At 64.8% G+C, this 230,686-nt stretch carries 176 protein-coding genes, 2 tRNA genes and 3 pseudogenes (1 of these 181 cut by a window edge); 75 read left to right on the forward strand and 106 right to left on the reverse strand.

Annotated elements, in window-relative coordinates; all coding sequences use genetic code 11:
• Positions 1-32 precede the first annotated feature (32 nt).
• Positions 33-1,178 carry a response regulator gene (locus L2I41_RS05870; RefSeq protein ID WP_237152593.1) on the reverse strand — a complete coding sequence of 382 codons (1,146 nt, stop codon included), beginning with the start codon at positions 1,176-1,178 and terminating at the stop codon, positions 33-35.
• Between the two features lie 681 nt (positions 1,179-1,859).
• On the opposite strand from L2I41_RS05870, the gene galE reads away from it, so the two are divergent.
• Positions 1,860-2,852: a UDP-glucose 4-epimerase GalE gene (galE, locus tag L2I41_RS05875; RefSeq protein WP_237152594.1), complete on the forward strand. Its 993-nt coding sequence runs from the start codon at positions 1,860-1,862 to the stop codon at positions 2,850-2,852.
• 139 nt (positions 2,853-2,991) lie between these two features.
• Entirely contained in the window at positions 2,992-3,849 is an 858-nt protein-coding gene (gene kdsA / locus L2I41_RS05880; RefSeq protein ID WP_237152595.1) for a 3-deoxy-8-phosphooctulonate synthase, read from the forward strand.
• Between the two features lie 16 nt (positions 3,850-3,865).
• On the opposite strand, the gene L2I41_RS05885 is transcribed toward kdsA, so the two are convergent.
• From L2I41_RS05885 to L2I41_RS05895, 3 genes are read right to left on the reverse strand one after another with little or no spacing between them, the layout of a single operon-like run.
• The gene (locus L2I41_RS05885) at positions 3,866-6,421 is read right to left on the reverse strand and encodes a hybrid sensor histidine kinase/response regulator (RefSeq protein ID WP_237152596.1); all 2,556 of its coding nucleotides are present in this window, start codon (positions 6,419-6,421) and stop codon (positions 3,866-3,868) included.
• A complete protein-coding gene (locus L2I41_RS05890) occupies positions 6,418-6,915 on the reverse strand; it encodes a putative pterin-binding protein (RefSeq protein ID WP_237152597.1) in 498 nt (165 codons plus the stop codon). Before L2I41_RS05890 ends, L2I41_RS05885 begins: the two co-directional genes overlap by 4 nt.
• A 40-nt stretch (positions 6,916-6,955) precedes the next feature.
• Complete coding sequence (locus L2I41_RS05895) at positions 6,956-8,005, reverse strand: HD domain-containing phosphohydrolase (protein ID WP_237152598.1); 1,050 nt, start codon at positions 8,003-8,005, stop codon at positions 6,956-6,958.
• A gap of 952 nt (positions 8,006-8,957) precedes the next feature.
• Here L2I41_RS05895 and L2I41_RS05900 point away from each other — a divergent pair.
• Positions 8,958-11,246, forward strand: coding sequence for an EAL domain-containing protein (locus tag L2I41_RS05900; protein ID WP_237152599.1), 2,289 nt, complete (start codon positions 8,958-8,960; stop codon positions 11,244-11,246).
• A gap of 58 nt (positions 11,247-11,304) precedes the next feature.
• On the opposite strand, the gene rbsK is transcribed toward L2I41_RS05900, so the two are convergent.
• The 5 genes from rbsK to L2I41_RS05925 all read right to left on the reverse strand — a co-directional run bounded on the left by rbsK (position 11,305) and on the right by L2I41_RS05925 (position 17,124).
• On the reverse strand, positions 11,305-12,231 hold the full coding sequence (gene rbsK, locus L2I41_RS05905; RefSeq protein WP_237152600.1) for a ribokinase: 927 nt from the start codon (positions 12,229-12,231) through the stop codon (positions 11,305-11,307).
• A gap of 74 nt (positions 12,232-12,305) precedes the next feature.
• Positions 12,306-12,758, reverse strand: coding sequence for an RbsD/FucU family protein (locus L2I41_RS05910; RefSeq protein WP_237152601.1), 453 nt, complete (start codon positions 12,756-12,758; stop codon positions 12,306-12,308).
• A gap of 29 nt (positions 12,759-12,787) precedes the next feature.
• A complete protein-coding gene (locus L2I41_RS05915; RefSeq protein ID WP_237152602.1) occupies positions 12,788-15,178 on the reverse strand; it encodes an aldehyde dehydrogenase family protein in 2,391 nt (796 codons plus the stop codon).
• Between the two features lie 52 nt (positions 15,179-15,230).
• Positions 15,231-16,238, reverse strand: coding sequence for a deoxyribose-phosphate aldolase (deoC, locus tag L2I41_RS05920; protein WP_237152603.1), 1,008 nt, complete (start codon positions 16,236-16,238; stop codon positions 15,231-15,233).
• Between the two features lie 130 nt (positions 16,239-16,368).
• Positions 16,369-17,124 carry a DeoR/GlpR family DNA-binding transcription regulator gene (locus tag L2I41_RS05925; protein WP_237152604.1) on the reverse strand — a complete coding sequence of 252 codons (756 nt, stop codon included), beginning with the start codon at positions 17,122-17,124 and terminating at the stop codon, positions 16,369-16,371.
• 500 nt (positions 17,125-17,624) lie between these two features.
• On the opposite strand from L2I41_RS05925, the gene L2I41_RS05930 reads away from it, so the two are divergent.
• The 10 genes from L2I41_RS05930 (at position 17,625) to nagA (ending at position 28,794) form a co-directional block, all read left to right on the forward strand.
• Entirely contained in the window at positions 17,625-19,205 is a 1,581-nt protein-coding gene (locus tag L2I41_RS05930; protein WP_237152605.1) for a hypothetical protein, read from the forward strand.
• Positions 19,206-19,305: 100 nt separating this feature from the next.
• A complete protein-coding gene (locus L2I41_RS05935; RefSeq protein ID WP_237152606.1) occupies positions 19,306-20,067 on the forward strand; it encodes an RluA family pseudouridine synthase in 762 nt (253 codons plus the stop codon).
• Positions 20,064-20,957 (forward strand): LysR substrate-binding domain-containing protein, encoded by an 894-nt coding sequence (locus tag L2I41_RS05940; protein ID WP_237152607.1) that lies wholly within the window; start codon positions 20,064-20,066, stop codon positions 20,955-20,957. The genes L2I41_RS05935 and L2I41_RS05940 overlap by 4 nt, the downstream gene beginning before the upstream one ends.
• Before the next feature lie 84 nt (positions 20,958-21,041).
• On the forward strand, positions 21,042-22,328 hold the full coding sequence (gene gabT, locus L2I41_RS05945; RefSeq protein WP_237152608.1) for a 4-aminobutyrate--2-oxoglutarate transaminase: 1,287 nt from the start codon (positions 21,042-21,044) through the stop codon (positions 22,326-22,328).
• Positions 22,329-22,433: 105 nt separating this feature from the next.
• A complete protein-coding gene (locus tag L2I41_RS05950) occupies positions 22,434-23,888 on the forward strand; it encodes an NAD-dependent succinate-semialdehyde dehydrogenase (protein WP_237152609.1) in 1,455 nt (484 codons plus the stop codon).
• Between the two features lie 258 nt (positions 23,889-24,146).
• Entirely contained in the window at positions 24,147-24,683 is a 537-nt protein-coding gene (locus L2I41_RS05955; protein WP_237152610.1) for a GNAT family N-acetyltransferase, read from the forward strand.
• Between the two features lie 263 nt (positions 24,684-24,946).
• Positions 24,947-25,828, forward strand: a complete 882-nt coding sequence (locus L2I41_RS05960) for a glucosamine kinase nucleotide-binding domain-containing protein (RefSeq protein ID WP_237152611.1) — start codon at positions 24,947-24,949, stop codon at positions 25,826-25,828.
• 5 nt (positions 25,829-25,833) lie between these two features.
• Complete coding sequence (locus L2I41_RS05965; protein WP_237152612.1) at positions 25,834-26,598, forward strand: GntR family transcriptional regulator; 765 nt, start codon at positions 25,834-25,836, stop codon at positions 26,596-26,598.
• Between the two features lie 8 nt (positions 26,599-26,606).
• Positions 26,607-27,629, forward strand: coding sequence for an SIS domain-containing protein (locus tag L2I41_RS05970; protein WP_390633923.1), 1,023 nt, complete (start codon positions 26,607-26,609; stop codon positions 27,627-27,629).
• A gap of 1 nt (position 27,630) precedes the next feature.
• Entirely contained in the window at positions 27,631-28,794 is a 1,164-nt protein-coding gene (nagA, locus tag L2I41_RS05975) for an N-acetylglucosamine-6-phosphate deacetylase (protein WP_237152614.1), read from the forward strand.
• On the opposite strand, the gene irrA is transcribed toward nagA, so the two are convergent.
• Positions 28,795-29,301 (reverse strand): iron response transcriptional regulator IrrA, encoded by a 507-nt coding sequence (gene irrA / locus L2I41_RS05980; protein WP_390633880.1) that lies wholly within the window; start codon positions 29,299-29,301, stop codon positions 28,795-28,797.
• A 437-nt stretch (positions 29,302-29,738) separates the two neighbouring features.
• On the opposite strand from irrA, the gene fabA reads away from it, so the two are divergent.
• The 3 genes from fabA to fabI all read left to right on the forward strand — a co-directional run bounded on the left by fabA (position 29,739) and on the right by fabI (position 32,504).
• The gene (fabA, locus tag L2I41_RS05985) at positions 29,739-30,245 is read left to right on the forward strand and encodes a 3-hydroxyacyl-[acyl-carrier-protein] dehydratase FabA (protein ID WP_237152615.1); all 507 of its coding nucleotides are present in this window, start codon (positions 29,739-29,741) and stop codon (positions 30,243-30,245) included.
• A 125-nt stretch (positions 30,246-30,370) separates the two neighbouring features.
• On the forward strand, positions 30,371-31,594 hold the full coding sequence (gene fabB / locus L2I41_RS05990) for a beta-ketoacyl-ACP synthase I (RefSeq protein ID WP_237152616.1): 1,224 nt from the start codon (positions 30,371-30,373) through the stop codon (positions 31,592-31,594).
• 76 nt (positions 31,595-31,670) lie between these two features.
• Positions 31,671-32,504: an enoyl-ACP reductase FabI gene (gene fabI, locus L2I41_RS05995; protein WP_237152617.1), complete on the forward strand. Its 834-nt coding sequence runs from the start codon at positions 31,671-31,673 to the stop codon at positions 32,502-32,504.
• A gap of 64 nt (positions 32,505-32,568) precedes the next feature.
• On the opposite strand, the gene L2I41_RS06000 is transcribed toward fabI, so the two are convergent.
• The gene (locus L2I41_RS06000) at positions 32,569-33,570 is read right to left on the reverse strand and encodes an acetyltransferase domain-containing protein (protein WP_237152618.1); all 1,002 of its coding nucleotides are present in this window, start codon (positions 33,568-33,570) and stop codon (positions 32,569-32,571) included.
• Positions 33,571-33,644: 74 nt separating this feature from the next.
• Between L2I41_RS06000 and L2I41_RS06005 the strand changes: the two genes are divergently transcribed.
• Positions 33,645-34,694, forward strand: coding sequence for a hypothetical protein (locus tag L2I41_RS06005; protein WP_237152619.1), 1,050 nt, complete (start codon positions 33,645-33,647; stop codon positions 34,692-34,694).
• Here the strand turns inward: L2I41_RS06005 and L2I41_RS06010 are convergent.
• Positions 34,688-34,960, reverse strand: coding sequence for a BQ00720 family protein (locus L2I41_RS06010; protein ID WP_390633883.1), 273 nt, complete (start codon positions 34,958-34,960; stop codon positions 34,688-34,690). The genes L2I41_RS06005 and L2I41_RS06010 overlap by 7 nt on opposite strands.
• 140 nt (positions 34,961-35,100) lie before the next feature.
• Positions 35,101-35,529, reverse strand: coding sequence for an Hsp20 family protein (locus L2I41_RS06015; protein ID WP_237152620.1), 429 nt, complete (start codon positions 35,527-35,529; stop codon positions 35,101-35,103).
• A gap of 454 nt (positions 35,530-35,983) precedes the next feature.
• On the opposite strand from L2I41_RS06015, the gene sdhC reads away from it, so the two are divergent.
• The 8 genes from sdhC to bglX (L2I41_RS06055) all read left to right on the forward strand — a co-directional run bounded on the left by sdhC (position 35,984) and on the right by bglX (L2I41_RS06055) (position 44,736).
• Positions 35,984-36,382, forward strand: coding sequence for a succinate dehydrogenase, cytochrome b556 subunit (gene sdhC, locus L2I41_RS06020; RefSeq protein WP_237152621.1), 399 nt, complete (start codon positions 35,984-35,986; stop codon positions 36,380-36,382).
• Positions 36,383-36,399: 17 nt separating this feature from the next.
• Positions 36,400-36,792, forward strand: coding sequence for a succinate dehydrogenase, hydrophobic membrane anchor protein (gene sdhD, locus L2I41_RS06025; RefSeq protein WP_237152622.1), 393 nt, complete (start codon positions 36,400-36,402; stop codon positions 36,790-36,792).
• A gap of 3 nt (positions 36,793-36,795) precedes the next feature.
• Complete coding sequence (gene sdhA, locus L2I41_RS06030; RefSeq protein WP_237152623.1) at positions 36,796-38,619, forward strand: succinate dehydrogenase flavoprotein subunit; 1,824 nt, start codon at positions 36,796-36,798, stop codon at positions 38,617-38,619.
• Between the two features lie 850 nt (positions 38,620-39,469).
• On the forward strand, positions 39,470-40,249 hold the full coding sequence (locus L2I41_RS06035; RefSeq protein ID WP_237152624.1) for a succinate dehydrogenase iron-sulfur subunit: 780 nt from the start codon (positions 39,470-39,472) through the stop codon (positions 40,247-40,249).
• A gap of 66 nt (positions 40,250-40,315) precedes the next feature.
• Positions 40,316-41,170, forward strand: coding sequence for a nucleotidyltransferase domain-containing protein (locus tag L2I41_RS06040; protein ID WP_237152625.1), 855 nt, complete (start codon positions 40,316-40,318; stop codon positions 41,168-41,170).
• 317 nt (positions 41,171-41,487) lie between these two features.
• Entirely contained in the window at positions 41,488-42,045 is a 558-nt protein-coding gene (locus L2I41_RS06045; protein WP_237152626.1) for an arsenate reductase/protein-tyrosine-phosphatase family protein, read from the forward strand.
• Positions 42,046-42,189: 144 nt separating this feature from the next.
• Positions 42,190-42,279: transfer RNA gene (locus tag L2I41_RS06050), tRNA-Ser, on the forward strand.
• A gap of 243 nt (positions 42,280-42,522) precedes the next feature.
• Positions 42,523-44,736, forward strand: a complete 2,214-nt coding sequence (bglX, locus tag L2I41_RS06055) for a beta-glucosidase BglX (RefSeq protein WP_237152627.1) — start codon at positions 42,523-42,525, stop codon at positions 44,734-44,736.
• 53 nt (positions 44,737-44,789) lie between these two features.
• Here bglX (L2I41_RS06055) and scpC read toward each other — a convergent pair whose 3' ends face one another.
• Positions 44,790-46,310 (reverse strand): succinyl-CoA:acetate CoA-transferase ScpC, encoded by a 1,521-nt coding sequence (scpC, locus tag L2I41_RS06060; RefSeq protein ID WP_237152628.1) that lies wholly within the window; start codon positions 46,308-46,310, stop codon positions 44,790-44,792.
• 608 nt (positions 46,311-46,918) lie between these two features.
• Between scpC and L2I41_RS06065 the strand changes: the two genes are divergently transcribed.
• The 3 genes from L2I41_RS06065 (at position 46,919) to L2I41_RS06075 (ending at position 51,655) form a co-directional block, all read left to right on the forward strand.
• Positions 46,919-47,620, forward strand: a complete 702-nt coding sequence (locus L2I41_RS06065; RefSeq protein ID WP_237152629.1) for a GntR family transcriptional regulator — start codon at positions 46,919-46,921, stop codon at positions 47,618-47,620.
• A 110-nt stretch (positions 47,621-47,730) separates the two neighbouring features.
• Positions 47,731-49,161 (forward strand): glutamine synthetase family protein, encoded by a 1,431-nt coding sequence (locus tag L2I41_RS06070; protein ID WP_237152630.1) that lies wholly within the window; start codon positions 47,731-47,733, stop codon positions 49,159-49,161.
• A 91-nt stretch (positions 49,162-49,252) separates the two neighbouring features.
• The gene (locus L2I41_RS06075) at positions 49,253-51,655 is read left to right on the forward strand and encodes an MGH1-like glycoside hydrolase domain-containing protein (protein WP_237152631.1); all 2,403 of its coding nucleotides are present in this window, start codon (positions 49,253-49,255) and stop codon (positions 51,653-51,655) included.
• Between the two features lie 19 nt (positions 51,656-51,674).
• On the opposite strand, the gene L2I41_RS06080 is transcribed toward L2I41_RS06075, so the two are convergent.
• From L2I41_RS06080 to L2I41_RS06095, 4 genes are all read right to left on the reverse strand, one after another.
• On the reverse strand, positions 51,675-52,451 hold the full coding sequence (locus tag L2I41_RS06080) for an alpha/beta fold hydrolase (protein ID WP_237152632.1): 777 nt from the start codon (positions 52,449-52,451) through the stop codon (positions 51,675-51,677).
• On the reverse strand, positions 52,448-53,713 hold the full coding sequence (locus L2I41_RS06085; protein ID WP_237152633.1) for a glucoamylase family protein: 1,266 nt from the start codon (positions 53,711-53,713) through the stop codon (positions 52,448-52,450). The genes L2I41_RS06080 and L2I41_RS06085 overlap by 4 nt, the downstream gene beginning before the upstream one ends.
• 11 nt (positions 53,714-53,724) lie before the next feature.
• A complete protein-coding gene (bglX, locus tag L2I41_RS06090; protein WP_255720122.1) occupies positions 53,725-56,010 on the reverse strand; it encodes a beta-glucosidase BglX in 2,286 nt (761 codons plus the stop codon).
• Positions 56,011-56,074: 64 nt separating this feature from the next.
• On the reverse strand, positions 56,075-57,958 hold the full coding sequence (locus L2I41_RS06095) for an ABC transporter ATP-binding protein/permease (protein ID WP_237152635.1): 1,884 nt from the start codon (positions 57,956-57,958) through the stop codon (positions 56,075-56,077).
• Between the two features lie 366 nt (positions 57,959-58,324).
• Here L2I41_RS06095 and L2I41_RS06100 point away from each other — a divergent pair, with 366 nt between their 5' ends.
• Positions 58,325-58,669 (forward strand): hypothetical protein, encoded by a 345-nt coding sequence (locus L2I41_RS06100; RefSeq protein ID WP_237152636.1) that lies wholly within the window; start codon positions 58,325-58,327, stop codon positions 58,667-58,669.
• On the opposite strand, the gene L2I41_RS06105 is transcribed toward L2I41_RS06100, so the two are convergent.
• Positions 58,659-59,885, reverse strand: coding sequence for a glycosyltransferase family 87 protein (locus L2I41_RS06105; protein WP_237152637.1), 1,227 nt, complete (start codon positions 59,883-59,885; stop codon positions 58,659-58,661). The two genes, L2I41_RS06100 and L2I41_RS06105, sit on opposite strands and share 11 nt — an antisense overlap.
• Before the next feature lie 168 nt (positions 59,886-60,053).
• Between L2I41_RS06105 and L2I41_RS06110 the strand changes: the two genes are divergently transcribed.
• Positions 60,054-60,962 carry an HpcH/HpaI aldolase/citrate lyase family protein gene (locus L2I41_RS06110; RefSeq protein WP_255720123.1) on the forward strand — a complete coding sequence of 303 codons (909 nt, stop codon included), beginning with the start codon at positions 60,054-60,056 and terminating at the stop codon, positions 60,960-60,962.
• Positions 60,963-61,018: 56 nt separating this feature from the next.
• Complete coding sequence (locus L2I41_RS06115; protein ID WP_237152638.1) at positions 61,019-61,225, forward strand: DUF1737 domain-containing protein; 207 nt, start codon at positions 61,019-61,021, stop codon at positions 61,223-61,225.
• A gap of 18 nt (positions 61,226-61,243) precedes the next feature.
• Here the strand turns inward: L2I41_RS06115 and L2I41_RS06120 are convergent, their stop codons facing one another.
• Positions 61,244-62,011: an SDR family NAD(P)-dependent oxidoreductase gene (locus tag L2I41_RS06120; RefSeq protein WP_237152639.1), complete on the reverse strand. Its 768-nt coding sequence runs from the start codon at positions 62,009-62,011 to the stop codon at positions 61,244-61,246.
• A 196-nt stretch (positions 62,012-62,207) separates the two neighbouring features.
• Between L2I41_RS06120 and truB the strand changes: the two genes are divergently transcribed.
• From truB to L2I41_RS06140, 4 genes are all read left to right on the forward strand, one after another.
• Positions 62,208-63,125, forward strand: a complete 918-nt coding sequence (truB, locus tag L2I41_RS06125; protein ID WP_237152640.1) for a tRNA pseudouridine(55) synthase TruB — start codon at positions 62,208-62,210, stop codon at positions 63,123-63,125.
• A 136-nt stretch (positions 63,126-63,261) separates the two neighbouring features.
• Positions 63,262-63,531, forward strand: coding sequence for a 30S ribosomal protein S15 (rpsO, locus tag L2I41_RS06130; protein ID WP_237152641.1), 270 nt, complete (start codon positions 63,262-63,264; stop codon positions 63,529-63,531).
• A gap of 226 nt (positions 63,532-63,757) precedes the next feature.
• Positions 63,758-65,887: a polyribonucleotide nucleotidyltransferase gene (gene pnp, locus L2I41_RS06135; protein ID WP_237152642.1), complete on the forward strand. Its 2,130-nt coding sequence runs from the start codon at positions 63,758-63,760 to the stop codon at positions 65,885-65,887.
• 177 nt (positions 65,888-66,064) lie between these two features.
• Positions 66,065-66,334, forward strand: coding sequence for a hypothetical protein (locus L2I41_RS06140; RefSeq protein ID WP_237152643.1), 270 nt, complete (start codon positions 66,065-66,067; stop codon positions 66,332-66,334).
• 92 nt (positions 66,335-66,426) lie between these two features.
• Here L2I41_RS06140 and L2I41_RS06145 read toward each other — a convergent pair whose 3' ends face one another.
• The 3 genes from L2I41_RS06145 to L2I41_RS06155 are packed head-to-tail and all read right to left on the reverse strand — an operon-like array spanning position 66,427 to position 69,282.
• Positions 66,427-66,663, reverse strand: a complete 237-nt coding sequence (locus L2I41_RS06145; protein WP_237152644.1) for a FeoC-like transcriptional regulator — start codon at positions 66,661-66,663, stop codon at positions 66,427-66,429.
• Positions 66,664-66,673: 10 nt separating this feature from the next.
• A complete protein-coding gene (feoB, locus tag L2I41_RS06150; RefSeq protein WP_237152645.1) occupies positions 66,674-69,049 on the reverse strand; it encodes a Fe(2+) transporter permease subunit FeoB in 2,376 nt (791 codons plus the stop codon).
• Positions 69,049-69,282, reverse strand: coding sequence for a FeoA family protein (locus L2I41_RS06155; protein WP_237152646.1), 234 nt, complete (start codon positions 69,280-69,282; stop codon positions 69,049-69,051). The genes feoB and L2I41_RS06155 overlap by 1 nt, the downstream gene beginning before the upstream one ends.
• 884 nt (positions 69,283-70,166) lie before the next feature.
• Here L2I41_RS06155 and L2I41_RS06160 point away from each other — a divergent pair.
• Positions 70,167-74,840, forward strand: a complete 4,674-nt coding sequence (locus L2I41_RS06160; protein ID WP_237152647.1) for a 2-oxoacid:acceptor oxidoreductase family protein — start codon at positions 70,167-70,169, stop codon at positions 74,838-74,840.
• Positions 74,841-75,381: 541 nt separating this feature from the next.
• A complete protein-coding gene (locus tag L2I41_RS06165; protein WP_237152648.1) occupies positions 75,382-77,076 on the forward strand; it encodes a methyl-accepting chemotaxis protein in 1,695 nt (564 codons plus the stop codon).
• Between the two features lie 129 nt (positions 77,077-77,205).
• Here L2I41_RS06165 and L2I41_RS06170 read toward each other — a convergent pair whose 3' ends face one another.
• The 10 genes from L2I41_RS06170 to L2I41_RS06215 all read right to left on the reverse strand — a co-directional run bounded on the left by L2I41_RS06170 (position 77,206) and on the right by L2I41_RS06215 (position 85,202).
• On the reverse strand, positions 77,206-77,505 hold the full coding sequence (locus L2I41_RS06170; RefSeq protein WP_237152649.1) for a hypothetical protein: 300 nt from the start codon (positions 77,503-77,505) through the stop codon (positions 77,206-77,208).
• Between the two features lie 275 nt (positions 77,506-77,780).
• Positions 77,781-79,100, reverse strand: coding sequence for a KpsE/RkpR family capsule polysaccharide export protein (locus tag L2I41_RS06175; protein ID WP_237152650.1), 1,320 nt, complete (start codon positions 79,098-79,100; stop codon positions 77,781-77,783).
• 91 nt (positions 79,101-79,191) lie between these two features.
• On the reverse strand, positions 79,192-79,845 hold the full coding sequence (locus tag L2I41_RS06180; protein WP_237152651.1) for an ABC transporter ATP-binding protein: 654 nt from the start codon (positions 79,843-79,845) through the stop codon (positions 79,192-79,194).
• Positions 79,842-80,636 (reverse strand): ABC transporter permease, encoded by a 795-nt coding sequence (locus L2I41_RS06185; RefSeq protein ID WP_237152652.1) that lies wholly within the window; start codon positions 80,634-80,636, stop codon positions 79,842-79,844. Before L2I41_RS06185 ends, L2I41_RS06180 begins: the two co-directional genes overlap by 4 nt.
• Before the next feature lie 152 nt (positions 80,637-80,788).
• Positions 80,789-81,526 (reverse strand): 1-(5-phosphoribosyl)-5-[(5-phosphoribosylamino)methylideneamino]imidazole-4-carboxamide isomerase, encoded by a 738-nt coding sequence (hisA, locus tag L2I41_RS06190; RefSeq protein WP_237152653.1) that lies wholly within the window; start codon positions 81,524-81,526, stop codon positions 80,789-80,791.
• The gene (hisH, locus tag L2I41_RS06195) at positions 81,523-82,173 is read right to left on the reverse strand and encodes an imidazole glycerol phosphate synthase subunit HisH (RefSeq protein WP_237152654.1); all 651 of its coding nucleotides are present in this window, start codon (positions 82,171-82,173) and stop codon (positions 81,523-81,525) included. Before hisH ends, hisA begins: the two co-directional genes overlap by 4 nt.
• On the reverse strand, positions 82,170-82,658 hold the full coding sequence (locus L2I41_RS06200) for a DUF2628 domain-containing protein (RefSeq protein ID WP_237152655.1): 489 nt from the start codon (positions 82,656-82,658) through the stop codon (positions 82,170-82,172). Before L2I41_RS06200 ends, hisH begins: the two co-directional genes overlap by 4 nt.
• Before the next feature lie 111 nt (positions 82,659-82,769).
• Positions 82,770-83,363: an imidazoleglycerol-phosphate dehydratase HisB gene (gene hisB / locus L2I41_RS06205; protein ID WP_237152656.1), complete on the reverse strand. Its 594-nt coding sequence runs from the start codon at positions 83,361-83,363 to the stop codon at positions 82,770-82,772.
• An 80-nt stretch (positions 83,364-83,443) separates the two neighbouring features.
• Complete coding sequence (queG, locus tag L2I41_RS06210) at positions 83,444-84,499, reverse strand: tRNA epoxyqueuosine(34) reductase QueG (RefSeq protein ID WP_237152657.1); 1,056 nt, start codon at positions 84,497-84,499, stop codon at positions 83,444-83,446.
• A gap of 10 nt (positions 84,500-84,509) precedes the next feature.
• Positions 84,510-85,202 carry a glutathione S-transferase family protein gene (locus tag L2I41_RS06215; RefSeq protein WP_237152658.1) on the reverse strand — a complete coding sequence of 231 codons (693 nt, stop codon included), beginning with the start codon at positions 85,200-85,202 and terminating at the stop codon, positions 84,510-84,512.
• Between the two features lie 303 nt (positions 85,203-85,505).
• Here L2I41_RS06215 and L2I41_RS06220 point away from each other — a divergent pair, with 303 nt between their 5' ends.
• Entirely contained in the window at positions 85,506-86,303 is a 798-nt protein-coding gene (locus L2I41_RS06220; protein WP_237152796.1) for an undecaprenyl-diphosphate phosphatase, read from the forward strand.
• Positions 86,304-86,391: 88 nt separating this feature from the next.
• On the opposite strand, the gene L2I41_RS06225 is transcribed toward L2I41_RS06220, so the two are convergent.
• Complete coding sequence (locus L2I41_RS06225) at positions 86,392-87,372, reverse strand: complex I NDUFA9 subunit family protein (protein WP_237152659.1); 981 nt, start codon at positions 87,370-87,372, stop codon at positions 86,392-86,394.
• A 217-nt stretch (positions 87,373-87,589) separates the two neighbouring features.
• On the opposite strand from L2I41_RS06225, the gene L2I41_RS06230 reads away from it, so the two are divergent.
• The 9 genes from L2I41_RS06230 to L2I41_RS06270 all read left to right on the forward strand — a co-directional run bounded on the left by L2I41_RS06230 (position 87,590) and on the right by L2I41_RS06270 (position 95,038).
• Positions 87,590-87,674 (forward strand) — tRNA-Leu (locus tag L2I41_RS06230).
• Positions 87,675-87,967: 293 nt separating this feature from the next.
• Positions 87,968-88,582: a ribonuclease D gene (locus L2I41_RS06235; protein ID WP_237152660.1), complete on the forward strand. Its 615-nt coding sequence runs from the start codon at positions 87,968-87,970 to the stop codon at positions 88,580-88,582.
• A gap of 127 nt (positions 88,583-88,709) precedes the next feature.
• A complete protein-coding gene (gene lptC / locus L2I41_RS06240; RefSeq protein WP_237152661.1) occupies positions 88,710-89,426 on the forward strand; it encodes an LPS export ABC transporter periplasmic protein LptC in 717 nt (238 codons plus the stop codon).
• Positions 89,423-90,031 carry an LptA/OstA family protein gene (locus L2I41_RS06245; protein ID WP_237152662.1) on the forward strand — a complete coding sequence of 203 codons (609 nt, stop codon included), beginning with the start codon at positions 89,423-89,425 and terminating at the stop codon, positions 90,029-90,031. Before lptC ends, L2I41_RS06245 begins: the two co-directional genes overlap by 4 nt.
• A 115-nt stretch (positions 90,032-90,146) precedes the next feature.
• The gene (gene lptB, locus L2I41_RS06250) at positions 90,147-90,923 is read left to right on the forward strand and encodes an LPS export ABC transporter ATP-binding protein (protein ID WP_390633894.1); all 777 of its coding nucleotides are present in this window, start codon (positions 90,147-90,149) and stop codon (positions 90,921-90,923) included.
• Positions 90,924-91,066: 143 nt separating this feature from the next.
• The gene (gene rpoN / locus L2I41_RS06255; RefSeq protein WP_237152664.1) at positions 91,067-92,593 is read left to right on the forward strand and encodes an RNA polymerase factor sigma-54; all 1,527 of its coding nucleotides are present in this window, start codon (positions 91,067-91,069) and stop codon (positions 92,591-92,593) included.
• 537 nt (positions 92,594-93,130) lie between these two features.
• The gene (gene hpf, locus L2I41_RS06260) at positions 93,131-93,712 is read left to right on the forward strand and encodes a ribosome hibernation-promoting factor, HPF/YfiA family (protein ID WP_237152665.1); all 582 of its coding nucleotides are present in this window, start codon (positions 93,131-93,133) and stop codon (positions 93,710-93,712) included.
• A gap of 233 nt (positions 93,713-93,945) precedes the next feature.
• Positions 93,946-94,410, forward strand: a complete 465-nt coding sequence (gene ptsN, locus L2I41_RS06265; protein WP_237152666.1) for a PTS IIA-like nitrogen regulatory protein PtsN — start codon at positions 93,946-93,948, stop codon at positions 94,408-94,410.
• A 127-nt stretch (positions 94,411-94,537) separates the two neighbouring features.
• Entirely contained in the window at positions 94,538-95,038 is a 501-nt protein-coding gene (locus tag L2I41_RS06270) for an MmcB family DNA repair protein (protein WP_255720124.1), read from the forward strand.
• Positions 95,039-95,179: 141 nt separating this feature from the next.
• Here the strand turns inward: L2I41_RS06270 and L2I41_RS06275 are convergent, their stop codons facing one another.
• Together L2I41_RS06275 and L2I41_RS06280 are read right to left on the reverse strand one after the other, a co-directional pair.
• Positions 95,180-95,731, reverse strand: coding sequence for an ActR/PrrA/RegA family redox response regulator transcription factor (locus L2I41_RS06275; protein ID WP_237152667.1), 552 nt, complete (start codon positions 95,729-95,731; stop codon positions 95,180-95,182).
• Between the two features lie 359 nt (positions 95,732-96,090).
• Positions 96,091-97,407, reverse strand: coding sequence for an ActS/PrrB/RegB family redox-sensitive histidine kinase (locus L2I41_RS06280; protein WP_237152668.1), 1,317 nt, complete (start codon positions 97,405-97,407; stop codon positions 96,091-96,093).
• Positions 97,408-97,834: 427 nt separating this feature from the next.
• Between L2I41_RS06280 and L2I41_RS06285 the strand changes: the two are divergent.
• Positions 97,835-99,097, forward strand: a pseudogene (locus tag L2I41_RS06285) (polyhydroxyalkanoate depolymerase); the annotation flags it as partial.
• A 39-nt stretch (positions 99,098-99,136) separates the two neighbouring features.
• Positions 99,137-99,343: a helix-hairpin-helix domain-containing protein gene (locus L2I41_RS21695; protein WP_507161413.1), complete on the forward strand. Its 207-nt coding sequence runs from the start codon at positions 99,137-99,139 to the stop codon at positions 99,341-99,343.
• 101 nt (positions 99,344-99,444) lie between these two features.
• On the opposite strand, the gene trxA is transcribed toward L2I41_RS21695, so the two are convergent.
• The 22 genes from trxA to miaB form a co-directional block, all read right to left on the reverse strand.
• Complete coding sequence (gene trxA / locus L2I41_RS06290) at positions 99,445-99,765, reverse strand: thioredoxin (protein ID WP_237152669.1); 321 nt, start codon at positions 99,763-99,765, stop codon at positions 99,445-99,447.
• Positions 99,766-99,967: 202 nt separating this feature from the next.
• Positions 99,968-103,417, reverse strand: coding sequence for a double-strand break repair helicase AddA (gene addA, locus L2I41_RS06295; protein ID WP_237152670.1), 3,450 nt, complete (start codon positions 103,415-103,417; stop codon positions 99,968-99,970).
• On the reverse strand, positions 103,414-106,479 hold the full coding sequence (addB, locus tag L2I41_RS06300) for a double-strand break repair protein AddB (RefSeq protein ID WP_237152671.1): 3,066 nt from the start codon (positions 106,477-106,479) through the stop codon (positions 103,414-103,416). The genes addA and addB overlap by 4 nt, the downstream gene beginning before the upstream one ends.
• 4 nt (positions 106,480-106,483) lie before the next feature.
• On the reverse strand, positions 106,484-107,224 hold the full coding sequence (locus tag L2I41_RS06305) for a nucleotidyltransferase family protein (protein ID WP_237152672.1): 741 nt from the start codon (positions 107,222-107,224) through the stop codon (positions 106,484-106,486).
• Between the two features lie 19 nt (positions 107,225-107,243).
• On the reverse strand, positions 107,244-108,752 hold the full coding sequence (gene tsaE / locus L2I41_RS06310) for a tRNA (adenosine(37)-N6)-threonylcarbamoyltransferase complex ATPase subunit type 1 TsaE (RefSeq protein ID WP_237152673.1): 1,509 nt from the start codon (positions 108,750-108,752) through the stop codon (positions 107,244-107,246).
• 7 nt (positions 108,753-108,759) lie between these two features.
• On the reverse strand, positions 108,760-111,204 hold the full coding sequence (locus L2I41_RS06315; protein WP_237152674.1) for a sensor histidine kinase: 2,445 nt from the start codon (positions 111,202-111,204) through the stop codon (positions 108,760-108,762).
• Positions 111,205-111,581: 377 nt separating this feature from the next.
• Positions 111,582-112,979 carry an adenosylhomocysteinase gene (gene ahcY, locus L2I41_RS06320; RefSeq protein ID WP_390633896.1) on the reverse strand — a complete coding sequence of 466 codons (1,398 nt, stop codon included), beginning with the start codon at positions 112,977-112,979 and terminating at the stop codon, positions 111,582-111,584.
• A gap of 139 nt (positions 112,980-113,118) precedes the next feature.
• Positions 113,119-113,550, reverse strand: a complete 432-nt coding sequence (gene rbfA / locus L2I41_RS06325; RefSeq protein ID WP_237152676.1) for a 30S ribosome-binding factor RbfA — start codon at positions 113,548-113,550, stop codon at positions 113,119-113,121.
• A 12-nt stretch (positions 113,551-113,562) separates the two neighbouring features.
• On the reverse strand, positions 113,563-114,663 hold the full coding sequence (locus L2I41_RS06330) for a YcxB family protein (RefSeq protein ID WP_237152677.1): 1,101 nt from the start codon (positions 114,661-114,663) through the stop codon (positions 113,563-113,565).
• Complete coding sequence (locus L2I41_RS06335) at positions 114,653-115,219, reverse strand: YcxB family protein (protein WP_237152678.1); 567 nt, start codon at positions 115,217-115,219, stop codon at positions 114,653-114,655. The genes L2I41_RS06330 and L2I41_RS06335 overlap by 11 nt, the downstream gene beginning before the upstream one ends.
• 161 nt (positions 115,220-115,380) lie before the next feature.
• The gene (infB, locus tag L2I41_RS06340; protein ID WP_237152679.1) at positions 115,381-118,068 is read right to left on the reverse strand and encodes a translation initiation factor IF-2; all 2,688 of its coding nucleotides are present in this window, start codon (positions 118,066-118,068) and stop codon (positions 115,381-115,383) included.
• Positions 118,069-118,148: 80 nt separating this feature from the next.
• Positions 118,149-118,871, reverse strand: a complete 723-nt coding sequence (locus tag L2I41_RS06345) for an RNA-binding protein (RefSeq protein WP_237152680.1) — start codon at positions 118,869-118,871, stop codon at positions 118,149-118,151.
• 47 nt (positions 118,872-118,918) lie between these two features.
• Entirely contained in the window at positions 118,919-120,517 is a 1,599-nt protein-coding gene (gene nusA / locus L2I41_RS06350; protein ID WP_237152681.1) for a transcription termination factor NusA, read from the reverse strand.
• A 55-nt stretch (positions 120,518-120,572) separates the two neighbouring features.
• Complete coding sequence (rimP, locus tag L2I41_RS06355) at positions 120,573-121,130, reverse strand: ribosome maturation factor RimP (RefSeq protein ID WP_390633925.1); 558 nt, start codon at positions 121,128-121,130, stop codon at positions 120,573-120,575.
• A gap of 186 nt (positions 121,131-121,316) precedes the next feature.
• Positions 121,317-122,024, reverse strand: coding sequence for a tRNA (guanosine(46)-N7)-methyltransferase TrmB (trmB, locus tag L2I41_RS06360; protein ID WP_237152683.1), 708 nt, complete (start codon positions 122,022-122,024; stop codon positions 121,317-121,319).
• A gap of 155 nt (positions 122,025-122,179) precedes the next feature.
• Entirely contained in the window at positions 122,180-123,358 is a 1,179-nt protein-coding gene (gene metK, locus L2I41_RS06365; protein WP_237152684.1) for a methionine adenosyltransferase, read from the reverse strand.
• A 256-nt stretch (positions 123,359-123,614) separates the two neighbouring features.
• The gene (locus L2I41_RS06370; protein WP_237152799.1) at positions 123,615-124,031 is read right to left on the reverse strand and encodes a helix-turn-helix domain-containing protein; all 417 of its coding nucleotides are present in this window, start codon (positions 124,029-124,031) and stop codon (positions 123,615-123,617) included.
• A 134-nt stretch (positions 124,032-124,165) separates the two neighbouring features.
• Positions 124,166-125,788, reverse strand: a complete 1,623-nt coding sequence (gene lnt / locus L2I41_RS06375; RefSeq protein WP_237152685.1) for an apolipoprotein N-acyltransferase — start codon at positions 125,786-125,788, stop codon at positions 124,166-124,168.
• Between the two features lie 70 nt (positions 125,789-125,858).
• The gene (locus tag L2I41_RS06380; RefSeq protein WP_237152686.1) at positions 125,859-126,887 is read right to left on the reverse strand and encodes a hemolysin family protein; all 1,029 of its coding nucleotides are present in this window, start codon (positions 126,885-126,887) and stop codon (positions 125,859-125,861) included.
• Positions 126,888-126,984: 97 nt separating this feature from the next.
• The gene (gene ybeY, locus L2I41_RS06385) at positions 126,985-127,467 is read right to left on the reverse strand and encodes an rRNA maturation RNase YbeY (RefSeq protein WP_237152687.1); all 483 of its coding nucleotides are present in this window, start codon (positions 127,465-127,467) and stop codon (positions 126,985-126,987) included.
• Positions 127,464-128,486: a PhoH family protein gene (locus tag L2I41_RS06390; protein ID WP_237152688.1), complete on the reverse strand. Its 1,023-nt coding sequence runs from the start codon at positions 128,484-128,486 to the stop codon at positions 127,464-127,466. The genes ybeY and L2I41_RS06390 overlap by 4 nt, the downstream gene beginning before the upstream one ends.
• A gap of 43 nt (positions 128,487-128,529) precedes the next feature.
• A complete protein-coding gene (gene miaB / locus L2I41_RS06395) occupies positions 128,530-129,960 on the reverse strand; it encodes a tRNA (N6-isopentenyl adenosine(37)-C2)-methylthiotransferase MiaB (RefSeq protein WP_255720127.1) in 1,431 nt (476 codons plus the stop codon).
• A 196-nt stretch (positions 129,961-130,156) separates the two neighbouring features.
• On the opposite strand from miaB, the gene L2I41_RS06400 reads away from it, so the two are divergent.
• Positions 130,157-130,687, forward strand: coding sequence for a gamma carbonic anhydrase family protein (locus tag L2I41_RS06400; protein ID WP_237152689.1), 531 nt, complete (start codon positions 130,157-130,159; stop codon positions 130,685-130,687).
• A 471-nt stretch (positions 130,688-131,158) separates the two neighbouring features.
• On the opposite strand, the gene L2I41_RS06405 is transcribed toward L2I41_RS06400, so the two are convergent.
• The 14 genes and pseudogenes from L2I41_RS06405 to cobD form a co-directional block, all read right to left on the reverse strand.
• On the reverse strand, positions 131,159-131,716 hold the full coding sequence (locus L2I41_RS06405) for an ATP-binding protein (RefSeq protein ID WP_237152690.1): 558 nt from the start codon (positions 131,714-131,716) through the stop codon (positions 131,159-131,161).
• Positions 131,713-132,954, reverse strand: coding sequence for a PP2C family protein-serine/threonine phosphatase (locus L2I41_RS06410; RefSeq protein WP_237152691.1), 1,242 nt, complete (start codon positions 132,952-132,954; stop codon positions 131,713-131,715). Before L2I41_RS06410 ends, L2I41_RS06405 begins: the two co-directional genes overlap by 4 nt.
• Positions 132,955-132,966: 12 nt before the next feature.
• The gene (locus L2I41_RS06415; protein WP_237152692.1) at positions 132,967-133,269 is read right to left on the reverse strand and encodes an STAS domain-containing protein; all 303 of its coding nucleotides are present in this window, start codon (positions 133,267-133,269) and stop codon (positions 132,967-132,969) included.
• 51 nt (positions 133,270-133,320) lie between these two features.
• Positions 133,321-134,391: a methyl-accepting chemotaxis protein gene (locus L2I41_RS06420; protein WP_237152693.1), complete on the reverse strand. Its 1,071-nt coding sequence runs from the start codon at positions 134,389-134,391 to the stop codon at positions 133,321-133,323.
• Between the two features lie 61 nt (positions 134,392-134,452).
• Entirely contained in the window at positions 134,453-135,562 is a 1,110-nt protein-coding gene (locus L2I41_RS06425; RefSeq protein ID WP_237152694.1) for a protein-glutamate methylesterase/protein-glutamine glutaminase, read from the reverse strand.
• Positions 135,563-135,573: 11 nt separating this feature from the next.
• Complete coding sequence (locus tag L2I41_RS06430) at positions 135,574-136,218, reverse strand: chemoreceptor glutamine deamidase CheD (protein WP_237152695.1); 645 nt, start codon at positions 136,216-136,218, stop codon at positions 135,574-135,576.
• A 1-nt stretch (position 136,219) separates the two neighbouring features.
• Positions 136,220-137,062 (reverse strand): annotated as a pseudogene (locus L2I41_RS06435) (CheR family methyltransferase).
• Positions 137,063-137,146: 84 nt separating this feature from the next.
• Positions 137,147-139,330 carry a methyl-accepting chemotaxis protein gene (locus L2I41_RS21585; protein WP_444875205.1) on the reverse strand — a complete coding sequence of 728 codons (2,184 nt, stop codon included), beginning with the start codon at positions 139,328-139,330 and terminating at the stop codon, positions 137,147-137,149.
• Between the two features lie 54 nt (positions 139,331-139,384).
• Positions 139,385-140,488: pseudogene (locus L2I41_RS21670) on the reverse strand (HAMP domain-containing protein); the annotation flags it as partial.
• 21 nt (positions 140,489-140,509) lie between these two features.
• On the reverse strand, positions 140,510-141,019 hold the full coding sequence (locus L2I41_RS06450) for a chemotaxis protein CheW (protein ID WP_237152696.1): 510 nt from the start codon (positions 141,017-141,019) through the stop codon (positions 140,510-140,512).
• 18 nt (positions 141,020-141,037) lie between these two features.
• The gene (locus L2I41_RS06455; RefSeq protein WP_237152697.1) at positions 141,038-143,149 is read right to left on the reverse strand and encodes a chemotaxis protein CheA; all 2,112 of its coding nucleotides are present in this window, start codon (positions 143,147-143,149) and stop codon (positions 141,038-141,040) included.
• 13 nt (positions 143,150-143,162) lie between these two features.
• Positions 143,163-143,531 carry a response regulator gene (locus tag L2I41_RS06460; RefSeq protein ID WP_237152698.1) on the reverse strand — a complete coding sequence of 123 codons (369 nt, stop codon included), beginning with the start codon at positions 143,529-143,531 and terminating at the stop codon, positions 143,163-143,165.
• A complete protein-coding gene (locus tag L2I41_RS06465; protein ID WP_237152699.1) occupies positions 143,531-143,836 on the reverse strand; it encodes an STAS domain-containing protein in 306 nt (101 codons plus the stop codon). Before L2I41_RS06465 ends, L2I41_RS06460 begins: the two co-directional genes overlap by 1 nt.
• Positions 143,837-144,221: 385 nt before the next feature.
• A complete protein-coding gene (gene cobD, locus L2I41_RS06470; RefSeq protein ID WP_237152700.1) occupies positions 144,222-145,262 on the reverse strand; it encodes a threonine-phosphate decarboxylase CobD in 1,041 nt (346 codons plus the stop codon).
• On the opposite strand from cobD, the gene cbiB reads away from it, so the two are divergent.
• A complete protein-coding gene (cbiB, locus tag L2I41_RS06475; RefSeq protein WP_237152701.1) occupies positions 145,256-146,251 on the forward strand; it encodes an adenosylcobinamide-phosphate synthase CbiB in 996 nt (331 codons plus the stop codon). The genes cobD and cbiB overlap by 7 nt on opposite strands.
• Here cbiB and L2I41_RS06480 read toward each other — a convergent pair.
• The 3 genes from L2I41_RS06480 to polA all read right to left on the reverse strand — a co-directional run bounded on the left by L2I41_RS06480 (position 146,235) and on the right by polA (position 151,508).
• On the reverse strand, positions 146,235-147,692 hold the full coding sequence (locus L2I41_RS06480) for a cobyric acid synthase (protein WP_237152702.1): 1,458 nt from the start codon (positions 147,690-147,692) through the stop codon (positions 146,235-146,237). The genes cbiB and L2I41_RS06480 overlap by 17 nt on opposite strands.
• Positions 147,692-148,297 (reverse strand): cob(I)yrinic acid a,c-diamide adenosyltransferase, encoded by a 606-nt coding sequence (gene cobO / locus L2I41_RS06485; protein ID WP_255720129.1) that lies wholly within the window; start codon positions 148,295-148,297, stop codon positions 147,692-147,694. Before cobO ends, L2I41_RS06480 begins: the two co-directional genes overlap by 1 nt.
• A gap of 205 nt (positions 148,298-148,502) precedes the next feature.
• Positions 148,503-151,508, reverse strand: coding sequence for a DNA polymerase I (gene polA / locus L2I41_RS06490; protein WP_237152703.1), 3,006 nt, complete (start codon positions 151,506-151,508; stop codon positions 148,503-148,505).
• Positions 151,509-151,673: 165 nt separating this feature from the next.
• Between polA and L2I41_RS06495 the strand changes: the two genes are divergently transcribed.
• Positions 151,674-152,723 carry a MaoC family dehydratase gene (locus tag L2I41_RS06495; protein WP_237152704.1) on the forward strand — a complete coding sequence of 350 codons (1,050 nt, stop codon included), beginning with the start codon at positions 151,674-151,676 and terminating at the stop codon, positions 152,721-152,723.
• A gap of 58 nt (positions 152,724-152,781) precedes the next feature.
• Here L2I41_RS06495 and L2I41_RS06500 read toward each other — a convergent pair whose 3' ends face one another.
• The 5 genes from L2I41_RS06500 to tsaB all read right to left on the reverse strand — a co-directional run bounded on the left by L2I41_RS06500 (position 152,782) and on the right by tsaB (position 157,538).
• Positions 152,782-154,767, reverse strand: coding sequence for a methyl-accepting chemotaxis protein (locus L2I41_RS06500; RefSeq protein ID WP_237152705.1), 1,986 nt, complete (start codon positions 154,765-154,767; stop codon positions 152,782-152,784).
• A 250-nt stretch (positions 154,768-155,017) separates the two neighbouring features.
• Positions 155,018-155,809 (reverse strand): lyso-ornithine lipid O-acyltransferase, encoded by a 792-nt coding sequence (olsA, locus tag L2I41_RS06505; protein ID WP_237152706.1) that lies wholly within the window; start codon positions 155,807-155,809, stop codon positions 155,018-155,020.
• Complete coding sequence (locus tag L2I41_RS06510) at positions 155,806-156,255, reverse strand: Fur family transcriptional regulator (protein ID WP_237152707.1); 450 nt, start codon at positions 156,253-156,255, stop codon at positions 155,806-155,808. Before L2I41_RS06510 ends, olsA begins: the two co-directional genes overlap by 4 nt.
• Positions 156,256-156,384: 129 nt before the next feature.
• Positions 156,385-156,870: a ribosomal protein S18-alanine N-acetyltransferase gene (rimI, locus tag L2I41_RS06515; RefSeq protein ID WP_237152708.1), complete on the reverse strand. Its 486-nt coding sequence runs from the start codon at positions 156,868-156,870 to the stop codon at positions 156,385-156,387.
• Positions 156,867-157,538, reverse strand: a complete 672-nt coding sequence (tsaB, locus tag L2I41_RS06520) for a tRNA (adenosine(37)-N6)-threonylcarbamoyltransferase complex dimerization subunit type 1 TsaB (RefSeq protein WP_237152709.1) — start codon at positions 157,536-157,538, stop codon at positions 156,867-156,869. The genes rimI and tsaB overlap by 4 nt, the downstream gene beginning before the upstream one ends.
• Before the next feature lie 220 nt (positions 157,539-157,758).
• Between tsaB and hrcA the strand changes: the two genes are divergently transcribed.
• From hrcA to L2I41_RS06535, 3 genes are all read left to right on the forward strand, one after another.
• Positions 157,759-158,829 carry a heat-inducible transcriptional repressor HrcA gene (hrcA, locus tag L2I41_RS06525; protein WP_237152710.1) on the forward strand — a complete coding sequence of 357 codons (1,071 nt, stop codon included), beginning with the start codon at positions 157,759-157,761 and terminating at the stop codon, positions 158,827-158,829.
• A gap of 109 nt (positions 158,830-158,938) precedes the next feature.
• A complete protein-coding gene (gene grpE / locus L2I41_RS06530; RefSeq protein ID WP_237152711.1) occupies positions 158,939-159,544 on the forward strand; it encodes a nucleotide exchange factor GrpE in 606 nt (201 codons plus the stop codon).
• 592 nt (positions 159,545-160,136) lie between these two features.
• Positions 160,137-161,792, forward strand: a complete 1,656-nt coding sequence (locus L2I41_RS06535; protein ID WP_237152712.1) for a methyl-accepting chemotaxis protein — start codon at positions 160,137-160,139, stop codon at positions 161,790-161,792.
• 85 nt (positions 161,793-161,877) lie between these two features.
• Here L2I41_RS06535 and lepA read toward each other — a convergent pair whose 3' ends face one another.
• Complete coding sequence (gene lepA, locus L2I41_RS06540; protein ID WP_237152713.1) at positions 161,878-163,683, reverse strand: translation elongation factor 4; 1,806 nt, start codon at positions 163,681-163,683, stop codon at positions 161,878-161,880.
• Positions 163,684-164,352: 669 nt separating this feature from the next.
• On the opposite strand from lepA, the gene L2I41_RS06545 reads away from it, so the two are divergent.
• The gene (locus L2I41_RS06545) at positions 164,353-164,847 is read left to right on the forward strand and encodes a MarR family winged helix-turn-helix transcriptional regulator (RefSeq protein WP_237152714.1); all 495 of its coding nucleotides are present in this window, start codon (positions 164,353-164,355) and stop codon (positions 164,845-164,847) included.
• A gap of 34 nt (positions 164,848-164,881) precedes the next feature.
• On the opposite strand, the gene L2I41_RS06550 is transcribed toward L2I41_RS06545, so the two are convergent.
• Positions 164,882-165,499 carry a class I SAM-dependent methyltransferase gene (locus tag L2I41_RS06550; RefSeq protein WP_237152715.1) on the reverse strand — a complete coding sequence of 206 codons (618 nt, stop codon included), beginning with the start codon at positions 165,497-165,499 and terminating at the stop codon, positions 164,882-164,884.
• Positions 165,500-165,597: 98 nt separating this feature from the next.
• Here L2I41_RS06550 and L2I41_RS06555 point away from each other — a divergent pair, with 98 nt between their 5' ends.
• Both L2I41_RS06555 and L2I41_RS06560 read left to right on the forward strand, forming a co-directional pair.
• The gene (locus L2I41_RS06555; RefSeq protein ID WP_237152716.1) at positions 165,598-166,512 is read left to right on the forward strand and encodes a helix-turn-helix transcriptional regulator; all 915 of its coding nucleotides are present in this window, start codon (positions 165,598-165,600) and stop codon (positions 166,510-166,512) included.
• 55 nt (positions 166,513-166,567) lie between these two features.
• Positions 166,568-167,116, forward strand: coding sequence for a YbhB/YbcL family Raf kinase inhibitor-like protein (locus L2I41_RS06560; protein WP_237152717.1), 549 nt, complete (start codon positions 166,568-166,570; stop codon positions 167,114-167,116).
• Between the two features lie 79 nt (positions 167,117-167,195).
• Here L2I41_RS06560 and dnaJ read toward each other — a convergent pair whose 3' ends face one another.
• A complete protein-coding gene (gene dnaJ / locus L2I41_RS06565) occupies positions 167,196-168,347 on the reverse strand; it encodes a molecular chaperone DnaJ (protein ID WP_237152718.1) in 1,152 nt (383 codons plus the stop codon).
• 114 nt (positions 168,348-168,461) lie between these two features.
• Positions 168,462-170,357 (reverse strand): molecular chaperone DnaK, encoded by a 1,896-nt coding sequence (gene dnaK, locus L2I41_RS06570; protein WP_237152719.1) that lies wholly within the window; start codon positions 170,355-170,357, stop codon positions 168,462-168,464.
• 424 nt (positions 170,358-170,781) lie between these two features.
• Between dnaK and L2I41_RS06575 the strand changes: the two genes are divergently transcribed.
• The 3 genes from L2I41_RS06575 to olsB all read left to right on the forward strand — a co-directional run bounded on the left by L2I41_RS06575 (position 170,782) and on the right by olsB (position 174,561).
• Positions 170,782-171,960, forward strand: coding sequence for a glycosyltransferase (locus L2I41_RS06575; protein WP_237152720.1), 1,179 nt, complete (start codon positions 170,782-170,784; stop codon positions 171,958-171,960).
• 31 nt (positions 171,961-171,991) lie between these two features.
• Positions 171,992-173,524: a hypothetical protein gene (locus L2I41_RS06580; protein WP_237152721.1), complete on the forward strand. Its 1,533-nt coding sequence runs from the start codon at positions 171,992-171,994 to the stop codon at positions 173,522-173,524.
• 203 nt (positions 173,525-173,727) lie between these two features.
• Positions 173,728-174,561, forward strand: a complete 834-nt coding sequence (gene olsB, locus L2I41_RS06585) for a l-ornithine N(alpha)-acyltransferase (protein ID WP_237152803.1) — start codon at positions 173,728-173,730, stop codon at positions 174,559-174,561.
• Here the strand turns inward: olsB and L2I41_RS06590 are convergent.
• Entirely contained in the window at positions 174,549-174,953 is a 405-nt protein-coding gene (locus L2I41_RS06590) for a GtrA family protein (protein WP_237152722.1), read from the reverse strand. The two genes, olsB and L2I41_RS06590, sit on opposite strands and share 13 nt — an antisense overlap.
• On the reverse strand, positions 174,953-176,023 hold the full coding sequence (locus L2I41_RS06595; protein ID WP_237152723.1) for a glycosyltransferase: 1,071 nt from the start codon (positions 176,021-176,023) through the stop codon (positions 174,953-174,955). Before L2I41_RS06595 ends, L2I41_RS06590 begins: the two co-directional genes overlap by 1 nt.
• A gap of 147 nt (positions 176,024-176,170) precedes the next feature.
• Between L2I41_RS06595 and L2I41_RS06600 the strand changes: the two genes are divergently transcribed.
• Positions 176,171-178,051 (forward strand): hypothetical protein, encoded by a 1,881-nt coding sequence (locus L2I41_RS06600; protein WP_237152724.1) that lies wholly within the window; start codon positions 176,171-176,173, stop codon positions 178,049-178,051.
• A gap of 125 nt (positions 178,052-178,176) precedes the next feature.
• Positions 178,177-179,043 carry a penicillin-insensitive murein endopeptidase gene (mepA, locus tag L2I41_RS06605; protein ID WP_237152725.1) on the forward strand — a complete coding sequence of 289 codons (867 nt, stop codon included), beginning with the start codon at positions 178,177-178,179 and terminating at the stop codon, positions 179,041-179,043.
• 73 nt (positions 179,044-179,116) lie between these two features.
• Here mepA and pheT read toward each other — a convergent pair whose 3' ends face one another.
• The 3 genes from pheT to pheS all read right to left on the reverse strand — a co-directional run bounded on the left by pheT (position 179,117) and on the right by pheS (position 183,324).
• Positions 179,117-181,534, reverse strand: a complete 2,418-nt coding sequence (pheT, locus tag L2I41_RS06610; protein ID WP_237152726.1) for a phenylalanine--tRNA ligase subunit beta — start codon at positions 181,532-181,534, stop codon at positions 179,117-179,119.
• A gap of 158 nt (positions 181,535-181,692) precedes the next feature.
• Positions 181,693-182,124 (reverse strand): endonuclease domain-containing protein, encoded by a 432-nt coding sequence (locus tag L2I41_RS06615; protein ID WP_237152727.1) that lies wholly within the window; start codon positions 182,122-182,124, stop codon positions 181,693-181,695.
• Positions 182,125-182,241: 117 nt separating this feature from the next.
• On the reverse strand, positions 182,242-183,324 hold the full coding sequence (gene pheS, locus L2I41_RS06620; RefSeq protein WP_237152728.1) for a phenylalanine--tRNA ligase subunit alpha: 1,083 nt from the start codon (positions 183,322-183,324) through the stop codon (positions 182,242-182,244).
• Between pheS and L2I41_RS06625 the strand changes: the two genes are divergently transcribed.
• Entirely contained in the window at positions 183,314-183,463 is a 150-nt protein-coding gene (locus L2I41_RS06625; RefSeq protein ID WP_237152729.1) for a hypothetical protein, read from the forward strand. The two genes, pheS and L2I41_RS06625, sit on opposite strands and share 11 nt — an antisense overlap.
• A gap of 18 nt (positions 183,464-183,481) precedes the next feature.
• Here L2I41_RS06625 and rplT read toward each other — a convergent pair whose 3' ends face one another.
• Both rplT and rpmI read right to left on the reverse strand, forming a co-directional pair.
• A complete protein-coding gene (gene rplT, locus L2I41_RS06630) occupies positions 183,482-183,844 on the reverse strand; it encodes a 50S ribosomal protein L20 (RefSeq protein WP_237152730.1) in 363 nt (120 codons plus the stop codon).
• 42 nt (positions 183,845-183,886) lie between these two features.
• Positions 183,887-184,087 (reverse strand): 50S ribosomal protein L35, encoded by a 201-nt coding sequence (gene rpmI / locus L2I41_RS06635; protein WP_237152731.1) that lies wholly within the window; start codon positions 184,085-184,087, stop codon positions 183,887-183,889.
• 367 nt (positions 184,088-184,454) lie between these two features.
• On the opposite strand from rpmI, the gene L2I41_RS06640 reads away from it, so the two are divergent.
• Positions 184,455-185,750: a reprolysin-like metallopeptidase gene (locus L2I41_RS06640; protein WP_237152733.1), complete on the forward strand. Its 1,296-nt coding sequence runs from the start codon at positions 184,455-184,457 to the stop codon at positions 185,748-185,750.
• A gap of 132 nt (positions 185,751-185,882) precedes the next feature.
• Here L2I41_RS06640 and infC read toward each other — a convergent pair whose 3' ends face one another.
• Positions 185,883-186,419: a translation initiation factor IF-3 gene (infC, locus tag L2I41_RS06645; protein ID WP_237152804.1), complete on the reverse strand. Its 537-nt coding sequence runs from the start codon at positions 186,417-186,419 to the stop codon at positions 185,883-185,885.
• 316 nt (positions 186,420-186,735) lie between these two features.
• On the opposite strand from infC, the gene L2I41_RS06650 reads away from it, so the two are divergent.
• The 3 genes from L2I41_RS06650 (at position 186,736) to L2I41_RS06660 (ending at position 189,227) form a co-directional block, all read left to right on the forward strand.
• Positions 186,736-187,500, forward strand: a complete 765-nt coding sequence (locus L2I41_RS06650; RefSeq protein WP_237152734.1) for an alpha/beta hydrolase — start codon at positions 186,736-186,738, stop codon at positions 187,498-187,500.
• A gap of 246 nt (positions 187,501-187,746) precedes the next feature.
• The gene (dapB, locus tag L2I41_RS06655; RefSeq protein ID WP_237152735.1) at positions 187,747-188,559 is read left to right on the forward strand and encodes a 4-hydroxy-tetrahydrodipicolinate reductase; all 813 of its coding nucleotides are present in this window, start codon (positions 187,747-187,749) and stop codon (positions 188,557-188,559) included.
• A gap of 47 nt (positions 188,560-188,606) precedes the next feature.
• The gene (locus L2I41_RS06660; RefSeq protein ID WP_237152736.1) at positions 188,607-189,227 is read left to right on the forward strand and encodes a 2,3-bisphosphoglycerate-dependent phosphoglycerate mutase; all 621 of its coding nucleotides are present in this window, start codon (positions 188,607-188,609) and stop codon (positions 189,225-189,227) included.
• Between the two features lie 325 nt (positions 189,228-189,552).
• On the opposite strand, the gene L2I41_RS06665 is transcribed toward L2I41_RS06660, so the two are convergent.
• The 5 genes from L2I41_RS06665 to L2I41_RS06685 form a co-directional block, all read right to left on the reverse strand.
• Positions 189,553-190,875 (reverse strand): AbiJ-related protein, encoded by a 1,323-nt coding sequence (locus L2I41_RS06665; protein WP_237152737.1) that lies wholly within the window; start codon positions 190,873-190,875, stop codon positions 189,553-189,555.
• Positions 190,865-191,746 carry a hypothetical protein gene (locus L2I41_RS06670; protein ID WP_237152738.1) on the reverse strand — a complete coding sequence of 294 codons (882 nt, stop codon included), beginning with the start codon at positions 191,744-191,746 and terminating at the stop codon, positions 190,865-190,867. Before L2I41_RS06670 ends, L2I41_RS06665 begins: the two co-directional genes overlap by 11 nt.
• Before the next feature lie 1,095 nt (positions 191,747-192,841).
• Positions 192,842-193,450 carry a LysE family translocator gene (locus L2I41_RS06675; RefSeq protein ID WP_237152805.1) on the reverse strand — a complete coding sequence of 203 codons (609 nt, stop codon included), beginning with the start codon at positions 193,448-193,450 and terminating at the stop codon, positions 192,842-192,844.
• Between the two features lie 5 nt (positions 193,451-193,455).
• Complete coding sequence (locus tag L2I41_RS06680) at positions 193,456-194,334, reverse strand: methylated-DNA--[protein]-cysteine S-methyltransferase (RefSeq protein WP_237152806.1); 879 nt, start codon at positions 194,332-194,334, stop codon at positions 193,456-193,458.
• A gap of 151 nt (positions 194,335-194,485) precedes the next feature.
• Positions 194,486-194,998, reverse strand: a complete 513-nt coding sequence (locus tag L2I41_RS06685; RefSeq protein WP_237152739.1) for a DUF2244 domain-containing protein — start codon at positions 194,996-194,998, stop codon at positions 194,486-194,488.
• Between the two features lie 20 nt (positions 194,999-195,018).
• On the opposite strand from L2I41_RS06685, the gene nth reads away from it, so the two are divergent.
• Positions 195,019-195,741 carry an endonuclease III gene (gene nth / locus L2I41_RS06690; protein ID WP_237152740.1) on the forward strand — a complete coding sequence of 241 codons (723 nt, stop codon included), beginning with the start codon at positions 195,019-195,021 and terminating at the stop codon, positions 195,739-195,741.
• A gap of 135 nt (positions 195,742-195,876) precedes the next feature.
• Here nth and L2I41_RS06695 read toward each other — a convergent pair whose 3' ends face one another.
• The 7 genes from L2I41_RS06695 to L2I41_RS06725 form a co-directional block, all read right to left on the reverse strand.
• Positions 195,877-196,431, reverse strand: a complete 555-nt coding sequence (locus L2I41_RS06695; protein ID WP_237152741.1) for a NifU family protein — start codon at positions 196,429-196,431, stop codon at positions 195,877-195,879.
• Between the two features lie 250 nt (positions 196,432-196,681).
• Positions 196,682-197,176, reverse strand: a complete 495-nt coding sequence (locus L2I41_RS06700; protein ID WP_237152742.1) for a universal stress protein — start codon at positions 197,174-197,176, stop codon at positions 196,682-196,684.
• A 72-nt stretch (positions 197,177-197,248) separates the two neighbouring features.
• Positions 197,249-198,298 (reverse strand): tryptophan--tRNA ligase, encoded by a 1,050-nt coding sequence (gene trpS / locus L2I41_RS06705; protein ID WP_237152743.1) that lies wholly within the window; start codon positions 198,296-198,298, stop codon positions 197,249-197,251.
• A gap of 149 nt (positions 198,299-198,447) precedes the next feature.
• A complete protein-coding gene (gene murJ / locus L2I41_RS06710) occupies positions 198,448-200,004 on the reverse strand; it encodes a murein biosynthesis integral membrane protein MurJ (protein ID WP_237152744.1) in 1,557 nt (518 codons plus the stop codon).
• Between the two features lie 4 nt (positions 200,005-200,008).
• Positions 200,009-202,786 carry a [protein-PII] uridylyltransferase gene (locus tag L2I41_RS06715; RefSeq protein ID WP_237152745.1) on the reverse strand — a complete coding sequence of 926 codons (2,778 nt, stop codon included), beginning with the start codon at positions 202,784-202,786 and terminating at the stop codon, positions 200,009-200,011.
• Positions 202,787-202,881: 95 nt separating this feature from the next.
• Positions 202,882-205,605, reverse strand: coding sequence for a DNA mismatch repair protein MutS (mutS, locus tag L2I41_RS06720; RefSeq protein ID WP_237152746.1), 2,724 nt, complete (start codon positions 205,603-205,605; stop codon positions 202,882-202,884).
• A 252-nt stretch (positions 205,606-205,857) separates the two neighbouring features.
• On the reverse strand, positions 205,858-206,643 hold the full coding sequence (locus L2I41_RS06725; RefSeq protein WP_237152747.1) for an LOG family protein: 786 nt from the start codon (positions 206,641-206,643) through the stop codon (positions 205,858-205,860).
• 775 nt (positions 206,644-207,418) lie between these two features.
• On the opposite strand from L2I41_RS06725, the gene L2I41_RS06730 reads away from it, so the two are divergent.
• From L2I41_RS06730 to L2I41_RS06745, 4 genes are all read left to right on the forward strand, one after another.
• Positions 207,419-218,806 (forward strand): calcium-binding protein, encoded by an 11,388-nt coding sequence (locus L2I41_RS06730; protein WP_237152748.1) that lies wholly within the window; start codon positions 207,419-207,421, stop codon positions 218,804-218,806.
• Between the two features lie 154 nt (positions 218,807-218,960).
• On the forward strand, positions 218,961-219,350 hold the full coding sequence (locus tag L2I41_RS06735; protein WP_255720132.1) for a DUF6165 family protein: 390 nt from the start codon (positions 218,961-218,963) through the stop codon (positions 219,348-219,350).
• A gap of 61 nt (positions 219,351-219,411) precedes the next feature.
• Positions 219,412-224,460, forward strand: coding sequence for a tetratricopeptide repeat protein (locus tag L2I41_RS06740; protein WP_237152750.1), 5,049 nt, complete (start codon positions 219,412-219,414; stop codon positions 224,458-224,460).
• Positions 224,457-225,980, forward strand: a complete 1,524-nt coding sequence (locus L2I41_RS06745) for a tetratricopeptide repeat-containing glycosyltransferase family protein (RefSeq protein WP_237152751.1) — start codon at positions 224,457-224,459, stop codon at positions 225,978-225,980. Before L2I41_RS06740 ends, L2I41_RS06745 begins: the two co-directional genes overlap by 4 nt.
• A 108-nt stretch (positions 225,981-226,088) precedes the next feature.
• Here the strand turns inward: L2I41_RS06745 and L2I41_RS06750 are convergent, their stop codons facing one another.
• Together L2I41_RS06750 and L2I41_RS06755 are read right to left on the reverse strand one after the other, a co-directional pair.
• Positions 226,089-226,760: a class I SAM-dependent methyltransferase gene (locus L2I41_RS06750; RefSeq protein WP_237152752.1), complete on the reverse strand. Its 672-nt coding sequence runs from the start codon at positions 226,758-226,760 to the stop codon at positions 226,089-226,091.
• A 105-nt stretch (positions 226,761-226,865) separates the two neighbouring features.
• A complete protein-coding gene (locus L2I41_RS06755; protein ID WP_237152753.1) occupies positions 226,866-228,053 on the reverse strand; it encodes a glycosyltransferase family 4 protein in 1,188 nt (395 codons plus the stop codon).
• Between the two features lie 178 nt (positions 228,054-228,231).
• On the opposite strand from L2I41_RS06755, the gene L2I41_RS06760 reads away from it, so the two are divergent.
• Positions 228,232-230,454, forward strand: coding sequence for a peptidase domain-containing ABC transporter (locus tag L2I41_RS06760; protein WP_237152754.1), 2,223 nt, complete (start codon positions 228,232-228,234; stop codon positions 230,452-230,454).
• Positions 230,417-230,686 carry the 5' portion of an HlyD family type I secretion periplasmic adaptor subunit gene (locus L2I41_RS06765; RefSeq protein WP_237152755.1) on the forward strand. 1,089 nt of this gene lie beyond the right edge of the window, so the window shows 270 of its 1,359 coding nt (coding positions 1-270); the start codon lies at positions 230,417-230,419; the stop codon falls past the right edge of the window. The genes L2I41_RS06760 and L2I41_RS06765 overlap by 38 nt, the downstream gene beginning before the upstream one ends.

The raw sequence follows: 230,686 nt of genomic DNA on the forward strand, positions 1-230,686 counted from the left end.
ACAGTCTCCTTCATGCCTGCAACAGTCGCTGGTCAGTTGCTCTGGGCCGCATCGAGGCGCAGGGGGATTTCGAGACGCGCCACTTCGCCCTCATCGGTCGCCAGCGCGTCCTCGCCGAAAGCCACCGTGCCGCCACAGGCGCGAGCGAGCGTCTCGATCAGGAAGCGGCGCTCGATGGCGGCCGCCTCGACGATGGAGAGATCCCCGCGGATCTCCGGCGCTTCCCAAACGCCGGCCGACAATGAAACCAGCAAATGCCCAGCCTCGATCCGCAGGCCGGCCGAAACCGATATGCCGTCTTCGAGAAGATCGCCGGCCTCGGCAAAGAAGCCGTCGATGGTATCGCCGAACAGCGTCGGACTGGCTTCCAGCATGATCGGGATCAGCGGGGCGCGGAACTGGAACGTGGCTCCGCCGCGCGCACGCAGGCTCTGCTTGCGAACCGCGTCGGTCACATAGGCGGCCGCATCGATGCGCGTAACGCCGGCCCCATCTCGTGTGGCGCGTTCGAGACCGGCCAGTTTCTCCATGACGTCCTGACGCGTCGCATCGGACCGGCCGAGGATTTCGTCCATGAACTCGCGCAGGCGCAGGCTGTCATCGTCGTCGCCGTTGGGCGGCGGCAGCAAGGCACGCGCCCTGTCAAGGCTTTCCATGAGGCCGCGCAGCCAGGCGGCAGCGCCCTCCGGACGAGACACGGGGGCCGGACTGACCGGCAACAGCGTGTTGAAGACGCGGTCGAGCGAGGCAGACGTCAGATCGCCCTTCGCAACGAAGCCATCGGCACCGGCCCGGCGCCCGATGAGCTCGATATCGTCATTTTCCAGCGAGGAGACGAGCACGATCGGTGTCTGGGCACAGTTGCTCTTCAGCTCGTCGATCAGCGGGATCGTCGTTTCCGAGCCGAGCCAGAAATCGCACAGCACCACGTCATAGCTGCGTTGAGTGACCTCGAAGCGCGCATCCGCCGGGGTTGAGGCATGCACGAAGTCGACGTCAAAGGATGGCATCATGCGCAGTTGATGGCCCAGAAGATAGATGTCGTCGGTATCGTCCTCGACGTAGAGCACGGCAATCTTCCGCCGTTCCGGTGGCGGAAAATCGGCATCGACCAGACGCAGGCGGCGCGACAGCGTGCCTGAAGTCGACTGGTAGCGGTGCTCAGTCCCACGGGACATACGCCCTCCTCACCCATCCTGATTGGCAGGCCGAACGGAATGATCAGCCTTTCCGCATCCCAACTTGCGATCTAGGTAAATTCCCGGAATCGGAGATTACCAACCCAATTCCCGAAAACGTACGCAACCGAAGTTTATTCCGATAGGTTTAATAAAAATAGTTAACAGGAAGTTAATTTTGCAAGGCACCTGCAATATGCACACAAAATTTATGTGGAAAAACAATTAAGTAATACTACTTAAAGAAATCGGAAAAGCGGTGGAAATCGCCGAAAATAGGATTGCGGGCCGAGCCGATCGAGGCGAACGGCGCAGCGCGCCTGGATTCGCCCGATTTAGTAAGTACCTGTGATGACGAAGATTTTACCAGATGTGTTTCGTCTTGAAAATGCCGTCGCTTCCGTGTCCTTTCACGGGATGAACGCTGCGCCCTTCAATACTCGCCTGAAAGGGCAAAACCCTTGGTGAATACTACCAAGTCTTGGCTGTAGTTCTCGTTGTTTTTACCAACGGTGAATTGCGGTTCGAAAGTGACGGTTGATCTGCTAGTAAGGGGCGATGGTCCGGTCGTGCTTGGGCAGGGTCAGTTGGCATTTGCATCTGTACGAACCGTGGTGGTCGCACGGATGAGGGTAGTTTTGGCAATTTGTGGCCGGTACCCCGACGCATGTGGAGTTTTCGATGGCAATTCTGGTGACCGGCGGTGCCGGCTATATTGGCAGTCACATGGTCCACGCCCTCGTCGATCGCGGCGAACGGGTCGTGGTTATCGACAATCTGTCCACCGGTTTCGAAGCGGTGCTGCCGGCTGCCGCGCGTCTTGTCGTGGGCGACATCGGCGACAGCACCCTGGTCGATCAGGTTCTGAAGGAAGAAGGGGTAACCGGCATTGCGCATTTCGCCGGTTCGATCGTCGTCCCTGATTCGGTCACCGATCCGCTCAGCTATTATGAAAACAACACGGTGAAGTCGCGGGCGCTGATCGCAGCTGCCGTGCGCGCCGGGGTCAAGGCCTTCCTCTTCTCGTCGACCGCCGCCGTCTACGGCGAGCCGGGCGTGTCGCTGATCGACGAGACCCTGTCGCCGTCTCCGGTGTCGCCCTACGGCTGGTCCAAGCTGATGACCGAGATCATGCTGCGCGACACCTCGCGCGCCCATGGTCTCAAATATGCGGTCCTGCGCTATTTCAACGTCGCTGGCGCTGATCCCAAGGGGCGCACCGGCCAGTCGTCGAAGCGCGCCACTCACCTGATCAAGATCGCCTCGCAGACCGCCCTCGGCCAGCGCGCCAGCATGGACGTCTACGGCACGGACTATCCGACGCCCGACGGCACCTGCCTGCGTGACTATATCCATGTCACCGACCTCATCGACGCCCATGTGCTGGCGCTGATGCATCTGCTCGGCGGCGGTGACAACCTCACGGCCAACTGCGGCTACGGCAAGGGCTTCTCGGTGCTGGAAGTGATCGACGCGGTCAAGCGCGTGTCCGGCGTCGACTTTGCGGTGAACCTGGCCGAACGCCGCGCCGGGGATCCGCCGGCACTGGTGGCGGATTCGCAGTTCATCCGCAACAAGCTTGGCTGGGCACCCAAGCTTGAGGATCTCGATACGATCGTTTCGCATGCTCTGGCGTGGGAAAAGTCGCTGTCGCTGCGCAACTCCAAGCCCTGAGCCGTCCCCGATCTGCAACAGGCGCGTCACAGGCTTTGGCCGTGTGGCGCGCCTTGTATTTTTTCTTGCATTACCCGCCGAAAGACGGTTTCTCAGGGCGCACGTACTCGTCGCTTTCTTGCTTGAGGGATTTGAAAACATGGCCGTCGCTACGCCGCAGAAGTCCGTCCGGACCGGCAACGTCACCTTTGACAACACGCTTCCCTTCGTTCTGATCTCCGGCCCCTGCCAGATCGAAAGCCGCGAGCACGCGCTGAAGATTGCCGACTTCCTCGCCAAGGAAACCGGAAAGGCCGGTGTGCCCTTCGTCTTCAAGGCGTCCTATGACAAGGCCAATCGCACCTCGCTCAAGGGCCAGCGCGGCGTCGGCATCGAGACCGGCCTTGCCATCCTCGCCGAGATCCGCGACACCTTCGGCTGCCCGGTTCTGACCGACATTCACGACATCGAGCAGGCCCGCCGCGCGGCCGAAGTTGTCGACATCATCCAGATTCCGGCCTTCCTCTGCCGCCAGACCGATCTCCTGATCGCCGCCGGCGAGACCGGCAAGACCGTCAATGTCAAGAAGGGCCAGTTCCTCGCCCCCTGGGACATGCAGAACGTTGCCGACAAGATCGCCTCGACCGGCAACGAGAAGATCCTGCTCTGCGATCGCGGCACGTCTTTCGGCTATTCGACGCTGGTCACCGACTTCCGCGGCCTGCCCACCATGGCCGAAACCGGCTATCCCGTGGTCTTCGACGCCACCCATTCGGTGCAGGAGCCGGGCGGGCGTGGCACGTCGTCCGGCGGCAAGCGGGCCTTCGCCCCGGCGCTTGCGCGCGCGGCAATCGCCGTCGGCTGTGCCGCCGTCTTTGCCGAAGCGCATGACAATCCCGACGTGGCCCCGTCGGACGGCCCCAACATGCTGCCGCTGGAATGGGTTGCCGGCTTCCTCGCCGATCTCAAGGCGATCGACGGCATCTCCAAGTCGCGGGCACTGACTGCCGGCTATTGATGAGAACCGAGCCGTCTCAGGCGCTCAAGGCCTGAGACGGGTCCTTGGCCAGCACGGTCCGCCGCAGCTCGGCAACCGTGCCGTCGATCGCGGTGATCGCCAGCATCAATTGGCCGAGCGCGCCGATATCCGGATCGGGAAGCTGCTGCATCAAGGCAAAGGCTTGGGCTGACAGTCCGTCGAAGCCCACATTGGCGGCCGCCCCCTTCAGCGTGTGCAGCGCCCGCTTGGCTGTCGCCTGATCGTCGTCGCCGAGGGCCTGCGACAGTTCGCTGAGCATGCTGGAGGCTTCTTCGACGAAGGAGGTCAGCAGAAAGTCCGCGTCCTCCACCCCGAGTTCCGTCACCAGTGCCCGAATGCGCTTGACGTTCACGCCCGCGCTGGCAGCCGGCTCTTCCGTCGCCTGCCTGGCTTCGGCCGGGTGCATCTGCCGGGGAGCGATCCGCCCCGAGAGGACGCGGTTGAGCGTGGCGAGCACGGCATCGCGTTCGATCGGCTTGGTCAGGAACTCGTTCATGCCCGCGGCGAGGCAGGCCTCGCGGTCGGTGGCGAAGGCATTGGCCGTCATTGCCACGATCGGTACCACCCGGCCGTGGGCGTGTGACTTGCGAATGGCGCGCGTCGCCTCGAGCCCGTCCATGATGGGCATCTGCATGTCCATGAAGATGATGTCATATTCGCGCGCATTGGCCATGGCGAGGCCTTCTGCGCCATTCTCGGCCACCGTCACTTCGCAGCCGAGGCGGCGCAGCATGCGCACGGCCACTTCCTGATTGACCCTGTTGTCTTCCACTACGAGGACGCGCAGATCGGCCGTGACGCCCGGCTGCGCCGCGCGCTGCAGCTCGTCATCCGGCGCGGGAGCGGTGAGCGCTGCCAGAAGATGGCTTCCGATCAAGGCGTTGAGGGGGCGCCAGGACGAACTTTCTTCCTTGCCGGCGATGCTGAGCTGCAGGTGAGCCAGGGCATGTTCGGGCGGCAGAGTCTCAACGGCAACCCGGATGTCGTCGGCACAAGCGTCGACTGTTGCACCCAGATGGGTGAATGCGGCACTGATCGCGGCGACTTCCTGCGCATTGCGGCCTTCAACGGAGAGCTTGCGGCCTTGAAGCGGCGGCACCGCGCCAACCGGGGCGTCGCAGGCTTCGAGCGGCAGTTCGAAATGAAACGTGCTGCCGGTGCCCTCCGAACTGGTGACGCCAATGCGCCCGGACAGCCCCTGCACGATGCGCCGGCAGATCGCGAGCCCAAGGCCCGTACCGCCGAACCGACGTGTAATCGACGCGTCCACCTGCGAGAACTCGCGGAACAGACGGTGCTGGCCCTCTTCGGAAATGCCGATCCCCGTGTCGCTGACTTCGACCCGCAGCGTCGGCGCCTGCGGTGAGCCGACATTCCTGAGGCGAACGATCACATTGCCGATCTCGGTAAACTTCACCGCATTGGCAACGAGATTGAGGATGATCTGGCGAATGCGGCCGGGGTCGCCGAGATACTGCGTGCCGAACGGCAGTTCCGGTGCCAGGATCACCACCAGGCCCTTTTCGCGCGCCCGGTTCTCCACCACGGTAATTGCCCCTTCGGCGACCGTGACCGGGTCGAAGGCAATGTGGTCGATGTCGAAGCTGCCGGCTTCGAGTTTCGAGAAGTCGAGGATGTCGTTGATCAGGTCGATCAGGCTGCGCCCGCAGGTCTGGATGCTGGACGCCAGGTTGCGCTGGTCGGCATCGAGATGGGTGTCGAGCAGCAGATCCGCCATGCCGAGCACGCCATTGATCGGCGTGCGGATCTCGTGGCTCATGGTGGCGAGGAAGGTGGACTTGGCCCGGTTGCCCGCCTCGGCGGCGCTTGCGGCAGCGCGCAGTTCGTCGGCCATGGACAGCAGGCGGGCACGACCGCGGCTGATCTCCTTGATCTGCCGGATCAGGTTGACGATGAAGATGCCCATGGTCAGCGTCAACGCGCCCACCAGGATGGCGAACACCCGGTAGAGGCTTTCCAGGTAGACCCGCGTCTCCGTCCGCTGCGCCGCTTGCTTGCGGTTGGCTGTGGTGACCAGCGTTTCAGTCGTCGACTGCATGGCCGCGAAATGGGCTTCGATGTCGTCCAGCAGTGCGGGGCTGACTTGGCCGGTGTGCACGATCTGGTCGAAGTCCGACGCCACGTGCCGGATGCTGCGCACCACGTCGGCGGTCGCCTTGACGAACTTGGGGTCGGAGCTGAACTCTTCGGGAAAGTCGCCGCGCTCCAGGACGTCCATGCGGCTGTAGAGGATGTCGAAGCGCTGCGTCAGGTTGGATAGGGACGCGGTATCCTGATGGTGGCGCACCTCGTCAACCGCCCGCAGAAGCTTGCCGGTCTCGCGGTCGAGCTGATAGGTGGCCCAGAGCGCGTCTTCCTGGACGGAGGATTGAATGTCCTGCTGCTGGCGCACCAGCAGAACGAAGACTGCAATGGCGGCCACCAGGAACATCAGGCCGGCGGCGATGAAGAAGAACAGCCCCGGCAGGCGCAGACCGAAGCGTTCGGTCTGCTTCATTTCGAGCGTGCCAGGGTCAGCGTGTGGGGTCAATCATGGACCTCGATCGTTGCGACCTGCCAGGCCGAACGGTTGAAATACTGTTCGTTGTAGATGTCGGGATATTCGGAGAAGGGATAGATCACGAACAGCGGTCCCTTGTCGCGCACGGACATCGGCATTCCGTTCATGGTCGAGGCGAGGATGACCGGATAGCTGGTAAAGTCCGAGGTCGGAATTTCCGTGGCAAAGTCGTTGAGGGCCGTGACCGTCAAGGCTGATCCCTTGGCACCCACCTTGTCGAGCAGCGCCTTCAGCACCGGGCCGGAGAACTCCGTTTCGCCTTCGGTCCACGGTGTCTTGGTGTGGGTGGTCCGCTGCTCGATCTCGTTGAGCATGGCCAGATCGAACTCTGCCTTGTCCCCATTGTTGGTTTCGGTGATCGACCCGGAAATGGTCAGGATCACCGGCCCTTTCGGCGGATCGAGCGCGAGCGCCGGGCTGGCCAGCGCAACGGCCATCATCGTCAAGGCAAGACGAGCGAGCATGAAGCAACTCCGAGCGGTTGAGAAAGGTCTATCCTGCGTCTCAGGCAGCGTTGATCACGGGATCGGGAACGGACTCGACGATCTTGATGATGCGGAAATAGCGCAGCGCAAAGGCCTGGGCCACGTCCGGATCGAACAGCGTGCCACTGTTGTCGGCGATATACTGGGCCGCCTTCTCGAACGGCCAGGCGTTCTTGTAAGGACGCGGCGAGACCAGGGCATCGAACACGTCAGCCACGGCGACGATACGGCCGGACAGCGGAATCTGCGTTTCCTTGAGGCCGCGCGGATAGCCGCCGCCGTTCCAGCGCTCGTGATGGGTTTCGGCCACTTCCGCCGCTAGGCGGATCAGGCGCGATTCCGACCCTGCGAGGATGGCCCCGCCCACTTGCGTGTGGGTTTCCATCAGCTTGCGCTCTTCGGCCGTATAGGGGCCGGGCTTGCGCAGGATCTCGTCGGGCACGCCGATCTTGCCGACATCGTGCATCGGGGTCGCCAGATAGATGTCATGGCAGAACTGCGAGGTCTGGCCGAGCTCCTCCGCCAGTTCGCGACTGATGCGGGCAACGCGCAGGATGTGGGCACCGGTGTCGCTGTCCCGGTATTCCGAAGCCCGCGACAGGCGCATGATGATCTCTTCTTCCATCACCGCCATTTCTTGCGTCGCCTTGCGCACTTCCGACTGCAGCCAGTCCGCGCGGTCGCGCAGCTTGTTGTGCATGTCCCTGAGCGAAGCGAGGTTGCGCAGCCGGGCCTTGGCCTCGGCCATGTCGACGGGCTTGGTCAGGAAATCCGTGGCGCCGGCTTCCAGCGCGGCATAGCAGATCTCTCGCTGGTCGACGGTGGTGACCATGACGATGGGAACATCGGCATAGTTGGGCAGGGCCCGCACTTCCTTGATCAACGACAGGCCATCCATGCCCGGCATCATGTAGTCGACCACAATCATGTCGAACTGGGCGCGTCTTGCCTCTTCCAGCGCCTGCAGCGGGTCGCGGAACGACGCCACGTCGCTCAGTCCCGAGTTCTGGGCCAGTTTCCCCAGCATGAACAGGTTGCTGGGATTGTCATCGATCAGGAGGAGTTTCATCAGCAGATCCAATCCGCGTTTCAATCCGTCAAGGATCTAGCATGCGAACTATGAAAACTTGGAAAAAAAGAATGCCAAATTGCATATTTATATTTGAGCAGTGTATCTTACGGAAAGTACTAACATGCTATTAACCATCGTGGAGCCATGCACTCGATATTGAAGTAAATACGAAACTGTCAAAATTATCGTTAACAAAGTTTGTACAAGGCCAGGAATTATTACAATTGGCTAAAGTTCTGCTAGGGGATGCAGAGGGATTGCCTGAAACGGTTTGATTTTGGTCTGGAAGCAGTGCCGCACGACGGGCAAGGTAGGGGTGACATCGGATCCCAGCGCCATTCTGCTCCCGCTCCGGTGACAGCACATCTCTCCAGGGCCGCACGCGTGGCTTTCTGAACCCGGCCGAAGAACTTGGGGCTTCGGCCGGGCTTTTTGCTTTCGCGTCGTGAGGCTCCCCGCCGCCTCTCACACACGTGACCTGGTTGCCGAAACCTTGCCGGCCGCGAAGGCTTGAGGCGAGCGGACCGGCATGGGGCCCGAGGCGGTCGTCCTGTCACGGTCGGCTGATGCAACCTGTCGCCGTCGATCGAATCAGGGTGATGTTTTACGTATGCAGAGTATGTGATTTGTCTTGAACCGATACAGCAGGCTATTCAGCTTGCCAAAGATTCGGAATCCACTCTGGAATAACTCCAGGTAAGGCGCAAAGAGCAGGATCGGCAATGCGCAGGGTTCAATTTATGGTTAGAAACTGCGGATACCGTTTTATCTTTCGTCATCATCTTGCTATCGTATTGTTCCGCCGGACTGGAAACAAATTGCCATGTCGGTGAGAATAGAAGCGAAGTAGCGTCACGTGCCATGTCGCGATGATGGCGAAGAATGTGCCGCCGCCTGCGGGCAACCGCGCGGCCCGTTTTGCCTGAAAGCGCCTGGGAGGCTTGGGCCGATGCACAATCCGTTCGCGGAAACGAAGGAAACCGAGACGATCCCGTCGCAAGCGGCCTTCGATCCCGCGCATCTGTCGCAGCCGGTCAGCCTCGACGACATCAAGGGTCTAGCCTCTGTCCTCTGGCAGCAGACCGACGGTCATCGCGTCTTCCGGGCGTTGATCGACCAGGTCCCGGACATGCTCTATGTGAAGGATCGCAGCAGCCGTTTCCTCCTGTGCAATCGCGCGGCTGCGCTCCGGCACGGATATACCTGTCCGGAGGCGATGATCGGCCTCAGCGATTTCGATATTCATCCGCCGGAAATGGCGCGCGAGTTTTTCGCGCGCGAGCAGGAGCTGATGGCGCTCGGCACCAGCCTGATCGAGCTGGAGGAAAGCATCGTCGACGGGGCGGGCAACGTCCTGTGGATGTCGACGAATAAGGTCCCCTTCGTCACCGCCGACGGCACCGTGGTCGGTCTGGTGGGCATGGGGCGCGACATTACCGAGCGCCGCAAGGCCGAGCAGTTGCGCCTGCACAACACGCGCGCACTGGAGCTGATCGCCGGCAACGCCCCGCTCAGCCACGTTTTGACCGAACTGGTTCTGCTGCTGGAGGCCCAGTGGCCAGGTCGGAATGCGTCCATCAATCTGCTTGACGCCCAGGGACTTCGCCTCAAGCGCGGTGCGGCCCCCAACCTGCCCGAAGCGATGACGCTGGCGGCCGACGGGCTGCTGATCGGCCCAAACGCGGGGGCCTGCGGCACCGCCGCCTATCGGCGCCAGCCGGTCATCGTCTCCGATATCGCAGAGGATCCGCTGTGGCGCGACTTCCGGGCGGTTGCCTTGCCGCTCGGATACTGCAGCTGCTGGTCGGTGCCGGTGATCTCCAGCGACGGACGGGTGATCGGCACCTTTGCCGTTTACGGTCGCTCGACCGGGACACCGAACACGGAAGAGCTCGACTTGCTGCAGGGCGCCGCCCGCATCGCCAGCATCGCCATCGAGCGCAAGGCGGTTCAGGACGAGTTGCGCTTTCTCGCCAGCCATGACGCACTGACAGGCCTGCCCAATCGCTCGCAGCTGGCGCGGTTGTTTGCCGTGACGGAGCGCGCCTCCGGTTTGCACGGTGGTCGCTTCTGCGTCTCCTTTGTCAACATCGACAATCTCGGCCTCATCAACGAGAGCCTCGGCCGCGATGCGGGCGATCAGGCGGTGCGCGAAGTGGCGCACATCCTGAAAGCGCGTGCAGGCTCGCGCAGCTCCGTCATACGCCTGGTCAGCGACGAATTTGCCGTGTTGATGACGCCCTTTGACCCGGCGGCCGTCGAGCGGCTGAACCTGGATCTGTTGCTACCGCTTGAAGGGCCCGTCGGCACGGTCAACGCCACGATCAGCGTCGGCTACGCTGTCTACCCCGATGACGGGATCAGCCTCGAGACCTTGCTGGTCAAGGCCGAGACGGCGCTGGTTCACGCCAAGCAGCGCGGCAAGAACAGCGTACTCCGCTTCCAGGCCGCCATGGGCAGCGGCATTCAGGATCGCCTGCAGCTGCTGCAGGACATGCGGCAAGCCCTCAACGAGGACCAGTTCGTCCTGTTCTACCAGCCGCAGGTCGACGCCCCGAGCGGCAGGATTTTCGGCGTCGAGGCTCTGGTGCGCTGGCGCCACCCGAAACATGGATTGCTGTCTCCCGACAAGTTCATTCCCCTTGCCGAGGAGAGCGGCCTGATCGTCGAGCTTGGCGACTGGGTGCTGCGCGAAGCCTGTCGCCAGGCCAAGGCCTGGCAACGGGACGGGCTGCCGCCCCTAAGCATCTCGGTCAACGTGTCGGCCCGGCAGTTCCAGGAAGGCGACATCTGCCAGGCGGTCGGTGACGCGCTGCGCGATAGCGGCCTGGACGCCGGCTGGCTCGAGCTCGAGCTGACCGAGAGCATGCTGATGCGCGACGAGGAAATGACCGTGAAGACGCTCGGCGTGCTGCGCGGCTTTGGTATCAGCCTCGCCATCGACGACTTCGGCACCGGCTATTCCAGCCTCAGCGTGTTGAAGCGCTTCCCCGTGCAGCGGCTCAAGATCGACAAGAGCTTCATCCGCAATCTGTCGGAAGATGACGCCGATCAGGCCATCGCGGCGGTGGTCATCGCCATCGGTCACAAGTTGCACATGCAGGTTCTGGCCGAGGGGGTCGAGACCGACAAGCAGCTGTCCGTGCTGCGCGAGATGGGCTGCGACGCCTATCAGGGCTATCTGTTCAGCCGGCCGTTGCCGGCCGAGAACATCGAGCCTCTCTTGAACCGGGCCTGAGCTGCCACCCCGGAGACGCCCGCGGCGGGAGCCTCCTGGGTGGCAGGATTGTCTCTCTTCAGCGGGCGAGCAGCGCCTCGATTTCGTCCCGCGACGGCATGGCCGGTGCGGTGCCGAACCGTGTCACCGCGATGCCGGCGGTGGCGCAGCCGAAACGGGCGGCGTCCACAGGGTCCATGCCGCGCGACAGCGCCGCCGCAAAACCGCCGAGGAAGGCATCGCCCGCACCGGTGGTATCGACCACCTTGCCGGCGGAGACCACGGGGATATGCACCGAGCGGTCGGCGTTGTGCAGCAGCGCGCCGTTCGAGCCGAGCGTGATCAGCGCATTGCGGGCGCCGCGCTTGAGCAGGATGTCGCCGGCCTTGCGGGCATCGTCGATCGAACCGGGCTCGATGCCGGTCAGCATGGCCGCTTCCGTCTCATTGGGGGCGATATAGTCCGAAAGCGCGTAGAGCTCATCCGGGAAAGCCACGGCGGGTGCCGGGTTGAAGATGGTGGTGACGCCGGCGGCGTGCGCGATCTCCAGCGCCCTGGCGGCGGCCGGCACAGGTTGTTCGAGCTGGGTGACGAACACCTTCGAGCCGGTGATGGCGTCGGCTTCGGCGTCGATGTCGGCGGGCGTCAGGGTCGACGGTGCGCCCGGGGCGATGATGATGGCATTGTCGCCCGTCTCGTCGTTGACGAAGATGAAGGCCGTTCCCGTCGGCTTTTCGGCAATCCGCTGAACGCGCGGCGTGACGCCGGCTCGGGTCCAGATGTCCACGGCGAGATCACCGAAATTGTCCTGCCCGAGCTTGGAGATGAACTTCACCGCTGCGCCCGCCTTGGCGGCGGCCACGGCCTGGTTGGAGCCCTTTCCGCCCGGTCCTATGGCAAAGCCGGTGCCGGTGAGGGTCTCGCCGATGCGCGGCAGGCGCGGACCGCGGAAGATGAGGTCGGCGTTGAAGATGCCGAGAATGGAAACGCCTGTTGTGTCAGCCATGGCAAAAGGGTCCGGAAAAGCGGGAATGGCGAAAGCAGAGGGGCGCCCGCCGGGGCACCCCATCTGCGCAGGGATCAACCTTCAGGCGGGATGACGCCCTTGGTCAGAAGGAAGCAGCCGTAGAAGCGGCGTTCGCCGGTCTGTACCACGGCATAGGCGCGCTTGGCTTCCTCATAGAAGGCATAGCGCTCCACATTGCCGAGCTTGAACTGCGGCCCTTCCCACTTGTCGATGGCCGCCTGGAACTCCTGCTGCACCGCCGGACGCTCGTCAGGGCTGCCCACCACTTCCATGCGGCGCGCCGGTTCGGGAATGAAGGTGTCCAGCGGAAACACCGACAGGATTGCCTCGGCAGCCCGCGCGGCCGTCGGTGCGGCAATGGTCAGCGCCTGCCCGACGACGGTCTCCCGCCCGACCGAATCGGAGGGGAAGTTGGTGTCCACGATGGCGAGCACGTCGCCGTGCCCCATGGATTGCAGCGCGTGCAGAAGATCCGCGTTCAGCAGCGGATCGATGTTCTTGAGCATCTTTGTCCTCCCGGGGGAACCCCGGAGGCTCATTCGCCATAGGGGATCCAGATATTCTTCACATTCACCGCATGGCGCAGAAGGATCGGTCCCTCCGCTTCCGCCGGATTGAACCAGTCGGTTGCAAGCCCGTTGTCGGTGAGCGTGCGCTTGAGGTTAGCGACCGAGAGCCGTTCTGCCAAGGCGGACAATTCCTTGGGTCCGAAAACCCAGAGGGAATCGAGGTCGTTGTGCTCGGCAAGCGTCTTGGTCAGCTCGGCTGGCGAACCCGTCACGATGTTGACGACACCGGCCGGCACGTCCGACGTCTCGAGCACCGAGTAGAAATCGGTGGCGGCCAGCGGGTGACGCTCGCTGGGGACGACCACAACGCGGTTGCCAAGCGCGATCGCCGGCGCCACCAGGCTGATGAAGGCCAGTAGCGGCGCCTCGTCGGGGCAGACGATGCCGACAGTGCCGACCGGTTCGTGCATGGCGAGCGCCACGCCGCGCAAGGGCGGGGTATGGACGACACCCTCATACTTGTCGGCCCAGGCGCCATAGGTGAACAGGCGCGCGATCGACGCATCCACCTCGGCCGTCGCCTTGGCCGCCGTCGTGCCGGTCATGGCGGCGATGCGAGCGGCAAACTCGGCAGTCCGGGCGGAGAGATTCTCGGCGATGTAATAGAGCACCTGCGCGCGGTTGTGAGCCGTGGCGCGGCTCCAGCCTTCGGCGCCTCGCGCTGCGGCAACTGCGTTGCGGATATCCTTGCGGCTGCCGACGCCCACTTCACCCAGCACCTGGCCCTTGGGGCCAAGCACGGTCTGCGAATAGTTGCCGTCGGGACGGGCCTGCTTGCCACCGATGAACAGCTTGGCCGTGCGGTCGATGCCGGGCAGATCGAAGCCGCCTGAGGCAACGCGGGCCTCGGGCAGGGCGGGGCGAGCCCCGCGCGGCTTGCGTGCCGCCCAGGCCTTGGGCTTCAGATATTCATAAGCGCCTTCCTTGCCGCCCTCGCGGCCATAGCCCGATTCGCGATAGCCACCGAAACCGACGGCCGCGTCGAACAGGTTGGTGGCGTTGACCCAGACGACACCCGCCTGCACCTTGGCGGCCACTTCAAGGGCAAGGCCGATGGTCTCGCTCCAGATGGACGCGGCGAGGCCATAGCGGGTGTTGTTGGCAAGCTGAATGGCCTCGTCGGGAGTGCGGAAGGTCATGGACACCGCAACCGGGCCGAAGATTTCCTCCTGCGCCACGGTGGAGGCCGGATGGACGCCGGAAATCAGCGTCGGCTTGTAGAAGCAGCCGCCCGTGGGCAGTGCAATGTCGGCCTGGTAGAGTTCGCCACCCTCCGCCACGCCCTTCTGCACCAGCGCGTCGATGCGCCGCCGCTGGCTCTCGTCAACGATGGCGCCGAGGTCGATGCACTTGTCGAGCGGATGGCCGGTGACCAGCGTGCCCATGCGGCGCTTGAGCTTGGCGAGGAACCTTGGCGCCACGCCTTCCTGGATCAGGAGGCGCGAGCCGGCGCAGCACACCTGGCCCTGGTTGAACCAGATGGCGTCGACCACGCCTTCCACGGCGCCGTCAAGATCGGCGTCGTCGAAGACGATGAAGGGCGACTTGCCGCCAAGCTCCAGCGTCAGCGACTTGCCCGAACCGGCGGTACGCTCGCGGATCAGCCGACCCACTTCCGTCGAGCCGGTGAAGGCGATCTTGTCGATCCCCTCATGCTCGACGATGGCCGTGCCGGCCACCGAACCCGAGCCGGTCACCACATTGAGGACACCCGCGGGCAGTCCAGCCTCGGCGGCAAGTTCGGCAAACAGCAGGGCGGTCAGCGAGGTGAACTCGGCCGGCTTCAGCACCACGGTGTTGCCGAGCGCCAGCGCCGGCGCCACCTTCCAGGCCAGCATCAGGAAGGGGAAGTTCCACGGGATGATCTGGCCGACCACGCCGACCGGCTGGTGATCGGGAAACTCCCGTTCCTGCAGCTGCGCCCAGCCGGCATGATGGTAGAAATGGCGGGCCGCCAGCGGCACGTCGATGTCGCGCGTCTCGCGGATCGGCTTGCCGTTGTCGAGCGATTCGAGCACGGCGAATAGGCGGGCATGCCGCTGGATCATGCGGGCCAGCGCATAGAGATGGCGGGCGCGGGCGTGGCCCGAAAGGCGCGACCACGGGCCCTGAGCCTTGCGTGCGGCGGCAACGGCAGCGTCCACGTCGACCTTGGTCGCCATGGCGATGCGGGCGAGATCCTTGCCGGTCGCAGGTTCATGGGCGGTGTGAAACTCACCCGACGACGGGGCCACGAACTTGCCGCCGATGAACAGGCCAAAGCCGGGCTCATGGCGCTTCAGCCAGGCACGCACGTCGCCATCGGCTTCGGGGGCGGGGCCGTAGGACAGGTCGTCGAAATAGCTGGCAACGGACATCTGTTGGTTCCTTCGAACTCGGGAGGAAAGGCGATCGACGCGAAAGTGCGGATCAGCCGAGGGGATGGCGGTTGAAGGCGGAATAGGCGCCGGTGACATGATGCTCGAGCTGCCGCTCGATATCGGCGAGCAGGCTCGAAGCGCCGACGCGGAAGAGGTCGGGCTCCAGCCAGCGGCGGCCCAGCTCTTCCTTCATCAGGATCTGATAGTTGAGCACATCCTTTGCCAGCGAGATGCCGCCGGCCGGCTTGTAGCCGACCTTGATGCCGGTCATCTCCTGATAGTCGCGGATCATGCGCACCATCACCAGCGTCACCGGCAGCGTGGCGTTGACGCCTTCCTTGCCGGTGGAAGTCTTGATGAAGTCGGCACCGGCCATCATGCAAACCATGGATGCACGGGCGACATTGCGCAGCGTCTTGAGATCGCCCGTCGCCAGAATGGCCTTCACATGGGCCTCGCCGCAGGCTTGGCGATAGTCGCGCATCTCGTTGTAAAGCGCCTGCCAGTTGCCGGTCAGCACATGCTCGCGGGTGATGACGATGTCGATCTCCGACGCGCCCTCGGCAATCGACCGCTCGATCTCCTTGAGCTTGAGGTCATGCGGCACCAGACCGGCGGGAAAGCCGGTGGAGACGGCGGCCACGGGAATGCCCGATCCTTCGAGGGCTGCCACGGCATGCGGCACCATGGTTCCGTAGACGCAGACCGCACCGGTGGTGATGCGCCGATCCCCCATGCCGAGCGCGTCGAGGATATCCTGCCGCACCGGCTGGCGTGCCTTGGCGCAGATGCGCTTCACGCGCTCCGGCGTATCGTCGCCCGAGAGCGTGGTGAGGTCGATCTCGGTCACGGCCTTGAGCAGCCAGGCAGCCTGCGCATCCTTCTTGACGGTGCGCCGGCCCGGCAAGGACGCCGCGCGCCGCTCGACCGCGGAGAGGTTGACGCGCAAGCCTTCGATCACCTCAAGCTCCAGCGGCCCCGGCACATTGCGCCTTTCGTGGTTGCTGCTGGTCTCAGAGGTCGGACCGGACGTCGGAACTGAACTGTCGGCGGGCATGGGAAAGGATCCTCCGCTGCGTGACGAGGCAGCTGTCAACAGAAACAATCGATGATTGCGGACGCGCAGGGTCCGCAAATGTGACTATGATGACATATTGTTATAATCTTGACATTCGCAAGGGCGACTGTCAAGTCGCGCCGCCTGCTGGCGCGGCGCTGCGCCCCGGGAACCGCTGAAGCCCGTCTTCCGTGACGAGACCGGCGAAGTCGTCCAGCCCGGCAAACAGCGCAGGACGAACGCGCCCCTTCTTGCTGCCGTCGATCACCAGATAGGAGGCCTGCGCACAGGCCATCGCCTGCTGCTTGATCGGCACTTCATGCAGATGCGAGCAGCTGACCCCACGGGCCGGGTCAACCCCGCCGGCGGAGATGAAAGCCGTGTTGATGCCGAACCAGCTGAGGGAGGCTCCGGCGTCTCCGGCAAAGGAGGCTGATTCGGGGTGGTAGAGCCCGCCAAGCAGGATCAGCCTGATGTCGCTGCGATGGGCGACCCGCTCGGCGACATTGAGCGAATAGCACAGTACCGTCAGCGCAAATCCGGTCGGCAACTGCTCGGCGAGATGGGCGAGCGTGGTGCCGCAATCGATGAAGATGGTGCTGTCGGGCGCAATCAGCGGCACGGCGTGGGCACAGGCGGCCCGCTTGCTGGCAGCCCGACTGTCGGCCTCCCGCTCGAACTGATAGGGCACCTGCGGTCCGCCATCGCCCTGCGCCACGATATGACCGCCGAGATAGGTGAGACGATCGCGGGCGCCGGCCAGGTCGCGCCGCACGGTCATCTCCGAAACGCCGAGCAGGGCGGCCGCATCCTTGAGCCGCAAGACGCCGCGCGCGGCCACCTCGCGCCCCAGGCGCTCCATTCGTTCGTCGCTATTGCCGGCCATGCTCATCTCGCCTGTTTCACATGATGTTGTGATTATCACATTTTTCACATGGCTTCAAACAGGCTGCGCGCCAAACTGCGGGGGTGTCGACTTTCGACGGCCCTGGTGCCAAAAAACTCCGCGACGTTCGCTGCGGGGCGTTAAGCAGTACCCCATAGGCAATTTCTGCAATTTTCATAGCAACTTGCCGGTTCTGCGAGGTGTATGGCCCGATGGGTGTGGCATCGCGAGGAAATCGCGCCTGCGAAGCCCGCCCGACATGTCCAAATGCGGCAATGGTCACATTTTATTAACATTCGTCGCCGCTAGATTTGAGGGCGGGCGCAAAGAAAAATGCTCCGTATGGTTGTGCATACCGCGTGCCGGGCTGGAAAGTGCCCGGTTTCGGCGGGATGGGCAAACTTGGCCCAGGGAAGAATCAGGCTCGGTCGACGTTGCTTCAATATTGGAACACACTTCACGAACGTCATCCGGGACTGGCCTGGCCACTTGTCGCGGCGATGAGCGCTGCCTTGCTCCTGCTGCTGGTCGGCATGGCCGCCTGGTCGGACATGCGCACCGTCGCAACTGCAAGGCGGCTCGTGTCCGAAACCGCTGACGAGGCCGCCCTTGCTGCCGCCCGCAATGCCGATGGCATTCGCACCACGGTCCGGCATGTGATCGAAAGCCGGGCGGAAAGCCGCCTGCAGGCCGACGTCAAGTCCGGGATCTTGCGGGGCGACACCTTTGTCGAGCAGTCGCAGGGCGGCAACATCGTTCGTGTGACCGTGTCGGGGCAGGCTGTCCTGCCCTTCGGCGCCTTCGTCGGATACAAATATTGGCCGGTCGCCGCGACCGCCATGGCGCGCCGCACCGGCGTCGTGGGCCTCGCCATCAAGGGCATGGCTGCCCCGGGCAATGACGCCATCGCCGGCGCCATCGAACAGGCCCTGTTCGGCAACGGTGTACATCTGGATATCGACGATCGACGGGTGCTGTCGCAGGTCTCCATTGCCTTGCCGGATCTGGTCTCCCGTCTCGAGGCGGCTGAGACGGCGGATGCCCCCCCGGATCTCGACCAGATACTGCGGACGCGCTTCGGCCCGGGCAAGGTGTTGACCGCCGCCGCCGATCAACTGGCTGCACAGGCCAACCTCTCCGCCTTCGACGCCGCCGCCGTCGCCGCCTTGCGGCGGTTGGCCGAGCATGGCGCCCAGCCGGGCACGGAAGTCGAACTCGGCTCGATCTTCGGCTTTGCCTCAGGCCTCAAGGCCTCCGAAGTCGGCTTCCCGCAAGAACTCCTGTCGATCCGCGCCATCGATCTTGTGGGCGGCCTCCTGCGCGCCATCCTGGCCGAGGCACCGGTCAGCGTCACGGTCGTCAATCCCCTCGACGGCATCGATCTCGTTGACCTCGACCTGTCGACGGCCAAATCCGCCGAAGGGACCGTCGCCGCGCTCGTCGCCAGCGAGGGCAGCACGATTGCCACGGCGCCCATGCGCATCGCCGCCCGCGTCAAGGTGCGCGGCATCGCCATCGCTGACGCTGTCGAATTTACCCTGCCCGTGGAAGTGCGCCTGTCCGCCGGCGACGCCGTGGTGCGAACCATCCAGTGCGACGGCAAGGGGTCCGACATCACCGTGGACGGCAGGCCGGTGCGGGCCAGCCTAGCCATCTTCAAGCCCGCGGACAGTGAGGCCGACGGCGCCGCCGACAGCAAATATGTTCCGCTGATCGCCACCGACACGGTCATCGCCTGGGGGCAGGGCAGCGAGAGCTTTGCCGACGACCCGCCGATCACCATCGTCTTCCCGACGGCGGCCAGCGGCCCGACCATGCGCAGCCTGCGCGCCCCCATCGACCTGCGCAATCGCCTCGGCAAGCTGGCCGGTGACGCCGACATCGTCGTCACCTTCAAGCGGCCACAGCCCGACATGACCGAAAGCGGTGTCCGCGCCGATCTCGCCCAGGCCATCAACGACAAGGCCGACGGCCTCAACGAGATTTTCTCCAGCGCCTTTGCCACCTTCGGCGTCAAGCCGGGTCAGATGGATCTGTCCGTCTCCGGCGTGTCCTGCGCCACCTCGCAACTGGTTGACTGAGCGAGCGGCCGTCTGATTGTGGCAATCGCGGGAAGGCGCTATAGCTGCGCCGAACGGAGCGAGCGTCGCTCCCCCCGATGCCGCAGGCCAGCAACAACTCATGACTGACGACGAACTCATCGCCCGCATTCTCTACCGTGACGGCCAGATGCTGATCGTCGACAAGCCCGCAGGCATCCCGGTGCACGGCGGCTTTGGCGGTGGCGAGACGCTGGACCAGCATTTCCCGGCACTGCAATTCGGCCTGCCCAACCCACCGCAGCTGGCGCACCGGCTCGACAAGGACACCTCCGGCTGCCTGGTTCTCGGTCGCCATCGTCGCTCGATCCGGGAGCTCGGCGAGATGTTCGCCTCCCAGAAGATCGCCAAGACCTATCTGGCCGTTGTCGTCGGTCAGATGCCCGAGGACGAAGGGGTGATCGACGCGCCGCTCGCCAAGCAGGTGCACGACAAGCGCTCCTGGTGGATGAAGGTCGATCCGTCCGGTCAGCCCTCGGTGACCGAGTATCGCGTCGTGGCGCGCGGCGACAAGCTCTCGGTCGTCGACCTCTTCCCACGCACGGGCCGGACGCATCAGCTGCGGGTGCACACCGCGTTTCTGGGCTGCCCCATCGTCGGCGACGGCGTCTACGGCGGTGACCTCGCCCGAGGCGTCGACAAGCGCCTGCACCTGCATGCCCGCCACATTTCCGTGCCCCTTTACAAGAAGAAGCCGGTCATCGAGGCCGAAGCGCCGGTGCCCGAACACATGACGCGGCTGCTTGGCCGTCTGGGCGTCATGGACGAGACCGGCTGGCTGCGCCATGTGCCGCGGCCTGCTGCAGTCGAACCGGTTGAGGTCCCGGAGACGGTTCAGCCATGACCCGCCGGCTGCCGCCGCTCGTGGCCCTGCGCGCCTTCGAGGCGGTGGCGCGCCTGGGCTCGGTGCGCAAGGCGGCCCATGAACTCGGCGTGGATCATTCGGCGGTCAGCCGGCACGTGCACAATCTCGAAGCCTTTCTCGGTGTCCGGCTGATCGACAACAGCCCGCGCGGCAGCGAACCGACGCCCGAGGGGCGGCGCTATTTCGAGCAGGCCGCGCTCGCCTTCGAGGTGATCGCGCAGGCGACCGAGGCGCTGAAGCCGGCAGGAACGCGGGGCGAACTCAATTTCTGGTGCGTGCCCGGCCTGGCCGTGCGCTGGCTGATGCCGCGCCTCAACGAACTGGAAGCGCTGCTGCCGGGCCTCGACATCGTCCTGCGCCCGACCGACCAGCCTCCGGAGCTCACGCGTGGCGAGGCCGATGTGGAACTGCGCTTCAACCCGCGCCCCGTCACCGGCGTGCGCTATGAGGAACTGCTGTCGCCACGCTTCTTCCCGGTGGCAAGTCCCGCCTTTCTGGCGACCCACGGCGCGGTCACCTCGGTCGAAGACCTCGCCCAGCGCCCGCTGATCCACGAGGAAAGCCGCGAGCAGTGGCGCCGCTGGCTGGCCATGGCAGGGCTCGACCCCGTGCCGCCGCTCGCCGGGCCGCGTCTGTGGTATGCCAATGTCGCCATCGAGGCGGCGCTGATGGGGCAGGGCGTCACGCTGGTCAACCGGCTGCAGGTGGCTGACGAGCTCGCTTCCGGGCGGCTGGTCGAGCTCATGGCCACCGACATCCACCTCGGCGCCTATGTGGTGCAGACCAGCGCCGAGCGCTGGGGCGAGGCCGCCTTCGTCAAGCTGCGCCGCTGGCTCGCCGAGGAGATGCGGCGATGTGGTGATAATTAGTCACCGCTCGGGTGTGGATTTTGCGGCTCCACCTGTGGGCTGTTTCCCGGTTTGATGCCGCAACCCAAACCGGAGGCCTTGCCCATGTCCACCAATGCCGAACTCGTTGCCCGTCGCCAGATCGCCATTCCGCGCGGTGTCGGCAACGCCTATCCCGTCTACACCGCCCGCGCCGAGAATGCCGAGCTGTGGGACGTGGAAGGCAAGCGCTACGTGGATTTTGCCGGCGGCATCGCCGTGCTCAACACCGGTCATCGCCATCCCAAGGTGATCGCCGCCGTCAAGGCCCAGCTTGACGCCTACACCCACACCTGCTTCCAGGTCACCCAGTACGAGCCCTATGTGGCGCTGGCCGAGAAGATCAATGCGCTTGCTCCCTTCAAGGGCCCGGCCAAGACCATCTTCTTCTCCACCGGTGCCGAAGCCGTCGAGAATGCCGTCAAGATCGCCCGCGCCGCCACCGGCCGCTCGGCGGTGATCGCCTTTGCCGGCGGCTTCCACGGCCGCACCATGATGACCATGGGCCTCACCGGCAAGGTGCTGCCCTACAAGAAGAAGTTCGGCCCGATGCCGAACGAGATCTATCACCTGCCCTTCCCGATCGCCGACCATGGCACCACCACGGCCGACACGCTGAAGGCGCTGGACTTCCTGTTCCGCGCCGACGTCGAGCCCTCGCGCGTTGCCGCCATCATCGTCGAGCCCGTGCAGGGCGAGGGCGGCTTCTATGAGGCGCCCAAGGATCTGCTGGTGGCGCTGCGCACCATCTGCGACGAACACGGCATCGTGCTGATCGCCGACGAAGTGCAGACCGGCTTCGGCCGCACCGGCAAGATCTTCGCCATGGAAAATTCCGGCGTCGAACCCGACCTGGTCACCATGGCCAAGTCGCTGGCCGGCGGCTTCCCGCTGTCGGGCGTGCTCGGCAAGGCCGCCATCATGGACGGCGCCGAAGCCGGCGGTCTCGGCGGCACCTATGCCGGCTCGCCGCTGGCGCTTGCCGCCGCTCTGGCCGTGCTCGAGGTGATCGAGGAAGAGAAGCTCTGCGAGCGCGCCAACACCATGGGCGCCACCATCAAGGCCCGCCTTGCCAAGATCGCCCAGCGCAACGACGTGGTGCCGATCAGCGGCATCCGCGGCCCCGGCGCCATGATCGGCTTCGACGTCGTCAAGTCGCACGGTGCCTATGAGCCGGACGCCGACGCCACCAAGCGCATCACGGCCGCCGCCATCGAGAGCGGGTTGATCCTTCTGTCCTGCGGCGTCAACTTCAACGTCATCCGCATCCTGGTGCCGCTGACCGCTTCGGACGAGATCCTGAACGAGGGTCTCGACAAGCTCGAGGCGGCCCTGATCAAAGCCAAGGGCTGATCTGCCGGACCGGGGCCTCGGCCCCGGTCTTTCCCTTGCAATTCTCGCATCTTCTTCGGCGGTGCCGCGTCCTTGCGGGCCGCCCTTCCTTTCGGAGGCCGTGCCATGACCCTCGCTCTCAAGGACCCGACGCTTCTCATCCCCCGCTGCTATGTGAACGGCGCCTGGGTGGGCGAAGGCACCGTCGACGTCACCAACCCGGCCACCGGTGCCGTCATCGCCAAGGTGCCGAACTTCGGTGCCGCCGAGACGTCCGCCGCCATCGATCATGCCGCCGCCGCCATGGAGGCCTGGGCTGCCAAGGTGGCCAAGGAGCGTTCCAACATCCTGCGCCGCTGGTTCGATCTGATCATCGCCAACCGGGATGATCTCGCGCTGATCCTCACTTCCGAGCAGGGCAAGCCGCTGGCCGAGGCCCGTGGCGAGATCGACTATGCCGCCGCCTATATCGAGTTCTACGCCGAAGAGGCCAAGCGCGTTTACGGCGAGACGCTGCCCTCGCACCGCGCTGACGCCCGCATCCTGGTGATCCGCCAGCCGGTCGGCGTCGTCGCCGCCATCACGCCGTGGAACTTCCCGGCTGCGATGATCACCCGCAAGGTGGCGCCGGCGCTCGCCGTCGGCTGCACCGCCATCATCAAGCCGGCCATGGAAACCCCGCTCACCGCGCTTGCCCTGGTGGCGCTCGCCGAACGCGCCGGCATTCCCGCCGGCGTTCTCTCCGTGGTGACCGGCCGCGCCGCGCCGATCGGCGAGGTGATGACCTCGCACCCGGCCGTGCGCGTCGTTTCCTTCACCGGCTCGACGGAAATCGGCAAGCTGCTCGCCCGCCAGTCGGTCGGCACGCTCAAGAAGATGGCGCTGGAACTCGGCGGCAACGCCCCCTTCATCGTCTTCAACGATGCCGATCTCGACGTTGCCGTCGAAGGCGCCATGGTGTCGAAGTTCCGCAACATGGGCCAGACCTGCGTCTGCGCCAACCGCGTCTACGCCCAGCGCGGCATCTATGACGCCTTCGTCGAGAAGCTGACGGCGGCAGTGGCCAAGCTCAACGTCGGCTCGGGCACCGAGGCTGGTGTCACCCAGGGTCCGCTGATCAACGAAAAGGCCGTCGACAAGGTGGAAGAGCACCTCGCCGACGCGCTCGCCAAGGGCGCCAAGGTGGTGCTCGGCGGCAAGCGCCATGCGCTCGGCGGCACCTTCTTCGAGCCGACCGTCATCTCCGGCGTCACGCAGGACATGAAGGTGGCGCGTGAGGAGACCTTCGGTCCGGTCGCCCCGGTCTTCCCCTTCGACACCGAAGAGGAAGTGGTCCGCTATGCCAACGACACCGAGTTCGGCCTCGCCTCCTACTTCTTCTCGCGCGATGTCGGCCGTATCTTCCGCGTGGCCGAGAAGCTGCAGTATGGCATGGTCGGCATCAACTCGGGCCTGATCTCCACCGAGCTCGCCCCCTTCGGCGGGATCAAGGAGAGCGGCTTCGGGCGCGAAGGTTCGCACCACGGCCTCGATGAATTCGTCGAGAAGAAATACATGCTGGTGGCCGGCCTCGACAAGTAAGGCCGGTTGCCACGGTCGGCCCGCCATGAGCGCTTTCCGACCTGACGGAATCGTCAGGTCGACAAGAAATCGCTCCGGATTCAAGAGTTTGAGCAGCAGGTCCCGATCGTCTGCTGCAAGGCCGAAACGGGGGGCTGACATTCAGCCAGATATTGACTGGAGCGGTGACGTGCGGACTGGCACGCCACCGCTTTTTGTCTTTGACTCACCGCATCCACGGTGGTTCGCTGCCCGCGCCATCCTCCAAGGGAGCGTTCGATGCCGCAAGAGACCCCCATCCTTCGTCCCTACAGGGAAGAAGACTTCGAAAGCCTGCGCCAGGCGGTCGGGGTTGTCTCGCGCGAGCGCAAATACCTGTCCTTTCTCGATACGCCACCGCTTGAGGCGGCGCGCGCCTATGTGCAGGAATGCACCGAGCGCGGGGATCCGCGCTATGTCCTCGCCCATGCCGGTGCCGTGGTCGGCTGGTGCGACCTCACGCGATTCTCCGACCGTGAAGTTTTCCGCCACCGGGCCGTTCTCGGCATGGGGCTGCTGCCCGGCTGGAGAGACAAGGGACATGGCCTTCCCCTGATCGAGGCCACCATTGCCGCAGGCTGGCAGGTGGGCTACCGCCGGATCGAGCTGATCGTCCGGGCCGACAACCTTCGCGCCATCGCCCTCTACCGCAAGGTCGGCTTTCAGGAGGAGGGCGTCTCGCGGGGCGCCTTCCTCGTGGACGGCGTCGCCCATGACGATGTCCGCATGGCGCTGCTCGCGCCGATTCAGTTGGGTGACCTGACGCAACCCCGATGAATCCATTCGCATTGGTATTAAATCCATAAGGCCAATTGCGCAGGCGGACTCTTGTCACGCCCCTGACATGATTTTCATTGAATCTCGCGCTCATCTTAAGTGACTGCGAGACAATCACATTTTCCGGCAGTCTCGATCGCGGGCGATAATGCCAATCGAATTGGTATTGAAACCAATCCGCACGCGGTGCTAAGGGAGCGGGCAGCGCCATCAGGCGTGGTGCGCGCCATTGGTATTATCCAGGACTCGCGAAGGACTCGAAGTTGCCTGCACAGGATTCCCCCCTCTTCCTCGGCATCGACGGTGGTGGCACCAACTGCCGCGCACGTATCAGCGATGCGGATGGGATCACGCTCGGCAGCGGTACCGGCGGTCCCTCGAACATCACCACCGATCTTGACCGTGCCGCCCAGTCGATCCTCACGGCCACCCGCGCGGCGCTTGCCGAGGCGGGCCTGACGGACGCCGCCTTCGGACGTGTGCACGCCGTCCTCGGCATGGCCGGCGGCAACTCCCCGCGCGAAGCGGCGGCGCTGACGGCCTGGCCCTTCGGCTTTGCGGCGCAGATGGTCACCTCCGACGCCGAGACCGCCTGCGTCGGCGCCCATGACGGACAGGACGGCGCCATCCTGATCCTCGGCACCGGCAGCCAGGGCTATGGTCGCCTCGACGGCGAGAGTTACCGGGTTGGCGGCTGGGGCTTTGCCCTGTCCGATGGTGCCTCGGGTGCCGTCGTCGGCCATCGGGCGGCGCGGCGTGCGTTGCTCGGCTTTGAAGGCATCAAGTCCGCCTCGCCCTTCACCGACGCCATCATGGCGCGCTTTGATGACAGCGAGACCACCATGCTCGCCTGGGCGCTCAAGGCCATCCCGCGGGATTGGGCCGAGTTCGCCCCCATGGTCTTCACCTACGCCGAAGCCGGCGACCCCGTCGCCATCGAGCTTCGCACCGAGGCCGTGTCCGAGGTCGAGGGACTGGTGTCCCGGCTCGTCAGCAAGGGTGCGGCCCGTATCGCCCTGGTCGGCGGTCTTGCCGCCGTCTATCGCCCCCATCTGGCCGCCAACCTCTCCTCCGTCCTCACCGAGCCCCTGGGCAACGCGCTCGACGGCGCCCTGCGCATGGCGCGCGGTCTCAAGCGGGAGTAGGCGCCATGGCATCGCTCGCAGACGTGATCGGTACGTCCTGGCGCGATGCTCCCGGGGCGGCGCCCATCTACATGCGCCTGCAGGCGGCCCTGCGCGACGCCGTTGCGGCGGGTGGGCTGCAAGCCGGCGATGCCTTGCCGGCCGAACGCGACCTTGCCACCCTCTTCGGCATCTCCCGCGTCACCGTCCGCAAGGCGTTGAGCGGGCTTGCCGCCGAAGGCCTCCTGGTGCCCCGCCGAGGCGCCGGCACCTTCATCGGCAGCAAGCCGCGCCAGGTGGAACAGCCGCTGTCGCGTCTCACCTCCTTCTCCGAGGAGATGCGGGCTCGCGGCATGCGTCCGGCCACGCGGGTGCTCGACAGCACCATCTCGCTTCCGTCCTCGTCGGAGGCCATGACGCTCGGCATCACGCTCGGCGAGAAGGTCTGCCGGATCTATCGCCTGCGCTTTGCCGACGACGTGCCCATGGCGCTCGAAATGTCCAGCCTGCCGCAAGCGCTCCTGGCTGATCCGTCGGAGGTCAACGAGTCCCTCTATGCCGTGTTGCGGGCCCGCGGCATCCGCCCGGCCCGCGCCATGCAACGCATTCGCGCCGTCAGCCTCGGCGCCGTCGAGGCCGAGCATCTGGGCATCGCCGCCGGTGCGCCGGCGCTCAAGATCGAACGCATTTCCTATCTCGCCGACGGCCGCGTCGTCGAGTTCACCCGCTCCTTCTATCGCGGCGACGCCTATGACTTCGTCGCCGAACTCAATCCGGGGAAAGATCCATGACCACGACAATGACCGCCATGCTGCGCGAGACGACCGAAGCGCCGGATGTGGTCGCGCGCCTCTTCGCCGAGGAAGCGGCCAACTTCCGCGACCTCGGTCGCCACCTGCGCCAGCTGTCCCCCTCACCGCTCGCAACGTGCGCCCGCGGTTCGTCCGATCACGCCGCCGCCTTCTTCAAATATGCGACGGAGATCCTGATCGGTACGCCGGTCGCCTCCATCGGCCCCTCCATCGCCTCCATCTATGACGCGCCTCTCAAGATGCAGGGCGGCGCGGTGCTGTCGGTGTCCCAGTCGGGCAAGAGCCCCGATCTCGTGGCCCTGCAGGCCAAGGCGCGCGCTGGCGGCGCCTTCGCCATCGCGCTCGTCAACGTCGAGGACAGCCCGCTTGCCCGTGAGGCCGATGCGCTGATCCCGCTGCACGCCGGTCCGGAAACCTCGGTCGCCGCCACCAAGAGCTTCATCGCCTCGGTTGCCGCTGCCGCTCGCATCGTCGCCGAATGGGCCGCCGACAACGACCTGCTGCGCGCCCTCGAAGCGCTGCCCGACCACCTGGCCATGGCCTTGCGCATGGATTGGTCGCCGGCCGCCCGCGTCTTCACCCACGCAGACTCCATGTTCGTCGTCGGCCGTGGCACCGGCTTTCCGGTTGCCCAGGAAATCGCGCTGAAGTGCAAGGAAACCTGCGCGCTGCACGCGGAAGCCTTCTCGGCCGCCGAAGTGATGCACGGGCCGCTGCGCCTGGTGCAGGACCAGTTCCCCGTGCTGGCGCTGGTGCCCGAGGACGCGGCCGCCTCCGCCAATATCGCCGGCATCGAGAAGCTGAAGGGCGCCGGCGGCAACATCTTCACGGCAACGGCCCGCAACGGCCTGCCGGGCACCCACCTGCCGACCGTCTCCACCGGTCACGGCATCACTGATGCCATCGCCATGGCGCTGTCCTTCTATCGCTTCATCGAGGGCATTTCGCTGGCGCGCGGCTTCGATCCGGATCGTCCGGTCAATCTCGCCAAGGTGACGGAGACCCGCTGACATGACCCTGACCGCTTTCACCGGCGCCGACCTGTTCGACGGCGACAGGATTGTCTCCGGCAGGACCTTGCTGGTGGAAGCCGGCCGGGTTGTCGGTCAGTGCGCGCCGTCGGAGATCCCGAGCGCCGCGCAGCGGGTCGACCTTGAGGGCGGCCTCCTCACCGCCGGCTTCATCGACGCGCAGGTCAACGGCGGTGGCGGCGTTCTCCTCAATGACGACCGCACGCCCGGCGCCATGGGCCGCATTGCCGCCGCGCACCGCCGCTACGGCACCACCGGTCTGCTGCCGACGCTGGTGACCGACACCCAGGCGGTCACCGAGCAAGCGCTCGACGCCGCGGTGGCGGCGGCCGGGGTTCAAGCCGGCGTGCTCGGCGTCCACCTCGAGGGGCCGCATCTGGCTCCGGCGCGCAAGGGCGCTCATCCTGCCCATCTGATGCGTCCGCTCGACGACACCGATGTGGACAGGCTGATCGCGGCGCGTCCGGCCATCGGCGTCCTGATGGTCACCCTGGCCGTCGAGCAGGCGCCGCCGCGCCTCATCCGCCGGCTGGCGGACGCCGGCGTCATCGTCTCGCTCGGTCACACGGACGCGGCCTATGACGCGGCCATGGCTGCCATCGATGCCGGCGCGCGTGGCATCACCCATCTCTTCAACGCCATGAGCCCGCTCGGCCATCGCGCGCCGGGCATGGTCGGCGCTGCCCTCAACAGCGGGTCGGTCTGGTGTGGCATGATCACCGACGGCCATCACGTGCATCCCGCCTGTCTCGATCTCGCCTTGCGCGCCAAGCAGGGGCCGGGCAAGTGCTTCATCGTCACCGACGCCATGCCGACCGTTGGCGTTGACGCCACGAGCTTCTCGCTGGGGGGGCGGCTCGCGACGCGCGCCGACGGGCGACTGACCTTTGACGACGGCACCTTGGCCGGCGCCGACATCGACATGGCCGCAAGCCTGCGCTTTGCCGTCGAGCATCTGCAGTTGAGCCGCGAAGAAGCCCTGCGCATGACCACGCTCTATCCGGCCCGGTTCCTGCGGATCGACGCGACGCGCGGCAGCCTGCAGCCCGGGCGCATTGCCGACATGCTGCTGCTCGACGACGGCCTCAGGCCGCGCCGTGTCTGGCTGGACGGTGTCGAATGCTCTGACGCGCCGATCGGCTGATCAGTTGCGCCCCGCCTTGGGGCGCAGCCGGACCACCACGTCGACGCGGACGATCTCCATGCCCTCGGGGGCTTCCGGCAGCATGCCCACATCCAGGCCCTTGCCGGGAATGTCGAAGATGCGGCTCTCGCCTTCCACATAGAAATGGTGGTGGTCGTCCACATTGGTGTCGAAATAGGTGCGTGTGCCCTCGACCGCCACTTCCCTGAGCAGACCGGCCTCGGTGAATTGGTGCAGCGTGTTGTAGACGGTGGCAAGCGACACCGGCACGCGGGCAATCACCGCCTCGGCGTGCAGTTCTTCCGCGCTCACATGCCGGTGGCCACGGGAATAGAGAATGTCGGCAAGGGCGACGCGCTGGCGGGTCGGCCTCAGGCCGGCGTCGCGCAGGCGCGATCGCGGGCTGATCTGAAAGGCGGCAGACACGCGCCGATCCTGCGCGTTCACTTCGGTCTCGGGATCGTCGAGGCTGCGGGTCTGTCGTTCAGTCGGCAAAATACGTTCCATTTCTCTGATCCGGTCTGCCGGCCCAATTGTCCGCGACAGGACAAGCAATCCGGATTTCCAATCTCAAATAATATGCAATTCGAAGGCCAAGCGCAAGACAACGAAAAAAGGCCGGTGATGCGCACTTGGCGAGGCTTTCGATGGGCTGTGACCTGTGTTAGAGATCGCCCACTTTACCGTGCGGGGCGCAGAGCCTCTGCAGGCCGGACTTCGCATGAAGACCGGCGTCAGAGGCCGTTGATGCCACGGAAATCCTGAGGCGGCCGGCAACCCACGTTCCGGCGGCCGTTTCGGTGCAGGCTCCTTGAAGCCGTTGGCGCTGGCAGGATTTTCGGGAGTGTCAGGCGCTCGCCGGGTATTATGAGACAGGATTGCAACGGGCCATACGAAAATGTCGGCCCGGGTCAGAAAAACGACAAGCGAGGCGATAAAAGAGCATGAGCGGGCGAAGGAACAGTTTCGACTACGAAGACCTGTTGGCTTGCGGACGCGGCGAGATGTTTGGTCCCGGCAACGCCCAACTTCCCATGCCCCCCATGCTGATGTTCGATCGCATCTCCGAGATCTTCGAAGACGGCGGCGAGCATGGCAAGGGCTACATCCGCGCCACGCTGGAGATTCGGCCGGACCTCTGGTTCTTCCCCTGCCATTTCAAGGGCGATCCGGTGATGCCGGGCTGCCTCGGCCTCGACGCCCTCTGGCAGATGACCGGCTTCTTCCTCGGCTGGCTCGGCGAGCCGGGCCGCGGGCGCGCCATCTCCACCGGTGAGGTGAAGTTCACCGGCCAGATCGTGCCGACCACCAAGCAGGTTGAGTTCGGCGTCGATTTCAAGCGCGTCATGCGCGGCCGCCTGGTGCTCGGCATTGCCGACGGCTGGGTGAAGGCCGACGGCGAGGTGGTCTTCAAGGCCACTGATCTCAAGGTCGGCCTGTTCAAGGCCTGATCGGCATTTCGGGCCTGTGCGCCACCGGACTTGAAGGCCGGGCGCACAGGGCCATATGGACTTAAGCTGGCCGGGCGACCTCGTGAGGGCACCCATTCGGCCACCACAGATCAAGGAATATTGTCATGAGGCGCGTCGTCGTCACCGGTATGGGCATTGTGTCCTCGATCGGCAACAACACGCAGGAAGTCCTGTCGTCGTTGCACGAGGCCAGGTCGGGCATCACCCATGCGCCGTCCTTCGCCGAACTCGGCTTCCGTTGCCAGGTGTACGGCGCGCCGACACTTGACCCGGCCGCCGTCGTCGATCGGCGCGCCATGCGTTTCCATGGCGGCGGTACCGCCTGGAACCACGTGGCCATGGAGCAGGCCATCGCCGACTCCGGTCTCGAGGAAGGCGACATCGTCAACGAGCGCACCGGCATCATCATGGGCTCGGGCGGTCCGTCCACCCGCACCATCGTCGAAGCGGCCGACATCACCCGCACCAAGGGGCCCAAGCGCGTCGGCCCCTTCGCCGTGCCCAAGGCCATGAGCTCCACCGCCTCGGCGACGCTGGCCACCTGGTTCAAGATCAAGGGCGTCAACTATTCGATCTCCTCGGCCTGTGCCACCTCCAACCACTGCATCGGCAATGCCTACGAGCTGATCCAGTGGGGCAAGCAGGACGTGATGTTCGCCGGCGGATCGGAAGAGCTCGACTGGACGCTCAGCGTGCTGTTCGACGCCATGGGCGCCATGAGCTCGAAGTATAACGACACTCCGTCCACCGCCTCGCGCGCCTATGACAAGAACCGCGACGGCTTCGTCATCGCCGGCGGCGCCGGCGTGCTGGTGCTGGAAGAGCTCGAACATGCCAAGGCGCGCGGCGCCCGCATCTACGGCGAGATCGTCGGCTATGGCGCGACGTCTGACGGCTACGACATGGTCGCCCCCTCGGGCGAAGGCGCGGTGCGCTGCATGCGTCAGGCCCTGTCGACCGTCAAGGAAAAGATCGACTACATCAACCCGCACGCCACCTCGACGCCGGCTGGCGACGCCCCGGAAATCGAGGCGATCCGCACCGTGTTCGGCGGTGCCGACAAGTGCCCGCCGATCGCGGCCACCAAGTCGCTCACCGGCCATTCGCTCGGCGCGACCGGCGTGCAGGAAGCCATCTACTCGCTGTTGATGATGAACAACCGCTTCATCTGCAAGAGCGCCCATATCGATGAGATCGATCCGGCCTTCGCCGACATGCCGATCCTGCGCGAGCGCGTCGACAACGCCAAGATCGACACCGTGCTGTCCAACAGCTTCGGTTTCGGTGGCACCAACGCCACGCTGGTTCTGCAGCGCTACGTCGCCTGATGACGATGTTTCACGGCCGCCGCGGTGCCATGAGCGCCCGGCGGCTGACCTTTTTTCTGTTTCAAGGTTGGACGAGATGACTGGATTGATGGCCGGCAAGCGCGGCTTGATCATGGGTGTTGCCAACAATCACTCCATCGCCTGGGGCATCGCCAAGGCCCTGTCATCGCAGGGTGCCGAACTTGCCTTCACCTATCAGGGCGATGCCTTCGGCAAGCGCGTGAAGCCGCTGGCCGAGGAAGTGGGTTCCAAGTTCCTGATCCCCTGCGACGTCGAGGACATCGCCTCTGTCGACGCCGTCTTCGAGACGCTGAAGGCCGAATGGGGCAGCATCGATTTCCTCGTGCATTCGATCGGGTTCTCCGACAAGAACGAGCTGAAGGGGCGCTACGCCGACACCACGCGCGAGAATTTCTCGCGCACCATGGTGATCTCGGTCTTCTCCTTCACCGAGATCGCCAAGCGCGCTGCGGCCCTGATGCCGAACGGCGGCTCGATCCTGACGCTGACCTACGGCGGCTCCACCCGCGTCATGCCCAATTACAACGTCATGGGTGTGGCCAAGGCCGCGCTTGAGAGCTCGGTGCGCTATCTGGCTGCCGACTTCGGCGAGGATCAGGTGCGCGTCAACGCCATCTCGGCCGGCCCCGTGCGGACGCTGGCCGGTGCCGGCGTCACCGACGCGCGGCTCATGTATAACTTCCAGAAGAAGAATGCGCCGCTGAAGCGCACCGTCACCATCGATGAGGTCGGCGGTTCGGCGCTCTACCTGCTGTCCGATCTGTCCACCGGTGTCACCGGCGAGATCCACTTCGTCGATTCGGGCTACTCGATCATGTCCATGCCGCGCATCGACGAGCTCAAGGAGCAGGATCGCCGCGAAGCCGCCGAGGGTGTCGTCAGCGAGTGATCGGCTTCAAGGGCTGAAAGTTGCTGGAAGGGCCGGTCCGATGGATCGGCCCTTTTTCATGCCGTCAATCGTCGGACGGGTCGTCGGCGGCCGGATTGCTGTCATCGCCCGCCCCCTGGCAGGTGGAGGCGGCCGTAGCGATCAGCGGCCCGAAGCTGGCATTGGGGCCGCGCGATTTCCAGATCTCGGTGCCATCGAGCGAGCTGGCGACGCAGCCGCAGAAGGCGGTGCAATAGCCCTCACCGGCGCCGAAGTTGCCGCATTCGGCCTTGCAGTCGTTGATGAAGGTGACACGCTCCACCACCGGATCGACAGGAAGGATCGCCGCCAGGCCCTCGGCGATGCCGAAGAGCACCGGCTGGTGCACCAGATAGAAGACCAGGCTCCAGCGGCCGAGCGTCGCCAGGAACCCGAGCGGCTTGCTCTTGGGCAATCCCTGCGGCAGGCGGATGCTGCCGTTGACGATCCAGCGACCGATGGCCATGCCCGCAAGCATCGGCCCGATCCAAGGAAAGAAGGGCACGAAGTCGTTGGACACCGGAACCGTGTCCGACAGACCTATGACCGCATAGGGCAGGGGATCGAGGGCCGGATTGAAATAATAGACCGGCAGGGCCATGGCCCCGGCCGCAAGAGCCAGGAGCAGGATCGGCGGCAGGCGCAGGACCAGCAGTCCGGCGATGCTGCCGGCCACCATCATGTGCAGGATGCCGAAGAAGATCCAGGCATCCGGAAACATGTACCACGAGGCCAGCGACACCAGCACCGCACCGGCGGCGATGCGGAGCACCCGCCCGGTGAAGCGGGTGATGTCGATCCCGTCGCGGTGCGCCAGTACCAGTGAAATGCCGGCCAGCATCAGGAAGGTCCCGGCGATCCCCTTGGCAAAGTCGCGCCACAGCGGATCGGAGGCAACGCCCCATTTCACCAGATGAACGTTGGCGAGATCCCAGGAGAAATGGTAGACCGCCATGGCGATCAGCGCGAGGCCGCGCAAGAGGTCAATCGCAGCAATGCGACCGGCTCGCGGCTGGGCATCGGCCCTTGGGAAGGTCGAATCAGTCATGGTGCCTCCTCAGACGGTTTGCGCGAGAAGGCGGGGAGACGCAACAGGTGCAAACGGTCGCGGACGCAGGGCAAGTGCTTTTTGACGAGGGAAGTGGCAGCCTGCGGATGCGCCTCAAGGCCGGACGCGGCAGTGCGCGACTTGTGGTCGTCTTCAGCCAGGTGCGCGTGCCCGACGGCAAGTTCGGGCTGGAGCGTCTGTTTGCCCGCACCACCCACGCCTGCCTCTTCCTCAATCAGCCGGACAACGCCTGGTATCGCGGTGCAGACGCGGCCATCGACGCAGCGATCGCCCGGGCGCAAGCCATGACCGGCGCCGAGGACCTGATCTTCTACGGCAGCTCCATGGGCGGATTTGCGGCGTTGGCCGCGGCGGCCCGCTGGCCGCAGGCGCGCGTCTTCGCCTTTTCACCGGATTTCCGCATCGGCGAGCCGGCCAGCCAGTCAGCCGCTGCCGGGCTCACGGCGGATGCGGCTGAACCGGATATCGCGGCCTTGGTGAGTGCTGTCCGTGACGGCCGCATCGAGATCGTCACGGGCCTCTTCGACGCCTATGACGCCGGCGTTGCTGCACGGCTCGCGGCCGCAGCGCTGCCGGCGACGGTGCGCCTGACGACGCTTGCCTCAAGCCACGAACTGCACGATCACCTCTACAGCCTCAACATCATCCGCAAGGTGATCGCCACCTTTGCGCGGGATGTGCGGGAGGAATGCGCGGCCCGCAGTCTTGTGGTGGATGTCGCCGATTGGGACGGCTACCGGGCCTTTGCAGCCGCAAGCCTTGCTTTTGCTCAGGGCAATGCTGTGGATCTGGGCGGTCTTGCCGCCATGCCGCCGGCCTGCAATCCCGGCGTCGAACTCCTGCGTGCCGCGGTGCTCGAACACCAGGGACACAGGGGCGCGGCGCTCGAGTGCCTCGAGGCTCTGGAGCGGACCATACGGGCCGACGAGACCCTGTCGGGACTCACCAAGCGCTATCTCAAGGAAGTTCCCCGTCGCCGCATCCTGCTGCTGACGGAGCTAGGTCGGACGGAAGACGCCGCCGTGGTGGCACGGCAGGCTCTCAGCCTTCATCCGGCGGACGGGGACTTCGCCCGCATCGCCGGAGCTGTCGCGGATCAGTGAACCGACACGGTCACCAGTTCGGCCTCGACGGCATTGGCCAGCGCCGCCTCGCGGCTGTCGGTCAGCATGATGGGACGACCGTCGGCCGAATGCAGCGACCACAGCGTCAGACCGGGCGCCAGGTCCAGATAACCGGGATAGGCGGCCAGGACTTCGTCGGACCGCACGGTCTTGAGATAGGCAACTTCGCCGCCGCCGAGCTGCAGGAAGGCCGCATCGGGCATGACCTTGCCGTCGGAGCAGGTGACATTGTAATCGGTAAGCATGACGCATCTCCTCTCCTCACGTGTCCCGACAGGGCGGGCACAGAGGACAGTCACCCTTCGGTGCCAGACCGGCAGACCAAACGGCGAAGTCAAACAGTATCAGGAATTCCCTACCGGGGTGTTTATGCCGACCGGCAGCTTTAGCCGAGCCCGTTGATCTCGATCTTTCGGATCACGCGCTCAAGCGGCGGTCGCACCAGATCGATGGACAGCAGGCCGTCCTTGAGATCGGCGCCGAGGATCTCGATGCCCTCGGCCAGCACGAAGCTGCGCTGGAACTGCCGCGCGGCAATGCCCCGATGCAGATATTGCCGGCTCTTGTCGTCGATCTGTCGGCCGCGGATCACGAGCTGGTTTTCCTCGACGGAAACGTCCAGCTGATCGCGCGTGAAGCCAGCCACCGCAAGCGTGATGCGGATGACATCGCCGTTGGGCTCGTCGCGCTCGATGCGCTCGATATTATAGGGGGGGTAGCCGTCGCTGGCGGCCTTGGTGACGCGGTCGATAGCCCGCTCGATCTCGTCGAACCCCAGGAGGAAGGGGCTCGAAAATCCTGCCATGCGTGTCATGTCTGCAAAGTCCTGACGGTAGCGACCTTGGATCCGGACCCTCCAGGAGGCATCCGGCAGTTACCCGACCTATATGGCAATGCCGACGCGGTCATTCAAGATACGATTCGGCGGCGCCCCGGGCTCGGCTGGCAGGCTGCCGTATTCGTAAGGGGCGGTTGCCGTATGCTGCGCCATGGCCCGGGACGCCGGGCAATGGTCTCCCGCGCCAAAGCAACGTGAGAATGATCGCCACATTTCTCCCGCGCTTGCGGCGTCTTCGCGCATCACAATTGGTCTTACTTGCGCGGCCTTTGCGCATTTTCCCATAGTGCAGCGCAAGATCACCTTTGACGGACGCCCCCCGAGCCGTTAGAAGAAACTCATATTCACAGCTATCCTTACGCTTACGTAAGCGTCAGAGGGTGGCTCAGGAAGCTGCCACTTCCAAAGGAACCCGGGGGACACCGACCTGATGGCTGACGCACGCACCGCCGCTTCCCGCCCGCTTTCGCCGCACCTGCAGGTGTTCCGGCCGATCCTCACCATGATGATGTCGATCGTTCACCGCATCACCGGCGGGGCACTTTATGTCGGCACGCTCTTCGTGGTCTGGTGGCTGGTCGCCGCCGCCAGCGGTCCGGAGTATTTCGCCTTCGTCAACGGCATCTATTCCTCCTGGTTCGGCCGTCTGGTCCTGCTCGGCTTTGCCTGGGCGCTGGTGCACCACGCCATTGGCGGCATCCGCCATTTCCTCTGGGATTTCGGCTATTGCCTCGACAAGGCCACAGCTACGCGCATGGCCCAGATCAATATCGTCGCCTCCCTGGCAATCACCGCGGTGATTGCCGTCATCGGCATTCTGGTCGCCTGAGCCTTCGGAGACTTATCATGAGCAAGCCCTCCCGCATGCGCACCCCGCTGGCGCGCGCCCGCGGCCTTGGCGCGGCCAAGTCCGGCGTCCATCATTTCTGGCACCAGCGAGTCACCGGCGCGGCCAGCCTGCTGCTGGCCATCGTCTACATCATCCTGGTGCTGAAGCTGCAGGGCGACGACTATGCCTCGGTTGTCCATACGCTCGGCAATCCGCTGGTCGCCGCGCTCATGCTCGGCTTCATCGGCGCCGGCGTCTATCACATGAAGCTCGGCATGCAGGTAATCATCGAGGACTATGTCCACGGCGAAAAGCTGAAGATCGCCTCGCTCATCCTCAACAATCTCTTCTGCGCCTTCATCGGTCTTGCCGCCGCCGTCGCGCTTCTCAAGATCACCTTCGGAGCCTGACCCATGGCCGACGTCAACAAGTCCTTCAACGTCAACGGCCGCGCCTATCCCTTCATCGACCACACCTTCGACGTGGTCGTGGTGGGCGCTGGTGGTGCCGGTCTGCGTGCCGTGACGGGTGCTTCGGAAGCCGGTCTGCGCACCGCCTGCATCACCAAGGTGTTTCCGACGCGCTCGCACACCGTCGCCGCCCAGGGTGGCGTCGCCGCCTCGCTCGGCAATATGGGGCCGGACGACTGGCGCTGGCACATGTTCGACACCGTCAAGGGTTCCGACTGGCTCGGCGACCAGGACGCCATCGAATATCTGGTGCGCAACGCCCCGGCCGCCGTCTACGAGCTTGAGCACTGGGGCGTGCCCTTCTCTCGCACCGAAGACGGCAAGATCTATCAGCGCCCCTTCGGCGGCATGACCACCAAGTTCGGTGAGGGCGGCCCTGCCCAGCGCACCTGCGCCGCCGCCGACCGTACCGGCCACGCCATGCTGCACACGCTCTATGGCCAGAGCCTGCGTTACGGCGCCGAGTTCTTCATCGAATTCTTCGCCATCGACCTGATCATGGAGAACGGCGCCTGCCGCGGCGTCGTGGCGCTTGATCTTGCCAATGGCACCATCCACCGCTTCCGCGCCCACAAGACCGTGCTGGCGACCGGTGGCTACGGCCGCGCCTATTTCTCCTGCACCTCCGCCCACACCTGTACCGGTGACGGCAACGCCATGGTGCTGCGCGCCGGCCTGCCGCTGCAGGACATGGAATTCGTGCAGTTCCATCCCACCGGCATCTACGGTGCCGGCTGCCTGATCACTGAAGGCGCGCGCGGCGAGGGCGGTTACCTCACCAACTCCGAGGGCGAGCGCTTCATGGAGCGCTATGCGCCGTCGGCCAAGGATCTTGCCTCGCGTGACGTCGTCTCGCGCTCCATGACCATGGAGATCCGCGAAGGTCGCGGCGTCGGCAAGAACAAGGACCACATCTACCTGCACCTCGATCATCTCGATCCGGCCATCCTGCACGAGCGCCTGCCGGGCATCTCGGAGAGCGCCAAGATCTTCGCCGGCGTCGACGTGACGCGCGAGCCGATCCCCGTGCTGCCGACTGTGCACTACAACATGGGCGGCATTCCCACCAATTATCACGGCGAAGTGCTGACGCTGGTCGGCGGCGACCCCGATGCGGTGGTGCCGGGCCTGATGGCTGTCGGCGAGGCCGCTTGCGTGTCGGTGCATGGCGCCAACCGCCTCGGCTCCAACTCGCTGATCGACCTCGTGGTCTTCGGTCGTGCCGTCGGTCACCGTTGCGCCGAGACCATCGACCGGACGGGTCGCCATGCCGATCTGCCGGCCGATGCCGGCGAGTTCGCGCTGTCGCGCCTCGACAAGGCCCGCTACGCCAACGGCTCCAGCACCACGGCCGAACTGCGCCTCTCCATGCAGAAGACCATGCAGAACAACTGCGCGGTGTTCCGCACCGGCGACGTGCTGGAAGAGGGCGTCAAGCTCATCAACGATTGCTGGGCTGCCGGCTCCGATCTCAAGGTCACCGACCGCTCGCTGGTCTGGAACACCGACCTGACCGAAGCGCTCGAATACGAGAACCTGATCATCCAGGCCGTGGTCACCATGGAAGGCGCCGCCAACCGCAAGGAAAGCCGCGGCGCCCACGCCCGCGAGGACTACGCAAGCCGCGACGACGTCGAGTGGATGAAGCACACGCTCGCCTTCATCGACGAAGGCGCGCGCAAGACCTCGCTCGACTATCGCCCGGTGCACACCTACACGATGACTTCGGACATCGAGTACATCAAGCCGAAGGCGCGCGTGTACTGAGTTCGTTGGGTCGCGGGGTATCTGCGGTGCGGCTGGATGAGATTATGAGTGGTTATGGGAAGCCGGCTTCTATTTGTGCTCTTTGGATTGTTGCAGCGCTGCTTTCGAGTTGCGCGAAAGGTCCAAGTCCCGTCGTGCAGCCGGAAACAAAGTCGCGTTTCGATGTAGAAAAAGCCTTGGCAAAACGGGAAGCACTGCCTCAGCAGCGCTTCCAGGAGTTAATTGCCGGCGACTGGTGCAATGCGGACGCGATGAATACGTTTTGTTCGTCTGGCAGCAAAACGGGCGATGTTAAAGGAGAGATGTACAGCTTTTCTTCGAACGGGCGTTTCAGGTTTTCCTTCTTCAAGAAGACATGCGCAGATCTTGGAAGAAATGCACCTCTGTCTACATGTGAGCGAAAGGGGGAGGGGCAATACTCTCTCTCTGGCATATTTGTGGGTGTGTCAGCATCTCCAGTAGCCGGATCTGGGATGTTCCCCGGGCGAAACTCTGTCTGTGCAATTGACTTTGTATCGAAGGATGTCCTGGAACTTTACCGGTGTGCCCAGGACAAGAGGCGAGAGTTTTTGTTCAGAAAAGTCGGACGATGACGAAAAGTATGCGTTCCCGAGATTTTGACCGGGGACGTGCAGGATTGGGTAACAAAGGCGGCATGAAACACTCGATGCGAGCGGGAGCCAGTGCTCCATGCGGAATTGGAGCACCCACGTTCCCGCGGCGCGCAGGATGCATTGCACCTCCTTGCTCGAGATGAGTGGGGCCACGGTGCCCGCCTGAGATGACATGCAGTTGGTAGCTCGTACGGTGGGCTGCGTTGACAACGGATCTTAGCCAGGGAATAGGCGACATGGTTGAACTTGCGCTGCCGAAGAATTCGAAGATGACGCCGGGCAAGGTCTGGCCCAAGCCGGTCGGGGCGACCAGTCTGAGGGAGTACCGCGTCTATCGCTGGGACCCGGAGGACGGCCGCAACCCGCGCATCGACAGCTATTTCGTCGATCTTGACGACTGCGGCCCGATGGTGCTCGACGGTCTGCTCTACATCAAGAACAAGATCGACCCGTCGCTGACCTTCCGCCGGTCCTGCCGTGAGGGCATCTGCGGTTCCTGCGCCATGAACATCGACGGCATGAACACGCTGGCCTGCACCAAGGGCATGGACGAGATCGCCGGCCCGGTGAAGATCTATCCGCTGCCGCACATGGACGTGGTCAAGGATCTGGTGCCCGACCTCACCCATTTCTACGCCCAGCATCGCTCCATCGAGCCCTGGCTGCACACCGAATCGCCGACGCCGCAGACCGAATGGCTGCAGAGCCGCGAGGACCGCGAGAAGCTCGACGGTCTCTACGAGTGCATCCTCTGCGCCTGCTGCTCCACCTCCTGCCCGAGCTACTGGTGGAACGGCGAGCGCTACCTCGGTCCGGCCATCCTCCTGCAGGCCTATCGCTGGCTGATCGACAGCCGCGACGAAGCGACCGGCGAGCGTCTGGACTATCTGGAAGATCCCTTCCGTCTCTACCGCTGCCACACCATCATGAACTGCGCCCAGACCTGCCCCAAGGGCCTCAACCCGGCCAAGGCGATCGCCGAAACCAAGAAGATGCTGCTGGAACGCCAGTTCTGAGGTTGGTGCGGCAGGTCTGAGGGCTTGGCTCCTCGCGCCTGCCTCTCTTCCTCCCAAGGGGGAAACATGGCGGCCATCGAGGACGGCACGGTGCTCTTCAGGCAGGGCCGGCGCCTGCCCGCAGATTTTGATCCGGCCGTTGTGACGGCTATTGATGCCAGGCTTGCACGCATTGCCGACAATCGCGGCGCAAGGCTCTTGATGGCGATCGAGAGCGGCAGCCGCGCCTGGGGCTTTCCATCCCCTGACAGCGATTATGATTGCCGCTTCCTCTATGTCCGGCCGGCCCGTGAATATGCCAGCCTCGTCCCGTTGCGGGATGTCATCGAGTTTCCCCTTGAAGGGGATCTGGACGTCAACGGCTGGGATCTGAGGAAGGCCCTGAAGCTGGCCCTCAAGGGCAACGCCGTCATCGTTGAATGGGCAACGGCTCCGATCCGCTATTGTGACCCGGACGGATTCCAGGCGCGTCTTGCGTCCTTGCTTGAACACATCGTGGATCCCCGTCTCGCCGCCCGTCATTACGCGGGACTGATCTCGACCGGTCTGGGGCATGTCGACATCGGGGCACCATTCCCGCTCAAGAAGCTGTTCTACCTTCTGCGTCCCATCGCTGCGCTGATGTGGATGCGCGACCGCGGCTGGAAGAAGCTGCCCCCCATGCGCTTTCAGGACCTCGTCGGCGATATCGAGTTGAGCGGCGAGGAATGCCGCGCCATCGAAGATCTGCTGGCCGCCAAGTCCGCTACACGCGAATTGGGAACAGGCTGCGTGCCTCAGGCGTTGACCGCGCTGATCGCGCGAGGCGATCAGGTGCGCGGCGATCTCCCGCCCCGGCCCTCCCGCGAGGGATGGCTGGAACCCGCCGTGAAACGGGCTGATACGTTCTTGTTGGCCGAAATACAGAAACTCGGCGCCTGAAGTGCATCTCGAATGCTCAATTCGTGAGCATGCTGGTTTTGTGTTCGCCCCTTCCCTCCGCGCTCAGTCTTCATCTGTCCGGGACGAGACTGGCGTCTGGCCCGCAAAAGCGTTTTGCTGATCTGCTTCCGGAGCGACTTTCGTCGCATCTCCAAAACTTGGCGCGCATCCTGCATTACCCTTCGAAAGGCGCTGTCGCCTGCCTTTGATCCTGCTGTCATCATAGCTACATGGGTTCAGGGCATCTCAGGCGGCGACGACGCCCGGCGCTGGCCGTTGCGGTTCGGCGGGCCACTGAACGTCCGGAGGTCATTGCCATGGGATATCTCAGTCACGGCCTGTTCAAGGATCAGGCGGCGGCGAAGGCAATCAGAGGCGTTTTCGTCATGCAGACAGTCGACATCTTGTTCCTGTGTGAAACCAACAGCGCCACCTCCCTGATGGCGGAAGCGCTGGTCAACCAGCGGTCCGACGGCAGCTATCGCGCTTTCAGCGCCGGCAGCCGCCCTGCCGCCGTGATCCTGCCGGAAGCGCGCATGGCCCTGCAGCAGCGGGCCATCCCCACGGACGGGCTTGAGCCCAAGTCCTGGACCATCTTCAACCTGCCCGGCGGGCTGAAGCCGCATATCGTGGTCGACCTTGCCACGGTCACCTGGACCGAACCGGAATGCGCCAAGCTCGCCGAATATGCGACGCTGCGCTGGCCGCTGCGCGATCCGGCGCTGGTCGAGCGCAAGGGCGAACGCCGCCAGATCACCGAGGCGGTACTCGGCGCGCTGATCACTCGGATCAACGGCGAACTCGTCCGTCGCGTCGAGGGCGCGCGCCATTCCATGGCCAGCGCGCTGGAAGCGCGCCCGGCCCAATGGGCCTGAGCGCTTTCAGCCGCAAATGAAATCAAGGTTTTGCAAGCTTTCACGGCTCGCAAAGCCACCACATAAAAAAGTGCCAAAGTCCCTTGCGCCGCTTCGCAACATCAGTATATTGCGCGCCGACGGCTTGTCCTTGGGTGAGCCGCTGGAGAGGTGGCCGAGTGGTTTAAGGCGCACGCCTGGAACGCGTGTATAGGGGAAACTCTATCGAGGGTTCGAATCCCTCCTTCTCCGCCAGAATTTCTTTTCAACGACATCGCCGTTGTTTTTTCCTCCGCTTGAATGCGAGCGGATGGCGTTGACATATCCGTGTTCACCTCGTCCATTTCTGATCGTTTTCCGGCCCTTCGAGCCTCTCCCGTCATGACCCCGGTCCCCTCCGTCCTCGCACGGGGCTGGTCAAGCACGCCTTCCTCGGTCTAGGAATGGGGACGAGGAGCCGCGTGGAGAGCGGCGCCGGATGGAGTGGGAGAAGACGCGGTGAGCAAAGAGAAGAGCGACGTCGAGATCAAGGCCTTTGTCGACGAACTCATGGGCAAGATGACCCTTGAGGAAAAAGCCGGCCAGATCACCCAGTATTTCAATTTCCTGCGGGTTCCCGAGGAATCGCGCCGCGTCGAGGCCGAGCTTGCCGCCGGCCGCTGCGGATCCATGCTGTTCGTGCCCAACGCCGAGGACATCAACCGCCTGCAGAAGATCGCGGTGGAACAGACCCGTCTCGGCATCCCCCTGCTGTTCGGCTACGACGTCATCCACGGCCTGCGCACCGCCATGCCCGTCCCCATCGCCGTTGCCGCGAGCTGGGACCCGGACCTGGCCGAGGAAGGCCAGTCCGTTGCTGCCGCCGAAGCGCGCGCCGTCGGCCTGCACTGGTCCTTCGCGCCCATGGTCGACATCGCCCGCGACCCGCGCTGGGGCCGCATCATCGAAGGCGCCGGTGAGGATCCCTATCTCGGCGCCGCCATGGCAGCCGCCCAGGTGCGTGGCTTCCAGGGCGCCTATGTGGGCGCGCCGGATCACGTGATCTCCGGCCCGAAGCATTTCGCCGGCTATGGCGCGGCCATCGGTGGCCGCGACTATGACGAAGCCAACATTTCCGACAACGAGCTGTGGAACGTCTACCTTCCGCCCTTCAAGGCCGCCATCGACGCTGGCGCCTATAACATCATGAGCGCCTACATGGGCCTCAACGGTGTGCCGGCCACCGGCAACAAGTGGCTGCTGAGCGACGTGCTGCGCGACACCTGGGGCTTCAAGGGCTTCGTGGTCACGGACGCCGGCGCCGCCTATGACCTCTGCACCCACGGCTATGCCGCCGACGTCGCCGACGCCGGTCTGCGCGCCCTCGACGCGGGCGTCGACCTCGAGATGGCGCCGCCCTTCGGCGAATCCGCCTATCGGACGCTGCCCCAGTCGGTGGCAGAGGGCAAGGTGTCGGAAGCCGACATCGACATTGCCGTGCGCCGGGTGCTGGAAGCCAAGGTGCGCATGGGCCTGTTCGACAATCCTTACGTGGACGTCAAGGAGGCCGAGGCCGTGCTCACCCGCCCGGCCCATCGCGACACTGCCCGCCGCGCCGCCGAACGGTCCGCGGTGCTCCTGCGCAACGACGGCGACCTGCTGCCGCTGCCGCGCGATCTTGCGTCCATCGCCGTCATCGGCCCGCTCGCCGATTCGGCCCGCGACACCGTCGGCCCCTGGATCTTCGAACAGGACGACAGCGAGACCGTTACCGTCCTCGCCGGCATCCGCGCCAAGGTCGGTGCGGCCACCCGCGTCGACTATGCGCAGGGCGTGACGCTGCCCGGCCGCTATTTCAAGTCGATCTTCGAGAATGACGAGCACAAGCAGACGCCGCGCCCGATCGTCGACGACACCATCGGCATCCAGCGCGCCGTCGATCTCGCCCGCAAATCCGACGTGGTGGTCCTGGTGCTCGGCGAAGGCCAGGTGCAGATCGGTGAACACGCCTCGCGGTCGTCGCTGGATCTGCCCGGCCGCCAGCAGGAGCTCATGGACGCCGTGATCGGCACCGGCAAGCCGGTCGTGCTGCTGCTGATGGCGGCTCGCCCGCTCGATCTCAAGGGCAGCTACACCCGCGCGCTCATGGGCATCTGGTATCCGGGCTCGCAAGGCGGCGCTGCCGTCGCCAACTTGCTGTTCGGCGACGCCGTGCCGGGCGGCAAGCTGCCCTATACCTGGCCGCGCAACATCGGCCAGATCCCCCTGCATTACGCCCAGCTCAAGTCGCACAAGCCCGATTGGGCGGCCGAGCGCTACTGGAACGAGCCCAACAGCCCGCTCTATCCCTTCGGCTATGGCCTGAGCTATGCCCGCTTCAGCTACGCCAACCTGCGCCTGTCGGCCAGCGCAATCGCCCCCGGCGCCACGCTGACCGTCAGTGTCGACGTCACCAACTCCGGCAAGGTGGGCGCCGACGAGGTGGTCCAGCTCTACATCCACCAGCGTCACGGCTCGTCGGCCCGTCCGGTGCGCCTGCTGAAGGGGTTCCGCCGCATTCCGCTCGCCGCCGGCGAGACGCAGACGGTGTCCTTCCCCCTCGGGCCCGACGAGCTCAGCCACTGGTCGGCGGCGAGCCGCTCGGTCGTGCTCGACGCGACCACCTTCGACGTCTTCGTGGGCGGGGACTCCACGGCTGACCTGACCGCCAGCTTCGACGTTCGCAAGGGCTGACCCGACACAAGCGCGGGGCATCAGGCACGTCTGATGCCCCGTCGCAACCGACCTCACTGGGCCGGCGTGGTCTCGGCCTTCACGCGGCGCTCGAGAAAGCCGAAGGCTTCGTCCATCAGGTGCGGCGTGTGCTGGCCCGGCGAACGGCGGGCGGCTTCCTCCACATAGTCGATCAGTGCCGGCTGGAACTTCGGATGGGCGCAATGGCCGATGATCGCCTTGGCCCGCCGCTTGGGCGAGAGCCCGCGCAGGTCCGCAAGGCCCTGTTCGGTGACGATCACCTGCACGTCATGCTCGGTATGGTCAACGTGGGTGACCATCGGCACGATCGAGGAAATGCTGCCGCCCTTGGCGGTCGACGGCGTCATGAAGAAGGACAGGTAGGCGTTGCGGGCAAAGTCGCCCGAACCGCCGATGCCGTTCATGATGCGCGTGCCGCCGATATGGGTTGAGTTGACGTTGCCATAGATGTCGGCCTCGATCAGGCCGTTCATGGCGATGACGCCGAGCCGGCGGATCACCTCCGGGTGGTTGGAGATTTCCTGCGGTCTCAGCAGCACCCGCTGCCGGTAGAAATCGAGATTGCGCAGGAACTCCGCATAGCCGTCCGGGCTCAGCGACAGCGCCGTTGCCGAGGCAAAGCTGAGCTTGCCCGAGGCCAGCAGCTTCAGCATGCCGTCCTGCAGCACTTCCGTATAGGCCGTCATGCCGGTGAAGGGGCTGTGTTCCAGCCCGTCCATCACCGCATTGGCCACATTGCCGACGCCCGATTGCAGCGGCAGCAGCTCCTTGGGCAGGCGCCCCTTGCCCACCTCATGGCCGAGGAAGTCGATGATATGCTGGGCAATCGCCATCGATGTCTCGTCGGGCGGGGTGAAGGCGGTGTTTCGGTCCGGTGCGTGCGTTTCGACGATGGCCACGATCTTCGACGGGTCGCAGCGCAGATAGGTTTCGCCGATGCGATCGCCGGCCGCCACGATCGGGATCGGCTTGCGGTGCGGCGGCACCTGCGTGCCATAGTAGACGTCGTGCATGCCCTCGAGCCGCGCGTCCTGCCAGCTGTTGACCTCGAGGATCACGTGCTCGGCCTGGTCGAGCCAGGTCTTGTTGTTGCCGATCGACGAGGAGGGGACAAGGCTGCCATCCTCGCGGATGGCGGTAACCTCGACCACGGCATAGTCGAGCTTGCCGAGGAAGCCGAACCAGGCGTGCTGGGCCACATGCGACAGGTGGATGTCGATATATTCCATCTTGCCGGCGTTGATGCGCTCGCGGCAGGTGGGATCGGACTGATAGGGCAGGCGCAACTCGATGCCGTCGACCTTGGCCAGCGCTCCATCCAGTTCCGGCGCCGTCGAGGCCCCGGTCCAGACGCTCACCTTGAACGGCCGGCCGGCCGCATGCTCGGCCTCGATGCGGCTAGCGAGCGCCAGCGGAATCGACTTGGGATAGCCCGAACCGGTGAAACCGCTCATGCCCACCGTCGCGCCCGAGGGGATGAGGGCGGCGGCGGCATCGGCGGACATGATCTTGTCCTGGACGGTGGAGGCGAGAATGTGGGAAGGGGACTTCATCAGGGGGCATCCGGGTCGAGGCTTCGATGCGGCAGTCCTGCAGGCGGCATGGGCGCGAGACGAGGACGTTGGGCACCGGATCTGGCGGCAAGGGCTCCCGCTCCCGCCACCACCTGTGTGGTGCGGGATCAAGAACCCACGGTGAACGGTTCCTGGAGCGCTTTCCGACCTGACGGAATCGTCAGGTCGACAAGAAATCGCTCCAGAGTCAAGAGCTTGAGCAGCCGCTTTTCGATCATGTTGTTTCAACATGATCGGCGGGTGCTCCAGGCGTTTCCAGCGGGACTGTGCCGCCCCGTTCTGTGTTGCGGCGGTGGCTTGCGCCAAGGCCGCATGTTGGCCGTCAAGGTGGACCTTGAGCCGGCTTGCGAGCGGGCTTGCCTTGCGGCCATCATCCGCTCGCACCCGGTGGTCAGTCCGGTGCATGCGGCATGCTGTCGCAGAAAGTGAAGCTCCTCCCGGCGGCGACCGTGGCCAAAGCGCCCGGGCGAATCAAGATCGCCCTTCGGCTAAGCACTCAAACCGAGGGACCAAGCTCCGCTTGTTCGGCATGGTGCGGCGGTGCTAAACGGAGGCAGAAAATCGTTCCTGTTTCGGGGGAGATGCACGTGAAGGAGACGCCGTCCATAGGTCTCGGCACCATCGATGCTGTGCCCTTGCACGAGCTGGTCTATCGCCGCCTCAACCACGCCCTGATGGCCGGGCGCATCCGGCCGGGCCAGAAGCTCACCTCGCGCAAGCTGGCGCAGGAGCTGGGCACCAGCGACATGCCGGTCCGCGCCGCCTTGCAGAAGCTGCAGGCGCTGAAGGCGCTCGAACCCTTGCCCAACGGGTCGCTGGTTCTGCCGGCAATGACGCGCGATCGCTTCGCCGACCTCACCGCCAGCCGCCTCATCTGCGAGCCGGCGGCCACCGAGGCGGCCGTCGCCCGCATCGGCAAGGCCGACCTGCGCAGCCTGCGCAAGAGCTGCGCCGCCCTCACCGACGCGGCCCGCAGCCAGGATGTCGACGAGTATCTGCTGCGCAATCACGAGTACAAGTTCCTCATCTACCGGGCCAGCGGCTCGGAGTCGCTGCTCTTCCTCATCGAGACGCTCTGGCTGCAGGTCGGTCCCTTCCTGCGTCAGCTGGGCACGAGTTTCGCCGCCGGCTTCGGCGAGATCCTCAAGATCGACTTTCACGAGGAAGTCGCCGAGGCGCTGGAGCGCGGTGACGGGCGGGCTGCCGCCGAGGCGATCCGGATGGACATCTCCAAAGGCGCCGAACAGTTGCTGCAAAGCGACGTCTTCGCGCCGCCGCCGGCCCGCTGAGGCTTGCGTTCCAAGCTTGAATTTTGCGATCGCAGATCGTAAAACGCCGTGCCATGACAGCGGGAAATGCACAGTGTTCCGTTGTTCTGGGATGGGTAGAAACACCAGGGATGACCGACGAGCCGGCCCGCGCCCGGCCGGACTGGCGGTTCCGCAAGACGAGTTCGACCATGACCCTTTCCTCGCCTGCGGGCGCATCCATCGACGAGGCTCTGGATTTCCTGGCCCGCTATCCCGACGTCCAGGCGATCGACATCGTCATGACCGACTGCCATGGCATCGGCCGCGGCAAGATCATCCGCCGGCACGAGCTTGAGTCGCTCTATACCTCCGGCCGCTCCATGCCCGCCTCGCTGTTCGGCCAGGATGTCGCCGGCTATGACGTGGAAAGTTCCGGCGTCGTGGTGGCCGACGGCGGTGACAAGCGCTGCTGGCCGCTGCCCGGCACGCTCGGCATGATGCCGCACACCGGCCGTGGCCAGGTGCTGGTCACCATGTATGATGGCGACACGCCCTTCGTCGCCGAGCCGCGTCCCGTCCTGGTGCGCCAGATCGAGCGGGCCTGCGCCGCCGGCTTCGCGCCCAAGGGCGCCTTCGAGCTCGAGTTCTATCTGATCGATCGCGAGCGCGGCGCCGATGGCCGCTATCATCCGGCCCGCTATGCGCTGACCGGCCGCCGCTCGCCCCATCGCAACACCATGGCGGTCGACGAACTCGACGAGATGGCGCCGCTGTTCGAGGCCATCTACGCCGGTGCCGAACATCTCGGCCTGACACTGGAAGCGCTGATCTCCGAATATGCCGTCGGCCAGTATGAGCTGACCATCCGCTATCGCGACCTGCTGTCGGCCGCCGATGACGTGATCATCGCCAAGCGGCTGATCCGGTCCTGCGCCCGCAGGTTCGGCATGGAAGCCTGCTTCATGGCCAAGCCCTTCGGCACCGAGGCCGGCTCGGGCATGCACCTGCATCTGTCGCTCGCCGATTCCGATGGTGCCAATCTCTTCGCCGACCAGGCGGACGGTTCCCTCAGCCCGCTGATGCTGAACGCCATCGCCGGCATCCGCCACACCGTGGCCGACACCATGCTGGTGCTGGCGCCCTTCCTCAACTCCTGGCGCCGCTTCGCCTCCACCTCCTATTCGCCGGCGTCCGACGACTGGGGCATCGAGAACCGCAATGTGGCGCTGCGCGTGCCTGCCACGGGCGCCAAGAGCCGGCATTTCGAGCATCGCGTCGCCGGCGTCGATTCCAACCCCTATCTGGTTGCCGCGGTCACGCTGGCCGGCGCACTGGACGGCATCGAACAGCGGCTCGACCCCGGCGCGCCGCTGGAAGGCGGGCCGCGTGTCGACGGTCGCGCCTCGCTGCCGCGCAGCTGGCTCGACGCCATCGATCTGGCCGAGCGCTCCGAGTTCCTGCGCACCGTGCTGGGTCCGGTCTTCCACAAGGCCTTCGTCGCCATCAAGCGCGCCGAGCATGACCAGCTCGCCATCGAGGTGACCGAGCAGGAATGGACGCTCTACGGCTTCACCGTCTGATCGCCGTTCCGCTCGCGGCCTCGGTCATCGTATAGTCCGGGACAGGGAACCGAATCGGCCGCTGGAAGGCGTGCCGTGCAAGGGAGGAACCATGTCCGAGCTGAGCGTTGCTTTTCCGCCGCATCCCCTTGAGGCCTGCGCTCCGGATACGGTGCGCGTGCGCCTGACCACGTCCGGAAACGGCGCGCGCACCTTCGACATGAGCACCACGGCGCCGCAGCGGGAAGGCGCGCCGCAAGAGCGCCAGCTCTCCGACAAGCCGGGGGACCTGCGCACGCTCACCGGCAGCCTGCTGCTTGACGCCCTGTTCACCCAGGCGATCGACGATGCCCGCCTCAATGCCGTCAGCTCGATCCGCGACGGTGCCTATCGCTATGGCGAGCCGATCCCCTGCGACTGCTTCCAGACCGGCGAGAAATGGACCTATGTCTGGACGCGCGACGTCTCCTACGCCACCGATCTCGGCATCGCCCTTGTCGATCCCGAGCGGGCCGCCACCTCGCTGCTCTACAAGGTCAGCGCCTTCCGGCCTGGGGTGACGCCGCCGGAGGGGCTGCCGGCCGACAGCCTGCAGATCATCCAGGATACCGGTTCGGGTGGCAGCTGGCCGGTTTCCACCGATCGCGTTTCCTGGGCGATCGGCGCCGAACGTCTCCTCACCATGCTCGGGGGCGAAGCGCGCCGCAGCTTTGCCGCCACCGCCTATCTCGCCCTGCGCGGCACGCTCGAAGCCGACCGCGAGGCCGTCTTCGACCCCGCCGACGGGCTTTATGGCGGCGAGCAGTCCTTCCTCGACTGGCGCACCCAGACCTATGCGCCCTATGTGGTCCATGACCTCACCGAGATTGCCCGCGCCAAGGCACTCTCCACCAACGTCTGCCACTATCGCGCCCTGCGCCTCGCCGCCCGCCTCGCGCGCGAGCATGCGGAACCTGCCGTCGCAACCCGCTATGACGGCTGGGCCGAGGCCCTCAAGAGCGCCATCAACACGGTCTTCTGGCTGCCCGAACACAACCTCTATGCCAGCCTGACCACGCCGGACAGCCCGGCCCGGGCGATCGCCAAGTTCGACCTGCTCGGACTGGCGCTGGCCATCCTCTCCGGCATTGCCGACGGGGCGAGGGCGCGTGCGATCCTCGCCGCCTATCCGCAGGCGCTCTTCGGTCCGTCGGTGGTCTATCCGCAGCAGCCCGACACTTTCGTCTATCACAACCGCGCCATCTGGGCCTTCGTCACCGCCTACGGACTGGAAGCGGCCGCGCGCGTGGGCGCCGTCGCTGCGGCCGACGCGGCCTTCGCCTCGCTGACGCGGGCCGCCGCGCTGGCGCTCGACAATGTGGAGAACCAGGAATGGCTGACCGGCCGCACCTGGTATGACGACGGCCCGGCCATCTCCTCGCGCCGCCAGCTGTGGTCCATCGGCGGCTATGTCGGCATGGTCGCGCGCGTCCTGTTCGGCTTCGCCCCCGACGATACCAGCCTCAACCTCACGCCGTTCCTGACCGCCGCCATGCGCGCGGCGCTGCCTGAGGATAGCGCCCTGCTTGAAGGGTTGATTTGGCGCGGCAAACGCCTTTCGATCCGTCTCCAGCTGCCGCCGGCCTCCGCCCTCTCGGGCCATTACCCGCTCGCCGAAATCCACCTCAACGGCGCCGTCGTCTCCGGTCCGATCGCCGAACAGGACCTTCTGGCCGACAACCTGATCGAGGTGCATTTCGGCCCGCTGATCCCGGCCACCGACGCCATTCGCCTGGTGCCGCAAGTGCCGCTCGCTTCCCACGACGATCCACGCGTCTTCTCCCCGCACGAACCTGTCATCACCGATCTCGTCATCACCGACGGCAAGGTGCGCCTCAATTTCGAAGGGCAGATCCCGCAGTCGGGACGACGCGACAAGCTGGTCTTCACGGTGCTGCGCGATGGTCAGCTGGCGGAAAGCGACATCGACGCCAATGTCTGGTTCGATCCCGTGCCGCTGCAAGCCGGCGTCGGTCGGTCCTATCGCGTCATCGCCGCCTTTCCCGAGGGTGGCAACGCCTCGCATGTGTCGCGCCCGGCCATCGTCGAGGCGGGCACCGTCACCGCTTACGGTCTTGCCGGTCTCGTCGTCGGGCCGGACGGCAGCTTGCGCGTTCCCGGCATCGAGGTGGCTGACGCAGGCACCTATGCCCTCGACCTCACCTACGCCAACCACCATTTCCACATCCAGACCGGCGTCACCAATGCGGTCAAGCGGCTGACCATCCGCGACGCCGCCGGGGCGACCGTGGCCTCCGGCATCGTGCAGATGCCGCACCTGCCGCCGATCACCCGCCTCAACCAGTCGACGTCGGTCACCGCCACCCTGCCAGCCGGCCGCTACGAGGTGGAGATTTCCGACTATTTCAACATGAGCTATCTCGTGGCCAACGAGACCTATATCAGCCCCGGCGGCATGACCGGGCCGCTGAACACGGCGGATATGCGCAGTGTCAATCTGCGGCGCGTGAAGTAAGGCGCTGCCGTCGTCCGGCTCAGGCGGCGGCAGCGGCTTCGAGGGCCGCGACGGCTGCCGTCAGTTCGCTCCTGTAATAGCCGCCTTCCAGACAGTGAGAGGCCTGCTCAAGGATCTTGAGCTCGCTGAGGTGCGGCAGCACGGCTGCGATCTCGCGCACATTGGCGAGCGGGGTCACCGGATCGAGCACGCCCGCCACCACGGCGACCGGCAGGGTGAGACGAGTGGCGAGCGGGAAGATGTCATGCTCTGGCCATTCCGCAATGGCGCGCGGCACCTCGCGGGCGAGAATGGCAAGGGCTTCAGGGCCCTGGGCTTTCCGTGCTTCCAGCTGCCGGGCGCCCGAGGTGAAGGGCGATACCAGCAGGAGATGACGGGTGCGGTCGCGGAGATCCGTCGCCGCAAGCCGGGCGGCCGAGTAGCCGCCCATGCTGTGCCCAGCCAGCGCGAAATAGTCCCCCGTCCAGCCGATCTCGTCGGCATGGCCCAGGGCCCAGTCGGCGGCGCGGAGCGCGTCGCGCGTATGGGAGGCGAGCAGAAAGTCCCTTTCCTCGCCGGCGCTGTCATTCCAGGCCGACCCGGTGCAATTGGGCGCCACCACCACATAGCCCTGCGCCACATAGGGGCGGATGATCTTCAGCATGTGCGGCGCGTGCGACAGGCCATTGCGGCCGTGCACCACCAGGGCAAGCTTGTCCCGCGCGCCCTCATCCTGGCGGAACACCTCGACCGACATGCGCGCGTCGGCATCATCGGCTGCATCGGATGCGCCGAAGCGGATCAGCCTGTGCCTCATGCCCTCACCTCCGCCTGCAGATGCGGGCTGGAAAAGCCGAGCCGCCGGAGCCCGCCGAGCACTTCCGGGCAGGACATGAACAGCCGCCACAGCAGCCCGGAGCGGTGGTTCTCGATCATCACCACGATCGGCCCCTGGTCGATGGCAAGATGGCTCTCGGCCACCCAGTTGCGATAGGGCGTGAAGCTGTCGGCAAAGCCGCGCGGCCCGAACAGCCGGCCGTCCATCGCCGTCAGGAAATGCTTGAGCGCCGCCATGGATTCAGCGGGCACGTAAGGAAACGAGCCCAGCGCCGCCGTCGGCGTGATCACCCCATGGTCGTTGGACGGCGAGTGGGCATTGTAGCCCTCGTGATTGTCCGAGGCGGTCAGGCCCCAGCATTCCGGCCCGTAGCCCGCAAAGCCCTTGGGATTGACGATGCAATGGGTGCGATTGATCTTCGCATGCGCCACATTCTGCGCGAAATAGTCGGCATAGGCGTCCGTGAGGCCGCGCGGGTCGAGACCCAGGAAGGAATAGTGGGTGAAGAACAGCGGCCCGCCCCGATCCGGGCCGAGCGCCAGCCGCTCGCCGTAGACCGTCCGGCCATTGGCAAAGTCGCGCCCCTTGGCCCAGGAGCCGTGATAGGTCGAAGGATCGACCGCGTGCGTCGGCGAGGAGGCCGCCAGCACATGGGTGATCAGGCATTCGTTCCAGCCGGTGATGGCGTGGTTCATGGCCCAGCCGAAATTGGGGCTCCAGTGCCACAGCAGCGCCCCGTCGGCCGGCCGCACATGGAAAGCCCAGTCGACCGCCCGCCACAGGTTGTCGATGCGCGCGGCCAGCTCTGGCCGATCCTTGCGGACAGATTGCCGGGCCGTCAGCAACCCCGCCATCAGGAAGGACGTCTCCACGAGATCCGCCCCGTCGTCGCGCGGGGTGAAGGGGATGGTCCGTCCCGTCTCGCCATTGAGGAAATGCGGGTAGACGCCGTGATAGCGATCGGCGCGCTCGAGAAAGCCGACGATGGTGGCGATGCGGTCGAGCACGCCGTCGCGGGGAAGGAAGCCGCGCTCGGCACCGGCGACCATCGCCATGATGCCGAAGCCGGTGCCGCCCGTGGTCACCGTATCCTCAGGCGCATAGCCGAAGGCGTTGTTGTCGCGCTCGCGCGCCATGCCGCTGACCGGATGGCCGTAGTCCCAGAAATAGCTGAGCGTGTTGCGCTGAACGAGGTCCAGAAGGGCCGCGTCGTCGAGCAGTGAGTAATCGCAGTCGCCCATGGCGCCCTCCGTCAGTTCCAGCTGATGCGCACGTGCTGCGTATCGCGTGAGGATCGGCCGACGTGGATGTCATAGTCGCCCGCCTCGCGGATGCGCGTCAGGTCGTCGACCGATGTGGCCACGGAGAAGGCAAGGTCGCCGGCCAGCAGCGTGAAGCTCACTTCGGCGCTTTCGCCCGGCTCCAGCGCTACCTTGGAGAAGCCCTTGAGCTGCTTGACCGGTCGGCTCACCGAAGCCTTGAGGTCATGCACATAGAGCTGCACCACCTCCGCCGTCGGCCGCTTGCCCATGTTGGTGACCGAGACCGACACCGTCAGGCGATCGTCGTCGCCCGCGAGCGCCACCTTGTCGACACGCGGCGGTCCATAGGCCACCGGCGCATAGGTGAGTCCGAAGCCGAAGGGGAACAGGCCGTCGTTGTGCGGCACCTCGTCGGGCATGTCCACATAGCCCGAGGTGAACTTCTGGAAGCGTCCGGGGAAGGGGCGACCGGTCGGCAGGTGGGCATAGGTCACCGGCACCTGGCCCACCGCATAGGGGAAGGTGGCCGGCAGGCGTCCGGTTGGCGACTGCGCGCCGAACAGAACGTCGGCAAGGCCGTGGCCGATCTCCGTGCCGCCGAACCAGGCGACCAGCAGGGCGTCGGCGAGCTCGGCTTCCTCGGTGAGCGCCAGCGGCCGTCCGGTCATCACCACCACCACCAGCGGCTTGCCGACGGCTTTCAGCGCCCGAATGAGCTTTTTCTGCGGCTCGGGGATCAACAGGTCGATGCGCGAGGACGATTCGCCCGAATATTCGCGCGCTTCGCCAACCACCGCCACCACCACATCGGATTGGCCGGCGAGGTCCACGGCCTCCGCCAGCATCTCCTCGGCCGTCCGGTCGTCGATGACAACGGAAAGGTCCTTCCAGTCATGCACGTTGAGCCGGGCGGCCAGCACCCGATCGTCGACGATGTTGGCGCCCTTGGCATGGAGGATTTCGGCCGCACCGGCCGCAGCTTCTCTCAGGCCCTCAAGAATCGGCACCACGGTGGAGGGCGATCCACTCACCGCCCAGGTGCCGTTCATGTTGACCCGGTCGTCGGCCAGTGCGCCGATGAGGGCAATGCGGCCCTTCTTCCCGAGCGGCAGCAGGTCGTGCTCGTTCTTGAGCAGCACCGAGGCGGCGGCGACGGCCTGTCGCGCCACGGCGCGGTTGGCCTCCGTCAACACGCTCTGCGTCGCCCGGCCCCAGGTGATGCGGTGATAGGGATCGTCGAACAGGCCGAGGTCGGCCTTGGCTTCCAGTACGCGCCGGCAGGCCGCGTCGATTTCCGCTTCGTCGATCAGCCCGGCCGCCACCGAGGCGCCGAGCGTATCGAGATAGGCTTCCGCCACCATGTCGCAGTCGACACCGGCCTTCAGCGCCAGCCGCGCCGCTTCGGCCTTGTCGCCGGCCACCGCATGCGCGATCAGCTCCTGCACGCCGGTATAGTCGGCCACCACCAGTCCGCGGAAGCCGAGACCCTGTCGCAGCACCCGCTGGATCAGCGTGGCATTGGCATGCATGGGCGTGCCGTTCAGCGTGTTGAAGGCCGCCATCACCGAACCGGCACCCGCCTTCACGCCCGCAGCGAAGGGCGGCAGGTAGATGTCGTGCAGCGTCGCCGGGCTCATGTCGACGGCGTCATAGTCGCGTCCGCCGACGGCGCCGCCATAGCCGACATAATGCTTGAGGCAGGCCATCACCGAGGTCGGCGCGGAGAGGTCCGATCCCTGGAAACCGCGCACCATGGCCTCGGCATAGCGGGAGGCGAGGACCGGGTCCTCGCCCGGGCTCTCGGCGATGCGGCCCCAGCGCGGCTCTCGGCAGACGTCCACCATCGGTGCGTAGACCTGGTCGATGCCGATCGAGCTTGCTTCCACGGCGGCAATGCGCGCCGTCTCTTCCACCAGCTTCATGTCCCAGGAGGCAGCCAGCGCCAGCGGCAGCGGGAAGATCGTCTTCTGACCGTGGATCACGTCCTCGGCAAACATCAGCGGGATCTTCAATCGCGACTGGGCTGCGAGGTCCTGAAACACCCGCACCGCCTCGGCCGACTTCACCCCGAAGATGGCGCCGATCCGGCCTGTCTTGATCTTGTCGGCCACGTCGGTGTTGACCACCGTGCCGGTCAGCGTCTCGCCGCCGGGCGTGACGAGGTTCAGCTGACCGATTTTCTCGGCCAGTGTCATGCGGCTGAGGAGGTCGTCGATGAAGGCGATGGACTTGGGCATCTTCAGGCGGTCCCTTGCTGCCGGCGACAGAGCCGGCAAGGCTGATTCTGATCGTAATATGTTGATATTGAACTGATTTGCGCGGCGTGTCGCGATCCCTCGTTCATTCCTTGTGGCGCATGGCCATCACGGCGGGGCGGGCGCCGGCCTGCGACACGCGCGGCAGCGGACGCGTCGGCGTGACGATCGGCTCGATGCCGGCGCGGCCGTTTTCGATGTTGAGGATGGCGTTGTAGAAGCTGCGTCCGAGCGCATCGGTCGGCGGCGAGGGCTCGTGCATCACGGCGATGACCATGGCGTCCGGGCAGCGCTGCTTGATCAGGCGGTGGAACTCGTTGCGCGCTTCCGGATCGAGCGCGGCGGTCGCCTCGTCGAGGAACAGCACGTTGGGCTGATGCAGCAGGATGCGCGCCAGCACCACCTTCTGCTTCTGCCCGCCCGACAGCACGTCGTCCCAGCGCCGGCCCTTGCAGAAGGGCTCGCCCATATGCTCGATGAACTCGCCGAGCCCGACCGCATGCAGGATGGCGGCGATCTCCAGGTCGCGATGCGCCACCTCATTTTCCGGCATGCACACCAGCTGCTTCAGGCTCGCCTGCGGCAGGCGCGTGTCCTGGCAGGCGTAGAGCTGGCGCGCGCCCGACGGCATGGTGATGCGCCCGCGCCCATAGGCCCACAGACCGTTCATCGCCTTGATCAGGCAGGATTTGCCCGAGCCCGAGGGACCGCGCACGAACACCCACTGGCCCGGCTTCACGGTGAACTTGGCCACCCGCAGGAAGGGCGCCGCCTCATGGCCGGCAAACATCAGCTCGAGGCCCTGCACGGTCATGCCCTGATCGGCCGGCTGCGTGTCGTAATAGAAGTCGGAAATGCCGGTCTCGCGATAGAAGGCCTGCGAATCCTGCACCCGCTCGATGGCGTCCGCCAGCTGGATCACACGGTCGGCGTTGGCGCGCAGGTTGGCGATGTCGGGCATCACCTGGATCAGCCAGGAGCAGTCGTTGATCAGCTCGCTCGCCAGTTCCGAGCCGGTGATGTAGTTGCGGAAGGAGAGGCCGCCCTGCATGTAGGCCGGCAGGCTGGGCAGGTAGGACACCACCTTCTGCGTCAGGAAGGTATAGAACAGGTTGAACGACAGGAAGCCCGCCGACACCTTGTTCTGCTGCGCCCAGGTCCGGTCGATCGCCGCATAGTGGCGGCGGTGAATGCGCGCCTGCACATATTCGCCGTTGGCCGCAGCCACGGGCAGGACGCGCCGCACCAGCATGGCCAGTTCCGCGCGATAGGTGCCCTCGTTGCGCTGCATGGCAACATTCAGCGCTTCGATCATCTTGCCGATGCGCAGCGCGATCAGCGTCGACAGCGGCACATAGGTCACCGCCAGCACGAACACCAGAAAGGCGCTGGCATAGGTGCCGAGCACGTCGAGCCCCTGAATGGCCACCGAATTGGCAATCAGCATTTCGCCGACGAAATAGACCGAGGTCACCACCGAGAACAGGCCCATGGCCATGCCGAGCGTGTTGCCGGTCATCGCCTTGATGGAATCCTGGATGCGCTGGTCGATGTTGTCGGGAATGTTCGACGGCGCATCGTCTGCGGGGGTGCCTTGCGCCAGCAGGTGATAATAGGCGCGCCGGTCGTTGAGCAGCGCCGTGTTGAACTGCACGTCCAGCCACTCGCGCCATTTGCGATGCAGCGTCGCCGAGAAATAATGGCGCAAGCCGAGGAACACCGACAGTTTCAGCGCCGACAGCCCCACCAGAACCGCGGCGGCCGTCAGGACTTCCTGCACCGCCTGGTCGGCGGGCAGGTCATGAAACCCGGCGATGGACGAGAAGAAGGTGCCGGAGGCCTGCGCCACCCAGACCCCGCTCTTGCTGGCGGCGGCAGACAGGAGAGCAACGGCCAACGTCAGACCCCAGGCTTCCTTCCAATGGTCGGAAATCCAGTATGCCTTCAGCAGCCCCCAGAAGCTGCGCATGGACGAGACCGGGGTTTTCAGCGCGGCTACTCCCGAACGTGCCGCCCTGAACAAGGGCGGACTGAATTGGTAGCGTGATCTTCAAAGTTTAAACAAGCATTTAAGTTGATTTCCTTCGCTTTCTAGACAAAGGAATATGATGAAAATCCCAGTGGGAATCTTCCTGATTTGATTTGACGCAAGAGTTGCTCAGGCATGAGGCGCGCCCAAATGTGCGGCGCACAAATTCGACTTCCGGTATTCTCTGCAATACCGCTTTGCCGATGGAACCCGCACCGATGCCTTTCCCAAGGCCGGCGGCATCTGCTACAAAGATCGTTCAGGAGTCATGGCTGTGATCAGCCCATGGGGAGTGTCGAGATGCGATTGAGTGCCGTTGCATGCCGGGGTCTTGCCGCCTTGGGCCTTGCCCTAGTCCTCTCCGCCTGCATCCCCACCGATCGTCCGCGGCCCTATGCGCACCTGCCGGCGGTCGAGGATCAGAAGAAGGACATTGCTGTCCTCCGCAATCGCGGCGTCATCAACTACGAGACGGCGGCTCGCCGCCAGTTCGAGTTCGAGCGCGCCAATTACGCGCTCACCGACGCCGAACTCGGTCTGTGGCACACGGCCTTCCTGTATGCGCGCCAGTATGATCGGCGGGAGATCACGCTGCAGGACTATCAGGCGCGGATCGCCACCCTCTTCGACGGCTACGCCGTCAAGCCCTGACATCGCCCCGCCGCACGGCGCCGACGAGGGTCGCAAGCACCGCCGCCAGCAGCAGCGGCGTCAGCGACACATGCGTCAGCATGGCGATGGAGCGGGCGATCAGCGGCAGCACGAACAGCGCGGCCAACAGGCTCTTCTGCCAGGGCGCAAAGCCCCTTTCGATCCCGTTCAGCGCAAGGCAGGCGATGGGAACGGCCAGCAGCACCAAGTCATAGTCGAGCACATAGGGCGTCGATAGCGGGATGGCAAAGCCGAGCGCGGCGGCCCTGAGATAGCCGTCTTCGGTCCGCCACCACACGAAGGCCGTCACCACGGCCGCCAGCGCCAGTCCGGCGAACTGAACGGCATAGGCAAGCGGCAGCGGCGCGCCGAGCCCCATGGCCGCCGAGAACAGGCTGACGATCTTCGGCCATCCCGTCGCCCCTTCCTCCAGCACCACCGATTGGGTGAGGCTGAGGGACTGGCGGAAGGCGAGCCAGGTGTCGAGACCGAAGGCAAGCGCCGACGCACTCGCCGTCAGCAGCACCGTCACCGCAGCCGCGGCAATCGCCGTCCAGGCCCGCGCCGCCAGGAGCGCGACGGGAATCAGCAGGCCGAACTGCGGCTTGTAGGCCATCAGGCCGAACAGCACGCCGGAGACGACCGGCCGCCGCTCCAGCGTCATCAGCGCTGCACCGAACAGACCGGTAGTGAGAAAGCCGTTCTGGCCATGGCCGAGATTGGCGAACACGCCTGGAAAGGCCAGCGCCAGCAGAACCCCGTGGCGCAGGCGTCCGACCAGCGCCCGCAGCACCGCCGCATAGCCGGCCAGTGTCGCGGCCATGTAGAGTCCCAGCGCCGGCAGATAGGGCAGGCTCGCCAACAGGGCGGCCAGCGCCAGGAACATCGGCGGATAGTGCCAGCCGAAATATTCGTCATAGGGTACCACGGCCTGTTCCGCCGCCCGGTGCTTCTCCCAGTCGTAGGCGTCGGCGGGGTGGCCCTGCTGCACCAGCACGCCGGCGGCGTAGACGTTGAGGAAATCCGGCCCGAGCGGCTTGCCGGTCATGTCCACATTGCCGTGGCTGAGCGCCAGCCAGCCGATGACGATGGCCACCGTCGCGCCCAGGAAGATGCGGCCATAGACGAGCACGCGTTCGGCCGTCAGCCAGTCGCCGCTGCGGACCCGCGCGAGCAGCGAGACGGGCGGAGTTGGGGCAGGCTGGGCGTTCGGCACGGCGACCTCGGAAACGGTGACTTCGGCCCCGCACCATGCCCGACAAAGGCGAATTCTTCGTCAATGGTCCGCCCGCCGTCCGTCTTTGGTCGATTGCGCCGAATGGGTGATTGGCGGCGCCGATCAGGGGATTTATGTTGCACTGCCGCAAATCGAGGGAGTGCCCCCGTGTCCGATCCGATCGCCGAAGTCCGTCCGCGCCGCAGCGTGCTCTACATGCCCGGCTCCAACGCCCGCGCGCTGGAGAAGGCCAGAACGCTCGCCGCCGATACGCTGATTCTCGATCTTGAGGACTCCGTCGCTCCCGAGGCCAAGGACGAGGCCCGTCGTCTCGTCGGCGAGGCCGTTACCGCCGGTGGCTACGGTCCGCGCGAGATCCTCATCCGCATCAACGGTCTGTCCACTCCCTGGGGCGCTGACGATCTCGCCGCCGCGCTTGCCGCCCGTCCGCAGGGCATCCTGGTGCCGAAGGTGCAGAGCGCGGCCGAACTGGCGCGCCTCAACGAGGTCATCGTCAAGGCCGATCCCGCCGGCCGCATTGCCCTCTGGGCCATGATCGAGACGCCGCTCGCCATTCTAGACATCCGCTCGATCGCCGCTTTTGCCACTGCGCCGGGCTCCCGCCTTGTCGGCTTCGTGCTCGGCACCAACGATCTGTCCAAGGAAACCGGCACCGCCATCGTGCCCGGCCGCGCGCCCATGATGCCCTGGCTGATGCTGGCCATCGCCGCCGCCCGCGCCTTCGGTCTGACGGTGATCGACGGCGTGTTCAACGGTCTCGACGATGACACCGGCTTTCTCGCCGAATGCCGCCAGGCGCGCGAGATGGGCTTTGACGGCAAGACGCTGATCCATCCCCGCCAGATCGACGGCGCCAACGCGACCTTCGTACCCGATCCCGCCGAGATCGCCTGGGCCCGCCGCATCGTCGAGGTCTTCGCCCTGGCCGAAAACGCCGCCAAGGGCGCCCTGCGCATCGACGGAAAGATGGTCGAGCGCCTGCATGCCGACATGGCCGTCAAGCTCCTGCAGCTCGTCGATGCCGTCGAGGCGCGCGCCACAGCCGTTGCCGCTTGACAAGGCCGGGCGAAGGGCGGCAGGACGATCTCCCACCTTCAGCGGAAGATCCGTCCATGAAACTCTATCGCTTCATCACCGGTCCCGACGACGCCACCTTCTGCCACCGCGTCACCGCCGCCCTCAACAAGGGCTGGCAGCTGGCAGGCTCGGCCTCCCTGACCTTCGACGCCGTGCAGGGCCGCACCATCTGCGGCCAGCCGGTGGTCAAGGAAGTCGAGGGTGTCGACTACACCCCCGACATCAAGCTCGGCGAATGGTGAGACCGTCTTCTCCGCCGCTCAGATGGCGGTGAAGCCGTTGTCCACGAACAGCTGAACGCCGTTGACGAAGCTCGCATCGTCGCAGGCGAGGAACAGCGCCGCCTTGGCCACGTCTTCCGGCTCGCCGATGCGGCCCTGCTGGGCCGCGATCGCTGCATCGGACACGTCGACACCCAGTGCCTGCAGCTCCTTCACCTCGCGCAGCCCGTGCGGGGTGCGGATGAAGCCGGGGCAGACGGCATTGCAGCGGATGTTGCGGTCGCGGAACTCCACGGCGATGGCGCGGGCAAACATGTGGCAGGCGCCCTTGGTGGTGTCGTAGAGCACTTCCATCGGCGTCGCCGCCACGGCCGAGATCGACGAGGTGCAGACGATCGACCCGCCGCCCGCCGCGATCATCGACGGCAGCACCGCCTTGGTCATCAGGAACATGGAGCGCACGTTGATGGCGTGCAGCCCGTCCCACTCCTCGACGGTCGTCTCCAGGAACGGCTTGATGACGATGGTGCCGGCGTGGTTGAACAGCACGGTCACCGGCCCGAAGCGCTCGATCACCGCTGCCACTGCGGCGCCCACGGCCGCCTCGTCGGAGACGTCGGCCGCAAAGAAGGCCGCTTCGCCGCCGGCCGCGATGATGTCGGCCACTGTCTGCGCCCCGGCCTGCGCATTGCGGTCGACCACCGCCACCTTGGCGCCTTCGGCCGCAAACAGCAGCGACGACGCCCGCCCCATGCCCGTCGCGCCACCCGATATCAGCGCCACTTTCCCCTGAAGCCTGCCTGCCATGATCCCCTCGCTTTTCTGAACACGACATTTTGCTTCCTCAAACGAAACCGAAATGCCTCGGACTGTCCAGCCCCTTGATTCCTTGGACCACTGCGTGTACGAGCCGCGCTTCCCGCTGCGGAGCCGTCTGGTTTTCCGCTGGTCGTCTCGCCGTTGAACGGGTCCGAATCCCGGCCGGCGCCAACAAAGGTCAGACATGTCTCGCAAGAAAAAAGGTACGGTCCACGGCTGGGTGGTCTTCGACAAGCCCGTGGGCATGACGTCGACCCAGGCCGTCGGCGCCATGAAGCGCATTTTCGGCACCCCCAAGGCCGGCCATGCCGGCACGCTCGACCCGCTCGCCTCGGGCATGCTGCCCATCGCGCTGGGGGAGGCCACCAAGACCGTGCCTTACGTCATGGACGGCGCCAAGGTCTATCGCTTCACCGTTCGCTGGGGCGCCGAGACCACCACGGACGATCTGGAAGGTCCCGTCACCGTCACCTCCGATCATCGCCCGACGCCTGAGGACATCGACGCCATCCTCGACGAGTTCGAGGGCGAGATCGAGCAGACCCCGCCGGCCTTCTCCGCCATCAAGGTGGACGGCGAGCGCGCCTATGACCTTGCCCGCGCCGGCGAGGAAGTGGTGCTCGAAGCCCGCACCATCGTCGTCCATCGCATCGATCTCGTCGATTGCCCCGATGCCGACACTGCCATCTTCGAAACCGAATGCGGCAAGGGCACCTATGTCCGCGCCATGGCCCGCGACATGGGCCGCCGCCTCGGCACCGCCGGCCACGTCATCGACCTGCGCCGCCTTGCGGTCGGCCCCTTCGCTGAAGAGCACATGGTGACCCTCGAGACGCTCGACGCCGCCAAGGCGGGCGAAGATCCCGAGCGGGTGTTCGAACTCCTGGCTCCCGTCGACGCGGCCCTGTCGGAACTGCCCGACATCACCGTCACTGCCGACCAGGCCGTCCGCATCCGCAACGGCAATCCCGTGCTTTTGCGCGGCCGCGACGCGCCGATCGAAGAAGAGGCCATCGCCGTCTATGACCGCGACGGACTGATGGCCATCGGCAAGGTGGAGCATGGCGAACTCAAGCCCGTCAGGCTGATCCTGCCCTCCTGACCGGCAAACAATCGCGCTGGCTTTTCACCCGGCTTTGGAGTAGAGAAGCGCCAACCTGATGACCCAGGTTCACCGACCCGGCTGGACGACATCCCGGCCGGGCCATTTTTGTTTTCTGTCTCAAAGGAGAAATCCGATGTCGATCACTGCCGAGCGCAAGGCCGCGCTGATCAAGGAATATGCCACCGCCGCTTCGGACACCGGTTCGCCGGAAGTTCAGGTCGCGATCCTCTCGGAGCGCATTTCCAACCTGACCGGCCACTTCAAGAGCCACGTGAAGGACAACCATTCCCGCCGCGGCCTTCTGAAGCTGGTCAGCCAGCGTCGTCAGCTTCTGGACTACCTGAAGCGCAAGGACGAAGCGCGCTATGCCGCTCTGATCGCCCGTCTCGGCCTGCGCCGCTGACCAGGGTCGGTTGAAGTCACGGGGTGCCGGCTCGGGTCGGCACCCCGAATACCATCGGCTCCAAGGGGAGCCGCCAATCCGACGGAAGGACCTGCGCCGCAGGCCGTTCCGGACCGGTGCAGGCCACAACGGGGCAGGATTGCCAGGCGCTTTTCGAAGGTTTCAAAAGCGCCTCGCCGTCTTGCCCGTGGATCTCGCGCCGGCAACGAAAAGAAAGATATGACGCATGTTCGATACCCATAAGGTCGAAATCGACTGGGCCGGTCAGAAGCTCACGCTTGAGACGGGCCGCATTGCCCGTCAGGCCGATGGCGCCGTGCTCGCCACGCTGGGCGAGTCTTCCGTGCTCGCCACCGTCGTCTCCGCCAAGGAGCCCAAGCCCGGCCAGGACTTCTTCCCCCTCACCGTCAACTACCAGGAAAAGGCCTTCGCGGCCGGCAAGATCCCGGGTGGCTATTTCAAGCGCGAGGGGCGTCCCTCCGAGCATGAGACGCTGACCTCGCGCCTGATCGACCGCCCGATCCGCCCGCTGTTCCCCGAAGGCTACAAGTGCGACACCCAGGTGATCGTCACCGTGCTCAGCCATGACATGGAGAACGCTCCGGACATCCTCGCCCTGGTCGCCGCCTCCGCCGCGCTGACCATCTCCGGCGTGCCCTTCATGGGCCCGGTGGGCGCTGCCCGCGTCGGCATGATCGACGGTGCCTATGTCCTCAACCCGCCGATCGACAAGATGGTCGATTCCAAGCTCGACCTCGTGGTCGCCGGTACGGGCGACGCCGTGCTGATGGTTGAGTCCGAGGCCCAGGAACTGGACGAAGCCACCATGCTCGGTGCCGTCATGTTCGGCCACAAGGGCTTCCAGCCGGTGATCGACGCCATCATCCGTCTGGCCGAGCGCGCCGCCAAGGAGCCGCGCGAGTTCGTCGCCAACGACGTGTCCGAGATCGAGAAGGCCGTGCTCGACATCGCCGAAGCCGATCTGCGCGCCGCCTACAAGATCACCGTCAAGCAGGACCGCTATGCCGCCGTCGACGCCGCCAAGGCGAAGGTGATGGGCGCCCTGTTCCCGGAAGGCGAAGAGCCGAAGTTCTCCAAGGAAGTCGTCGCCGGCGTGTTCAAGGAACTGCAGGCCAAGATCGTCCGCTGGAACATCCTCGACACCGGCAGCCGCATCGACGGTCGTGACCTGAAGACCGTCCGTCCGATCGTCGCCGAAGTCGGCGTGCTGCCGCGCGCCCATGGCTCGGCCCTGTTCACCCGCGGCGAGACGCAGGCCCTCGTGGTCGCCACCCTCGGCACCGGCGAGGACGAGCAGTTCATCGACCTGCTGGAAGGCACCAAGAAGGAAACCTTCCTGCTGCACTACAACTTCCCGCCCTATTCGGTTGGTGAAACCGGTCGCATGGGCTCGCCCGGCCGCCGCGAAATCGGTCATGGCAAGCTCGCCTGGCGCGCCGTTCACCCGATGCTGCCGAACCATCACGAGTTCCCCTACACCATCCGCGTGGTGTCGGAGATCACCGAGTCCAACGGTTCGTCCTCCATGGCCACCGTCTGCGGCTCCTCGCTCGCCCTGATGGACGCCGGCGTGCCGCTGAAGTCCCCGACCGCTGGTATCGCCATGGGTCTGATCAAGGAGGGCGATCGCTTCGCCGTCCTGTCGGACATCCTGGGTGACGAAGATCACCTCGGCGACATGGACTTCAAGGTGGCCGGTACCGCCAATGGCGTCACCTCGCTGCAGATGGACATCAAGATCACCGGCATCACCGAGGAGATCATGAAGGTCGCCCTCGAGCAGGCCAAGGGCGGTCGCGAGCACATCCTCGGCGAGATGGCCAAGGCCATCACCGGTGCCCGCACCTCGCTCGGCGAGCATGCTCCGCGCATCGAAGTGATGAAGATCCCCGTCGACAAGATCCGTGAAGTCATCGGTTCGGGCGGCAAGGTCATCCGCGAGATCGTCGAGAAGACCGGCGCCAAGATCGACATTCAGGACGACGGCACCGTGAAGTTCGCTTCCAGCGACCTCAAGGCCATCACCGCCGCCATGAACTGGGTGAAGGGCATTGCCGCCGAACCCGAGATCGGCGCCATCTACGAGGGCACGGTCGTCAAGTGCGTCGACTTCGGCGCCTTCGTCAACTTCTTCGGCACCCGCGACGGCCTCGTGCACGTCAGCCAGCTCGCCCCGCAGCGCGTCCAGAATGTCAAGGACGTGGTCAAGGAAGGCGACAAGGTCTGGGTCAAGCTCATGGGCTTCGACGAGCGCGGCAAGGTCCGCCTGTCCATGAAGGTGGTCGACCAGGCCACCGGCCAGGAGATCAAGTCCGAGGAGAAGGCCGAGGGTTGATCCTCGCCTTCCGTTGAATGAACAGGACAGGGCCGGTGTCTCGTGACACCGGCCCTGTTGCCTTGTGGGCTTTCCCTGGACAGGGTCGATCCTGCCCGGAAGCCGCCTTTGCACTTGACAGGCGGCCTCGTCTGCCCCTTGATGCCGCCAGTTCGAACAAGCCTTGGAAGACCGTCGATGAAGCCGTCAGACCTGCCGCACGAGATCCGCTACACCAAGGGCGACGCCGTCCTGTCGGCTGTGGGCGCCACGCTGCTGATCGTGACGGAAATGCTCGGCGCCGTCTTCGCCTTCGCCTGGGCCTTGAGCGGCCTCCTGGGCCTCGGCGAAACCGCCGACCTCATCTTCATGGCGCTCGCCGGCATTCCCGGCCTGTGGCTGTCCTTCCTGCTGACCAAGCGCGTGCTGCGCGTCGAGGCCAAGCTGCGCGAAGTCAACTTCGACTGATCTGTTGGACAAGCTCCAATGAAAAAAGGCGAGGCCCGAAGGTCTCGCCTTTTGTGTTTCTGGCTTTGCTTGTCTGTCCGGAGACAAGAGTCTCAGTTCGGATCGAGCCAGGCGTAGATCTCGTCCGCCCGGCACCCGCCACCGCAGCCCGAACCGGCGCGGCAGCAGCTTTCGCCCGAAACCAGCTGGCGGACACGGCCCTTGGCCGTCCACTGGCCCAGCACCCCGCGGACCGCATCGGGCGCCGCGTCGAAGTGGATGGACATCTCCGTCAGCGAGGCATTGCGGCGCTCGCGCAGAAAGTCCCTGAGACCGGTCATCGTCAGCATGATCGCCTCCTCATTCCGCCGGCATGACCGACAGGCGGCGAACCTGCGACCGGCCGGCCATCCACATGCCGCCCACCGCTGCCGCGAAGGCGAAGGCACAAATGAGCAGCACCCGCGTGGAGCTGGCCGGGTGATCGGCGAAGGTGGCCGCCTGGTAGAAGGACACCGCCGCCACATAGCCGATGCCGGTGTTCCAGGCCACCGACAGCGCCATCCAGCGCGTGCCGACCTCGTGGCGAATGGCACCGAGAGCGGCCACACAAGGGGTATAGAGCAGGATCAGCAGCATGTAGGCGAAGGCACCGGCTGCGCCGTCGAAGCGGGCGGTCATCTCGCTGAACACCCGGTCGTTGACCGAGAGTTCCTGCGCTGCCGCCGCCGTATCGCCCACATAGCCGACGTTGATGCCGAGCGGGTCGAGCAGGCTGCCGCCAAGCGCCGCCAGATTGGTCGGCACGGTCTCGGCTGCGGCCACGAGCTTGTCGGCGAGCGTCGCCGGGGCTTCGTCGCCCGCCGCACTCGCCGCGCCGCCCGCCTGCTCATAGAGCGCGTTCAGCGTGCCGACGACGGCTTCCTTGGCGAAGATGCCGGTGAACAGGCCCACAGCCGCCGGCCAGTTCTCGTCCTTGAGCCCCATGGGCGCAAAGATCGGGATCAACTGCTGGCTTGCCGCCGACAGCAGCGAGTCCTTGGTATTCTGCCGGCCGAACTGGCCGTCCGTGCCGATGGCCGCAAGGCACGTCAACACCATGACGATGGGAACGATCACCCGACCGGCGTTGAAGATGAATTCGCGCAGGCGCTGCCAGGCCTGGATCAGCACGGTGCGCAGCGTCGGGATGTGATAGGGCGGCAGCTCCAGCACGAAGGGGCTGGCCTCACCGGTCAGCAGGGTCGACTTCAGGATGAAGGCGGTCAGCACGGCGAACAGCAGCCCGATCAGATAGAGGCCGAAGACGATGTTCTGCCCCGTTGCCGGGAAGAAGGCGGCGGCAAATAGCGCGAACACCGGCAGGCGGGCGCCGCAGGACATGAAGGGCGCCATCAGCACGGTCATGATGCGATCGCGCCGGCTTTCCAGCGTCCGCGTCGCCATCACCGCCGGCACGTTGCAGCCGAAGCCGACGATCAGCGGCACGAAGGACTTACCCGGCAGGCCGATGGCGCTCATCGCCCGGTCCATCACGAAGGCCGCGCGCGCCATGTAGCCGGAGTCCTCGAGGAAGGAGAGGAACAGGAACAGGCAGGCGATGATCGGAATGAAGGTCGATACCGTCTGCAGGCCGCTGCCGAGGCCCACCAGCACCGCCTCGACGATCACCGGCGCACCGAGCGCCTGCACGCCGCTGCGCACGCTGTCGACGGCAAGGGCGCCCATTGCCTGGTCGAAGAAGTCGACGAAGGCGCCGCCCACCGAGATGGTGAAAAGGAACATCAGATACATGGCGAACAGGAAGATCGGCACGCCAAGGAAGCGGTTGAGCACCACGGCATCGATGATCTGCGACAGCGAGGCCGACAGGCGCTGCGTATGCTTGCAGCAGTCGGTCATGACCGTGCCGATGAAGCGGTAGCGGCCGTCAGCGATGACGATGTCCGCCTCGTCGCCGGTCTCCGCTTCGATCGTCGCGCGCACCGCGGCGATCTCGGCGTCCAGTTGTCCACCCACCAGCGTCTCGGCGGAGTTGTCGCCCTCGATCAGCTTGAGCGCCACCCAGCGCGGATCGGCGCTGTTGCCGACGATGTCCGCGAGCCTGGGTGCCAGCTGGTCGATGGCCGCCTCGATCACCGGCGCCTGAACCGGCCGGGCCACTGGGGCATGCTTGAGGCGCGCCGCCTTGGCGATCGCCTTCTTGAGCTCCTCGCGGCCCTTGTTGCGGCTGGCCACCATCTCCACCACGGGGCAGTCGAGTGCCTGTGACAGCGCCTGCGCGTCGATCTTCATGCCCGCGGCTTCCGCCATGTCGGTCATGTTGAGCACCACGACCATGGGCACCGCGAGCTCGAGGAGCTGGGTGGTCAGGTAGAGATTGCGTTCGAGATTGGAGGCGTCGATGATGTTGACGACCAGATCGGCCTCGCCCGACAGAATGAAGTCTCGCGCCACCTTTTCGTCTTGCGAGGCAGCGCCGGCATTGCCGATCAGATAGACGCCCGGCAGGTCGACGATGTCCCAGGGCAGGCCGCCGAAGGTATAGCGTCCGACCCGCTTTTCAACCGTCACGCCCGGCCAGTTGCCCACCTTCTGCGTGGAGCCGGTCAGCGCGTTGAACAGGGTGGACTTGCCGCAATTGGGATTGCCGGCAACGGCGATCACGGGGCCGATCCGATCCGCGCCGGTGGGCAGTTCGGTTCCGGTGTTGTCGATGGCACAGCACTCTTTCATCACACACGCTCCAGGACCAGGATCGCCGCTTCGTTCTTGCGCAGGGTCAGGGTGAAATTGCGGACGGAAATTTCGATCGGATCACCCAGCGGCGCCCGGCGGCGCACCGCGAACTCCACACCGGGCGTCAGCCCCATGGCCAGCAGCCGCTGGCGGTAGCCCCGATCTCCGGGGGCAAGGCCCGAGATCCGCGCCCGGTCTCCGGGCTTCAGGGCGTCAATCGACACGGTCATTGTCCTGTCATCCATACGCATGAGTGAGGCTGGCGGCGCTCCGTCGGCCTGGCCCGGCACCCTTGCCGGCAGGATCTGCGGACAAACAGCCCTTCAGACCCCTCGTGGAGATCATGTCATCTCGTCTGTTGCAGCCATGATGCAAATCAATCGCAATTGCAATCAGCATTGATCGCTACGGAAGAACTCGCATGGCTGCCCGCCGACGTCTCTCATCCCGTGGCAAGGCGCATGCCAGACTGAACAGTCAGATGAACGGCAGAGAAAAACGCCAACATTTCAGCTTAACCGATTATACGTCGACGCGTTTATACTGATTAATCGTTAAAGATGAAGCGCAGGCTGGATATCGCCATGTGTAGGAAAAGAAGAATTTGAGGTGATGTTGTTGTATATAAAATATACTGTCCGAAGTGAAAAAATGAAAATGCATCGGTTATATAATCACGAAAAGTAGTGATATGTATAGATATGATGATGGTACGGATATAGCAGTCTGCAGTAAGTCTATGAAATTTCCGGAATTTTGTCGGAAAGTTTGCATGTCGGAGAGCCGACAAATCGGCGCCCCAAAAGAAATAAGTACAATCCCGGTATGATCAGCGTGATTTTTGGCTCTGCAAAAAATGCATAGCAGAGCAAACCTAGCATTTGTACGTAATGCTCGTTTGAGTACTTACGACAAAGGTTGGCTCTCAACTTATATATGCCGGCATAACGCCGCGATCTTCATTGCGGTGCGCAAAGTAAACTTTCTGATCCTTTGATCCCAATCAAGGCAAAACGCCAACCGCAGCCGAAATATAGTTTAGCCTCGCGTGAAACCTGGAGAGTCCTCCGCGTTTCCTCCCGAGGGTCGGATGCAGCAGGACGGATGCAGCAAAATGAGCGCAAAATATCCCGGTTCTCAGACGGTCATCAACGGCAACGGCGCCGTGGCCCATGTCATGGGTCATGTCTGCGGTGGCGTTATTGGCTACCCCATCACCCCGTCCACCGAAATCTCGGAGATCTATGAAGGTTTCCGTGCCGGTGGTGGTTGCAACGTCTGGGGTCGCCACCCCTTCTTCTACGAGCCCGAAGGTGAGCACTCCGCTCAGTCGGGCGCGCTCGGCGCTGCGCTGACGGGCGGCAAGTATGTCTCCAACGCGTCCTCGAGCCAGGGCATCCTCTACGGCATCGAGTCCCATTACGTGACCGTGGGCAAGAAGGTCGGCGGCTTCGTGCTGCAGGTGGCCGCCCGCGTCGTCTCCAAGCATTCGCTGAACGTGATGGCCGGCCATGACGACGTCTACGCCCTCCTGCCGTCCGGTTACACCATTCTGTTCGGCTCCAACCCGCAGGAAGCGGCCGACCTTGCCGCCATCTCCTATCGCGTCAGCGCCCTGTCGCTGGTGCCGGTTGCCAATGCCATGGACGGCTTTGCCACCAGCCACATGCTGAGCGAAGCCTATATGCCCGAACCGGCGATGCTGAAGGAATATCTCGGCGATCCCTCGGGCCGCATCAAGTGCCCCACCGTTGCCCAGGAAATCCTGTTCGGTGCCAAGGGCCGCGCCCATCAGCTGCGCCAGTGGCTCACCCGCAGCCGCGGAGAGTTCGTCGCGGCCGACTTTGCCGCCCTCAAGACCTATGTGGACGAGAACGGCGACGCTGTCGAAGCCGACAACGAAGGCAAGCTGGTCGAAGAGACCGCCAAGTGGGTGCCCGAGAAGCTGCGCGCCCAGTGGAAGCGCCAGTGGCTCAATGCCTGGGAGAAGGGCACTCGCCAGCTCGTCCCGGCCTTCGTCGACATCAACAATCCCGGCCTGACCGGCGGCGTGCAGAACCAGCCCGACTTCCAGTCCGGCGCTGCCGACCATCGCACCCACTTCGTTGCCGACGTGCCCCGCTTCGTCAAGCAGGCCATGGATGAGTATGCTGCCCTCACCGGCCGCAGCTACAAGCCCGTCGTCACCTATCGCTGCGAGGACGCCGAAGCCGTTCTCGTCGGCCTCGGTTCGGTTACCGAGGACGTCGAAGCCGTCGTTGACTACCTGCGCTCGCAGGGTCGCAAGGTCGGCTCCATCTCCGTCAAGCTGCTGCAGCCCTTCCCGGAAGCCGAGCTTGTCGAAGCCCTCAAGGGCAAGCGCGCCGTTACGGTGCTCGAACGCTCCGACCAGACCGCGCTGACCAGCTTCGTCACCCAGGCCCTGTTCAAGGCCCGCGAGAACGCCGACGGCGGCCGTCACGAAGGCATCCCGGCCATCGACAAGCTGCCGCAGATCACCACCGCCATCTTCGGCCTTGGTGGTCATGACCTGCAGTCGCGTCACCTGGTCGCCGCCTTCGACAACATGGACAAGGCCAAGAGCGCGCCCTTCGTCTATCTCGGCTCGCAGTTCTTCTCCAAGGCGCCCAACGCCCGTATCGCCGAGCTGCAGGCCAAGATGAAGGCCGCCTATCCGCAGACCGAGTTCATGGCGCTGGAAACCGGCGAGAACCCGCAGCTGCTGCCCAAGGGCGCCTTCCGCATCCGCTTCCACTCGGTCGGCGGCTACGGCACCATCGCCACCGGCAAGCTGCTCACCGACATCCTCGCCGGCGTGCTCGGCCTCTACTCCAAGGCCGCACCCAAATACGGCTCGGAAAAGAGCGGTGCGCCCACCAACTACTACATCACCCTGTCTCCGGAGCCGGTGAAGATCACCAATGCCGAGATCGAGGATGTGGAAATCGTCATCTCGCCTGACCACAAGGTCTTTGCCCACACCAACCCGCTGCGCGGTCTGGTCAAGGGCGGCACCTTCATCATGCAGACGGCGCTGTCGCCGCTCGAAGTCTGGCAGGACCTGCCCGCTGCGGCCCGCAAGCTGATCCGCGATCGCGACATCAACTTCTATGTCATCGACGCCTTCAACGTGGCACGCCGCCACGCCCCGACGCCGGAGCTGGAAACCCGCATGATGGGCATCGCCTTCATCGGCGCGCTCTGCGGCAAGGAGTCCCGCATCACCGACGGTGCCGAAGCCGACGCCATCCTGACCAAGGTGCGCCAGCAGATCACCAAGAAGTTCGGCGGCAAGGGCGACGCCATCGTCGAAGGCAACATGGCGGTGATCCGCGATGGCCTCGAGGCGACGGTTCCCGTTCCCTATGGCGATCCGGAATATCTCGACGCCGAGAGCAACATCGTTGCCCTGCCCAAGCGCTCGGTCGCCATCTCGGCCTCCATGTGCAAGGCCGGCGCCACCTCCTCGCCCACGGGCCTGTTCGACGCCGAATACTATAATGACGTCGTCGCCCAGCCCTTCAAGGACGGCACCATCGGCGAGTCGCCGGTTCTGCCGGGCACGGGTCTGTTCATGCCGGCCGGTAGCGCTGCCATGAAGGACAAGGGCCTGTTCCGTCGCAAGGTCCCGGTGTTCGACGCCGACAAGTGCACGGCCTGCCTTGAATGCACGCTGGTCTGCCCCGACGCCGCCCTGCCGAGCACGGTTCACGAGATTTCCGATCTGGTCACCACCGCGCTGCGCCAAGTCGACCTGACCGAAGCCCGCCGCTCGGCCATCGAAGCCAAGGTTCCGGCCCTCGACGAAGCCATCCGCACCGCCCTGCGCAAGCCGGGCAAGTCGGCGCCCTTCCATGAGCTCTTCACGGAAGCCGCCAAGTCGGTGGCCGCTGACGATGCCGCCCTGTCGCTCGATCTTGCCAAGGTCGGCGAAGCCCTCGCGGTCTTCCCCGTCGCCAAGACCCGTCTGTTCTTCGACCAGATGGAAAAGGCCAAGCCCGGCAACGGCGGCCTCTACTCGGTCGGCGTGGACCCGTGGAAGTGCTCGGGCTGCCTCGAATGCACCACCGTCTGCGGTGCCGGTGCCCTCGGCCAGCGCGAACAGGACGACGAACTGCTCAACATGCTGCAGGCCCGTTTCGAGTTCCTGTCGCTGACGCCGAACACCGCTGCGCGCTTCACCGAGGCCAACAGCCCGGCCAACGCCAAGCGCCTCATCCTCGATCGTGACAACTACTATGCCACGACCGGTGGCCACGGCGCCTGCCGCGGCTGCGGCGAAGTCACGGCGATCCGCCTGCTGATGGCGTCCAACCACGCCATCCACGGCAAGCGCCGCAAGGAGGAAATCACTGCCATCGAGGATCTTGTCGCCAAGCTGAACGACAAGCTGGTCGCAGTGGCTGCCGAGCCGGCCCGCAAGGCCCGCGTCGCCGCCGCGATTGTCCGCCTCGAAAAGCGCCTCTACAATCTCGAAAGCGGCCCGACGGGTGAAGGCCCGGCCTCGGCGGTCATCGCCAACGCCACCGGCTGTTCGTCGGTCTACTCCTCCACCTTCCCCTACACCCAGTATCGCGATCCCTGGGTCAACAGCCTGTTCCAGGACAATCCCGCTGTTGCCAAGGGCATCTTCGAAGGTCTGGCCTCTGACGCCGTGGAAGACTTCAAGGCTTACCGCATTGCCGAGCTGGAACTCGCCGATGCCTACGAGCCCAAGGAACACGACGCCTACTTCCGCACCTTCAACTGGGAGCAGTTCACCGACGACGAGCTCAAACGCATGCCGACGGTGATCTCCATGGGCGGCGACGGTGCGACCTACGACATCGGCTTCGGTGCCGTGTCGCGTCTGCTGTCCACCCACACCCCGGTCAAGGTGGTGGTGCTGAACACCGGTGCCTATTCCAACACCGGTGGCCAGGCCTCGACCTCGAGCCTCACCGGTCAGGACAGCGATCTGGCCCGCGTCGGTTCGGCTCACTCGGGCAAGGGCGACGACCGCAAGGAACTCGGCCTCATCGCCTCCTTCCATCCCAAGGTGATGGTCGTGCAGACCTCCACCGCCATGCAGGGCCACTTCCTGAAGAATGTCATGGCCGCGCTTGCGCACAACTCGTCGCCGGCCGTCATCGACATCTACACGCCTTGCCAGGGTGAACAGGGCATCGGCGACTCCGTGTCGAGCGAGCATTCGCGCCTCGCGGTCGAAAGCCGCACCAGCCCGCTCTTCGTGCATGACCCCGAACGCGGCACCACGCTGCGCCAGTGGTTCTCGCTCGATGGCAACCCGGATGTGGATCAGGACTGGACCACGCTGACGCTCGAATATGACGACGCCAATGGCGAGGCCCAGGAGCTCGAAGTGCCGCTTACCCCGGCCTACTTCGCCCACCAAGAAGGTCGCTTCAAGAAGCAGTTCCAGGCCAAGCCGCTGGCTGATGGCGTGGAGGGCGTCCCCATCGACGAGTATATCGACCTGCCGGCCGACCAGCGCGAGGGCAAGGTGCCCTTCGTCTTCGAAGTGAAGAAGCGCAAGCTGGTTCGCTACGAGGTGGCTCCGGCCATCGTCCGGCTCGTCGAGGAGCGTCGTCGCTACTGGCGCACCCTGCAGTATCTGGCCGGTATCGAAGTCGACAAGCTCGACGAAGAGCATCGCGTCGAGATCGAAGCCCTGCAGACCCGCTATGAAGAGGCCGTGACCGAGCGTGACGACTTCGCCCATCAGGTCGAAACCCTGCGCGAAGGCTCTGGCATCCCGGACGGAGCCGCTGCCGCACCGCAGCGCTGAAGCCTGGCGGAATCAGGACCGGGCGTCCAGCCTCAAGGCTGTCGCTTGGTTCTCCTGAGACAAGAGGAAGGAGCGGCCCAGCCGCTCCTTCTTGCATTTTGGGGATGTGTCACTGCAGGAGAAAGTTGCTTTCTGGCGCACCTGCAAGTTTTGAAATGAATAGCGGCGCAAATGATTGGGGGAGGTCCTCCAAGCATATCGAGGCTTGGCTGGGTTCTGACTGGAAGTAGAGCGTGTAATCTGGATAGACCTCTCCAAGAGAGGCATATACCACTGTAATTGTCATTGCGAAAAGAAATATACTAAAGCATATGAAAAAGAAGATACTTCAGAAATATTCTATTGTACAAAAGGTATTAGTCATAATACCTACAGTAAGTAATGATTATATATTCATTAACGATATGAAATTATCACATGCGTATGTAATGTGGCACTAGGCTTGGTGTACTCAGGGAATATACTGATTTATTGCCTGGTATTTTCTGAAATGCGCACAGCCAAACTGCTGCATCCGGGGCTCCGTTCACGGACAGGAATCATGCTTCGTCTCCTCAGCAGTCTATCGACACGCATTTACGCGATTGTTGTCTTCTCGATCGTCGGTCTCGCGGTTTTCTCTGCCTATGGCCTCAACCAGATCTCCGAGCAGATCCGGGAAGCCCGGCGCGGTGAACTCGCCGCTGTCGTCGATAGCGTGGCCGCGGTCTACACCGCACAGGCCGATCGGGTCTCGCGCGGCGAACTGGAAGCCGGTACGGCCCTTGATACGGCGAACCGCCTTGTTTCGGTGATGAAGTTCAACAATGGCACCGACTACCCCTACGTCTTCGAGGACAGCGGTTCCACCATTTCCCATCCCAATGCCGACTACGTTGGCAACAGCAAGATCTATGGCACCAAGTCTGCCGATGGTCGCTACATCTTCCGCGAGATGATCGACCTTGCCAAACGTGAGACGCAGGCGGTCTACAGCTACGACTGGCCCCGCACCCCCGGGATGCCTCCTGTCGCCAAGATGGCCGTCGTTCGTCATGTTCCGGGTTTTGGCGGGCTGGTGATCGGCGCCGCGACCTTCGTCGATGACATCGAGGGTCTCGTCCGCGCCGAAGCCGTGCGCTACCTCAGTCTTGCGGGGCTGTTCCTCCTTGTGGGCAGCGTCTTTGCCTTCCTCATTGCCCGCTCCCTGACCAAGCCGCTCTGCCGCTTCCAGAAGACGCTCGTCGCGCTTGGACATGGCGACTATGCCGTTGAGGTCGACACGACCATGCGCGGCGAACTTGGCCAGATGGCCGCCAGCCTGCGCAAGCTGCGCGATGGCTTGTCCGCCGGCGTGACCGAGCGCCTGGCCGCCGAGCGCCAGCGCGAGGAGTTCGAGCGGCAGATCGTTGCCAATCGTCTCGCCATTGCCGCCGACTTCGAGCGGACCATCGGCGAACTCGCCACTTCCTTCAACACCTCCTCCGATACCTTGCTCAAGTCGTCGAAGCAGTTGAGCGGTGTTGCGGAAACCGGCGTCTCCACGGCCAACACCGTTTCCGGCGCCGCTGACGAAGCTTCGCGCAATGTGGAGAATGTTGCGGCCGCCGCCGAGCAGTTGGCTTTCTCGGTCGAGGAAATCTCGAAGCAGGTGTCCGAGTCCAACTCGGTGGTCACCGTCGCCGCTGCAGAAGCCGAGCGGACCGAGCGCGACATTCACGCCCTCTCGGACTCGGCCCAGAAGATTGGCGAAGTGGTCGAATTGATCAATTCCATCGCCGAGCAGACCAATCTGCTGGCCCTCAATGCCACCATCGAGGCAGCCCGCGCTGGCGAAGCTGGACGCGGCTTTGCGGTGGTTGCCTCGGAGGTCAAGCAACTGGCGTCCCAGACCGCCAAGGCCACCGAAGACATCGCCACCAAGGTTGGTGACATCCAAAAGGCGACGCGCGAGACGGTGCAGTCCATCGGCAAGATCGTTGGTACCATCGAGTCGATCCGGCATATTTCCGCGACCATCGCCAGCGCCGTCGAGGAGCAGAGCGTCACCACGCAGGAAATCGCGTCCAACACCAAGCTTGCCGCCGAAGGCTCGCAGCTTGTCACCGAGAACATTCATTCTCTCGGCAAGAATGTGGAGACCACGGGCGAAGCCTCGCATGCTCTCGAAGAGCTGTCGGGCACCCTGTCCAAGAAGTCCGCCACCCTCAGTCGGGAAGTCGCCGGCTTTGTCGCCACCTTGCGGTCCGCAAGCTGACCGACCAGTCCCAAGACGCTGAAAGCCAAAAGACCGCCGGCAGTCATGCCTGGCGGTCTTTTCGTTGATCTGTCTGCTGCAAGCGCCCTTGTGCCTTGATGAGCCGGCGCGCGATTTGCTGAAGCGAACTCAGTGAGCTGCACGGCTCCGCGCCAGGGCCTTGGCGTGGACCGGGGCGTTGGCCGGGGCATGCTCCGCTGCCACCGAGCCGTGGCGAACCATCATGGAGGCGAGCGCGGCGAACTGGAACACGGTCACCGAGATGCCGGCCATCACCAGTGCGGACATCATGCTGTGGTCACCGGAGGCGAGCTGAAGCGCGGCGGTCGCAAGTGCGAGGGTTGCCGTCGACAGAAGCAGCCCGAACATGCCGAGGCGCAGGCCGAGCGTGAAACCCAGAACACCGGAAAAGGCCGCGATCATCATCATGTACCGTCATCCCCGTAAGTGCCTGCCAGAAGGGCTCGTCGCCCTGGCCGAAGCGGATGTCTGGGTGCCGGGACAAGCCACAGGAGACGTTGGCTCCAACCGCGCGGTATCTGCCCCTCACCGACAGATCAGACACTGGCATGGCCGCAGTTACGTTTCGCATAAGGAACTGCGTAAACTTTTAGATATGTCGCACTTCCACTGATAAGCGCGAAAAAACAAGGGCCGGAGCATCCGCTCCGGCCCTGCCAGCTGTATCGGAATGCGGCTGCGAACTAGACCATGTGGTCGCGCACGGCGGCAAACAGCAGTGCGGAAATGCCCCAGAAGATCATGGTGCCGAAGAGGAACAGCAGGCTGTTCACCAGCCGCCGCGGCAGCACCGCATCCTGCGGCAGGCTCGGCTCCACGAAGGTTGCCAGATAGCGCTGGTCACGTCCGGCCTCAGCCCTCGAGATCTCGAGCGAGGATAGAGCCGAGACATAGGCTTTCTGGGCGAACTCTTCCTCTGTCATGAGAGCCTGGTAGGTGGAAAGCTGCTTGCTGATGCCTTCGGAGGGCGTAGCCGTTCCGGCCGCACCGTCGCTGATGCCGAACCGCTTCCGCCGCTCTGCGATCTGCGACTTGAGAATATCGATCTTGGACTGCAGGAACTGCCGCGACGGAGCATCCGGCCCCACGAACTTGTCGAGCTGCGCCATTTCCGACTGGGCCGTCAGAAGTTCCTTGTCGAGACCCAGCATCAACTCCTGATGTGCGGCGGCCGTGGCGCTCGGATCAATGGTCTCCTCGGTCGTGCGGAACTGAGCCAGCGCCTCGCGGGCCTTCTTGAGGCGGGCCTCCATGATACCCACCTGTTTCTGGGCGAACACCACGGTATCGTTACGGGCCTGCTCGGAGATGCGGTTGACGAGGTCGCGGCTTTCCTTGACCACGGCCTGTGCAATAGCGATCGAGTCCTGCGGAGTGAACGCGCGAACCTGCACAGCCATGATGCCACTGTAATGGTCGAACTGGGCCGTGACCATTTTCTTCCAGTAGTCCACAAAGCGCTCGACCGGTTCGTCCTTTGCAAAGGTCGCGAGGAAATCGCCCTTCCCAGGCGCATAGATCGCACGGAGATCGACATCCTTGGCGATGCGCTCCACCATTTCGCGTGAGCCGATGAAGTCCTGCAGAATGTAGGAGTCCGCAGTGGTCGATCCGCCGCCGCCGCCCGTTAGAAAGCCGAGCACATCGGCTGCGCCACCTTTTTCTTGGCCTCGAACAGCAAAGCGGGCTTCCGCCACAAACTGGTCGGAAGCGATGAAGAAGAAATAGATGCTTGCAAGCAAGGTTGGCAGAATCACCATGACAAAAAGCGACAACAAAACAGCACGGCGCCGCTGACGCTTGGCCTGCTTGATCGCCTTCTGCACGCTGACATCGGTTTTGGGAAGCTGTGGAACCGCCGCGGGCTTGGCCGGAGCGGGCTTCTGTGGCGCCGAGCTCGGCACAGCTTGCAGGATCGGCTTCGGCTTTGCCTCGACGGGCGGCGCGGCAGGCTTAGCCGCGGCTTCGGCGGTCTTCACGTCCAGCTTCGTCTCCGTCGTCATATCGTTCCCACCCTTGTGTTCAACCAACCCAGCCCAAGACTCGTAGTGCCGCCAACCATCAAACGCTTCAAGCTTAGAAGACCGAGTCGCATCATTCCATCATTTTATTGTAAAGGAAGATTGCCTCATCAAGATCATCATAGAATGTCAGGTGGCCATCATTGAGAATGGCGCCCATGTCACAATATTCTCGGATGGTTCCTTCCGAATGTGAGACCATGATGATGTCCGACCGTCTACGGCGTTCGCTGAAGGCCTCAAGGCATTTGGCCTTGAACCGCTTGTCGCCCACGGCGGTGATCTCGTCGATCAGATAACAGTCAAAATCGATTGCCATTGACAGGCCAAAATTCAGCTTCGCCTTCATGCCGGAAGAATAATTTTGCGCACGCTCAAAGAAATAGTCGCCAAGCTCGGAAAAATCCTGCACGAAACTCGTTACATGAATTGGATCGACGTTGTAGAGGCGCGAGACGAACATGCAGGCATCATGGCCTGTCATTGTCCCTGATATGGCGCCACCAAAGCCGATTGGCCAGGAGATCTTTCCATCTCGCTCGATGGTGCCGAAGTCCGGATCCTCAGCTCCGGAGATCATGCGGATCAGCGTGGACTTGCCGGCACCATTGTGTCCGAGCACGCCGACACTACGGCCGCGTTCGAACTCTGCATTGAGCCCGCGCAGGATCCAGCGGTCGTTGCCGCGCGCCTGATACCTTTTTACGACGTTGCGGAAGCGGATCATAGCTTGCTGAGCACCTTTCCGCGCAACACGCGCTCAAGCAGGAGAGCAAAAAGCAGCAGGGCGGCACTCGTCCAGACGGGCACTCTCATATCAACGAACTGACTTTCGAAGTCTGGATACCAAGCACTTCTGATCTCTTCGGCGGTATGCAACAATGGCTGAAAATAGAGGGCCTGCTGAATTTCCGGAGGCATGTCTCTCGCAAGAAAGAACAGTCCGGCCGTGAAGAAATTAATGCGAACGGCTACAGTAAATATATTGTTCCAAGTTTTGTATAATGAGGATACCACGCTGTTGATAACGCCGAACGAAAACCCACTGATGATGGCACAGCTCATTGGCAGAAAGAAGCGGATGGGATCTTTTGGCGGGGGCACATGTCCGAGGATCACGAAGATGAGCATCAATGCCGAAAAGACGATCAGGTTGATCGCGACCTCTACAACCATCTTGCTGATGTAGAGGTCAAGTACTTTGATCCGCGGGAAGGACAAAAGGCCCTTGTTGCCAGACACAGCATTGCGCACGCTTCCCTCAATCGCCGAGAACAGATTGAGGTTCAACAGCCCGAGCGTCACGAAGGGGGCGAAATCACCCGTGAGTTCCGATGTTCGCTCGCCTCTTACGGCCGCCATCGCAACCGAGACCACGAAGATGTAGGCCACCGGCTGCGAGAAGGCCCAGAAGAAGCCGAGCTTGCGGTCCCCGTATTGGGCGCGCAGTTCGCGCAATACGATCGCCCAGATCGCACTGCCGAAGCGATTGAATGACAACGCCATCGATATTGCCATTACCGGCCTCGTTCAGGTCCCACAACATTCGTGTGTGCGCCGCAGATTGAATCCAAATTGCGGCGCAAATCCAGTCGAAAATGCGATGGAAGACATAGTAGCCCACAACGTTGCGCTGTAGCGCTCCAACTGTCGGATCTGCCTGTCCCGTGTCATCCTGCCGCCGCGATCAGCGCCATCGCTTCGCGCGGGTCAAGCCGCCCGTCGTAGAGGGCGCGGCCGCTGATGGCGCCATCGAGCACGCGGGCTTCTGGCGCCAGCATGGCGCGGATGTCCGCGATGGACGCGAGGCCACCTGAGGCGATCACCGGGATCGACACCGCCTCGGCCAACGCCAGCGTCGCTGGCATGTTCAGGCCCTTCAGTACTCCGTCGCGGTCGATGTCGGTGTAGACGATGGCCGCCACGCCCGCATCCTCGAACTTGCGCGCCATGTCGATGACGCCGAGCTCGGACGCTTCCGCCCAGCCCTCCACCGCCACCTTGCCGCCGCGCGCGTCGATGCCGACGACGATGCGGCCGGGGAAGGCCCTGGCCGCTTCGCGCACCAGATCCGGATTGCGCAGCGCCACCGTGCCGAGGATCACCCGGGCGATGCCCTTGTCGAGCCAGTTCGTGATGGCCGCCATGTCGCGGATGCCGCCGCCGAGCTGCACCTTCATGGCCGGAGACACGGCCGCAAGGATCGCTTCCACCGCGGTGCCATTGACGCTGCGCCCTTCGAAGGCGCCGTTGAGGTCCACTACGTGCAGCCAGGGAAAGCCAAGCGCTGCGAAGTCGCGCGCCTGAGCCGCCGGGTCGGCGTTGTAGACGGTTGCCTGGTCCATGTCGCCGAGCTTGAGGCGCACGCACTGGCCGTCCTTCAGGTCGATCGCGGGATAGAGGATCATGGACGCCACCTCAGGAAATTGCCGATCAGCCCGAGACCGAGCGTCTGGCTCTTCTCGGGGTGGAACTGTGTGCCCACCATGTTGTCGCGCGCGATCATGGCCGTGACGGCGCCGCCATAGTCGGTGGTTGCGAGGAGATGTGCCGGATCGGCGCATTCCAGGTGATAGCTGTGCACGAAATAGGCGTGCAGTCCGTCGCGTCCGGTCTTGAGGCCGGCGAGCAGCGGATGGTCGCCGCGCACATCCAGCGTGTTCCAGCCCATGTGCGGGATCTTCAGCGCCGGATCGCTCGGCGTGATCACGCGGACATCGCCGCCGATCCAGTCGAGCCCGCGCGTCACCGCCTTCTCATGGCCGAAGGTGGACATCAGCTGCATGCCGACGCAGATGCCGAGGAATGGCCGCCCGCCGGCGATCACGACCTCCTCAAGCGCTTCCACCATACCCGTGACGGCATCAAGACCGGCGCGGCAGTCCGCATAGGCGCCAACGCCCGGCAGCAGGACATGATCGGCGGCGCGAACCTGGTCCGGATCGGCAGTGACCAGCACCTCGCCGGCGTATCCGCTCTCCCGCGCCGCCCGCTCGAAGGCCTTGGCGGCGGAGCGCAGGTTGCCCGAACCATAGTCGATGATTGCGACGGTCATGGCCGATCTCCGTTGAAGGGAAACATTCCGATCACCTCGCGTTGGCCGTGGGTGGGCGCCGGGCGCGGCGGGAATGTAGCGGCGCGTACCGGTGTCGCTGGCTGCGGCTGTCGGTCGAGCCAGTCACCGAGGAACCGCCGCTCGGCCGCATCAAGGTCGCCGCCCTCGACAATGCCCGCAAGGGTCCACCCCCGCTGAAGCAGCGTCCAGCCGCGCAGGCTCGCCGCTTCCAGGGCGCCCCACAGCGCAAAGAGGACGCCGAGCACGCTGCCGGTGGCCGGCGAGGTCACAAGTTCGATGCCCTGCAGCACGGCAATCACCAGCAGCCAGCCGCAGAAGACAAGCCACAGACGGTGCCAGAGCAGATAGGCCCAGGGAACCACCAGCGCGGCGAACGAAAAGCCGTCCTTGACGAAGACGAGACGCTCGCCGTCGGCAGGGGCGGACGAGCCAGCCGGAGGCGCGTAGACCGAGTAGATCGCCATCGGGTCCTCCTCAGGGCATCGATCCGGAACCAGGCGGCGGTCTCGCCGAAGCAATCGATGCAGTTTCAGAAAACGGCAGGTCCAGCCGAAGCGGCGCGGGGCGGCTCTGGCTCAGCCCTCAAGCACGCCCTTGGTGGACGGCACCCGCCCGGCCTGCGCCGTGTCGATGGAGACGGCGATCCGAAGCGCGCGCGCCAGTGCCTTGAAGCAGCTCTCGGCGATATGGTGATCGTTGCTGCCATAGAGCGTCTCCACATGCAGCGTCAGGCCCGACTGCATGGCAAAGGCGCGGAACCACTCCTCCACCAGCTGCGTGTCGAAGCTGCCGATCTTCGGCGTGTGGAACTGGGTACGGAACACCAGGAACGGCCGGCCGGAAATGTCGAGCGCGCAGCGCGTAAGCGCTTCGTCCATCGGCAGGTGCACGTCCGCATAGCGGGTGATGCCGCGCTTGTCGCCCAGCGCCTGGCGGAAGCACTGGCCGATGGCAATGCCCACATCCTCCACCGTGTGGTGGTCGTCGATATGCAGGTCGCCCTTGGCTTTCACGGTCAGATCGATCAGCCCGTGGCGGGCGATCTGGGTCAGCATGTGGTCGAAGAAGCCAACGCCGGTCGAAATATCGGAAAGACCGGTCCCGTCCAGGTCGAGGCTGACGGAAATTTCGGTCTCGTTGGTCTTGCGCGAAAGGCTGGCCGTGCGCATGCGCCCTTGGGCTCCCGATGCTTGAAAGTCTCAAGGGGCTTCTAGCAGGGCCAGCCGGCGAAGGAAACAGGAAGAATGCGTCATTCGCCTGTGTCTGCAACCTGAGCAAGCTCGTTGGCAGCCCACGCGCCCGCCTCCCGCACGAGCGGATCGGGATCCCCGGCCAGCCGCTCCGCCGATGGCAGCAGCGCTCGATCTGCGGAGTTGCCGATGGCGATCGCCACATTGCGCAGGAAGCGCGCCCGCCCGATGCGCTTGACCGGCGACCCCGAGAATAGCGCCCGGAAGGCCGCATCGTCGAGCAGCGCCAGTTCGGCAAGCGGCGGCGCCAGAAGATCGGGCCGCGCCTTCAGCTTCATTTCGCGGGCGCTTTGCGCGAACTTGTTCCACGGGCAGGCGGCCAGACAATCGTCGCAGCCGTAGATGCGATTGCCGATGGCACGCCGGAACGCGTCCGGGATCGGTCCGTCATGCTCGATGGTGAGATAGGAGATGCAGCGCCGCGCGTCGATCTGGTAGGGCGCCGGAAAGGCTTGGGTCGGGCAGGCATCTAGACAGGCCCGGCACGAGCCGCAGTGGTCTCTTTCCGGTTCGTCGGCTTCAAGCTCGGCCTGGGTCAGGATGACGCCGAGAAACAGCCACGAGCCGTGCTGGCGCGACACGAGATTGGTATGCTTGCCCTGCCAGCCGAGCCCGGCGCGTGCCGCCAGCGGCTTTTCCATCAGCGGCGCCGTGTCGACGAACACCTTCACCTCGGCTCCGGTATCGCGGGCAATCACGCCGGCCACGTCCTTGAGCCGCCCCTTGAGCACGTCGTGATAGTCGCGATGCCGGGCGTAGACCGAGATGTTGCCCACTTCGGGTCGTGTGAGATTGGCAAGCGTGTCGCCCTCGGGACCGTAATTCATGGCGAGCACGACGGCCGAGCGCGCGTCGGGCCACATGGCCTTGGGATGGACGCGCCGCTCCAGCGTCTCTTCCATCCACCCCATCTCGCCGTGTCGGCCGAGTTCCACGAACTGCCTGAGGCGCAGCCCGTTGTCGTCGAGTCCGGCGAGCCCGGTCACCCCGACGGCGTCAAAGCCGAGATCCGCGGCGCGCCGGCGGAAGGAGGAGCTATCCGTCCGGGGCGCCACGGTCGCGCCCTCAGAAGTCGAGGTTGGCGTAGATGGGCGCCGCCGGCAGGCCCGGAACGCGGTCGGACAGCAGCTGCCGGAAGGCCGGACGCGACTTGACGCGCGCATACCAATGCTTGGCGTTGATGTCCTCGTCCCAGGGCACTTCGGCGAGATAGTCGATCACCGAAAGCTCCGCCGCCGCCGCCAGATCGGCAAAGCTCATGCGCTCGCCGCTCACCCAGTTGCGCGAACCGGCCAGCCAGCCGATGTAATGCAGGTGATGCTTGATGTTGATGCGCGCCACGCGCAGCACCTGGTTGTCGGGCGAACCGCCGCCGAGGGACGCCGGCATTTCCAGCTTGAGAATCTTCTCATGCGCGAAATACTGCGTCACTTCCTCGTGCAGCTTGTGCGAAAACCAGTCGATCAGCCGGCGCATCTCGGCGCGCGCTTCCGGGTGATTCGGCATCAGCCGGTGTTCGCCGAGCGAATAGCCACGCGTCTCGTCCACATATTCCATGATCGGGCCGACGCCGACGATCGGCGGGCCGTCGTTCTCGACCAGGACGGGCACGGTGCCCGCCGGATTGAGCGCCAGGAACTCGGGGCGGCGCTCCCAATCGCGCTCCTGCACCAGCTCCACCTTGGCTTCATGTTCGGCAAGCATCAGGCGGATGAAACGCGATCCGGCGGAAAAGGGGTGGTGATACAGCTTCAGCATGGACGACCTGACACAAAACGAATCACCCGGCCCGGGCATGTCATCGATCTATACGGATCGGGATCCGCGCGGGCTGGCGTAATCTGGGGCAACCGCTCAGGAAATGGCGTTGCAATCCTGGGGGACGCTCGGCTAAGTCCAAGGCGTGACCGACCCGGTGCGACGGTTTTTGCGCCTGACGCACATCAGTCATGATTTGGCCTGCATATAGAGCCAATGGCGGCGGTGAACAAACGGTTTCCAAGCGGGACGATTTTGCCCGCTTTCACAGAATTGGACCAGAAAGCAGCTTCTATGGACATGATGGACTTGCTCAACGCTCTCCTGCTCGGCGTCATCGAGGGGATCACGGAGTTTCTGCCCATTTCCAGCACCGGGCATCTGATCATCGCCGAGCAGTGGCTCGGGCAGCGGTCCGACACCTTCAACATCGTCATTCAGGCTGGCGCGATCCTGGCCGTCACCATCATCTACTGGCAGCGGCTGCTCGGCCTCCTGCTCGGCTGGCGTGATCCGGCCAACCGCGCCTATGCCGCCAAGCTCATCGTTGCCTTCCTGGTCACCGCCGTTCTCGGCCTCATCGCCAAGAAGCTCGGTTTCAAGCTGCCGGAGACCGTGACGCCCATCGCCTGGGCGCTGGTGATCGGCGGCGTCTGGATGATCGCCGCCGAACGTCTGGCCGCCCGCCTGCCGCGCGGCACCGAGGTCAGCTGGCTTGCCGCCATTGTGGTGGGCGTGGCGCAGGTGGTGGCCGGCATTTTCCCCGGCACCTCCCGTTCGGCCTCCACCATCTTCTCGGCCATGCTGGTGGGCACCAACAACCGCGCCGCGGCGACCGAGTTCGCCTTCCTCGTCGGCATTCCCACCATGTACGCCGCCAGTGCCGTTGAACTCCTCGGCACCATCAAGGACGGCACGGCCATGCAGGAAGACTGGCTGGCGCTGATCGTCGCCTTCCTGGCCTCCACCATCACCGCCTTCGTTGCCGTGAAGTGGCTGCTCGGCTACATCCAGTCGCACCGCTTCACCCTGTTCGCCATCTACCGTCTGATCTTCGGCGCCATCCTGCTCGGTGCCGTTGCCGCCGGCTGGCTCGCCTGATCGGCGTCACCTGAGGGTACGAACGACGACGGCCTCCCCGATCGGGCGATCGGGGAGGTCGTTTTGCATCGTTGCGAGGCTGGAAACGTCAGGCCATGCGGTTGCGCCGGTCATACTGACCATGCGGCAGATAGCGGTAGAGATAGGTCGGCAACACTGCGTCGAGCGACTTGGGCTTGATGCCGAAGGCCTCGAAGGTCCGCTTCTCGGCGATGGCGGCGTGCGACACCACGCTCGGCGACTTCAGCAGCTCCACCTGGTCGACCGTCAGCGGGGCGCCCGGCAGCCAGCCGGTCAGGCGCGCCAGCAGCGTGGCCAGCGGGAAGGGCAGGTTGATGAGGGCGCGCTTGCGCCCGGTCTCGCGCAGCACGCGCTCCATGCAGTCGCGCAGGCTGAGTTCGTCCGGACCGCCGAGTTCGTAGACCTTGCCACCGGCCACCTTGCCGTCCACGGCGCGCGCGATCGCTTCGGCCACGTCTTCCACGTACACGGGCTGGAACAGCGTCTTGCCGCCGCCGATCAGCGGCAGCGCCGGCGCAACGGCCGCCATCGAGGCGAAGAGGTTGAAGAATTTGTCCTCCGGCCCGAACACGGCCGACGGCCTGAGTACGATGGCGTTCGGCATCACTTCCAGCACGGCCGCCTCGCCGGCGAACTTGGTCCGGGCGTAGGCGGATGCCGAGTTGGCGTCCGAAGCGGTCGCGGACATGTGCACGAGGGTCGTCACGCCCGAGGCCTTGCAGGCTTCCGCCACGGCGCGTGCGCCGAAGGCCTGCACCGCCGCATGCGTCTGCCGCCCGCTTGCCGTCATGATGCCCACCAGGTTGACCACCGCATCCGAACCGGCCACGGCGTGGTCGACCGACGTCTTGTAGCGCAGGTTGGCCTGCACCGGCGTGATCTGGCCCACGGTGCCGAGCGGCTGCAGGTGGAACGCGAGATCCGGCCGGCGCACGGCGACGCGGACACGGTAGCCGCGTTGGGCCAGCGCCCGCACCACATGGCGGCCGATGAAGCCCGAACCGCCGAAGACAGTCACGAGGCGGGGAGCATCGCTGATCAGGGTCATGGGTCGTTTCGTCCTGTTGAAAAAATGCCGTGCGGGCCTGAGAGCGTAAAAAAAGCCCGCGCTTCCCTGGTGTCTTAAGGCACGGGAGGGGCGTCTGTACAGTCCGGCCGACGTCGTGGTGATCACTTGCTCGACAGAAAATTCACAGGCCGAATGAAAAGCCGGTTGACAAGGCAGTGCCGAGCCCGTAATCAACCGCCCACCAGAAAGCACACCTGCCCAGGTGGCGGAATTGGTAGACGCGCAGGTTTCAGGTACCTGTGCCGCGAGGCGTGAAGGTTCGAGTCCTTTCCTGGGCACCAAGTCTTCTTGGAAACAAGCCGGCTTCCAACCAAACGGTTGGAGCCGGTTTTTTCTTGCCCGGACGGCAGCGATGGCCCCAAGGGGCGCGGCGATCCGCTTTCCGTGGTTTTCCGAGCCTTTTTTGGCGTGTGCCCCTTCGCTGGTAACCTGGACATCAGACCTTTCTGCTTTTCCTCAGGCAACGCAGTGTGAAATGATTCGCACTGGTCGGGCGGGGCAAGGCCCCAAATCGGACAGACTTGCGGCCGCACGTGATTCGAACCGCGCGACCGCCCAGCAAAGCGAGAGCCTTATGACTATTCGACTTCACGACGGTGACCTGTCCAACCTCGATGCCTATGGCGACGTGGTCGCCGTCGACACCGAGACCCTCGGCCTCAATCCGCACCGCGATCGTCTTTGCGTCGTCCAGCTCTCGCCCGGCGACGGCACCGCCGATGTGGTCCAGATCCGCAAGGGCCAGACCTCGGCCCCCAATCTTCAGAAGCTGCTGACCGATCCGGCGCGCGTGAAGATCTTCCATTTCGCCCGCTTCGACGTTGCCGTGCTCCGCAAGACCTTCGGTTTCACCGTCAACCCGCTATTCTGCACCAAGATCGCCTCCAAGCTGACGCGCACCTACACCGATCGTCACGGCCTCAAGGACGTCACGCGCGAGCTGCTCGGCATCGAGATCTCCAAGGTCCAGCAGTCCTCCGACTGGGGTGCCGATCGTCTCACCCAGGCCCAGCTCGAATATGCCGCCTCCGACGTCCTCAACCTGCACGCCCTGCGTCAGCGGTTGAGCGACATGCTGGCGCGCGAGGGCCGCACCGCCATGGCCGAAGCCTGCTTCCAGTTCCTGCCCACGCGGGCCGAACTCGACCTCAGCGGCTGGGCTGAAGAAGATATTTTCGCCCATACGTGAATGTGATGTCTCGGGTATCGGTTGCGATACCCATAGTTTATGATTTCGTCCTAATGTGGCCTGGATTTGTAGCTTCACAGCGGGGCCGGTCCTGCGGCCGCGCGCCGTCACCTGGATTATGTCGAGCATGCCTGCACCGACCACGATGGTCTCCTGGTCAGAGGCTGGCGCCCGCGAGGCGCCGGTCCTGCGGCGTGCGCTCTTCGAACAGGCTGAACGGCAAAGCCGCCGGGTCCGTCGCCTGCGCTGGGCGCTGCCGATCCTCGGCGTCTGCCTGGCGCTCGGCGTGATCGGCCTGTCCGTGGTCTCGCGCATCGGCATCAGCCTCGCCATCGGCGATCTCAAGATCACCTCGGACGGCCTCGCCATGGACGCGCCGCATCTGTCGGGCAGCGACGGCAAGGGCCGCACCTATACGGTGTCCGCCAGGAGCGCGGTTCAGAGCCTCACCGACACGCGCATCATCCGCCTCTCGGGCATCGCCGCGCATGTGACGCGGCCCGATGGCAGTTCGGCCGATTTCTCCGCCGATTCCGGTGTCTATGACGCCGGCTCGCAGATGCTCACCCTCGACCAGAACATCGTCATCCACGGCTCCGACGGCTCTGCGGCCAGCCTGCACAAGGCGGCCATCGATCTGCAGAAGGGAACCGTAACCTCCGACGAACCGGTGGCCTTCTCCTCCAATCTCGGCGAGATCGAAGCGCAGGGCATGGACGTGACCAAGAAGGCGGGCTCGGTGAAATTCGGTGGCGGTGTCCGCATGACCGTCAATCCGGCCGCCGTGCAGGGCGCGGCGCCGCAACAAGACAATTCGCAAAAAACTGAAAGCAACACCAAATGATGAAGCTCGGGACCATTTCCAGGCAGATATCGCTTATTCTGGCGGCCGGTCTGTTGTTGGGCAGCATGGCAGCACCCGGTCTTGCCGAAGAAAAGCAGACCGCCAAGCTGCCGAAGTCCTATCAGGGCTTGGGCATGTCCTCGAACCAGCCGATCCAGTTCGAGGCCGAGTCCCTCGAAGTGCGCGATCAGGAGCACATGGCCGTGTTCAGCGGCCACGTGATCGTCCGCCAGGAACAGACCGTGCTGAAGGCTGATACGCTCAACGTCTATTACCAGGGCTCGGCCGCCGCCCAGGCGACCGGGGGGCAGCCTTCCGACGCTCCGGCCACTCCCGGCCAGGGCAACCAGCAGGTCAAGCGGCTCGAGGCCAACGGCAACGTGCTCGTCACCTCAGGGCAGCAGACCGCCAGCGGCAATGCCGCCGTCTTCGACACCACGCTCAATACTATCGTTCTCACCGGCAATGTGGTCCTGACCCAGGGCGACAACGTGATCCGCGGCGCCCGTCTGGTCATCAACGTCGAGACCAGCCAGGCCAAGATGGAAGGCGGCCGCGTGCAGATGCTGATCACGCCCAAGTCGCTGAACAACAACGGCGGTTGACGCTGCTCCAGCCCTGTGTTTGCTGGAGCGGCGCTCCCCCCTGACAGAGGGGTGAGGCGCGCTGTGGCCACCCTGCCGGCTGAGGGCCAATGTCACGAAGGGTAAGCTGACGAACGTGCTGAAGCAATTTTCCCGAACCGAACACCAGGACATGGCGATCCCCGAGGAAACGGGCGATCTCGCCGTGTTCAATCTGGCCAAGGCCTATGCCAAGCGCCCTGTGGTGCGGGATGTGAGCATGTCCGTCCGCCGCGGTGAGGCCGTCGGCCTGCTCGGCCCCAATGGGGCCGGCAAGACCACGCTTTTCTACATGATCACCGGCCTGATCCCCGCCGACAGCGGCCGCATCTTCATGGATGGCCACGACATCACCGGCTATCCCATGTTCCGCCGCGCCCGTCTCGGCATCGGCTATCTGCCGCAGGAAGCCTCCATCTTTCGCGGCCTGAGCGTCGAGGACAATATCCGCGCCGTGCTGGAACTGGTGGAGAAGAACCGCGACAAGCGCGAAGCCGAGCTGGATGCCTTGCTGGCCGAGTTTCACCTGACCCATCTGCGCAGCCAACCGGCTCTCGCGCTCTCGGGCGGTGAACGGCGCCGTGCCGAAATTGCCCGGGCGCTTGCCACCCGCCCGGCCTTCATGCTGCTGGACGAACCCTTTGCCGGCGTCGATCCGATCGCCGTCGGCGACATCCAGGCCCTCGTGCGCCATCTGACCGCCCGTGGCATCGGCGTGCTGATCACCGATCACAACGTGCGCGAAACCCTCGGCCTGATCGACCGCGCTTATATCCTGCATTCGGGCACGCTGCTGATCGAGGGCACGCCCGACGACATCATCTCCGACCCCGAAGCACGTCGCGTTTACCTCGGCGAACAATTTAGCCTTTGATCATCGCCCCGCCTGGGTTATGAAGCAAGAAGCGGACCAGTCCGCTGTGGTCGTCGTGCGCGGATTGTAAAATCCGCTTGAACAGCGACGGCTTGAGGCGCTCGTGCCGGCTGAATATCTGTCTGACGGGGTAGGGTAGATCAATGGCGCTATCGACCAGACTGGAACTGAGGCAAAGCCAGTCCCTGGTTATGACGCCGCAGCTGATGCAGGCCATCAAGCTGCTTCAGCTCTCCAACATGGACCTCGTCACCTATATCGAGCAGGAACTCGAGCGCAATCCGCTGCTGGAGCGGGTCGATGACGCGCCCGATCCGGAAGCGCCGGCCCCCGCCGAGGCCGAGGAGCGCGACGGCCGCGGCGACGGTCCCGAGACCTCCGAATGGTTCGAAAATGACGGGGCGCCCAGCTCCGAGCGGGTCGAGAATGTGCTCGACACCGATCTCGGCAACGTCTTCCCCGACGACAACGCCTCGTCCGATCGCGGTGCCACCGAGGCCGCCCCCCCCGGGGTCAACGACTGGTCGTCGGTCGGCCGTGGCGGCGAGCATGAGGACTATAACCTCGAAGCCTTCGTCGCCGGCGAGATCAGCCTTTCCGATCATCTGGCCGAACAGCTTGCCGTTGCCATCGTCGATCCGGTCTTGCGCCTGATCGGCCACGACCTCATCGATCAGGTCGACGAAGCCGGCTACCTGCGGGCCGACCTGCCGGCGGTGGCCGAACGGCTCGGCACCGACCTGCAGACCGTCGAGGGCGTGCTCACCACGCTGCAGAGCTTCGAGCCGACCGGCGTCTGCGCCCGCAATCTTGCCGAATGCCTGGCGCTGCAGCTCGCAGAAAAGAATCGCCTCGATCCGGCCATGCAGGCCCTGCTTGACCATCTGGACCTGCTCGCCCGCCGGGACATGTCGCAGCTGCGCCGTCTCTGTGGCGTCGATGACGAAGACCTTGGCGACATGATCAAGGAGATCCTCTGCCTTGATCCCAAGCCGGGCCATGCCTTCGGCTCGACCCAGGTGCAGACCGTGGTGCCCGACGTCATGGTCGTGCCGGCGTCCGATGGCGGCTGGCTGGTCGAGCTCAACACCGACACGCTGCCGCGCGTGCTGGTCAACCAGTCCTATTACCAGGAAGTCTCCAAGGGCGCCCGGGACGAGGAGAAGGCCTATCTCGGCGAATGCTTCCAGTCGGCCAACTGGCTCACCAAGAGCCTCGACCAGCGCGCCAAGACGATTCTGAAGGTGTCCACCGAGATCGTTCGCCAGCAAGACGGTTTCCTTGCCAAGGGCGTCGCCCATCTGCGGCCCTTGAACCTGCGCATGATCGCCGACGCCATCGGCATGCACGAATCCACCGTTTCCCGCGTCACCTCCAACAAATACATGGCGACGCCCCGCGGCATTTTCGAACTCAAGTATTTCTTCACGTCCTCGATCGCCTCTGCCGAAGGCGGAGACGCCCATTCCGCTGAATCGGTGCGCCATCGCATCAAGCAGATGATCGACGCCGAAAGCGTGGATGACGTGCTTTCGGATGATACAATCGTAAAGCTTTTGCGCGATGATGGTGTCGACATCGCGCGCCGAACCGTGGCCAAATACAGGGAGGCCATGCGCATTCCCTCTTCGGTCCAGCGTCGGCGCCTGAAACTGATGGGTGGTGCTTGAACACACTCGGGAGGGGGTTGATCTCGAGCTACCGCCTATCCACATCATGAACAGGGGAGGCATCCTGCGTCCCCGAGAGCGCTTTCCGATCAGGTGGAATCACCTGATCGACAAGAAATCGCTCCAGGTTGACATCTTGAGCAGCCGCTTTTCGATCATGTTGTTTCAACAGGATCGGCGGGTGCTCCAAGGCAGAGTTGGGAGCTTGTTGACTTCCCCTGTCCGCCCTCGTAAAGAGGCGCGCCGTCTGAGTGGCCAATCTTCAAATATGAAGATTGGCAGGGTGGTGCGGGGCAGGGAAGAACCGTCGTCGAGGCGGGAGAAAGCGCCACCGCCCGCGTACGGTCCGGCCAGTTGGGGGACTTGAATTGGCCTAGAGCCTTTCGCCGATCCTGTCGCAAGATCGGGTCGACAAGCGAGGGCTCCAGATTGAGGGACACGAACCTTCGTCCAAGTTGAGCTGCCTCAATGCCGCGCCCCAGGATCTGGGGTGGCTGGAAAGTAGAAGAACACAGGCGCAAGAAACGAGGAATTCTGATGCCGCTTCGCATTTCCGGAAAGAACGTCGACATCGGTCAGGCCCTTCGCGAGCACATCACGGCCCGCACTTCAGAGGAGCTCGGCAAGTATTTCGACGGGACCTACACGGGCCACGTCGTGGTGCAGCGGGAAGGAGCCGGCTATGTGGTCGATTGCTCGCTTCACCTGTCCTCGGGCTCCGTGCTCCAGTCGAGCGGCTTCGCCCACGAAGTCTATCCGGCTGCGGATCAGGCGATCGAGCGCATCGGCAAGCGCCTGCGCCGCTACAAGCGCAAGCTGAAGAACTATCATCCCACGTCTGCCGAATCCGCGCAGAACGGCCTTGATGCCCAGTCTTACGTGCTGGCGGCCGTCGAGGATGAGGAAGTGCCCGACGATTTCGCGCCCACCGTGGTGGCCGAGACCAAGCAGAAGATCGGCACGTCCACCGTCGGTCAGGCTGTGATGGAACTCGACCTCACCGGTACGCCGGTCGTCGTCTTCCGCAACGCCAGCTCCGGCGCCATCAACGTCGTCTATCGCCGCACCGACGGCAATATCGGCTGGATCGATCCGGCCTTGACGGAGATCGCGGGCTGACGGCACGAGAGCCTTCGCTGACCGAATTGCATGATTTGGTCGATATGCGCAGGCTCTGGTACAGGCTCCCTGAGCCGCCGCCTTCCCATCGGGTTGCTGCAACCTGATTGGCGGATGCTCCAGAACGAAAGCCCCAAATGGCGGAAGGCCGGGCAACCGGCCTTTCGTTTGCAAGGGCAGAGAGGCCGCCACAAGCGCGATACACCGCTGCTTTGGCGCTGCAGGATTTGGATATGGATTTGAGCGATCTCCTGGCTGTCGAAGCCGTCAGTTCTCGCCTCAAGGCGGTTTCGAAGAAGCAGACCTTCCAGGACCTGGCGGCCAAGGCTGCCGTTCTCACCGGTCACGGCGAGAAGGAAATTCTGGAAACGCTGCTCCAGCGCGAGAAGCTGGGCTCGACCGGCGTCGGCCATGGCGTCGCCATTCCGCATGGCAAGCTGCCGGGGCTTAAGTCGCTCACCGGCCTCTTCGCGCGCCTCGACCGCCCGATCGATTATGATTCCATCGACGGCGAGCCGGTCGACCTCGTCTTCCTGCTGCTCGCTCCGGAACACGCCGGTGCCGATCATCTGAAGGCGCTCGCCCGCATCGCCCGGGTGCTGCGCGACGGTCACACCGCCTCCAAGCTGCGCGCCGCCGACGATGCCTCGGCCATCTACGCGCTGCTCACCGAACAGACCGCTTCCAACGCTGCCTGAGTCCGCTGCCGTCCTTCCGGCGGCGGCGACCTGGCCAGTCTTGATTTTGCAAACAAATCATGAACAAATGCGAGGCTTGAGGGTCGCGCCTTGCCCGCGATCGCCCATGATTGCCGGATTTCAGCCGATGCCCACGCCGCCCGTAGCCTTCGCGTCCCCCATCGACAGCTTCCTCAACGACGGTCGTCAGTCGGAAAATGCCCGCATGATCCAGCGCGGGGTCGGGCGCATGCTGGTGGGCTTCGGCATGACACCGCTCTATGAGCTGCCGCTCGCCTCCGGACGGCGGGCCGATGTGATCGGCCTCGGTACGGGCGGCGATGTCTGGATTGTCGAGATCAAGTCCTCGCTCGAAGACTTCCGCGCCGATCGCAAATGGCCCGACTACCGCCAGCACTGCGACCGGCTCTATTTTGCCACCCACCCCGGCGTCGCGCTGGATATCTTCCCGGAAGATGCCGGCCTGATCGTCGCCGATGGCTATGGCGCCGCCGTGCTGCGCGAGGCGCCCGATCACCGTCTGGCGCCGGCCACCCGTAAGGCCATCACCTTGCGTTTCGCCCAGTCGGCGGCGCGCCGTCTCCAGCAACTGATGGATCCGGGCCTGCCCGACGCTGGCGCCTTCTGATTTCAGGAGGAAGCGACCCCAACGCGTTGGGGGGCGGTCCAGGCCGGCCCGGCATGGCTGAAGCTCGATCGGCCGAGACCGGCTTGAAACTCCCTGGCGTGCGCGGGGGCGCCCACGCCAGGCGAGGTCTGTGGCAGCCCTTCAGCGCGGGGCGCGCTTGGCGAGGATCCGCTGCAGCGTGCGGCGATGCATGTTGAGGCGGCGGGCCGTCTCCGACACATTGCGCTCGCACAGTTCGAACACCCGCTGGATATGCTCCCAGCGCACGCGATCGGCCGACATCGGGTTCTCGGGCGGCTCGGCCCGCGTTTCCGGCCCGCGCGTCAGCGCCGCGGCCACTTCGTCGGCGTCCGCCGGCTTGGCCAGATAGTCGATGGCGCCCATCTTCACGGCCGTCACGGCGGTGGCGATGTTGCCATAGCCCGTCAGCACGATGGCGCGGGCGTCCGGCCGCTGGCGGCGGAGCTTCTCGATCACGTCGAGACCGTTGCCGTCACCGAGGCGCATGTCCACCACGGCATAATCGGGATTGTGGCTGTCCACCTTGTCCAGACCGTCGGCCACCGTGTCGGCGGTATCGACCGAGAAACCGCGTGCCTCCATGGCCCTGGCCATGCGCTGGAGGAACGGCTTGTCGTCATCGACGATGAGCAGGGACTTGTGGCCTTCCGGCAAAGCAAGAAGCGTTTCCATTGTGGTGCACCTTGTTGTGATGCTTCCACGCGGTGTATCCGGTTGCCGTTTGACCTGTCCGGGAGCTCTCTTGAAACGACCGGGGCGTGATAAACACGCCGAAGGCCGACATCGTCATTGCTGCTGTGGCCTTGGCCCCTCCCAGAACCGCGGCCCCACCCGGGCACAGCCAGATCACGGAAACCTTCGTTGTTTCCACGTCGAGCGTGTGTGTAACAGCGCCAACTATATACCAAACTTGGCATGCGGCAATCCGTCTTACGGATAATTTCTTACGTAAACTCCCGGCACGCATTCTCGAAATATGGTGAATGTGAAAGCTCTCGCTGCTTCTGACAGGTCATTTCACCATGCGGCAATCACTCCTGCGGCATGACCTCCATCGCCGAGCGCGGCCATTCGACGCGAACGACGGCCCCATGCTCCGGTGCGGCGCGGTTGGTGATGGTGAGCCGCGCGCCGGTTCGCTCCAGCAGGGTCTTGGCGATGAAGAAGCCCAGCCCGAGCCCGCCGCCGGTGCTGGTCGAGGCCGCCGCCGTCTTCTGGCGCGTCGTCACATAGGGGTCGCCGATCCGCGCCAGGATCTCCGGCGCAAAGCCCGGGCCGTCGTCGCGGATCACGATGGCCACGCGTTCCTCCGTCCAGGTCGCCGCCACGTCCACCCGCGCATTGGCGAAGTCCATGGCGTTTTCCAGAATGTTGCCAAGGCCATAGAGTATGGCCGGATTGCGCCCGCCCTGCGGCTCGCGCGCCCGGTCGCCGTCGAGCTGGATCACCACGTCCACACCGAAGTCGCGATGCGGCGCCGTCATGTCCTCGATCAGATGGCTGAGCGGCAGCCGGTCGAAATGGGCGGCCATGTCGGTGTTGAGCGAGGTCAGCTTGCGCAGGATCTCCCGGCAGCGCTCGGCCTGCGAGCGCAGCAGCTCGAGGTCTTCCGACAGGCGCGAGTCCGGTCCCACCTCGCGCAGCATCTCCTTGGTCACCAGCGTGATGGTGCCAAGCGGCGTGCCCAGTTCATGCGCCGCGGCCGCCGCGAGACCGTCCAGCTGGTTGAGATGCTGCTCGCGCATCAGCACCATTTCCGTCGCCGCCAGCGCCGCCTGCAGCCGCCGGGCCTCCTCGGCCACGCGGAAGCTGTAGGCAGCTACGAACCCGCCGGCCAGCACCAGCGCCACCCACATGCCCAGAATGTAGTTGGGGGGCAGCGTCAACGTCTGCCCCGACGCCCAGACCAGTGGCTCGAAGGTGACCGCCAGGATGAGCCCCAGCAGGGCCACCAGCACGCCGAGCCCCAGCGTCGCCGCTGCCGACAAGACTGTCGCCGCCACCACCACGGGCGCGATCAGCAGCAGGGCGAAGGGGTTGGACAGGCCGCCGGTGAAATGCAGCAGCGCCGCTAGCTGCAGCCCGTCGAAGCCGAGGAGCGGCAAGGCCTGCTCCTCCGTCAGCCGCTGCGTCGCGGGAAAGCGCAGTCTCAGCCCCACATTGAGCGCCGCCGAGACGCCGGTCAGGCCGAAACAGACGGGCAGGGGCAGCGTGAGGTCGAGTCCCTTCCATCCAATCAGGACTGCGACGAATTGTCCGAGGACAAGCAGCCAGCGCAGACGCACCAGCGTATCCAGCCGCAACCGCTGCTCCGTTGCCGCGTGGGGAAAGGCGACGTCTTGATGCATTGATCCTCCGCGCGGCCGGCTCCGTGAGGTCCGCCCCGCAGCGGTCGTCATCGGCAAGCCGTCGTTCCACCAAAAAAACGTTTCCAGCCAAGGTCCTGACGTGGATCCGTGTCCCCCTGAGGCGATGGTTCCCCACCCGCGAACCGCGCCGTGCATGCCTTGCCCTTCAAGACTAGCGCGTCCCGCCGCATCGGTCGACAGCTGCAAGCGTCGCAGCCCCCGCAACGTGTGGATGAAGGAATTTCATCATTGTGATCGATAACCTTTGACGAAATCCTCTGAAATCGACCATTGTCTTAGGCCCGCCGGTCTTGTGGCTGGTCTGATGGCCGCCTATTCTTGCAGATCAGCTTTGCCTGATCCGGCCTTTGCCGAAGCAGGCCTGGCCGCCGAATGCGTGTGCATGTGACCGGCGAAAGGAAGAACCGTGCCGTTCTACCATCTCTACGAATTCAATCACGCAGCCATGGGGCCGGTCAGGGCGGCTGCGGACATGACGCGGCTCATCTATCAGAACCCGCTCAATCCCTGGTCACAGACGCAGGTCGGCAGGTCCATTGCGGCCGCCTGCGAGGTATTCGAACGCACCACGCGCCGCTATGCCAAGCCGGAGTTCGGCCTTCCCACCACCACCGTCTCGGGCGTCCGTGTCCCGGTGACCGAGAGCGTGGTCTGGTCAAAGCCCTTCTGCAATCTCCTGCATTTCGAGCGTGCGGTTCCCAATCCCGATCGCGTCGATCCCAAGGTGCTCGTGGTCTCGCCCATGTCGGGCCACTATGCCACGCTGCTGCGCGGCACGGTCGAGGCGCTGCTGCCCCGCCACGACGTCTTCATCACCGACTGGATCGACGCCCGTCTGGTGCCCGTCGCCGAAGGCGCCTTCGACCTCGACGACTATATCGATTACATCATCGAGATGATCCACCACATGGGGCCGGACGTGCATGTGGTTGCCGTCTGCCAGCCTTCGGTGCCGGTGCTCGCCGCCGTGTCGCTGATGGAGGCGCGGCAGGACCCGCTGTCGCCGCTCAGCATGACCCTGATGGGCGGACCGATCGACACCCGCTGCAGTCCCACCGCCGTCAACCGCCTCGCCGAGGAAAAGGGCACCGACTGGTTCCGCCGCAACGTCATCATGAAGGTGCCGTTCCCCCATCCCGGCGTCTATCGCGACGTCTACCCGGGCTTCCTGCAGCTGACCGGCTTCATGAGCATGAACCTTGATCGCCACCTCGGCGCCCACAAGGATTTCTTTGTGCAACTGGTGAAGGGCGACGGCGATTCGGCCGAAAAGCACCGGGAGTTCTACGACGAATATCTCGCCGTCATGGATCTGACCGCCGAGTTCTACCTGCAGACCGTCGAAACCGTGTTCATCAGCCATTGCCTGCCGCGCGGCCAGATGACCCATCGCGGCGAACGGGTCGACCCCGGCGCCATCCGCACCTGCGCCCTGTTCACGGTCGAGGGCGAGAAGGACGACATCACCGGCGGTGGCCAGACCGAGGCCGCTCACGCACTCTGCACCGGGCTGCCGGCCGAGATGAAGGTGCACTATACCCAGCCCGACGTCGGCCATTACGGCGTCTTCAACGGCTCGCGCTGGCGCGCCGAGATCTGCCCGCGCCTCAGCGACTTCATCCTCACCCACAACGCGCGCACCCGCACCGCCAAGGGCCGCGTCAAGCCGGTGGTCCGGAAGAAGGCGCCGCTGCCCTCCCAGGCCGTGGTGCATGATCTCAAGCGCCTCACCGGCGTCACGCCGCGCCTTGAAGCCCAGCTGAACCGCGAGGGCATCTTCCTGTTCCAGCAGCTGGCGGAACTCTCGCCCGAACAGGTCGCCGACCTCGACCGCCGCCTGGGTCTCAAGGCCAGGGTGACCTCGGCCTCCTGGGTCGCAGAGGCCCGCCGTTTGGCCGCCGAACTTCAGGCCTGATGCCCTTGCGGGCAAGGCCAGGACGTCCGCCAAAACAAATCCGCCTGCGACGGCTGCCGCAGGCGGATTTCAATTGACGCAAAAACCAGGCTCGATCGCGCTTACAGCGCGGCCTTGATCCAGTTGTTCAGGTCGCTCTTGGGGGCCGCGCCCACCTTCATGGCAACCGGCTGGCCGCCCTTGAAGATGATCAGCGTCGGGATCGAGCGCACGCCATACTTGATGGCGGTGTTGTTGTTCTCGTCGATGTTCAGCTTGGCGATGCTCACCTTGCCGTCCAGCTCGCCGGCGATCTCTTCCAGCGCCGGGGCGATCATGCGGCACGGACCGCACCACTCGGCCCAGAAGTCGACGACGACGGGCGTCGACGATTCCAGCACGTCCGGGCCAAACGACTGATCGGTTACTTTCTTGGTCGCCATGTCTTTATCCTCACGCTCAACAAGACCCGGGTCGCGCAAGGACGTCGGGCTTACGATTGACCGTGAAAGTAGGTGGGCACGGGGCGTCCGTCAAGGCCGGCGCAAGCGGGAACCGATCTACATTTCGTGATATCAAAGTGAAGTAAACGCTATATGCAGAGGGTCGCGCCTATTCCCGCTCGGGTGCGCTTCTCGCGCCGTCTCATTTGTCCACCGGCTTTTCCGCTTCCGACGCAAGATAGGCGGCAAGACTCCGGTCCAGATCGTCGGCCGCGGCCGGATCGAACCGAGCCACCTCCGTCCAGAGAATGCCGGCTGTGATCCGTCGCCCGGGCCACAGATCGGCGAGCACGGCCCGATAGAGCGCCAGCTGCAGCAGATAGGCGTCCGGAATGCGCCTCGGCGGCATGCGGCTGGTCTTGTAGTCGACGATCAGGACTTCGTCCGGCGTCACCGCCATGCGGTCGATCTGGCCTGAGACACTGATCCGGCGCCCGCCCGCACGGATCGTGCCGGATACGGCGGCTTCCGCCCGGCTGCCGGCCGAGAACAGCGCGGTCAGTTCCGGCGCGTCGAGAATGGCGATGACCTGGGCCACGAGGCTTTCGCGCTCCTCTGCGGCTAGGTCCGGCAATTGCCGCTCCACAAAGGCAAGCGCCTGCGCGCGCCGCTCCGTCGGCGCCACCTCCGGCAAGAGCTCGAGCAGGCGATGCAGTGCCGTGCCGCGAACAGAAGCTTCGCTCGGCTGATCCTCCTCCTCCTCCGCCTGCCCCTCGCTCCAGGCCGAGGACGGACGCACGGCGCGCGTCTCCAGCGTCGCATCCACCGGGGTGAAAAGCCAGTCCGGCAGCGCCGCCGGCGGGCTTACGTTCAAGCTCTCCGCGCGCGGTGGGGCCGGTGGCTCTTCCTGTGCCGCCCGCCAGCGCCAGGCCGCAACGCTGCCGTCGGCGGCCATCACCTCTTCGGCCTCGCCCCTCAGGGCCGCGCTCACCAGCCCGTGCCAGCGCTGCTCCGACCCTTTCTCGAAGCGGCGGATGCCCGCCACGATCAACCGGTCACGGGCGCGCGTCAGCCCCACATAGAGCAGCCGGCGATATTCTTCCTCCTGCGCCCGCAGGAAATGCTCGCCGGCCGCCGCCACCGGTTCGGGCTTGGCGCCGGCGGCAGGCCAGATCAGCGGCGCTCTCTCGCCCTCAAGGCGCAGCACGGTCGGCAGATTGTGGCCGCTCGCCGGCGCGTCGCCGGGATCGACCAGAAACACCACCGGCGCCTCCAGGCCCTTGGACCCGTGCACCGTCATCACTCTGACTTCGTCGCGGCTTGCGTCCAGCTCGCGCTTGATCTTCTCCCCGCCCTTCTGCAGGCGATCGATGAAGCCGTGCAGACCGGCCGCCTCCTGGCCCTCATAGGTGATCACCAGCGACAGGAACTCGTCGATCACCTCGTCCGCCTCGCGGCCGAAGCGGGCGCGATAGGTGGCGCGCGCGCCTTCCGGTCCGACGATTCGCGCAAAGAAATCATAGGGCTCGCCGCGATCGCTGTGGCGCATCCAGCCGCTCACGCGCGCCTGCAGCGCTTTTGCGCCCTCAAGGCCGGCGTCCGCCGCCGCCCGCACCGCCGTCCAGAGCCGCCCCTTGCGCCCATGTGCGAGGTCGAGCAACGCGTCGTCGTCGAGCCCGATCAGGGGCGAGCGGGCAACGGTGGCGAGCGCCAGATCGTCATCGGGCAGCAGCGCCACCCGCGCCGCCGCCAGAAGGTCCTGCGTGATGATATGGCCGATCACGTCGAGCCGGTCTGCGCCAGCCACCGCCACACCGCGCAGCTTCAGCGCCCGGTTCACCGCGTCGACGAACGGCCCGCGCTTGCGCACGAGAATCAGCACGTCGCCCGGACGGATGCGCGCGCCCGTGGCCGGCAACCGCTCCTCACGCTGGAACCAGCCGGCGATCTCTCCGGCGATGCGGTTGGCAAGCTGCACCTGCGGGCTGCCGGACGAGGCCTGATCCACCGGCGCATGCCAGTCGTCGCTGCGCGCCTGCTCCTGCCGCTCGATCTCCGGCCAGAGTTCCACCAGCCCCGGTTCGCGGGCGCGCACCGTCTCGTGCACCGTCGGCCCCGCCTCGGTCGACAGGCCCGCATGCGCCATGGGGCTTTGAAACACCTTGTCCACCGCCCCCACCACCGCTGCGGTCGAGCGGAAGGACAAGGTCAGGCTGAGATCATGCACCACCTTGCGGGCGCCGCGCAGCCGGTCGCCGAAGGTGCGGCGTGCGTGGCCGAACAGATGCGGCGCCGCCCCCTGGAAGGAGTAGATCGATTGCTTCTCGTCGCCCACCGCAAAGATGGTGCGGTTGCGCTCTGCCCGGGCGCCCTCGCCGGCGTGGAAGTCGCCGGTCAGCGCCTCGATGATCTGCCACTGGCGCGGGCTGGTGTCCTGCGCCTCGTCCACCAGCACATGGTCGAGGCCTTCGTCCAGCTTGTATTGCACCCAGGCCGCCGCGTCCGAGCGCGACAGCAGCGCCGCCGCCCGTTCGATCAGGTCGTTGAAGTCGAGCGCGCCGCGCCGCGCCTTGTTGGCCTGGATGAGGCCGATCATGCGGTCTGCCACCAGCGCCAGCGCCGCCGTCCGCTCCACCGTGTCGAGAATCGTCAACAGCTGCTCGAGTTCCACAAGCCGCTGGGCCTCGCGGGCAAAGCGCTCGTTGGCGTCCGGCAGATGCTTCTCCACCTCCTTGGTGAAGGCGCGTTTCTTGGGTTCCAGGTCCTTGGTCAGGAAGATCGCGCGCCAGATCAGCCGCCGCGCCGCGTCGCTCGGTGCCACCAAGGCCGCCCGGAAGCCGTTGGCCATGTCCTGCATGGTCTTGGAGGCCCGGTCGAGCACGTCGATCAGCGGGCTGAGCGTTGTTCCGGGGAAGCCCGGCGCGGCCGCATAGCTCGCCAACACCCCCGAGCACGTGACGCCCGCCGGTGCCCCGAGCCTTGCGGGCAGGGCGGCGAGCGCCGTTGCAAGGTCGCCCTCGGCGCGGATCCAGTCGCCGAAGGCCTCCCGTTCGGCGATCATCGCCTTCAGCACCCCGTCCAGCCCCTGGTCGGAGACGAGCCGCACCATCGTGCGGAACGCCCGCGCCAGCGCCCCCTCGGGATCGGCGGCAACCGTGGCCGTCAGCTCGGATTTCGCCTCCGCATAGAGGTCTGCGGCGGCCACATCGTCCAGCACGGTGAAGCGGCCGTCGAGATTGGCCTCCAACGCGAAGCGTTGCAGCAGCGCCTCGGCGAAGGCGTGGATGGTCTGCACCTTGAGTCCGCCCGGCGTCTCCAGCGCCCGGGCAAACAGCTGCCGCGCCTGTTCGAGGCGCGCGCCGTCCGCCCGTCCCTCCTCGATGTCGGTGACGACCTTGGCCAGCGTCGCGTCGTCCAGCGTCGCCCAGCGACCGAGTTCCTCGAACACGCGATTGGCCATCTCCGCCGCCGCCGCCTTGGTGAAGGTCAGGCAGAGGATGCGGCCTGGATCGGCGCCATCCAGCAGCAGCCGGATCACCCGTCGCGTCAGAACGAAGGTCTTGCCCGAGCCGGCATTGGCCGACACGAAGGCCGAGGCCCGCGGATCGGTGGCGCGCGCCTGGTTCTCGCGCGTATGCTGGGGGATCTTCATGCCTCGCCATCCCCCTCGTCGGCAGCGATCTGCCATTCCTGCACGCGCGCCAGATGATCATAGTCGCCCGACACCGCCTGCTTGAACGGCCGCGCCCGTGAGAGGTAGCCGCGCGCCGGATCGTCATAGGCGGCGATGAGGCTTGTCAGGCGCGATTCTGCCTCGGCGATGGTCTCGGCCAGGGTGGCGCTGCGCGTCCCCTTCTTGTCCTCGTGGCCGGTATAGACCCGCGTCTCGTCGCGACCGCCGATGCCGCTCAGCACCACGTGGATCAACTCGGCCGTCTCGCGCGGTCCCAGCATCCCGAAGCCGCCATGGCCGGCAATCACCGCTTCCAGCGGCAGCTGCGGCGTCAGTTGGGCGGCGATCTGCGCCGCCGTCGGCGCCGCACCGGTCTTGAAGTCGATGATGCTGACCCGCCCGTCCGTCTCCACGTCGATGCGGTCGGCGCGCCCGGTCAGGGTGAACTCGCCGGCGGGCGCCGCAAAGGTCAGCTGCCCCTTGATCTCCGGATGCCGGGCAAGCGGCGCCCGCACGGCCTCGAAGCAGGTCACGAAATAGTCCGCGATCGCTTCAAAGCGCGGCCACCACTGGGCATGCATCTCGGGATAATCGCCGAGCAGGCGGGCAAAATGGCTCCGGCCGATCTCGATCAGCGCCGCCACGGCCCGCCCGTCATGGGCGCCACTCCAGGTGGACGCGAATTCGGCGAGAATGCCGTGCAGCAGCGTGCCGCGCGTGCCGAAGTCGGGCAACTCGCCGAGATCGTCGAGCGGCTTCAGCTGAAGAATGCGCCGGGCATAGACGGCGTAAGGGTCGCGGATCAGCGTCTCGATCTCGGTCACCGACAATTGCCGTGGCCGTGCCGCCACCGGTGGCGTCGGATTGGGCCGTTCGGCCAGCGCCGCGCGTGGTCGATCGTCGATGGCCCGTGCCCAGGCCACATAGCAAGCCCCGGCGGCGACGAGCCTGTCCGCGCGGTCCGTGCCGATCAGCCCGATCAGCCGCTGCAGGAAGCGGCTCGGCACCGTCGGTGCCCCGTCCTTGCGCGTCGAGCGCACGATCACCACGTCCGGCGTGCCGAGCGCTTCGACGAAATCATGGGCGCTGAGGCCGATGCGCACTTCCGGCGCCTGCATGCCGAGCCCGGTTCGCATCGGTCGCGACAGCCAGGGCCCCGTATCGATCGCCTGTGGCCAGGTGCCCTCGTTGAGCCCGGCCAGCACCAGCCGGTCGACGCGCAGAAGGCGCGCTTCCAGGGGACCGGTGATGGTCACGCGCGAATGCCGGCTCGGCGTCCGCACCAGTTCGTCGCCGATCATCGCCTTCAGCGTCGCCGACCAGTCCCGTCCCGGCAGCGGCAAGTCGGCGTCGGGCGAGGCGAGATAGCGCTCGCAGAGCCGCTTGAACCCGTCCTCGGCGCGGCCCACCCGTCGTTCCTCGCCCTGGGGCGCTGCGGTCAGCACCTCCAGTGCCGCCCGTTCGGCCGCGATAAACTGCGACAGCGGCGCCGTGCCGCTCTGCACCAGCGCTTCCAGCGGCTGCAAGGCCTCCACCAGCCGGCGAATCAGGATCTGCGCATCCTCGACCCCGTCACCCGCCTCCAGCCGCCCGGCCGCTTCCTGCAAGGCCGTGCCGCCACGCCCGAGGCGTGGTCCGCGCAACAGGCGCAACTCGATCAGCCGCCCGGCGGCCCGCACCCGGCCGGCCTCCAGGCCGAAGCGCGTCTCCGGATGGGCGAGCAGGCTCGCAAGCTTGACCGGCGGATAGCCCTCCTCGACGATCTCCGCGATCAACAGCGCCAGCGCGCCATAGGCCGATTGCGACAGCGGCATGCCCGCCGTATCCGCCGCCTCGATGCCGAAGCGGGCAAGTTCGGCGATCACCCGCCGCGCCGTGGTGCGGTCGGGCGTCACCAGCATCACCCGCGTGTCGGGCTGTTCCAGTGTTTCCCTGAGCGCGATCGCCGCCGCCAGCGCCTCTTCCGCTTCATTGGCGGCCAGCGCCAGCCGCACCCCTGCAAAGGCCGCATCCGTGGCGCCGGGGTCGGCGTCGAGCGCGTGAAGATAGTCGGGCCAGAGATGCGTCGCATCCGCCGGCACCAGCGCCTTGAACAGCGTGTCGATGCGGCGCGCCATGGGGTCGGGCGGCGCGGTGAGTTCCGTCACCTCGCGCCGGTCGACGCCGAGGCGGGCGAGGAGACGGCTCATGGTGTGCTGGCAATGCGGCGGGTCCATGGAAAAGCGGGCGAACAGCGCGTCATCGCTTGAAAGATCGAGGCCGGGCAGCACCACCGCCCCTTCGGGCAGGCTCAGCACCGCCGCCATCAGGCGCGCAGTGGCGTCCACCGAACCGGTGGAGCCGGCCACGGCCACCGGCCCGCGCGTACCCTTGGCCATGGCGGCGATGGCCGCATCGATCATTGCCGCCTGGAAATCACCCTGGCCGATGCGTCCGCGCTCGGCCATCAGCGCCGGCAGCGTTTGCGTGGCAATGTCGAGGAAGGTCAGCGACATCTGCCACCAGGCCGCATAGTCGTCCGGCACCAGCGTGGCGAGCCGGCCCCAGTCCACGCCCTCCAGCGCCGCCTGATCCATCAGGGCCAGGAGATCGTCGGCCAGACGAAAGGCGTCGGCGGTGGAGTTGGGAACCTTCAGCGCCTGTCCCGACGGCGTCAGATGCCGGTCGGTGGCCACCAGTTCGCGCCAGCGCCGCACCAGCTGCACCAGCAGCAGCTTGCGGTCGGCGTCGCTCATCACCGGCGGCAGATCGAGCGCCAGCGGTTCGAGAAGGCCGCCGCTGCCCAGCGCTTCGCCCGCGTCGGCAATGGCCCTGAGGCGCGGCAGGATCACCGCGCCGCCGCCGAAGGCCTCGCGCAACGCCGCCGAGAGCCCGGCCACGGCCCGCTGCGTCGGCAGGAAGATCGTCACGTCGGCCAGCGCCAGCGGATCGTCGCGATAGCGCCGGCCGGGGAACAGCCGTCCGTCCAGCAGAGCCTCGGCCAGCGTCGGCAGGAAGGGCGCCGCCGGATGGATGGTGAGGACGTTGACGGCCCGGCCCATGATCTCAGGCTGCCGACAGGAGGATCGACCGTTCCGCTTCGCCGATCGCCTCGGGCGTGCCCACATGCAGCCAGATCCCGTCCATGCGCAGCCCGTGCAGGCGGCCCTTGGCGATCAGGTCGTCGAAGATGCGGTTGAGCGAGAAGGGTTCGGCCTTGTAGCCTTCGAACACCTTCGGCGACAGGATTGCCGCGCCGGCATAGACGAAGGGCGCCACGGTCCGCTCGCCGCGGCGGCGCAGGCAGCCGTCCACGTCCATCTCGAAGTCGCCGACGCCGTCATAGCCCACCGCGCTCACCGTCGGGGCCAGCATCAGCAGCGCGTCCATGCGCGTCTCGTCCCAATGGTCCGCCAGCACGTCGAGATTGGCGCGCGGCCCCTCGATCCAGATGGAATCCGAGTTGAGGTGGAAGAAGGGCTCGTCGCCGAAATGGGCAAGGGCCTTCACCACGCCGCCGCCGGTGTCGAGCAGCCGTTCGCGCTCGTCGGAGATAGTCACCTGGAGATCGCGCCGCTTGACCACGTGCACTTCCACGAGATCGGCAAGATAGTGCACGTTCACCACCACTTCCCGCACGGACGCGGCGGCCAGCCGGTCGAACACGCGGTCGATCAGCGCCCGCCCCAGCACCTCCACCAGAGGCTTCGGCGTCGTTGCCGTGATCGGACGCATGCGTTTGCCGCGGCCAGCGGCGAGAACCATGGCGCGGGACGGACGAAGGCGAGCGGACGCGGATTTTGTCATGGCGGTCAAGCAAACTCGGTCAGGATGATGGCAGGTCGAGCCGTTCATACCAGAGCTTGAGCCTGCCGAGAACCGGGTGAACAAGGGCATTTTCGAGATTGCGCCGAACACGCGGCACGAAGCGCAGATGCGCCGTCCGGCCCGTCCGCTCGGCATATTGCACGAAGCGCCCGAGGATCTTGGCGTTGCGCTGCGCGCCCAGCACCGTCACCCGCGCGAGAAAAGCTTCGCTGTCGAAACTCGGGTCCCGATGCCTCGCCCGCGCGCAATAGGCGGCGCTCATCGCGGCCACCAGATCGCCCGGCAGGTCGACGCGCGCGTCGGTCAGCAGCGAGGCGAGGTCATAGGCCGGCGAGCCTAGCAGGGCATCCTGGAAATCGATGAGCCCGATCGGGTCCGCCGCGCCGTCCTGCCAGAGGATGTTCGGCGAATGATAGTCGCGCAGCACCAGATGGCTCTGGTCGTCGTCGAAGGGATGCAGAAGCTCCCGCCAGATCTGCGCCCATTCCGCCCGCGCCTCGGCGGCCAGCGGCGCGCGGCTGAGCGAGGGCACATAGACGTCGGCAAAGAGGTCGACCTCGGTGGTCAGCGCCCGCAGGTCATAGACTGGCATGGTCCAGCGGCCGCCGCGGTCGGATTGCACGATCGGCGGCCAGGGCTCGGCGGCAAGATCGGCAAGCCGCTCCGCCGACGCCACATAGCGCGCTGCGTCCGGCACCCCATCCGTCACGATGGCGTCGCTGCCGAGATCCTCGAGCAGCATCAACCGCCGCTCCCGGTCCTCGCCCAGGATGACCGGCGTGCGGAAGCCCCGCCGGCGCAGCGTATCGCCGATGGCCGCGAAGGCTTCGAGGCTGTCGGTCACATGCACGATGTCTTCATAGCGATCGCCGTCGGCCCGCTTCATGAAGGCACGCCAGGCGGGCCATTTCATCACGATGGCCGATCGCGATCCGTCGCTGACCCGCTCATAGGAGCGGGCCGAGGCGTCGCCATGCACGTGGCTGCGCGTCACCTCGCCGAGCCCGGCCTCGGTCAGCAGCGCGCGCACCGCCAGCGTCTCGGCGATCCGCCCGCCCCAGCTCTCCTGCGGAGCGGTCAGGTGGAACACCCGCCCTTCCGGTCCGTCGCCGTCGGCAATGGTGATGTCGAGCCGGTTGGCCGGCAGCTCGTCCTCGGCCCTCTCGGGCCATTCGATCAGCGACAGCGCCGTGTTCAGCGCGTCATCGAAGCCGATTTCCAGCAGTTCGCCGGGGTCGGAGAGACGATAGAGGTCGAAATGGGCGACCGGCAGCCGCGCCGTCTCATAGGTCTGCACCAGCGTGAAGGTGGGGCTCGGCACTTCAAGCTCGGGATCGCCGGCCAGCGCGCGGATCAGCGCGCGGGCGAAGGCGCTCTTGCCCATGCCGAGATCGCCGTTGAGCGCGATCACGTCGCCGACCGCACAGACCGCCGCAAGATCGGCCGCCAGGCGGCGCGTACCCGCCTCGTCGGCCACGCGCAGGGTGAAGCTGCTGACGGCGCTCATCGGCGCCTCATTCGGCCGCTTCGGCCAGCGCCGGATTGAGCGGCAGCCGGCAGGTCACCTTGGTGCCGCGCCCGACGGCCGAGGCGATCTCCACGGTGCCGTGATGCAGCTCGACGAAGCTCTTGACGATCGGCAGGCCGAGGCCCGGGCCGCGCCGGCGGCTGCCGTTGTTGCGGCTCTCGAAGCGGTCGAAGGCCGTCTCGATATATTCTTCCGAAATGCCCGCGCCCTGATCGCGCACCTCGAAGACGATCTCCGTTTCGGTGCGCCGGCAGGTCAGCGCCACGTCGGCGCCATTGGGCGAGAAGGCCACGGCATTGGAAAGCAGATTGTAGAGCACCTGGCGAATGCGCTTCTCGTCGGCGAGGATCGTGCCCGTCTCCGCCGGCACGTCGACCAGCAAGCGGATCTGCGCTTCGCTGATGCGGTCGCGCAAGCCATTCGCCGCTGCCTCCACCGTGGCGCGCACGTCCACTTCGCTGAGCTCCAGCTCCATGATGCCGGCGTCGATGGTGGCAAGATCGAGAATGTCGTTGATGATCGCCAGCAGCGACGACGACGAGTTCATGATGTAGCCGGTATATTCGCGCTGCTTGGAATTGAGCGGCCCGGCATTGTCGTCGGCCAGCAGCTGCGCAAAGCCGATGATATTGGTCAGCGGCGAACGCAGTTCATAGGACACATGCTGGATGAAGGCGTTCTTCAGCTGATCGGCTTCTTCCAGCGCATCATTCTTCTCCATCAGCGCCCGCTCGACATTGACCGAGTCGGTGACGTTGACGAAGGTCACCAGCGTCGCGCCATCGGGCAGCGGCACGGTGGTGAAGTCGATCACGCCGCCATCGCGCCGGTCGAGCCGGCCGGTGTGGCGCGTGCGCTTGTCGGCGAGACCGGTGACGGCAATGCGCACATTGTCCCAGGCCTCGCGGTCGCCATGGGCGGCCAGGCAGCTGGCCACCACGTCGTTGATATGCGGCCGCCCCGCCAGGAACTGCGCGGTCAGCAGCCACAGGCTGCCGAAGGCCGGATTGTAGAGCCTGAGCCGCCCGTCCGAACCGAACACCGCCACGCCTTCCGACAGGTGGTCGAGCGTCTCGCCCTGCACGCGGGTCAGCGCGTTATACTTGCTCTCCAGCACCAGCCGTTCGGTGACATTCTCATAGACATAGGTGATGCCGCCCTGCGGATGCGGGTTGGCGATCACGCGCAGCGTCTGGCCGGTCGGCAGGTGCCACCAGCTCTCGCGCGCTTCCAGCGCCTGGTAGGACGCCAGCATTTCCTTCTTCCACGACCGGAAATCGGCCTGCTCGGGCAGCTTGCGCGCCGCACGCAGCTGGTCGAGCACGGCGCCGTCGTCGGGGCCGGTCTCGAGGAAGGCGGTGTCGAGGTCGAACAGGGAGCGATAGGCGGCGTTGTAGAACTTGAGCCGCTTGTCCGGCCCGAAGATGGCGACGGCGGTGGCCAGCTGGTCCAGCGTGCGCGCGTGGCTCTGGATGGTGCGGCGCAGTTCCACCTGCACCTTCTCAAGCTCGGAGACATCGGTGGCAATGCCGGCGCTGCCATTGTTGCCGGCCACATCCACCACGTCGAACACCCGGCGGGCACCGCCGACGACCACCGAGAGCCTGCGTTCGAACAGCGGCGATTCCGTGCGGCTCGCCTGCACGGCGGTCCGGCCGGCGCTGTCGAGCAGTTCCATCGCGCCGGCGATCACCTGCGCCGGGCTCGTCGCCTCGACGGCGCGGGCATAGGCCAGATTGGCCCAGCTGAGCCGCCCGTCGGCGTCGCGAGCCCAGACCGGCATGGCGAGATTGTCGATCAGCCGCTGGAAGGTTTCCAGCACGTCGCCCTGGCGGCGGAATTTCTCGGTCAGCTCCACGAACTGCTGCCGCTCGCGGCTGAGATTGCGGAAGCGGATGAAGCAGCGCGAACCGTTGACGCGGCCCACCGCCTCGATGCTCACCTTGTCCTGCGTCGTCAGCACTTCGGTGAAGCTTTCCCCGCGCTGGCGCAGGGTCTCGCTGCGGGCTTCCAGCCGCTGGGCCGACGCGGTGTCGAGCCATTGACCGAAGGCGAGGAAGGCCGAAGGCGCGCGCGGCACGCCGGCGGCTTCCGGCAGATTGCCGAGCACGCGCGGTGCTTCGTCCGGGGCACCCCACATGACGATGCGCTGATCGTCGGCGTTGAGGGCAGCTTCCGCCCGATCGGCGGCGAGCTTCAGGTCGGCATTCTCGCGCAGCAGGCGGGCGCGATCATCCTCGGCGCTGCGGCGGGCGCGGATCAGCGCGGCGGCGCTGACCACGGCGATGCAGATGGCACCGACGAAGGTGGAAAGGGCAGCGACCTGCAAGGGCTCGAAATAGACGGAACCGTTCGGATCGATCTTGATGGCCTGGGCAAGGGCGGAACCCGACGCGATCGGCGACAGCATCGTGGCCGAAGCCAGTGCCATCAGGCCGAATCGTCCTCGAATCGGTTTCCGCTTCCGGCAGAACTCCGGCATTCTCGATCCTCTTAGCCGCTTGAAGAAACGAAGGCGGACACCACTCATGTCCCGACATCAGGTCGGCGCGACCCCCGTGCCAGCCCGAATCACCTCAAAATAACGCCTTTCGAATCCCGTCAAAAGAGTCGGGCAACCGCTGAGTCCGGCTTGAACAGAATAATTGTACAGAAGAGTCCACTGTACTTTGTTTGTTCTGTGCAAATGTCACACATTTGCAGGAACTGACTATCCAGCCTCGGTTTTCACCGAGCTGAAAAGTAAATCGGCCGGCCCCGAATGCAGGGCCGGCCGATCGCCTGTCGATTTTCCGCGCTCAGCGCCGCTCAGTAGCGATACTGAGCCGACTTGAACGGGCCGCTGTCCTTGACGCCGATATAGTCGGCCTGTTCGGCCGTCAGCTTGGTCAGCGTGGCGCCGAGCTTGGCCAGATGCAGCTCCGCCACCTTCTCGTCGAGGTGCTTGGGCAGCACGTAGACCTTCTTGTCGTAGCTCGAACCCTTGGTCCACAGCTCGATCTGGGCCAGCGTCTGGTTGGAGAAGGAGGCGCTCATCACGAAGCTCGGATGACCGGTGGCATTGCCCAGATTCACGAGGCGGCCTTCCGACAGCAGGATGATCTTCTTGCCGTCGGGGAACTCGACGAGATCCACCTGCGGCTTGACGTTCTTCCACTTGTAGTTCCTGAGCGCCGAGACCTGGATCTCATTGTCGAAATGGCCGATGTTGCAGACGATGGCCATGTTCTTGAGCTTGCGCATGTCCTCGATGGTGACGACATCCTTGTTGCCCGTGCAGGTCACCACGATGTCGGCGCGCGGGGCGGCGTCGGCCAGCGTCACCACCTCGAAGCCGTCCATGGCCGCCTGCAGCGCGCAGATCGGGTCGACTTCGGTCACGAGCACGCGGGCGCCCGAACCGTGCAGCGACTGGGCCGAACCCTTGCCGACGTCGCCATAGCCGCAGACGATCGCCACCTTGCCGGCCATCATCACGTCGGTACCGCGACGGATGGCGTCCACCAGCGATTCACGGCAGCCATACTTGTTGTCGAACTTCGACTTGGTGACGCTGTCGTTGACGTTGATCGCCGGCCAGGGCAGTTCGCCGCGCGCTTCCATCTGATAGAGGCGCATCACGCCCGTGGTGGTCTCTTCCGACACGCCGCGGATGTTGGCCTTGGCGCGCGAATAGAAGGTCGGGTCCTTGGCAAGGCGCGTCTTGATGATGGCGAAGAGCTCTTCCTCTTCTTCCGAACCCGGATTGGACAGAACCGACGGATCGGTCTCGGCCTTGGCGCCCAGCGTGACGAGGAGCGTGGCATCGCCGCCGTCGTCGAGGATCATGTTGGCGGTCTCGCCATTGCCCCAGTCGAGGATGCGGTCGGTATAGGTCCAGTATTCGCGCAGCGTCTCGCCCTTGACGGCGAACACGGGGATGCCCGCAGCGGCGATGGCGGCGGCGGCATGGTCCTGCGTCGAGAAGATGTTGCACGAGGCCCAGCGGATGTCGGCGCCGAGCGCCTTCAGCGTCTCGATCAGCACGGCGGTCTGGATGGTCATGTGCAGCGAGCCGGCGATGCGCGCGCCCTTGAGCGGCTGGGCGGCGGCATATTCGGCGCGCACGGCCATCAGGCCGGGCATCTCGATCTCGGCGATGTCGAGTTCGGTGCGGCCCCAGTCGGCCAGCGCGATATCCTTGACGATGTAGTCGGTGAAGGCCATGAGCCGGATCTCCATATGTGAAACCGCTGGCGGAGAACCGGCGCAATACCGCCCCGTCTCCGCGTCTGGCCCCCCTTATAGAAGAGACCGGTTACGAAGACAATAAGGATATAAAGACATCTTTATATCACCATGTCGGTCACACGGTGTCGTCGTCCTCGCCCTTGGCTTCGGGGCCAAGATCCTGCGCCACCTCAGGCGAATGCAGCAGGTTGTCGATGCGGGCGCTTTCCTCGAAGCGGTCGTCGTAGCGGAAGGTGAGTTCCGGTGCGAACTTGAGATTGATCTTGTGCGCCACCTGGCCCCGCAGCCAGCGCTTGTTGCGCTCCATCGCCTTCTCGGCCGCCTTGGGATCGCCGCCGCCGAGCGGGGTGATGTAGACGGTGGCGTTCCTGAGATCGGGGCTGACGCGCACTTCCGGCACGGTGATCATCAGCCGGATCACCTCGTCGTCGAAGATCTCGCCGCGCGACAGGAGTTCGGCCAGCGCATGGCGGATCAGTTCGCCGACGCGCAGCTGGCGCTGGGACGGGGCACGGGCTTCGCCCGGAGCATTGGAACGGTGTGACATTTTCTTGTTTCCTCAGGAACGGCTTTGGCGGGACGCGTCGTCGAGTACGGCGGCATAGGCGACCATGGCGTTCCTGTCCTCGAACAGGGCGAGCGGCAGGATAGCGCCTTCGGTCGGCTGCGTCATCACGAACACATGGGTTGGGGTGAGGTGGACGGCGCCGATCATCTCGTCGGCGACATGCAATTGGAAAGCGGCAAGCCGGAAGGACAGATGGTCGTCCCAGAACTCCACTTCGGCCTGGCCGATCGGGCATCGGGCGATCGCCTGCTGCTCGTCGGCCCACAGGATGAGGCGATTGAGGCCATAGGCGGCCGCAAGCGCGGCGGCCATGCCGCCCCACCAGGGGCCATCGGGCTGGTCGGCCAACAGCGTGGAGGCAAGGAACACCGCCAGCAGGCCGAGCCCATAGGGCAGGGCACCGCGCCAACCTTGCTTGCGCCGCCCGGTCACCGCAAAGAAGGCGCGCCAATCGTCCGGTCCGATGGAGCAGATCGCTGTGCGCATCGGGGCGTTCGGTGCGGTGTAACGCGCCTGCCGTACGGCTTTCAGGGTCTGCGCTGCCTGACCGAAGAAAGCGTCAGCGTCGTCGGTCGTGGCAAAGGCCCGCTCGGGCACGAAATGCAGTACACCGGCCCTGGTGGTGAACAGGATGAAGCCGCCCTTGCGCTCCACCGACTGCACCGCCAGCCAATCGAACCGCGTCTCCCCGCCATCCTCGTAGATGGCCACGTCGTCTTCGTTGAGAACCACGCGGCGCCTGGTCAGCAGAGCCGCAGCAATGGGACGCCGCGCCTTGATCGCGCCCCGGAAGTTGCCGGTCAGCGCGCCGGCGGCCATGGCTGGAAACAGGAAAATCCACCCGACGAGGTCCTGCCCGGTCAGCTCCTGGGCATAGATCTTGATCGCCATGAACACGAGGACCATCAGCACCGCGCCGGCCAGCGTCAGGCGCAGCCGCTCGTAGCGCCCCCAATGGCGCGCGCCCCAGCGCGGCGGGTTCATCACCGCCGTCAAGGCTGCGACGTCCTTGCGGGTCGGCGTGAAGTCGACAAAGTCGGTCATTTCGCCGCCATCGAGGCCCGAAGAGGTCACGGCCGGTCTATCGGACATGCGGCAGATCCGGCTTGGTCCTTGCCTTGATATAGGCGATCAGAGCCGCCCGGTCGGTTCCGGGCGGCAGGGCACGCAGCGGCAGGCCGAGACCTTGGCGTGGGCCGATCGCCAGGACAACAGTGCTGCGGTATTCGATCAGTCGCTGCAGCCGGGGCCAATCGATGTGCGAGGACGCGCCTTCGGTGCTGATGTTGATGCCGCCGTCATCAAGTTCGATCCCATAGTCCTGATCCGCAAACGGAACGCTGCGGTAGGCAAGGAAGCCCATGACAGCGGACGGCCCCTCCGGCCAGAGCATGGCGATGGCAATGACGACCAACAGGGCGGCAAACGACATGGGCATGGTGCCACCCAGCGCGTCCGGCAGCAGCATCTCGGGGTGTTCGGTGAGCGGCATGCCGGCGAACCAGCCGGCGGCTGCCAGCAGGCACAGCACGGCAATCAGCCAGAGCGCCAGCCTTTTCAGGCGCTTGGCGAGCGGTTGTTTGACCAGGGCGCAGGAGAGGGCGACATAATCGCGGCGCGTGAATTGATAGCTGATTTGCAACGACATCGAAGTCTCGTGGCTTCTGGGTCGTCGTTCGACCCGACCTCAATCAGGCCTGAGCCCTGGGGAACCCCAAGCAAGACTGCGAAGGGGCTTTGCGTCCGGAAATGCCTGCATTCAGAAAGTTGGTGCATCCGGCAGCGGCTAGGCTGCCGGATGCAATTCCATTACAGCGTACGGGCGATTTCCTCGACGCGGAAGCACTCGATCACGTCGCCCGAGCGCATGTCCTGATAGGCCTCGAAGTTCATGCCGCAATCCTGGCCAGCGTGAACTTCCTTCACGTCGTCCTTGAAGCGCTTGAGCGTGCCGAGCTTGCCTTCGTGGATCACCACGTTGTCGCGGATGAGGCGCACCGAGGCACCGCGCTCCACCACACCTTCGGTGACACGGCAACCGGCGACCTTGCCAACCTTGGAAATGTTGAAGATTTCCAGGATCTCGGCATTGCCGAGGAAGGTCTCGCGCCGCTCGGGCGTCAGCAGGCCGCTCATCGCCGCCTTCACGTCATCCACGAGGTTGTAGATGATGTTGTAATAGCGGATCTCGATGCCATCGCGTTCGGCCGCATCGCGCGCCTGCTTGTTGGCGCGGACGTTGAAGCCGATGATCGCCGCGTCCGAAGCCGCAGCCAGGGTCACGTCGGACTCGGTCACGCCACCGACGCCGCCATGGATGATGCGGGCGGCCACTTCGTCGTTGCCCAGCTTTTCAAGGCTGGCGATGATGGCTTCCAGCGAACCCTGCACGTCGGTCTTGACGACCAGCGGGAACTCCTTGCGACCGGCGGTCTGCAGCTTGCTCATCATCTGCTCGAGCGAGCCGCGGGCACCCGCCACGCGCTTGTTGAGATTCTCGCGCTTCTGACGCTCGCGATATTCGGTGATCTCGCGGGCACGGGCTTCGTTCTCGACCACGGCGACACGATCGCCGGCGTCGGGCGTGCCCTGGAAGCCGAGCACTTCCACCGGCAGCGACGGACCGGCGTCATCCACATTGCGACCGCGGTCGTTGAGGAGCGCGCGCACGCGGCCCCACTGCGAACCGGCCACGATGATGTCGCCGACCTTGAGCGTACCGCGCTCCACCAGAACCGAGGCCACGGGGCCGCGACCCTTGTCGAGCTTGGCTTCGATGACGATACCCTCGGCAGCCCGGTCCGGGTTGGCCTTGAGTTCGAGCACTTCGGCCTGCAGCAGGATGCCTTCGAGCAGCTTGTCGAGATTGGTGCGGGCCTTGGCCGACACTTCCACCTCGAGCACGTCGCCGCCCATGGATTCCACCTGGACCTCGTAGCGCAGCAGTTCGTTGCGCACGCGTTCCGGATTGGCGTCGTGCTTGTCGATCTTGTTGATGGCAACGATGATCGGCACGCCGGCCGCCTTGGCATGGCTGATGGCTTCCACCGTCTGCGGCATGACGCCGTCGTCGGCCGCCACCACCAGGATGACGATGTCGGTCACCTTGGCACCGCGCGCACGCATCGCCGAGAAGGCGGCATGGCCCGGGGTGTCGATGAAGGTGATCTTCTGGCCGTTCTGCTCGACCTGATAGGCACCGATATGCTGGGTGATGCCGCCCGCTTCGCCGGCCACCACATTGGCGTGGCGGATGGCGTCGAGCAGCGAGGTCTTGCCGTGGTCGACGTGGCCCATGATGGTCACCACCGGCGGACGCGACACGGTGTCGGCAGCCACGTCGGGAGCGGCGAACAGGCCCTCTTCGACGTCCGATTCCGACACGCGCTTGACCGAATGGCCCATTTCCACCGCGATCAGCTCGGCGGTGTCGGCGTCGATCACGTCGTTGATCTTAAGCATCTGGCCCTGCTTCATCAGCAGGCGGATGACGTCAACGGCGCGCTCGGCCATGCGGTTGGCCAGTTCCTGAATGGTAATGGCTTCCGGCAGGATGACTTCGCGCAGCACCTTCTCGCGCGGACCGGACTGCTGGCCGCGTCTTTCCTTTTCGCGGCGGCGCTTCAGCGCAGCCAGCGAACGGGAGCGCTCGCCCTCGTCGTCCGACAAGGCGGTGGTGATGGTCAGGCGACCCTTGCGACGATCGTCTTCGCCGGCGCGCTTGACCGGAGCCGGCGGCGGCGTGCGGACCTTCTTGGCGGCGGCCGTGAGCACGCGACCGCGCGGACTGTCGTCCTCGTCCTCGGCAACGACCTTGCCCTTGGGGGCGGCGGGCGTCTCGGCGATCGGACGCTTGGGTGCGGTGGACGGAGCGGCAGCGGTCTGCGGCTTGTCGGCGGTACCGGCCTTGGGCGCTTCCGCCGGGGCGGCCGGCTTGGCGGCTTCCAGCTTGGCGTTGGCTTCGGCTTCGGCCTTGAGGCGCGCTTCCTCGATCGCGCGCTGGGCGGCCTCTTCGGCCTCCTGCTTGGCGCGCGCTTCGGCTTCGGCCTTGAGACGGATCTCTTCCTCGGCGCGGCGCTTGGCCTCTTCCTCGGCGCGACGGCGCTCATCGGCCTCGCGGGCCATGGCTTCCACCAGCGCCGCCTGGCGGGCAGCGGTCTCTTCCTGGCTCAGCGAGCGCAGCACCATGCCACCCGGACCCGGGCGACGATCCTGCGGACGCGGCGTCTGCGAGGGCGTGTCGCGGCGCGGCTTCAGGCTTTCGGCGATGGCTTTCTGTACAGGCGCCGCGGCGGCCGAAGGCGCAGCCGCTTCCGGCGCATGCCCTTCTCCGTGTCCGCGTGACTTCTTCTTCTCGACGACGACGGTCTTCGTCCGCCCATGGCTGAAGCTCTGCTTCACCGCGCCCTGCTCGACGGTCCGTCGCGGAGAGAGGCTCAGCGTCTTCTTCTGTCCCGTGGACAGGTTCTTGTCGTCGGTGTTCTTCGTATCGCTCATACCGTGCTCAATCCTCGCCGGCCGCGTGGCAGACGTCCAAGCGGGACGCTCTTGCCAAAGGCCTATCGTATCCGCGAACCTTATCGAAGGTTCGCCGTCCAGTCCGTCTCCGGCATCCCGCCCCTGTATCGGGCCAGTGCGGCAGCGCATTTGAGGAAGCTGGCGCTCGCCCCGCCGGCGAGCAGTGCAGCATGTATCACATTTGCGCCACCCAATGCCAAATCCAATTCGCGACCGGCGAACATTCCTTCGATCACCGGCGGGCCGGAAATCGGAGGCTGTTGCCTTATTGCCGCATTGTCGGACGCGTCGACTTCGTAATCGTCCGCATCCTCGTCAAAATCCGCTTCAAGGCGGCCCCGGCGTCTCACCGCCTGACCCACCTTGCGCTTGCCGTCATCCGCCGCTTCTGCCGCGTGGATCACCGCCACAACCTTGCCGCCCATGATGGCGTCGGTCACCTGGCCGAAGCCCGTCACCACCGCTCCGGCCTTGCGCGCCATCGACAGGGCCGACAGCGTCGCGGTGAGCAGCAGCTTGTCCACCAGGTCCGGCAGATCCGGCGCCGCCACGGCCTCGGTCTTGAACCCGCGGGCGAAGGCCTTGCGCTTCACCGCTTCCTCGACCCGATCGCGGCGGCAGGTCACCCACACGCCGCGGCCGGGCAGCTTGCCCTTGAGGTCCGGGACCACCGCTCCGTCGGGCGCCCGCACGAAGCGGATCAGCCCTTCCGGCGGTTGCGCCTCGCGCGTCACCACGCAGGTGCGTTCCATCTCGTCCGACTTCGGAGCCTTGTCCTTCATTCAGATCCGGCTCCCGCAAGCCTGGGCCGGCGCAACGTCGAGGAGGCTCAGGCCTCCTCGCTGTCCGCCTCGACCTCTTCGACTTCTTCTTCCTGAACCGGCGCCTCGATCCAGCCGGCGGCAACGCGCGCGGCCATCACGATGGCTTCGGCGTCCACACGGCTGAGGTCGAGATCGCTCAGAATACCCTTGGTGCGCAGGGTCTCGCCACCCTTGCGCTCGGTCCAGCCGACCAGATCGTCGGTGGCGCAGCCGGCGAGATCCTCGACCGTCTTCACGCCATCCTTGCCAAGCGCCACCATCATGGCGGTGGTCACGCCGGGGATCTCGCGCAGTTCGTCGGCAACGCCGAGCTTGATGCGCTCCTCGTCGAGCTCACGCTCCTTGGCGTCGAGGAATTCCTGCGCACGCGCCTGGATTTCCTCGGCGGTGTCCTCGTCGAAGCCTTCGATCGAGGCGATCTCGTCGCGGTCCACCATCGCCAGCTCTTCCACCGAGCCGAAGCCTTCGGTGGCGAGCAGCTGGCCGACGACCTCGTCGACGTTCAACGCGTTCATGAACAGCTCGGTGCGCTCGTTGAATTCCTTCTGGCGGCGCTCGCTCTCTTCCTGCTCGGTCATGATGTCGATGGCCCAGCCGGTCAGCTGGCTGGCCAGACGCACGTTCTGGCCGCGGCGGCCGATGGCCAGCGACAGCTGCTCGTCGGGCACCACCACCTCGATGCGCTCGGCATCCTCGTCCAGCACCACCTTGGCCACTTCGGCCGGCTGCAGCGCATTGACGATGAAGGTGGCCGCGTCGGGCGACCAGGGAATGATGTCGATCTTCTCGCCCTGCAGCTCCTGCACCACCGCTTGAACGCGGCTGCCGCGCATGCCGACGCAGGCGCCGACCGGATCGATGGAGGAGTCCTTGGAGATCACGGCGATCTTGGCGCGCGAGCCCGGATCGCGGGCCACCGACTTCACCTCGATGATGCCGTCATAGATCTCGGGAACTTCCGAGGCGAACAGCTTGGCCATGAACAGCGGATGGGTGCGGCTCAGGAACACCTGCGGCCCGCGCTGCTCGCGACGCACGTCGTGGATGATGGCGCGGATGCGGTCGCCATAGCGGAAGGCTTCGCGCGGGATCAGCTCGTCACGGCGGCAGATGGCTTCGCCACGACCGAGGTCGACGATCACGTTGCCATATTCGACGCGCTTGACCACGCCGTTGACCACTTCGCCGATGCGGTCCTTGAACTCGTCGAACTGGCGGTCACGCTCGGCCTCGCGCACCTTCTGCACGATCACCTGCTTGGCCGACTGGGCGGCGATGCGACCGAAGTCGATCGGCGGCAGCGGCTCGGAGATGAAGTCGCCGAGGCGGGCGGCCGGGTTGCGGTTGGTCGCTTCAACGAGGTCAATCTCGGTCGAGTAGTTCTCGACCTTCTCGACCACCTGCAACAGGCGCTGCAGACGAATTTCACCGGTGCGCGGATTGATCTCGGCGCGCACGTCGGTTTCCGAACCATAGCGCGAACGCGCTGCCTTCTGGATGGCGTCTTCCATCGCGGCTATGACGATCTGGCGATCGATCACCTTCTCGCGGGCAACCGCGTCGGCGATCTGCAGAAGTTCCAGCCGGTTCGCACTGACTGCCATGACTTCAATCTCCTACCCGTTGGGGTCCTTTTCACACGGCGCTCCCGCCGTGGGGTCAGTTCTTGCCTGCCTTGAGCGATTCGCGGATCAAGGCATCGTTGAGAACGAGGCGAGCCTCGGAAAGCGTGTCGAGCGGGAACCAGATCTCCTGCGTCCCGTCTTCGAGCGGCTGCAACAGGCGCATGCCGCCGGTATTGTCCTTGGTGCCCAGCAGCCAGCCGCGGAAGCGCTTGCGACCGATGAGCGGCACCGACAGTTCCAGCTTGGTCTCAAACCCGGTCCAGCGGTCGAAGTCGGAGCGGCGCACCAGCACCCGATCCATGCCCGGCGAGGAGACTTCCAGATGGTAGGCCTTGCCGATCGGATCATCGACGTCCAGGAGCGGCGACACCACCTTGCTCACCACCTCGCAGTCGTCGACGCTCATGGTGCCGTCGGCCTTCTCGGCGAAGATGTGCAGCGTCATGCCGCTGTTGCCGGAGGTGCGCACGCGCACCAGGCGGTAGCCGAGATCGAGCAGCGCCGGCTCGATGATGGTGGCCACGCGCGCCTCCACTCCGGTCTCGGCCACAAGGCGCGGCTCGTCCAGCGTGGTTTCGACGGGGCTGCCCATCAGGGGCGGCAAGGGCATCTGGTCTTCGGCAGTCATCGGGTCACTTCGTCACGTCTTCGCCAGGGTACAGGTAATAAAAAAGAGCGGGACCTTTCGGACCCACTCCCAACCCGCACTTAAGCGCATCAGAATTGTTGGCTCCCATATAGGCCGCTTTTTCGCGGAAATCAATGGGCGCCGTCACAATCAGTTCCGCCGGAAGGTGAGGTAGGCCGAGCCTCGGCCCTCCCGCCGCGCCTTGGCTTCGTAGCGCGTGCTCGGCCAGCCGGCCCAGGGCTCGCGCCAGTCGGACGGCCCGCTCGCCGTCCAGGCAAAGGCCGGATTGGCTCGCACATGCTCGAGCGTCCAGTCCACGTAAGTGTCGATGTCGGAGGCGAAATGAAACTCGCCGCCCGCCTTCAGCACCCGGGCAAAGCGCGCCACGTTGTCGGCGCCGACAAAGCGCCGCTTCCAGTGCCGCTTCTTCGGCCAGGGGTCCGGATAGAGCAGCGCAACCCGGTCGAGGCTGGCGTCCGGCAGCCAGTCGAGAAGCTTCACTGCATCATCGCCATAGAGGCGGATGTTGCTGAGGCCATGCCGCTCGATCGACGACACCGCCTTGGAGAGCCCGTTGAGGAAGGGTTCGACGCCGATGAAGCCCACGTCCGGTCGCTCGAGCGCGCGGTGGATCATGTGCTCGCCGCCGCCGAAGCCGATCTCCAGCCGGATCTCCCTGGGCGCATGGCCGAACAGGTCCGACAGCGCGGCCGGCGCCGGTTGTCCAAGGTCGAGCGACAGCTCGGGCAGGCGGGCGTCCATGCGCGCGGCCTGCGTCTGGCGGATGGTCTTGCCCTTGCGGCGGCCGAAGAAGGCGGCCTGGCGCATTTCGGGGGCGGATGTGGTCTCGTCGTTCATGGCTCGCAAATAAAGACAGTCCCCGGCCTTGTTCAAGCCGGGGACTGCAAAATACTTCCCGATGGAGCCCGCAAGCGTTCAGGCGGGCGACCTCCGGTCGGGGCGTCTCCGTCAGGGCCGGCTGGGCCGGATCTGACGGAACGGGGGAAAGCGCGTCAGCCGAGGGCGCCCTTCAGCGCGTCCACCAGATCCAGCGCTTCCCAGGAGAAGCCGCCGTCCGCTTCCGCCGCCCGGCCGAAATGGCCGTAGGACGAGGTGCGCGCATAGATCGGCTTGTTGAGGCCGAGGCGTTCGCGGATGCCGCGCGGGCTGAGGCGCACGAAATCGCGGTCCGAGAGCACCTTCTCGATCTTGGCGGGGTCCACCTTGCCGGTGTCATGCAGATCCACGTAGATCGACAGCGGATCGGAGACGCCGATGGCATAGGACACCTGGATGGTGCAACGGTCGGCGAGATCGGCCGCCACGATGTTCTTGGCCAGCCAGCGCGCCGCATAGGCGGCCGAGCGGTCCACCTTGGTCGGGTCCTTGCCGGAGAAGGCGCCGCCGCCATGCGGGGCCGCACCGCCGTAGGTGTCCACGATGATCTTGCGGCCGGTCAGGCCCGCGTCGCCGTCGGGGCCGCCGATGACGAACTTGCCTGTGGGGTTGACGTGCCAGACGGTCTCGTCGGTCACCCAGCCCTTCGGCAGCGTGTCGAGGATATAGGGACGGACGAGATCGGCCACGTCGGTCGAGGTCATCGAGGCGTCGAGATGCTGCGTCGACAGCACGATCGAGGTCGCCCGCACCGGCTTGCCGCCTTCATAGGCGAGCGTCACCTGGCTCTTGGCGTCGGGGCCGAGGCGCGGCTCCTCGCCGGACTTGCGCACTTCGGCAAGACGCTTGAGGATGCGATGGGCGTAGTAGATCGGCGCCGGCATCAGATCCGGCGTCTCGCGGCAGGCATAACCGAACATGATGCCCTGGTCGCCCGCGCCTTCGTCCTTGTTGCCGGCAGCGTCCACGCCCTGGGCGATGTCCGACGACTGTTCGTGCAGCAGGATCTCGATCTTGGCCGTCTCCCAGTGGAAGCCGTCCTGATGATAGCCGATGTCGCGGATCGCCTGCCGCGTCAGATGCTCGATAAGCTCGTTGTTGACCGAGGACGGACCGCGCGTCTCGCCGGCGATCACCACGCGATTGGTGGTGGCCAGTGTCTCCGCAGCGACGCGAGCCTGCGGCTCGGCGGCGAGGAAAGCGTCAACGATGGTGTCGGAGATCCGGTCGCACACCTTGTCGGGGTGGCCTTCGGACACGGATTCAGAGGTGAAGAGATAATTCTGCCGGGACATTAGGGTTGACCCCTCTAAGTAATTGCTACGCACGTGTGGATACGGCGGTTTCATGTCGCTTCGGCGACATTGAACGCCCTCTTTTGGCAAGCTGCATAAAGAAGTGCAAGCCGATCCGTTCGTGTGCCGGCCTCCGGCGGGAAATTTTGTCCTCTGCCATGGCTGTCCGGCGCATTGCCCAAACGCAAGAAGGCTCCGGTGGTGTGCCGGAGCCTTCTGCATGTCTCACGCCCCTCGACGGGGGAACGGGCTGAACTCAGCTCTCGGGTTCCTCGGCCGCCAGGGTCTGGACGAGGTCGACGATGCGCCGACGCACGCGAGCGTCCTTGATGCGGACGAAGGACTTGTTCAGCGACAGGCCCTCGGTGGAGGACAGGAAGTCGACCACATAGGAGTGGCTGTTGTTCTCTGCGAAACCGGCAGCTTCTTCGGGCGTACCCGGAGCATCTTCGAAGAAGAAGGAGACGGGAACCTTGAGGACCGTGGCAATATGCTGCAGACGGCTGGCCCCGACGCGATTGGTACCCTTCTCGTATTTCTGGATCTGTTGGAACGTGATGCCCAGGGCTTCGCCAAGTTTCTCCTGGCTCATGCCGAGCATCATGCGGCGCAGACGGACCCTGCCGCCCACGTGAATGTCGATCGGGTTCGGAGATTTTTTGCTGGCCATGATTTTTATACTCGTGTTGCGGAAAGGAGCCTGCGTCGTTCTTAGGCACTGCTCGGACAGCGCCGCGACTGTGGACAGCCTGTGATTTAACGGCTGCGTCTGCGCGCGGGGATTGTTGGCCTTCGAACGAGAAGTTGTCAACTCCCCTTCATTCGTTTTCTGCGTCCAAGGACCAGTAGAATTATGGAAAAGGCAACAAAAGACAGCTGGAACGCTAATGGCCTCCGCGTAAATGGCGAGTCAGGATGTTCCGAAGGAACCAACCCGTCCAGTACACCCTCGGTTCCGGTTGGTATTTGTGCAACTATACGTCCATACGCATCAATTATGGCTGAAATGCCGGTATTGGCTGCACGCAGCACAGGCAGCCCCTCTTCAATTGCTCTCAGTCGCACTTGATCAAGGTGCTGATAGGGACCCGCTGTGTTTCCAAACCAGCCGTCGTTGGTTACATTCAACAGATAATCCGGACGCTTGGACATTGAAGCATCAAGGACTTCTCCGGAAAAGATTGCCTCGTAACAGATGACGGCAACGAAGGATGGCAGACCCGGCGGTGCGATCAGATTCCGCGTCGGTCCGGCCGAAAATCCACCGATGCCCTTGAACAAATCGGACAATCCCAGGCGCTTGGCAAGCGATTCCAGCGGCAAGTATTCGCCAAATGGAACGAGATGAATCTTGTCATATGCATCCAGAATGTTTCCGCGGTCGTCGATCAAGTATACAGAATTGTAAAAGTGGCGTCCGTCTTCACTCCGGTCGATGCGTGGGGCGCCGGTCACCAGCACTGTTCCAGGCTGTAACAGTTCTGCAATACGGCCGAGAGCTTCGGGTTCCTCTGTCAAAAAGAACGGAAGGGCGGTCTCCGGCCAGATGATCTGACGAAAGCTTACCGCGCCGAGTGTTTCTGGATCTGTACGCGAATCGGAGAGGGCAATCAGCTTGTCCAGGGTTCCCTGCCGGAACTCCGGCGACCATTTCTGGCTCTGGTCGATATTTGGCTGGACAATCCTGACGCGTATATTCTCGATTGTGCTTTTTCCTGTGGGTGCCGCGTGCGACAACCTGTACAAGCCGAAGCTGACATCGGCGCCGACCGCCAGCACGGCCAGAGTCAGGAGAAAGCGGCGCAGCAGGATCTGGCCCCGGTCCTCGTCCCCCATGAGGGCCGGTGCGGCGCAGACCGCGATCACCGCGAAGGTGAGGCCATAGACGCCGGCTACCGCGGCCGCCTGGGCCGTCACGTCGGTGAAGGTCACCGCCTGTCCGAACAGGTTCCAGGGAAAGCCGGTGAAGATGTGGCCGCGCAGCCATTCCGAGCTGCCCAATCCGAGTGCCAGTGCCAGGATGCGGGTCGGTCCGTCCGGCCAGATCATCCGGGCCGCCAGCACGCCGAGCATGGGGAACAGGGCGAGGCCGGCGGGCAGGGCAATCACCGCCAGCGGCATCAGCGGCAGCAGCGCCGCATTGCCTTCGGCCAGAAAGGCGTCGCCGATCCAGTAGAGCCCCGCCAGGAAATAGCCGAAGCCGAACCACCAGCCGATGGCCGCCGCCGGCCGCAGATGTCTGAGGCCGCGTCGACCGGGCGCTACCGATCCGTCGATCAGGAACACCAGGACTGGAAAGGTCAGGAACAGAATCGGCAGGAAATGGATCGGCGCCATGGCCAGCGCCGACGCGGCACCCGCAGCAAAGGCGACAAGACAGCGCCGCCATCCCCAAACAAGCACAAGACGGTGTGCAATCGATCGAAACATCCGGCCACCCTGTCTGCCCGAATCAGCATGTTGCCATCATGGACAGGGCTTGCCAAAAGTCACGAGCCAATCAGGCTGGCGGGGCCTCGGTGGTTTCGGTAGCCGGCGGCTGCAGGCCTACGATCCTGACGGTCTTGATCCGGCGGGGATCGGCGTCGAGCACCTCGATCTCCCAGCCCGGCAGGTCTTCCGACGTCACCACCTCGCCCCGTGCGGGAATGCGGCCGAGAATGGCGAACAGCAGGCCGCCGAGCGTGTCCACTTCCTCGTCATAGTCCTCGACCTTGAAGGCCGGCCCGACCATCTTGATCACGTCTTCAAGATCGGCGCGGGCGTCCGCCAGATAGACGTTGTCCTGGATGAGGCGCACCATCGGGCTGTCATGCTCGTCGTGCTCGTCCTCGATCTCGCCGACGATGGTCTCCACGATGTCTTCGATCGAAACGAGACCGTCGGTACCGCCATATTCGTCGATCACCAGCGCCATCTGGATGCGCGTCGCCTGCATTTTCTGCAGAAGATCGGTCGCCGGCATTGACGGCGGCACGAACAGCACCGTGCGAACCAGTTTGGATTGTTCAAGCGTCACGCTGAGGTCGACGTTGGACACGTCCATGCCATCGGCGGCGTGCACCTCGTGGCTGCCCGCCGGCAGGGGGCGGCGCGACTTGCCGGTAATGTGGGCGATCAGGTCCTTGATGTGCACCATGCCGATGGCGTCATCCAGCGTCTCGCGATAGACGGGCATGCGCGAATGGCCGGAGGCCTCGAACAGGCCGAGCAGCTCGGCCAGCGTCGTTTCCACCTCGACGGCGGCAATGTCGGCGCGCGGCACCATCACGTCGGCGACGCGCGTTTCGCGCAGGCGCAGGATGTTGCGGATCAAGAGCCGCTCTTCGGGCGAGAAAGCCGCGTCGAGCGCGTCTTCCTGGCTGAGGGCCGCCTCCAGGTTTTGCCGGAGCGTGGCCGAAGTCTTGAAGCCGAAGGCTTCCCGGACGCGGCTGAGCCAGCTCGATCCGGAGGAAATATTGCCACTGTCGTTCGCGGCCGTGCCATGCGAGCCGGCCGCGGATGTACTCTGGCTGTCTATGTCGCTCATCGTCCTGTTTCCGCAGCTTCCGCGCCGCGGTTGCCGGCGCCGTCCCTGCTCATGTCTTGTTCCCCCATCCCCAGCGGCCCGGCCCGGTCATCGGCCCTCAGGCATAGGGATCGGGAATTCCGAGGCGCGCGAGAACGGCTGTTTCCAGCCCTTCCATCTCCTCGGCTTCCTCGTCGGTGATGTGATCATACCCGACGAGATGCAGAAATCCATGCACGATCATATGGGCGAAGTGATTGTCGAAAGGCAAGTCGCCTTCGATCGCCTCGCGCGCCACCGTCTCGTGCGCCACCACGATGTCGCCCAGCAGCGGGCCATAGGCGTCGCTGTCGGGGTCATCCTGCGGGAAGGACAGCACGTTGGTCGGGCTGTCCTTGCCCCGGTGATCGCGATTGAGCAGGCGGATCGACGCGTCGTCGGTCAGCACCACCGACAACTCGGCATCCGCCGTGATCGCCGCGTCGCAATCCTCGACCGCCGCCTTCACGGCCCGGTCGATCCGCGCCAGCCAGTCATCGCCCTCGCCCCAGAGGCGCGATTCCACCAGCACGTCGATCTGCACTGTCGGCTGCCCGCTCATGACCGTCCCTCACGCGTCTCGCGCGTCGCAAGCCGATGGCGGCTGTCGTCGTCATAGGCCTTGACGATCTTGGCCACCAGTTCGTGGCGCACCACGTCCTCATGGGTGAAGCGCACCTGCACGATGCCGGGGGTGTCCTCAAGAATGCGCGAAGCCTCGACAAGGCCCGACACCTGTCCCGCCGGCAGGTCGATCTGCGAGGGGTCGCCGGTGATGAACATCTTCGAGCCGTCGCCCAGGCGCGTCAGCACCATCTTCATCTGCATCGACGTGGTATTCTGCGCCTCGTCGAGGATGATGGCGGCGTTCGCCAGCGTCCGGCCGCGCATGAAGGCGAGCGGCGCGATCTCGATGGCGCCGGAGGTGAGCCCCCGCTCCACCCGCTCGGGCGGCATCATGTCATAGAGCGCGTCATAGAGCGGCCTGAGATAGGGATCGATCTTCTCGCGCATGTCGCCGGGCAGGAAGCCGAGCCGCTCGCCCGCCTCCACCGCCGGACGCGACAGGATCAGGCGCGCCACATCTCCCCGTTCCAGCATGGCCGCCGCGTGCGCCACGGCCAGATAGGTCTTGCCCGTGCCGGCCGGCCCGAGGCCGAACACCAGCGTCGAGCGATCCATGGCGCGGATATAGGCGTCTTGCGCCGGATTGCGGGCAATCACCGTCTTGCGCCGCGTCGAGATCTGCGCAAGCTGCAGCCGCGTCTTCGGCTCCAGCGTCGGCAGCGGCAGTTGCGAGCCGACGGCGAGCGCCATGCGAATCGCCCCTTCCACGTCGGCGCCCGTCAGCTCCTGACCCGTCTGCAGCCGCTCATAGAGCGCGTTCAGCACGTCGCGGGCGCGGGCGCAGGCCTCGTGCGGGCCGCGGATCGTCACCTGGTTGCCGCGCGCGGTGGCATCCACGCCGAGCTTCTGCTCGATCAGCGCCAGGTTCTGGTCGAACTGCCCATAGAGATGTCCAATCAGCCTGTTGTCGTCGAAGACCAGCACCACATGGGTCATGTCCGAGGCGTATGTCATTGAAACTCCTGAGCGTGAGCGGACCGCGTGGGTGTAAGGCGCCTCATGCAAGACGCCGTTCCGTCGCCGCCGGTTCGCCGACAAGGCTGCCGAACAGCGAGAAGGCTCCGGTGCCCTCGATCACCACATCCGCCATCTGGCCGATGAGATGCGACGGCGCCATGACATTGACAGGCTGAAGATAGGGCGAGCGGCCAACGATCTGGCCTGGCAGGCGCCCTTCCTTCTCGAACAACACGGGCAGGGTGCGCCCGATGAGGCTGTGGGAAAAGTCCTTGAGCTGGGCGTCCAGCAGCGCCTGCAGGCGATGCAGCCGCTCGGTCTTCACCGCTTCGGGCACCTGGTCGGCTTCCGTTGCCGCCGGCGTGCCGGGACGCGGCGAATACTTGAACGAATAGCAGGCGGCATAGTTCACCTGCCGCACCAGCTCCATCGTCGCCTCGAAGTCCGCCTCGGTCTCGCCGGGGAAGCCGACGATGAAATCGCCGGAGACGGCAAGATCGGGCCGCGCCGCGCGGATCTTTCCGATCAGCTCCACATATTCGGACGCCGTGTGGCGGCGGTTCATGGCGGCAAGGATGCGATCCGAACCCGACTGCACCGGCAGGTGCAGATAGGGCATCAGCTTGGGATTGGTCGCATGCGCCGCGATCAGCGCGTCGTCCATGTCGCGCGGATGGCTGGTGGTGTAGCGGATGCGCCAGAGGTCGGGAATGTCGGAGAGGCGGCGCAGCAACTCGGAGAGCGTCCACATCTCCCCGTCGGCGCCGAGGCCGTGATAGGCGTTGACATTCTGGCCGAGCAGCGTGATCTCGCGCACGCCGGCCGCCACCAGGGCTTCCGCTTCGCTGAAGATCTTCTCCACCGGCCGCGACACTTCCGAGCCGCGCGTATAGGGCACCACGCAGAAGCTGCAGAACTTGTCGCAGCCCTCCTGCACCGTCAGGAAGGCGGTGATCCCGCGCGCGCGCGTCACCTCGGCCTTGGCCGCCGGCAGGTGGTCGAACTTGTCTTCCAGCGGAAAGTCGGTTTCCACCACCTTCGGGCTGCGCGGCGCCTTGAACGGGGCGGTCGCCTCGGGCTCGGACGGCCGCTCGCCCTTGCGCACGCGTTCGATCAGCTCGGGCAGGCGGTGATAGGTCTGCGGGCCGAACACCATGTCCACGGCCGGCGCGCGGCGGATGATCTCCTCGCCCTCGGCCTGGGCGACGCAGCCGGCGACGGCCACCAGCGTCTCCTTGCCCTGGGCCGCCCGCTCGCCCTTGGCCACGCGGATGCGCCCGAGTTCGGAATAGACCTTCTCGGCCGCCTTCTCGCGGATGTGGCAGGTGTTGAGGATGATCAGGTCGGCATTGTCGGCGTCGTCGGTCGGCGTGTAGCCGAGGGGGGCAAGCGTGTCCGACATGCGTTCGCTGTCATACACGTTCATCTGGCAGCCATAGGTCTTGATGAATACCGTCTTGTTGCCCGTCACCGCGTCTCACACTTTCAAGCTTGGGCCGTTGCCCTGTTCCAGTTAAGTGCATCTAGATCAAATGCGCCACTTGAGCAAAGCGGTTTTCCAACATTTTCGTTGGTGGCGCGACGATCAGAGCGCTTGTCAGCGGCGGTCTTGCTGCGGCAAGCTTGCCGCCCGATCAAATTGTCCTTGTCGTGCAGGAAGTTGTCCCATGCCCATCTATGAACTCGACGGTATCGCCCCGCAATTGCCCGAGGCCGGCAGCTATTGGGTCGCACCCGACGCGCATGTGATCGGCAAGGTCAAGCTCGGGGTGGACGTCGGCGTCTGGTTCGGCGCCGTGCTGCGCGGCGACAACGAGCTCATCACCATCGGCGACCGCACCAACATCCAGGAAGGCACCACCGTCCACACCGATCCGGGCTTCCCTGCCACCGTCGGCGCCGGCTGCACCATCGGCCATCAGGTGATCCTGCATGGCTGCACCGTGGGTGACAACACGCTCATCGGCATGGGGGCCACCATCCTGAACGGCGCGAAGATCGGCAACAACTGTCTGGTCGGCGCCAACGCCCTCGTCACCGAAGGCAAGGAGTTCCCCGATGGTTCGCTGATCGTCGGCGCCCCCGCCAAGGCGGTTCGCCAGCTCGACGAAGCCGCCATCGCCCGCCTCACCCGCTCGGCGGACAATTACGCCAAGAATTTCAAACGCTTCGCCAAGGGGCTGAAGCGCATCGACTGACGGTGAACACACTACACGACACAATGCAGGACAGTGTGACGAGTAGCGGGGAACTGTGGGCAATTTCGCGCTGGCGATGGAACGAACGCAACCTAATCCTTTGTATTCCTGCACAATACATCGCTTGTCATGGTCCGCGAAGGCGGACCATCCACGCAGTCATTACAAAAATGTCCGAAGGTCCTTGCCAGCAATTGGAAAGACGCAAACGCCATCGACGCTGCGCAGTCCATCGCCAAGCCGCACGTCCTGACATCCTTCGAAGTCACAAACCCGTCTGCCGTCCATGTGGTCAGGCCATCGGATGTCCCCAACCCCAACTGGCTGGTGCCCGGAACGCCCACCGCCGGTCAGCAGTAGTTGATGCAGATGAGAAATTCGAAATTTCGTCAACGAGCCAATGCGTCAGCATTCTGGCAAGTTGGCATGAAAGGCACGTCCTGCAATGTCGGGTCGTCAGCGCCGCCGCCCTCAATCCAGCTGATAGACGGCATCCACCACATTGCCCTTGCCCAGATAGCGCAGGCGGTGGAACGAGAAGCGGTCGGCGATGAAGATGCCGCGGCCGTTGGGCCGGGTCATGTCCGGCTCGGATCCCAGGAAGGCGAGCGCATCGAAGCCGGGGCCGTCATCGGCGACCCTGAGGCGGATGCTGCGGCGTGTCCGGTGGAACTCCACCCGGGCATAACGGTCGCGGAAGGCGGGATCCCCGAGCCGCCGCTCGATCTCTTCCGAGAGCTGCCCACTGAGCAGCAGGTCCGATTTTTCCGCGAAGCTGATCTCGAGATTGCCATGCTCGATGGCATTGGCCAGCAGTTCCCAAATGCCGGTCGAGACCTTCTCGGGGTCCGGGTATTGCGTGGCGAGCATGGTGGCGAGGCGTTCCGCCTCGGCCATGGTCTGGATTTCGAAGACGGAGGAGATCATGCGCCCGACCCCGGATTTGTGCCGCGCCACATAGTCGAGAATGGCCGACGACCGGTCGTCGGTGGCCAGTGAGGTGGCGACCTTTCGCGTTCTCACGCTCATGCTGCGTCACCTCTCTGCTGCCTTGCGAGTCGCCGGATCACAACCACTGTCAGGTCGTCCTCGGGCTTTTCGTCCGATCGCTCGTAGAGGCCGGTCACGATGCGCGAGACCACTTCGGCGGCAGGCAGTCCGGCATAACCTTGCAGCGTCTGTCGCAGGCTGTCCGGCGTGTAGATCGACTCCGGCGGATCGGGCGTTTCGATCAGCGCGTCGGAATAGAGCAGCAACTGGCTGTCGACAGGAAATGCACACTTGTGAGCCTCGAAGTCGGCGTCCAGACTGACACCGAGCGGCAAGCCGGAGCATTCCAGAGTTTTGCACTGGCCGTCAGCATGGCAGAGCAGCATCGGGGGGGCTGCCGCCGAAGCAAAGCGCAATTCGCCCGCCTCCACGTCGATCAGGCCGCAGAATATGGTGGCAAACTGGCCGAGCGGCAGCGTATTGCACAAGAAGACGTTCACTCTGCGCAAAAACTCGTCCGGCTCCACGGCGGTATTCATGTCGCGGTCGAGGAAGGTGTGCAGACGGAAGGTGTTCAGCGCCGCACTGACCCCGTGGCCCGAGAAGTCGGCTGCGAAAAAGGCCACAACGCCGGTACCGAAGTCTATGACGTTCCAGATATCGCCGCCGAGCCCTTGCGATGCCTTGTAGTATTGTCCGATGTCGAGGGCGTAGTCGCGCTCGATCTGCTCTATGGCTTCGCTGGACGGCAGGATCGAATGCTGCATCGAGCGCGCGGACGCCAGTTCCATCTCCATGTGCCGGCGAAACTCCAGCAGGTTGTCGAGCAGTCGTCGTCGTTCCAGATGCACCTTCACGCGCGCAATCAGCTCCAGCGTGTTGATGGGCTTCATGATCAGGTCGGTGGCACCGGAGGCGAAGGCGTCCACCGATCCCTCGCTCTTGCCCAGTCCCGTTTCCGCCAGGATCGGAATGTCGCGATAGCTCTCATGCGACCGGATCCACCGGCAGAGTTCGAAGCCGTCCACCGTCGGCATCAGCAGGTCGGTGATGATGAGATCGGGCGCGCGGGCGAGAATGGCCTCCATCGCCTCCTGGCCGTCCGTCGCGGAGACAACGTTGACAAAGCCGTGCCGGCGTAATGTCGACACGATCACCGTCAGCATGGTCGGGCTGTCGTCGACCACGAGAATGCGCGCGTCGTCGGTGGCGGGGCTAAGGCCGGGATCGCGCAGCTCGCGAGACGATAGCTTCAGGTTGGGAAGGGCGAGGTGCATGGAACCCTCCCGTCATTCGAGCTGCAGCAGCTTGTCGAACCGTCCGAGCTGCAGCAGGCTCTTCACATGGCCTTGCGCATTGCGCAGCGTCAGCGACCAGCCGCCCTTCTTGGCACCATCGAGCGCGATCAGGAACATGCCGAGGCCGGCCGAGTCGATCGACTGCAGTTCCGACAATTCGAACACGCAACTGCTCGGCTTGGCCCGTGCGATATCCTCGATCAGCGTCCGAAAGGCGGGATGGTCGGCAAAGGACAGGCGCTCGGCCAGATGGGCGGTGAAGGTGGAACCCGTGTGTTCCGTTGAAAGTCGCACTTGTGGGTCTCCTGTGTCGGGGTGTCCGTGCCGGCGCGTGGCGCGCGGAAGCTAGAAAAGTTCGATGTCGTCGCCAGCGTTCGTCGGCGGCGGTGGCGCCGTGCTCGCGGCGGGCAGGAAGTCATGGGCGAGCTTCAGGTCGTCGATCAGCCGCCGCTTCATGTCGCCCAGCGTCACCCGGTCGAGGAGGCGCGCGATCCACGCCCGCTCCGCCGTCTCGTCCGGCGAAAAGTCGCCCAGAGCCGGAAGGTGGGTGGTCGCCAGTTCGGTCTGCGATTGCTTGAGATCGTCCAGCACCTTGCACACCGCGTCCAGATGCTGCGTCGCCCGGTCCTGGAACTGCATGGCGATGATGGTGGCGCTCATGTCGTTGGCAATGTCGCCCGAAGCGTCGGCGGCCCGCGCCAGGATCGTGGCCGTCTCGCTTGCCTGCGTTACCATCGCCTCCATCAGGCGGGTGATGCGCGAGTTGGCCTCGAGATTCTGCTCGGACATGTCGATGGTGGCGATCTCTCTCAGGATCGAATAGCTGTGCTGCAGGCCCGCACCGATCTTGCGGATCTGGTTCTTGAGCCCCTCGGACAGCTCGTCCACCGAACTGGAGAGGATGCGCACTTCGTCGGCCACCACGGCAAAGCCAGCGCCGAACTCCCCGGCCCGCGCCGCCTCGATCTTGGCGTTGAGCGCCAGGAGGCGGGTCTGCCGGTTGATCTGGTCGATGCGCGTGACCGAGCCTTCCACTGTCTTGAGGTCGGCGAACACGTCGTCGAGCGTATAGACCATGGAGACGCCGCGCGACGACAGGTAGATGATCTTCTCGATCAGCTCCGACAGCGTCTCACCCAGGCTGGCGGCGATGGCGTCGATCGGCACCGACTCGCCGTGGAACTCCACGCGATTGGCCGTCTCCGACAGATGCCGCACCGTCTCCACCTGTTCGCGCGAGCGCGTGGCGATATTCTGGATGCGGCCGCTGATCCCCTCGATGCTGCCCTGCATCTCCGTGGAGACCTGGCTCACCTCCTGGATGATCGACCCGAGCGTCCGCTGCTGGAACTCGGACAGTCCGAGCCAGCGCGAAAGCAGTCCAAGCGCCTCAGAGCGGGCATCTTGAGAAATCATGTTGGCTGTGATCGGTTCTGGCTGTGTGCTCATAATATACTCTAGGCATGGCTGCATTTATTTAGTGTTGAGGCGCAACCATCATCTTGTCGCAATCTGCCTGTAACAAAATGTTGCTGTCCTGTTGTTTTTTACTATGTGAGAAGTGCGCGGTCAGATAGTCCGGAATTGTTTCGAGGGACATCTGCATCGAAGCTGCTCCATTTTCAAAGGCCGCCTTTGGCATGCCGTAGACCACCGAGCTTGCCTCGTCCTGGCCGATGCACAGCGCGCCCGCGAGGCGCATTTCGAGCAGACCCGCCGCACCGTCGCGTCCCATGCCGGTGAGCAGGATGCCCAGGGCATCGGCAGGCGCCAGGCGGGAGACCGAACGGAACAGCACGTCCACCGAGGGGCAATGGCCCGACACCCGCTCTTCCCCGCCCAGCACGCAGACCCGTCGCGGCCCGCTGCGCCCGACCTCGAACTGCCGGCCGCCGGGCGCGATATAGACCGTGCCCGGCCGCAAGGGCTCGCCGTCCTCGGCTTCCTTGACCTTGAGCGCGCATTGCTCGTCGAGCCGCTCGGCGAAATGCCGCGTGAAATGCGGCGGCATGTGCTGCACGATGACGATCGGCGGCATCTCCGCCGGCAGCGGCGCGATGATGTGGCTCACCGCCTCCACACCGCCGGTCGAAGCGCCGATGGCGATCAGCGTCACCGGCCTGTCCGGACCTGACGGCGTCATTCTGGTCGACACCTGATGCTGCCGGGTGAGCCGGTGCACATTGGCCACCGCCGCCGCCTTCACCTTGGTGATGATCTCCTCGCGCTGCCGCTCGATGTCGCGGCCGCTGCCCGACGGCTTGGCCACGCAGTCGACGGCCCCCAGTTGCAGCGCGGTCAGCGTCGCCCGTGCGCCGGATTGCGTCAGCGTCGAGATCATCACCACCGGCATCGGCCGCAGCGTCATGATCTTTTCCAGAAAGGCGATGCCGTTCATGCCGGGCATCTCCACGTCCAGCGTGATTACGTCCGGGGTCAGCCGCTTGATCATTTCGCGCGCCGCATAGGGGTCGGCCGCCGCTCCGATCACCTCGATCTCCGGATCGCTGCCGAGCAGGCGTGAGAGCAGTTCGCGCATCAGAGCGCTGTCGTCGACGATCAGGACACGGAGGCGGGCAGCGGTCATGGTCTTTCCTCTCAGAACAGATCGATCTCGCCCTCGACCGGCAGGCGCGCCAGCTTCGAGACATATTGCCTTTCCTCCGCCACCACGGAACGATCGGCTTCGGATTTCAGCAAGAGCCGCCGCACCACGCCGGTTGCGGGGAAGAAATGGATCCGTCGTCCGTGCCGTCCCCCGAGATCGGTCGAACCGATCCTGAGGCCCTCGGCCCTGAGATACTCGATGGCAAAGCGTGAGTTGTGGCTGCCCACCATGGTGCTGCCGTCATTGAAATTGGCGCCGCCAAACAGCTTGATGTCCAGCTCGTGCCGTTGGCAGCCGCTTTTCAGCACCTCGTTGATCAGCGCTTCCATGGCATAGTTGCCATAGCGCATGGAGGCGTTGACGCCGTTCCACTCGCCCGACCCGCTCTCGGGCAGCATGAAGTGGTTGAGCCCGCCGAAGCCGGTGCGCGGATTGCGCACGCAGGCCGACACGCACGAGCCCAGCACCGTCACGATCATCTCGTCAGGCTCGGCGGTGACGTAATAGTCGCCCGGCGCCACGCGCACGCTCCAGGCGTTGAAGCGATTGTCGAACAGCCGGCTGAAGTTGCCGCTGTGGCCGCTCCCCTTGGGGGCGCGCGAGGGATGGGCGGCAGACGCGCGATGCAGGGTCATGTCATCCCTCCTTCTGATAGGTCGTCGGCCCCTTGAGGCGCAGGGACCGGCCCGTGTCGAGCAGCGTCTCCGAATGGCCGATGTAGAGCCACCCGCCCGGCGCCAGCAGCTCCTGAAAGCGCGACACCAGCCGCGCCTTGGTCGGATTGTCGAAATAGATCATCACGTTGCGGCAGAAGATGGCGTCGAACGGCCCCTTCATCGGCCAGTCGGTCAGAAGGTTCAGCTGTTTGAAGGTCACCCGCGCGGCCACCTCGGGGCGGACGCGCTAACTGCTGCCGTCGCGTTCGAAATGCTTGAACAGCCGGGCCTTCTCGATCTCGGCAACCGCCGACGCCGAGTAGACCCCGGCCTGTCCGCGGGCGACCACCGAACTGTCGAGATCGGTCGCCAGGATCTTGGCGTCGCAACGGGCGCCGGCATCGACCCCTTCGGCCAGCAGCATGGCAATCGTGTAGGGTTCCTCGCCGGTCGAGCAGCCGGCCGACCAGATGCGAAGCCGGCTCTGCCGCCGCTGCACCGCTGGCGCGATCACCGTGTCGCGCAAATGCGTGAAGTGATGTTCCTCGCGGAAGAACTTGGTGAGGTTGGTCGTGAGCGCGTTGATCAGGAACTCGACTTCGTTCACGCCCTCGTCGCTCGAGTAGAAGTCGCAATACTCGGCGAAACTGCCGATGCCCAGCTCGCGCAGGCGCCGGGCGAGACGCGAGTAGACCATGTTCATCTTGTGATCGCCCAGCACGATGCCGGTGCGTGCGTGCATGAAGGCCGCCAGCTTGCGAAAGTCCTTGAGATTGAACGGGAATTCCCGGTTCTGATGGGTCTCGGCAGCCGCTGCGGCCATTCTGTCAGCTCATCGGTTCTTGGGGGGAAGCGAAGGGGGAGGGAAAGGCGCGGGAGACAGTCCCCCGCGCCTTGCTTTGCTGGCTCAGAACTCCTTCCAGTCCGCGTCGGAATCGAAGGCTGCGTGCAGCTCGGCCTGCATCTTGGCCGGCGAGCGCCCGCCGTTCGCCACCTTCTTCACCGGCGCGCGATGCGCCGGGGCGGCGGCTTTTGCAGCCTGCGGCTTGGCCTGCGGGGCGCTGGGGCGCGCCGACCGGGCGGCCTGCGGTGCGGCCTCTTCCACGGTGAAGGCCGACATGCGCCGATGCATGTCCTCGGCCTGCTCCTGCAGCATGCGCGTTGCCGACGCGTTTTCCTCGACCAGGGCCGAGTTCTGCTGCGTCATCTCGTCCATCTGGCTGACGGCCTTGTTGATTTCCTCGACGCCCGCCGACTGTTCGCGGCTGGCCGAGGCGATGTCGGAGACGATGTCCGCCACCTTCTTGATCGAGCCGACGATCTCGGTGAGCGCGCTGCCGGCGTCATTGACCAGCTTGACGCCGTCCTTGACCTGAACGCCGCTCTCCACGATCAGGGCCTTGATGTCCTTGGCCGCGCCGGAGGAGCGCTGCGCCAGCGACCGCACTTCGGAGGCCACCACGGCGAAGCCCTTGCCGGCATCGCCGGCGCGGGCCGCTTCCACGGCCGCATTCAGGGCCAGGAGGTTGGTCTGGAAGGCAATCTCGTCGATCACCGAGATGATGTCGGAGATCTTCTGCGACGACCCCTCGATGCGGCTCATGGCATTGACCGCCTTGGCCACCACCTCGCCGCCTTCGGTCGCAACCCCGCGGGCAGATGCCGCCAGCTGGTTGGCCTGCTGGGCATTGTCGGCATTCTGCTTCACCGTTGCCGCCATCTCTTCCATGGAAGCTGCGGTTTCCTCGAGGTTGGAGGCCTGCTGCTCGGTCCGCTGCGACAGGTCCGTCGTGCCCGAGGAGATTTCCGCCACCGCGTTGGAAATGGTGGTCGCCGTGTCCATCATCTCCGCCACCACGCTCGACATGGTGTCGAGCAGCGAGTTGATGCCCTCGCACATGGACCCGATCTCGCCGGACTTGCCTTCGAGCGGAATGCGCTGGGTCAGGTCGTTCTCCTTGGCCGCCTCGATCACCTGCTGCGACTGGCGCACGGCGTCCTGCAGGGCTTGGGCGTTGCGCACCTGTTCGGTGACGTCGGTGGCATATTTCACCACCTTGAACGGCTTGCCGTTCATGTCGAGGATCGGGTTGTAGGAGGCCTGGATCCAGATCTCCTTGCCGCCCTTGCCGATGCGCTTGTACTGCCCGGCGTCATATTCGCCGCGACCAAGCTTGTCCCAGAACATCCTGTAGTCAGGGCTCTGGCGATAGGCTGCGTCCACGAACATCGAATGATGCTGGCCGCGAATTTCCCCGAGCGTATAGCCGAGCGCAGAGAGGAAATTCTCGTTGGCGTCGATCACCTTGCCGTCGAGGCTGAAGGAGATGACCGCCTGCGCCTTGGAGATGGCCGACATCTGCCCTTCATAGTCGGCAAACTTCATCTTCTGCTCGGTGATGTCGGTGGCGAACTTGACCACCTTGTAGGGCTTGCCGTCCACATCCAGAATCGGGTTGTAGGAGGCTTCCAGCCACAGTTCCTTGCCGCCCTTGCCGATGCGCTTGTATTGACCGGCATCGAACTCGCCGCGGCCGAGCTTTTCCCAGAACAGCCGGTAGTCGGCGCTCTGGCGGTAGGACGGATCGACGAACAGCGAGTGATGCTGGCCGCGGATCTCGCTCAGGGAATATCCGACGGCATTGAGGAAATGCTCGTTGGCGTCGAGGATGCGGCCGTCGAGGGTGAACTCGATCACGGCCTGGGCCTTGTGAATGGCCGCCATCTGCCCTTCGAAGTCGGCAAACTTCATCTTCTGGGCGGTGATGTCGGTGGCATACTTGACCACCTTGTAGGGCTTGCCGTCGAGACCCATGATCGGGTTGTAGGAGGCTTCCAGCCAGATTTCCTTGCCACCCTTGCCGATGCGCTTGTACTGGCCCGAGTCGAACTCGCCACGGGCAAGCTTCTCCCAGAACAGCCGGTAGTCGGCGGTCTGGCGATAGACGGGGTCGACGAACAGCTGGTGATGCTGACCGCGCACTTCATCGAGTGTGTAGCCCACCGCATTGAGGAAATGGGCGTTGGCGTCGAGAATGCGGCCGTCGAGGCCGAACTCGATCACCGCCTGCGCCTTGTGGATGGCATCCACCTGGCCTTTGAAGTTGGCGGTGAGCTCGGCGATCTTGAGGCCGTTGTCGCGGAACACGGCGACGGCGCTGGCGATCTGCCCCACTTCGTCCTTGCGGTCGGTCCCGGAGACTTCGGTCGAGAAGTCACCATTGCGGATCTTGCCCATTACCTCGATGACACGCGCAAAACCGCGTGTGGTCTGCAGGGCGATGACGCCGCCGAGCGCAATTGCCGCCAGGAAGATGGCGCCGACGATGGCCAGCATCTGCCACATGCGCGCATTGATGCCGCTGATGCGGTCGTTGAGCATGCGCGCCATGTTGACGGCGCTGTCTTCCCAGAGGGCGGCCGAGGCCGAGCCGAGTTCGGCGCGCGCCACCTGCATGTCCGAGAGGTTGAGCGATGTGGGCGCTGCGCCGCCTTCGAGCTTGGTGACCAGGTCGAGCACGGCGCTCTGGAAATGTCCGGCCGCATCGGCGAAAGCCGTGCGCGAGGACTTCATGGCATCCGCCAGCTTGCCGTCGGCATTGCCGCGGAAGGCTGCGTCGAGGTTGGCCAGCAGGCTCGACTCGGCGTCTTCATAAAGCGCGATCTGGGCCCGGAGCGCGCCGACGTCCGCCGGCGTCACGTTGGACTGCACGCTGAGCTTCAGGAGAGAGCCCCGCAGCAGAGCCGTATGCTGGGCGAGATCGAGCTGGCCCGTCATCATGTTGGTCATGATGTAGAAGGTGTCGAGCTGCGGGTCGATGGTGAGCTGCGAGCCGTCGGCAATGGCGCTCATCAGGCCGCTCGCCTCGGAGATCAGCGGCGCCACGTCCTGGTCGGCCGGGATCGACGCATTCGGCCAGTTCAGCCGGTTGAGCTCGGCCAGGAAGCTGCTCGCCTTGGCACCGCTCTTGAAACTGTCGTCATAGGTGGCGCTGAGCGCCGCCAGATTGGGCGCGTCCTGCAGGAAGGTGGCCGGCGTTGCCCTGTTGTCGCCGACCGCGCGGGTGACGGAAATGGTCGACTGCCAGACGCCGCGGGCATAGTCGATGCCCGACAGCTCGCTGCGCGCCATGACGGCGTCCTGGGTGGACTGGGAAATGAACAGCCAGGCGAGCAGGCTGACCGGGATGACCATGAGCGCGAGGATCAGGCCGATCTTCGTGCCCAGCTTGAGCGAATTCAGGGACATGGGAGCGTTGCCTCGCAAGGGTTACGCAGCGATCGCCGGCAGGCCGGCAGACGGTGTCTGGTTGAAGAGATTTTCAAGGCTGAGCAGGACGACCATGCTCTCGCCGACCGGAATGATGCCGCTGAGGAAGGCCGAATCGACGGTCTGTTCCATGTCGGGCACCGGTCGGATGTCCACGGCATTGACAGTGAGAATGTCCGAGACGGCGTCCACCAGCAGGCCGACGATGCGGTCGTCGACGCTGACGATGATCACCACATGCGTCGCCGTCGCCTGGGTCAGGCCCCGGCCGAAGCGGCAGCGCAAGTCGAAGATCGGCACGATCGTGCCGCGCAGATTGAGAACGCCCAGCATGTAGTTCTGCTGGTTCGGCAGCACGGTGGTCGCCGTCCAGCCCTTGATCTCTCGAACCGCCATGATGTCGATGGCAAACTCCTCGTCACCGACGCGAAAGCTGATGAATTGCCGCGTCGCCGGGCTTGACGGTCCCGCGGTGGTCTCCGGGTTTTGCTGGTCCTGTGGGTCTGCCATGGGGATCTCCTTGGCGGGTCAGGCGACGTTGGCCAGCTCGTCCGTGAGGGACGAGGGGGCGTCAGTGTTGGGGAGTGGGGTTGGATGCGGCCGGTCGGCCAGCCGCGTCAGCTGCTCGATGTCGACGATCAGTGCCACGCGGCCGTTGCCGAGGATCGTGGCGCCGGAGATGCCGGCCACCGGATCGAAATTGTCCTGCAGGCTCTTGATCACCACCTGTTGCTGGCCGATCAGCTCGTCCACCACGACGCCGATCTTGGTGCCGTTGGCCTGTTCCACCAGCACCACCAGCCCGTTCCACGGCTCGCCGACGGCCTGCGGCACGCCGAACACCCGGGCAAGATGCACCAGGCGGACGAACTCGCCGCGGATCGAGGCCACCTCATAGCCGCCGGTCAGCGCCCGGATCTGGCCGCGTTCGGGGCGGATGCTCTCCACGATCGAGGTCAGCGGCAGGATGTATTTTTCCTCGCCCACCGCCACGATCATGCCGTCCAGCACCGCCAGCGTCAGCGGGATCACCAGCGTGAAGCGCGTGCCCTTGCCGAGTGTCGACTGCACCTGCACGCGGCCGCCGAGATTGATGATGTTGCGCCGGACCACGTCCATGCCGACGCCGCGGCCCGACACGTCGGTCACGGCGGCTGCCGTCGAGAAGCCCGGCGAGAAGATCAGCTCGTCGATCTCCTCGCCCGTCGGCTTGGCATTGGCCGAGACGATGCCCCGCTCGATCGCCTTGCGCAGCAGCCGCTCGCGATCGATGCCGGCGCCATCGTCCTCCACATGGATCAGGATGTTGCTGCCCACGTGTTGCGCCGAGAGGTGGATGGTGCCGTCCGGCGACTTGCCGGCAGCGATCCGCTCCTCGGTCGATTCGATGCCATGGTCCACCGCGTTGCGGATCATGTGTGTCAGCGGGTCGGCCAGTTCCTCGATGACGGTCTTGTCCACCTCGGTCTGCTCGCCGGACATTTCCAGATGCACCGTCTTGCCGAGCTTGGCCGACACCTCGCGCACCAGGCGCGGCATGCGGGCGAAGATGGATTTCACCGGCTGCATGCGGATGGCCATCACGCATTCCTGCAGCTCGCGCGTCAGCACGGCGAGGTCTTCAAAGCCCTGCAGCGTCTTGTGCCCGCCCTGGCCGACGTCATTCTCGTTGAACTGCTGCGCCAGCATGGCCTGGGTGATCACCAGCTCGCCCACCATGTTCACCAGCCGGTCGACGCGGGCCAGCTCGACCCGGATCGACGAGGCAACGCTCGCCTTCTGTTCGGCCTTTCCCTCCGGATGGGGCGCGGCGCGCTCGACCGTCGGCGCGGCCACTGGCACCGCTACCGCCGCCGGCGCAATCGTGACGGCCTGCGGCACCGCCTCCGGCGTCGCTTCCACCGCATCGGCCAGCGGCTCGATGATCAGCTCGCACTCGTCCTCGACGAATTCGAACACCTCGGCGATCGCCGCGCGCGGCTTGTCGGTGCGGAGCGTCATCGTCCAGCTCAGATAGGCCTCGTCGGTCTTGAGACCGGCGAGATCGGGCAGCCGCGAAGTGTCGCAGGCGATCTCGAGCGTCCCGAGCGTCTTCAGCTCGCGGATCAGATAGAGCGGTTCGTTGGCATGGCGGAACAGTTCGCTGTCCGGCCGGAACACGATGCGATAGCCTTGCGGCCCCGTCGGCGCCGCATCGGCCTTCGCTGCCGGCACCGGCGACGCTCCGCCGCTTGCGCCATCCATAAGGCTCTCAAGTTCGTCGCGCACATCCGCGCCGAAGGCCTCATCGGCGGTCTTGCCCTCGCGCACCGTATCCACCAGCGCCGCCAGCACGTCGCCGGCGGAGATCAGGCAGGGCAGGGTGCGTTCGTCGAGTTCGGCCTTGCCGTCGCGCAGCCGGTCCAGCAGAGCCTCGAACGTATGGGCAAAGCGTACCAGTCCGGTGTAGTTGAACGCACCCGCGCCGGCCTTGATCGAATGGACAGCCCGGAAGATGGCGTTGAGGCCTTCCACATCCTGCGTATAGGGATGCAGAGCCCCAAGCCTCTCCTCGAGGTCCACCAACAGTTCGGCGCATTCCTCGAAGAAGGTCTTGCGGAACTGGGCCAGTTCGTCGGATCCGAAGTTGGAACCGCTCATGGACGTCTCCCGATCAGGCTGGGCAAACCTTGTTGACGACTTGCAGCAGCTTGTCGGGGGCGAAGGGCTTGACGATCCAGCCGGTGGCGCCTGCCGCCTTGCCTGCCGCCTTCTTGTCCTCGCCCGACTCCGTCGTCAGGATCAGGATCGGCGTCGCGGCATGCGAGGGCTGCGAGCGGACGCGCTTGACCAGCGTCACCCCGTCCATGTTCGGCATGTTGATGTCGGTGATGATGAGGTCCACCTTGCCCGACTGCAGCACCGTCAGGGCGCGGACGCCATCCTCGGCCTCCACCACTTCGAAGCCCGCGCCTTTCAGGGTGTAGCTGACCATGTCGCGCATGGTCTTGGAGTCATCGACGGTAAGAATGCGCTTGGCCATCAGGCTCTGCTCCAGCTTGAAAGTTCCGATTGAAGTCCGAGGTCATCGAAGGCGGTCGTCAGCACCACGGACGGCTGAACCAGCCTGAGCCGTCCGCCGACGGCGCCCAGACTGCGTGCCAGCGCCACCAGAAGCTGTGCGCCCTGGGTGCCGATCCGCGTCACCGCATGCCCGTCGCAGACGAGTTCCGTCACCGGCTCGATCAGCGCTTCCATCTGGTCGCGCAGATCGGCGGCCGCGGCGCCGTCGAAGTTGGCCGGCAGCAGGATCGCCTCGGCGCTATCCGTCTCATCCCCTGTGGGCATGGTCCCCGTCCCTTGTTCACGGAGTCTCTATTCGTTGATTCAACGACTCCATGACGTGATATTTCGGCACACATTGGTTACTCAAGGATAAACCAATAAGTATTTCCGATATCTCCTGGGGTGATTAGGGGATTGTATCTTAGTAGTTAGAAGTGACAGGTTAGTAGAGAGTTCTGTTAATACGTTTATATGGAGTCATTAATTGATGGAGGAATTACGAGTTGATATAAATTGCGAGGAATTATGTGATGCATGCACGTATTTTGGGAGTCGCTTTGCGCTTTTCGGCAAGTCCTTGTCGAAACTGTCAGGGCGAGCAGGATCGCGCGCTCCGGCGGCGGTGCAGGAACGGGAAGCGTAGAACGGGGGTTATAAGTAGAAACGCTTATTTGGTGGGGGCGGCGCTGATGAGGGCTTTGGCCAGTCGTATTTCCTGAGTCTCACTCGATGGAATTCCCATCCGGATCAGGGTCGGGTCGTGCGAAAACGGACGCACCAACACACCCGCGGAGAGCAACTTCAACAAGATCGATTCCATTTGCGGATGTTTCACGAGGCGAAACAGGTGGGTACCGCCGACGGTTTCGAGGTCCGCCGCCAGCAGGATCTGGTCCAGCCGCGTCCCCGCCGCTGCAAGTTTGTCCCGGCAGTCCGTGAGCCAGTCCTGATCCCCAAGCGCTCTGGCGCCGATCGTCATCGCCGGTCCCGACACCGGCCAGGGGCCAAGCCGCGCCCTCAGCGCGCTCACCAGATCCGGTTGGCCCACGGCGAAACTGAGACGCAACCCGGCGAGGCCATAGGCCTTGCCGAAGGAACGGAGCACCAGCGCATTGTCCGGTCGCTGCAGGCTGAACAGGCTTGCCTCCGGCGTGAAGTCCATGAAGGCCTCGTCGACCACCATGCGTCCGCCATACTCCCCAAGCCGCTCCGCCATCGCCAGGAGCGCCGATGGCGCGATCAGCCGCCCATCGGGGTTGTTGGGGTTCACCACCACCAGCACGTCCGGCCGGCCGACGGCATCGAGATCGCCGACGACCCGCACCTCCGCCCCGGATACGCGCCAGCTGCGCTCGTGTTCGCTATAGGTCGGCCCCAGGATCTCCACCACCGTGGCGCCGAAGAGCTGCGGCAGGTGCGACAGCACGGGCTGCGATCCGCTTGCCGCCGCAATGCCGTCGCCGGCCTGAAGCCCATAGGCTTTGCGCGCTGCCTGAAGCAGTGTCGCCAACGCCCCGGCATCCGGCAAGCGCGTCCACACCTCGGCGGAAAGGTCCTCAACCGGATAGCCATAGGGGCTGATGCCGGTGGAGAGATCGATCCACGGCTCCGGTGCCTGAGGATAGAGCGCCCGGGCGCTTGCAAGATTGCCGCCGTGGGTCAATAAGTCGGCAAGATCGATCTCTTTGCTGGGCGGCGAACTTGCCATTGATTGTGACCTGGTCTCTGCTTCTGGTACTGGCGGCCATCCTGATCGATGCCGCCGTCGGCTATCCCTATGCGATCTATCGCCTGATCGGTCATCCGGTAACCTGGATGGGCCGCGTCATCTCCTGGCTGGACACGCTGTTCAATAGTCCCAAGGCGCCGGATCCCGCAAGGCGACTGATGGGGGTGCTGGCCGCCGTCCTCAACGTTGGCATCGCCGCCGCCGCCGGTCTCGGCCTGTCGGAGCTCTTGCGGGGCCAGCCCTGGTGGCTGGCACTGCCCATCCTCGCCATTCTTGCCTCGTCACTCGTTGCCATCCGCAGCCTCTATGATCACGTTGCCGCGGTGCGCGACGCCTTGCGCAAGCGTGGCCTCGTCGCCGGCCGTCAGGCTGTCGGGCAGATCGTCGGTCGCAATGTCGATAGCCTCGATCAGGCCGGCGTCTGCCGCGCCGCCATCGAGAGCCTTGCCGAAAGCCTCTGCGACGGTGTGGTGGCGCCGCTGTTCTGGATGGGCCTTCTCGGCCTGCCGGGCGCCGCCGCCTACAAGGCCATCAACACCGCCGATTCCATGATCGGCCATCGCAGCGAACGCTACCTCGCCTTCGGCTGGGCTTCGGCCCGCCTTGACGACCTGGCCAACTTCCTGCCGGCCCGGCTGTCGGGCTATCTCATCGTCCTCTCGGCCGCCGCCGTCGCCAAGGCCTCGCCGCGCAAGGCGCTGGAAGTGATGCATCGCGATGCCCGCAAGCACAAATCCCCCAACGCCGGATGGCCGGAAGCCGCCATGGCCGGCGCGCTCGGCCTGCGCCTCAACGGCCCGAAGTCCTATGGCGAGGAGCAGATCGACGACGTCTGGCTCGGCAGCGGTCGACCGATCGCCACCCCCGACGACATCCATCGTGCCCTGCAAGTCTATGCCCACGCCGTTCTGCTGCTGTGGATCTTCACCGCGCTGATTGCGCTGCTCCTGCTCATGGCGACGCGCTGATCGCCAGCAGCCGCTCGCAGTCCACATGCGTGGCGAGATGATCGGCCAGCCGGTCGAGCACGGCGTCCACGCGCCGCTCGTAGTCAAGGTCCGACGTCTCGGCCCCGATCCAGCTCAGCAACCGCCGCCGCTGGGCGTCATCTCCAAACAGGCCGTGGCAATAGGTGCCGACGATGCGACCGGTTTCCGACTGCGCCCCCTCGATCGTCCCGTCGATCCGCGCAAACGGCCGCTCGCGATCGGGGCCGCTCGTCTCGCCCACATGCATCTCGTAGCCGGCAAAAGGTGTCCCGTCGGGCAGCGACACGCCGAGCACCGGCGACAGCCGCTTGGTCCCGCCCATGCGCGTCACCACGTCGAGAAGTCCCAGCCCGGCGACGGCGGCAATATCCCCTTCCAGGTGGTCGGGATCTTCGATCCGCCGTCCCAGCATCTGATAGCCGCCGCACAGCCCCAGCACCTTGCCGCCGGCGCGCGCATGCGCCTTGATGTCCACGTCCCAGCCCTCGGCCTGAAGCGCGAGGAAATCGGCAATGGTGGATTTCGATCCCGGCAGCAGGATCAGCGCGGCATCGCGCGGCAGCGGCCGTCCGGGCTCCACCATGTCGACGGTGACGCCGGCCTCCTGCCGGAGCGGGTCGAGATCGTCGAAATTGGAGATGCGCGGCAGCACCGGCACGGCGATCTTCACTCGCCCTCCGCTGGAGGTCAGCGAGCGCAGGGCCACGGCATCCTCCGCCGGCAGCAGCGCCGCCTCGGCGAAATGCGGGATCACCCCGAGCGAGGGCCAGCCCGTGTGCGCCTCGATCGTTCTCAGTCCCTCGTCGAACAGGCGCACGTCGCCGCGAAAGCGGTTGATCAGGAAGGCCTTGATGCGGGCGGAATCGTCCTGCGATATCACGGCTCGCGTGCCCACCAGGCTGGCGATCACACCGCCCCGATCGATGTCGCCGATCAGCACCACCGGCGTCTCCGTGGCGGTGGCAAAGCCCATGTTGGCGATGTCGCCGGCGCGCAGGTTCACCTCCGCCGGCGATCCCGCGCCTTCCACCAGCACCAGTTCAGCCCCGTCGGACACGCGCGCGAAACTCTCCAGCACCGCCGCCATCAGTCCGGGCTTCATCGCCTGATAGTCACGCGCCTTGGCGTTGCCCAGCACCTTGCCCTGCACCACCACCTGCGCGCCGATTTCCGACTGCGGCTTCAGCAGGATCGGGTTCATGTGCACCGACGCCGCCACGCCGGCGGCCCGCGCCTGCAGCGCCTGCGCCCGGCCGATCTCGCCGCCGTCCGGCGTTGCCGCCGCATTGTTGGACATGTTCTGCGGCTTGAAGGGACGTACCTTGAGGCCCTGTCGGGCAAACAGCCGGCAGAGCCCGGCGACGATCAGCGACTTGCCGACGTCCGAACCCGTTCCCTGGATCATCAACCGACGTGTCATCAGAACTCGATTCCCGCCTGCGCCTTCACCCCGGCGCCGAAGTGATGCTTCACCTGGGTCATCTCGGTCACGAGATCGGCCATGGCGACGAGCTCCGGCTTGGCGTTGCGGCCGGTCACCACCACATGCAGATCGTCCCGTCGCCCACCCAGCGCCGCGAGCACCCTGTCGAGCGGCAGGTGCTCATAGCGCAGGGAGATGTTGAGCTCGTCGAGCACCAGAAGGCGCACGCCCGGATCGGCCATCAGCTCGGTGGCCTTCTCCCAGGCCCGCTCGGCCGCCGCCACGTCCCGAGTCTTGTCCTGCGTCTCCCAGGTGAACCCTTCGCCCAGCGTATGCCAGCTGACGCCGGGGAAGGTCTCAAGTACCTTGCGCTCGCCGGTCACCCAGCCCCCCTTGCCGAACTGGACGACGCCCACCCGCCAGCCGTTGCCGAGCGCCCTCAGCACCAGCCCGAAGGCGGCGGTGGACTTGCCCTTGCCGGGGCCGGTGTGCACCATCAGCAGGCCCTTGCTCTCGACGGTCTTCGAGGCCACTTCCGCGTCCTGAACCGCCTTGCGCTTGGCCATCTTGGCGCGGTGTTTCTCGGCGTCCTGCTCGCTCAAGGTGACACTCCGATCTCATGCGACATAACCGCGACATTGGCGCCGGTCCCGACGAGGGCGCGGGCGACCAAACCGTGACATTCACGCCGCCTCAGAGCATCCGCCGATCATGTTGAAGCAACATGGTCGAAAAGCGGATGCTCAAGTTATTGAATCTGGAGCGATTTCTGATCGAGCTGACGATCTCGTCAGGTCGGAAAGCGCTCTAGTGTGCCTCATCCCAGTTCTGCGCCGCCCTTGCGTCCACCTGGAGCGGCACGCTGAGGGTGATCACCGGATCGCAGGCCTTTTCCATCACCTGCCGCACCACGGGAATGGTGGCTTCCACCTCCGCATCGGGCACCTCGAAGATCAACTCGTCATGCACCTGCAGCAGCATCAATGCGGAAAGTCCTGCTGTCTCAAGGGCTTGATCCATGCGCGCCATGGCCCGGCGAATGATGTCGGCCGCCGATCCCTGGATCGGTGCGTTGATCGCCGCCCGCTCCATGAAGGCCCGCATCGACGGATTGGGCGAGCCGATCTCCGGATAATGCGCCTTGCGCCCGAAGATCGTTTCCACATAGCCCTTGTCGCGCGCTGTCTTCTTGGTGGACTCCATGTAATCCTTGATGCCGGGGAATCGCTCGAAATATTTCCGGATATAGGCGCCGGCCTCTTCTCTGGAAATACTCAACTGGTTGGCAAGGCCGAAGGCGGATATACCATAGATGATACCGAAGTTGATCGCCTTGGCCCGGCGCCGGACCATGGGGTCCATGCCCGCGATCGGCACGCCGAACATCTCCGATGCCGTCATGGCGTGAATGTCGAGGCCATCGGCAAAGGCTTGTCGCAGCTGCGGAATTTCCGCCACATGCGCCAGGACGCGCAGCTCGATCTGGCTATAGTCGGCCGAGATCAGCTTGCGTCCCGCCGGGGCCACGAAGGCGGTGCGGATCTTGCGCCCCTCTTCTGTGCGCACCGGAATATTCTGAAGATTAGGCTCTGAGGACGAAAGTCTTCCCGTCGTGGTCGAGGCGAGCGAGTAAGATGTATGCACCCGTCCCGTCACCGGATGGATATAGCCCGGCAGCGCGTCCGTATAGGTGGATTTGAGTTTTGAAAGTTGCCGCCAATCCAGAATTCTTCTGGGCAGTTCGTGGCCCTGATCGGCCAGTTCCTCAAGAATATCGGCTCCCGTCGCCCAGGCGCCGGTCTTAGTTTTCTTGGCGCCAGGCAGTCCAAGCTTGCCGAACAGGATGTCGCCGATCTGCTTGGGGCTGCCGATATTGAAGCTCTCGCCGGCAAGACCTTGGATGTCTGCCTCTATGCTTCCCATGCCTTGCGCGAAATCTCCGGAGAGCCGCGCCAGAATCTGCCGATTGACCTCGACGCCGCGCATTTCCATCTTCGAGATGATCTCGACCATCGGTCGCTCGAGCGTCTCGTAAAGCGCAGTCATTCCCTCCGCCACCAGACGCGGCTTCAGGATCATCCAAAGACGAAGCGTGACGTCCGCATCTTCGGCCGCATAGCGGGTGGCGCGGTCGATGTCGACGAAATCAAAGGTGATCGCGCCCTTGCCGGAACCGGCTACCTCCTTGTAGGCAATGGGTTTATGGCCGAGGAAAACCTCGCTCATCTCGTCCATGCCATGGCCCATGCGCCCGGCGTCAAGCGCATAGGAGATCAGCATCGTGTCGTCATAGGGGGCGACCGTGATGCCGATATTCTTGAGGATCACCCAGTCATACTTGACGTTCTGGCCGATCTTCAGGATCGAGGCGTCTTCAAGCACGGGTTTGACTGTGGCGACGAAGTCTTTCAGCGAGATCTGTCCGGGCACCAACCCGCCACCGAGGAGATCGCCGGCTCCGGACTTGTGCGACAGCGGCACATAGCAAGCCTTGCCCGGATGCACCGAGAAGGACGCCCCCGCAATCTCCGCCCGCATGGGGTCCAGCGATGTCGTCTCGGTATCAAAGGCAAGCCGCCCTGCCTCCCGCGCTTCCGCCATCCAGGCTTGCAGGCGGTTGAGATCGGTTACAGTCTCGTAAGCGGTGTGATCGATGGGAAGGGCGCGAATCCGGTCCGCCTCAGCGGTCGCCAACCCTTGCGGCGTGCCCACCCCGGTCGCCGCCAGAGACGGCGCAGCTGCGGCAGAACCCTTTGAAATATCTGCAGGATTGTCGGCAGCGGCGGACGCCTCCGCTATGGCCGGCGCGGCCCCTGTGCTGCCATCGCCCCCCTCGGACGCAGGAGGCCAGTGGGTGACCGTAACCGTTGTCGGGGTCACTTTCGACGGGTCCACACCCGTGGTGTCGGCCACGCGGCGTGTGATCGCGTTGAACTCCATCGCCTTGGTGAAGGCGATCAGCTTCTCCCCATCGGCGTCCCGAACCCCGAGACTTTCGATCGGGTGGTCCACCGGCACATCCCGCTTCAATGTGACCAGCCGATGCGATATCCGCGCCTGCTCGGCAAACGCGATCAGGTTCTCCCGCCGCTTCTGCTGCTTGATCGAAGGCGCATTGGCGAGCAGGTTTTCGAGATCGCCGAAGTCGGCGATCAACTGTGCCGCCGTCTTGAGACCGATACCGGGAACGCCGGGCACGTTGTCGACCGAGTCGCCGGCAAGCGATTGCACTTCAACGACCTTTTCGGGTGGGACGCCGAATTTCTCGACCACTTCGTCCGGACCGATGCGCTTGTCCTTCATGGTGTCGAGCAGCGTTACGCGCGGCCCGACCAGCTGCATCAGGTCCTTGTCGGAGGAGACGATGGTCACATCCGCCCCCGCCGCGGTCGCCTGTTCGGCATAGGTGGCGATCAGATCGTCCGCCTCGAAGCCGAGCTGTTCCACACAAGCCACGTTGAAGGCATGCACCGCCTGGCGGATCAAGCCGAACTGCGGCCTCAGATCGGCCGGCGGCTCCGGCCGCTGCGCCTTGTAGAGCGGATAGATCTCGTTGCGGAACGTTACCGACGATGCGTCGAAGATCACCGCCAGATGCGTCGGCCGCACGCCCGCCGCCGAATGCTCTGCCTCTTTCAGCAAGCGCCACAACATGTTGCAGAATCCCGACACCGCGCCGATCGGCACTCCGTCCGATTTGCGCGTGAGCGGTGGCAGCGCGTGGTAGGCGCGAAAGATGTAGCCGGAACCGTCGATCAGGAACACATGATCGCCGGGGCGAACGGGGCGTGAAGAGGAAGCTGAACTGGACATGGCCGGACTATGCCCCGCGATTGCTGCGATGGAAAGGGCGAGCCCTTATCCAAGCACGGTTGTCCGACGGATTCCGGCAGCAAGCCCCGACTTTCGGCGGGGATGACAAGGCGCCGCCGCTCTCCTTAAGAATTGCTGCAACAGCGAAAGCGCTCCGAGGGCCACATGAAGACCAACAGCGGCAACTTCTTCGAGGATTTCAAGGTCGGGCAGATCCTGCACCACGCAACGCCACGCACCGTGACGGATGGCGACGTTGCGCTCTACCAGGCGCTCTACGGCAGCCGGTTTGCTGTCCAGTCGTCGTCCGCCTTCGCGCGCGCCGTCGGCTATCGTCAGGCGCCGCTTGATGATTTGCTCACCTTCCATGTGGTCTTCGGCAAGACCGTTCCCGACATTTCCCTGAATGCCGTCGCCAATCTCGGTTATGCCGCCTGCCGCTTCCTGGCCCCGGTATTCCCCGGCGACACGCTCAACACCGTCTCCGAAGTGATCGGCGTCAAGGAAAACTCCAACGGCAAGACCGGCGTTGTCTATGTCCGCTCCACCGGCTCCAAGGATGACGGAACCGAGGTGCTCGACTATGTGCGCTGGGTGATGGTGCGCAAGCGCGACGAAGCCAGTCCGGCGCCCATGCCCGTCGTTCCAGTTCTGCCGACGGCCCTTGGCCCCGAGGCGCTGTGCTCCGGCCTTCCGCCCATTCATCCGCGCGGCTGGGATGATCGTCTGGCCGGTTCGGTGCATCGCTGGGGCGATTATCAGGTGGGGGAACGGATCGATCATGTCGACGGCGTGACCATCGAGGAAGCCGAGCACATGCTGGCGACCCGCCTGTACCAGAACACCGCCAAGGTGCATTTCAACCAGTTTGCCGAGGGTCAAGGGCGCTACGGTCGCCGCCTCGTCTACGGCGGCCATATCATTTCCATCGCGCGTGCCTTGAGTTTCAATGGCTTGGCAAGTGCCTTCCACGTGACCGCCATCAATGGCGGCCGCCACGTCAACCCCAGTTTTGCCGGCGACACCATCTTTGCCTGGTCAGAGATCCTCGACAAGGCGGATATCCCGGGGCGCGACGATGTCGGTGCCCTGCGGGTGCGCATGGTCGCCACCAAGGATCGGCCTTGTGCCGACTTCCCCGACAAGGACGAGGCCAGCAACTATCTCGACAAGGTCGTGCTCGACCTCGATCTCTGGCTGGCGCTCCCGCGCTGATCGCGCGGCGCCAGACGGGTCTTCGGCGGACCGGAGTCCGCCGGAGCCCTCAGGTTCATCAAGCTGCGGTCAGCGTGGCGAGGAAATTGTCCACCTCTCGGGAAAGGTCCTTGGAGTTGCCGAGAAGCGCCGACGACGCGTTCCGCACCTGCAGGGCCACGTGGCTGGATTGTTCGGCAGCCACCGACACGCCGCCGATGTTGGACGCGACGGCCGACGCACCTTGCGAGGCCATCTGAATGCTGCGGGAAATCTCCTGTGTCGCTGATGCCTGCTGCTCCACGCCCGTGGCAATGGCACGCGCGATTTCACTCAGCTCGTCGATGATGCCGGAAATCGAGCCGATGGCGGTCGCGCTGTCGGATGTGGCCGATTGGATCCCGGCAATCTGCTGGCCGATCTCACTGGTGGCCTTCGCCGTCTGCGATGCGAGCCCCTTCACTTCGGCGGCAACGACCGCGAAGCCCTTGCCGGCTTCCCCGGCCCGCGCCGCTTCGATGGTCGCATTGAGTGCCAGCAGGTTGGTCTGCTCTGCAATCTCCTGAATCAGGCCGACGATGGCACCGATCTTCTGCGAGGCTTCGGACAGAGAGCGAACCTTGGCAACTGTCTCCGTGGCGGCTACCACCGCCGCTGCTGCGCGGGCCGACGACAGATCGACCTGGCTGGATATTTCCTGCACGGAGTAGCTGAGCTCCTCCGTCGCCGACGCGACGGCCTGAATGGACGAGGATGCCTCTTCCGATGCCGATGATACCGATGTCGCCTGGATCGATGTTTCCTCGGCCGAGCCGGCCATGACATTGGCGGCTTGCTCAAGTTCATTGGCGTTCAGCGAGACATTCTCCACGATGCCGCCGACCGCAGTGCGGAAATGCGCTGCGATGGATTGCAGGGACGCGCGCTTTTCGACGAGCGCGCGAGCCTCCTGCTCCTGCTGCTCGTCCTCAAGGCGCAGCTTGGCGATGGCATTGTCCTTGAACACCGTCAGCGCCCGAGCAATCGCGCCCAGTTCGTCCTTGCGGTTCAGACCAATGATCTGAACATCGAGATTGCCATCCGCCAGCGCCAGCATCTCGCCAACCGACCGGCTGAGGCCGCGTGAAATGCTGAAGCCGATGTAAACGGAAAGAAGAACGGCTGCGAGGGCGATCAAGCCCGCAAATCCTGCCAATTCCCACAATCTGGTGGTCAGCGCCGAAATGCGCGCATCGAGGATGACCACCAACTGCTTGTTGGTTGTATGCCAGAGCTTGTCCGAGGCCTGGATGAGCGCGCGGCGCGACTCGCCAAGCGGCGCGATCAGCGATGCGACGTCTGTGGGAGAGGCGGAAAAGGCGGACTGCATCTTCTCTATCTTGTTCAGATAGTCGGTCGCAGCCGACCGGAAGGCCTCGAGATCGGGCGTGATGGCGGCGCGCTGATCGTGGCCGCTGTCATAGGAGAACACCGAATCCATCGAGGCATAGGTCCCCTCGACAGCCGCAGTGAGCTGTCCGGCGTGGATGGCTATGGCCTGCTTGGTCTCGTCGGAGGCCGAAGCTCCGATCTCATTGGTATGATCAAAGAGTTCCGAGGACTGGTTCACCACCATGGGCAGCTTTATGACAACGATGTCCATGGCATAGAAGCTGTCGAGATCCGGATCGAGGATGAGGTTCGATTCGTTGCCGACCGTTGTGATCAGATCAGACAGCGAAGAAAAGGCAGCCTCGGCGGGCGGCGTGATGCTTTTGACATCTGACGGCACCTGAGCCAGGGCATCAAGCACGGCCTTGGACTGGGCTTCTGCGCGAAGGTCCGCAGCCAGTTCCTTGCTGCTGTCCGCAAAGGCGGCGGTCGGCATGTCGCTTCCCGTGCCGCTGACCCGTTCGGCAAGGGACGGCAGCAGCGGCCAGACGGTGGCGAGGTAACGGGTCCCCAGTCGCTCCTTCTCAGCAAAGGCAATGTCCTTGTTGCTCTGCATCACGAAGACGTAGGCGAGGACAATGATCGGTATAATCAGCAGTCCAACGATCAGCCCAATCTTGCTGGAAACCTTCATTTGGCACCCCATCCGGCAGTGGATCGATTGCGATAGCGCACATCGATTGCTTCCAATGTTAACGAAGATAGCCATGCTTCTGTAAACATAAGCATAAAGGTCAATGGCGTTTTGTGGTATTCTGTTATGTTTTTTGACGATGGTGCCCGATGAGTTGACTTTGAATGGAAAAATCGGCGCGCGACGTTTTCGGTCAAGCTGTGGCGTGAGGGGGGAGCCCGAGCGAGGTGCCCTTCGGTCCGGACCGATATCAGCGCTGTGTCAGCTCTTGGCAGAGCATGTGCCGGACGGCGTCTTCCGCTGCCTGCGCCACGCGCTTGCGGTCCCCGCCACGCTCGAAGATGATCGGCTCGCCGAAGCGTACGGTCATGTCGAAGGCGGCCTCGGACAGGATGGTGCCCATGTGCGGCATCAAGTCCTCGCCGCCGATCCAGGCCAGAAGCGGCCGCCAGATCCGCCCAAGCGGCATTCCGTGCAGATGGGTATAGGCGATGGCAACCGGCTGCACGGTCACCCGTTCATGCGACGTGCCTTCAAGCGCGGCCCGCGCCGCACCGAACAGCGCTGACCGAAACGGTAGGACGCAGTTGCCGTCCGACGTCGTTCCCTCGGCGAACAGCACCAGCACTTCGCCGCCCAGCAGACGGTCGGCAATGGCCGCCGCCTGTTCGCCGGTCTTGCCGCGCCGGTCGCGCTCGACGAAGACCGAGCGCTGCAGCCGGGCAAGCCAGCCGAAGATCGGCCAGCCGGCCACGTCGCTCTTGGCGATGAAGGCCAGTGGCATCAGGGAGCTCAAGGCGAGAATGTCCACCCAGGAGCCGTGATTGGAGGCCAGCAGCAGCGGCCTGTCGGCAGCCACGGTGCCCTTCATGTGCACCCGGATGCCGAGGCAGGCCAGCAGCCCCTTGTGGAAAAGAGTCTGGACGCGACCGGCCAGCGACCAGCCGAAATGCCGGGCGGGCAGATAGATCGCAATCATGCAAAGCGCAGGCAGAGCGAAGCCGCTGAAAAGCACCACGGCCCGCAAACGCGCAAAGCTCACTGTCCGGGCTCCTCGCCCTTCGCGGTCTTCAGGGGGATGCCATAGAGTTCCAGGCGATGATCGACCAGCTTGTAGCCGAGCCGCCGCGCGATCTCTTCCTGCAACGCCTCGATTTCCGGGCTATGGAACTCCACCACTTCACCTGTCCTGAGATTGATCAGATGATCGTGGTGCTCTTCCGGCTGCAACTCGTAGCGCGACCGGCCGTCACGGAAGTCGTGGCGGGTGATGATGCCGGCGTCCTCGAACAGCTTCACGGTCCGGTAGACGGTGGAGATCGAAATGTTGCTGTCGATGGCCGAGGCCCGGCGGTAGACTTCCTCGACATCGGGATGGTCGTCGGCCCGTTCCAGCACCCGTGCGATGATCCGACGCTGCTCGGTCATGCGCATGCCGTGGGAGACGCAAGCCTCCTCAAGCGTTTCCTGCTTTGCCTCCTCGGCCATGGGACGGTCTCCCGATCGCGTCATCACTCTTGCAGATATTTCCAGTCCTCCGGCCAAACACCGGGAGAAGCTGGAAGCCTCGGAGCCCATCACCCGTCCAGGTTGGCTCCGCTGCCTTTCCCCTATGGGTTATGTGAGATCGGCGCGCATGACAAGAGCGTTGGAAGTGGTTCCGACGCCGGTGGCATAATAGTTCTTGCGCCGGCCAACCTCCTGGAACCCCAGGCGACGATAGAGGGCCAGCGCCGGCACATTGCCCTCGTCCACTTCCAGGAACACGGCGCCGATGCGATCGAAATAGAGCCGCCGCATGGCGTCTTCCATCAGCTTGCGCCCGAGGCCCTTGCCGCGCTGGCGCGGGTGGACGGCGATGGTCAGCACTTCCGCTTCGTCGCCAGCGGCCCGGATCAGGGCAAAGCCCACCGGGCGGCGGCTGCCGAACGGCGACCCGCGCTTGGCAACCACGGCGCGGACGCGACTGTCGGAGAGCAGCGATTCGATCTCCGCCGCTGCCCACCCCTTGTGGAAGGACGAGGCGTGGATCTCCGCGAGATCATCGGCGTCCGCCATCTTGGCGGCTTCGAGAACGGGAGGATAGGGATCGAACCAGATCATTGCAGCAGTCCCACCATGGGCAATTGGGGTTTGGCGTCGGGTGGACGGATGTAGAAGGGCTTGGGCGGGCTGGACTCCGGCTCAGCTGCGGCGGCAAGTCGCGCAAGCATCAGCGGGTCGAGCCCGTCGGCCGGGTCGGTCGGTGGCACGCGTCGTCCTGAGATCGCCGCCTGATGGGCGAGGATCGGCGCGCCGGAGCCGACCATCACGGCGACTGCGTCGCCGACCGTCGCCCAGACGGTTTCGGCATCTGCGGCAAAGGGGGCCATGAGCACGGCGCCCTTGCGGTCATGGAGTGCGGCGTAGAGTTCGCCCCGCCGCGCGTCGAGGGCAGCCAGGATGTGTCCCTCCGCCGGTTCGGTCAGCGACCGGGCCAGAATGGCAAGGCTGTCGACCCCGACCACGGGGATGCCGAGGGCCAGACCCAGCCCACGCGCCGCGGCGACCGCGATGCGGATACCCGTGAAACTGCCCGGTCCGACATTGACGCCGATGCGATCGAGCGCGCTGAGCGGAAGACCCGCCTCGGCCAGCGCGCGTTCCACCATCGGCATCAATCGCTCGGCGTGACCACGCTCCATGCGCTCGACGATCACATGCTCCACGCCGTTGCCGGAGAGGGCAACCGCGGTGCGATCGAGAGCAGTGTCGAGGGCGAGGGTCAGCATCAGCTTGCTTTAGTGGTTCGTCGGTTCACTGTCGAGGCGACATTTCGCCGGCTGGATTGATGAGCCGCATGGGTGAATTTGCCAAGAAATTATGAAGAACTAAGGACAACAACTGGTTAATGAATGGGCGGTCGCACGTCCGTTCCGGCGAAGATGAGGATTGAATGCCGCGCCCAGTCGCGGCAAAATCCGGGGCGCGTAAGCAAGAGTGAGGTTTGTCGTGTCGTTTGATCCGTGGTCAGGCAGTCTCAAGGATCTCGACCAGAGGTCGCGGGATATCTTCCGCCGTGTCGTCGACAGCTATCTCGAAACCGGCGAGCCGGTGGGCAGCCGCAATATCTCGCGCCTCCTTTCGGCACCGCTGTCGCCAGCGTCGGTGCGCAACGTGCTGTCCGACCTCGAGCGGGCTGGCCTGATCTATGCGCCGCACACCTCCGCCGGTCGCATGCCGACCGACCAGGGCCTGCGCTTCTTCGTCGACGCCTTGCTCGAGATCGGCGACGTCACGTCGCAGGACCGGGTCGAGATCGAAGCGCGCCTGCGGTCCACCGGCAACTCTGCCTCCATGGAGAACGTCCTCACCGAGGCGAGCCAGATGCTCTCGGGCCTGACGCGGGGCGCCGGCGTTGTGATGACGCCCAAGAGCGACATGCGGCTCAAGCACGTGGAATTCGTCCGGATCGAACCCACGCGCGGCATTGTCGTGTTGGTGGGGGAGAACGGCGTTGTCGAGAACCGCCTGATCGATCTGCCGCCGGGGCTTCCGGTCTCGGCGCTTGTGGAGGCGACCAACTTCCTCAATGCCCGTATCCGCAGCCAGACCCTTGCCGAAACGCGTGCCGATGTGGAAGCGCGGCTGGCCGCCCAGAAGGACGAACTTGACGAGCTCACCGCCCGCGTCGTCGACGCCGGCCTCGCCACCTGGTCCGCGCTGGAAGACAATCGCCCGCAGACCCTGATCGTACGCGGCCGCGCCAATCTGCTCGACGACGTCCGTGCCGCCGAGGATATCGAACGCATCCGCTCGCTGTTCGAAGAACTTGAGACATCGCAGGATCTTATCCATCTGCTCGGCCTCGCCGATGCCGGAGAGGGCGTGCGCATTTTCATCGGTTCGGAGAACAAGCTGTTCGGCCTGTCCGGCTCGTCCCTCGTGGTTTCCCCCTATCGGGACTCCGAGGCGCGGGTGATCGGCGTGGTCGGCGTCATCGGTCCGACACGGCTCAACTATGCGCGCGTCGTGCCCATGGTCGACTATACCGCCAGGATCGTGAGCCGAATGCTGGGCTGACAAGCGCGATTTGCGCGATCAAGGCTTGATTTTCTGCGCCCGAACCCTCAAATCCCGGTCACGTTTGCAAGCGGGCCCGCGTGGCCCGCGGAAGACCCATGAGGAAGTGATGTCTGACGAAGTGACGAGCGAAACTGCCGGACCCGCCCAGCCGGAACTCGATCCGGTGGTCGACCAGGGGCTCCAGCGCATCGCCGCCCTGGAAAAGGAAACGGCCGATCTCAAGGACCAACTGCTCAGGACGTTGGCCGAGATGGAAAATCTGCGCCGCCGCACCGAGCGCGAGATCGCCGATGCGCGCGTCTATGCGGTCACCAACTTTGCCAAGGATATTGTCAATGTCGGCGACAATCTCGCCCGTGCCGTTGGTGCGGTCGATGCGGACGCCCGCGCCGGTGCCGGCGAATCACTGACGGCGCTGCTCGATGGCGTCGAGATGACCGAGCGCGAGCTGGTCAAGACGCTGGAAAAGCATGGCGTCCGCAAGCTCGACCCCAAGGGCGAGAAGTTCGACCCCAACTTCCATCAGGCCATGTTCGAAGTGCCCGACACCACGGTGCCGAGCGGTACCGTCGTGCAGGTGGTGCAGGCCGGCTTCAAGATCGGTGATCGCGTGCTGCGTCCGGCGCTGGTCGGTGTCGGTCGCGGCGGTCCGAAGCCGGGCGCTGCGGACGTGCCGCCGCAGGATGGCCAGCGCCTCGACAAGACCGTTTGACGCTGGTGCCGGCCGCCATGGGAAACGGCGGTCGGCTTTCAGCTCTCAGATGCCTTACGCCCTTGACGCAGCAGGGAAATGTACAATGTGTACAATTGACTGCCGTCTCGGGTAGAGGTGTCATCCTGAAGGGCTCGGGGCGGTGGCCCCTGGCCAAGTGATTATTCAAATAAGCGTTTTCACGTAATTTTCCTTGCACACTCCCGCGGAACCATCCTATTGTCCGAACGTCCGGGGAGGGGTTGCCACCCGTGTCGAATGAGCCGGAACGGACTACTGTGCTGCCTGTGCCGGTAGTGGCTCATGTCGATGCCGAGGTGTTGCGAGCGCGCTGGAATAGCCCTCGCTCCAAGTCGTGGCCCCGATGGGCCATATCGCAACGCCTGACGCATCTTCCGGTAATTCTCTTGAGTTTCAGCGGATTAAGACTCCGTTATCGTACAAACTGTATACAAGTGACTATGCTTGGCTTTGGGCACGCCTCCATGTGGAGATACGAGGCTGTTCTTGGGAAAGCGCCGATAGTGTCTGTCGCTTGGAGGGGGCTGGTCGTGGCTTTGGGCTGCGGTCGGTTATGGCAGGGTGACGCGGGATGGTCGTACGTTCGTCGAGTTTGCAGCATGAAGTGTCTGGCAGGGAGACGCCCTTTGCCAGCGGCATTGCCTTCAAGTTTCTCTCAGTGATCGGCCTTGCGGTGGCAGTGATGGGGCTTGGCACCATGATTGCCCTCTATCAGTTCCGCTCGAGCCTTCTGGATGGCCAGGCCAGCGCCTTGCGCATGGAAGCGCGCGTTGTGGCCCAGATGGCGGCCCCGGCCATGGGGGGCGCATCGTCCACATCCCTGGCCGCGCCGGCACCCAACTCCAACGCGTTGGTGATGCTGTTCGACGCGGCCGGCAAGCCCGTCGGAGCGAGCAGCAAGCTGCCCTCCAAAGACGTTGACGGCGCGGACCTTGGGTCCCAGCTCCTCTCCTCCGGTGCCAATGGACACGACCTTTTCTTCGAAATGCCGGATGCGCACGGTGGAACGGTGCTGATGGCGGGCCACGCCTTGGCGCTTGCCGGCGGTGCCGGCTTCGCACTGGTGGCCGAGCCCGCCAGCGGCGTCAACGCCACCGTCCTGCGCATCGCTGTCTTCCTGTCGCTGATCTGCGGACCGCTGATGCTCGGCTTTGTCTACTACGCCTGGCATCTCGGCAACGGCGTCAGCCGCTCTCTGGGATCGCTGACCAAGGTTGTCGGCGAGCTTGCCGCCGGCAATGTGGACGTTGTGGTCAGTGGGCAGGAGCGGTCCGACGAAGTGGGGCTGATTGCCCGCTCCATCGGCGTGTTCCATCTTTCCATGGCCGAGAATGCCCGCCTGAAGGCGATCGAGGAAGAGCGCGCCGAACAGCAGCACGAGCGCGCTCTGCGCTTCGAGCGCACCGTGGCCTCCTTCCGCAAGGAAGTGGCCCAGGTCGTCGGCTTCGTGAAGTCCAGCGCTTCGGGTCTTACGGCCACGGCCGATGAGTTGTCCCGCACGTCCGAGGCCTCTCGCTCTTCGGCGCGTCAGGCGGAGGCCACCGCTGAGCGCGACAGCGAGCATGTGACCACGGTGGCCCACTCGACGCAGGAGCTCGATCACTCGGTCAACGAAGTCCGCGAGCAACTGGAAGCGGCAAGCCGACTGACCACCGACGGCGCCCGGCAAGGGCGGTCCGCCCGGCAGGGGGTCGAGAAGCTCGCCGGCAGTGCCGAACGCATCGGCAGCGCCATCGACCTCATTCGGGCCATCGCCAGCCAGACCAATCTTCTGGCGCTCAATGCCACCATCGAAGCGGCCCGCGCCGGCGAAATGGGCAAGGGCTTTGCCGTCGTGGCCAATGAGGTGAAGGCGCTTGCCGGCCAGACCGCCAAGGCCACCGACGAAATCGCCGCCTATGTCACGGAAATCCAGGGCGCCACGGCAAGCGTCGTGTCCGAGATCGGCGCCATCACAGGCACGCTCGATACCATCGAGAACTCCACCTCCTCCGTGACAAACGCCATGGAGCAGCAGTCGCAGACCACCGCCGAGATTTCTCGTCGCGCCATTGCGGTCGCTTCGGGTGTCGAGGAGCTGCAGGACACCATCGCCGGCGTCGCCGGTGCGGCTGAGCAGACCGCCTCCGTGGCGTCCAGCGTCAACGAGATGGCCAAGGACCTCCTTGACGCCGCCTCGACGCTGGATGAATGCATCAGCGAGTTCGTGCGCGACGTCGCCGCCTGACCGACACCTTCATCCGCAAAGCAAAACGGCCAGATCCCGCCCTGGGATCTGGCCGTTTCTCATGTGGAACTATTGAAGCGCGACCTCAGTCATCCATCTTGAGCGCGGCGATGAAGGCTTCCTGCGGAATCTCCACCTTGCCGAACTGCCGCATGCGCTTCTTGCCTTCCTTCTGCTTGTCCAGAAGCTTGCGCTTGCGTGTCACGTCGCCGCCGTAGCACTTGGCCAGCACGTCCTTGCGCAGGGCGCGCACCGTTTCGCGGGCGATGATCTTGCCGCCGATCGCCGCCTGGATCGGGATGACGAACATGTGCTGCGGGATCAGGTCCTTGAGCTTCTCGCACATGCCGCGCCCGCGCCGGTCGGCCTGGCTGCGGTGCACCAGCACCGACAGGGCATCCACCGGTTCGGAGTTGACCAGGATCTGCATCTTCACGAGGTCACCCTCGCGATAGTCGGTCAGCGTGTAGTCGAAGGAGGCATAGCCCTTGGAGATGGACTTCAGCCGATCATAGAAGTCGAACACCACCTCGTTGAGCGGCAGGTCATACTGCACCATGGCGCGCGCGCCGACGTAGCTCAGATTGACCTGCAGGCCGCGCCGCTCCTGGCAAAGCTTGAGGATCGGCCCGAGATACTCGTCCGGCGTCATGATATTGGCGCGGATCCAGGGCTCCTCGATCCGCTCGATCTTGGTCACTTCCGGCATGTCGGCCGGATTGTGCAGCTCGATCTCCGTGCCGTCGGTCAGCGCCATCTTGTAGACCACCGACGGCGCCGTGGCGATCAGGTCGAGATTGAACTCGCGTTCGAGCCGTTCCTGGATGATTTCCAGATGCAGCAGGCCGAGGAAGCCGCAGCGGAAGCCGAAGCCGAGGGCGGCGGAGGTCTCCATCTCATAGGAGAAGCTGGCGTCGTTGAGGCGCAGCTTGCCCACTGCCGAGCGCAGATCCTCGAAGTTGGCCGCGTCCACCGGGAACAGGCCGCAGAACACCACCGGCTGGGCCGGACGGAAGCCCGGCAGCGGTTCGGCGCAGGGACGTCGATCGTCGGTGATGGTGTCACCGACGGCCGTGTCGGCCACTTCCTTGATCGACGCGGTGATCACGCCGACTTCACCGGTCTTCAGCTCGTCGCACAGCACGAGCTTGGGCGACATGTAGCCGACGCGCTCGATGTCATAGACTGCGCCCGTCCGCATCATCTTGACGCGCTGGCCCTTTTTCAGGGTACCGTCGATGATGCGCACCAGCACCATGACGCCGAGATAGGCGTCATACCAGCTGTCCACCAGCATGGCCTTGAGCGGCGCATCCGGATCGCCCTTGGGCGGCGGCAGGCGCGTGACGATGGCCTCGAGAACGCCCTCGATGTTGAGGCCGGTCTTGGCGGAGATGCGCACCGCTTCCGAAGCGTCGATGCCGATCACGTCCTCGATCTGCTGCTGGATGCGCTCGGGCTCGGCGGCCGGCAGATCCACCTTGTTGAGAATGGGGACGATCTCGTGATTGTTGTCGATGGCCTGATAGACATTGGCAAGCGTCTGCGCTTCGACGCCCTGCGAGGCGTCGACCACCAGGAGCGAGCCCTCGCAGGCCGCCAGCGACCGGCTGACCTCATAAGCGAAGTCCACGTGTCCCGGCGTGTCCATCAGATTGAGCGTATAGGTCTCGCCATCCTGAGCCTGATAGGCGAGGCGCACGGTCTGCGCCTTGATGGTGATTCCGCGCTCGCGCTCGATATCCATGGAATCGAGGATCTGCTCCTTCATGTCACGTGCCGCCACCGCGCCCGTCGTCTGGATCAGACGATCGGCGAGCGTCGATTTGCCGTGGTCGATGTGAGCGATGATCGCGAAGTTGCGAATATGGGAAAGGGGCTGGTTCGTCATGGGGCGCTAGATATCATCGCCAGCGACAACCGCCAAGCAGGCATGCGGGCGCAAGACGCGGTTTTGGCGGAAAAATAAGGGTGCGGCCTGGCGTCTCGCAGGAATTGTCGGGGATATGGGCTTTCGTGCCTGCGGTCTGCCGACCGGGGTGGCCATGCCGGCGCCTGGGGCGGAGTGAGTGGTTCTACTTAGCGCAATTATTTAGTCCAAGTGGCGAAGGAATAGGTATAATTCAGAACTTAAGCATATTATGCATTTCACAGGCGCGTCGTCGTCAAGGCTGCGCCGCAATTGCGCTCCAAGGGAGCGTGAAGCCCTTGCACTGCTTTCGACGCTGCGCAATGGTGAACAAGATGAACTGATTGTGCGGCTCTCGTTTTGAGGCTGCACCACACCAGATTGGTCGTATGACCAATTCGGCCAGCAGTGCGGCCCTCGCGGGCCTCATGGCGATATCCACGGGCGTCAGGTGGGCAGACCGAGCCACGCGGATAAACGCGCTCCGACCCGAGAGGGTAACAGACGAGCCGCTGCATGACCTATCGAACCTGATGCATTTTCCGGCTCACGGCCGGCCCCCATGACGGGAGCAATGCATCGCAATGCCGGCGAAGGGAATACCGGCCTTCGGCTGGCGTAATAGACGTGAAGGGGTTGCCGGGGGTAGATATGCCGCTTTCCAACAAATTGGCCGCACTGGCGTTGGCCATATCAGACGCTTCTATTTCAACATCCGACGATCTCGCGCCCACCGCGATCGCCGCCCTCATTTCCATCAAGAACAGCGAGCCGCTCTCCATCGGTGACATCGCGACCGTGACGGGGCTGACGCACTCCGCCGCCGTTCGTCTTGTCGACCGGCTGGAAAAGGATTGGCTTGTCCGTCGCCAGCGCCGCGTGGGCCGGGAAGTACTGGTCGAGATCACGACCAGAGGTCGCCGCCGTGCGCAACAACTTCAGGAAGCGCGCGAAAGCGCCGCAAAAACCTTCCTGTCGGCGCTTGAGCAGCGGGAACAGGATCAACTGGCTGAACTGATCGACAAGGTCATTCACCAGAAGGCCCATGAAGGGCTCAACGTGCTGCGCTTTTGCCGCATGTGCAAGGTCGGTCAGTGCAACTGCGGCCTGCATCAGGATGAAGCACCGGCCACTGACCACGCGTGAGAGGAACTGCAGGCTCGCCGCGTCCCGGCGAGCCTCAGGGCTTGCGATAGGTCCATACGCGCGCCGGCGGCAGGTTCATCAGAATCCAGTCGCTGACTTCGAGCGACCACGCGCCATCCTTGGCCGGAACCGGCGGCACCAGCGCGTAGGAAAACTGCACGAAGGGCCGGCCCGACGGCAGAATGTCCATGGCCTGGCCAATCAGGTCCTGCCGGTTGAGCGGCGGCCGCGTGAACAGCGGCAGGCTGGAGACCACAGCCGAGACCTCGGTAATCCCATGCAGATGCAAGGTCGTCTTGAGACTGTAGGCGTCGCCGACGATCACGTTGACGCCATGGAAGCGGCTGCGGATATGGGTGGCGAAGTCCGGATTATACTCGATGGCGACCAGCTTCTCCGGCGGCACACCATGCTTGAGCAGCGCGGCCGTCACCGAACCGGTGCCCGGTCCCAGTTCAACCACCACTCCGGGCCAGGCCGGATCGATACCGGCGGCCATGGCACGCGCCAGCGCCCGACCCGACGGGCTGACCGCGCCGGTGGTCAGCGGCTTGGAAGCCCAGGTCTTCAGGAATTTCAGGTCTTCGGCATATGCGCTCTTGAGACGGCGGGCTTCGGCGAGGGCCTCGTCACGGAACCGATGAACAAACATGGCCACTCCCAAACGCTTGACGGAACGTTGAACTGTTAATCAAAGGTATACGCAAGCGGGCACAGAATTCAATGTGCCCATGGCGGGATTAAGGCAGCATGGTTATGATCACGGGAAAACTCAGTGGAGCGGTGGCCCTCTTCGCAGACAGCGAGCCGAGCGGCGTGGCCTATCGCGACATCGTCGCAGTGCCCGATCTCGGCCTGCGCCTCTCCGTTCGCCAACTCGCCTCCGGCACCTATCGACGCCTGGTCATCGACCAGGCGACCGTGATTCTCGTCACATCCGGCACCAAGCAACTCGGTCTTGATGACGAAACCTTGGTCCTGGAAGCCGGCGATGTGGCGCTGATAGCGCCCGGTGCCTGTCTCACCGTCACCAATCTGACGGCGCCGCGCGGTGGCTATGCCGCCGAAGTCCTGTCGCTCGAAGCCGAAGTTGTCGCGGCCTATGCCGAGGCACCCACGGGCCGCGAGCTGCCGCTGGCCTTGCGCCACGCTCCGGCAGACGGCTTTGCCGAAGCCTTCCTGCGGGCGCGGGCCGAGCTTGCCAACGACGCCCTGCCTCTGGCCGTCCGGCGACATATGCTGGGCGAGGTCCTGCTTCGCCTGGGCAGTGCGGCGACGGTTCTGCAGCGCCGCAGCCGCGAGGAAGCGCTGGAGATGCGCATCCGTCGTCTCGTGGCCACCGACGTCGCGCGTGACTGGTCGGCGGCCGACATGGCCCGCGCGCTGGCGGTCAGCGAAGCCACCATGCGCCGGCGCCTCGGGGCGATCGGTACCACGCTCACGGAAATCGTCACCGACGTGCGCATGTCCTTTGCCTTGACGCTGCTGCAATCCACCGATCGCTCCGTCACCACCATCGCCTTCGACGTGGGTTACGCCTCGCCCTCGCGCTTTGCCGCCCGCTTCCGGGCGCGCTTCGGTGCCGCACCGCTGGATTTGCGCGGTGGGCGGTTTGAGCGGATCGGCACCGATCCTGAGCGGCTTGAGCCGGCCGCGGCGGAGTGAACCTCTTAGGATCTCCCTGTTCCGGCCCACCTCAGGGCCTGCAAGGGAGATTTGAATGCGTCTTTCTCTATCCGCCCTCACGGCTGTTGCACTGATGGCCGGTGCCGGCCTGGCCCAGGCTGCCGATTTCACCCTGACCAGCCCTGATATCGCCGAGGGCAAGGTTCTCTCCGTGGCGCAGGTCGCCCACGGCTTCGGTTGTTCGGGGGAGGGCAAGTCGCCGGCGTTGAGCTGGTCCGGCGCCCCCGAGGGCACGAAGAGCTTCGTCGTCACCGCCTATGATCCGGATGCACCGACGGGGTCGGGCTTCTGGCACTGGGTGATGTTCAACATCCCCGCGTCCGTCACCAGCCTGCCCGGGGGCATTACGCCCGATGCCGGCGCCCCTGCGGGGGCCGTGCAGAGCAAGGCCGATGCCGGCTATCCCGCCTTCGTCGGTGCCTGCCCGCCGCCGGGCCAGACCCATCGCTACATCTTCACGGTTACCGCGCTCAAGGCGGACAAGCTCGACCTCGACCAGAACGCCTCCGGCGCCATGGTCGGCTTCATGGCTGGCATGAACGCGCTCGGCAAGGCCAGCATCACCGCCACCTACGGCCAGTGATCGTCAGCGCGTGAACCAAAAGCGAAGGGCCGGCGTCTGCGAGGCGCCGGCCCTTTCCTGTCTTCAGTCAGCTCGGCGGTCAGTTGCCGAGATTGTCCCAGAAATCCTTCACCCGGGCAAAGAAGCCTTCGGATTCCGGATTGTTGTTGGCGCCCGACGATTCGCGCTCGAACTCTTCCAGCAACTCGCGCTGCCGGCGGGTGAGGTTCTGCGGCGTCTCGACGATGATGTTGATATACATGTCGCCCTGGTCGCGCGAGCGCAGCACCGGCATGCCCTTCTGGCGAAGGCGGAACTGCTTGCCGGTCTGCGAGCCGTCGGGCACGCGCACCTTGGTCTTGCCGCCGTCGATGGTCGGCACCTCGAACTCGCCGCCCAGCGCCGCCGTCGTCATGGAAATCGGCACGCGGCAATAGAGATCGGCGCCTTCCCGCTGGAAGAAGGTATGCGGCTTCAGCGAAATGAAGATGTAGAGATCGCCCGACGGACCGCCGCGCGTGCCCGCCTCGCCCTCGCCGGACAGGCGGATGCGAGTCCCATCCTCGATGCCGGCAGGAATGTTGACCGAGAGCGTCCGCTCCTGGTTGGTCCGCCCCGTGCCGCCGCAATTGTCGCAAGGATGCGCAATGGTCTCGCCGCGACCGCCGCAGGTCATGCAGGTCCGCTCGATGGTGAAGAAGCCCTGGCTTGCCCGCACCTTGCCCGATCCGCCGCAGGTCCGACAGGTGGCCGGCTGGGTGCCGGGCTTGGCACCCGAGCCCGAACACTTGGTGCAGGTGATCGAGGTGGGAACGCGGATCTCCACCGTCTTGCCCGCATAGGCTTCCTCAAGCGTGACGTCGAGATTGTAGCGCAGGTCGGCGCCGCGCTCGCGACCACCGGAGCGTCCGCCGCCGCCACCGCGCCGACCGCCACCCATGAACTCGCCGAAGATGTCATCGAAGATGTCCGACATGGACGCGCCGCCGAAGCCACCGCCGCCGAAACCGCCACCCCCGCCGCCATTTTCAAAGGCGGCATGGCCGAAGCGGTCATAGGCCGCCTTCTTCTGCGGATCCTTCAGGACCTCATAGGCCTCGTTGACTTCCTTGAACTTGGCCTCCGACGTGGCATCACCCGGATTCTTGTCCGGATGCAGCTGCATGGCGAGCTTGCGAAAGGCGCTTTTGAGCGCCTTCTCGTCCGCGTCGCGGGAGACACCAAGAACTTCGTAATAGTCGCGTTTGGCCATGTGTTACCTGACTGAACCTGATCCGCGCGACAATGGCGGAAAAAGAGAGGCATGCAAATACTGAAAAAGCTCCCCCGACGGGGCCGGGAGAGCTTTGAGTGCGCAAGAAGACGATCAACCGTTCTTCTTGTCGTCCTTGACTTCCTCGAAGTCGGCGTCGAGCACGTCGTCACCTTCGGTGCCCGGCTTGGCGCCTTCGGCCTGCTGCGAGGCATACATGGCTTCGCCGAGCTTCATGGCCGCCTGGGCCAGAGCGTTGGTCTTGGCCTTGATGTCCTCGGCGTCGTTCGAATCGATCACCGCCTTGAGGTCGGTGATGGCGCTCTCGATCACCGACTTGTCGGAGGCCGAGACCTTGTCGCCATAGTCGGCCAGCGACTTTTCGGTCGAGTGGATCAGCGACTCGGCGTGGTTCTTGGCTTCCACCGCCTCGCGGCGCGCCTTGTCGGCGGCAGCATTGGCTTCGGCGTCCTTCACCATCTTGTCGATGTCGGCATCACTGAGGCCACCCGAGGCCTGGATGCGGATCTGCTGTTCCTTGCCCGTGCCCTTGTCCTTGGCCGAAACCTGGACGATGCCGTTGGCGTCGATGTCGAAGGTCACTTCGATCTGCGGCACGCCGCGCGGCGCCGGCGGCAGGCCGACGAGATCGAACTGGCCGAGCATCTTGTTGTCGGCGGCCATTTCGCGTTCGCCCTGGAACACGCGGATGGTCACGGCCGACTGGCTGTCCTCGGCGGTCGAGAACACCTGGCTCTTCTTGGTCGGGATCGTGGTGTTGCGGTCGATCAGGCGGGTGAACACGCCGCCCAGCGTCTCGATGCCCAGCGACAGCGGGGTAACATCGAGCAGCAGCACGTCCTTGACTTCACCGGCCAGCACGCCGGCCTGGATGGCGGCGCCGATGGCCACCACTTCGTCCGGGTTCACGCCCTTGTGCGGCTCGCGGCCGAAGAACTGCTTCACGATCTCCTGGATCTTCGGCATGCGCGTCATGCCGCCGACCAGCACCACTTCGTCGATCTGACCGGCGTTGAGGCCGGCGTCCTTGAGAGCGGCCTTGCACGGATCGATGGTCTTCTGCACCAGATCGTCCACCAGCGCCTCGAACTTGGCGCGGGTGAGCTTCAGCGCCAGATGCTTCGGGCCCTTGGCGTCGGCGGTGATGAAGGGCAGGTTGATCTCGGTCTGCGAGGAGCTCGACAGTTCGATCTTGGCCTTTTCGGCCGCTTCCTTGAGGCGCTGCAGGGCGAGCTTGTCGCCGCGCAGGTCGATGCCCTGTTCCTTCTTGAACTCGTCGGCCAGATAGCTGACCAGACGCATGTCGAAGTCTTCACCGCCGAGGAAGGTGTCGCCGTTGGTGGACTTCACTTCGAACACGCCGTCGCCGATCTCGAGGATCGAGATGTCGAAGGTGCCGCCGCCGAGGTCGTAGACGGCGATGGTCTTGGAATGGTCCGACTTGTCGAGGCCATAGGCGAGCGCGGCCGCCGTCGGCTCGTTGATGATGCGCAGCACTTCAAGGCCGGCGATCTTGCCCGCGTCCTTGGTGGCCTGACGCTGGGCGTCGTTGAAATAGGCGGGAACGGTGATGACGGCCTGCGTCACGGTCTGGCCGAGATAGGCCTCGGCGGTTTCCTTCATCTTGATGAGCGTGAAGGCCGAGATCTGCGAGGGCGAATACTTCTTGCCTTCGCTCGCCACCCAGGCGTCGCCATTGTCACCCTTGACGATGGAATAGGGGACCAGCTTCTTGTCCTTCTCCACCATCGGATCGTCGAACCGGCGGCCGATGAGGCGCTTCACGGCGAAGATGGTGTTCTCGGGATTGGTGACGGCCTGGCGCTTGGCCGGCTGGCCGACGAGGCGCTCGTCACCATCGGCAAAGGCGACGATCGACGGGGTCGTGCGCGCGCCTTCGGAGTTCTCGATCACCTTTGCATTCTTGCCATCCATGATGGCGACGCAAGAGTTGGTCGTGCCGAGGTCAATTCCAATTACCTTGCCCATGTCTCTCTCCATCGAGGCAGACTGTCCGAACCCTCCCTGAGAGGCATTCGGCTGATGCCGTCAGCCGGCCAGTCCCCGTAATGTCCTGTGATTTTGCGAGACCGATGTCCCGAATTCCGCCGGTATATAGGTGCCGCGCTTTCACAGCGCAAGACTTTCGCAGCTTATCGTGAGGGCAGAATGCGGGAAATCCCGCTTCGGCCGGTCTCGCCTCGTCCGCTTGTGCCTGAAGCTGCGGCCAAAGCCGGTTCGCTCTCTGGTGGCGTTCACCGAAAAGATACCGCAATTGCGAATACCATCAGCCCCTTACCCCCTGCGTTAACCCTTGTCGGCTAGCTTTTGCCTGCCAGACGGCGCGGGACGGTTGTCCTGCGACGGACACATGTCGAGTTGGCCACCGGCCATATGTAGCGGACGTGAAACCATGCAGACGGAAATGCCGAACGCGGAGCGCACCGGGGTGCTCGCACCCCTCAAGAAACTTTCGGTGGTCGTGCCGACCTTCAACGAGCGCAAGAACATTGCTCGCCTGGTCGCAGCCGTCGGCGACGTGCTCGGTGATCTGCCTTGGGAAATGATCGTGGTCGACGATGACAGCCCCGACGGCACCTATGAAGAGGTTCGACGCCTTGCCATGGGCGATCCGCGTGTGCGCTGCATCCGTCGTGTCGGTCGCAAGGGCCTGTCGTCGGCCGTCGTCGAGGGCGCCATGGCCGCCAGCGCCCCTGTGATCGCCGTCATGGATGCCGATTTCCAGCATGATGAAACCATCCTGCGCAAGATGTACGACAGCCTGCTGGACGAGGATGCCGAGCTGGTGGTTGCCACCCGCTATAGCGAAGGCGGCACCGTCGGCGACTGGAACGCTGCCCGCGCCGGCATGAGCTCCTTTGCCACCTGGGCCGGCCAGTTCCTCGCCGGTCACCAGACCTCCGATCCCATGAGCGGCTTCTTCATGCTGCGCCGCTCGCTGTTCGACGAGGTCGTCCACAATCTGTCGCAGGAAGGCTACAAGATCCTTCTCGACATCATCGCTTCCGCCGGCCGCCCCCTGCGCGTCGCCGAAGTGCCCTATACCTTCCGCAACCGCCTGGAGGGTGAGAGCAAGATCTCCCCGATGGTGATCGCGCAATATGCCTTCCTCCTGGTCGAGAAGCTGTCCAAGGACATGGTTCCGGCCCGCTTCGTGCTCTTCTGCCTGGTCGGCGGTCTCGGCCTGATCGTCCACATGCTGGCGCTCGGCATCTGGGAGCGAACGGGTCTCGCCTTCGTCGACGCGCAGATCGCCGCCACCGGCGTCGCCATGCTGTTCAACTTCATGCTCAACAACGAGTTCACCTATCGGGAACGTCGCCTCAAGGGTTCGGCGCGCCTCAAGGGTGGCGTCGTCTTCGGTCTCGTCTGCTCCATCGGTGCGCTGGCCAATCTCGGCGTTGCCGAAATGGCCCTCAATGCCACCGACAATTGGGTTCTTGCCGGCGTATCCGGTGCCCTGATGGGCGGCGTGTTCAACTTCGCAGTGTCCGACAATGTCGTCTGGCTGCGCAAGCGTCGCCGGGCCAAGCTCGTCGAGCCGGCCGTCAACGGCGCCGTGCCTGCCTGATTTCAAGAGATTGCCGACGGGGCAAGACCATATGTCATCGCTGAATTCGGCTTCTTCATCGGCAGCCCCGACGCTTCGCTCGTCGGGGCTGCCGGCTTTTGTCCTGGCCGTCCTCGCCGTCGCCTTCTATGTCACGCGCCCCACCAAGGACGACATCAGCTGGCTGATCGTCACCGCTGAGGCTCTCTGGGACGGCAAGCGCCTCTACGTCGACATCATCGAGACCAACCCGCCGCTGTCGGTGCTGCTCTATCTGCCCGCCGTCGCCCTTGAGCGGCTGTTCGGCCTTCGGGCGGAAATCGGCACCATCCTCATGACGGCGCTGATCGGATGGGGCGTGACCTCTGCCGCAACGCGGCGCCTCGCCGCCGCGGGGCTTCTCGCATCGCCTCTCGCCTTCGAGCTGGCCGCCGCCGTCATCTTCATCTGGTTGCCGCTCGGCGCCTTCGGCCAGAAGGACCATGTGGCGGCCATGATTGCCTTGCCCTTCCTGTGCGATCTCGCCGTCATGGCGGAGGGCCACCGCAAGGGCGAACGCCGTATTCCCTGGGTCTGGACCGGCGTCCTCGCCGGCCTTGCCGTGGCGATCAAGCCGCAATTTGGTCTGGCGGTGGCGCTGCCGTCCCTCGTGCTCTGCCTGGTCGACCGCAACTGGCGCCTCCTGATCAATCGCGCCTCGATCGCCGCCGGCTGCACCTTCGTCGCCTTCCAGGCCATGGTCTACGCGTTCTTTCCCGCCTTCTTCCACGATGTCCTGCCCATGCTGCTGGGCCTCTACGCCCCCATGCGCCAGGACCTGAAGACGCTCGTCATCGCCGACATGGGGATGATGGTCCCCATCCTGCTCGTCATCGCCGGGCTGGCCCTCGGACGCGGCAGCCGCCAGCCGCTGCCGATCGCGCTGATGCTCGCCGCTGTCGGCTTCTTCGCCGCCTTCCTCATCCAGGGCAAGGGCTGGCCCTATCAGCTCTACCCGGCTCTGGCCTATGCCTTCCTGCCCGGCCTCGGCCTCGCCTTGCCGGCGCTCTGGCGTCTGGACCGCCCGAGGTCCCGCACCGTCGGCCTGACGGTCGCTCTGGCCCTGATCCTCGGCGCCCGCTGGATGACGCTGACCTGGATCGACTATTCCGACCTCACCGCCGCCATCCGCGCCACCGGCATCGCCACCCCCCGGATCCTCAACATCGCGGCGTCGCACGGCATCGGGCATCCCTCCACCCGTGACGCGGGCGGCATCTGGGTCGGCACCTTGATGAGCCGGCTGATCTCCGTGCAGGTGATGAACACCCGCTCAAGCCGCCCGCCGGAACAGCGCGATGATGCCCTTCTCGATCATTGGGAGGCCTATGATCGCGCCTCGTTGCGCTCCGACCTTGCGACACGCGCGCCGGACATGCTCCTGATCGAGCGCGGTCCGGATTTCGATTGGCTCGCCTGGGCCCGGCAGGATGCTGAGACGGCTCGCCTGCTCGACGGTTTCGTCTTCGCGTCCCGCGTCCCCGATCATGAAGCCGACGGGTTTGTCGAACTCTTCGTACGCAAGGCCGACAAACCTGCCGGCTGATCCTCAAGATTTCCGTGTGCTTTCCGTGCTAATATCCCGTCACCGAACAGAAGCCGGACCGTCACGCAGCTGTCATTGCACCGACATGTAGCTGCCGAAATACCCTGTCACATTGCGTTTACCGAACACGACTGGCAAGGTGAGAAAGCCGCATGTCCCTGATCCAGACTTCCGCTACCGCTCTGACGCAAGCCTTTGCGCCGATGAAGCGCTCCAGGATGAAGGAGCCGCTCGGTCGCATCGGCGCACTGGAAGTGCGTCTTGCCGTCTCCAAGTCCGAGATCCGCGCGGCCCAGGCTCTGCGTTACAAGGTCTTCTATGAGGAGATGGGCGCCATCGCCGACGCCAAGACGCTTCTGCGCCGGCGCGACAAGGACGGTTTCGACAAGTATTGCGATCATCTGCTGGTGCTCGACCATGACGAGATCGAGATCCGCCCCTTCCGCAAGGCGCGCCCGCGCATCGTCGGCACCTATCGCCTGCTGCGCCAGGAAGTGGCCGAGGCGCACAAGGGCTTCTACACCGCCGGCGAGTTCGACATCGCCCCCATGCTGGAGCGTCACCACGGTTTCAACTTTCTGGAACTCGGACGCTCCTGCGTGCTGAAGCCCTATCGCACCAAGCGCACCGTCGAACTACTCTGGCACGGCATCTGGGCCTATGCGCTCAAGCATGGCGTCGACGCCATGATGGGCTGCGCGTCCTTCGAGGGCACCGATCTTGATCGTCTGGCCCTGCCGCTGTCCTTCCTGCACCACCACGCGCCGGCTCCGTCGGAATGGCTGGTGGAAGCGCTCCCCGAGCGGGCTGCGTCGATGAACCGCCTGCCGATCGAGGCGGTGGACATGAAGAAGGCGCTCGCCGAAATGCCGCCGCTCATCAAGGGCTATCTGCGCCTTGGCGCCATGATCGGCCGCGGGGCTGTGGTCGACCATCAATTCGGCACCACCGACGTGCTGATCGTGCTGCCGGTGGATCGCATTTCCGACCGCTACGTCAAGCACTACGGCGCCGATGCGGGCCGTTACGCCGCCTGACCGGGTCCCGCAGGCGCAAAGACGAGCCGTGAGTAGCCGAAGTAATTGGTGAACATGGCAACGCCGGACCCGAAGGCCACGCCGATCACCGGCTGCAAGCCGGGGATCAGGTAGATGGCTGCGGCATAGACGGCGTAATTGAGGGCTATGGACGCGAGCGACACGGCGAGATAGGCCGCGCGCTCCCGGCCGCGGCGCGCGTCCGACGCCCCGGTCTTGAACGTGAAGCGCCGGTTCAGCGCATAGGTCACGGCAATGGCCGCAGCCACGGCCAGAACGCGGGCGAGATACGGGCTCAGCCCCAGATAGACCAACGCTTCGGTGATCCCGGCATCGACAACGAAACCGGTGCCGCCGACGGTGGCAAAGCGAATGATGCGGCCGAGCGACATCACGACGCCTGTCGGATCTCGGCTGGCCGGTCTTCGTCCCGCCGCGCCAGCTTGGCAATGGCTCTCAGCGCGGCAATGTCCACGTCGAGATCCTCCTCGACCCTGTCCTGGCCGCGCCGGTCGAGTGCCGGTACATTGAGGAACAGGATGCGCTTGTGCTCGACGCGCGAGCGCGCCAGGCTGTCGAGCACCAGGCCGATGGTGCCGAACAGCGCGGAGATGATCATCAGGCCCATGGAGAGCACGGCGGTGGGCAGACGCGGCACCAGACCGGTCTCCACATAGGTGATCAGCAGCGGGATCGACAGCAGCACGGCGGCACTGGCGAACAGGCCAGCCAGCGCGCCATAGAACACCGACGGTCGCGTTTCCTTCAGCAGCATCATGAACATCATCAGGATGCGGAAGCCGTCGCGGAAGGTGCGCAGCTTGGAGGCCGAGCCCTCGACGCGCCGGCCATAGTCCAGGGGAATCTCGATGATCGGAATGCGCAGCTGGCTCGCATGCACGCTCATCTCCGTCTCGATCTCGAAGCCGGTGGAGACGGCGGGGAAGCTCTTGACGAAGCGGCGCGTGAAGGCGCGATAGCCCGAGAAGATGTCGGAAAAGTCCGGCCCGAACAGGCCGCGATAGAGACGGTTGAACAGGAGATTGCCGACGGCATGGCCCTTGCGCCCGGCGTCCTGCGTCACGTCGCGCCGCGTGCCCACCGCCATGTCGACGCGCTCGGTAACCAGGGCCCGGATCAGATCGACCGCATCGGCCGGGTCATAGGTGCCGTCGCCGTCCGCCATCACATAGACGTCCGCATCGATGTCGGCGAACATGCGCCGCACCACATTGCCCTTGCCCTGTCGCGTCTCGCGGATCACCTCGGCGCCGGCGCGCCTTGCTTCGACGGCGGTCATGTCCTTGGAATTATTGTCGAAGACCACGATTCGGGCGCCCGGCAGCGCGGCGGCGAAGCCTTGCACCACCTTGGCGATGGTGGCCCCCTCGTTGTAGCAGGGCAGCACGACGGCAATGTCGAGGCCCGGGAAGGGCGAGGAGGATTGGGACGCGAGGGACATGGAACGAGACGCCTCTTGTACACGGAATTATTCACGCATTTCAGCGAATGCGCCGCATGTCCTTTACCTTTTCTCCATCCTGTTAAGGCCAAGCTAATGCCGCCCTTGAGACCGCATAGTGCTGCGTTCTGATTACGGTCTTGGTCAATGAATTCGAAACAACCCGCCCTGCCTCAAGCCTTCGAAATTGCGCGTCCCCATGTGCCCCCGGCGTTTCTGGTCGCGCTGGTGGTGATTGGCTATGCCATTCTGCTGGCCGTTCCCGCCTGGCTTGCCAGCGTGCACGATGGCTGGAGCGATCCCGATGCCATGATGCGCATGACCGAGGTGCGGGAGCTTCTGGCCGGGCAGGGCTGGTACAACATGAACGAGGCGCGGCTGATGCCGCCGCTCGGCATGATCTCCCATTGGTCGCGCTACATCGACGCGCCGCTGGCCGGCATGATTCTCGCGCTCGAGCCCTTTGTCGGTCGCAGCCAGGCCGAGCTCCTGACGCTGAACCTCTGGCCGCCTTTCCTGTTCCTGCCCTTCGCTGCCGGCGTGATCGCCGTGGCGCGCCGCTTCGGCGGCTGGACCGCCGCCGGCTGTGCCCTGCTGCTCACGGCGCTGTCGCCGCAGGTGACGGCACTGTTCAAGCCGGGCGATATCGATCATCACAATGTGCAGGCGATCCTGCTGGTCTGGTTGCTCGCCGGTCTCGTGCGGGCTGACCTGTCGCTTCGCTGGGCAGCTTTCGCTGGTGCCATGGCCGCCAGCAGCCTTGCCATCGGCATGGAAACGCTGCTGGCCGTGGTCCTGGCCGCCGGAGGTCTTGCCATCGCCTGGGTGCACAATGGCGACCGTTGGCGCCGCGCCCTCGCCACTTTCGGCCTCAGCCTGGCTGTGGTCACCACGGTGCATTTCTTCGCCAACGTCGGCCCGGATCGCTGGCTGGCCGGCGCCTGCGATAATCTGTCGATCGTCTATGTGATGCTGGCAGGCCTAGGCGGCTTTGGCACCGCCGTGATCGGTCTGGTGTTCCGTGGCCGCAATGACGGCGTGCCCGGCATGCTCATGCGCGGCGGCGCGCTGGCGAGCCTTGCCTGCCTGCTGATAACCTTGACCGCCGTCTTCTACCCCGCCTGCCTGCACGGCCCCTATGGTCAGGTCGATCCGCGCCTCGGTCCCATCTGGCTCGATCACGTGTCGGAGGCGCAGAGCATCGCCCAGACGCTGGTCAACCAGCCCTGGCTGATCCCGCCGCTCTATCTGACGATCTTCCTTGCGATCCTCTTCAGCCTCAACGCCCTGCGCCGCATGCCGGGCGAAGAACGCTATGCCTATGGCATCGTGCTCTCCATCGTCGTCGGCTCGCTGGCCATCGGCCTCATCCAGTTGCGCGCGCTGGTGGGCGCACAGGTGGTCGCGTCGGCCTCGGTGGGGGTCGCTGCCTCGCTTGTCTTTTCGCGAACAGCCGGCCGCAACGACAGCAGCGCCGTTCTCTCCCGCTGGAGCTGGCTGCTGACGGCGCCCATGCTGTGGTATATCGCGGTCATCCCCCTCGAAAAGCTCATGAACAAGACGAGCCCCGGTGCGGTCGACCAGGCCGAAGCCAGCTGCCAGGCCGTGATGGGCACCGCGCTGGAAACCCTGCCCAAGGGCTTGGTAGTCTCCACCTCCAACTTCGGCTCATTCCTGCTCTACCGCACCGAACACGCCGTCCTCTCGGCCCCCTATCACCGGGATGCCGCCGGTATCCTGGCCGCGCAGGCGATCTTCGCCTCGCCCGATGGCGCGGCGGAGACGGCGAGCGTCGGCGGTACCTATCTGGCCGTCTGCTTGTCCGATCCGGAGCTGACGATGATTGCCAAGGACAGCCCCAGCAGCCTCGCGGCCTCCCTGATCGCCGGCAAGGCACCGGCCTGGCTCGAACCGCTGACGGTGGCGGACGGCACTGCCGTCTATCGCGTGCGCGGTGCCGCCGCAGGCTCTGCCGACGTCACGGGCTCACTCCCCGCCCTCGGCCTGCGCGACAGCCTGTTCGATTGACCGAAGCCTTCTGGTTAATCGAGCGTTAATGCGGATCGGCGCAAGATGCGCCCGAGCTGCCGTCGATCGGGTTGACCCGATCCGCTCGGCGATGGCTCCCGTATCGCTGCAAAGGCCCATCGATCATGCATGCCCCCATTCGCGCCGCCCTCCTTGCCCTCGCCATGCTGGTGACGGCCGGGCCGACGGAAGCCGGTGATCGCCCGGCCAAGGAAATCTTCGGCGCACTCGACAAGCCCGTTCCGCTCGCCGCCCGCTCCATCGGCACCTATGCCAAGGGCTGCCTCGCCGGTGCCGTGGCACTGCCGATCAACGGCCCGACCTGGCAGGTGATGCGCCTCAGCCGCAATCGAAACTGGGGCAATCCCTATCTGGTGAACTTCCTGGAAAAGCTGGCCAACAAGGCGCCCGCGGTCGGCTGGAACGGCCTTCTGGTCGGCGATATGGCCCAGCCGCGCGGCGGCCCGATGCTGACCGGTCACGCCAGCCACCAGATCGGCCTCGACGCCGACATCTGGCTGACGCAGATGCCTCCCCGCACGCTCTCCGCCGACGAGCGCGAGAAACTCAGCGCCGTCTCCATGCTGGCGCCCGACACGCTGACCGTCGATCCCGCCAAGTTCACACCCGCCCAGTTCAACATCATCAAGCTGGCGGCGCAGCAGCCCGAGGTCGAGCGCATCTTCGTCAATCGCGCCATCAAGAAGGCGCTCTGTGAAGAAGCCACCGGCAATCGCGCCTGGCTCACCAAGGTGCGTCCCTGGTGGGGCCACGACTTTCACTTCCACGTGCGCATTGCCTGCCCGAAGGATTCGCCCAACTGCCGCGAGCAGGATCCGCCTCCCAAGGGGGATGGCTGCGGCGCCGAACTTCAGAGCTGGTACGCACCGCCGCCCAAGCCGACGAAGCCGGTGAAGCCCACGCCTCCGCCGCCCCCCATCACGCTGAAGGACCTGCCGCCCGAGTGCAGCCAGGTCGCCTTGATGCCGTGAGCGGGCCGAGCATCTGAACATGAAACGGGGGCCACTTGGGCCCCCGATCTGTTTGATATGGACGGCAACAGCCTCAGCCTCTGAGGACCGCCCCGGTCGCCTTGGCCACGGCGGCGACGATCGCCTTGCTCACCGTCTCGATGTCCTCGTCGGTCAGCGTCTTGTCGGCGGGCGACAGCGTCACCTCGATGGCGAGCGACTTCTTGCCTGGCTCCACATGCTCGCCGCGATAGACGTCGAACACGCGCGCGTCGGCGATCAGCTTCTTGTCGGCGCCAAGCGCCGCCTTGACGATCTTGCCTGCTTCCACGCCGTCGTCGACCACGAAGGCGAAGTCACGGCTCACCGGCATGAAGGCCGACAGGTTCAGCGCCGGCTTGGCCTTGGACGCCTTGGCCTTGCCCACCGGAATGCGGTCGAGCGTGATCTCCATGGCCACCAGCGGCCCGTCCACCTTCAGCGCTTCGAGCACGGCGGGGTGCAGTTCGCCGAAATGGCCGAGCACGGTCTGCGGTCCCAGCTGGATGGTGCCCGAGCGCCCCGGATGGAACCAGGCCGGCGCATTGCGCGTGATCTGTGCCTTCGACGTGTCGAAGCCGAGCGCCTCCAGCAGCGCCACGGCATCGGCCTTGGCGTCATGGACCGAAACGGCCTTGGCATTGCCTGACCAATGACGGCCGGAGCCGTCGATGGTGGCCGTACCCTGACGCACGGCGGTCGCCACGATGGTCTGGTCCTGCGGCCGGTCGCCGGCGAACACCTGTCCCACCTCGAAGATGGCGATGTTCGAGAGGCCGCGGTCCACGTTGCGCTGTACCGCCGCGGCAAGGCCGGGGATCAGCGAGGGGCGCATGTCGCTCATGTCCGCCGAGATCGGATTGGCAAGCCGCACTGCCGCAGCCCCACCGCCGAAGGCAGTCGCCTGGGCCTCCGACACGAAGGACCAGGTCACGGCCTCCACGAGACCGCGCGTCGCCAGCGCGCGCTTGGCGCGGCGGGTGCGGATCTGCAGCGGCGTCAGCACCTTGGCACCCACCGAGGCAAGGCGCGGCAGCGGCGTCGGCTTCACCTGGTCGAGCCCGGCGATGCGCACCACTTCCTCCACGAGATCGGCCTTGCCATGCACGTCCGGACGCCAGGACGGCACCGACACTTCGCGCGTCTCGCCAAGGCCCTGCACGCCGAAGCCCAGCGCTTCCAGCGTCGTGGTGATGGCGCCCTCGCTGAGCGTCAAGCCCGACAGACGCTTCACCTCATGCAGCGGGAAGTCGATGACGAGATTGCGCAGCGGCTCCTTGCCGGCCACCACCAGTTCGGAGGCTTCACCGCCGCACAGATCGATCACCATCTGCGTCGCCAGCTCGAGGCCGGCCACCACGAAGGCGGGATCGATGCCGCGTTCGAAGCGATAGCGGGCGTCGGAGTTGAGACCGAGCTTGCGACCGGTGCGCGCCGTACGATTCGGATCGAAATAGGCGCTCTCGATCAACACGTTGACCGTGTTCTCCGACGAGCCCGAGGTCTCGCCCCCCATGACGCCGCCGAGGCCGAGCACGCCGCTGTCGTCGGCGATGACGCACATGGTCTCGTCGATCGCATAGGTCTTGCCGTCGAGCGCCGCGAGGCTCTCGCCGCTCTTGCCGAGGCGCGCGTGGATCGGGCCCGTGACCTTGTCGGCGTCATAGACATGCAGCGGCCGGCCGCGGTCGTAGGTGATGTAATTGGTGATGTCGACCAGCGCGTTGATGGGCCTGAGGCCGATGGCCTTCAGCCGGTCCTGCAGCCATTGCGGCGACGGACCGTTCTTGACGCCTTTCACCACCCGGCCGGCGAACACCGGACAGGGCGACGTGTCGCCGTCGAACCGCAACTCAATGGCTGTCGGCGAGGCGAATTTCGCGACCGCCGGCTTCAGCGGATCGGCCTTGAGACGGCCAAGCCCGCGCGCCGCCAGATCGCGCGCCACGCCGCGCACGCCCAGGCAGTCCGGACGGTTGGGGGTGATGGAAATGTCGATCACCGGGTCCGACCCGCCTCGATAGTCGGCAAAAGACATGCCGAGCGGTGCATCCTCGGGCAGCTCGATGATGCCGTTGTGCTCGTCCGACAGCAGAAGTTCGCGCTCCGAGCACATCATGCCCCGGCTCTCGACGCCACGGATGGTGCCGACTTCCAGCACGGTCCCGTTTACCGGAATGGTCACGCCGGGCAGGGCGAACACGCCCTTGAGGCCGGCCCGCGCGTTCGGCGCGCCGCAGACCACCTGCACCAGATTGCCGTCGCCGGCATCCACCGCCAGAAGCTTCAGCTTGTCGGCATTGGGATGCTTGTCGGCCGTGACGATCCTGGCAATGCGGAACGGCTTCAGCGGCGCCATGGGATCGCTGACGCTTTCCACCTCAAGCCCCACCATGGTCAGCGCCTCGACCACATCGTCGAGCGAAGCTTCGGTGTCGAGGTGGTCTTTCAGCCACGAGAGAGTGAATTTCATTTTGTCTCGTCCTTTGCCGGGTCAGGCATATGTCCTGCGGCGTTGAGCCGGTGAAGTCTGTGGCATCCCCGCGTCGCTCCGTGGATAGAGCCAAAAGCGCGGTCGCTCAATTTAGTGGAGGATTGCCTTGCGGGTTGCAGTGCCGTCCTCAACAGTCCTCATTTGCGTTCCCTCCCCCCTTGCGGGGGAGGGACAGGGAGAGGGGTTTCGAGCGGAGCGAGATCGGACACATATCGAGGCAAGTATTGGCCAATGGCATGCAGCACACCTTCCATCGCTTCAAATATGTCCTCATTGCTAATCCGCAAAATGCGAAATCCTTCACCCTCCAGATAGGTCGACCTTGTCAGGTCTCTGAGTGTATTCGTCGGGTATTGATGGCTCGGACCGTCCACTTCAATGATCAAACGCTCATCGAAACAAACGAAATCCGCGATGTAGCCATCAACCGGCACTTGACGGCGAAACCTGTATTCAAAAAAACGCTTTGCTCTGAGTTCTTCCCAAAGCCGGTCTTCCGCACTCGTCTGGTCTCGTCTGAGACGTCTGGCCTGTGCCCTTGTTCGAGGTGCAGTAATGCGATGCGGCATGGCGATCGTGCCTTCACAGTCTCGCTGATACCCCTCTCTCCAACTCTCCCCCGCAAGGGGGGAGAGGGCGCGTCTTGATTCCAAGCATCACCTGCAAGCAGGGGTGCCGAACAATCTTCAGCTCGAAAGTCCCCCGAACAGGCTCGGCAGGTCCAGCGGGCGGAAACCGTAGTGGTTCAGCCAGCGCACGTCGGCGTCGAAGAAGGCGCGCAGGTCGGGCATGCCATATTTCAGCATGGCGATGCGGTCGATGCCCATGCCCCAGGCAAAGCCCTGGAACTCGTCCGGATCGAGGCCGACGGCGCGGATGACATTGGGATGCACCATGCCGCAGCCGAGGATCTCCAGCCAGTCGTCGCCCTCGCCGATGCGGATCTCGCCCCCCGAGCGCTTGCAGCCCACGTCCACTTCCATGGACGGTTCGGTGAAGGGGAAGAAGGACGGGCGGAAGCGCGTCTTCACTTCATCCACCTCGAAGAAGGCCTTGAGGAACTCCTCGAGGATCCACTTGAGATGGCCGAAATGGCTCGTCCTGTCGATCACCAGACCTTCGACCTGATGGAACATCGGCGTATGCGTGGCGTCGCTGTCGCAGCGATAGGTGCGGCCCGGCGCAATGATGCGGATCGGCGGCTTCTGCGCTTCCATGGTCCGCACCTGCACCGGCGAGGTGTGGGTGCGCAGCAACAGGCGCGAGCCATCTTCCTTCGGATTGAAGAAGAAGGTGTCGTGCATCTCGCGAGCCGGATGGTCGGCCGGGAAGTTCAGCGAGGTGAAGTTATAGTGGTCCGTCTCGATGTCGGGACCTTCCGCCACCGAGAAGCCCATGTCGGCGAAGATGGCGGTGATCTCGTCGATCACCTGGCTCACCGGGTGGATGCGACCGGCGGTCAGCGGGTCGGTGCGGCCGGAGAGCGTGATGTCCACCGTCTCGCGCTTCAGGCGGGCCTCCAGGGCGGCGGCCTTCAGCACCGACTTGCGCGTGGAGAGAGCCGAAGTGACGCGATCGCGCGTTTCGTTGACAGCCGCGCCATAGGACTTGCGGTCCTCCGGCGGCAGCGAGCCGAGCGTCTTCAGCAGCGCCGAGAGGGAGCCCTGCTTGCCGAGCGCGGCAACGCGCACCGTTTCCAGCGCCGCCTCGTCGGCAGCGGCGTCGATCTCGCGGAGGATCGAGGCTTCGAGGTCGAGAATGTCGGACATGACGCCTGTTCTGACTTTGGTGAAGAAAAAGACCGGCGGGTTCTATCGCGATTTTGCCGCAAATGCCACGCCGGAAACGAAAAAGGGGCGACGCACCGATCGTGCGCCGCCCCAACTTTCATCAGCGGCCGATCGGTGATCGGCCTAGACCATTGCATCAAGCAGCGGCCTGGGCCTTCTCGACGATGGCCTTAAACGATGCCGGCTCGCTGATGGCGAGGTCGGACAGCACCTTGCGGTCGATCGCAATACCGGCCTTGGCCATGAGATCGATGAAGCGGGCATAGGTCAGCTCGCCACCGGTCACATCACGGACAGCGGCGTTGATGCGCTGGATCCACAGAGCGCGGAAGTTGCGCTTCTTGGCGCGACGGTCACGCGTCGCATACTGCATCGCGCGATCGACAGCGGCCTTCGCCGTCTTGATGGTATTCTTGCGACGGCCCCGATAGCCCTTGGCGGCCTCGAGAACCTTCTTGTGCTTGGCATGGGACGTAACGCCCCGCTTAACGCGCGCCATGTGTCAGTCTCCTGAAATTGAGTGCCTGTCTGATCGCGCGGATCAAGCGTAGGGCAGGAAGTTCTTCTTGATGATGATCGCATCCGGCTCGCTCAGCACGGTCGTGCCGCGGGCCTGACGGATGAACTTGGTCGTCCGCTTGATCATGCCGTGACGCTTGCCAGCCTGGCCAGCCTTGACATGACCCGAGGCGGTCACCTTGAAGCGCTTCTTTGCGCCTGACTTCGTCTTCATCTTGGGCATTTTGCTCGTTTCCGAGGTTGGCGGGAAATCGGCCGAGGCCGTGATCCCGGGTATCTTGATTTTCGGAAAAACAAACCGGCATCAGGCCGCGAGGGCCGTCCGTCCGGTCCGATTGTCCGGGTTGAGCTTGCAAGATCGCCACGGCATGCCCTTGGACATGGCAAGCCATCTCCACGCCGGGCGACCTGAAGTGCTCGGGCTTTTAGCCGAGACAGGACGCAAAGGCAAGGCAGGACTCTGCTTTTTTGCGCTTCAACTGCCGCGAATGCGCCGTTGCCTTCAATTTTAGCGGTTTGCTTGACCGTCCGGTTGCATCCGCGCGTCTAGGCTCTGCCCGATTGATTGCTGTTTCGTCAACGAGGGTGTCATGTTTGCGCTGAAGCCGCTCCTCCGGTCCGTCGCCGCCTTGCTCTGGCTCTCGTCCGGCCTGTGGACGGCGAGCGCCTTTGCCGGCGACCTCTTCACCGATGCCGGCAGCAAGGCCTCGAGCGCCGCCTCCGTCGCCAGTGCCAAGGTCGATCATGCCGTGGCCGAGCGCGTCGTTGCCATTGATCCTGACTATCTCGCGGCGACGCTTGTCCCGGCTGGCATGGACGACAAGAGCGGACGCGCCGCGGCGGCCAAGGCACTGACCTCAGGCTATGCCAGCCTGACCCTCTTCCCCGGCACGACGGTCAAGCTCAAGCGGCGCGACGTCGCCGAAGCCTATGGCGGCGGCTACGCCTGGTCCGGCACGCCGACCGACGACGGCTTCGGCGCGGCTGATCTCGTCGTTGTCGGCGGCAAGGTGTCCGGCCTCGTCAACTACAAGGGCATGACTTACTCCATCGATCCGGTCGACGGCTCGGCGCGTTTGCACCGCATCGCCCGCCTCGATCTCGAGGGCATGAAGGAAGACAAGATCCTCAACGCCCCCATGACGCCCTTCGTCCCCAACAAGACGTCCACCGGCGGAACGGTGCAGGGGATCACCACCGTCACGGTTCTGATCGGCTATACGCCGGAGGTGCTGGCGGCCTACAAGACGGCGTCCAGAATCAACGCGCAGGCCAATCTCGCCGTCTCCATGGCCAACACCGCCTTCGCCAACTCCAAAATGAATGTCCGCTTCTCGCTGGTCGGCGTCCGCGCCGTGAGCGGATATTCCGACCGCGCGGCGGCAAGCTACAATCAGGTGCTCGAGGATCTCACCAACGTCACCGCGCCCTTCGCCAGCCTCGGCGCTGCGCGCAAGTCGCTGAAGGCCGATCTCGTCTCGCTCTTCGTCAGTCGTCAGGAATATTGCGGCCTCGGCTGGGTTGGACCGTCGGTTGCCACCTATGGCACCTCCGTGGTGACAGCGAGCTGCGTCAGCTACAACACGCTCGCGCACGAGGCCGGTCACAATCTCGGCGCCTTGCATGATCGCTACGTGTCGCCCAAGGCGCCCGCATCCGCCTATGGCTACGGCTATGTCAACCTGCAGGCGCGGCTGCGCACCATCATGGCCTATGACAATGCCTGTCAGGTCAAGGGCTTCTCCTGCGCCCGCGTGCCCTATTTCTCCACCCCGCGCATCCGCTATGCCGGCAAGGCCATCGGCAGCGCGGCAGGTAACGGCGACGCGGCCGACAATGCCCGCTACATCCAGCAAAACGCAGCCAAGATCGCTGCCTACTACTGACCGTCCGCCGACCATAGTCCGTTAAAACCAAAAACCCCGGCAGCCATGTGGCTCCGGGGCTTTTTGCATCACTTGAGCACTCACGGATCATGTAGTTTCAGCATGATCGGCGGATGCTCCAGGCGCCGGCGCTCACTTGGGCGCCAGCACCATGACCATCTGGCGGCCTTCAAGGCGCGGATCGCTCTCCACCTTGGCGATGGCAGCGGTCTCTTCCTTCACCTGAAGCAGAAGCTTGTAGCCGAGGTCCTGGTGGGCCATTTCGCGACCACGGAAGCGCAGGGTCACCTTGACCTTGTCGCCTTCCTCGAAGAAGCGAAGCATGCTCTTCATCTTCACTTCGTAGTCATGCGTGTCGATATTCGGCCGAAGCTTGACTTCCTTGATCTCGACGATCTTCTGGTTCTTGCGCGCTTCGGAAGCCTTCTTCTGGGCTTCGTACTTGTACTTACCGAAATCCAGGATCTTGCAGACCGGCGGCGTCGAGTTCGGAGAGATCTCCACGAGATCGAGACCGGCTTCAGCGGCCGCTGCCAGCGCGTCGTTGATAGTGACAACGCCGAGGTTCTCACCACTATCGCCGATCAGCTGTACCTGCGGGACACGGATTTCACGATTGATGCGCGGACCTTCCTTGGTGGGCGCTGCGGCTCGAAACGGACGGCGAATGGCTTTCAACTCCTCTGATATTGATCCTTGGGCCCCGGGTGTCAAAAAGGCATGACGTCCCCGAACAGACATTGTTCGACCAGACAATCACGCGAACTTGCTGACGGAGAGCGCGGCACACCGGCGGCCTGTCGTCTCCTTCCCGGTGCGCGTGGCAAACGACGCGGGCAAACCGATCGGGAACGACGGCCCGAAAATCGTTGTGTTGCGAGCAAAAGTCAAGGTCTACGCTGTTTATTTGCGCGCGCTTTGGTCTAAAGAAAGCGGCAGGCGCCACCACGACCGGCGCAGCCATGCCAAAGGGAGCCTCCAACGGATGACCTCGCGGTCCTTCAGCCTTGAAATGCCCGACGACGGGCGCAAGATCGCCGGTCTCGCTGAGACCGGTGCCGGTCCCTCCCTGGTCTGGCTCGGCGGCTTCCGCTCGGACATGACCGGCTCCAAGGCCGAGGCTCTGGCCGCGCACGGTCGGGCCACCGGCCGTCCCGTCGTCCGCTTCGACTATTCCGGCCACGGCATTTCCGACGGCCCCTTCTCCGCCGGCCGCATCAGCCGCTGGGCTGCCGAGGCGCGTGCCGTGATCGATGCCGAAGCCCCTGGCGACAAGATCCTGATCGGCTCCTCCATGGGCGGCTGGATCTCGCTGCTGCTGGCCCACCGTGGGCTCCCCGGCCTCAAGGGGCTTGTGCTGATCGCGCCGGCGCCCGATTTCACAGAGCGCCTGATGCTGCCGTCCCTCTCCGGCGCCATGCGCCACACGCTGGCGGAGACCGGCGAGATCACCCTGCCCGACGACTACGGCTCTGATCCGACCCGCCTGTCGCAAGCTTTCTTCGACGACGCCCGCAGCTGCCTGCTGCTCGATGCGCCGCTGCGGCTCGGCGTGCCCGTGCACATCCTGCAGGGAACCGACGACCGCTCCGTGCCGCCGGCGCATGCCCACCTGCTGGTCAGCCGCCTCGCCGAGGACGACGTCACGCTCACCCTCGTCAAGGGCGGCGACCATCGCCTGTCGCGCCCGGACGACCTCACGCTGATGCTCGCCAGCATCGATCGCATGGTGCAAAGCGCGGAATCCTGAAAATGTTCTCATACGCGTTTTTTCCAGCGTGCGCTTTGACGCCAATGGATTATCACTCAGCGCAGGCATGCTATAGGACGCCCGTGCGTGTGAACGTTCTCATGCCAGGCGTCATCGAAAGATGAGGCCTGGTGGTCCGCTTTCGAATGTCTCGAGCCCCCAACGCAATCGAGACATTCGAAATGTTTACAATGAGCCGATGCGTCAGCATCTTGGGCGAATTGGTATCGCATCTGGGGAAGAGACATGACCGACATGAAGCTCGTGGTCACCGGTGCCGGCGGCCGCATGGGCCGGACCCTCATCCGCACCGTCGCCGAAACGCCGGGCGTGCGTCTGCACGCCGCCATCGACCGGGACGGCGCCGCGGCCATCGGACAGGATGCCGGCCTTCTCGCCGGCGTCGGCGAGCTCGGCGTGCCCGTCACCACCGATGCCCTCAAGGCCGTCGTCGACGCCGAGGGCATCCTCGACTTCACCGCTCCGGCCGCCACGCTGCATTTTGCCGAACTGGCCGCCCAGGCGCGCATCGTCCACGTCATCGGCACCACCGGCTGCTCGGAGGCCGACGAGGCGGCCATCGATGCGGCCGCGCGCCATGCCACCATCGTCAAGTCGGGCAACATGAGCGTCGGCGTCAACCTGCTCGCCACCCTGGTCGAGCGCGCCGCCCGCGCCCTTGGCCCCGATTTCGACGCCGAAATCCTCGAAATGCATCACCGCCTCAAGGTCGATGCGCCCTCCGGCACCGCGCTCCTGCTCGGTGAGGCGGTGGCGCGCGGTCGCAACATCGACCTCAAGGACAAGTCCGTCCGCAGCCGCGATGGCCACACCGGCGCCCGCGTCGAGGGCACCGTGGGCTTTGCCACCTTGCGCGGCGGTTCGGTGGTCGGGGATCATACGGTGATGTTTGCCGGCGCCGGCGAGCGTATCGAACTGCGGCACATTGCCGAAGACCGTTCCCTCTTTGCCAAGGGTGCGGTGCGCGCCGCCCTCTGGGCGCGCGGCCGCAAGCCCGGCCGCTTCACCATGGCCGACGTCCTTGGCCTCAATGACTGATTTGAACTGAACCCCTAACGCTGACTCAAAAGCTGGAGACCTCCCCCATGAGCCGCACTCTCGTCCTTGTCCGCCACGGCCAGTCCGAGTGGAACCTTTTGAACCTCTTCACCGGCTGGAAGGACCCCGATCTGACGGCCCAGGGCGTCAAGGAAGCCACCGCTGCCGGCACGCGCCTTGCCGGCCTCGGCCTCAAGTTCGACATCGCCTATACCTCGGCGCTCACCCGCGCCCAGCACACCTGCCGCCTGATCCTCGGCGAGGTTGGCCAGTCGGACCTCGAGACCATCCGCGACCAGGCCCTCAACGAGCGCGACTATGGCGAGCTCACCGGCCTCAACAAGGACGACGCCCGCGCCAAGTGGGGCGAGGAGCAGGTCCACATCTGGCGCCGCTCCTTCGACATTCCCCCTCCGGGCGGTGAAAGCCTGCTCAACACCGCCGAGCGCACGCTGCCCTATTTCAAGGCCCAGATCCTGCCGCGCGTCCTGAAAGGCGAAACCGTCCTCGTCGCCGCCCACGGCAACTCGCTGCGCTCCATCATCATGGATCTGGAAAAGCTCACCGGCGACGAAATCGTCGCCCGCGAACTCAACACCGGCGAACCCATCGTCTACGAGCTGAACGCCGACGGCTCGGTGGGGAGCAAGAAGGTTCTGGCCGCCTGATCGGCGTGACGGGTTGGATGAATGCGATAGCCGCCCCGGTTCGGAAACGAGCCGGGGCGGTTTGCGTTTGGGGGGAAGGTAGGGGCGAGGAAGGTCGGTGACTGTTTCCGCGTAGCGGTAACTGTCACCTTCTGTAAGGCTGGAAACAAAGCAAAATGCGTCTCTAACAACGCATCTAGTTGTGACCGCGAGTTTTAGCCTTTTCGCTGGTCGAAAGTCCGATTTGGGGCTGGAAGGGGACTGGTAGGTTTCGGGTTAACGACTGGAGAAGCTGTCATGGGCTGCAAAGGCGCCTGAAGCGAATAGAGAGCCTTATGAAACACCTTCATGGTCGAATGCGGTGCAGACGAAAAAGTTTGTCGAAGAAATCCGTGATCCTCGCCTCGGTGCCGTCACCGACCAGTTCATTTGCGCCGAACCGATAGACCTCGTATCCGGCAAGGCGCAGCTCGCGGTCGGCCGACACCATGTCGGCATAGACCTTCAATGACGGAAGGTCGTTTTCCGAGAAGTGATGCTTGCCGTCGACCTCGATCACGATGCGCTGACGGTTGGGAAGCAGCATCAGGAAGTCCATTCGCTGACGCGGTAGCGGAAGCCGATGGCGCAGGGTTTTCACCACGGCAGGATCATAGTGAAGGTAAACCTGCGGCAGGAGCGCGGGCAGCGCCTCGCCGAGGGCGGACCGGTAGGCTTTGAAGTAGGTCGCGAAAAGCTTGTGCTCGGCGTCCGAGGCCAGGGATTCCTGGAGACGAGCTCCAAGTTTCGCTGCATCACCCCCCGACGCAACCTCACCCCACCAGGAAACGAGCTCCGACCACAGAAGACCGCTCGCGCCGATCGGCCGGTCGTAGACCAGGCAACTCTCTTCGCCAGACAGAATGACGATGTCGTTGTTGATCGCGTCGGCAAAGCCGATCTCCGGCTTCGGTCCTCGCGAGGCAAAGATCAAATTCTTGGGCCGACCGCCGACACCACGCACGACAGGACGGAAGCCGAAGATGGGGTGACCGGAAAGCTCGCCTTCCGGCACGAGTTCGTATCCGTCGCGCACGAGAATCTTGTTGAGGGCGATGACCGTTCCCGCCTGATCGTCCCCTGACCGGGAAAGCGGATGAACGGCTTCTTCGAGCAATGCACCGAACCTGGCTTTGGAGCAATCAAAGGCGCCGATTTCACCGAATAGCTGTTCTACCGACCAATCGCCCGGATGCCGATCCATATGCCGGTCGATTTGGTCGCGCAGGCTTTGTCCGCGGCTTCCGAGGAAATCGTCAATCGGTGTGGAAAGGACGAAATGGCGCCCCACGACTTCCACTGTGCCGCGCTCACCGGCGAGATCATCTCCGAGGGCGCGCGCGACGTCTCGTCGTGTAATGTGAGTTAGAGGCGGGTCGTTTGCCTCGAGTACCTTGTGGCCCGCTTCATCGAGGGCGATGTCGCGACGATCCTCACCAAATTTCAGCGCAAGCTGCGCCAATTGCTCCTGCGTCAGGTTCGCCAGCGCTTGTTCGATACGCTGCCGCTTTGACAAGCTCTCCTCGAAGGGTACGACCAGCCCTGCGACCCGCAGTGGCTCCTCGCTGAGCTGTGCGTGGCTCATGCCCTGAAGGAGGCCGGCGACGAGCCCATAGAGGTCAGCCGTCACGGTTTGTTCCCTTCAGGATCACGCGCACGAATGCGAACATGCGGGAGAAAAGGTAGTCGACCTGATCGAGAGAGGTCAGCGCTTCCTGCGTCGTCTCAGAATGACGAATGCGAAAGCTATTCCCGATTCTGGTCAGTTCAACGGCTTCGCGCCCGAGCGCTTGGCGAAAACCGGAGCCCGGCGCGGCGACACGATCGAGCAATGCATCGGCCTGCACGCGCTTGTTGGCCCCCGGCTCCAGCGTCTTCAGCCGCTCAAGCGCATCCCACAGCTTTTCCAGCGCATCGCGGCGATCGTCGGGCTTTGGCGAGAGAATTCGCTGTCGTGCGGCTTCAAGTAGCCCGTCGGTCTCCGCATTGCCGGTGTGAAACAAGGCCCATCCAATAGTATTGGCGATCGCCTGCGGAAGAACGCGTTGGGCCTGTCCGGTCGCTGTGAGCTCATAGGCGACGGCATTCCGGCGAAATAGGAGGTTCACGTCCGCCATAAATCGCGCGAGGCCGGCGTCTCGATCCCAACTCAAGTGATGGTGACGGTAGTATGAATGATAAGCGCCCTGAAATGGCTCACCCACGGCGCTGGCGCAGAACTCGAGCAGATCGAGGATCACCGGCGTGTCAGGCACTCTACTCGGGGAGAGTGGCCATTCGATCCACGGCACCTCGGCGCCCAGCACCTGGCGGAAGGCCTGATCGTCACACCCGCACGGCCCCTTTCCGTCGGGACACTGTTCCGGAAAGCGCAGGCCAAATGAGCCGTTGCCAATTCCCATCTGTATCAAACTGTAGAGGCCAGCCGACAAGCGCTCATCGATGACATCTATTGTTGGAGGCCGTGTTCCATATTCACGATCCGTAAAATAGGTCGACATTTTTCACCAATGATATTTTGCTAATTAGCAAAGACTATAGCTCCTTTGCCGCAGTTGCTTTATAGCACCGGACGGACAGTCTTTCATCCCAACGTTTCTGCCGAAGATGAGGACCGTCAGCTTTTACGCGATGGACAATTCACACTGAACGACTGAAACGGGGCTCAAAACAGTCATACCTGTCCGGCCCATGAGTATGTAAGTTCGCTGCGTGCCCCCTGGCCCACAAGAAATCTTATCCCCCTCGCTCCCACCACCCTTACACTCCCCCTCATCCGCGGCCGGCGGGGAGGTGTCAGGATCCAGCACCGAGCATCTGGCCGGGGACCGGTCCCGCGCCTGCCGACTGGCGGCAGTCCCGGGCGAGCCTGACCTCGGTACCACTGCCCCGCACTACGACGGGGTGCCCTGAAGCAGGAGGGCGATAGGGGTGTCGGGTGGGTCCAGAGCGACGGAGGCGGCACTGATGGCGATGAGTCACGCAGCCCGTCCTTACGTAACCGGGACCGCCCGGCTCCGGCCGATGGGCCAACGTCTTTCCCCGCGCGCCCCCAGGGCGTTGCGGCAGACGGTGGTTCGGGAGGTGTCCCCTCGGGGATGCAGACCAAAGCCGGGACAGCCCTGAAGACGTACCGTTTAAAATCGGGGGCGCGAGCTCCCGGACAGGCTTCGTACACACCGGACGGGAGCGCGGGCGACCGCTATCCTACTCCAAACCTTACCGCGGCCCCGCCGCGCTCCCGTCCCCGCATTGCGTGGGGAGATGACGAAAGCAAAGCTCCGGTGGCCTCGGCCTCGCGGAGGTGAAGGTGTTTGTGGGGGCTGGATGGGCGGAGGCACGCGGCAGCCGGGGAATACCCCCCTCTCCAACTCTCCCCCTCAAGGGGGGAGAGAGTGCCGATTGGTTCCACGCAGAACCTTGGAAGGAATGTGGGTGGAAACCTTGAAGGATGGGCGGTGGTCAGCTCGTTAAGCTCTCTCCCCCCTTGAGGGGGAGAGTTGGAGAGGGGGGAGAGGGGGAGAGGGGGAGAGGGGGGTAGGCCAACGGCATGACAAGGTGCCGGCAAACGTCCTTTGAGCGGGCCGTCTCATGCCTCACCTCGCCAACGCCAACCTCGCCCCCAGCGCCGCGAAGGCTGCGGCGAAGCTGTAGCGCAGTCCGGCAAGGATCGCGGGTCTCGCCAGAACATGCCGGCGGACGGCGGCGGCGAAGATGCCGTAGAGGGCGAAGACCGCGAAGGTCATGGCCATGAAGGTTGCGCTGAGTTCCAGCATGGTGGCAAGGGCGCCAGGTCCGCCGCCGTCGACGAACTGCGGCAGGAAGGCGAAGAAGAACAGGGTGAGCTTGGGATTGAGGAGGTTGAGAAGGATGCCCCTGACGATGATCCGCCCCGCCGATCGGGTCGGCGCCGAGGTCTCCACGGAGAGCGCGCTGCGGTCGCGAACGGTCATCCAGGCCATATAGAGGAGATAGGCCACACCGAGATATTTCAGCGTCGCAAAAGCCACGGCGCTGGCGTGCAGCAGCGCGGCAAGCCCGGTGATCGCGGCCAGAAGATGCGGCACGATGCCGAGCGTGCAGCCAAAGGCGGCGATCAGGCTCGACCGGGCGCCGCGCGTCAGACCTTCGCTCAGCGTATAGAGCACGCCGGTGCCCGGGGAGGCGACCACGAGAAACGCCAACCCCAGGAACTCCGGCGTGATCGCTGTCACGATTGCCCGCCGAGCTGCGCGGCGAGACCCGTCTCCCAGCCCAATATGGCCTTCTTGCGGGTGAGGCCCCAGTGGTAGCCGCACAGGTCGCCCTGGCGGCCGAGCACGCGGTGGCAGGGCACGACGAAGGAGAGGGGGTTCTTGCCGACGGCGGTGCCGACGGCGCGGGCGGCATTGGGATTGCCGATGTGCCGGGCGATGTCGGAATAGGTGGTGGCCTTGCCGAGCGGGATCTTCAGCAGCGTCTCCCACACCCGCACCTCGAAGTCCGAGCCGATGAAGATCAGCCGGATCGGCCGGTCGGCGGACCAGTCGGCGGGCTTGAAGGCCTGCGAGGCATAGGGTGCGGTGACGACGGGGTCGTGCACATAGGCCGCCGCCGGCCAGCGCGCCTTCATGTCGTCGAGCGCCTTGTCCTCCTCGCCGGGGTCGGCGAAGGCGATGCCGGCAAGGCCGCGGTCGGTGGCCATCAGCAGCGCCGTACCGAAGGGCGAGGGATGGAAGCCATAGGCGATGGTCACCCCGCCGCCCCGCGCCTTGTAGGCACCCGGGCTCATGGCCTCGTGGGTGACGAACAGATCATGCAGCCGCCCCGGCCCCGACAAGCCCACCTCATAGGCGGTGTCGAGAATGGAGGAGGATTGATCCAGCATGCGCCGCGCCTCATCCAGCGTCAGCGCCTGCACGAAGGCTTTCGGCGTCAGCCCGGCCCAGCGGGTGAACAGGCGATGCAGATGGTTCTGGTCGGTGCCGACGGCCGCCGCGATGGTCTCCAGCTCCGGCTGGTCGCGCCAGTTCTCCGAGATGAACTGGATGGTGTCGCGGACGAGCACATAGTCGGCCCCGTCCCGGTCGAGCGGCACGGGTTCGCTCATCTTGAATTCCTTGTGCAGCCAGCTCGCCGATTGGGGCGGGCGGCTCAGGTTGTCGGTGCGGGCAATGGCGTCCATGGAAAGCTCCTCGGCGATCATGGCCCCAAGTTAGGAAGCCGAAGTCGATTCAACCACCCGATTCTCGCACGCCGCTTCAAGCCGGCGCAAAAAAATCCGTCCGCCCAGCCCGCACCTCCGCCAATGCACGCGAGAAGGCATCAAGAAAGCTCTCGAGTTCGCTGGCGCCGAGAAAGGTGCCGATCCGGTGCACCACACCCTGCGAGGCAAGCCCGACCGACAGGAGATCGCCATCATGGTCGCGCTCCACATGGAGCCGCACCCAGCGCGGATTGAAGACTTGCGATCGGCTATCCCCGCGGGCGTCGACCTTGGTAAACTCGATCCGGTCGAGGGAAAGCCTGATCTCTTCATGCGCCCGCGCGTCGGCGAAGTTGCGCCGGAAGGCCAGATAGATCAGAAAGACGTCGAGACCGAAAAAGCCGAACACCGGCCAGGCACCGATCGCCAGAAAGAAGCTGCCACAGCCGAAGGACAGGACAGCGAGCCCCGCCATCAGCGCGGCAAAGCCCCGCCTGTCGAGCGAGCGATGCGGCCTGAGCTGCGCGGTGAACACCGGCGGATCGACAAGAGGGAATTCTGGGCTCATGAAGTCCAGTATTGGGGAACATGTCCGAGCAAAAGTCAAAGCCCAAAAACGACAAGCCGGCCGGCGCCCGCCCGGCGCGCCCGCGCAAGCCGAAGCTCCGCTATTCGCCCGCCGAGGTCGAGGCCATCTTCGATCTGTTCGAGCGGGCCAATCCCGAGCCCAAGGGCGAGCTTGAGCACGTCAACGCCTTCACGCTGCTGGTGGCGGTGGTGCTCTCGGCCCAGGCCACCGACGCCGGTGTCAACAGGGCAACCCGCGCCCTCTTCGCGGTGGCCGACACGCCGGCCAAGATGCTGGCGCTGGGCGAGGAGGCGGTGCGCGAGCATATCAAGACCATCGGCCTCTATCGCAACAAGGCCAAGAATGTCGTTGCGCTCTCGGACGCGCTGGTGCGCGAGCATGGCGGCGAGGTGCCCCACGATCGCGCTGCCCTCGAAGCGCTGCCCGGCGTCGGCCGCAAGACCGCCAATGTGGTCCTGAACATCGCCTTCGGCGAGCCGACCTTTGCCGTCGATACCCACATTTTCCGCATCGGCAACCGGCTTGGGATCGCGCCCGGCAAGACGCCGCTGGCGGTGGAGGAGGCCTTCACCGCCATCATCCCCCAGCGTTTCATGCAGCACGCCCACCACTGGCTGATCCTGCACGGGCGCTATGTGTGCAAGGCGCGCAAGCCCGAATGCGGCCGCTGCATCATCGCCGATCTGTGCAAGGCGGAGGAAAAAAGCCTGCCGCTGCCATAATGAAAAAGGAGCGCGCCAGCGCCCGTAAAGGAAAGACAACAAGAAAGGAGCGCGCCAGCGCCCGTAAAGGGAAAGACAACAAGAAAGGGGCGCCAAAAGCGCCCCTCGCAAACTCTCGATACGCTCTTTGAAAAGTCAGGAAACCGCGCGCACTTCCTGCACTTCCGGCAGGAAATGCTTGAGCAGGTTCTGGATGCCGTGCCTGAGCGTCGCTGTCGACGACGGGCAGCCGGCGCAGGCGCCGCGCATGTTGAGGTAGACCACACCGTCCTTGAAGGAGCGGAAGGTGATGTCGCCGCCGTCGGCCGCCACGGCCGGGCGCACGCGCGTCTCGAGAAGTTCCTTGATCGTCTCGACCGTCTCGCTGTCCTTGGGGTCGAAGTCCTCGGCGCTGGCCGCCGCTTCGCCGCCCGACAGGATCGGCGCGCCGGACATGAAATGCTCCATGATGGCGCCGAGCACGGCGGGCTTCAGCCGCGTCCAGTCCGGGTCCGACTTGGTGACGGTGACGAAGTCATAGCCGAAGAAAACGCCGGTGATCCCGGGGATCGTGAACAGGGCGGAGGCAAGCGGAGATCCTTGCGCTTCCTCGACCGACAGGAATTCCCGCGGATTGCCGTCAAGAACGGTGCGTCCGGGCAGGAACTTGAGGGTCGCCGGGTTCGGGGTGGCTTCGGTCTGAATGAACATCGCTTGTCTCCGTGGGGCCTCAGTCAGCCGGACACAAGGTGTCCACGCCGCCTCACTGCCTCCTGATCCGTTTTGTCGCCGTAGCGTCGGGCTATCGCAGCCTCGCACAGACGGCAGCAGGTAGCCTGATTGGAACTTTTCTAAGCTACATACATAAAGACTAAAGCTGAAGATGCAAATGAACAATTGGTGAGGGCACGCATGTCGTCCACGGACGAGCGAATGCGATCGCCCTCAGTTCGATGGAAAATCAGACCACGGCCACGATGTCGTCATCGCTCAGGTTGCCCGGCACGATGGTCACCGGAATGGCAAAGCCGATGCCGGACTTGGCGGCGACCGCCGAGACCAGCGGTCCCGGTCCCTCGTTCCCCACGCCGGCGGCGAGCACCAGAATGGAAATGTCCCGGTCTTCCTCGATCACCGCATTGATGGCGTCCGGCGCCTTGCCCTCGCGGATGACCAGTTCGGGATCGATTGCGGCGAAGGCCCGGGCGCGTTCAGCGCGGCGGGCCAGGCTCTCCTCGGCCTTGTCCATGGCCTCGGCCCGCATCATCTCCTCCACCCCGCGCCAATGCTGGAAGTCACCGGGCGGGATAACATAGAGCATCACCAGCCCGCCACCGGAACGCGCGGCACGCGAAGCGGCATAGATGACAGCCCGATCGCATTCGGGCGTATCATCGACCACGCAGAGAAATTTTCTCCGGTGGCCCTCTTCACGGGAAAGACGTTTTGAAACCATGGGCCGAATCTAGCGCCGAAACGACAACGGCGGCAAGATGCCGCCGCAGTCTATCCCAAGGCAAGGTCTCGTTCAGGACTTGCGCGACCTGAGGAAGCCGACGATGTCCTTGACCTCGCCCATCACCTTGGCGGCGATGGCACCGGCCCGCTCCGAACCGTCGGCCAGCACGGCGTCGATGTGACCGGGGTCTTCCATCAGCTCGCGCATCCGCGTGTTGATGGGCGACAGCACGGAGACCGCGAGATCGGCCAGTGCCGGCTTGAACACCGAGAACTGCGAACCGCCGAACTCTCCGAGCACGTCGGCGCGGCTCTTGCTCGCAAGCGCCGCGTAGATCGTCACCAGATTGTCCGCGTCAGGACGTTCCTTGAGACCATCGACCTCGGACGGCAGCGGCTCGGAATCGGTCCGGGCCTTGCGCACCTTCTGGGCGATGGCGTCCTGGTCGTCGGTCAGGTTGATGCGCGAATAGTCAGACGGATCGGACTTCGACATCTTCTTGGTGCCGTCGCGCAGACTCATCACCCGCGGTGCCGGACCCTGCGTCAGCGGCTCGGGCTGCGGGAAATAGCCAAGTTCGCCGTCGTGGCCGTTGGAAACGATCGACGCCTTGAAGTCGTTGTTGAACTTCTGGGCGATGTCGCGGGCCAGTTCCAGATGCTGCTTCTGGTCTTCGCCCACCGGCACATGCGTTGCGCGATAGACCAGAATGTCGGCGGCCATCAGTGTCGGATAGGCGAACAGGCCCACGGACGCGTTTTCCTTGTCCTTGCCGGCCTTTTCCTTGAACTGCGTCATGCGATTGAGCCAGCCCATGCGGGCGACGCAGTTGAACACCCAGGCCAGTTCCGCATGCTCGGGAACCTGGCTCTGATTGAAGACGATATGCTTGACCGGGTCGATACCGGCGGCAAGGAAGGCAGCAGTCACTTCGCGGATCTGCTTCTTGAGCTCGAAGGGATCCTGCCAGACGGTGATCGCATGCTGGTCCACGACGCAATAGATGCAGTCATGGGTCGCCTGCATTTCAACGAAACGCTTGATGGCGCCGAGATAGTTGCCGAGATGCAGATTGCCGGTCGGCTGAACACCGGAAAAGACGAGAGGCACAAAGGACATCGGTTTGGACCCGGATGATTGGGAACCCCACCCCGGAGTGCCGCCGTTGGGACCGGCGGAACCGGGACGGCTCCTCAGATATGCCCGACAGTGGGCGGCGTGTTATGAATGAGCGTCCGGCAAGTTTCAAGGCAGCACCTGACGGAGGGTCAACGCTTCAGCACCGCCTTGGCATAGCGTTTCACGTCCACCGCACCGGTCAGCATGGCTGCGAGCCCGTAGACCAGCATGCCGCCGAGGCACAGGGCGAGCAGCGCGCCACCTGCCTCCAGCTCATGCCGCGAAGCGAGACGATCGGCCAGAAAGCGATCGCCGAGGACGAGGGCCCCGCCCATGGCGAGGCTGGCGACGCCCAGCAGCACAAGGCGCCGCACGAGGAGGCTGTCCACCACGAAATGTCCGCGCTTGATCAGCACCGCCACCAGCATCAGCGCATTGACCCAGGCGGCCAGCGAGGTCGCGGCGGCAATGCCCACATGGCCGATGAAGGGAAACAGCGCCAGCGAGGCCACCACATTCACGGCCACGGAGATGCCACCCTGTACCGTCGGCGTCTTGGTATCCTCGCGGGCATAGAAGCTCGGCTGGAACACCTTGATGGCCACGAAGGCCGGCAGGCCCACCGAGAAGGCGATCAGGGCATTGGCGGTGGCTGTCGTGTCCGCCGCCGTGAAGGCGCCACGCTGAAACAGCACCTGCATGATGGTATGGGCGATGGCGATCAGCGCCACCGTCGCCGGCATGGTCAGCGCCATGGCAAATTCCAGCGCCCGGTTCTGGGTGTGGAACACATTCTCCGGCGTGTCCGTGCGCACCCGGCGTGTGAGATCCGGCAGCAGGACGACACCGATGGCCACCCCGATCACTCCGAGTGGCAGCTGATAGATGCGGTCGGCAAAATAGAGCCAGGACACGGCGCTCGCCTGCATCGAGGCGATGATCGTGCCCACCACGATGTTGATCTGGGTGATGCCGCCGGAAATGACGCCGGGAATGCCGAGATTGACGAACCGCTTCACGTTGTCGCCATAGCCCGGTCGGGTCAGCGAAACCGGAAAGCCGATGAACACGAGCGATCCACCGACGGCCACCAGCTGGGCAAAGCCGGAGATGAACACGGCCCAGGACAGCGTATAGGCCGCCTGCGGCGTTCCGGCCCAGTTCTGCCACCAGATCATCGCCAGCGCTGCCACCAGCACGATGTTGAGCAGGCTTGGCGCAAAGGCGGCGACGGCGAAACGGCCGAAGGATTGCAGCATGCCCGCCGCCATCGCCGTCAGCGACATGCAGGCGAGATAGGGGAACATGATGCGCGTCATCGTCTCGGCGGCGGCGAACTTCTCCGGCTCCTTGATGAAGCCGGGCGCCAGAATCCCCACCAGCCAGGGAGCGGCAAGTTCCGCGATGATGGTCACCACGGTCAAGGACAGGAGAAAGATGGAAAGAATGTCTTCGGCAAGCTTGCGCGCCGCCGGCTTGCCGCCGTCAGCCAGAGCCCGGCCGAACAGCGGCACGAAAGCGGCGGAGAAGGCACCTTCGGCAAACAGGCGCCGGAACAGGTTGGGCAGGCGAAAGGCGACGAAGAAGGCATCGGCGATCGGCCCGGAGCCAAGCATGTTGGCCATGAAGACGTCGCGGGCAAAACCCAGCAGCCGCGACGACAGCGTGGCTCCGCCCACCGTGACGAAGTTCTTGACCAGACTCATGCCGTCAGCCTGCCTTCTTGGAGGGAGCATCGCCAGCTTCGGCGGCAGCCTGTGTCAGACGCCGCCGGATGGAGGCCTGCTTCTGCCCGGAATGGACCTTCAGATTGGTGAGATCGGTGACATAGAACACGTCCACCGCCCGCTCGCCGAAGGTGGCGATATGGGCGGAGGCGATGTTGAGATTGAGGTCGCTGAGCGTGGTCGTGATGTCGTAGAGCAGGCCCGGCCGGTCAAGGCAGGACACTTCCACCACCGAGAACTTGTCCGAGATCGTGTTGTCGAAGGTCACTTCCGTCGGCAACACGAAGGCCTTGGAGAGCTTCTTCTGCGCCACTCGGCGCGCGATCATCTCGGGCAGTTCCTCGCGGCCTTCCAGCGTCGCCTCGATCAGCTTGCAGATGCGCTCGGCACGTCTGAGTTCATCGGCATCCTCGGGAAACTCGCGGTTGATCAGGATGGTATCGAGCGCGAGCCCGTCGGTCGTGGTGTAGATCTGCGCGTCGACGATGTTGACGCCCGATGCCGCACAGGCACCGGTAATGGTGGAGAGCAGGCGCGGATGGTCGGGCGCCACCACCACCAGCTCCGTGATCGCTTCGAACTTCTTGGTGCGGAAACTGGTGGCGAGCCGCCGTCCCTCGGCGTCCGTGCGCTTCAGCAGCTCGGCATGCAGCAGCTTTTCGGGCAGGTCGACACGCAGCCAATAGGGCGCATAGTGCCGCTTGAGATAGGTCTCCACCTCCTCGCCGGACCAGCCCGACAACTGGGCCGCCAACTCGGACTTGGCGCTCGCCACGCGCTGGTCGCGCGACAGCTGCGAGTGTCCGCCCAGGAGGAAGGGCTCGGTCTCGTAATAGAGCGTGCGCAGCAACTGTCCCTTCCAGCCGTTCCACACGCCCGGACCCACGGCACGGATATCGGCCACGGTCAGGATCAGCAGCATGCGCAGCCGATCGATGGTCTGCACCACCGCGGCAAAGTCGCGAATGGTCTTGCGGTCGGAAAGATCGCGCGACTGGGCGATGATCGACATGGTCAGGTGCTGTTCCACCAGCCAGGCGATCTGATCGGTCTCATTGGCCGAAAAGCCGAAGCGCGGGCCGAGGCGGCGGGCAATCCTGGCACCGGCAATCGAATGATCTTCCGGTCGCCCCTTGGCGATGTCGTGCAGGAACAGCGCGAAATAGAGAACCTTGCGGTTCTGCACATGGCGGAAAAGCTCGGTGGCGAGCGGATGGTCGTTGCCACCTTCGCCGCGTTCGACCTGCGCAAGCAGCCCGATCGCCCGGAGCGTATGCTCGTCGACGGTATAGTGGTGATACATGTTGAACTGCATCATCGCCACGACCTTGCCGAAGTCGGCGACAAAGCGGCCGAGAACGCCGGTCTCGTTCATCGAGCGCAGCACCGTCTCGGCGTGCTTCTTCGACGTGAGGACGTCGAGAAACAGCTGGTTGGCCTCTTCATTGTCGCGAAGATCGCCGTCGATATGCCGCAGCGAGCGGGTGATCAGCTTCAGTGCATCGGGATGGAAGTCGAGGTTGCTCTTGTCGGCCACCGCGAAGATGCGCAACAGGTTGACCGGGTCCTTCTCGAAGATGGTCTCGTCGGCGACCGACAGGCGATCGTTTTCGATGACGAACTGCGGCGTCTCCGGCAGGCTCTTCTTGCGCCGGCGCAGCGTATGGCGCAGCACGCGGTCGAGCATGGGCATGGGCTTGGCGTGGTTCTCCTCCAGCGCCGCGCAGAAGATGCGCGTCAGGTCGCCCACGTCCTTGGCCACGAGGAAATAGTGCTTCATGAAGCGCTCGACCGGCTCGAGGCCGGGATGCGACTGATAGCCGAGGAGATTGGCAATCTCCCGCTGATTGTCGAACCCCAATCGGTCGTCCGCGCGGTTGGTCACGAAATGCAGGTTGCAGCGCACTGCCCAGAGGAAATCCTCGCACTTGTGAAAGCGCGTCAGCTCCTTGCGCGAGAACACCCCGTGCTTGACCAACTCGTCGGTGGTCGACGTCTCGTAGAAATATTTGGAGATCCAGAACAGCGTGTGCAGGTCGCGCAAGCCGCCCTTGCCTTCCTTGACATTCGGCTCCACCAGATAGCGCGACGTGCCCTGGCGCCGATGCCGCTCATCGCGTTCGGCAAGCTTGGCCAGGATGAACTCCGGCCCGGTGCCACGCACCACTTCCGCCTGGAAGCGCTGGAGCATGTCGCCATAGAGCGCCTTGTCGCCCCAGATCCAGCGCGCTTCCAGCATCGCGGTGCGGATCGTCATGTCCGAGCGGGCAAGCCGAACGCATTCGTCCACCCGGCGCGTGGCATGGCCGACCTTGAAGCCCAGATCCCACAGAAAATAGAGGAGATACTCGACAACACTCTCGCCCCAAGGCGTCTGCTTGTAGGGCAGCAGGAACAGCAGGTCGATGTCGGACGCCGGCGCCAGCGTGCCGCGCCCATATCCGCCCACGGCAGCAATCGACATGCGCTCGGACGAGGAAGCGTTGGTCACCTTGAACACATGGCTGACCGCGTGGTCGTAGATGATGCGGATGAAGCTGTCCATCATCTGCGACAGGCGGATGGCGCAGCCGATGCCGTTGCGATCTGCCGCCAGCAGCGCACGGGCCTTGGCGCGCCCTTCGAGATTGGTCTGCTTGAGGACACCAAGGATATCGGCCCGCGGATCCACGTCCGGGCCGCTCGCCTTGCACATGCGCTTGATTTGCGATCGGAGGGCGGCCTCGTCGATCAACGGGGTGATGTCAGGCGTCTTCGTCATCGAGTAACCTTGGGTCTGCAGCAGTCCAGAGCGGCTATATCGGATATTGCTTGAAGAATAATGCAAAAAAGAAAGCTTTTTTGCCTTCACTCTTGTCAGGTCTGCCCTTTTTCCATGCGCGCCCGGATGGACTTGAGCCGGTAGAGCGCATCCTGGGCAGCCCGCGGGGTCATCTCGTCGGGCTGCAACCCGTCCAGCAGCGTCAGCAGTTCCTGCTCCACCGGATCCGCTTGCGTTGGTTCGGCAACGGTCTTGCGCCGCGCCACCGAGAACAGCGGCAAGTCGTCGAGGACGCCAGCGGTATTCGTTCCGCCCGTCTTTTCGAGCTCGGTGAGGACCGAGCGCGCGCGATCCACCACCGCTCGCGGCAACCCGGCAAGCTTGGCCACCTGAATGCCATAGGAGCGGTCGGCGGCGCCCGGCACGATCTCGTGCAGGAAGATGACGTCGCCCTTCCATTCCTTGACCTTCACCGTGGCGTTGACGATCCGCGGCATGCGCTCCGACAGCGCTGTCAGCTCATGATAGTGGGTGGCAAACAGGGCACGCGACCGATTGGCCTCGTGCAGATGCTCGATGGTCGCCCAGGCGATGGAGAGGCCGTCGAAGGTGGCGGTGCCGCGCCCGATCTCGTCGAGCACCACGAAGGAGCGCGGTCCCGCCTGATTGAGGATGGCGGCCGTTTCGATCATCTCGACCATGAACGTGGACCGGCCGCGTGCCAGATCGTCGGCCGCGCCCACACGGCTGAACAGGCGGTCGACCACGCCGATATGGGCGGTTCGTGCCGGAACGAACGAGCCGATCTGCGCCATGATGGCGATGACCGCGTTCTGGCGCAGGAAGGTCGACTTACCCGCCATGTTGGGGCCGGTAACAATCCAGAGCTTGCCGGCACTGTCGCCGCCGACGTCACAGCCATTGGCCACGAAGCTCTGGCCCTCTTCCCGCAGCATCTGCTCGACCACCGGATGGCGCCCGCCGTCGATGTGGAAGGCAAGGCTGTCGTCGACCTTCGGCCGCATGTAGCCTTCGGCTGTCGCCAGTTCGGCGAGGGATGTGGCCACATCGAGCGCCGCCAGCATGTCGGCGGCCCGCTTGATGGTCTCACCGGCCGCAATGATGTCTGCGGACAGGCTGGCGAAGATCGACAGCTCGATGGCCAGCGCCCGTTCCGCCGCCGAGGCAATCCGGCCCTCTAGTTCGCCAAGTTCGGTCGTCGAAAAGCGAACGGCATTGGCCAGCGTCTGGCGGTGGATGAACGTCCGGTTGAGCGGCTCGGACATCATCGCGGCGGCGTTGGCCGGGGAGACCTCGACGAAATAGCCGAGCACGCCATTGTGGCGGACCTTGAGGCTCTTGATTTCGGCAAGGTCGGCATAGGTCTGCTGCAGGGCTGCGATTACCTGACGGCTCTCGTCCCGCAAGGCGCGGGCGTCGTCGAGGTCGGCGTGGACACCACGCCGCACGAAACCGCCGTCGCGCTTGAGCAGCGGCAACTCGTCGTCGATGGTGGCGTTGATATGTTGGCCAAGCGCGACCGGTGCGCTCTTCAGCCCGTCAACGATGCGGGCGATCTCGGAGCCTGCCGCCGCGATCCCGTCCAGATCCTCGGCAAGCCGGGCGGCCACCGACAATCCCGCGGCGACCGCCGCCAGATCCCGTGGTCCGCCGCGGTCGAGCGTGATCCGTGTGAGCGCACGCGCCATGTCCGGAGCGCCGGCAAGATCGGCGCGAAGACGCGCGCGAAGCGTCGTCTCTGCGACGAAATAGTCAACCGCATCAAGGCGATCGCGGATTTGCAGCGGGTCGGTCAGCGGGCTCGCCACCCGGTCCGCCATCAGGCGGGCACCGGCACCGGTCACCGTCCGGTCGATCGCGGCCAGCAGGCTGCCGCGCCGTTCGCCCGAGAGCGTGCGGGTCAGTTCGAGATTGGCGCGGGTCGCGGCATCGATCGCCATGGCGCCGCCGATGGTCTCGCGTGCCGGAGCGTCCAGCGGCGGGCGGCTGCCGACCTGCGTCTTCTCCACATAGGCGACGATGGCCGCCGCCGCGGTGGTTTCCAGGCGCGAAAAGGTTCCGAAGGCATCAAGGGAGCGGACGCCGTAGAAGGTGGTCAGCCGATGTTCGGCGGTGGCGCCGTCGAAGAAGGCGCGGGGCAGGGGAACGACCGCCGAGCTGGAGGCCTTCCAGGTGCGCCGAAGGTCATCCTCGTCGAAGAGATTGTCAGGGACCAGCAATTCGCGCGGTTCGATGCGGGCGAGGAGGGCGGCGATGCCGGCGGTTGCGGTTTCGGCCAGGCGGAACACGCCGGTGGACATGTCTGCCCAGGCAACGGCAAAGAGATCGCCGGCCCCGTCCGAACCCTTTTGCCGGGCAACCGCCGCCAGGAAGTTGGAACGGCGGGCGTCGAGCAGGTTGTCTTCGGTCAGAGTGCCCGGCGTCACCAGGCGGACAACGTCCCGGCGCACCACGGATTTTGAGCCGCGCTTTCGAGCTTCTGCTGGATTTTCAAGCTGTTCGCAGACGGCGACCCGGTGGCCGAGGGCGATGAGGCGCTGCAGATAGTCATCGGCGGCGTGCACCGGAACGCCGCACAGCGGCACGTCGCGGCCCATGTATTTGCCACGCTTGGTCAGAGTGATGCCGAGAGCCCGGGACGCAATTTCTGCGTCCTCGAAGAACATCTCGTAGAAATCGCCCATGCGATAGAACAACAGGCAGTCAGGATTGGCTGCCTTGATCTCGATGAATTGCGCCATGGCCGGGGTGACGTAGCCGGCGTCGGTCTCGTCTTCGGGGAGTGCTATGTCGGTCATGGGGGCGGACGCTATCAAATGCCCGCCGGCAATTCACTTGGCTTCAGTCGAGAAAGCCGTGGATAGCGGCAAAATTCGGAGAAAAGGCTGGCGCCAATGTCACCCGGCGCCCGATGGGCGCGGCGCCAATGTCGCAACTTCGTCGCCCAAAGGGGAGGTGCATGTCACCGTCCTTCCGAGGACGACGACAAGAGGCGCCATCGGCCCGGAACGACCGGGCCGAACGCCGATGTCGCCCCGCACCAGGGGGCGTCAGAGACCGCCATACCGCTTGGCGTGATCGCGATGGCTGCCGATGTCCTGCGAGACGAGATGGTCCCAGATCTCCTGCGCGCTCTCGGCAAAGTGGACGAGGCCGATGTCCTCCTCGCGGATCATGCCGTAGTCGGCGAGTGCCTGGAAGTTGATGACCTTGGTCCAATAGGCCTTGTCGACGAGCACCACGGGGATGCGGGTTGCCTTGTGGGTCTGGCCGAGCGTCAGGAGCTCGAACAGCTCATCGAAGGTGCCGAAGCCGCCCGGGAACACCACCAGCGCATTGGCGCGCATGGCCAGATGCATCTTGCGCATCGCAAAGTAATGAAAGCGGAAGGTCAGCTGCGGCGTCGTATAGGCGTTGGGCTCCTGCTCATGCGGCAGGGTGATGTTGAAGCCGATGGTCGGGGCTCCGGCGTCACGGGCTCCCCGGTTGGCCGCCTCCATGATGCCCGGACCGCCGCCCGTGGCGATGACATTCTCAAGGTAGCCATCCGTGCGGGTCAGCGATCCTCCCTGTTCGGAGGCAATACGGCCGAAGTCGCGCGCGGTGTTGTACCAGCGGGCGTGCAGGTCCGTGCCATCCTCGTGAACACGTGCCGAGCCGAAGACCACGATCGTCGAGCGGATGCCCCAGGACTTCAGCGTCTGCTCGGCCTTGCTGTACTCAAGCAGGAAACGGACGCCGCGCATGCTGTCCGACAGCAGGAATTCACTGTCTATGGCGGGGAGTACATAAGACTTGGATGCCTTTTGGGCGATATTGTCGTGCCGCTCGGTCATTTGCTGATCCATGCGCCCACTTTGGGCGCCTTTCTTCTCTGATTTTGGCAAGGTCACTCTAGTGCGGTGGGGTTAACGCGTGGCGAAGAGTTTGGAGCATCCAATGATGCCGCCGTTTGCGTCCCTCCAACAGCTTGCAGTCAGATCTGGCAGGACAGGCACTATCTCGCATGCGTTTGGCAACCGAACTACCGGTGGGTCTGGAAACGAAACAACGCGTCATTGCAGATTAAGTGAGAAGAAACGACAAGGGATGGTGATTGTTGCTAAAGGTAATAAATCGACCGAGTCCGGGAACATTGTTCGCTGAGTTCAACTTCGCTCCCGACCAAGATCTGCCGATCCGGCATCTTAACCATATTATCCATCCAAATGTGCCCTTTGCGACTTCAGCTGAAGTCTTGGCGTCTGTACATGACATCCAAAATATGCGTCCAGCCGACCTTAAGTGAAATAACGGCAAAAAGTCCGAAAAAATGTAAGTTAAATTTTGTTGACTTTGGCAATATTTGGTATGGAAGACTGATTAAAATATACAATTTGAATTATGCTGTGGCTCATTTTGGTTAAAACAGCCCCTTTTCCGAAAATAATAGATTCAAATTCCGTGGATTATACATTTGTGCTTTCAGATAACTTTGCCTGAGCCATAATTTCCGAGGGTCGTTTACTTATTGTTAAATATTTTAGTCGAAGAGTTATCCCAAAGTCAGAAATTGTCGGTGTACGAAGCCAGAAGGGCTGAGGTCGACATATTCGCGCTGGGGATACGATCGTGAGCAAATCCGTTTCCGGTACCGCAACAACTACGACGAATGAATCGATCATCGGTGGCAACTCGATAGATCTCATCACAATCAGTGATGCTGTTACTGGTGCCCAAATCGATCTTGCCGGCGGAAATGACAGACTCACCTTTGCCAATCCTGCAACGGCGACCGTCTACAATGTAGAAACAATTGTCGGAAGCTCCGGCAACGACAAGATTACACTTGGTGCCTCGGTCACGGGAATCAGTGTCAATCTGGGCTCGGGCAGCGATACGCTGATTCTCTCGGCCGCTTCGACCGTTACCGCAGCCAGCGTTGCCACGCTCACGGGCAGCTCCGGCAACGACAAGGTCACGATCAACTCCCAGGTCACTGGCGGCTACTACAATCTCGGTGCAGGCACCGACACGCTGATCCTCGGCAACTTCATCAACACCATCACCGTTGCCAATGCCGAGAGCATCGTCGGCGGCACGACCAACAACATCATCACCCTCGACAGCGCCTACACCGGCGGCACGATCAATCTCGCGGCCGGCCTCGACAAGCTGACGACCGATAACCTCGGTGCCACCGCGACCCTTGCCAACGTCGAAACCATCATGGGCGGCACTGGCCTGGACGTCATCACGCTGAGCACCCAGGCCAAGGGCATCACCGTCGATCTCGGCGGCTCGACCGACTCCCTGACCTTCGGCAACTTCGCCAACACCGCGACGGTTTCGAACGTCGCGACCATCACTGGCGGTACCGGTGCCGACGTTGTCACCATCGGCAATGGCTTCACCGGCGGCGCCGTCAATCTTGGCGCCGGCTCCGACAAGCTCGTGCTTGCCAATGCCCTGAACACCGTCACGCTTTCCAACGTCGAAACGGTTGTCGGCGGCACGACCAACGACCTCATCACGGTCAGCGCTGCGCTGACCGGCGGCTCGATCGACCTCGGTACCGGCTCCGGCGACAAGGTGACCTTCACCTCTGGCGCGACGGCTACCGTCAACAACGCTGAAACCATCCTCGGCTCGACCAGCCTGGACAAGGTGACGCTGAGCACCATCGCCACCGGTGTGATCGTCGACCTGGGTGCCGGCTCCACCGATCAGCTGACCCTCGGAAACTTCCTGAACACCGTTTCGGTGACCAACGTCGAAACGGTTACGGGCGGAACCACCAACGACCTCGTGACCTTCACCAGTGCCGTGACCGGTGCGACCGTGTCGCTGGGTACGGGCCTCGACAAGATCATTCTCGACAATGCAGGCGCGACCCTCACGGTCGCCGCCGTCGAAACGATCCTCGGTGGCACGGGTATCGACCTCGTGACCTTCAGCGCCGCAGCAACCGGTGCGACCGTCGACCTCGGCGGTGACGCCGACAAGGTGACCCTCGGCAACTTCGCCAACTCGCTGACCATTTCCAACGTCGCCACCATCGTCGGCGGCACGGGCATCGACCAGGTGGTTCTCGGTGCGGCCTTTACCGGCGGCAACATCAACCTCGGCACCGGCAACGACAAGCTGACGCTGGCCGCCGGTTCCAACACCGTGACGGTCACCAACGTCGAGACGATCAACGGCGCTTCCGGCGTCGATCTGGTCACCATTTCGGCCGCAACGACGGGTGCCACCATTGACCTTGGCGGGGGCAACGACAGTCTGACCTTCTCGGCCGGCGGCACTGCCACGGTCACCAACGTCGAGACCTTTGTCGGCAGCTCCTCGGTTGAGTCCATCAAGCTTGGTGCGCAGGTAACCGGTCTTTCCATCGACCTCGCCGGCGGCGCCGATGTGCTGACTCTGGCGAACGGCGTGAACACCGTTACCATCAGCAACATCGAGTCCGTGACCGGTGGCACCACCAACGACACGATCGTTGTCAGCAACAACTTCACCGGTGGCCTGATCAGCCTGGGTGCCGGTGCCGACAAGGTGACATTCGCTGGCACCAACTCGACCGCAACGCTGAACTCCGTGGAAACCGTCGTTGGCGGTAGCGGCTCGGAGCTCGTCACGTTCGCTGCTGCTGCGACCGGCGTCTCGATTGACCTCGGCGGCGGCGGTGACAAGGTCACCTTCGGCAACTTCGCCAACAGCGCGACCGTTGCCAATGTCGCGACCATCGTTGGCGGCACGGGTATCGATCAGATCATCCTCGGCGCCGGCACGACCGGCAGCAACATTGATCTTGGCACCGGCAACGACAAGGTGACCTTCACCTCCGGTGGCACGGCGACCCTCACCGGCGTCGAAACGATCATCGGCAGCACCGGCTCCGACATCGTGACCGTGACCAATGCGATCACCGGCATGTCCATCGATCTGGCTGCCGGTGCTGACGCGCTGACCTTTGGTGGCGCAACCACGGCTACCCTTGCCAACGTCGAGACCGTGACCGGTTCGTCGTCTGCCGACAAGATCGTCGTCTCGAGCCAGGCGACCGGCCTGACCATCGACCTGGGCGCGGGTATCGACCAGCTGGTTCTCGGCAACACCATCAACACGGTGACGATGGCCAACATCGAAACCGTCACCGGTGGCACGACCAACAACATCATCGTCGTCAGCGCAGCCTACACGGGCGGCAACATCAACCTCGGTGCCGGTCTCGACAGCGTAACCTTCGCCGATGCCGGCAGCACCTCGACCCTGACGGCGGTGGAAACCGTAACCGGCGGCACGGGCATCGACGTCGTGACCTTCGGCGCGGCGGTGACCGGATCGACCGTCAACCTCGGCACGGGCACCGACAAGGTGACGCTGGGCAACTTCAACAACACTGTGACCATCGGCAGTGCCGAAAGCATCCTCGGTGGCTCCAGCAGCGACGTGATCACGCTGACCGGTACCAACACCGGTAGCGCCATCGATCTCGGCGCCGGCAACGACAGCCTGACCTTCGGTGCCACCGGTGGCACCTTGACTGCCTACAACATCGAAACCCTCATCGGCCTTTCGGGCAATGACAGCCTGACGCTGGGTGCGGCCACCACCGGCATGAACATCAACCTCAGCGGTGGTTCGGACTCCTTCACCTTCGCCGCCGGTGGCGGCACGGTGACGCTGTCCTATGTCGAGACCATCACCGGCGGTGCCGGTGTTGACATCGTCACCCTTGCGACAGCTTCGACCGGCACCACCATCGATCTCGGTGGCTCGGCAGACTCGGTGACCTTCGGCGACTTCGTGAACACCGCCACCATCTCCAACGTGGCGACCATCACCGGCGGCAACACCAACGACGTCGTCGTGCTGGGCGGCGCCTATGCGGGCGGCACCATCAGCCTCGGTACGGGCAACGATTCGCTGACGACGGCCAATGCCGGCGCAACGGTCACCCTGTCCGAAATCGAAACGATCACCGGTGGCTCCGGTACCGATCTTCTGACGCTGTCGGGGACCTACACCGGCGGCACCATCGATCTCGGCGCCGGCTCCGACAAGTTGATCACCACGGGGGCGACGACGGCCACCGTCAGCCATGCCGAGACGATCGTCGGCGGCGCGAGCAATGATCTGCTCACCTACAGCGGTCAGATCACCGGCATGAACATCGACCTCGGCGGCGGCGCCGACGGCTTCGTGCTCGACAATCAGATCAACACGATCACCATCAGCGCCTTCGAAACGCTGACCGGTGGCAGCACCAACGACATCGTGACGCTCGGCACGGGCGTGACCGGCGCAGCCATCAGCCTCGGTGCTGGCAACGACATGGTCACCTTCGGCGCTTCGGGTGGCACCGTGACCCTGACCTCGGTCGAGTCCGTTGTCGGCGCCGCCGGCACCGACCTCGTGACCTTCGCCGACCAGATCACCGGCCAGGCGATCAATCTTGCCGCTGGCAGCGACCAGATCACCTTCGGCAACTTCATCAACACCGCCACGCTGACCAATGTCGAAACCATCATCGGTGGCACCACCAATGACACCATCACCATTGGCAACGCCCAGGATGGCGGCTTCATCGACCTCGGCGATGGCAACGACAGCCTGACGCTGAACTTCGGTGGCGCCACCCTGACCGTGGCGAGCGCCGAGACCATCAACGGCGGCAACGGCACCGACGTGCTGACCCTGTCGGGGACCTATACCGGCGGCACGATCAACCTGAGCTTCGGCAACGACCAGGTGACCACCGACGGCAACGTCACCGTGACCCTGACCGACGTCGAGACCGTGATCGGCGGAACCGGTTCTGATGCCATCACCATGGCCACGCAGATCACCGGCAGCACCATCGACCTCGGCGCTGGCATCGACAGCCTGGTGCTCGGCAACTTCGACAACACGGTCACCATCGACCATGCGGAAACCGTGACCACCGGCAGCGGTGAAGACTATGTGGTCTTCTCTGCCGCCAACACCGGCAGCACGGTGGATCTTGGCGCCGGCAACGACGTCCTCGACCTGTCCGACAACGGCGCGACGCTGACCGTTGCCAACATCGAGACCATCCTCGGCGGTACGGGCAGCGACCTGCTCACCTACACCGCTCAGGTCACCGGCGGCGAACTGTCGCTTGGCGCCGGCACCGACAGCGTGACGCTCGGCAACTACGACAACACGCTGACCATCGCCAATGCCGAGACCATCACCGGCGGCACCGACTCCGACACCATCAAGATCTCCGCGGCCTATACCGGCGGCACGATCGATCTGGGCGGCGGTGACGACACGCTGACCTTCTCGAACGCCGGCGGCACCGCCACGGTGCTCAACACCCTGACCGTCATCGGCGGCTCGGGCACGGAAGACATCACCCTGAGCGGCACGCTCACCGGCACCATCGTCGACCTCGGCGCGGGTACCGACAGCCTGACGACCGTCGGCGACACCACCATCACCGTCTCCAATGTCGAGACCATGACCGGTGGCGCGGGTGTCGACGTGGTGACCTACGCGACCCAGATCACCGGCGCGACCGTCGACCTCGGCGGCGGCGCGGACAGCCTGATCCTCGGCGACTACACCAACACCGTGTCGGTTGCCGGCATCGAAACCGTCACCGGCGGCACCGGCACCGACCGTGTCGTCATCGTCGGCGCCACCACGGGCGGCACCTATGACCTCGGCGCGGGCAATGACAGCCTGGTGTTCCTCTCCGGCGGTACCGTGACGATCGCCAACATCGAAACCGTCATCGGCGGTTCGTTCGACGACTCGATCACGCTGAGCTCGCAGATCACCGGCGGTTCCTACAACCTGGCCGGCGGTTCGGACACCATCACCCTCGCCAACGCCTCCAACACGGTGACGCTCGCCAACATCGAGACCGTCATCGGCGGCAGCGGCATCGACAAGGTGACAATCTCCAACGCCTTCACCGGCGGTCACATCGATCTCGGCAACGGCGATGACGTTCTGACCTTCGCCGGCTCCGGCTCGACGGCCACTGTCGCCGACACGCGCAGCATCATCGGCGGCGCGGGCTCCGACGTGATCACCATCGACGGCACCTACACCGGCGAATACATCGACCTCGGCGTCGGTTCGGACAAGCTCGTCACCACGGGCGATACCACCGCGACCATCCTCAACGTCGAAACCCTCACCGGCGCGACCGGCTCTGACGTCATCACCTTCGGGGCGGTGGCGGCGGGCGTCGAAATCGACCTCGGCGGCGGCGACGATACGGTGACGCTCGGCAACTACACCAACACGCTGACCTTCACCAATGTCGAGACCCTGACGGGCGGTACCGACACTGACCTCGTGACGCTGAGCACCGGCATGACCGGCGGCGTCGTCGATCTCGGCGCGGGCACCGACTCCTTCACCTTCGGCACCGACGGCGGCACGCTGACGATCAACAACGTGGAAACCATCGTCGGCAACACCGGCGGCGACCGCGTGACGATCACGGCACAGGTCACCGGCGCCACCATCGAACTTGGCACCGGCACCGACACGCTGACGCTCGCCAACCAGGTGAACACGCTGACCATCAGCAACATCGAGACCATCACCGGCGGCAACACCAACGATCTGGTGACGGTCAAGGGTGCGCTCGACGGGTCCTACATCGACCTCGGTGGCGGCAATGACGTGCTCACCTTCTCGAGCCTCGGCGCGACCGCAACCGTTGCCAACACCCGCAGCATCGTCGGCGGCTCGGGCACGGAAGCCATCACCATCGACGGCGTCTACACCGGCGAGTACATCAACCTCGGCAGCGGTGCCGACAGCGTCACCTTCAACAACGCCGGCACCGCCACGCTGGTGGGTGTCGAGACCGTCACCGGCAGCACCGGCTCCGACGCGATCACCATGGGGGCTCAGGCCACCGGGACCACGATCGACCTCGGTACGGGCATCGATACCCTGACGCTCGCCAATGCCACCAACACCCTGTCGGTGGGCGGCGTCGAAACGCTGACCGGCGGCACGGGCATCGACGTCGTCACGCTCATCAACGGCGTGACCGGCGCAACGATCGACCTGGGCACCGGCTCGGACATCCTGGCCATCAGCAGCGCTGGCGCCACGGTGACCGTCTCCAACGTGGAGTCGGTGCTCGGCAACTCCGGTGCCGACGTCCTGACCTTCGCCGCTCAGATCACCGGCCTGACCGTCGACCTCGCCGGCGGTGCCGACGGACTGACGCTCGGCAACTTCGACAACACCGTGACCGTCGCCAATATCGAGACGGTTACCGGCGGCACGGGCAGCGATCTCGTCTCCACCAGCGGCGGTGTCTCCGGCACCTTCGACCTCGGTGCAGGCGCTGACGCCATCACCACCGATGACGCAGGCGCGACGCTCACTGTCTCCAACGTCGAGACCATCACCGGTGCGGCGGGTTCGGATGTCATCGAGCTGGCCAATGTCGCAACGGGTCTGACCATCGACCTCGGGGCCGGCATCGACACGCTCACCTTCGACGCGGCGTCTACATTGACCGTTTCGAATGTCGAGAACATCACCGGCAGCACGGCCGACGACAATGTGACGTTCAACTCCCAGATCCTCGAAGGCGAGATCGATCTGGGTACGGGCGCCAACATCCTGACGCTCGGCAACTACGACAACACCGTCTCCGTCAGCAACGTCATCTCGCTGACCGGCGGCTCGGCCACCGACACCATCGTGGTGACCGATGCGGCCACCGGCATGGTGGTTGACCTCGGCACGGGTGCCGACCGTCTGACGATCGGCGGTTCCGGCGCGACGATCTCCGCCACTGGCGTGGAAATCATCACCGGCAGCGGCTCTTCGGATGCCATCATCCTCACGGGTCAGGCGACCGAAACCACCGTTGATCTCGGCGGCGGGACAGACGCCCTGACCCTGGCCTCGGCCAGCGGCAACTCGGTGACCATCACGGCCATCGAAACCGTGACCGGTGCCGGCGGCGTCGACTATCTCTACGTCGAAGGTGCCTATACGGGCGGTGAGATCGATCTCGCCGGCGGCGGCGACAAGGTGCTGTTCAGCACCGGGTCGACGGCAACGCTGAGTTCGGTTGAAACCATCACCGGTGTGGCTGGCACCAACGTGGTCACCCTTGGCAGCGTGATCACCGGCAGCACCATCAACCTCGGTGCCGGCAACGACAGCGTCACCACCACCAACACGACCACTGCGACGCTCTACAACGTCGAAACGATCACCGGCGGCGCAAGCTCCGACGTCCTGACGCTCGGCACCTTGTTCAGCGGCAGCATCGATCTCGGCGGCGGTCGCGACAGCCTGAGCTTCGGCAACTTCTCGAACACGGTCACCGTGATCAATGTCGAAACCGTCAATGGCGGGACCGGCGTGGATCTGCTGACGCTCGGGTCGGGCACCACCGGTGCCACGGTCGATCTGGGCGCCGGCAACGACAGGGTCACCTTCGATGCGTCCGGTGGCACGGCCTCCATCGTCAACGTGGAAACCGTGACCGGCGGTGCCGCAACGGACGTGGTGGTCTTCACCAGCCAGGTCACTGGCGTCACGGTGGACCTGAACGGCGGCTCTGACGACAAGGTCACCTTCCGCAACTTCGTCAATACGGCGACGCTGGTCGACGTCGAGACGATCATCGGTGGTGCGACCAATGACGTGATCACCCTCGGCTCCGGCTACACCGCAGGTACGGTGTCGCTGGGCTCCGGTCTCGACGCCCTGATCACCACTTCCAGCGGCGGCTCGGTCACCGTGACCGTGGCCGGTGCAGAGACCATCACCGGCGACACCGGTGTGGATGTCGTGGTGACCTCGGGCACGCTGACCGGCGTAACCATCAACCTCGGCACGGGCAACGACTCGCTGACGACCACCGGCGACACCACGGCCACGGTAACGGGCGTGGAAACCATCACTGGCGGCACCGGCAATGACGTGATCACCATGGGTGGCCAGATCGCCATGGCGATCGACCTCGGTGCAGGCTATGACGCGCTCACCCTGGTGGCCGGCGGCAACACGCTCACCGCGACGGGTATCGAAACGATCACCGGCAACTCCGGCGCAGATCTCGTGACCTTCTCGGGTGCTGTGAGCCAGAGCTATCTGGACCTCGCCGGCGGCAACGACGTCATCACGCTCGCAGCGGCGGGTGGCACCATCACGGTTGCCAACGTCGAGACCGTGACGGGTGGCGCGGGCGACGATCTCGTGACCATCGCCAACGTGGCCGACGGTACCGTCAACTATGACCTTGGCGCCGGCAGCGACGGTGTGAAGTTCGGTGACTTCGCCAACACGGCGACCCTCACCGCAGTTGAAACCATCACCGGCGGCACCTCGACCGACTTTATCTACCTCGGCGCGGCCTACACCGGCGGCTCGATCGACCTCGGCGACAGCAATGACAAGCTGTTCTTCAACGGGACCGGTACAGCCACCGTGGCCAACACCGAAACAATCACCGGCGCGGCGGGCACTCAGGTGGTCGTCATGTCCGGCACGGTGACCGGTGCCGTCGTCGATCTGGCGGGTGGCAACGACACATTCGGATCGGCTGGCGATACCACCGCCACGCTGTCCAACGTGGAAACCATCAGCGCAGGTGGCGGCGATGACACGCTGACGATTGCCACATCCTTCGACGGAACCATCAACACCGGTGCCGGTGACGACAAGATCATCCTGGCGGCCAGCGGCAACACCCTGACCACCACCGGCCTCGAAACCCTCGTCGGCGGCAGCGGCAATGACATCCTCGTCATTGGCGCGGCGGGCGACACCATCACCATCTCGGCAGTCGAGACGGTGACCGGCGGAACGGGCTCCGACGTCATCACGGTCGCCGACCAGTCGGTGAACATGGTGATCAGCCTGGGGGCAGGCACGGATGCGGTTGTCTTTGGCAACTTCGCCAATGACGCGACCGTCAGCGGTGCGGAAACCATCACGGGCGGTACCTCGACCGACCAGATCACCCTGGGCGCAGCCTATACCGGCGGCACCATCGACCTCGGGGCGGGTGGCGACACCCTGATCACCGCGGCTGCCGGTGCAACGGCAACGGTCGCCGGCGTGGAAACCATCACCGGTGGTGCGGGTGTCGATGTGATCACCCTCTCGGGTACGGTCAACGGCGCGATCATCGACCTGGCCGGTGGCAACGACAGCGTGAGCACCAACGGTGTGACCACGGCGACCCTCTCCAACGTGGAGACGATCACCGCCGGTACCTTCACCGACGTGATCACCCTGGGTACTCAGATCGACGGTACCATCGACCTCAACGGCGGCATGGACTCCCTGACGCTGGCAGCCGGCGGCAACACGGCCACCGTGACTTCGGTTGAAACCCTCGCCGGCGGCGGCGGTGTCGACCTGGTCGTGGTAACCGATGCCCTGACCCTCGGGACGATCAATCTGGCGGCCGGTGCCGACAGCCTGACCTTCTCGGCCGGCGGTACCTACTCGGTCTCCAACACCGAGACGATCATCGGCAGCGGCGCGAGCGAAGTGATCACCCTGGCCACGCAGGCCGACGGGCTGACCATCTCGCTGGCTGGTGGCACCGACGGCGTGACCTTCGGCAACTTCACCAACACGGCGACGTTGACCGCGGTGGAAACCGTGACCGGCGGCACGGGCGTGGATCTCGTGACCATCGCCACGGGCTATACGGGCGGCAACATCGACCTCGGGGCCGGTGCCGACGGGCTGACCTTCGCTGGTACGGCGACGGCCACGGTGGCCAACGCCGAAACCATCACCGGCGCGGCCGGCACCCAGGTCCTCATCCTGGCCGGCACCGTCACCGGTGCGGAAATCGACCTGGCGGCGGGCAGCGACTCGATCTCGTGGAACGGCAACACCACCGCCACGCTGTCGAACATCGAGACCATCAGTGCCGGCACCGGTTCGGATGCCATCACGCTGGGTGCGGTGTTCCAGAGCGGCAGCATCGATCTGTCCTCGGGCAACGATACGCTGACGCTGGCGACTGGCACCAACACGGTCACGGTCTCCAACATCGAGACGGTGATCGGCGTGGGCGGTGACGACTCGATCGTGATCGGGACCAGCACCTTCCGCGGTGCCATCAGCCTGGCGGCGGGCAGCGACACGCTGACCCTCGGTTCAGGCGGCAACACGGCGACGGTATCCAGCGTCGAAACGATTACCGGTGGCGCCGGTTCGGACATCGTCATCTACTCGACGATCGCGTCCGGCACGACCATCGACCTGGCTGGCGGGTCCGACAGCGTGACCTTCGGCAACTTCGCCAACACGGCGACGGTGTCGAATGTCGAGACCATCACCGGCGGTACCGGCAGTGATCTCGTGACGCTCGGTGCGGCCTACGCCGGCGGCAACATCAACCTCGGCTCGGGCAACGACCAGCTGGCCTTCGCGGCAGCGGGCGGTACGGCGACCGTCTCCTACGTGGAGACCATCACCGGCGGCGCGGGCAAGGATGTGGTGACGCTCGGTGTGTCTTCGAGCGGCTTGACCATCGATCTCGCCGGCGGCGCGGACAGCTTGGTGCTGACCTATGCCTCGACGCTGACCGTGGCCAATGTCGAGACGGTGACGGGCAGCTCCTTCTCCGACATGATCGTGGTCACCAATGCGGCGGGCGTGACAATGTCCCTCGGCGGCGGCGACGACATCGTGCGGGGAGGCAACGGGGCCGACACGATCACCGGCGGCTCGGGCCAGGACCAGTTCGTCTTCACGGCGGTGGCCCAGTCCAGCACCTCGGCGGCCGACACCATCACGGACTTCGTGGCAGGTCTCGACAAGCTGGTGTTCACGGGCCTGGTGAACGGGTCGTTCAACTGGCTCGGCAGCAACTCGACCTTCACGGGCGACAGCACCAACACCGAGGCCTACATGAGCGGCAACGTGCTCTATGTGGACGTTGATGCCGACGGCTCGGCCGACATGCAGATCACCCTGACCGGTGTGACGGCCTCCGATCTTTCGGCCAGTGACTTCACCTGGAACTGACGCTGACCTAGACAATTCATGACGCAAGGCCGGGGGAGCGATCCTCCGGCCTTGTGATTTCATGGGATAGCGCACCGCGAGGAGCCGGTGATTCCCTCAAGGGCCGGAAAGCCGTTATACTGCAAGGCGAATCAAGTCTTCGCGAGGTTGGCACGTGATTGAAGTTCCGGTTTCATGGGGTGAGATGATCGACAAGATCACGATCCTCGAGATCAAGGCCGCCCGCATGTCGGACTCGGCCAAGGTGGAAAACGTCCGCAAGGAACTGGATCTGCTGAACGGCAAGCTCGGGCCGGCACGTGGCAATGCCGTGGTCGCGGGGCTGACCGACAAGCTGCGCGACGTCAATGCGGCGCTGTGGGACATCGAGGACGAGATCCGCGATTGCGAGCGCGAGCAGGATTTCGGCCCAAGGTTCATCGCCTTGGCGCGATCGGTCTATTTCACCAACGACAAGCGTGCCGATCTCAAGCGCGAGATCAATCTCGAGCTCTCTTCGGGCATTGTCGAAGAAAAGTCCTACAAGCCCTACGCGCCGACCTGAGCCCGCGACCCTGAACCCTTGGGGAAGTCGATTGGCACCCGCAACAAACGCAGCACCCCTGATGGCAGACGGACAGACGAGCGAACCGACGCTGGCACAATTGCGGGCCTGCCTCAGCGCCGGGCGCATCGAAGAAGGTCTGGCGGGGCTCGAACAGCTGCGCGCGGCCGGTTCGACCGACCCGATGCTGCCCCAGACCTATGCAACGGCGCTGCATCTTGCCGGTCGCAACCTTGAAGCCGCTGCCGCTTTTGAAGTGGCGGCCGCCGCGGACACCGGATCATCCGTGTTGCGCCAGAACATGGTGATGGCGCTCCTGGCGGTGGATCGGGTGGAGGATGCCATTCGCATCGGCCGCGAAGCCGTGGCACTCAACCGGCAGAACATGGGGGCTTGGCGCAACCTCAACCTCGCGCTCTGCCGTGCCGAACGGTTCGACGAGGCGCTCAAGGCCGCCGAGACGGCGCGCGGCATCAACCCCAACGACGGGGCGTCCTGGGCGCAAAGCGGCCATATCCTGACCATGCTCGGCCGGTTCGAGGACGCGGAGACGGCGCTGCGCACGGCGATCCGCCTCGACCCCAAGGGGCACGAGGGGCACTACAACCTCGGCGTCGTGCTGCAGGAGATGAGCCGCGAGGCGGAAGCGGCGCGCGAATATGAGATCGTTCTCGCCGCCGTTCCCGACCACAAGGGCGCGCGGATCAATCTGGGCGTCGCCCTGCGCAACATCGGCCGCGTGGACGAGGCGCGCAAGGTATGGCAGCAGTCGGTGCTGCCCGCATCCGAATGGCCGGAACTGGCCTACAACATGGCCTGCGCCGAACTGCTCGCCGGCAACTGGGTCGATTCCTGGGACGGCTACGAGCTGCGCCTTGCGACCCTGCCGCCCTCGCCGGTGACGACCCATTCGGACGCGCCGGTCTGGGATGGCACGCCAGCGCCGGGGCGGCGGCTCCTCGTCATCCACGAACAGGGACTGGGCGACACCATCCAGTTCGCCCGCTTCCTGCCGGAAATCGCCGGGCGGGTGGGACGGGTGATCCTGGTCTGCCAGTCGCGCCTGCATGGCCTGCTGTCGACCATGCCGCTGTTCCAGCCGAATGCGGCGCCGGGCGCGGAGCTGGTCCGGCAAGGCGAAACGCCGCCCGAACACGATCTCCAGATCTCGCTGCTATCGATCCCGCGGCTGATCGGCCTCGACCACAGGACGCTAAGCGCGACGGCACCCTATATCGCCTGCGACGGCGAACGGGCGCAGCGCTGGGGCGAACGGCTGGCAAAGCGGGAGGCAACCGCGCGCCGGCCCTTCCGCATCGGGCTGTCCTGGCAGGGCAATCCAAAGGCGCCGGTGGAACGCGGGCGCTCGCTGCCGCTGGCGAGCTTCGCCCCGCTCGCCCGCTTCGGGCGCGAGATCGCCCCCTATGCGCTGCAGCGCGGCACCGGCGCCGAGCAGGCCGCTCCGGGGGGACTGGACGTCGGCCGCTTCGCAGAAGATTTCGACGCGGGCACGGACGGCTTCCTCGATACCGCCGCCGTCATGGCCAATCTCGACCTCGTCATCACCTCCGACACGGCGGTCGCCCATGTGGCGGGCGCGCTCGGACGACCGGTCTGGCTGCTGCTCAAGCGCGTGCCCGACTGGCGCTGGGGCCTCGAGGGCGGCTTGACGCCCTGGTATCCGACCATGCGGCTCTTCCGCCAACGGACCCCAGGCGACTGGACCGGGGTGATCGCCGAGGTGGAACGCGAGCTCGACGCGCTCCTCGCCTTGCGCCGCCTGCCGCCGCTGCCGGCCTCCGTCAACGGCGAGGCGCTGTTCCGGCAGGCCTTCGAGGCCAACCAGCAGCGCCGCTATGCCGAGGCGATCGGCGATTATCACAAGCTGCTGTCGACCTATCCCAACAACGGGCGTATCCTGAACCTTTACGCCATGGCGCAGTTCGAGGCGGGATCGCGCAGCCGCGCCGCCGCCGAAGCCGCGCTCGCCTCGGCCCTGCGCTCGGTGGCGACCGCATCGCGTGAACCCGACTATTGGAGCAACCTCGCCGTCGTGCTCGACCGGCTCGGCCAGCGCGAGGACAGCAAGCGCGCCCTGACCCACGCCCTGGCAATCAATCCGCGCCATGCCCCGTCACAGCTGGCCATGGCCAATCGCGAGATCGCCGCCGGTGACGCCGCCTCCGCGCTGCGCCGTGCCGATCAGGTGATGTCGGACAATCCCGATTTCTCCACCGCCTTGTCGGTGCGCGGCGCCGCTCTGCTCAAGCTCGGCGAGACCGCCAAGGCCGAGCTCGCCCTGCGCCAGGCGGTGCATCGCGAGCCGGACAATGTGCGCTTTCTGGTGCAATGGGGCGCCATTCTCGCCCAGCAGGAAGACCACAAGGCCGCCGCCAAGGCCTGGGACCGGGCGCTGGTGGCCGATCCGCGCTGTGCCGACGCCTACAGCAATCTCGGCGTCGACGAACGCAATCGGGGCGAAGTCGGCGTCGCCTTCCATTTCCTGCGCACGGCGGTCAAGGTCGACCCCAACCACGCCGAGGCCTTTTCCAATCTGGGCATCACCGCGCTGGAAGCGGGCAAGGAAGACGAGGCCATCGCGGCCTTCCGCCACGCCATCGAGCTGCGGCCCGACTATGCTGACGCGCATATGGCGCTCGGCATGGCGCTGATGAACCGCGGTCACTATGCCGAAGGCCTGCCCCACTATGAATGGCGATTGCGGATCGAGAAGCTGGGTCTCGCCAAGAGCCGCCCGCGCCTGCCGCTGTGGCAGGGCGAGGATCCGCGCGGCAAGTCCTTCATGCTGGTGGCCGAACAGGGCTTCGGTGACGGCTTCCAGTTCGCCCGTTACGCCCGCGTGCTGAAACAGCTGGGCGCCTCCCGCGTGGTGATCGGCTGTCGCGGCAAGGTGGCCGCGCTGATGGCGCGCATGGACGGCGTCGATGGTGTGGTCTCGGAGGGGCAATCGGTTCCGCCCCTCGACTACAGTGTCTTCATGATGAGCCTGCCGCTCCATCTCGGCACGCGCGTCGAGACCATCCCGAGCTTCCCCGCCTATCTCAAGGCCGATCCGGACAAGGTGGTGCACTGGGCCGGGCGCCTCGCCAAGCGGGAGGGGTTCCGCGTCGGCATCGTCTGGCAAGGCAACCCCGATCCGCAGGTCGACCGTGGTCGCAGCTTCCCGCTGGCGGCCATGGAGCCGTTGGCCCGCATCCCCGGCGTACGCCTGATTGCCCTGCAGAGGGGGCCGGGTGAGGAGCAGATCGCGGCACTGCGCGGCAAGTTCGAGGTGGAGACGCTCGGCGGCGAGTTCGACAACGGCCCGGACGCCTTTGCCGACACCGCCGCCGTGATGATGAACCTCGATCTCGTCATCACCTCCGACACCGCTGTCGCCCATCTCGCCGGCGCGCTCGGACGGCCCACCTGGGTGGTGCTGCGCGCCAATCCCGAATGGCGCTGGCTGCGTGGCCGGTCGGACAGCCCGTGGTATCCCTCCACTCGCCTGTTCCGCCGGGTCGAGGGCGAGGCCGAAGACGCGCCTTTCGAAGGGGTGATGAGCCGGGTGTCCGGGGCGCTCGCCAGTCTCGTTGCCGGCAACCGCGCCGAACTCTACCGCACCGAGTTGCCGGACGTGGCCGTTGCGCCGAAGCTGTCGCTGGAAGCTCGCTTCAAGGCGGCGCTGGCCGACCATGTGAAGGGCAATGCCCTTGCCGCCTGCCACGAATATGCGGAACTGCTGATCGACCATCCGCGTCTGGCAGAGGCCTTCCATATGCTGGGGGCCGCGGCCCTCGGCGAGTTCAACTACAATCGCGCCCTGATCCTGATGCGCGAGGCTGACGCGGTCGGCCTCAAGACCTCGGAGTTCCGCACCAACTACGCCATCGCCCTGCGCCATACCGGACGACAGGCCGAGGCCGAAGCGCTGTTGCGCCGAACGCTTGAAGACCGGCCGACGGCCGAGGCCCTGATGACGCTCGGCAATCTGGTGCGCGACGACGGCAAGTTCGAGGAAGCGGTGGATCTCTACCGCCGGTCCATCGAACTCAGGCCGGAACTCTCCAAGGCCCATCGCGGCCTCGGCAATGCGCTGAAGGATCTCAACCGCTGCGAGGAGTCGCTCGCCGCCTTCGAGGCCGCCTGCAAGCTGACGCCCAGTGATCCCGAACTGCTGCTGGACCAGGCGCACGCGCTGCTGCTGGCGGGGCGCTATGGCGAAGGCTTCGAGAAATATGAAGTGCGCTGGCGCGCCATGGAAATGTTGCCGCGCCATTTCGACGTGCCGCGCTGGCACGGCGAGGACTATCGCGGCCGGACGCTGCTGGTGCACGGCGAGCAGGGCATCGGCGACCAGATCCAGTTTGCCCGCTATCTGCCGCTTGCGGCGCGCCTGGGCGGCCGCATGCTGGTGGAAGTGCGCGCGCCCCTGGTCGATCTTGTCCGCCGCATGGACTTTGGTGCCACGCCGGTCGAGGTGGTGGAACAGGGACGTCGTCTCCCCGCCCATGATCTCGAAGTGCCGATGATGAGCCTGCCGGCGGTGTTCCATTCGGAGCTGGACAGCCTGCCGCCGCCGCCCGACTTCAACGTCGATGGCCTGCGCATCAACGCCTGGCGCCAGAGCCTCGGCGGACGGGGCAAGCTGCGTGTCGGCCTGATCTGGCAGGGCAATCCCAAGGCGCGCGCCGACGTCGGCCGCTCACCGCCTCTCTCGGCGCTCGCCCCGCTGTTCGAGCTTGACGGGCTGCATTTCATCAGCCTGCAACACCGCGACGGCATGGATCAGCTGCGCGGCTTTCCCTACGCCGATCGCATCGAAGTGGTGGCCGAACGTCTCGGCGGCTTTGCCGAGACGGCAGCGGCCATGCGGGCCATGGACGTGATCGTGTCGTCCTGCACCTCATCGGCGCATCTGGCGGGCTCGCTCGGCATGCCCACCTTCATCATGCTGCGCTCCAATGCCGACTGGCGCTGGCTGACCGATCGCAACGACAGTCCGTGGTATCCCACCGTGCGCCTGTTCCGGCAGACGAGCTATGGGGATTGGGGCCCGGTGGTTGCCGCCGTCAAGGCGGCGCTGGCGGACAAGGTCAAGCGGTCATGAGCCAGCTGTCGGTTGTCGCATCGCTGATCGAACGCGGCTTTGCTGCGCATAACGCGCACAAGTTCGTCGATGCCATCGCCCTCTATGAGGTGGCGCTGGCGCGCGAGCCCGGCAATGTGTCTGCCCTCAATCTCTGTGCTTCCGCCTATCGCTCCAACGGCGATCTCAACAAGGCCCTGCAACTGCTCGACCGGGCCGTGGCGCTGGAGCCTCAGCGGTCGGACGTCCGCTTCAATCAGGGCAATGCGCTGACGGCGGCGGCCCGCTATTCCGAGGCCATCGCCGCCTATGCGATCGCGCGTGCGGGTGAACCCGGCAATGCCGAGATCGTTGCCAACATCGGGGTCGCCCACGGCAAGGCTGGTGACTACAAGGCGGCCATCGCCGCCTATGAGGCGGCGCTCGCCATCGATCCGGGCCATCGCACCGCCCGCCACAACTATGGCAACGCGCTGGCCGAAGAGGGCCGCTTTGCCGAGGCCATGGCGGTGCTGCGCTCGCTGGCGGAGGCCGAACAGGATTTCGCCGAGGCGCGCTACAATCTCTCGCTGCTGCTGTTGCGCATGGGCGACTATGGCAACGGCTTTGCGGAATATGAGTGGCGCTGGAAGGCGACGGGGTTCCCGGCCCAGCCGCGCCATACCGAGATTGCCGACTGGGACGGTCGGCCCTTCCCGGGCAAGACGCTGCTCCTGCATGCCGAGCAGGGGCTCGGCGACAGCCTGCAGTTCCTGCGCTTTGCGGCCATGGTCAAGTCGCTTGGCGGCGACGTGGTGTTGCAGGTGCCGAGACCACTGGTCCGCCTTGCCCGCACGGTTTCAGGTGTCGATCGGGTGGTCAGCGAGGACAAGGACATCGGCCCTGTCGATCTGCAGACACCGCTCCTCGGTTTGCCGCACCGTCTGCATCTGACCCTGGGTTCGGTCGGCATGCCCTCACCCTATCTTGCGGCGGAGCCGGCTCTGGTCAGCCGCTGGCGCGAACGCCTGCAGCTGGGCAATGACGGTCGAAAGGCCATCGGCTTCGTCTGGCGCGGCAACCCGAAATCGCCGGCCGACCGCGGCCGCAGCCTGTCGGGCGCCGGCGATCTTCGCCCCTTTGCCCGCTTGGACAACGTCCGCCTGATCGCCCTGCAAAAGCTAGGCGCCGACGAGATCGAGAAGGCCGATACGCCCTCTGGCTGGAAGGTGGCGGGTCTGCCCTTCACCCTCGAATATCCGGGACCGGAGTTTGACGCGGGTCTCGACGGGTTCGTCGACACGGCGGCGGTGATGCAAGCCGTCGATCTCGTGGTGTCAGTATGCACCGCGCCGCTGCATCTGGCCGGCGCGCTCGGTCGCCCGGCCATCGGTCTCATCAAGGCGGTGCCCGACTGGCGCTGGCTGTTGGGACGGGCAGACAGCCCCTGGTATCCGTCAATACGGCTTTGCCGCCAGCGTGAGGCTGGCCTGTTCGCCCCGGTGATCGACGAGGCGACGCGCGAGGCAAGCCGGCGGCTGTTTCATCGGGACTATGTCTGACCGCTGAGGGAGCGGGGAACGCTGCGCCATCAAATCAAAAAGGGCACACAAGGTCCCGCCATGCGGCGGCCCCTCATGTGCCCTTGAAGGCCTCTGCGCCGGACGGTGTCACTGTTCCTTCTGGACGATGAAGCTCCAGTAGGTGTCCGGACCGGCGGGGATGTTGAAGTTGATGTCGGAAATGGTGACGCGCCGGTAGCCGGAGCGGCGCAACAGCTCGATCCACATGGACTTGCCAAGCACGCTGTAGTGGTTGGGGTTGGTCTGGTGGCGGGCGGCGGTGTCGGGGGCGGGCACTTCCATGTAGAGGATGCCGCCGGGCTTCAGGACGCGGGCCGTCTCGCGCAGGCTGAACAGCGGAAACACGCTGTGCTCGAGCACATGCCGGCACCAGACCACATCGAAGCTGGCGTCGTCGAACTCGAGGAAGGACAGGTCCATTTCCACGGCATTGAATCCCTTGGACTTGCAGATCTCCACGTCCTCGCCGATGGCGATGCCGATGGCATCCATCTTGTCGGCGGCGAAATGCTTGAGGGCCACGCCCTGGCCGCAGCCCACATCGAGGATCCTGGTGCCTTCGGCGAGCGGATAGGTCTGCTTGACCCGTTCCCAGGCTGCCGCGGTGATCTGGTCATGCATGCCCGAGGGGATCTCGGGGTAGACATCGCTCCACAGCGACTTCAGAAAGGCGTCGAAGCGCTGGTATTTTGCGGCAAGCGTCTGTTCCACGGGCTGGATGCGGGCCGCTTCGTCAGCACGCAGAGCATTGGCTGTCATGACTTCTACCCTCGCCGTCGCGGGAAGCGCATACGGGTTCCCTCAGGGAAAACCTAGAGGCGCATGGTAAATATTGTCTTAACTGTTCCGCTGCGGAACAGGACCTTAATAGTTTGACAGGATCTTCTTCATGGCGTCGGCGGTGCGCGACCAGGTGAAGCCGGCGAGCTTGCCCGCGCCGCGATCGCCACGCCGGCGGGCGTCGTTACGGTCGCGATAGGCCCGTTCGAGACAGTCGACGATCTCGTCGACGGAGGAGTTGCCCCAGCCCTTGACGTCACCGACCCCGGCGCCGGCACCGGCCACATCCGCCTGATGCTCGAGGGCATAGCAATTGTTGCCGTCGATCAGGTCGAGATGGCCGGTGTTGGCCGACAGGATCGTGGGCACGCCGCAGGCCATGCATTCCATGGCCACCAGATTGGTGCCGCCCTCGCTGCGGTTGGGGAAGAGGGCGATGTCCATCTCGCGCAGCACCGGCGGCATCAGCGCGTTGGGCACGGCGCCGAGGTCGAGGAACTGGTGCGGCGCGATGTCGTTGGCCGCGGCCCAGGCCGGGAAGTCGGTCTTGCCCTCGTCGGTGAAGGTCATCGGCGCGGCGACGCCGGAGTTGTCGACGCTCCTGGCCAGTTGCGGCCAGGGGCTGTGCCAGGCGGCGACCAGGAGCGCATCCGGATGGCGCTTGGCAAAGCGCGAGAAGGCGGTGACCACGAGGTCCTGCCCCTTGCGCAGTTCCAGCTTGCCGCCGGTGAACACGGTGAAACGGTCCGGCAGCACCCCCTGGCGCTGGGCCGGGTGGAACAGCGTCTGATCGATGCCCTGGATCACCGTGGTGACATTGGTGAGGCCATAGGCCCTGAGGATCTGTTCGTTCCAGGTGGAGCCGGCGACGATCAGCGGGAAGGCGCGGGCGCGCTCAAGCGTCGCCTCGTCGAGCTGCGGCAGTTCGAAGAACACCACGCCGAGGGTGGGGCTGCCCGTGAGCCCGACGTTGAAGGCGCCGCCGGTGGTCTTGAAGTCGTTGCCGAGCGCCGAGAGGATCGGCACGTCGGTCTTGATCTGCTTGCCCGCATGGGCGCGCAGGCTTTCGACGAACTCGCCCGAGACGCGCAGGAAGTTGCTGAGGGCCAGCTGCCGGACGGGATCGACGGCAATCTGCGACGGCGGAATGGGGAAGGAGCAGAGCGGTTCGATGGACGGATCGCGCGACCAGTTGAGGGCGAGGTTGAGGCCGTAGACGCCCCAGCCGAAGAAACTCGAAATGCCCCAGTGGATGACGACCCGACGCCGCATGATGCCGATTCCCCTTCACCGGCACCGACGCCGGTAACCTTCTTTAACAATTGATTGACGCCAATTCGTAAAAGAACCGTTTACGGCTCGCGTTTTACAACAGTTCGTTAACCGGGCGTTTACCATAACGGGGTTTTGTGAGGTCTAGTGTGCGGAACTGCGTCGGGCGGGTGGTGACATGGAATTGAACCAAGGCGGGACAGACGTGCGGCCCGAGAGCGGGGCGGCCTTTTCAGCGCTGGTGCTGGCCGGTCGTCGCCTCGGGATTGCCCTGTCCGCCGAACAGATCCGCCGCGAATATGGCAAGGCCGATGCCGAGCCGACGCTGGCCGACCTCGCCTTCATCGCCGGCAAGGAAGGGCTGATCGCCAAGCCCATGCGGCTCGGCTGGAAGGCGCTGACGGGCATTCAGGAGAACACGTCCGTTCTGATCGCGCTGCGCGACGGCACGATCCTGTCGGTCGAGCGCTTCGTCAAAGACGGCGCGACGCCGACCGTTCTGGTGCGCAATCCCGCCGATGCCAACGCCCAGCCGATCGCCCTCGACCAGGTCCGCCTCGCCTCCGCCTGGGATGGCGCAGCGCTGCTGATCAAGCGCGGCAAGCAGGCGGAAGAGGAGACCGACACCTTCGGCTTCCTCTGGATGATCCGGCAGGTGATGCACGAGGGCAAGATCTTCCGCGACATCGTCGTCGCCGCGCTGGCGTTGTCGCTGCTCGCCCTGGTGCCGCCGGTGCTCTATCTCGTGGTGATCGACCGCGTGCTGGTGCATCACCGCGTTTCCACACTGTTCGTGCTGGCCATTGCCGTGGCCGTGGTGCTGGTCTTCGACACGCTGATCGGCTACCTGCGCCGCACCATGACGGCGATCGCCACTGCCAAGGTGGACGCCCGCGTCAGCCTGCAGATCTTCGAGAAGATGACGCGGCTGCCGATCGACTTCTTCGAGCGCAACTCCACCGGCGTCATCGCCCACAAGCTGGGCGAAGCGCGCCGCGTGCGCACCTTCATCACCGGCCAGCTGCTCGGCGCCGTGCTGGACACCACCTCGCTGCTGATCCTGATCCCCGCGATGTTCTTCCTGAACGCCGCGCTGACCATGTATGTGCTGACCATCGCCGTGCTGATGGCCATTGTCATCATGGTCTACATGGGCCCGATCAAGCGCGCCTACGCCGCCGTCATCACCTCCGAACACCGCAAGACGGCGCTGCTGATCGAGACGGTGCACGGCATGCGCACCGTCAAGTCGCTGGCCCTCGAGGGGCGCAAGCGGCGCGAATGGGACAGCCGCGTCGCCGAGTCCGTCGCCGCCCAGACCGATCTGCTGACGCTGGCCAACCAGCCGCAGACCCTGCTGGCGCCGCTCGAGAAGCTGATCTACTCGGGCTCGCTGCTGATGGGCGCCTATCTCGCGGTCACCGAGCAGCAGACCATCTTGTCGGGCACGCTCGTCGCCTTCACCATGGTGGCGACCCGGGCGACTTCGCCCATCGTGCAGCTTGCCCACATGATGCAGCAGTTCGAGGAAGCCCGCGGCGCCATTCGCGAAGTGGCCTCCGTGGTCAATGCCGCGCCCGAGCCGCGCCGCGAGAACGGCGTGCGCCCCGAATTCCACGGCCGCGTGCAGTTCGACGACGTGCGCTTCTGCTATCCCGGCGCCTCCACCCCGGCGCTCAACGGCGTCAGCTTCACGGTCGATTCCGGTACTGTCGTTGGCGTGATGGGGCGTTCCGGCTCCGGCAAGACCACCGTCACCCGCCTGCTGCAGGGCCTGCATGCCCAGTATGAGGGCCTGATCAAGATCGACGGCGTCGACCTGCGCGAGATCGACCTCTATCACCTGCGCTCCAACATGGGCGTGGTGCTGCAGGACAGCTTCCTGTTCCGTGGCACCATCCGCGAGAACATCGTGGTCGGCAAGGCCGACGCGACGCCCGAGGAAATGGTGCGCGCCGCCCGCATGGCCGGGGCCGAAGAATTCATCGAGCGCCTGCCGCGCGGCTACGAGACCATGATCGAGGAACACGCCGCCAACCTGTCCGGTGGCCAGAAGCAGCGCCTCGCCATCGCCCGCGCCCTGATCTCCGATCCGCCGATCCTGGTGTTCGACGAGGCCACCAGCGCGCTTGATCCCGAGAGCGAGGCGATCATCAACGAGAACCTGCGCCGCATCGCCATCGGCCGCACCGTGATCGTCATCTCGCACCGCCTGGCTTCTCTGGTCGACTGCGACCAGATCCTGGTGCTCGACAAGGGCCGCCTCAAGGACCACGGCCGTCACGCCGAACTTCTGACCCGCTGCGACGACTATCGTCACCTCTGGATGCAGCAGAACCGTCATCTTTCCAACGGAGCGAGCCATGACCGCCCAGGCTTCAATGCTGTCGCCAACGGCTGAGCTCGCCGCGCTGAGGGCGACGGTGGACTTCGGTTCGGACACGGCTGAAATCCTGAATGCGCGCGTGCCGATCGTGGCGCGCCTGACGCTGGTGACGCTGGCCGCCATGGTCGCGGCCGCCATTGCGCTCGCCACGCTGTTGCCGGTCGAGCGGGTGGTCAGCGCCCGCGGTCGCGTCAGCGCCGAGGCGCCGCGCATCATGGTTCAGCCGCTGGAAACCTCCATCGTCAGG

This window comes from Oryzibacter oryziterrae (genome assembly GCF_021864535.1).
Taxonomy (GTDB): domain Bacteria; phylum Pseudomonadota; class Alphaproteobacteria; order Rhizobiales; family Pleomorphomonadaceae; genus Pleomorphomonas; species Pleomorphomonas oryziterrae.

Excerpts from the sequence above, each read along its gene's own strand:
- L2I41_RS05870 (WP_237152593.1), bottom strand. The coding sequence starts at position 1,178 with ATGTCCCGTGGGACTGAGCACCGCTACCAGTCGACTTCAGGCACGCTG.
- galE (WP_237152594.1), top strand. The coding sequence starts at position 1,860 with ATGGCAATTCTGGTGACCGGCGGTGCCGGCTATATTGGCAGTCACATG.
- kdsA (WP_237152595.1), top strand. The coding sequence starts at position 2,992 with ATGGCCGTCGCTACGCCGCAGAAGTCCGTCCGGACCGGCAACGTCACC.
- L2I41_RS05890 (WP_237152597.1), bottom strand. The coding sequence starts at position 6,915 with ATGCTCGCTCGTCTTGCCTTGACGATGATGGCCGTTGCGCTGGCCAGC.
- L2I41_RS05895 (WP_237152598.1), bottom strand. The coding sequence starts at position 8,005 with ATGAAACTCCTCCTGATCGATGACAATCCCAGCAACCTGTTCATGCTG.
- L2I41_RS05900 (WP_237152599.1), top strand. The coding sequence starts at position 8,958 with ATGCACAATCCGTTCGCGGAAACGAAGGAAACCGAGACGATCCCGTCG.
- rbsK (WP_237152600.1), bottom strand. The coding sequence starts at position 12,231 with ATGGCTGACACAACAGGCGTTTCCATTCTCGGCATCTTCAACGCCGAC.
- L2I41_RS05910 (WP_237152601.1), bottom strand. The coding sequence starts at position 12,758 with ATGCTCAAGAACATCGATCCGCTGCTGAACGCGGATCTTCTGCACGCG.
- L2I41_RS05915 (WP_237152602.1), bottom strand. The coding sequence starts at position 15,178 with ATGTCCGTTGCCAGCTATTTCGACGACCTGTCCTACGGCCCCGCCCCC.
- deoC (WP_237152603.1), bottom strand. The coding sequence starts at position 16,238 with ATGCCCGCCGACAGTTCAGTTCCGACGTCCGGTCCGACCTCTGAGACC.
- L2I41_RS05925 (WP_237152604.1), bottom strand. The coding sequence starts at position 17,124 with ATGGCCGGCAATAGCGACGAACGAATGGAGCGCCTGGGGCGCGAGGTG.
- L2I41_RS05930 (WP_237152605.1), top strand. The coding sequence starts at position 17,625 with ATGAGCGCTGCCTTGCTCCTGCTGCTGGTCGGCATGGCCGCCTGGTCG.
- L2I41_RS05935 (WP_237152606.1), top strand. The coding sequence starts at position 19,306 with ATGACTGACGACGAACTCATCGCCCGCATTCTCTACCGTGACGGCCAG.
- L2I41_RS05940 (WP_237152607.1), top strand. The coding sequence starts at position 20,064 with ATGACCCGCCGGCTGCCGCCGCTCGTGGCCCTGCGCGCCTTCGAGGCG.
- gabT (WP_237152608.1), top strand. The coding sequence starts at position 21,042 with ATGTCCACCAATGCCGAACTCGTTGCCCGTCGCCAGATCGCCATTCCG.
- L2I41_RS05950 (WP_237152609.1), top strand. The coding sequence starts at position 22,434 with ATGACCCTCGCTCTCAAGGACCCGACGCTTCTCATCCCCCGCTGCTAT.
- L2I41_RS05955 (WP_237152610.1), top strand. The coding sequence starts at position 24,147 with ATGCCGCAAGAGACCCCCATCCTTCGTCCCTACAGGGAAGAAGACTTC.
- L2I41_RS05965 (WP_237152612.1), top strand. The coding sequence starts at position 25,834 with ATGGCATCGCTCGCAGACGTGATCGGTACGTCCTGGCGCGATGCTCCC.
- L2I41_RS05970 (WP_390633923.1), top strand. The coding sequence starts at position 26,607 with ATGACCGCCATGCTGCGCGAGACGACCGAAGCGCCGGATGTGGTCGCG.
- nagA (WP_237152614.1), top strand. The coding sequence starts at position 27,631 with ATGACCCTGACCGCTTTCACCGGCGCCGACCTGTTCGACGGCGACAGG.
- irrA (WP_390633880.1), bottom strand. The coding sequence starts at position 29,301 with ATGGAACGTATTTTGCCGACTGAACGACAGACCCGCAGCCTCGACGAT.
- fabA (WP_237152615.1), top strand. The coding sequence starts at position 29,739 with ATGAGCGGGCGAAGGAACAGTTTCGACTACGAAGACCTGTTGGCTTGC.
- fabB (WP_237152616.1), top strand. The coding sequence starts at position 30,371 with ATGAGGCGCGTCGTCGTCACCGGTATGGGCATTGTGTCCTCGATCGGC.
- fabI (WP_237152617.1), top strand. The coding sequence starts at position 31,671 with ATGACTGGATTGATGGCCGGCAAGCGCGGCTTGATCATGGGTGTTGCC.
- L2I41_RS06000 (WP_237152618.1), bottom strand. The coding sequence starts at position 33,570 with ATGACTGATTCGACCTTCCCAAGGGCCGATGCCCAGCCGCGAGCCGGT.
- L2I41_RS06010 (WP_390633883.1), bottom strand. The coding sequence starts at position 34,960 with ATGCTTACCGATTACAATGTCACCTGCTCCGACGGCAAGGTCATGCCC.
- L2I41_RS06015 (WP_237152620.1), bottom strand. The coding sequence starts at position 35,529 with ATGACACGCATGGCAGGATTTTCGAGCCCCTTCCTCCTGGGGTTCGAC.
- sdhC (WP_237152621.1), top strand. The coding sequence starts at position 35,984 with ATGGCTGACGCACGCACCGCCGCTTCCCGCCCGCTTTCGCCGCACCTG.
- sdhD (WP_237152622.1), top strand. The coding sequence starts at position 36,400 with ATGAGCAAGCCCTCCCGCATGCGCACCCCGCTGGCGCGCGCCCGCGGC.
- sdhA (WP_237152623.1), top strand. The coding sequence starts at position 36,796 with ATGGCCGACGTCAACAAGTCCTTCAACGTCAACGGCCGCGCCTATCCC.
- L2I41_RS06035 (WP_237152624.1), top strand. The coding sequence starts at position 39,470 with ATGGTTGAACTTGCGCTGCCGAAGAATTCGAAGATGACGCCGGGCAAG.
- L2I41_RS06040 (WP_237152625.1), top strand. The coding sequence starts at position 40,316 with ATGGCGGCCATCGAGGACGGCACGGTGCTCTTCAGGCAGGGCCGGCGC.
- L2I41_RS06045 (WP_237152626.1), top strand. The coding sequence starts at position 41,488 with ATGGGATATCTCAGTCACGGCCTGTTCAAGGATCAGGCGGCGGCGAAG.
- scpC (WP_237152628.1), bottom strand. The coding sequence starts at position 46,310 with ATGAAGTCCCCTTCCCACATTCTCGCCTCCACCGTCCAGGACAAGATC.
- L2I41_RS06070 (WP_237152630.1), top strand. The coding sequence starts at position 47,731 with ATGACCGACGAGCCGGCCCGCGCCCGGCCGGACTGGCGGTTCCGCAAG.
- L2I41_RS06075 (WP_237152631.1), top strand. The coding sequence starts at position 49,253 with ATGTCCGAGCTGAGCGTTGCTTTTCCGCCGCATCCCCTTGAGGCCTGC.
- L2I41_RS06080 (WP_237152632.1), bottom strand. The coding sequence starts at position 52,451 with ATGAGGCACAGGCTGATCCGCTTCGGCGCATCCGATGCAGCCGATGAT.
- L2I41_RS06085 (WP_237152633.1), bottom strand. The coding sequence starts at position 53,713 with ATGGGCGACTGCGATTACTCACTGCTCGACGACGCGGCCCTTCTGGAC.
- L2I41_RS06095 (WP_237152635.1), bottom strand. The coding sequence starts at position 57,958 with ATGCGCAGCTTCTGGGGGCTGCTGAAGGCATACTGGATTTCCGACCAT.
- L2I41_RS06115 (WP_237152638.1), top strand. The coding sequence starts at position 61,019 with ATGAAACTCTATCGCTTCATCACCGGTCCCGACGACGCCACCTTCTGC.
- L2I41_RS06120 (WP_237152639.1), bottom strand. The coding sequence starts at position 62,011 with ATGGCAGGCAGGCTTCAGGGGAAAGTGGCGCTGATATCGGGTGGCGCG.
- truB (WP_237152640.1), top strand. The coding sequence starts at position 62,208 with ATGTCTCGCAAGAAAAAAGGTACGGTCCACGGCTGGGTGGTCTTCGAC.
- rpsO (WP_237152641.1), top strand. The coding sequence starts at position 63,262 with ATGTCGATCACTGCCGAGCGCAAGGCCGCGCTGATCAAGGAATATGCC.
- pnp (WP_237152642.1), top strand. The coding sequence starts at position 63,758 with ATGTTCGATACCCATAAGGTCGAAATCGACTGGGCCGGTCAGAAGCTC.
- L2I41_RS06140 (WP_237152643.1), top strand. The coding sequence starts at position 66,065 with ATGAAGCCGTCAGACCTGCCGCACGAGATCCGCTACACCAAGGGCGAC.
- L2I41_RS06145 (WP_237152644.1), bottom strand. The coding sequence starts at position 66,663 with ATGCTGACGATGACCGGTCTCAGGGACTTTCTGCGCGAGCGCCGCAAT.
- feoB (WP_237152645.1), bottom strand. The coding sequence starts at position 69,049 with ATGAAAGAGTGCTGTGCCATCGACAACACCGGAACCGAACTGCCCACC.
- L2I41_RS06155 (WP_237152646.1), bottom strand. The coding sequence starts at position 69,282 with ATGACCGTGTCGATTGACGCCCTGAAGCCCGGAGACCGGGCGCGGATC.
- L2I41_RS06160 (WP_237152647.1), top strand. The coding sequence starts at position 70,167 with ATGAGCGCAAAATATCCCGGTTCTCAGACGGTCATCAACGGCAACGGC.
- L2I41_RS06165 (WP_237152648.1), top strand. The coding sequence starts at position 75,382 with ATGCTTCGTCTCCTCAGCAGTCTATCGACACGCATTTACGCGATTGTT.
- L2I41_RS06170 (WP_237152649.1), bottom strand. The coding sequence starts at position 77,505 with ATGATGATGATCGCGGCCTTTTCCGGTGTTCTGGGTTTCACGCTCGGC.
- L2I41_RS06175 (WP_237152650.1), bottom strand. The coding sequence starts at position 79,100 with ATGACGACGGAGACGAAGCTGGACGTGAAGACCGCCGAAGCCGCGGCT.
- L2I41_RS06180 (WP_237152651.1), bottom strand. The coding sequence starts at position 79,845 with ATGATCCGCTTCCGCAACGTCGTAAAAAGGTATCAGGCGCGCGGCAAC.
- L2I41_RS06185 (WP_237152652.1), bottom strand. The coding sequence starts at position 80,636 with ATGGCAATATCGATGGCGTTGTCATTCAATCGCTTCGGCAGTGCGATC.
- hisA (WP_237152653.1), bottom strand. The coding sequence starts at position 81,526 with ATGATCCTCTATCCCGCGATCGACCTGAAGGACGGCCAGTGCGTGCGC.
- hisH (WP_237152654.1), bottom strand. The coding sequence starts at position 82,173 with ATGACCGTCGCAATCATCGACTATGGTTCGGGCAACCTGCGCTCCGCC.
- L2I41_RS06200 (WP_237152655.1), bottom strand. The coding sequence starts at position 82,658 with ATGGCGATCTACTCGGTCTACGCGCCTCCGGCTGGCTCGTCCGCCCCT.
- hisB (WP_237152656.1), bottom strand. The coding sequence starts at position 83,363 with ATGCGCACGGCCAGCCTTTCGCGCAAGACCAACGAGACCGAAATTTCC.
- L2I41_RS06215 (WP_237152658.1), bottom strand. The coding sequence starts at position 85,202 with ATGCTGAAGCTGTATCACCACCCCTTTTCCGCCGGATCGCGTTTCATC.
- L2I41_RS06220 (WP_237152796.1), top strand. The coding sequence starts at position 85,506 with ATGGACTTGCTCAACGCTCTCCTGCTCGGCGTCATCGAGGGGATCACG.
- L2I41_RS06225 (WP_237152659.1), bottom strand. The coding sequence starts at position 87,372 with ATGACCCTGATCAGCGATGCTCCCCGCCTCGTGACTGTCTTCGGCGGT.
- L2I41_RS06235 (WP_237152660.1), top strand. The coding sequence starts at position 87,968 with ATGACTATTCGACTTCACGACGGTGACCTGTCCAACCTCGATGCCTAT.
- lptC (WP_237152661.1), top strand. The coding sequence starts at position 88,710 with ATGCCTGCACCGACCACGATGGTCTCCTGGTCAGAGGCTGGCGCCCGC.
- L2I41_RS06245 (WP_237152662.1), top strand. The coding sequence starts at position 89,423 with ATGATGAAGCTCGGGACCATTTCCAGGCAGATATCGCTTATTCTGGCG.
- rpoN (WP_237152664.1), top strand. The coding sequence starts at position 91,067 with ATGGCGCTATCGACCAGACTGGAACTGAGGCAAAGCCAGTCCCTGGTT.
- hpf (WP_237152665.1), top strand. The coding sequence starts at position 93,131 with ATGCCGCTTCGCATTTCCGGAAAGAACGTCGACATCGGTCAGGCCCTT.
- ptsN (WP_237152666.1), top strand. The coding sequence starts at position 93,946 with ATGGATTTGAGCGATCTCCTGGCTGTCGAAGCCGTCAGTTCTCGCCTC.
- L2I41_RS06270 (WP_255720124.1), top strand. The coding sequence starts at position 94,538 with ATGCCCACGCCGCCCGTAGCCTTCGCGTCCCCCATCGACAGCTTCCTC.
- L2I41_RS06275 (WP_237152667.1), bottom strand. The coding sequence starts at position 95,731 with ATGGAAACGCTTCTTGCTTTGCCGGAAGGCCACAAGTCCCTGCTCATC.
- L2I41_RS06280 (WP_237152668.1), bottom strand. The coding sequence starts at position 97,407 with ATGCATCAAGACGTCGCCTTTCCCCACGCGGCAACGGAGCAGCGGTTG.
- trxA (WP_237152669.1), bottom strand. The coding sequence starts at position 99,765 with ATGGCGACCAAGAAAGTAACCGATCAGTCGTTTGGCCCGGACGTGCTG.
- addA (WP_237152670.1), bottom strand. The coding sequence starts at position 103,417 with ATGAAGATCCCCCAGCATACGCGCGAGAACCAGGCGCGCGCCACCGAT.
- addB (WP_237152671.1), bottom strand. The coding sequence starts at position 106,479 with ATGGGCCGGGCCGTCAACGTCCTCACCATCCATCCGGCGGCGCCCTTC.
- L2I41_RS06305 (WP_237152672.1), bottom strand. The coding sequence starts at position 107,224 with ATGACAAAATCCGCGTCCGCTCGCCTTCGTCCGTCCCGCGCCATGGTT.
- tsaE (WP_237152673.1), bottom strand. The coding sequence starts at position 108,752 with ATGAGCGCCGTCAGCAGCTTCACCCTGCGCGTGGCCGACGAGGCGGGT.
- L2I41_RS06315 (WP_237152674.1), bottom strand. The coding sequence starts at position 111,204 with ATGGCACTGGCTTCGGCCACGATGCTGTCGCCGATCGCGTCGGGTTCC.
- ahcY (WP_390633896.1), bottom strand. The coding sequence starts at position 112,979 with ATGGCCTTCACCGACTACATCGTCAAGGATATCGCGCTGGCCGACTGG.
- rbfA (WP_237152676.1), bottom strand. The coding sequence starts at position 113,550 with ATGTCACACCGTTCCAATGCTCCGGGCGAAGCCCGTGCCCCGTCCCAG.
- L2I41_RS06330 (WP_237152677.1), bottom strand. The coding sequence starts at position 114,663 with ATGTCCGATAGACCGGCCGTGACCTCTTCGGGCCTCGATGGCGGCGAA.
- L2I41_RS06335 (WP_237152678.1), bottom strand. The coding sequence starts at position 115,219 with ATGTCGTTGCAAATCAGCTATCAATTCACGCGCCGCGATTATGTCGCC.
- infB (WP_237152679.1), bottom strand. The coding sequence starts at position 118,068 with ATGAGCGATACGAAGAACACCGACGACAAGAACCTGTCCACGGGACAG.
- L2I41_RS06345 (WP_237152680.1), bottom strand. The coding sequence starts at position 118,871 with ATGAAGGACAAGGCTCCGAAGTCGGACGAGATGGAACGCACCTGCGTG.
- nusA (WP_237152681.1), bottom strand. The coding sequence starts at position 120,517 with ATGGCAGTCAGTGCGAACCGGCTGGAACTTCTGCAGATCGCCGACGCG.
- rimP (WP_390633925.1), bottom strand. The coding sequence starts at position 121,130 with ATGGGCAGCCCCGTCGAAACCACGCTGGACGAGCCGCGCCTTGTGGCC.
- trmB (WP_237152683.1), bottom strand. The coding sequence starts at position 122,024 with ATGAACGACGAGACCACATCCGCCCCCGAAATGCGCCAGGCCGCCTTC.
- metK (WP_237152684.1), bottom strand. The coding sequence starts at position 123,358 with ATGTCCCGGCAGAATTATCTCTTCACCTCTGAATCCGTGTCCGAAGGC.
- lnt (WP_237152685.1), bottom strand. The coding sequence starts at position 125,788 with ATGTTTCGATCGATTGCACACCGTCTTGTGCTTGTTTGGGGATGGCGG.
- L2I41_RS06380 (WP_237152686.1), bottom strand. The coding sequence starts at position 126,887 with ATGAGCGACATAGACAGCCAGAGTACATCCGCGGCCGGCTCGCATGGC.
- ybeY (WP_237152687.1), bottom strand. The coding sequence starts at position 127,467 with ATGAGCGGGCAGCCGACAGTGCAGATCGACGTGCTGGTGGAATCGCGC.
- L2I41_RS06390 (WP_237152688.1), bottom strand. The coding sequence starts at position 128,486 with ATGACATACGCCTCGGACATGACCCATGTGGTGCTGGTCTTCGACGAC.
- L2I41_RS06400 (WP_237152689.1), top strand. The coding sequence starts at position 130,157 with ATGCCCATCTATGAACTCGACGGTATCGCCCCGCAATTGCCCGAGGCC.
- L2I41_RS06405 (WP_237152690.1), bottom strand. The coding sequence starts at position 131,716 with ATGAGCGTGAGAACGCGAAAGGTCGCCACCTCACTGGCCACCGACGAC.
- L2I41_RS06410 (WP_237152691.1), bottom strand. The coding sequence starts at position 132,954 with ATGCACCTCGCCCTTCCCAACCTGAAGCTATCGTCTCGCGAGCTGCGC.
- L2I41_RS06420 (WP_237152693.1), bottom strand. The coding sequence starts at position 134,391 with ATGATTTCTCAAGATGCCCGCTCTGAGGCGCTTGGACTGCTTTCGCGC.
- L2I41_RS06425 (WP_237152694.1), bottom strand. The coding sequence starts at position 135,562 with ATGACCGCTGCCCGCCTCCGTGTCCTGATCGTCGACGACAGCGCTCTG.
- L2I41_RS06430 (WP_237152695.1), bottom strand. The coding sequence starts at position 136,218 with ATGACCCTGCATCGCGCGTCTGCCGCCCATCCCTCGCGCGCCCCCAAG.
- L2I41_RS06450 (WP_237152696.1), bottom strand. The coding sequence starts at position 141,019 with ATGGCAGACCCACAGGACCAGCAAAACCCGGAGACCACCGCGGGACCG.
- L2I41_RS06455 (WP_237152697.1), bottom strand. The coding sequence starts at position 143,149 with ATGAGCGGTTCCAACTTCGGATCCGACGAACTGGCCCAGTTCCGCAAG.
- L2I41_RS06460 (WP_237152698.1), bottom strand. The coding sequence starts at position 143,531 with ATGGCCAAGCGCATTCTTACCGTCGATGACTCCAAGACCATGCGCGAC.
- L2I41_RS06465 (WP_237152699.1), bottom strand. The coding sequence starts at position 143,836 with ATGCCCACAGGGGATGAGACGGATAGCGCCGAGGCGATCCTGCTGCCG.
- cobD (WP_237152700.1), bottom strand. The coding sequence starts at position 145,262 with ATGGCAAGTTCGCCGCCCAGCAAAGAGATCGATCTTGCCGACTTATTG.
- L2I41_RS06480 (WP_237152702.1), bottom strand. The coding sequence starts at position 147,692 with ATGACACGTCGGTTGATGATCCAGGGAACGGGTTCGGACGTCGGCAAG.
- polA (WP_237152703.1), bottom strand. The coding sequence starts at position 151,508 with ATGTCCAGTTCAGCTTCCTCTTCACGCCCCGTTCGCCCCGGCGATCAT.
- L2I41_RS06495 (WP_237152704.1), top strand. The coding sequence starts at position 151,674 with ATGAAGACCAACAGCGGCAACTTCTTCGAGGATTTCAAGGTCGGGCAG.
- L2I41_RS06500 (WP_237152705.1), bottom strand. The coding sequence starts at position 154,767 with ATGAAGGTTTCCAGCAAGATTGGGCTGATCGTTGGACTGCTGATTATA.
- L2I41_RS06510 (WP_237152707.1), bottom strand. The coding sequence starts at position 156,255 with ATGGCCGAGGAGGCAAAGCAGGAAACGCTTGAGGAGGCTTGCGTCTCC.
- rimI (WP_237152708.1), bottom strand. The coding sequence starts at position 156,870 with ATGATCTGGTTCGATCCCTATCCTCCCGTTCTCGAAGCCGCCAAGATG.
- tsaB (WP_237152709.1), bottom strand. The coding sequence starts at position 157,538 with ATGCTGACCCTCGCCCTCGACACTGCTCTCGATCGCACCGCGGTTGCC.
- grpE (WP_237152711.1), top strand. The coding sequence starts at position 158,939 with ATGTCTGACGAAGTGACGAGCGAAACTGCCGGACCCGCCCAGCCGGAA.
- L2I41_RS06535 (WP_237152712.1), top strand. The coding sequence starts at position 160,137 with ATGGTCGTACGTTCGTCGAGTTTGCAGCATGAAGTGTCTGGCAGGGAG.
- lepA (WP_237152713.1), bottom strand. The coding sequence starts at position 163,683 with ATGACGAACCAGCCCCTTTCCCATATTCGCAACTTCGCGATCATCGCT.
- L2I41_RS06545 (WP_237152714.1), top strand. The coding sequence starts at position 164,353 with ATGCCGCTTTCCAACAAATTGGCCGCACTGGCGTTGGCCATATCAGAC.
- L2I41_RS06550 (WP_237152715.1), bottom strand. The coding sequence starts at position 165,499 with ATGTTTGTTCATCGGTTCCGTGACGAGGCCCTCGCCGAAGCCCGCCGT.
- L2I41_RS06555 (WP_237152716.1), top strand. The coding sequence starts at position 165,598 with ATGGTTATGATCACGGGAAAACTCAGTGGAGCGGTGGCCCTCTTCGCA.
- L2I41_RS06560 (WP_237152717.1), top strand. The coding sequence starts at position 166,568 with ATGCGTCTTTCTCTATCCGCCCTCACGGCTGTTGCACTGATGGCCGGT.
- dnaJ (WP_237152718.1), bottom strand. The coding sequence starts at position 168,347 with ATGGCCAAACGCGACTATTACGAAGTTCTTGGTGTCTCCCGCGACGCG.
- dnaK (WP_237152719.1), bottom strand. The coding sequence starts at position 170,357 with ATGGGCAAGGTAATTGGAATTGACCTCGGCACGACCAACTCTTGCGTC.
- L2I41_RS06575 (WP_237152720.1), top strand. The coding sequence starts at position 170,782 with ATGCAGACGGAAATGCCGAACGCGGAGCGCACCGGGGTGCTCGCACCC.
- L2I41_RS06580 (WP_237152721.1), top strand. The coding sequence starts at position 171,992 with ATGTCATCGCTGAATTCGGCTTCTTCATCGGCAGCCCCGACGCTTCGC.
- olsB (WP_237152803.1), top strand. The coding sequence starts at position 173,728 with ATGAAGCGCTCCAGGATGAAGGAGCCGCTCGGTCGCATCGGCGCACTG.
- L2I41_RS06590 (WP_237152722.1), bottom strand. The coding sequence starts at position 174,953 with ATGTCGCTCGGCCGCATCATTCGCTTTGCCACCGTCGGCGGCACCGGT.
- L2I41_RS06595 (WP_237152723.1), bottom strand. The coding sequence starts at position 176,023 with ATGTCCCTCGCGTCCCAATCCTCCTCGCCCTTCCCGGGCCTCGACATT.
- L2I41_RS06600 (WP_237152724.1), top strand. The coding sequence starts at position 176,171 with ATGAATTCGAAACAACCCGCCCTGCCTCAAGCCTTCGAAATTGCGCGT.
- mepA (WP_237152725.1), top strand. The coding sequence starts at position 178,177 with ATGCATGCCCCCATTCGCGCCGCCCTCCTTGCCCTCGCCATGCTGGTG.
- pheT (WP_237152726.1), bottom strand. The coding sequence starts at position 181,534 with ATGAAATTCACTCTCTCGTGGCTGAAAGACCACCTCGACACCGAAGCT.
- L2I41_RS06615 (WP_237152727.1), bottom strand. The coding sequence starts at position 182,124 with ATGCCGCATCGCATTACTGCACCTCGAACAAGGGCACAGGCCAGACGT.
- L2I41_RS06625 (WP_237152729.1), top strand. The coding sequence starts at position 183,314 with ATGTCGGACATGACGCCTGTTCTGACTTTGGTGAAGAAAAAGACCGGC.
- pheS (WP_237152728.1), bottom strand. The coding sequence starts at position 183,324 with ATGTCCGACATTCTCGACCTCGAAGCCTCGATCCTCCGCGAGATCGAC.
- rplT (WP_237152730.1), bottom strand. The coding sequence starts at position 183,844 with ATGGCGCGCGTTAAGCGGGGCGTTACGTCCCATGCCAAGCACAAGAAG.
- rpmI (WP_237152731.1), bottom strand. The coding sequence starts at position 184,087 with ATGCCCAAGATGAAGACGAAGTCAGGCGCAAAGAAGCGCTTCAAGGTG.
- L2I41_RS06640 (WP_237152733.1), top strand. The coding sequence starts at position 184,455 with ATGTTTGCGCTGAAGCCGCTCCTCCGGTCCGTCGCCGCCTTGCTCTGG.
- L2I41_RS06650 (WP_237152734.1), top strand. The coding sequence starts at position 186,736 with ATGACCTCGCGGTCCTTCAGCCTTGAAATGCCCGACGACGGGCGCAAG.
- dapB (WP_237152735.1), top strand. The coding sequence starts at position 187,747 with ATGACCGACATGAAGCTCGTGGTCACCGGTGCCGGCGGCCGCATGGGC.
- L2I41_RS06660 (WP_237152736.1), top strand. The coding sequence starts at position 188,607 with ATGAGCCGCACTCTCGTCCTTGTCCGCCACGGCCAGTCCGAGTGGAAC.
- L2I41_RS06670 (WP_237152738.1), bottom strand. The coding sequence starts at position 191,746 with ATGTCGACCTATTTTACGGATCGTGAATATGGAACACGGCCTCCAACA.
- L2I41_RS06680 (WP_237152806.1), bottom strand. The coding sequence starts at position 194,334 with ATGAGCGAACCCGTGCCGCTCGACCGGGACGGGGCCGACTATGTGCTC.
- L2I41_RS06685 (WP_237152739.1), bottom strand. The coding sequence starts at position 194,998 with ATGAGCCCAGAATTCCCTCTTGTCGATCCGCCGGTGTTCACCGCGCAG.
- nth (WP_237152740.1), top strand. The coding sequence starts at position 195,019 with ATGTCCGAGCAAAAGTCAAAGCCCAAAAACGACAAGCCGGCCGGCGCC.
- L2I41_RS06695 (WP_237152741.1), bottom strand. The coding sequence starts at position 196,431 with ATGTTCATTCAGACCGAAGCCACCCCGAACCCGGCGACCCTCAAGTTC.
- L2I41_RS06700 (WP_237152742.1), bottom strand. The coding sequence starts at position 197,176 with ATGGTTTCAAAACGTCTTTCCCGTGAAGAGGGCCACCGGAGAAAATTT.
- trpS (WP_237152743.1), bottom strand. The coding sequence starts at position 198,298 with ATGTCCTTTGTGCCTCTCGTCTTTTCCGGTGTTCAGCCGACCGGCAAT.
- murJ (WP_237152744.1), bottom strand. The coding sequence starts at position 200,004 with ATGAGTCTGGTCAAGAACTTCGTCACGGTGGGCGGAGCCACGCTGTCG.
- L2I41_RS06715 (WP_237152745.1), bottom strand. The coding sequence starts at position 202,786 with ATGACGAAGACGCCTGACATCACCCCGTTGATCGACGAGGCCGCCCTC.
- mutS (WP_237152746.1), bottom strand. The coding sequence starts at position 205,605 with ATGACCGACATAGCACTCCCCGAAGACGAGACCGACGCCGGCTACGTC.
- L2I41_RS06725 (WP_237152747.1), bottom strand. The coding sequence starts at position 206,643 with ATGACCGAGCGGCACGACAATATCGCCCAAAAGGCATCCAAGTCTTAT.
- L2I41_RS06740 (WP_237152750.1), top strand. The coding sequence starts at position 219,412 with ATGGCAGACGGACAGACGAGCGAACCGACGCTGGCACAATTGCGGGCC.
- L2I41_RS06745 (WP_237152751.1), top strand. The coding sequence starts at position 224,457 with ATGAGCCAGCTGTCGGTTGTCGCATCGCTGATCGAACGCGGCTTTGCT.
- L2I41_RS06750 (WP_237152752.1), bottom strand. The coding sequence starts at position 226,760 with ATGACAGCCAATGCTCTGCGTGCTGACGAAGCGGCCCGCATCCAGCCC.
- L2I41_RS06755 (WP_237152753.1), bottom strand. The coding sequence starts at position 228,053 with ATGCGGCGTCGGGTCGTCATCCACTGGGGCATTTCGAGTTTCTTCGGC.
- L2I41_RS06760 (WP_237152754.1), top strand. The coding sequence starts at position 228,232 with ATGGAATTGAACCAAGGCGGGACAGACGTGCGGCCCGAGAGCGGGGCG.